Source organism: Streptomyces sp. SudanB25_2051, from assembly GCF_964272635.1.
Taxonomy (GTDB): Bacteria; Actinomycetota; Actinomycetes; order Streptomycetales; family Streptomycetaceae; genus Streptomyces.
Genome location: NZ_OZ186787.1, coordinates 5,222,315 through 5,453,000, shown reverse-complemented (window position 1 = coordinate 5,453,000; position 230,686 = coordinate 5,222,315). Strand labels below are relative to the sequence as shown.

Sequence of the window (230,686 nt, the reverse complement as noted above, 5' to 3'; positions counted from 1 at the left end):
TACGCCCTCCAGGTCGCCGTCGGGCGCGGCCACGATGCCGACGATCCGGCCCTCCACCGGCCAGGTCCGCCCGACCTGCGACAGGGCCGGACTCGGCGCCACGTCTGCGAGCGGCACGGTCGGCTCGGGCGCGGGCAGCCCCAGGCCCTCCGCGACGCGGGCGCACAGCACCGGGTCGATGTTGGCCAGGACCTTCAGCGCGCGCTCCTTGATCGCCTGCTCGTAGCACTTGCCGAGCTCGAAGGTGTAGGCGCCGATGATGTGCTCGCGCTCGGGCGGCGACATGCTGAGCCAGAAGCGGCGCGGCTGGCTGAAGTGGTCGGCGAAGGTCTCCGGCGCCTCCCGCTCCTTCTTCGCCTCCGGCACCCGTACGGGGCTCTCGATGTACGCGCCGGTGTCCGCGCCCGCGAGGAACGGGCAGCCGCCGTCGAGGGAGTTGGGGCGGTACGGCGCGACGCCCCGGTGGACGGCCGTCTGGTGCATGCCGTCGCGGAACATGTCGTTGACGGGGGCGTGCGGGCGGTTGATGGGGAGCTGCGCGAAGTTCGGCCCGCCGAGGCGGCTGATCTGCGTGTCGAGGTACGAGAAGAGGCGGCCGCTCAGCAGCGGGTCGTCGGTGATGTCGATGCCGGGGACGAGGTGGCCGGGGTGGAAGGCGACCTGCTCGGTCTCGGCGAAGAAGTTCGACGGGTTGGCGTTGAGGGTGAGCAGCCCGATCGGCTGCACGGGCGCCAGCTCCTCGGGGACGATGTTCGTCGGGTCGAGCAGGTCGATGCCCTCGAAGGTCTGCTCGGGGGTGTCCGGGAAGGTCTGGATGCCCAGCTCCCACTGGGGGAAGGCGCCCGCCTCGATGGCGTCGGCGAGGTCGCGGCGGTGGAAGTCGGGGTCGACGCCGTTGATGATCTGCGCCTCCTCCCACACGAGGGAGTGGACGCCGAGCTTCGGCTTCCAGTGGAACTTCGCCAGGGTCGTGCCGCCGTCGGCGTCGACCAGGCGGAAGGTGTGGACGCCGAAGCCCTCCATCATCCGGTACGAGCGGGGGATGCCCCGGTCGGACATGTTCCACAGCGTGTGGTGCGTGGCCTCGGTGTGCAGGGTGACGAAGTCCCAGAAGGTGTCGTGGGCGCTCTGCGCCTGCGGGATCTCCCGGTCCGGGTGGGGCTTGCCCGCGTGGATGACGTCGGGGAACTTGATGGCGTCCTGGATGAAGAAGACCGGGATGTTGTTGCCGACCAGGTCGAACGTGCCCTCGCTGGTGTAGAACTTCGTGGCGAAGCCGCGGGTGTCGCGGACCGTGTCGGCGGAGCCGCGCGAGCCGAGGACGGTGGAGAAGCGGACGAAGACCGGGGTCTCGGCGTCCTTGGCGAGGAACGCCGCGCGGCACACGTTCGACGCCGTGCCGTAGCCGCGGAAGACCCCGTGGGCCGCGGCGCCGCGGGCGTGGACGACACGCTCCGGGATGCGCTCGTGGTCGAAGTGGGTGATCTTCTCGCGCAGATGGTGGTCCTGGAGCAGCACCGGGCCGCGCGCGCCCGCCTTGAGGGAGTGGTCGGTGTCGTGGAGGCGGGCGCCCTGCGCGGTGGTCAGATACGCGCCGGACTGGGCGACGCGCGCGCGGTCGGCGCCGGTGGGCTGGCCGGTGGGGCCGACCGTTTCGGGGCCGGTCTGGTCGGGTTTGGGCGGGAGCGGTTCGCGCACCTCGGTGGGTTCGTCCACGGACGGGGGCTCGGGGGCGGGGGCGCCGGGGATCGGGGGGTTCGTCATGCGGCCTCCTGCGACGGGACTGGTTCGCCTGAGCCTTGACCGCCGTGGTGCCGGGGCTAACGCCCGGCACGCGGACGTCCGCCCAACGGCACACGCGGTCGCGGCGTCCGGCCGGGTGCCCGCCCGCCCGCTTTCCAACCGCCCTTTCCGGCGGGCCGGGGCGGGTCAGTCCGCGAGCAGGTCCACGAGCAGCACCGCGGTGACGATCAGCACGGCGAGCAGACGCAGCGCGACCACCCCGTCCACGGCGTGCCGCGTCACATGGCCGGGGGCGAGCCGGAGGAGCCAGGTGAGGGCCACCGAGACCAGGACACCGCCGGCCGACCAGGCCAGCCCCTCGTGCCCGTCCGGCACGGGTGCGCCCGGTACGGCGGTGGCCGCCTCCAGGCGCATCGCGAGCGAGAGCAGCAGCCAGCCGAGCGCCAGCGGCACCGTGACGGCGCTCTCCAGCACCACGAAGAAGAACGGGGCCGAGCCGCGCCGCCGAGAGCCGCCCCGGGTCTGCGGCGGGACGGCGTCGGTCAGGGGAGGGGTGTCGGTCATGGGCGGCATCCTGCCCGCTCCGCCGCCCCGCCCGGGCGGTTTCCGGCCGACTGCGCCCGGGGCTCCCGGTACGGCGGTACGCGCCGGGCGAGGCCGGTACGCGCCGCAGGCCCCGCGCCGGGACGAGGGCCGTCCGCGCCCCTTCAGTACGGCAGGACGCGCTGGACGCGCGGTTCCGGGGCGTCGAAGCGCAGCCCGTTCTCGTCCAGGGCGTTGAACACGGTCACCCGGCCCGTCCCGAAGACGAAGCCAACCTCGACGCTCCCCCGCGCGGCGTCGCGCCCGGTCCACTCGAGCGGTTCCGCCCGTCGCAGGGGCAGTCCGCGCAGGGCCCGGAGCTCCGGCAGGGGCTCGGCGCGCCACTCCAGGTCGAAACCCGGCCACCCGAGCGGGCGAGCGGGGTCGACGGTGTTCCAGGTGAGGGACAGCTCGCCGGTCTTCCCGTGGTTGATCTCGACCTGTTCGCCGTCGAAGTCGAACACGACCGGGCAGTCGGCGAACCAGGTGTCGTCCCCGAGGTCCCAGGCCAGGCGGACCGCGGTGAGCGTCCGGCCGGTGAGGGCGCGCAGCCGGTCGCCGTGCCGGCGGGCGATGTCGCGCGGGCGGCGCAGCCAGTCGGGCCGGTAGCCCTCGATCCCGAAATCGAACACCCGGCTCATCCTGCCAGGGCCGCCCGCACGGGCCGAGGGGTGAGCCGCCACGTTCCGGGAGGGCGGACGGGCGAGGGTGGGCGGTGTGACCTTCGACGCTCCGGGCGGGGGGACTGTGCAGTCTGGTTACCCGTAAGTAGCATGGGGGTGAGCAAGCGCGCGCTTAGCCGCGTGCGCCGCAGCAGTGCCATCCCGCACCCTGGAGGAGAGCCATCGTGCCTCGTACCGTCAGGGACGTCGTCTTCGTCGACGGCGTCCGCACCCCGTTCGGCAAGGCGGGCCCGAAGGGCATCTACCACGAGACCCGCGCCGACGATCTCGTCGTGAAGGCCATCCGGGAGCTGCTGCGCCGCAACCCCGGCCTCGACCCGCAGAAGATCGACGAGGTCGCCGTCGCGGCGACCACCCAGATCGGCGACCAGGGCCTGACCATCGGCCGCATGGCGGGCATCCTCGCCGGCCTGCCGCAGTCGGTGCCCGGCTACGCCATCGACCGGATGTGCGCGGGCGCGCTGACCGCCGTGACGACGGCCGCGGGCTCCATCGCCTTCGGCGCGTACGACGCCGTCATCGCGGGCGGTGTCGAGCACATGGGCCGCCACCCCATGGGCGAGGGCGCGGACCCGAACCCGCGCTTCGTGTCGGAGAAGCTGGTCGACGAGTCCGCCCTCTTCATGGGCATGACCGCGGAGAACCTGCACGACCGCTACCCGCACATCACCAAGCTGCGCGCCGACGAGTACGCCGTGCGCTCCCAGGAGAAGGCCGCCAAGGCGTACGCCGACGGCAAGATCCAGCAGGACCTGGTGCCGATCTCCGTGCGCCGCACGAACGCCGAGGCCGGCGAGACGGGCTGGGGCCTGGTCACCGCCGACGAGCCGATGCGCCCGGGCACCACGCTGGAGAGCCTGGCCAACCTGAAGACGCCGTTCCGCGTCCACGGCCGGGTCACCGCCGGCAACGCCGCCGGTCTCAACGACGGCGCCACCGCGTCGATCATCGCGTCCGAGGAGTTCGCGCGCGAGAACGGCCTCCCGGTCAAGATGCGCCTCGTCTCGTACGCCTTCGCCGGCGTCGAGCCGGAGGTCATGGGCTACGGCCCGATCCCGGCGACCGAGAAGGCCCTCGCCAAGGCGGGCCTGTCCATCGAGGACATCGGCCTGTTCGAGATCAACGAGGCGTTCGCCGTCCAGGTCCTCGCGTTCCTCGACCACTACGGCATCGCCGACGACGACCCGCGCGTCAACCAGTACGGCGGCGCGATCGCCTTCGGCCACCCGCTGGCCTCCTCCGGTGTCCGTCTGATGACCCAGCTGGCCCGCCAGTTCGAGGAGCAGCCGGAGGTCCGCTACGGCATCACGACCATGTGCGTCGGCTTCGGCATGGGCGCCACGGTCATCTGGGAGAACCCGAACCACAAGGACGCCGGAGGCAGCAAGTGACCACCACCGCCGAGCTTTTGAAGGGTGCGGCCGAGCTGTTCCCCGACGAGGTCGTCACCGCGGCGCACGTGCGCCACTTCGACCTGCCGCTGGGCGCGGGCCGGTTCGCGCTGATCACGCTGGACAACGGCTTCGACCACACCAAGCCGACCACGTTCGGCCCGCAGTCGCTGGCCAACCTGAACGCGGCGCTCGACCAGGTCGAGAAGGAGGCCGCCGACGGCGAGATCGTCGGTGTCGGCCTCACCGGCAAGCCGTTCATCTTCGCGGTCGGCGCCGACCTCAAGGGCGTCGAGCTGCTGAAGCGGCACGAGGACGCGCTCGCCATCGGCAAGGGCGGCCACGACGTCTTCAAGCGGCTGTCCGCGCTGGCCGTCCCCACCTTCGCGTACTACAACGGCGCGGCGATGGGCGGCGGTGTCGAGGCCGGTCTGCACTGCACGTACCGCACCGTGTCGAAGGCCCTGCCGGCCTTCTCGCTCCCCGAGGTGTTCCTGGGCCTGGTGCCGGGCTGGGGCGGCTGCACGATCCTGCCGAACCTGATCGGCGCGGACCGCGCGGTCTCGGTGATCATCGAGAACTCGCTCAACCAGAACAAGCAGCTCAAGGGCAAGCAGGTCTTCGAGCTGGGCATCGCCGACGCGCTGTTCGAGGGCGCGGACTTCCTGGAGCAGTCGCTGCTGTGGACCGCGAAGGTCCTCAAGGGCGATGTCACCGTGGAGCGTCCCGAGGTGGACCGCGGTGAGGCGTGGGACGCCGCCGTGGCCCGCGGCCGGTTCATCGCGGACGGCAAGGTGCACGGCGCCGCCCCGGCCGCGTACCGCGCGCTCGACATCATCGAGGCGGCCAAGGACGGCGACCTGCAGAAGGGCTTCGACGCCGAGGACGCCGCCCTCGCCGACCTGATCATGGGTGGCGAGCTGCGCTCCGGCATCTACGCCTTCAACCTGGTGCAGAAGCGCGCCAAGCGCCCGGTCGGCGCCCCGGACAAGAGCCTGGCCCGCCCGGTCACCAAGGTCGGTGTCGTCGGCGCCGGTCTGATGGCCTCGCAGCTGGCGCTGCTGTTCCTGCGCCGCCTGGAGGTCCCGGTCGTCCTCACCGACATCGACCAGGAGCGCGTCGACAAGGGCGTGGGCTACGTCCACGCCGAGATCGACAAGCTGCTCGGCAAGGGCCGCGTCAACCAGGACAAGGCCAACCGCCTCAAGGCGCTGGTGACCGGTGTCCTGGACAAGGCCGAGGGCTTCGCCGACGCGGACTTCATCATCGAGGCCGTGTTCGAGGAGATGTCCGTCAAGCAGAAGGTGTTCGCGGAGGTCGAGGCGGTCGCCCCGGCGCACGCGATCCTCGCCACGAACACCTCGTCGCTGTCGGTCTCCGAGATGGCGTCCAAGCTCCGCAACCCGGAGCGCGTGGTCGGCTTCCACTTCTTCAACCCGGTCGCGATCCTCCCGCTGCTGGAGATCGTCCGCGGCGAGAAGACCGACGACGCCTCCCTGGCCACGGCGTTCGCCGTCGCCAAGAAGCTGAAGAAGACCGCGGTGCTGGTGAAGGACGCCCCGGCGTTCGTCGTCAACCGCATCCTGACCCGCTTCATGGGCGAGATCCAGAACGTCATCGACGAGGGCACCCCCGTCGCGACGGCGGAGAAGGCGGTCGAGCCGCTCGGCCTGCCGATGTCGCCGCTGGTGCTGCTGGAGCTGGTCGGCCCGGCCATCGGCCTGCACGTGTCGGAGACCCTGAACCGGGCCTTCCCGGACCGCTTCACGGTGTCCCCGAACCTCAAGCGGGTGGTGGAGGCCGGCAAGCGCGGCTTCTACGTCTACGACTCGGGCAAGCCGGAGCTCGACCCGGAGGTCGCCGCGCTGCTCCAGCAGGGCGACTCCGTCCTCACCGAGGAGCAGGTCCGCGACCGCGTCCTGGACGCCGTGGCGCAGGAGATCGGCCTCATGCTGGAGGAGGGTGTCGTCGCCGAGGCGCAGGACATCGACCTGTGCCTGATCACCGGCGCCGGCTGGCCCTTCCACCTGGGCGGCATCACGCCGTACCTGGACCGCGAGGGCGTCTCCGAGCGGGTGAACGGCAAGCGGTTCCTGCCGCAGGGCGTCGCGAGCGTCCCCGCGTAAGCGGCCGTCGCCGAGCCTGACGGGCCGTACGGGATCGCCTCCCGTGCGGCCCGTCCGCCGTTCTCCGCCCCCGTCGCGTCCGTCGCGCGCCGGGGGCCGCCGCTCAGTCCTCGGCCAGGGCGTCCAGGAGCGACTGGCCGTACTTGGCGAGCTTGTTCTCGCCGACGCCGCTGACCGCGCCCAGCTCGGCGAGGCTCGCGGGCGGGGCGACGGCGATCTCCCGCAGCGTCGCGTCGTGGAAGACGACGTACGCCGGGACGCCCTGCTCCCTGGCCGTGGCCGCGCGCCAGGCGCGCAGCCGCTCGAAGACGGGCAGCGCCTCCTCCGGCAGGTCCACGGGCGCGGCCTTCTTCTTGCCGCCGCCGGACTTCGCGGACGCGCGGGCCGGCTTCTCCGGCTCGCTGCGCATCGGCACCTGCCGGCGGCCGGACAGCACCTCGGCGGAGTCTTCGGTGAGGGCGAGCGTGTTGTACTCACCCTGCACGGCGAGGAGCCCCTGCGCGAGCAGCTGCCGTACGACACCGCGCCACTGGGCCTCCGTCAGCTCCGTGCCGATCCCGAAGACGCTCAAGCCGTCGTGGTCGAAGCGGATGACCTTGTCGGTCTTGCGGCCCAGCAGGATGTCCACGATCTGGCCGACGCCGAACGACTGTCCGCGCTCCCGCTTCAGCCGGACGACCGTGGAGAGCACCTTCTGCGCGGCGACCGTGCCGTCCCACGTCCTGGGCGGCGTCAGGCACGTGTCGCAGTTGCCGCAGGGGCCGCTCTCCTGGCCGAAGTAGGCCAGCAGCCGCACGCGGCGGCACTCGACGGTCTCGCACAGTGCCAGCATCGCGTCGAGGTGCGCGGCGAGGCGGCGGCGGTGCTCCTCGTCGCCCTCGCTCGTGTCGATCATGCGGCGCTGCTGCACCACGTCGTTCAGCCCGTACGCCAGCCACGCCGTGGACGGCAGGCCGTCGCGGCCGGCCCGGCCGGTCTCCTGGTAGTACCCCTCCACGGACTTCGGCAGGTCGAGGTGCGCGACGAACCGGACGTCCGGCTTGTCGATGCCCATGCCGAACGCGATGGTCGCGACGACGACCAGGCCGTCCTCCCGCAGGAACCGCGACTGGTTCTCGGCGCGGGTGCGGGCGTCGAGCCCCGCGTGGTACGGGACGGCCTCGATGCCGTGCTCCACGAGGAACGCGGCGGTCTTCTCGACGGACGCGCGGGACAGGCAGTAGACGATGCCGGCGTCGCCCTCGTGCTCGCCGCGCAGCAGGGCGAGGAGCTGCTTGCGCGGCTCGTTCTTCGGGACGATGCGGTACTGGATGTTGGGCCGGTCGAAGCTGGCGACGAAGTGCGCCGCGTCCTGGAGCTTCAGCCGGGAGGCGATCTCCGCGTGGGTGGCGCGGGTCGCGGTGGCGGTCAGGGCGATGCGCGGCACGTCGGGCCAGCGCTCGTGGAGCTGGGACAGCTGGAGGTAGTCCGGCCGGAAGTCGTGGCCCCACTGGGCGACGCAGTGCGCCTCGTCGATGGCGAACAGCGAGATCGTGCCGCGCTCCAGCAGCCGGAGCGTCGACTCGACGCGCAGCCGCTCCGGCGCCAGATACAGCAGGTCCAGCTCGCCGGCGAGGAACTCGGCCTCCACCAGCCGCCGCTCGTCCAGGTCCTGCGTCGAATTGAGGAACCCGGCGCGCACCCCGGCGGCGCGCAGCGCGTCGACCTGGTCCTGCATGAGCGCGATCAGCGGCGAGACGACGACGCCGACACCGGGGCGGACCAGCGCGGGGATCTGGTAGCAGAGCGACTTGCCGCCGCCGGTCGGCATGAGGACGAGCGCGTCACCGCCGCCTATGACGTGCTCGATGATCTCCCGCTGCTGTCCGCGGAACGAGTCGTAGCCGAAGACCCGGCCGAGGACCGCGAGGGCCTGGTCCGGGTCGGATGCGTGCGGGGAAGTCATTCGGCAATAGTACGAGCGCGGCGCGCGGCCCGGAGGAATCAGTCCGGCGCCTGTGGATAACGTGGACGGCATGACCTCCCCCCTGCTCATCGTGGACGCGGCGAACGTCGTGGGTTCCGTACCGGACGGCTGGTGGCGTGACCGCCGGGGCGCGGCCGAGCGGCTGCGGGACCACCTCGCGCGGTACGCGGCGGACGGGGTGCCCGGTCTGCTGCCGGGCCCGCTGGAGGTGGTGCTGGTGGTGGAGGGCGCCGCGCGCGGTGTGGAGCCGGTCCCCGGGGTGCGGGTGGTGGCCGCGCCGGGCGAGGGCGACGACACGGTCGTGGAGCTGGCCCGCGCGGCGGCGGGGCGGCGCTGTGTGGTGGTGACGGCCGACCGGGAGCTGCGCCGCCGGGTCGCCGGGCACGGTGCCGAGTGCGCCGGGCCGCGTACGGTGCGGCCCGGTTAGGGGACGGCGTACACGGCCCGGCGCGCGGCGGGTCGGCGGGTCAGCGGGGAGGGGGGCGGGTGCCTTCGGGTACGGGGTCGATGCCGCGGCCGAGGAGGCTTCGGCGCCGGCCGTACGCGAAGTACACGACGACGCCGATGGCCATCCAGATCCCGAAGCGCAGCCAGGTCTCGGCCGGCAGGTTCAGCATCAGCCACAGCGAGGCGGCCACGGAGGCGATCGGCAGCCACGGCACGAGCGGGGTGCGGAAGGAGCGCGGCAGGTCGGGGCGGGTGCGGCGGAGGATGACGACGCCGATGGCGACGATGACGAACGCGAACAGCGTGCCGATGTTCACCAGCGTGGCCAGCTCGTCGATGCTGGTCATCCCGGCGATGACGGCGATCAGCACACCGAGGAGCACGGTGGCGCGGTAGGGGGTGCGGAACGTCGGGTGGGTGCGGGAGAAGAACCGCGGCAGGAGGCCGTCGCGGCTCATGGCGAAGAACACGCGGGTCTGGCCGAGCAGCAGGATCATGCAGACGGTGATGAGGCCGACGGCTGCGCCGAAGCTGATGAACCCGGCGTACCAGGGGTGGCCCGTGGCCTTGAAGGCGTCGGCGAGCGGCGCGTCCACCGACAGCCGGCTGTAGTGCTGCATGCCGGTGACGACGATGGACACGGCCACGTACAGGGCGGTGCAGATGAACAGCGAGCCGAGGATGCCGCGCGGCATGTCGCGCTGCGGGACGCGGGTCTCCTCGGCGGCGGTGGCCACGACGTCGAAGCCGATGAAGGCGAAGAAGACGACGGACGCGGCGGTGAAGATGCCCATGACGCCGAAGTTCGTCGGCGCGTATCCGAAGAGGACCTGGACCAGCGGGGCGTCGAGGCCGGCGCCGGCGGGCTGCTGCTGGGCCTTGGGGATGAACGGCTGGTAGTTGGCGGCCTTGACGAAGAAGGCGCCCGCGACGATCACGACGAGGACGACGGTGACCTTGATGACGACGACCAGCGCCGTGAGCCGGGCGGACAGCTTCATGCCGAGCACCAGGACGCCGGTGAGCAGCAGCACCAGGAGGAACGCCAGGAGGTCGAAGCCGAAGCCGTGGACCTCGTCCGTGCCGGACAGGGACTGCGGGAGGTGCCAGCCGATGTTGTCGAGGAGCGAGCGCACGTACCCGGACCAGCCGACGGCGACGACGGCGGTGCCCAGCGCGAACTCCAGCACCAGGTCCCAGCCGATGATCCAGGCGGCCAGCTCGCCCAGCGAGGCGTACGCGAAGGTGTACGCCGAGCCGGCGACGGGGACCGTGGAGGCGAATTCGGCGTAGCAGAGCGCGGCCAGGGCGCATACGATGCCGGCGGCCACGAAGGCGAGGGCCGTGGCGGGTCCCGCGGTCTCCTTGGCGACCTTGCCGGTGAGGACGAAGATGCCGGTGCCGATGATCACGCCGACGCCGAACACCGTCAGGTCGAGCGCGGACAGCGATCTGCGCAGTGCGTGCTCGGGCTCCTCGGTGTCCCGGATCGACTGCTCGACCGTCTTGGTGCGGAACAGGCCGCTGCTCCGGCTCGCCGCCGGGTCGCTCTGTGTACTCACCCCGTCATGATCCGGACACCTGGCCGGATCACGCGCGCCCACGGGCCTGTTGTCACACGAATGGGCCGGTGGGACCACCCGAACAGGGTGGTCCCACCGGCCCACGGGCCGTCGCCGGCCGGTCGTCCAGCCGGTCAGTCGCGGACCGTCTCCGTGGCCTTCGCGCCGCGTGCGGCGGCCGCCGCGCGGGGCTCGCCGTCCGTGCCGACCCGCGCCTGGTGCAGGCCGTCCAGCTTGGAGACGAGACCGGTGACCTGGCGGGCGATGTCCGGGGCGGTCAGACCGATCTCGGCGAGGACCTCGCCGCGGGAGGCGTGGTCGAGGAAGCGCTGCGGGATGCCGAAGTCGCGCAGCGGCACGTCCACGCCCGCGTCGCGCAGGGCCTGCGCGATGGCGCTGCCGACACCGCCGGCGCGGCCGTTGTCCTCGACGGTGACGACGACGCGGTGGCGGTCCGCGAGCGGGGCCATGGCCTCGTCCACCGGCTTGACCCAGCGCGGGTCGACGACGGTGGTGGAGATGCCCTGCTTGTCGAGGAGGTCGGCGATCTCCAGGCACATCGGGGCGAGCGCGCCGATGGAGACGAGCAGCACGTCCGGCCGGTCGGTGCCCGGCTCGCGCAGGACGTCCATGCCTCCGACGCGGGAGACGGCCTCGACGGCCGGGCCCACCGCGCCCTTGGAGTAGCGGACCACGGTCGGGGCGTCCTCGACGGCGACGGCCTCGCGCAGCTGCGCGCGGACCTGGTCGGCGTCGCGGGGCGCGGCGATCCGCAGGTTCGGCACGACCTGGAGGATCGACATGTCCCACATGCCGTTGTGGGAGGCGCCGTCCGTGCCCGTGACACCGGCCCGGTCCAGTACGAACGTCACACCGCAGTCGTGCAGGGCGACGTCCATGAGGACCTGGTCGAAGGCGCGGTTGAGGAACGTCGCGTAGACGGCGACGACCGGGTGCAGGCCGCCGGTGGCGAGGCCGGCGGCGGAGACGGCGGCGTGCTGCTCGGCGATGCCCACGTCGTAGACGCGGTCCGGGAACTCCTTGGCGAACTTGTCGAGGCCCACCGGCTGGAGCATGGCCGCCGTGATGGCGACGATGTCCTCGCGCTCCTTGCCCAGGGCGACCATCTCGTCGGCGAAGACCGAGGTCCAGTCGGCGCCCGAGGAGGCGATCGGCAGGCCCGTGTCCGGGTGGATCTTGCCGACGGCGTGGAAGCGGTCCGCCTCGTCCTGGAGGGCGGGCTGGTAGCCGCGGCCCTTCTCCGTGAGGCAGTGGACGATGACCGGCCCGTTGAACCGCTTGGCCCGCTGGAGCGCCGACTCGACGGCGGCGATGTCATGGCCGTCGATGGGGCCGACGTACTTCAGGCCGAGGTCCTCGAAGAGGCCCTGCGGGGCGATGAAGTCCTTCAGGCCCTTCTTCGCCCCGTGCAGCGTCTCGTACAGCGGCTTCCCGACGACCGGGGTGCGGTCGAGGATGTCCTTGGTGCGGGCGAGGAACCGCTCGTACCCGTCGGTGGTGCGCAGGGTGGCCAGGTGGTTGGCGAGGCCGCCGATCGTGGGGGCGTAGGAGCGCTCGTTGTCGTTGACGACGATGACGAGGGGGCGGTCCTTGGCGTCGGCGATGTTGTTGAGCGCCTCCCAGGCCATGCCGCCGGTGAGGGCGCCGTCGCCGATGACGGCGACGACGTGGTCGTCGCGGCCCAGCAGCTCGTTGGCCTTGGCGAGGCCGTCCGCCCAGCCCAGGACGGTCGACGCGTGGGAGTTCTCGATGAAGTCGTGCTCGGACTCGGCGCGCGCCGGGTAGCCGGAGAGGCCGCCCTTCATCTTCAGCCGGGAGAAGTCCTGGCGGCCGGTGAGCAGTTTGTGCACGTACGACTGGTGGCCGGTGTCCCAGAGGATCTTGTCCTTCGGGGACTCGAAGACGCGGTGCAGGGCGATGGTCAGCTCTACGACGCCGAGGTTCGGGCCGAGGTGGCCGCCGGTCTTGGAGACCGCGTCGACGAGGAAGGTGCGGATCTCCGAGGCCAGCCGGTCAAGCTGCTCCGGGGAGAGCCGGTCGAGGTCGCGCGGTCCCCTGATACGGGTCAGCAATGCCACCCGTGCCTCCTTGCGTGTTGGGCTGGTCGAGGTTGAGCCGGTCGAGCGTGCCGATCCGCCGAGTCTAATGTTCCGTCCCGGAGTGCGGACATCGGGCCATGCCCCCGAGGGTGCTGCGATGATCACACCTTCGGCCGACACGAACGTACGCCGATGTACCCCTGTGCGGGCGGCGCGACGCACCTCACGGCCGTGGTGTCCGCCACGCCCCTGCCTGGAGACGCGGCGGTGCCCGGCGCCGGTTGCGCGGCGCCGGGCACGGAAGGGGTGATGCGCGTCGCTACGCGCGCCCCGCGTCCTTCTGGGTGCGCCGGGAGACCGAGTCGATGACGACGGCGGCGAGGAGCACCGCGCCGGTGATCATGTACTGGATCTCGCTGGCCATGCCGAGCATGTTGAGGCCCTGCTGGATCGACTGGATGACGATCATGCCCAGGAGGGCGGACCAGACCTTGCCGCGGCCTCCGAAGAGGCTGGTGCCGCCGATGACGGCCGCGGCGATGACGAGCATCAGCGTGTTGCCGCCGCCGAGGCTCTTGGTGGCGCCGCCGGAGAGGCTGGCGACGAAGAGGCCGCCGAACGCGGCGAGCAGGCCGGAGAGGCCGAACACGGTGATGCGGACCCGGTCCACGTTGATGCCGGCGCGGCGGGCCGCCTCGGCGCTGCCGCCGACGGCGAAGACCTTCCGGCCGAAGGAGGTGCGGCGGGCCACGAAGTCGGCGACGACCAGCACGGCGAGGAACAGCACCAGGGCGAGCGGCAGGCCCCGGGCGCCGGCGGGCTCGTTCAGGACGTACGCGACGGCGAAGCAGAGCACCGCGACGGCGCCGGCGCGCAGCAGGATCTCGCTGGTCGGGCGGTACGGCAGGTTCGCGGCGCGGCGCCGCTTGACGTCCAGCAGGAGCGAGCCGGCGTAGAGGAGGACGGCGGCCAGGGCGAGGCCGTAGGCGGCGGCCTTGTCCTCGAAGTAGTAGCCGGTGAGGTTCTCCACGATGCTGCCGGTCGGCGTGTTGATGGAGCCTTCCTTGCCCATCAGCCAGATCTGCAGACCGCTCCAGCCGAGGAAGCCGGCGAGGGTGACGACGAAGGCGGGCACGCCGACCTTCGCGAAGAAGAAGCCGTGCAGCAGGCCGAGGGCGAGGCCGGCGACGAGGGAGACCAGCACGGCGAGCCAGTCGTTGAGCCCGTTGCTGACGCTCAGTACGGCCCACACGGCCGCGCCGACGCCCGCGACGGAGCCGACCGACAGGTCGATCTCGCCGAGGATCAGGACGAAGACGATGCCGACGGCCATGATGCCGAGGCCGGAGCTGTAGACCGCGACGTTCGCGACGGAGCTCGCGGACAGGAAGTTCGCGTTCTGCGCCTGGAAGACGATCGCGATGACGATCAGGCCGATGAGGACCGGCAGGGAGCCCAGCTCGCCGCCGCGCACCTTGCGGGTGAACTCGGTCCAGTAGCCCCTGAGGCCCTCCTCGCGGACGAGGAGGCGGGGGTCCACGGCGGGGACGGGGGCGGCGGACGGCCCGTCGCCGTTCGGGGCGCCGGTGTCCTGCGGGGTCTTGGTGAGGTCGCTCACTTCGCGTCCTCCTTCGAGGCCGTACGGGCCTGGCGGCGCGTGACGGCGTTGTCCGTGGCGCCGGTGATCGCGGCGATGATCTCTTCGTGGGAGGTGTCCTTGACGTCGAAGACACCGTTGTTGCGGCCGAGGCGCAGGATGGCGGCGCGGTCGGCGACGGCCCGCACGTCGGCCATGTTGTGGGTGATGAGGATGACGCCGTGGCCGTTCTCGCGGAGCCGCTCGACCAGGTCGAGGACCTGCGCGGTCTGCTCGACGCCGAGGGCGGCGGTCGGCTCGTCCAGGATGACGATCTTCGGGTTGCCGATCAGGGCGCGGGCGATGGCCACGACCTGGCGCTGGCCGCCGGAGAGCGAGGCGACGGGGATGCGGACGCTGGGGATGCGGATGGAGAGGGTGTCGAGCAGCTCCTTGGCCCGCTTCTCCATCGCGATCTCGTCGAGGACGGAGGCGCGGCGCAGTTCCGTGCCGAGGAACAGGTTGGCGACCACGTCGAGGTTGTCGCAGAGCGCGAGGTCCTGGTAGACGGTCGCGATGCCGAGTTCCTGGGCGTCGTTCGGCCGGGTGACCCGGACGGGGCGGCCCTGCCATTCGATGGTGCCCTCGTCGATCGGGTGGACACCCGAGATGGTCTTGACGAGGGTCGACTTGCCGGCGCCATTGTCGCCGAGGAGGGCGACGACCTCACCGGCGTGGATCTCCAGGTCTACGTCGGTGAGCGCCTGGACGGCGCCGAACCGCTTGGAGACTCCGCGCAACGCCAGCACGGGCGTAGCGGACACGTGAATCATCTCCTTCACCCGCGCTCGGCGGGGACGGTGGTACGTGAGCACAGGGGGTGCGGGGGGGAAGTCCGGTGCCCGCCCGCCGCTGCGGGGCGTGTGGAGCGGGAGGGCACCGGACCGGCTGCGGGGCCCGGCCGGGCGGCCGGGCCGACGACCACGGAGGGCCTTGCGGGCCCGGCCCGCGGGACCTTGCGGGACGGACGGCGGGCCCGGCGTGGCCTTGGCCGGTCCTGCCGTGGTCCTGGCGGGCCTGGCCTGGTCTGGCTGCGCCTGGCCTGGCCCTGGCGGGTCCTGGCCGGGCTCGGCGCTCGGCCTGCCGGGTCCTTGTCGGGCTGGCGGTCGGCCTGTCGGGGCCGGCCGGTCCTGGTCGGGCCTTGGCCGCTCCAGGCGGTCCTGGCCGGGGCTGCCGGGCCCTCACCGGGACCGCGTGGCCCTTCGCCGGAGCCGACCGGGTCGGCATGGCCCTGGCGGTCCTGGCCGGGCCGTTCGGGTCCCTGCCGGGCCGTTCGGGTCCCTGCCGGGCCTCGTCCCGCCCGGGCCTTGTGGCCTGGTGGGCGGGTCCTGGCCTTGCGGACCAGGGGCCCGTGGACCTCGCCGGGTCCCGATGGCTCGGGGCCGTGGACCTTCGCCGGGTCCCGGTGGCCGGCGCCTCCGGCCTGCCGGCCGGAGCCTCGGACCCGTCCGTGGGCATGTCCTGCGTGGCCCGGCCCAGTGGACCGTGGCCCCTACCGGGAGGCCGGGCCTCGCCTGGTCCGGGAGCCGTGGCCCGTACCGGACGGGACCCGTGAGGCCGGGGCCGTACGGCCGGGGCCGCCTGCCCCGCCGGGACGGTCACCGAGGGCCGGACCCCGCGCGGCGGGTCGGACGCGGGCGGGGCCTACTTGATCCCGGCCGCGTCGCACGCGGCCTTGTACTCGGCCGTGCACAGGTCGGCGGCCTTGTAGACCTTGTCCGCGAGGATCGTGGAGGCGATGTTCTCCTTGGTCACGATCTGCGCGTCGTACAGCTTCGCCGGGATGTCCTTGAACTCACCGGAGAGGCTGGTGACCTTGGTCGGCGTGAGCTGGTCGAACTTCTCGCCCTTCAGGAGCGCCACCGCGATCTCCGCGGTCGTCTCGGCCTCGGGCTTGATCTGCTTGTAGATGGTGAAGGCCTGGTCGCCCTTCAGGATGCGCTGGAGGCCCGCGAGCTCGGCGTCCTGGCCACCGACGGGGACCTTGATGCCCTGCTTGCCGAGGGCCGTGATGATGCCGCCGGCCATGCCGTCGTTGGCGGAGTAGACGCCCTGGAAGCCGTCCTTGCCGAGCGAGTCGATCGCGGCGCCCATCTTCCGGTTGGCCTCGTCCGGGGACCAGTCCGGGATGTCCTGCTCGTAGACGATCTTGCCGACCTGCGTGTCGAGGACGCTGTGGGCGCCCTTCTTGAAGAACGGGGCGTTCGGGTCGGTCGGCGAGCCGTTGATCATGACAACGTTGGCAGACTTGGCCTTGGCGCCGAGCGCCTTCACGAGGGCCTCGCCCTGGAGGCGGCCGATCTTCTCGTTGTCGTAGCTGACGTACGCGGCGATCGGGCCCTCGGCGAGCCGGTCGTACGCGACGACCTTGACGCCCTTCTTCTCCGCCTGCTGCACCCAGGACTTGGTGGCCTTGTAGTCGACCGCGTCGAGGATGATCACCTTGACGCCCTGCGTGACGAGCGCGTCGAACTGCTTCTTCTGGGTCTCGGTGTCCTGCGCGGCGTTGTTGTACTTGACCTCGCAGTCGGAGCACAGCTCCTTGATCTTCGCCTCGATGATCGGGCGGTCGAAGGTCTCGTAGCGGGTGGTCTTGTTCTCCGGCAGGAGCAGACCGATCGTCTTGGTGTCGCCGCCGCCGGCGGTGTCGCCGTCTCCGGCCTTGCCGCAGGCGGCGAGGGACAGGGCCATGGACACCGCGGCCGTACCTATGACGACGCGTCGCGTCATTGCGTTCATTGGGTTGCCTCCCTGACGAGGCCGCGACACTGCGGCCGAGGTGGACGTGAGTCAACTCGGCCGCAGTGCTGTCGTCAAGGAGTAAATTCTTAACGAGATGACAACGGTGCCATGCGTTATCTAAGTGAACGCAGGAGTGGCGGCGCGGCCGTTGGCCTGATGCGCGTTGTCGAGCAGGGTCGAATCGCCCATTTCGCTCAGTACGAGGGCGAGGGCGCCCAGCACCTCGGCGCGCCCGCCCAGGGCCCCCGGCGCCACCGCCAACTGCCGGGCGGCGCTGGGGATGGCGTACCGCGACACGGAGTCGCGGATGGGCGCGAGGACCAGTTCGCCGGCCTCCGCGAGGTCGCCGCCGAGGACGACCCGGCTGGGGTTGAGCAGGTTGCACAGGTTGGCGACGCCGCTGCCGACGTGGCGGCCCACGTCCGCGACGACACGCCGGCAGCCCGGGTCGCCCTCGCGGGCCAGCTGAACGACCCGCTCCATGGTCAGGTCGGGGCCGTGGCTCGGCTGGAGCAGCGGCAGCACGTACCGGGCGGCGGCGAAGGTCTCCAGGCAGCCGCGGTTGCCGCAGCGGCAGACGGGGCCCGACTCGTCGAGCGTGATGTGCCCGATCTCGCCCGCCGTGCCGCCCGGACCCCGGTAGATCTGCCCGTCGATGACGAGGCCGGCGCCGACACCGCTGGCGACCTTGATGTACGCGAGGTCGCGCACGCCCCGTCCCGCGCCCCACACCATCTCGCCGAGCGCGCCGAGGTTGGCGTCGTTGTCCACGTACACGGGGACGCCGAGGCGGGCGGACAGCTCCTGGCTGGGGTTGATGCCGCTCCAGCCCGGCAGGATCGAGGTGGAGCCGAGCGTGCCGGAGGAGACGTCGATGGGGCCGGGGACGCCCAGACCGACGCCGATCACCTTGTCGGGGCCGATGCCGGTCGCCGCGATCAGCCGCTTGACCAGCTGTTCCGCCCGGTCGAAGCCCTCCGCCGACGAGGCGTCGACGTCGAGCGGCTCGGACTCCTCGGCGAGGACCTGGTGGGCGAGGTTGCCGACCGCGACCCGCAGATGGGTGTGGCCGAAGTCCACGCCGATGACGATCCCGGCGTCGCCGCTGAGCGAGACGCTGCGGGCGCGGCGGCCGCCCGCGGAGGTCGGGGTGACCTCGACGGTGCCGCTGTCCTTCAGTTCCCGCACGATGTTGGAGACCGTCGCCGCGGACAGCCCGGTGGCCCTGGCGATCTCCGCCTGGGTGAGCGATCCGGCCATTCGGACGGCGCGCACGACCCGCTCGAGGTTGGCGCGATGCAGAGACGTCTGCGACCCCGGAGTCTCCATCGACTCTCTCACTCCTGCCATTTTCTCCAACATGTGAACTCTAAGCTGAGCGTTTCGCGTTGCCCCCCGTCAAGGCCTTGAGCATCACGAAGCTCCGATGAGCGGCTAATGTCACAGGAAAGTCGGTTTATGTCGGTTATCGGGCATGAGGAAACCGCCCGCCGGGGACGACTGGCCCTCGGCGGGCGGTTCAGGGTTCGTACGTAGGGAGCGGTACGGGCACGGCGGCGCCCCGCGCCGGCCGGGGCGCTACTTCAGGGCGCCGGCCGTCAGCCCCGCCTGGACCTGCCGCTGGAAGACCGCGTACACCACCAGCACCGGCAGCATCGCGATCATCATTCCGGCCATCAGGGCGCCCCAGTCGTTCTCGTAGCCCTGCTGGAGCGCGATCATCGCCAGGCCCTGGGTCAGGACGTACTTGTCCTCCTGCTGGTTCAGCACCATCGGCAGCAGGTACTGGTTCCACTGCCCCAGGAAGTTGAAGATCCCGATGCTGATCAGGCCCGGCTTGGCCATCGGCAGCATGACCTGGAAGAACGTCCGGGTGTGCGAGGCGCCGTCGATCATCGCGGCCTCGGCGACCGAGGTGGGCAGCGTCCGGAAGAACGCCGTCATGAAGAAGACCGTGAACGGCAGCGAGTACGCGATGTAGACGAGGATCAGCCCGTGGTACGTCGCCAGCAGCGAACTGCCGGGGAAGTCCCGCATGACGAAGAACAGCGGGATCACCAGCATGAACACCGGGAACGACATGCCCGCGACGAACAGGTAGTAGATCAGCCGGTTGCCGGGGAAGGTGAAGCGCGCCAGCACGTAGGCGGCCATCGACCCGAGCACCATCGTGCCGGTCACCGAACCGCCCACGACGATCGCCGTGTTGACGAAGTAGCGGCCCATGTTCGCCTCGTTCCAGGCGTTGGACCAGTTCTCCCAGTGCAGCACGGTCGGCAGGCCCCACGGGTCGGTGAGGATGCCGTTGCTGTCCTTGAAGGCGCTCCACAGCACCCACAGCAGCGGCACGCCGACCATCAGCGCCCACAGCACGAGGATGCCGTGCGAGAAGACGTTGAGGACGGCGCCCTCCGAGGAGCGCGCGGCGGCCGGGCGCGGCCCGCGGCCGGCGGCCGCCCGGGAGGGACCGCCCGGCACCGGTGCGTTCACCTTCTGGATCTCGTCGGTGGTCATGCGCCTCCCCCTCAGTACTCGATCCGCTCGCGCCGCGCGAAGCGCAGGGCGAGCACGGCGAAGGCCATCGTGACGACGAGCATCGCGACGCCCATCGCCGCCGCGTAGCCGTACTGGCTGTCGCGGAACGCCGTCAGGTAGAGCCTGAGCGGCATGACGTCGGTGGCGCCGTCCGGGCCGCCCATGTTCACGGACATGATCTGCACCAGGGCGAAGGCGTCCAGGGCGATGATGCCCATGTACACCCAGCCCGTCTGGACGGTGTCCCACAGCAGGGGCAGCGTGATGCGGAAGAACGTGTGGTAGCGCCCCGCGCCGTCGAGCAGGGCCGCCTCGTAGATGTCGCGCGGGATGGACGCCATGGCGGCGGAGAACAGGACGACGTAGAAACCGACGTGGCCCCACACCATGACCGCGCTGATGCACCACAGGGCGAGGCTCTTCTCCCCCAGCCAGGCGTTCTGCAGCCCGTCCAGGCCGACCGCGCCGAGCAGCGAATTGAGCATGCCGTCCTCGGGGTCCGGGTTGTAGATGTTGAACCAGATGACGGCGATGATCGTGATGGAGATGACCTGCGGGAAGAAGAAGACGAACTTGTAGAACCGCGAGCCGGCGACCCCCGTGACCACCTCGTTCTTCCGCCGCTTGCCGCCCACGTTCAGCATGAACGCGAAGAACAGCCCGAGGGCGAGGGTCACCAGGGGCACGAACGCCAGCATGTAGACGTTGTGCCGCAGCGCGTTCCAGAAGTCGTCGCTCTCCCAGAGGCGTACGAAGTTGTCGGCGCCGACGAACCGCGCCGCGCCGACCAGGCCCGACCAGTCCGTCATCGAGATCTGGAAGGCCTGGACGAACGGCGAGATGACGAAGACGGCGTAGATGAGCAGCGGCGGGGCCAGGAACCCCACGATGAATCGGTACTTGCCGTGCTGCATGAGGCTCCCGGCCCTCCCCCTCGTCCGACACTCTTGGCGGCGGGGCCGCGGCGGTCCACCGCGGCGGATGTGCCGATCCGGTCAGGCGGTGCGCTTGAACTTGGTGATGGAGCTGTCCCTGGCCACCTTGTCGGCCTCCGCCTGGGTCTTCCTGATCCAGTCGGCGGCCTTCAGCTCACCGGTGAGGAGCTGGCCGGTGAGTCCGCCGATCTTCTCGTCGGTCAGGGCGGGGTACCACTCCTGGAGCTGGAGGCTGATCAGGTTCTCCCCCGCCTCCTTGAAGACCTTGCTGGCGGAGGCGAGGCCCGGCGAGAGGGTCATGCCGTCGGTGGCGTCCATGACGCAGGTCAGGGACTTCACCTTGGTCGCGAAGTTCTGCGCGTGCTTCTTGGAGAGCATGATGCGCAGCAGTTCCATGCCGCCGATCGGGTTCTTCCCCTTGGCGGCGACGATGTACGGCTCGCTCGGCTCGGCGCGCAGGGTGCCGTGCGGCATCTTGTCGCCGCTGCCGTCGAAGAGGGCGCCCACGGACATGCCGAAGTCCGCGGGCGTGGTCGGCGCGGACTCGTTCTCCACCCAGGAGCCGTTGGGCAGGAACACGGCCTTGCCCTTGTTCCAGGCGGTCTGCGACTGGATGTGGGTGAGGCCCTGGCTGCCTTCCAGAAAGTACTTCTTGGCGGCCAGCTCCTCGTAGTGCTCGACGACCTGGCGGACCGCGTCGTTCGACGTCCAGGCGCCCGGCTCCAGGTTGTCGATGGCGATCCACTTCTCCATGCCGCCGATCTTGGCGATCTGCGCGAAGAGGTTGAAGTGGACGTAGTACGGATACTTGCCCGCGTACGTCCACGGCGCGATCCCGGCCTTCTTGATCTCGCCGCAGAGCGTGACCATCTCGTCCAGCGTCCTGGGGTACGTCCAGCCCCTGGATTCGAGGAGCTTCTGCGAATACCACGTGCCGTAGATGGTGAAGGCGTAGTACAGCACGTCGAAGCGGTCGCCGTGCCTGCCCTTCTCGATGGTGCTCGGGTGGATCGTGTCCCGCACCTTCTTCGCCGGGTCGTCGACAGACGGGGCGTCGAGGAGCGCGGCGAGGTCCTGGAGCTGGCCCTGCGTGGACAGCTTGTTCATGTCCAGGTGGTCGGCGCCGGAGTTGTCGATGACGTCCGGCGGGTTGCCGCCCGCGAAGCGGGGGGTGAGCTTGGGGCCGACCTGCTGGGTGCCGGTGTGCTTCACCTCCGCCTTGTACGTGGCCTTGTAGTCGGCCTCGGCGTCCTTCGCGTACTGGTCGCCGAGCCCGCCCTTGAAGATGAACGCCTCCAGCGGGGCGCCCTCCTTCACCCCGAGCGGGTTCTTGGCGGTCTTCTCGCCGGCGGCCGCCGAGGGGTTGTCACTGGTGCCGCCACCGCCGCCGGTGGCGCAGGCGGTCAGGAAGCCCAGGGAGGGGACGGTGATCAGACCGAGAGCGGCGGACCGCTTGATCAGATCGCGGCGGCCGGGGCCCGCGTGGCCCCCGTCGGTGTGCCCGGGGGTGGAGCCGTCGTTGCGGGCGGAGGTGGATCCCATGCTCAAGTCCTCGCCTTCTCCAGGCGGTGTGCCGGTCGCCCGTACCGCTCGCCTCAGGCGAAGGGCCCCGCCACCGCGGTCTGTCGCAGCTAGGGTCTTGCCGATGGTGCAGGGGGTCGCGCTGCCGCGCGGCCGGCTCACCGGGAGCGGCCGTGCGGACGCGACAGGTATAGTCCACTTCTGGTCAGCTGGGCAAGATCGGCTACAGCATTCGGCGGGAGTCTTTCCCTAGTTGAGACCTCGGCCACCCTCCCCGCCCGGCCGCGCACGTCTCCCGCCGCGCGGCCGTATGGCGAAATCCATTGGCCCGCGCCCGCGGGGTGGCGGCAGTCTGACGCCCATGCAGGAACCTCTCCGTCGCATCCGCGCGCTCCACACGGACACGACCGTCACCGTCTACCAGGCGTACGGCCCCGAGATCGGCGTTCCGGCCGCTCGCGACGGCCGGTTCCCGGCGGCGTGGAAGCGGGACCGTATGACCTGGATCAAGCCGTCCTTCCTGTGGATGATGTACCGCTGCGGCTGGGCCGGGAAGGAGGGCCAGCAGACCGTGCTGGCCGTCGAGATCGAGCGCGCGGGCTTCGAGTGGGCGCTGCGCCACGCCTGCCTGTCGCACTACACGCCGGGGCTGCACACCGGCCGGCAGGCGTGGCGTCGGGAGCTGCGCGAGGCGCCCGCGCGGGTGCAGTGGGACCCGGAACGCGATCTGCGCCTGCGGCCGCTGCCGTACCGCTCCCTGCAGCTGGGGCTGTGCGGCGAGGCGGCGCGGCGGTACGCCGACGAGTGGACGGTGTCCATCCGGGACGTCACGCCGCTGACCCGCGAGGTGCACGCCCTGGTGCGCGCCGGGGACCTGGAGGCGGCGCGGCGGCTGCTCCCGCGCGAGGAGCCGTACCCGGAGGCGGACGGGCTGCTGGACCGGGTGGTGAAGGGCGCGTGACGGGGGCGCGGGCGCCCGGGGCGCGGGCCACGGCCTGAGCGGGGCCGTACGCGGGCGCGGGTGGCCGTCGCACGCGGGCCCGGGTGTCGGCCGTACGCGGGCGCGGGTGGCCGTCGCACGCGGGCGCGGGTGAGCCCGTACGCGGGCCCGGGGTGTCGGCCGTACGCGTACGGGGCGGCCGGGAACGGCGAAGGGCCGCGCCCCGTGCGAGACGGGGTGCGGCCCTCGGCCGTTCACCTGCCCGTGGTTCAGCCGCGGATCAGGTTGCGCAGCACGTACTGCATGATGCCGCCGTTGCGGTAGTAGTCGGCCTCACCGGGGGTGTCGATGCGGACGACCGCGTCGAACTCGACGCCCGTGTCGGTGGTGACCTTGACCGTGCGCGGGGTGCGGCCCTCGTTCAGCTCCGTGACGCCGGAGATGGAGAAGGTCTCCTCGCCGGTCAGGCCGAGGGACTGCGCGGACGCGCCCTCGGGGAACTGGAGCGGCAGGACGCCCATGCCGATGAGGTTCGAGCGGTGGATGCGCTCGTACGACTCGGCGATGACGGCCTTGACGCCGAGGAGCGCGGTGCCCTTGGCGGCCCAGTCGCGCGACGAGCCGGAGCCGTACTCCTTGCCGGCCAGGACGACCAGCGGGATGCCGGCGGCCTGGTAGTTCTGCGAGGCGTCGTAGATGAAGGAGACCGGGCCGCCCTCCTGCGTGAAGTCGCGCGTGTAGCCGCCCTCGGTGCCCGGCGCGATCTGGTTGCGCAGGCGGATGTTGGCGAACGTACCGCGGATCATGACCTCGTGGTTGCCGCGGCGGGAGCCGTAGCTGTTGAAGTCGCGGCGCTCGACACCGTGCTCCGTGAGGTACTTGCCGGCCGGGGTGTCGGCCTTGATGGCGCCGGCCGGGGAGATGTGGTCGGTCGTGACCGAGTCGCCCAGCTTGGCCAGGACGCGGGCGCCGGTGATGTCCTCGACCGGGGCCGGGTCCATCGTCATGCCCTCGAAGTAAGGGGGCTTGCGGACGTAGGTGGACTCCGGGTCCCACTCGAAGGTGTTGCCGGTCGGGATCGGCAGGGCCTGCCACTGGGCGTCGCCCGCGAAGACGTCCTGGTAGGACTTGGAGAACATGTCCTCGCCGATGGCGCTCGCGACGACGTCGTTGACCTCGGCCTCGGTCGGCCAGATGTCCTTCAGGTAGACCGGGTTGCCGTCCTGGTCGGTGCCGAGGGCGTCCTTGGTGATGTCCACCTTCATGGAGCCGGCGATGGCGTACGCGACGACCAGCGGCGGGGACGCCAGGTAGTTCATCTTGACGTCGGGGTTGATGCGGCCCTCGAAGTTCCGGTTGCCGGAGAGGACCGACACGACGGCGAGGTCGTGCTCGTTGACGGCCTGGGAGACCTCCTCCGGCAGCGGGCCGGAGTTGCCGATGCAGGTGGTGCAGCCGTAGCCGACGAGGTTGAAGCCGACCTTGTCGAGGTACGGGGTGAGGCCCGCCTTGTCGAAGTAGTCGGTGACGACCTTGGAGCCGGGGGCGAGGGTGGTCTTGACCCACGGCTTGCGGGTCAGGCCCTTCTCGACGGCCTTCTTCGCGACGAGCGCGGCGGCGACCATCACGTACGGGTTGGACGTGTTGGTGCAGGAGGTGATCGCGGCGACCGTGACGGCGCCGTGGTCGATCTCGTAGGTGGAGCCGTCGGGGGCGGTCACCTGGACCGGCTTCGACGGGGCGCCGTTGGGCGTGTAGGCCGGGGCGTCGGAGGCCGGGAAGGACTCCTTGCCCGCCTCGTCCACCTCGTCGACGTAGTTGCGGACGTCCTGGGCGAACTGCTCGGCGGCGTTGGCGAGGACGATGCGGTCCTGCGGGCGCTTCGGGCCGGCGATGGACGGGACGACGGTGGAGAGGTCCAGCTCGAGCTTCTCGGAGAAGTCCGGCTCGGCGGACGGGTCCAGCCAGAGGCCCTGCTCCTTGGCGTACGCCTCGACCAGCGCGACCTGCTGCTCGGAACGGCCCGTGAGCTTCAGGTAGTTGAGCGTCTCGTCGTCGATCGGGAAGATCGCGGCGGTGGAGCCGAACTCCGGCGACATGTTGCCGATGGTGGCGCGGTTGGCCAGCGACGTGGCGGCGACGCCCTCGCCGTAGAACTCGACGAACTTGCCGACGACGCCGTGCTTGCGCAGCATCTCGGTGATGGTGAGCACCAGGTCGGTGGCGGTGGTGCCGGTGGGCAGCTCACCGGTCAGCTTGAAGCCGACGACGCGCGGGATCAGCATGGAGACCGGCTGGCCGAGCATGGCCGCCTCGGCCTCGATGCCGCCGACGCCCCAGCCGAGGACGCCGAGGCCGTTGACCATGGTGGTGTGCGAGTCGGTGCCGACGAGGGTGTCGGGGTACGCCTGGCCGTTGCGGACCATGACCGTGCGCGCCAGGTGCTCGATGTTCACCTGGTGGACGATGCCGGTGCCGGGCGGGACGACCTTGAACTCGTCGAACGCGGTCTGGCCCCAGCGCAGGAACTGGTAGCGCTCCTTGTTGCGGCCGTACTCCAGCTCGACGTTCTGGCCGAACGCGTCCTTCGTGCCGAACTTGTCGGCGATGACGGAGTGGTCGATGACCAGCTCGGCCGGGGCCAGCGGGTTGATCTTCGACGGGTCGCCGCCGAGCTCCTTGACGGCCTCGCGCATGGTGGCGAGGTCCACGACACACGGCACACCGGTGAAGTCCTGCATGATCACGCGGGCCGGGGTGAACTGGATCTCCTGGCTCGGCTGGGCCTGGGAGTCCCATTCGCCGAGGGCTCGGATGTGGTCGGCGGTGATGTTCGCGCCGTCCTCGGTGCGGAGCAGGTTCTCCAGCAGGACCTTGAGGCTGTACGGCAGGCGGGCCGAGCCCTCAACCTTGTCCAGCCGGAAGATCTCGTACGACTCGTCGCCCACGCGCAGCGTGCTGCGGGCGTCGAAGCTGTTCGCCGACACGACAGTCTCCTTCATCAATGTGCGCGTTCAACCGCATCCTGCCGCCATGGCATCTCGCCGATCCGCTAAGGTAAGGCTTAGTTAGGTGACCCTTACCGGCGCGGGCGACCGCGGTGCGTCGTCAGCAGATATCTCGATGTCGAGATAACTCTAGTACATCACCGCCGCCCGGTCATGCCCCGACGCCCCCGCACTCGCGATCCTTCCCGCCGCCCGGCCCGCGCGGCAGGCCCTTCGGCGGGCGGGCGGACGGCACGGGTGGAGGACGGAGGGGGCGGTGAGGTGGCCGTGCTGCGGGGGCGGCGCGGGCGGAGGGGGGCGCCGGGCCGGAGTCCGTCGCGAGTGGCACCGGCGCAGGTGGCGCCGGGCCGGAGTCCCGTCGCGGTGGCGCCCTCGCGAGGGGGGCGTCGCGGCCCGTGCCGTCGGGTGGGCAGGATGGGGCGCATGGTGACCGAGCGGCTCGCGCGGGGACTCCGGCGGATCAACGACACGTACCCGTGGGACCACAACGCCCACTACCACCGCTGGCTCCTGCGGCAGCTGCCCCGGCGGTTCGGGGCCGCGCTCGACGTGGGGTGCGGTACGGGCGACCTGGCGCGGCTGCTCGCGGGGCGCGCCCGGCGCGTGGTGGGCCTCGACGCCGACCCGGAGATCCTGGCGCTGGCCCGGTCGCTGACCCCGGAGGGCCTGGCGGTGGCCTACCGGGCCGGCGACGCGGCGGCGGGGCCGCCGGAGGGGACGTACGACGTCATCACCTGCGTCGCGACGCTTCACCACCTGCCACTGGCGGAGGCCCTCGCCGGCTTCCGGCGGCACCTCGCGCCCGGCGGGACGCTCGTCGTGGTGGGCCTCTACCGGGCGCGCGGCCTCACCGACCATCTGCTGGGCGCCGTCGCGGTGCCGCTCAACGCCGCCGCCGGATGGCTGAGGAACCGGGGACGCCCCGCGCCGCGGCCCGCCGCGATGACCGCGCGGACCCGGCCGGCCGAAACGGACTTCGGGGACATCGTGCGCGAGGCGCGGCGGGTGCTGCCCGGCGCGCGGCTGCGGAGGCGGCTGTTCTGGCGCTACACCCTCGTATGGCGGCGCTGAGACGCACCCCGGCGAAGGGTCCGAGCCACCGTCAGAGCGCCTTCACGAGGGGGACACCTGGTCCGTTTCGGGCAATCTGGGCGTTTACTGAGAGATGACCGCGATGCGGGGTATCCGTGGGTTGGTGACGCGGCCTCACCAGGCGGGTGCCCCAACCGGCCTACGCCTGGGGGGATATCACCCGTCCGGCACAGCCCGACGCGAGGACCATCTCATATGTGAGATAGCCTGCCGCTATGGCAGACGACTACCTCGTACGCATCGGCAGGCTCATCCGTGACGCCCGGCAGCACCGCGGCTGGACGCAGTCGCAGCTCGCCGAGGCGCTGGCGACGAGCCAGAGCGCCGTGAACCGCATCGAGCGCGGAAACCAGAACATCAGCCTTGAGATGATCGCCCGCATCGGTGAGGCGCTCGACAGTGAGATCGTGTCGCTGGGCTACGCGGGTCCCATGCACCTCCGGGTGGTCGGCGGCCGCCGCCTCTCCGGCGCCATCGACGTGAAGACGAGCAAGAACGCGTGCGTGGCGCTGCTGTGCGCCACGCTGCTGAACAAGGGCCGCACGGTCCTGCGCCGCGTCGCGCGGATCGAGGAGGTCTACCGGCTGCTGGAGGTCCTCAGCTCCATCGGCGTCCGGACCCGCTGGATCAACGACGGCACGGACCTGGAGATCGTGCCGCCGGCCGAGCTGGACATGGAGGCCATCGACGCGGACGCGGCGCGCCGCACGCGTTCCATCATCATGTTCCTGGGGCCGCTGCTGCACCGGATGCGGGCGTTCAAGCTCCCGTACGCCGGCGGCTGCGACCTGGGCACGCGCACGATCGAACCGCACATGATCGCCCTGCGCCGCTTCGGCCTGGACATCACGGCCACGGAGGGCCTGTACCACGCGCTGGTCGACCCGTCCGTCACGCCGGACCGGCCGATCGTCCTGACCGAGCGGGGCGACACGGTCACGGAGAACGCGCTGCTGGCCGCCGCCCGCCACGACGGCGTCACCGTCATCCGCAACGCCTCCTCCAACTACATGGTCCAGGACCTGTGCTTCTTCCTGGAGGCCCTGGGTGTGCGGGTGGAGGGCATCGGCACGACCACGCTCACCGTGCACGGCGTGCCGCACATCGACGTGGACGTGGACTACTCGCCGTCCGAGGACCCGGTCGAGGCGATGAGCCTGCTGGCCGCGGCGGTCGTGACGGAGTCGGAGCTGACGATCCGCCGGGTGCCGATCGAGTTCCTGGAGATCGAGCTCGCGGTCCTGGAGGAGATGGGCCTCGACCACGACCGCTCGGCCGAGTACACGGCGGACAACGGCCGTACCCGGCTGGTGGACCTGACGGTGCGGCCCTCCAAGCTGGAGGCGCCCATCGACAAGATCCACCCGATGCCGTTCCCCGGCCTGAACATCGACAACGTGCCGTTCTTCGCGGCCATCGCGGCGTCCGCGCAGGGCCAGACCCTCATCCACGACTGGGTCTACGACAACCGCGCCATCTACCTCACGGACCTCAACCGCCTGGGCGGCCGCCTCCAGCTCCTGGACCCGCACCGCGTCCTGGTCGAGGGCCCGACCCGCTGGCGCGCCGCCGAGATGATGTGCCCGCCGGCCCTGCGCCCCGCCGTGGTCGTCCTCCTCGCCATGATGGCCGCCGAGGGCACGTCCGTGCTGCGCAACGTGTACGTCATCAACCGCGGCTACGAGGACCTCGCGGAGCGCCTCAACTCGGTGGGCGCGCAGATCGAGATCTTCCGCGACATCTGACCCCGCGACACCTGGCGCCGCCGCACCCCGTCCCTGCCGCCGAGCGGCCGGGGCGGGGTGCGGTGTTTCCCGGGCTCCGGGGGTTGGTGCCTTGCCGCGGGCCCGTCGCCCCCGTCGTCGCCGTGCTGTCGTCCGGGGCTGACGGCTTCCGGTGAGCCGCCGCTCAGCACGTCGTGCGGTAGGGGATGTCGGGTAGGTGGAGCCGCCAGTCCGCGGGTGCCAGCCCCGACCCGGTGCGGGCGCAGACCCGGCGTACGAGACGGGCGGGGTCGAGGTCGATCCGCTCGGCCGGGTTCCAGGTGCCGGATGTGTACAGGGCGGTGCCGTCGTCGGAGAAGGCGACGCTGGAGAGCGGCTGGCCGGAGGTGGGCAGGGGGGAGCCCAGGGGGCGTCCGGAGGCGACGTCCCACAGCTGGACGGAGGCGGTGCCCACGACGGCGAGCGTGGTGCCGTCGGGAGAGAAGGCCAGCGCCGCCGGCGAGTCCCGCTCGCTCTCGTGGTCGACGGTGGAGGTGCCGTTGATCACACCGAGCCGGCGGCGCAGGTCGCCGTCCCACAGGGTCACCCGTCCCGTGCCGTCGCTGACGGCGAAGCGGGTGCCGTCCCGGCTGAACGCCCCGGCGAAGGGGAGGTCGCCGTCGTTGAGCACGACGGGACGGGCCCGTCCGGCGCGCAGGTCGACGACTTCGTTGTCGCTGGTGACCACCAGCGCGTCGTCCGGGCGTACGGCCAGGATCGTGCCGGAGCCCCCCGTCTGCGTGGTGTCGAGGCTCGAGTCGGCGGGCTTGACGCGGGTCCGTCTGCCGGTGGCCAGGTCCCAGCGCTCCATCGTCGAGGAGTCGTGGTCGCTCGTCATCAGCAGCAGGCCGCGCCCCGCGCTGTCGAAGGCCATACCGGTGATCCCGTTCACCGCCCCCGAGCCGGCGTCCAGGGTGGCCACCTCGCGGTTTCCCGTCGTGTCCCACACGATGATCCGCTGCCGCCGCGTGGTGTACCCCCACGCCCTCACATAGGCGAAACGCCGGCCGTCGGGGCTGAACGCCATCAGTTCCGAGCAGTTGGCGAGGTTCTCCTCGTCGGTGCCGATGTACGGGGTGTCGGGCGGGCACGGGGCGGCGGGCAGGGTGGCGCGGGTCCGGCCGTCGCCTGTGCCGACCAGCCGTACGCCGGTCCGGCCCGGCCCGCGGTGGAGGACCGCTGCGGTGCGGCCGTCACGGGAGAGGTGGACCTGTTCGGAGGGGTGTTCCTCCCACCGGGCGCGGGCGACCGGCCGCAGGTCGAGTGAGGCGACGGAGGTACCGCTCCGCCGGAGGTACCGCACGGCGGAGGCGTCGGGGGCGAGGGAGAAGTCGTCGATCACCTCGCCGATGAGCTGGTGGCGGAAGACGGGCTGGTCCGGCTCGCTGAGCCGCCACAGCGCGATGTCCGCGCCTGTGGTGGCGGCGAGGAAGGCGCCGTCGGCGCTGAAGCGCACCGCGGTCGCGTCCTCGAACGGCAGGCTGGGCAGTTCCCTGCCCGTACGCACGACCCAGCGGCGGATCGTGTCGTCGTCGACGGCCGCCAGGACCGCGCCATCCGGCCGCAGGGCGAAGACTCCCGCCGCGAACCGCTCCTGGTCGGGGCAGGCGATCCGCGCGGCGTTCGCGGTCCGCGACAGCGGGTGGATCCGCCCGGTGCGGAGGTCACGTACCTCCAGACGGCGCAGGCCCCGGCACAGCGCCAGGGTCCCGCCGTCCGCGCTCACACTGGTCGGGGACTCCTCCACCACGGGAGCCCGCACGGTCGACAGCAGCCGTCGGCCGCGCAGATCCCATACCTGCGTCTGCTGGAACTCCCCACCGTCCCAGTCGGACACCGTCAGATGACGGCCGTCCGCGCCGAACTCCGCCCTGGCCGGCTCCTCCACGGGAAGGGTGGCCGCCACCCGGCCGGCCCGTACGTCCCACAGCCGCACGCCCCCTTGGGCGGGCAGGGCGAGCAGCCGGCCGTCGGGGCTGATGCCCCAGTTCGGCACCACACCCGGGTCGAGGTCCACGTCCGACAGCAGTCCGCCCGGCCCCGGGTAGGAGCCGATGCGGCGGTGGGTGCGCACGTCCCAGGCCACCACGCGGCGGGCCGAGACCGACAGCAGGGTGTGTCCGTCCGGCGAGAGCCGGTTCGTCGCCGGTCCGAAGGCCGGGTCGGGGACGGGGAACACGTCCTGTTCGGGCTGGGCCATGGCGCTCAGCAGGGCTGAGCGGCTCTCGAGGGTGGGCGCGAGCCGCCAGGCGGCGACGGACAGCCGCATCGCCGTCGCGGGGGCGGCGAAGCGCATGGCGTCCGCCACCGCGGCGATGCGCCGGGCCTCGGCCTCCGCATGGCGGCGCTCGCTGGTGAGGTTCTGCCGCCAGGCGGTGACACCGGCGACCAGGGCGACGGCGAGCAGGACGGCGAGAGTGGCGAGCAGGCCGCGCCGGCGCCGCAGTTCGGCCGTCCGGGCGGCCCGGCTCGCGCCGAGGAACTCGCGTTCCAGCGGGGTGAGCGCGGTATCCGCCAACCGTTCGCCGGCCACGTCCAGCCGCGTCCCGCGATACAGCGCGCCCGGGTCCCGGCCGAGGTCGTGCCAGGCGCGGGCGGCGTCGGTCAGACGGCGGTGGACCAGCAGCTCCTCACGGGCCTCGTCGACCCATCCGCGCAGCCTGGGCCAGGCGGTGATGAGAGCCTCGTGGGCGAGGTCGACCGTGCCGTCGTCCACGGTCAGCAGCCGGGCGTCGATCAGACGGTCCAGTACGGCGCCGATCTCCTCCTCGGGGGCGAAGTCCAGCTCCGCGCGGTTCACCGGCCGGCGGGTGTCCTGGGCGCCCTCGCCGGGGGTGACCAGGCGCAGCAGGATCAGCCGCGCCAGCTCGGCGCGTTCGCGGGCGAGACATCCGTAGACGTCTTCCGCGGTCTGGGCGATGGCGCCGCGCACACCGCCGGCCGCTTCGTAGGCCCGCAGCGTCATCGTTCTCCCCGAGCGGCGGTGCCAGGTCTCCAGCAGGGCGTGGGAGAGCAGCGGCAGACCCCCCGGCTCGTCGGCGATCTCCTCGACGAGGCGTGTGGTGAGGGCGCGTTCCACGATCACGTTCCGGGTGGCGGCGGGCTTGACGATCGCCTGCCTCAGCTCCGCCGGGCCCATCGCCCCCACCGGCACGGCCGCGTCCTTCAGGAGGTCCACCAGGTGCGGGTAGCGCAGGCAGTGGCCGTAGAAGTCGGCGCGTATGCCCAGCACCACGCGCAGCCCGCTGTCGGGGTTCCGGGCGGCCAGCAGCCGGCGGATGAACCGCTCCCGTTCCGCCGGGTCGGCGCAGAGGGTGAACAGCTCCTCGAACTGGTCCACCAGCACGTAGGTCGGCCCCGGTCCGGCGGCGGGCTCCAGCTTGCCGAGGTGCGTACGCGCCGGGTGCCGTCCCGGAGTCAGGATGCGCACGGCGGCCGGGCCGGGTTCCGGCGGCTCCGGGCTGCGCAGACGGGGGACGACACCGGCCCGCAGCAGCGAGGACTTGCCGCTGCCGGACGGCCCGAGCACCACCGCGCAACGGCGCGTGCGCAGGCGTTCGAGCACGTCGTCCACCACCTGCTCGCGCCCGAAGAACAGATCGCTGTCGCCGGGTTCGAAGCGGGTCATCCCCCGGTAGGGCGGCTCCTCGCCGTCGGCTGCGCGCGGAGCGGCGGCCACCTCCGCGGCCACGGCCTTCCACCGCTTCTCCCACTCGGCGGTGTCACCCTTGCACGCCGCCACATAGGCGAGCGTCACCGACAGGGAGGGCAGCTGCTCCCCTTTGGCCGCTCTCGACAGGGTGGAGACGGAGACCTGCACCTGCCGGGCCATCTCCCGGTAGGGAGTTCCGCCCGCCTCCTGCCGCAGCCGGCGCAACTCGTACGCAAATCGTGGGACCGGCCCTTGTGCCGGATCGAGGTCCGTCTCCGGACGCCCCATGTCGCTTCCTTCCCCCGTGCCGCCCGTGTCACCTGCGGCGGCGTCCCATTCCAGCACGCCCCGTGGCGCCGGAACAGCGGTCATCTCGCCAACCCGATCCGCTGACCTGCTTTGTTTCATGTCTCGGAGAGGGCTGTGCAACAACCAGGGACCCGGTGGACTCGAACTGGGACGACCACAGCGGCCGCCCCGCAGGCACCGGCGTGACACGTCGGACGTGTCCGTGCCCTTCCTCCGGAGGCACGGCGGGTGCCTGCTCGATCGCTCCACGATGTGAAGGGACTTTGCGTCATGAAACGAGGAAACCGCCTGCCGGTGGCCATCGGTTCCGCTTTTCTGGTCACTGCCGCTCTCGCCACTCCGGCGGCCTTCGCGGACGGCACCGCGTCCGCCGACTCGGGCCGGTCGGCCTTCCGGGCCCAGGCGGTGGCGGCGGGGCTGACGGCGGCGGAGGCCACGGCGCTGCAGAAGGCCGTCGACGCGGCCCTGGCCCAGGACGGCGGCAAGCAGACCGCCGCCAACGAGATCCGGTACGCGGACGGCCGGCTGCTGCTGCCTCTGCCCGGTGAGAAGTACGCACGCGAGCTCGACAAGACCGGCAAGAAGGCGGCCAAGGCCCACACCTGCACCTACAAGGCCCTGTGCGGCTACTCGGGCAGGGGCTACACCGGCGCGGAGCGTGAGTGGTTCTCGTGCGTCTTCCACAAGAAGCCGAGCAGCTGGAAGAGCGGAGGCTCCTGGTACAACAACCAGAAGCCGGGCCGCGTGGGCAACTGGTACAGCCCCACGAAGAAGTGGCTGGGCTCCACGAAGCCGGCCCCCTGGGGCACCACGCACGGCCAGTGGCGCGGGGTCGGGTACGTGAAGCCCTGCTGACCCGGCCGCTTCCCGGCTGAGGCCGAATCCACGTACCGGGCCGGCACGCGGGAGTGCCTTCCGCGCGGGGACGCTGACACGTACCGAACGGTGTGTCCGTCCCAGGCGGAAGGCGTTTCCCGTGTGCGGTGCGCCGGCCGGGCGTCCGCGCCGGGGGCATGGGGAGGGTCCGGCAGGAGTCCGCGGGGGTTCCTGTCCGTCGCCGGTCGGACCTGGCCGGGGAGGGTGGGCGCGCGGGGGGTCAGATCCAGAAGGGGGGTGGGGGGAGGTCGCCGGGGGTGGCCTGGAGGGGGGCGTCCTCGGCGCGGCCCGTCAGCCAGGCCAGCAGGGCGGCTTGAGGGCCGCTGACCGTGGGGCCCGCGTTCGGGGCCGGGGTCAGGGTGTGGGTGAGGTCCGTGTCCGTGGCCTTGATGGTCATGGGTGGTACGTCGGTGCGGCGACGCAGAGCGGCCACGATGTCGTCGATGATCCAGCGCGCCGTGTCCGGCGGGATGTCCTCGAAGGTGTAGCCGGCCGCCAAGTCCGCGTGGTGGACCTCCAGTTCCCGGATGCGGGTGAGGATCAGGTCGGCCGGGGTGCGCAGTTCGCCCGTGCGCATACGCACCTTTGCCTGCCAGGCCGTGGGCGGCAGGGCCCGTATCTCGCGGTCGAAGCGGGCCGCCGTGTCGAGGACGTCCGCCACCAGCGCCTCCACCGGGCGGTCCGCGCCTGCCTCGATCTCCGCCGCCCGCGCCTCCATGCTCGTGTACTGCGGCGTCTCCACCCCCGTACGGGCCGAGCGGAGCAGGCGGCACAGGCTGTCGGTGGCGCGGGCGACATGGGTGACGACATGCCCGCGCGTCCACGGCGGGACCAGCGACGGCTGCCGCGTCTCCTGGCCGGTCAGCGACCGGACCGTGGCGACGAAGCGGTTCGTCGCCGCCGCCATCCGCGTCAGAGCCTCCGGATCGCGCACTTCCGCCTCCTCCTCCGGCTCGGCCGGTTGTGGAAGTTGGTTTCCGCATCACGGTATCCGATGGGTGCTCGGGGGGACGACCCGACCTCGGCCGTCGGAACCCCCGAGCCCCTCCGTCACCCGAGGGGCTGTCCGGCGTGGCGTCCGGCGGCTGTTCCGAATGAACGTCACTCCCGCGGCGCTGGGTTCGGATATCGGCGTCGGATTTCGCCGGGCGTACGAACGCGCGAGCGTTCGCCTTTCCTCAGCGCCTCCGCGTGCGACCCGATGGCACGGAAAGGGGATTCGGGGAATGGAACGCCTATTCGGCGGCCGGGCGCTTTTCAGGCCGCGTTCCACCAGCGTCTGCCCGTCGCGCGGAGCGTTTCCGGGTCCGTGGTGCGGGCGTGGGCGCGCAGGAGGCGCAGGAGCGAGGCGAACGCGGGGGTGACCGGGCGGGCGGCCGGCCAGGCCAGTACCGCGGTGCAGGGCGGAAGATCGGTGACCGTGAGGAAGCGGACGCCGGGGCGGGGCATCAGGTGCAGGCAGCCCTCCGGGATGAAGCGGATGCCGTGCCCCAGGCTGGCCAGGGCGACATAGGACTCCAGGGTGGTCGCCTCGTGGTCGGTGTACCGCACTCGCGTTCCGTCCGGGCGCGGGTCGACGGCCCAGAAGTCCCGGAATTCCGGGCGGACATGGGGCGAGTAGCCGATGACCGGCAGGTCGGCCAGGTCCGCGAGGGTGAGCGTGTCGCGCTCGGCCAGCGGGTGGGTCTCCGGCATGCACACGAACCGCTGTTCCGTCCCGAGGCGCAGGGTGCGGACCCCCTCGGGCAGGGGCTCGTAGCAGATGACGCCGTCGATCTGGCCGTCCATCAGGACGCTCACCTGCTCGACGTTGTCCACGGCCCGCCACTCGACATCCGGCCCCGGTAAGCCTTTCCGCAGCTGGTCCAGGAGGATCCGCAGGGCGGGCAGGGCCGAGATGTACGAGCCCAGCACCACACGGCTCGCGTGCGCGTGCGCCGCTCCCTCCGCCGCGCCCCGCAGGTCGTCGACGGCGTCCACGACGGCGCGCATACGGGGCAGCAGCGCCTTCCCCGCCGGTGTCAGCTCCACCCGGCGCGTGGACCTCTCCACGAGGGCCACGCCCAACTGCTCCTCCAGGCCGCGGATCTGGCGGCTGAACGCCGGCTGGCTGATGAACGCCCGCTGCGCCGCCCGGCCGAAGTGCAGCTCCTCGGCCAGCACGAGCAGCAGGCGCAACTGATGCGTACTCGGGTCTGCGGTCATGTTCTTCCCCCTTACCGGGGCGGTTGGTCGACCGTCCCGGACTCATGCGCCCAGGGTATCAATGGGCAATTGGGCTGCATCAATAAACCCTTCACAAGCCAATCCCGCCCGGCCAGGATGGATTTCACAGCGCAGCTGTCCCGGGTAAACCGGGGACCGTCAAAAAACGAGGGGAAACAGCAATGAAGAAGAATCTGGCCGTGTCGCTCGGCGCGCTGGCACTGGGTGTCGCGAGTCTGGTGGGCGTCGGATCGGCGACCGCCGGAGCCGCGCCTTCGCAGGGCTCCGCGCTGCCGGCCGTCGCCGAGGCCAAGGCGGACGCCGCCGCGGCCAAGGCGGACGCCGCCGCGGCCAAGGCGCGGGTGACGAAGGTCCAGGTCTTCCAGGACGCCAAGTACAAGAACAGGAACACGACGTTCACCAAGAACGTCAAGAACCTGAAGGACGTCGGCTGGAACGACACGATCAGCTCCGCCAAGAACAAGGGCAACCGAGCGGTCACCTTCTACCAGCACGCCAACTACAAGGGTGCCCGCTTCACCCTGCTGCCGGGCGAGTCCGAGCCCCACTTCGGTGATCACTCGGGCATGCACGACAGCACGAGCTCCATCAAGTTCAGCTGACAGCCGGGCCTTTCGCGGGCTACCGCTGACGGGCGGGGTGCGGCGTCCGGGGCCGCACCCCGCACCCCCGGCCCTCCCCCGTCCCCGTGCTGCTCGCCCCAGCAGACGCACCCTGAGCCCCGCCTTCGCGCGTCCACGACGGACTCCGCGCATCGCATCACGAGAGGCCACCATGCCGCCCTCCCCCGCCCGGACCACCACCGCGCTCGCCCTGCTGCTCCTGGCCACCGCCGCCTGCGCGGCCGAGGCGCGCGAGACACCGTCCGCCCCCCGCACCACCGCGCCCCCGCCCTCCGCCGGGCAGACCGACCAGCGGGCCGGGCCGACCGACCAGCGGGCCGACCAGGGCGACCAGCGGGCCGGATGGGCCGAGCGGCTTCGGCTGCCGCTGGACGCCTACGTCCTGACCGGGGCCGAGACCCTCCTCGTGGAGGACGCCCAGGAGATCCTCATGGGCCGGTGCATGAAGGGCCTGGGCCTGGAGTGGAAACCCCTGCCCCGCGTGGACGCCCGTGACATCGAGCCGCAGAACCTCGGCCGGTATGGTGCCGACCCCGTGGACGCCCTCCGCCACGGCTACCACCCGCGCCCCGACCCGCCGTCGGTGGTACGGCGCGACCGCGCCTGGGACGAGCGCGAGACGCTCCCGACCGACGTGCGGCGCGCCGCGTACGGCCCTTCCGGTACGGGCGGCTGCCTGCGGACCGCCCGGCAGCAACTCGCGGGCGGGGTCGCCGCGCCCGACCACCGCGCCTTCAACGAACTGACGGCCACAGCCCTGGAGACCTCCCGGCGCGCCCCCGAACTGCGTCCCGCCCTGCGCGCGTGGCGGGCGTGCATGGCAAAGGCCGGCTTCGACTACCCGGACCCGCTGGCCGCCGCCGCGAACGAGCGCTGGATCACCCCCGGCCCCACACCGGCCGAGCACGCCACGGCCCGCGCCGACGCGTCGTGCCAGCGGTCCAGCAAGGTGATGGAGGCGTGGGCGGCCGCCGAGACCCGCGTCCAGCACCGCCTGATTCAGCAGAACGCCGCCCGCCTGAACGCGTCGAAGGCCCGCAAGGACCACTGGCTGGCCGCGGCGCGCCGCGTGCTGGACGACGAGGGGCGTCGCCGGTTCGACCCGGCCCCGGCGTGGACTTCACGGCTGCCGACGACTTGAGCCCGACGGTGCTCCGCGCCCGGTCGCGGGGGGTCGTGGTGCGGCCTAGCCTGGCAGGTGCGGGCGGTCATGTCCTCGGTCGGCACGGGGGCGCACCGGATTCCCGTCAGGCGGCCGGTCTTCCGGCCCGCCCGGGGCTCCGCGGACAGGCCGTCATCCCGTCAACCGTTGATGCTTGAACGCTCGTCGGCCCTCGTCCCCGGCCGGGGCGGGCCGGTGCGGCGGGCGCCAGCCGTCTGAAGGAAGAAGCGCCATGTCCCACACAGCGCGAAGAGTATCGAGGGCCGCGGCCTGCTTCGGTCTCACCGCCGCCGGCGTCCTGTCGAGCCTGGGTGGCACCGCGTCGGCGGCGGCGCCGACCGTTCCCGTCGACCGCGGGTACTTCCTCGTCAAGGCCCGGCACTCCAGCATGTGCCTGGACGTCGCCCACGCCAGTCAGCAGCACGCCGCGCCGGTCGTGCAGGCCCGCTGCTCGGGCGGCCACAACCAGCAGTGGCGCCTCATACCGCAGGGTGACGGTCTGAGGTTCAAGATCCAGGCCCGGCACTCCAACATGTGCCTGGACGTCGCGCACGCCAGCCGCAGGCACGCCGCGCCCGTGGTGCAGGCCAACTGCTCGGGCGGCAGCAACCAGGTGTGGTGGTTCGCGCCCGCGCAGGGCCGGGCCCCGCTGGTGAACAGCTCCATCGGCCGGGTGCCGCACATCGACAACAGCGCCGCGATCGTCGCGGACCACACCGGGATGGTGCTGGACGTCGCGCACGCCAGTCGGGCCCACGCGGCTCCGGTGGTCCAGGCGACCCTGGGTGCCGGCCGTGAGCCAGGCCTCAACCAGCTGTGGCGCTTCGAGAGGCCGCCGGCCGGCTGACACCATCGGCTCCCGTCACCGCGTGCGCGTTCCGCCCCGAGACGGCGGCCGTCCGTCAGTGGTCGTCCGACGCCCACAGGGAGCGTACGTGGCCCAGGTGGCGGGTCATGCAGGCTTCGGCCGCCGCCGCGTCGCCCGCCAGCATCAGGTCGAGCAGCTCCAGGTGTTCGCGGGCCGACGCGACGAGCAGGCCGCGCTCGTCCAGGGTCGTCAGGCCGTACAGGCGGGACCGTTTGCGCAGGTCGCCGACCGTCTCCACCAGCCTGTCGTTGCCGTGCAGGGCCAGCAGCGACAGGTGGAAGCGGCGGTCGGCGTCCAGGTAGCCGATCAGGTCGTGGTCGCGGGCGGAGACCACGATCTCCTCCGCGACCGGGCGCAGCGCCTCCAGTTGCTCGCGCGTCGCGGAGCGGGTGACCGCCCCGACCGTGGGGACCTCGATCAGGGCGCGCAGCTCCGAGTACTGGTCGAGGTCCTGCTCGCTGACCTCGGTGACCCGGAAGCCCTTGTTCCGTACGGGTTCCACGAGGCCCTCGCGCGCCAGGTCGAGCATCGCCTCCCGCACCGGCGTGGCGGAGATGCCGAAGTCCGCGGCGAGGGCCGGGGCCGAGTAGACCCGGCCCGGCTGCAGTTCCCCGGAGATCAGCGCGGCGCGCAGGGCGTGGGCGACCTGGTCGCGCAGGCGCTCCTGCGCGGTGATCAGGTTGGGCTGCTTCAGATGGCCACCCATGGCCTACCTCCGGGGCTGCTGTGGTGCGTCGGTTCACATCGCGGGCTCCTCAGAGTAGGAAACCCGCCGGGAACGGATCGTCCGGGTCCAGGAAGTACTGGGCCGTGCCCGTGATCCACGCCCGGCCCGTGACCGCCGGGACGACCGCGGGCAGGCCGCCGACCGTCGTCTGCGCGAGGAGCCTCCCGGTGAACCGCGTCCCGATGAACGACTCGTTGACGAAGTCCCGGCCCAGCGGCAGCTCCCCCCGCGCGTGGAGCTGCGCCATCCGCGCCGACGTGCCCGTGCCGCACGGGGAGCGGTCGAACCAGCCCGGGTGGATCGCCATCGCGTGCCGGGACCGCGCGGCGTCCGAGCCGGGCGCGGCCAGGTAGACGTGCTTGAGGCCGCCGATCTGCGGGTTCTCCGGGTGGACCGGCCGGTCGGCGGCGTTCACCGCGTCCATGACGGCCAGGCCCGCCGCCAGCAGTTCGTCCTTGCGGTCCCGGTCGAAGGGCAGGCCCAGCTCGTCGAGGTGGACGAACGCGTAGAAGTTCCCGCCGAACGCGAGGTCGTACCGGACCGTTCCCAGACCGGGCACTTTCACCTCCCGGTCCAGGGCGACGCTGAACGCGGGCACGTTGGTGAGGGTGACGGACCGCGCCGCTCCGTCCTCCACCCGTACGTCGACGGAGACCAGGCCGGCGGGGGTGTCGAGGCGGACCGTGGTGACCGGCTCGGTGACGGGGACCATGCCGGTCTCCACCAGGACGGTCGCCACGCCGATGGTGCCGTGCCCGCACATCGGCAGCGCGCCGGAGACCTCGATGAACAGCACCCCGTAGTCCGCGTCCGGGCGGGTGGGCGGCTGCAGGATGGCGCCGCTCATCGCGGAGTGGCCGCGCGGCTCGTACATCAGGAGGGTGCGGACGTGGTCCATCTCCTCGATCAGATGGCGGCGGCGCTCCGCCATGGTGGCGCCGGGCAGGACGCCCACACCGCCCGTGATGACGCGGGTGGGCATGCCCTCGGTGTGCGAATCGACGGCGTGGTAGACGTGGCGGGTGCGCAACGCTGGCCTCCGGCGGTCGGGGGGGAAAGGGTTGGGGGTGGGGGTCAGTCCAGGCCCTCTGCCAGGGCCTTCTCCGTCGCCGCGCGGACCGCCGCGGCCTGCTCCGCTACGAGCGGGGTGCGCGGCGGGCGGGTGGGCCCGCCGGGCCGTCCGGCCAGGTCCATCGACAACTTGATGGCCTGCACGAACTCGGTGCGCGAGTCCCAGCGCAGCAGCGGGTGCAGGGCCCGGTACAGCGGCAGCGCCAGGTCCAGGTCGTGGTCGAGCGCGGCCCGGTACAGGGCGGCGCAGGCGCCGGGCAGCGCGTTCGGGTAGCCGGCGATCCAGCCGACCGCGCCGGCCAGCGCCAGTTCGAGCAGGACGTCGTCGGCGCCCACCAGGAGGTCCAGGTCCGGGGCGAGTTCCGCGAGCTCGTAGGCGCGGCGGACGTCGCCGCTGAACTCCTTGACCGCCACGATGTGCCCGTCCGCGTGCATCCGCGCCAGCAGGTCCGGGGTGAGGTCGGTCTTCGTGTCGTACGGGTTGTTGTACGCGACGACCGGCAGCCCGGCGCGCGCCACCTCCGCGTAGTGGGCCCGTACGGCGTCCTCGTCCGCGCGGTACGCGTTCGGCGGGAGCAGCAGCACGGAGCCGCAGCCCTCGTCGGCGGCCTGCTCGGCCCAGCGCCGCGCCTCGGCGCTGCCGTACGCGGAGACGCCGGGCATCACACGGGCGCCGTCGCCCGCGGCCTCGACCGCGACGCGCACGACGCGGGCGCGCTCCTCGTCGGTGAGGGTCTGGTACTCGCCCAGCGAGCCGTTGGGGACCACCCCGTCGCATCCTTCGGCGACCAGGCGGGCGACGTGCTCGGCGTACGCGTCGTAGTCCACGGAGAGGTCGTCCCGCAGGGGGAGGGCGGTGGCGACCATGATGCCGCGCCAGGGACGGGCGGGCGGTTCGGCGGTGAGGTCGGGCGTGGTGGCGGGGGTGGCGGTGTGCGGGGTCGGGTCGGTCATCGCGGGGTTCCTCCGTCGGTGGGTTCGGGGCGGGTGGGAGTGACAGGTGCGGTGGGTGCGGTCGGGTCTACGGGTGCTGTGGGTGCCGTGGGCGGTGTGGGGCCGGAGGGTGGTGCCGGGTCCTCGGGGTCCGGGCTGGCTTTCGGTGCCGGTCCGGGCGGCAGGGCCGCCAGGTGGGCCAGGGGTACCGGGCAGGACAGGGGGCGGCGGTCGGGCGCCGGGGGCTCGCCCGCGAGGCGGGCGACGGCCTGTCCGCACATGCGGCCCTGGCACCAGCCCATCCCGGCGCGGGTCAGCAGCTTCACCGTGCGGGCGTCGCCGGCGCCGTACTCCGCGACCGCCTCGCGGACGCGGCCCGCGGTGACCTCCTCGCAGCGGCACACCTCCGTCGCGTCGTCCAGCCAGCCGGTCCAGCCGGGGCCCGGCCGGTGCGCGGCGGCCATGGCGTCGGCGAACGCGCGGAGCCGGGCGCGGCGGCGGGTGAGCGCGGCGGTGCGGCGCGGGTCGCGGGGCGTGCCGCGCAGGGCGCGGGCGATGGCGTCGGCGGCGATCTCGCCCTCGGTCAGCGCCAGGTCGGCGCCGCCGACACCGGCGGTCTCCCCCGCCGCCCACACGCCCGGCACGGTCGTCGCCTGGTCGGCGTCCACGACGAGCGCCGGGGTGTCGTCGGGGGTGCGGCGGGTGGCGCAGCCCAGGCCGGTGGCGAGTTCCAGCTGCGGTACGAGGCCGTGGCCGACGGCGAGCACATCGCACGGGACGCGGCGGGCGGTGCCCGGTACGGGGCGCCAGTCGCGGTCGAGCCGGGAGACGGTGACCGCTTCGACGCGGGTCGTGCCGTGGGCGGCGGTGACGGCGTGCCGGGTGAGCAGCCGGGTCGTGTGGCGCAGCAGCGTGCCGCCGTGGAGGGCGCCTTCGGCGAGCTTGGCCGGGTTGCGCAGCAGCGTGGGCAGCGCGCGGGCGTACCCGGTGTAGTCGGCGGCCTCCACGACGGCCGGTACGCGCACCCCGGCGGCGGCGAGCGAACCCGCGACGGCCAGCAGCAGCGGCCCGCTGCCCGCGACGACGACGCGCCTGCCGGGCAGGACCGGCCCGGACTTCAGCAGGGCCTGCGCGCCGCCCGCGCCGAGGACGCCCGGCAACGTCCAGCCGGGGAACGGCAGATGGCGTTCGTACGCGCCCGTCGCCAGCAGGACGGCACGCGCGTGGACGGTCGCCGGCGCCTCGTCGGGCCCGGCGACGGCGTGCAGCGTCCAGGCCGGCGCGCCGGCGCCGGGGTGCGGGACGACGGTCCACACGTGGTGGGAGGGCAGGTAGCGGACCCGGCCCATCCGGCGGTGGGCGTCCAGGCGGCGGGCGCGGGGCGCGTAGTGGCGCCGGCCGTGGCGGGTGTCCGGGTGGGCCTCGCCGGCGGCGTGGCGGTGGAACTGGCCGCCCGGCCGCTCCCCCGCGTCGAGCAGGGTGACGCTCAGGCCCAGGTCGGCGGCGGTGACGGCGGCGGCGAGCCCGGCGGGGCCCGCGCCGACGACGGCGAGGTCGGTGAGCGCGCTCATGGCCGGTGCTCCCCGGTGCGGGCGCCCGGGGCTTCGCCGGGTGCGGGGGGCCGGCGGTCCGCGTCCGCGGCACGGGGCCCGCGGCCGGTGCCGGGTGGGAGGGGCCCGGGGGCGGTGCGGTCGGCGCCGTGCCCCGTGCCGTCGGAGTCGAGGCCCGCGCGGTCGGAGTCATGGCCGGTGCCGTGCTGGGTGGTGACGGTGTCGCCGGGGCGTACGGGGACGAGGCAGGCGCGCTGGTTGGGGCGGCCGTTGACGGTGGCGAGGCAGTCGTGGCAGGTGCCGATGAAGCAGAAGGCGCCGCGCGGGGCCCGGCGGTGGCGGGTGGTCCGCCAGGAGGTGATCCCGGCGGCCCACAGCGCGGCGGCCAGGGTCTGCCCGGGTACGGCGGTGAGCGGTGTGCCGTCGAAGGTGAACCGGTAGGGCGTCATGGTGTGCTCCGGGGCGGTACGGGGCCTGGGGTGCGGGCGCGGTGGCGGCGACCGGCGGGCGGGGTGTGCCGGCGACGGCTCGTCGTCCGTCGCGGGTGGCCGGGGTGCGGGCGGTTCGGGTGCCGGGTGCGCAGTGGCCGGTCCGGGTGCCCGCCCGGGCGGTCCGGCGCGGCGGTCAGGTGGCGAAGCGGGCCGGGCTGAACGGGGCGTCGGGCACGGGCGGTTCGGTGCCCGTCAGCGCGGCGGTGACCAGGGCGGCCGTCGCCGGGGCGAGGCCGATGCCCGCGCCCTCGTGGCCGCACGCGTGGTGCAGGCCCGGTACGCGCGGGTCCGGGCCGATGGCGGGCAGGTGGTCGGGCAGGTACGGGCGGAACCCGCAGTACGTCCGTACCGCCCGCACCCGTTCCAGCGCCGGGAACAGGGTGATCGCGCGGGCCGCCAGCCGGTGCAGCGCCTCGGTCGACAGGGTCCGGTCGAAGCCGACCCGCTCGCGGGTGGCGCCGATCAGCACCGGCCCGGCCGGGGTGCCCTCGACGACGGGAGACGACTGCAGGTCGGCGGAGCCGCTGGCGACGTCGGCGACGTAGTCCGCGGCGTACACCTTGTGGCGGACGAAGCCGGGCGGGAGCGGTTCGGTGACGAGGACGAAGCCGCGCCGGGGCATGACGGGCAGCCGCGCCCCGGCGAGGGCGGCGACCTGGCCGCCCCAGGTGCCGGCGGCGTTGACCACCGCGGGGGCGTGCAGATCGCCGCGCTCGGTGCGCACCCCTCGTACGGCTCCGTCGGGGCCCGTCAGGACGGCGGTCACCTCCTCGCCGAGCCGTACGTCGGCTCCGGCGCGGCGCGCGGCGCGCAGCAGGGCGGCCGCGGCGCGCGCCGGCTGGACCTGCGCGTCCTGCGGGTAGTGGACGCCGCCGGCGAGTCCGCGCGCCAACCGCGGTTCGAGGGAAGGCAGTCCGGAGGCGGGGACCTCGTGTGCGGTGACGCCCGCCGCGCGCTGGCGGGCGGCGAGGGCGCGGAGCGCGGTGAGGGCGGTCTCGTCGGACGCGACGACGAGACCGCCCTTGGGCTCGTACTCGATCGCGTCCTCCTCCGGGAGGGTGGCGGCGAGTTCGCGCCAGAGCCGGGTGGAGAGCAGTGCGAGGTCGAGTTCGGGTCCGGGTTCCTTGTCGGAGACGAGGAGGTTGCCCTCGCCGGCTCCGGTGGTGCCGCCCGCGACGGGGCCCCGGTCGACGACGGCGACGGAGAGTCCGGCGCGGGCCGCGTGGTAGGCGCAGGCCGCTCCGACCACTCCGGCGCCGACGATCACGGCGTCGACGGCGGCGCCGCCGGGGGGCGTGCTGGGACGGCTTCGGTTACGTTTCATGGGCACGTCAGTAATATTTCACATGGCACTGACGGCCCACAAGACCTTGTTCCGGGCGGGGTTCAGCGGCGCAGCGGCCCCTCGCACAGGTAGTCCGCGGTGCCCGCCGTGCGGTCGGCCCAGATCTCCACCTCGCCGAACGAGCAGTTCATGTCGGAGAGGTTGGGCGAGGCGGGCGCCGCCCGGTCGAGCAGGAAGTAGTCCACGGTCTCGGACATGTCGTGGAAAACCCGGTCGGCGCTGCCCGCGTCGGTCAGGCGGGCGGTGACGCGGCCCGCGCAGATGAAGCGGGGCATGCCCGGATCGCCGTTGGCGGTGCAGCGCGGGTCGCTGCCGGTGGCGGCGGCGAGGGAGGCGCCCACCGCGTCGGCGGTCGTCTCGCGCAGCCCGCTGTCGGGGACGTACGTGGTGTGGGGTACGAACAGCTCGTCCACGCGGGCGATCTGCCGGTCGAGGAAGGCGTCGTAGCCCCGCTGGAGCGCCGGGTCGCCGCCCAGCCGGGCCCGCCAGGCGTCGAAGGCGGCCGGGTCGTCGGCGCGCAGGTGCCGGTACATCTCCCGCAGCAGCGCGGGCCGTTCGGTCCACAGGTACTCGAAGAACGTGCCGGCGTAGGAGTAGAAGCGGAAGCCGTCGCCCGCGTAGGTGGCGTGCAGGATCTGGTGGACGGTCATGCGGGGTCCGCCGCCCGCGGTGTCCTGGATGACGCTCTGGACGAGGGACTTGCGGACGGCGACGCCGTCGTCGCGGGTGGCGCCGTCGAAGAACTCCGCGGTGCCCTCGTCCATGGCGGTGGTGCGGTCGTCCTGGTACCAGGGGCCTTCACCGAAGGAACCGGGCACGGCGAAGCGGCCGTTGAGGTAGTGGGTGTACTCGTGCCGGAACAGCTCCTCCAGCGTCAGCCGGGAGTCCTGCGGGACGCGCCGCTGGTAGGTGTAGAAGGTCGCGCCGCGCTCGATGTAGATGCCGCCGTTGTCGGTGTCCATGCCGGTGAGCAGCGGGTGGTAGTTCTCGTAGTCGGCGCGCGAGGCGTACAGGACGGTGGTCAGGGCCGTGTTGGGGTCGCCGGCGAGCGGCTCGGTGGTGCCGAGGACGCGGTGGTACTGCGCCTTGACCTGCTTGCTCGCGTAGTAGAGCTGGTCGACGGTGGCGCGGTCGAGCGCGGTGCGGACCTTGAGGGTGCCCTTGTCGTAGGTGTACGTGTGCGGGAACAGCTGCCGCTCGATGTCGGCCACGCACACGCCGTACGGCGCGCACGCCTCGTAGAAGTTCAGCCAGCCGGCGAGCTTCGCCCAGGGGGCGCTGCCCCGGCCCCAGTCGGCCGTCACGGGGGTGAGGAGGGCGCCGATGTCGGGGACGATCCGCTCGCGCAGCGCGGGGACCTGCCCGAAGCGGGCGTACTCGGACAGGGCGTCGCGCACCGTCCACTCGTTGGGCCCGCCCTTGAGGTGGGTGTGCCCGGCGAACCGGCGGAACGCGGCGCGGTAGGTGTCGTTGCGGGCGACGAGGGTCCGGAACGCCGTGTCGTCGTTGCCGGGGTGCAGGCCCAGGTAGTTGACGGACAGCGCGGCGAGGACGGCGCCGCCCCAGGCGCGGTCCGCGTGGGTCTCGGGGTGGTACCGGTCCATGGTGGCCAGCACCTTGCGTATCAGGTCGAGCTGGGAGTGGCGCAGGCCGGGGGCGCTGCCGGTGTAGAGGGCCTCGCGGAGGGTGTCGGCGTTGGTGCGGGTGGGGTCGAAGGTGCGGGGCGCGGTGCCGAAGGCGTGGACGGCGCGCCGCATGGCCTCGGTGGTGGCGGGGTCGGTGACGTCGATCTCGCCTCGGGAGAAGTCGTGGTACACGACGGCGTGGAGGTAGGTGAACATCGCCAGGAGGTTGGCGGAGTCGTTGCCGTCGTGGCCGGGTGCGAGGCCGGCGGCCCGCCGGGAGGCCGCCTGGACGTGGGCGTCGGACATGACGGGTGCGAGGCGCGCGTCCCAGGTCCAGATCAGGCCGCCGAGGCAGCCGTCGGCGGTGGTGGCCGGGTCGGCGAGGAAGTCGGCGAACGGTTCGGGGTCGAGACGGGTGACCGCGTCGAGCGTGCAGGGCACGGACGCGGGGGCGGTGGGCGTACGGCCGCCGGGGGCCGGTGCGGTGCCGGTGGTACGGCGCGGGGCGGCGGGTGCGGTGCCGGGTGCCCGGCCGGGGGTGCGGCGCTCCGCGCGGTGGGCGCCTGGCGCGTCGGCGGCGGGGGTGGCGGGCCTGGGCGCCCTGGCGAGGCGCCGCACGTCGTCGTGCGGGTTGCCGCCCCCGGGCGCCGCGGCACCCGGGGAGGCCGCCTTGTGCGGTCCCGCGGCGGGCGGGGCCGGTTCGCCCTGGCCGGTGGCGGTCGCGGGGGTGGCGAGCAGGGCGGTCGCGGTGAGGGCCGTGAGGAGCGCGGTCCTGAAGGGCGCGCGTCGCCGGCCGGATGGCTCACGTGAGGTCTGGAACACCGTTGCGGCTCCTGGTGTCGGAGGCGATGGGGGGTGCGTCCGCGCCCGGTGTCCGTGACCGTGACCGTGTCTGGCGGCACGGGCCACGGGTGCGTGGTGACTGATGACCGGTGACCGGGTGCGGGCGTCCTGACCGCAGCGGCATGCCGCCCACAGGCTTGAGGCGTTCATGCCACTGCAATGTGAGCTGTAACATAGTAATGTGAAATTGCACTGACAACCCCTCTGCACCGTCTCATGGAAAGACGGCCGGGGGCCCGGCGTGCCGGACGGGGCGTCAGAGGGCGGGGGTCCGGCCCGCGAGAGTGGCGACCATCAGGGCCTTGATGGTGTGGAGGCGGTTCTCCGCCTCGTCGAAGACGACGGAGTGCGACGACTCGAAGACCTCGTCGGTGACCTCCAGTTCGGTCAGGCCGTGCCGCTCGTGGATCTCGCGGCCGACGCCCGTGCCCAGGTCGTGGAACGCCGGCAGGCAGTGCAGGAAGCGCACCGCCGGGTTGCCGGTGGCGCGCAGCACGTCCATCGTCACCGCGTACGGGCGGAGGGCCGCGATCCGCTCGTCCCAGACCTCCTTGGGCTCCCCCATCGACACCCACACGTCGGTGGCGACGAAGTCGGCGCCCGCGACGCCCTCGGACACGTCCTCGGTCAGCGTGATCCGGGCGCCGCTCCGCTCCGCCAGCTCGCGGGCGCGGGCCACCACGTCGTCGGCCGGCCAGTACGCACGCGGGGCGGCGATGCGCAGGTCCATGCCGAGGAGGGCGCCGGTGACGAGGTAGGAGTTGCCCATGTTGTAGCGGGCGTCGCCGAGGTACGCGAAGACGACCTGGTCCAGGGGCTTGTCGGTGTGCTCGGTGACCGTGAGCACGTCGGCGAGCATCTGCGTGGGGTGCCAGTCGTCGGTGAGGCCGTTGTAGACGGGGACCCCCGCGTACCGGGCCAGCTCCTCGACGGTGGCCTGACTGTCGCCGCGGTACTCGATGGCGTCGAACATCCGGCCGAGGACCCGCGCGGTGTCCCTGACGGACTCCTTGTGGCCGATCTGCGAACCCGAGGGGTCCAGGTACGTGGTGGAGGCGCCCTGGTCGGCGGCGGCCACCTCGAAGGCGCAGCGCGTGCGGGTGGAGGTCTTCTCGAAGATGAGGGCGATGTTCCTGCCGCGCAGCGTCTGGACCTCGGCGCCCGCCTTCTTGGCCGCCTTCAGGCGCGCCGCCAGGTCCACGAGGCCGCGGAACTCCTCGGCGGTGAAGTCCAGCTCCTTGAGGAAGTGGCGGCCGGTGAGGTCGGGGACCATGGGTACTCCTGGGATCGGGGGCGCGGGCGGCGCGGGGCGCGGGACGGACGGGCGGACGGCGGCGGGCCGCCCGATGAGGCTGGAAGTCTATACGACGCTCAGCATTCTTATACAGGGTGGGCGGGGACGGCCCCGGAAAGTCGCGGGCCGGCCGTTGTGCGGGACGGGCCGTGGGGGCCCTGGGGTCGGAGGAATGTGAAGGGAACCCGGATGCCTGTGGGGACCCGGATGCCCGTGGGGACCCGGATGACCGTGAGGACTCCGGTGCTCGTGGGGGCTGGAGTGCCCGTGGGACTCGGAGTGCCCGTGGGGACTCGGGGTGTCCTGGGTCCTGGGTGGCCTGAGGGTCGTGACGGTCGCGGGGGTCCGGGGGGCCGGGGGTCCTGGAGGGGCTGACGGCCGTCAGGCGGGGTCGCGTTCGATGGGGCAGCTCATGCAGCGGGGGCCGCCGCGGCCCCTGCCGAGTTCGCTGCCGGGGATCTCGATCACCTCGATCCCCTCCCGGCGCAGATGTGTGTTGGTCGTGACGTTCCGCTCGTACGCGATGACCACGCCCGGCTCGACGGCGAGGACGTTGCAGCCGTCGTCCCACTGCTCCCGCTCCGCCGCGTGCACGTCCTGCGTGGCCGTCAGGACGCGGATCTCCGGCAGCCCGATCGCCTCGGCTATCGCGCGGTGCATGTGCTCCGGCGGGTGGTCGGTGACCTTGAGGACCTGGCCGGCCTCGCCCGGCTCGATCGTGTACGAGCGGAGCATGCCGAGGCCCGCGTATTTGGTGAAGGTGTCCGGCGCGACCATCGTCATCACCGTGTCCAGGTGCATGAACGCCCTGCTCTTCGGCATGTCCAGCGCGACGATCGTGTGCGCCGACCCCGCCGCGAACAGGCCGCGCGCCAGCATCTCGACGGCCTGCGGGGTGGTGCGCTCGCTCATGCCGATGAGGACGGCGCCGTTGCCGAGGACCAGCACGTCACCGCCCTCGATGGTGGACGGATAGTCGTCCTGCCCCTCCGACCAGTGGTGGAAGGAGCCCGCGTCGGGGCCCGTGAAGAGGGGGTGGTGCTTGTAGATCGCCTCGAAGTGGACCGTCTCGCGCTGACGCGCCGGCCAGCGCATCGGGTTGATCGACACGCCGTCGTAGATCCAGGTGGACGTGTCGCGCGTGAAGAGGTGGTTGGGGAGCGGCGGGAGGAGAAAGTCGTCCAGGTCCATGACGTGGAAGCGGACGGACGTGGGCTCGCCATGGCCCGCCAGGTACTCGCGTTTCGTCACACCGCCGACCAGGGCCTGGACGAGCTGCGGCGTGTCCAGCGCGTCGAACGCGGAACGCAGGTGGTCGGTGGCGAGCGGGCCGTACTCCTTCTCGTCGAACACCCGGTCCAGGACGAGCTTGCGGGCGGCGGGCAGTTCGAGGGTCTCGCGGAGGAGGTCACCGAAGAGGTGCACCTCCACCCCGCGGTCCGCCAGGACGTCGGCGAAGCCGTCGTGCTCTTGGCGCGCGCGGCGCACCCACAGCACGTCGTCGAAGAGGAGGGCGTCCTTGTTGCTCGGGGTGAGGCGCTTCAGCTCAAGGTCCGGGCGGTGCAGGATGACGCGCCGCAGGCGCCCGGTCTCGGAATCGACGTGGAATCCCATTCCCCCATCCTGGCCGAGCCGGGCGCCCGTTACACCGTCATGGTCAGCCGCAGGCGCGGAGTGTCACCGCGACGAGGACGCCGAGGAGCACGAGGATCACGCCGGTGCCCGCGCCGAACACGACGTACGGCCGCCTGTCCATGCCGTCCGGGGCGGGCGGCCCGGTCCCCTCGCGCGCCCGCCGCCCGTCGGACGCCGGGGCGCCCTGGGCCGGGCGGCCGGGGGTCGGGCCGTCGGGGGCCGGGCCGTCGTCCGCCGGGATGTCACGGGCCGGGCGGTCGGGGGGCACGGTGCGGGCGGGCGGAACGGGTGCCGGGCCGGCCGGCGCCGGCGGGTGTTCGGGGAGCGGGGGGTGTCCGGCGCGCTGGTCGCCGTGCGCGGGCAGGTCGGTACGGGGCTCGCCGTAGGTGGAGTCCCCGGTACGGGGGTCGTTGTGGGTGGAGTCCTCGGTACGGGGGTCGTCGTGGGCGGGCCGGCCGGTGCGGGGGTCGCCGTGGGCGGAGCCCTGGGTGCGGGCATCGTCGTCAGCGGGCTGCCCGGTGCGGGGGCCGTCGTAAGCCGACTGCCCGGTGCGGGGGCCGTCGTCAGCGGGCTCCCCGGTGCGGGGGGCCGGGCGGGGCGCGGGGCGCGGGGCGCTTCCCGGGCGCGGGCCGGGTGCCGGGGCGGCGGGGGGCATGGGGTCGCGCGGCGCCTCCGACGGGGTCGCGCGGCCGGTGGTGGCGCGGTCGGCGGTCTCGTGGCCGGTCGGCCTGGGACCCGTCTCCCCCGGGCCGGTGGTGGCGGGGGCGCTGCGGCGGGGGGCCGGGACCGTGAGGTCGGCGTCCTCCCGTACCCCGCCCGCGAGGCGGTCCGGCGGTGCGGCGCGCAGGGTGTGCCCGGGGGCGGCGCTCTGCCGGGGACCCTCGGGGCCGGCGGGGCGGGGCCGGTCGGGCGGCGGGCGGTCGGCGTGCGGCGGGTCCTCGCTGCCCGGCTCGTCGTACGCGGGCCGGGAGGCGGCCGGATGCGCGCCCGAGCGGGGCCGCTCCCCCGCGCGCCCGTCCGGTCGGCCGCCGTACGCCCAGGGGCCGCGGGTGTCGTCGCGGCGGGGTGCCGTGGCGTCGCCGGGGCCTTCCGCGGCCGGCCGGGTGGAGTGCCGTGTCGTCGGCGCGGCGGCCGGTGGGCGGGGCGGCGGGGGCGGGGCGGGGGTCTTCGGGGGCGGGGCGGCGGCCGAGCGGAACAGCGCCTGCCAGACCGGTTCGGGCAGGCCCGGTGCCCGGCCGCGCGCGATCTGGTCGACCGCGGCCCGAGCCGCCCGGTACGGCCCCGAGTACAGGCGCGGCAGCAGCTCCGTCACCCGCGCCGCGAGGGCCGGGTCGTCCAGCAGGGGCCGTACGGCCCAGCGGTACAGCGAGGCGGCGTTGGCGGCCCGCACCTCGTCGTCCGGAGTGCCCGCGGCCGCCGGGCCGGTGACGAACAGCTCCCTGTCCAGGAGCGCGGAGCACAGGGCCGTCCGCCGGCCGCGGTCCCAGGACGGCCACCGCTCGGCGGCTTCGGCCACCAGGGCCGACAGCGTGTCGTACCGGCCGCTCTCCCGCAGGGCACGCAGCAGCTCCTCGTCGGCGGGGCCCCGCCGGGGCGACGTGCCACCCCGCCGCCAGCGCGCCTTCGGCCGCTCCCCGGACGGCGCCGCCCACTCGGGCGCCACCACGCGGACCGGCGCGCCCTGCCGGGGCGTGCCGACGGGTGCGGGCGCGGGGCCCGCGGGGGCGTGCCCGGGACCGGTCGGGGCGTCGGCCGCGTCCGGTGCGGCGCCCGCCCCGTAGGGGTCGCGCCCGGCGTCCCTGCCGGGTCCGCGCCCGGCGGCCCTGTGCGCCTCCCGGTCACGGCGCTCCCCCGTCCCGTACGGCTCCGGACCACGGCGCTCCCCCGCGCCGTACAGGTCCGGGTCAGGGCGCTCCCCGGCCGCGTACGGCTCACGCTCTGCCCCGCGGCCCGCGCCGTACGGGTCACGCCCGGGCCCACCATGCGCCCCATACGGGTCACGTCCAGGCCCACCATCCGCACCATACGGATCACGCTCGGCCCCGCGACCCGCGCCGTACGGGTCACGCCCGGGTCCACCATCCGCCCCGTACAGGTCACGCCCCCGCCTGTCCCCCGTCCCCGTGGCCGCCCGGTCCGGTGGGTCGGCCGGCAGGGGCGGCAGGTCCGACAGGGCCGCCTCCGCCAGGTCCAGCAGCGGCACCGGGCCGCCCCGGATCCCGCGCAGGTCCTGCGCCGCCCGCTGCAGCGCCGACGACACCGCGTACGCCTCCCGCAGTTGGTGGCGGACCAGCCGCTCGGCGACGGACTCGGCCCGGTCGCCGCGCCGCTCGGCCGGGTCGCTGCGGCGCCGGGCACCGCTCCCGGACGTCCCGCCGCTCCAGCGGCTGACGAAGACGAACCGCAGCTGGTCCGACTCGGCCGTGTCGTGCGTGGCGAACGTCCACCGCCGCGTCGCCCCGCCGCCGAAGATGCCGTGCAGCCCCCACAGCACCCGGCAGGCCGTCCCGCCCGTCGGGTCGAGGAAGGTGAACCCGGCGTTCTGGTGGCGCAGGAACTCCGCGACGGCGCCGACCAGTTCGCGCCGGGCCCCGGCGAGGCCCCGCGTCAGCAGGTACTGCCCCGAGTCGGCGGCGGGCAGCAGCGCCGCCTCCGGCACCCTCGGCAGACGGCCCCGCACCTCGGCCAGCGGCAGGTCGCCGCCCTCCCACGACCAGTCGTACAGGCCCAGGCAGGTCGCGGGGTCGAGGACGGCGGCCGGGCCCATCAGGGCGTGGCAGACGGTGCCCGCCCTGCCGCCCGCGTCCCGCCACGGCGCGCGGCGCACCAGCAGCGCCCGGTCGCCGTTCTCCAGGCGCAGCAGCGCGGGCGCCGTTGCCTCGCCGGTGGCGCGCAGCAGCGGGGCGGCCCCGCGGAAGACGGCGTCGGCCAGTTCGGGGGCGCAGGACCAGGCGACCGGGCCGAACCCGGTGGTGCCCGAGAGGTTGTCGGTGTCCCAGCGGAAGACGATCTGGTCGGTGTGGCCGTCGCCGCGGCCGCCGGCGGGCCTGTCGTTGCGGCTGTCCTGCGGGGGCATCAGATCCCTACCTCTCCGTGGTCCACGCCCGGCAGCAGCCCGCACATGGCGAAGATCGACAACAGGGGCGCCAGGACCCGGCGGGGGCGGACGCCGTGCGGGAAGCGGTCGTCGCGGGCCTGCCCGCCGGTCGCCGCGACGAAGTGGAGCGTGCAGCGGGCGCAGTCGTCGAACGGCCGCAGCCACGCCTGGCTGGCGTGCCGGGCGACGAAGGCGTGGACGTCGCGGCTCTCGGCGCTCACCTCGTCCGGCCGGAACTCCGGCGGCAGGGCGCGGCCGAGCCACCGGTCGACGGCCGGTTCGACGCGGACGAGGTCGCTCTTGTTGACGGCGATGGCGGTGGGCGCCGCGACGTAGGGTCCCGAGCCGCGCGGGATGCGGTTGAGGACGGTGGTGAACGCCTCGTCGCCCAGGTCGCGCAGCCGCATCCCGTTCAGCTCGCGGACCGGGTCGAGGGAGGCGAGGCGCAGGGCGCGCAGCGGGTCGAGGACGAACACGAACGCGTCGACGCCGGTGAGGAACCGCGCCACCTCGCTGTCCTGCGCGAGGTCCTCCCCGGCGAGGTCGAAGAAGACGACCGGCCGGGTCGGGCCGCTGCCGGTGACGAGGAGCCCGTCGGCGAACCGGGCGAACGTCTGCTGCCCGGTGCGGCCCAGCTCCCGGCCCTGGAGGAGGCTCTGCACCCGGTCGCGCAGGAACGCGCGGTGCGTGTCCGGGTTCAGGGGCAGGCATTTGAGGCCGTACGGCTCCAGGCCGCCCTGCTCGACCTCGCCGAGCATCGCGGCCAGCAGATGGGTCTTGCCGGCGCCGGAGCTGCCGACGAGGGCGATGGTCAGGGGGCGGCCGTGGGTGAGGTACGGGACGGGCAGCTCGTGCAGGTTGTCCTCGTCGGCGTACGGGCAGAGCTGGTACGCGGTGCGCAGCAGGTCCCGGACGTGGGCGGGCGGCAGGTCGCCGCTCAGGTCCAGCGGGAAGCGGTCGCCGGTGGGGTCGATGGTGACGAGGCGCGACGGGTCGTAGACGACGGGCAGCAGGCAGTGCGGGCACAGCCGTTCCTGCGACGTCGCCTCGGCGGCGGGCGGGACCGGGACGGCCGGGGGCGGCGGGGGCGCCGCGGCGGGGCGGCGGAACGGCCACCAGGTGCGGCCCTCGTGCGTCTCGGGCGCGGGCGGGGGCCGGTCGAGGCCCAGGTCGGCGCGTTTGCGGGCGATCTGGCGGTCGTACTCGGCGCGCCCGGTGTGCAGCGGGTCGGGGTCGCCGGGGGCCACGGCGAGCGGGTCGGGCACGTTCAGCAGGCGCATCAGCTCGGCCGGGGCGGGGCGGCCGGCGGCGCGGGGGGCGAAGACGCCGCTCCGGTGCAGCGCGGAGAGCCCGCGGAAGTCGGCGAGGTCGGCCGGTGGGCCGGCGCCCCGGTCGGGCCGGCCGGCGACCAGGTAGTACACCAGCTGGGCGGCGGACCACAGGTCGTCGCGGGGGTCGGCCGTGCCGATGCCGCCGCGCTGCTCGGGGGACGCCCAGGGGGCGGCGCCGTACGCCTCGCGGGGCTCCCCGGCGCGCAGCGCGGCGTACGGTTCGGCGAGCCGCACGTGCGTGCCGTTCCAGCCGGCCGTGTCGGGGCCGATCGCCCGGTACACCAGCCCGGCGTCCTCCAGCAGGCGGACGGCGAGGGCGAGTTGGCCCGCGATCGCCTGCTGTTCGCGCACGCCGAGCGTGCCGCGGTACGCGGAGAGCGGCGCGCAGTCCGCGATCCGGTAGAGGACGAACGGCTCGGGCGCGTCGAGGTCGTGGCCGACGAGACGGGTGAAGACCTCCCCGAACCCCTTGTCACCGTAGCGCCGTTCCAGGGCGACGGCGGCCGCGGTCTCCCGTTCCAGGGCGGCGTGCGCGCGTGGGTCGCCGGGGCCGATGCGGTACTGCAGGACGGTCCGGTCGGCGAGGGTGACCGTGCGGGCCAGCACGCCGGGGCGGCCGGGCGGTTCGCTGTCGGGTCCGAAGCGGGCGGGCAGGCGCCGCTGGACGCCCCGGGGGGTGAGGAAGGCCAGCTCCCCGTCCGGCCTGCGGGGCCGGCTCATGACGGGTCGCCGTCCTCTCCGGGCGTCTCCTCGCGGACCGTCCGCACGGCGTCGCCGCGCAGCGGTACGAGGCCCAGCAGGCCGGCGTGGCGGCCCGTCGGCGTCCACACCACGTCCTCGGCGTACTCGGCGGTCCCGGCGTACGGGGTGTGGTCGGCGCCGCGCGTCCCGGCGGCCCCGGTGCGCGGCCCGTGCCGGTCCCGGCCGTCCGGTTCACCGGCGCCGCGCCGGAACGCCTCGGGCGCGAAGCGGACCCGGTGCACGGCCAGCGGGTCGGCGGACAGCAGCCGCCGGTGCCGCGGGCCGCACAGCGGGAGGGTCGGCTCCGTGTCGCCGCCGGGCGCGAGGAGTTCGGCCACCCGGTCGGGGGCGACGCCGGTCATGCGGGTGGCGTCCGGGCGCCGCGCGGGGTGCGGGTCGTACGGGGGCGGGGAGGTCGCGGCGTCGCGCAGGAGGCGCCCGCGCACCTCGTCCAGCAGGTCCCGCATCGGCTCGTCGAGCGGGGTGCGCCCGGCGAGGGCGGGGTCGCGTTCGACGCGCACCCAGCAGGGGGCGAGGATGCGGCGGGTGCCGGACGCCAGGTCCGCGACGAGGGTGTCCACCAGGTCGGGGCCGCCGTCGCCGCGCTCCCGCTCCAGCCAGGGCGGGTCCTCGGGGACGTGGAAGGGCGCCCGGCCGTCGTCCCGCGCCGCCCGGAGCGGGTCGGGTGCCGGGTCGGTGAAGGGTCCGGGGAACGGGTCGCGGGCCGGGTCGGGTACGGCCTCGTAGGCGGGGCCGATGATCCGCGCCTCCTCGTCGTCCGGGTCGTGCACGCGGTCGGCGGCCTCGTACGGGTGGGCGGGGCCGCCTGTGCGGTCGTAGGGGTGGGCCGGGGCCGGCGTGTCGTACGGGTGGGCGGGGCGCCCGGTGGCGTCGGCGCCGTGGGGGCTCCCCGCGCCGTGGCCGTCCGCCGGCTCGTACGGGTCCGCCGGGGCGCCGGGGCCGGGCGTGCCGAACGGGCTGTCGGAGCCGTACGGGTCCCCGGCGCCGTACGGGTCGTCGGGGCCGTACGGGTCCCGGGTGCCGTACGCGTCGTCGCCGGAGCCGTACGGGTCGCGTTCCGGCGCGGTCGCCGGGGGCGCGGCCGCGCCGAACCAGTCGTCCTCCTCGGCGCCGTCGGTCCACGTGTCCCACTCCCACAGCCCCGTGCCGTCCTCAGCCCCGGCCGCCGGGGCGGGCTCCGGGGCGGCGGCGCGGGGCCCCGGCACGGCGGCGGCGCCCTGCCCGGGCGCGCCGTCCTCCCCGTACGCGTCGGCGGTCGCCGCGAGGGCCCGCAGCAGGAGGGCGACCGCGCGGGCGCCGTCCGCGCAGTGGCGCCGCGCGTCGGCGAGGAGCCAGTCGTGCACGGCGGTCTCCGCCAGGAGCCGGTCCACGCCGGTGACGACCCGCGCGGCGTGGTCGGCGTCGGTGCCCCGCCACCAGGCGTCCACCGACGACGTCCAGTCCCGTACGGCGAGGACGACCGCGCCGACCAGCGCCACGGCCGCCGCCACCGCCCCGGCCCACGCGGGCAGGCCCAGCAGGGAACCGGCGACGGCGCCGGCCGTGCCGCCCGCGAGGCCGCCCAGGAGCCGGGCCGCGATCCGGGTGGTGCCCCCGCCGTCGTAGCGGCCGTCGGCGGAGCGGTTCGGGCGGTGGCGCCACATCAGGGCGCCGAGCCCGGCCGCCAGTACGCCGGCCGCCGGGCCCAGGAGCCAGCCGGGACCCGGCCACAGGCCCGCCGCGCACGCCGGTACGAGCGCCGACAGGGCCGCCCCGGGCGCCGTGCCGCCCGCGCGGAACGGCGGCGGCCCGGCCAGGTGGCGCAGATAGGCCGGGGCGCACAGCTCGTCGAGGCGGGCCAGCCGGGCCGCGCTGCCCGCCGGGGCCGACCGGTCGGACAGGGCGGTGAGCCGCGCGGCGGCGGTCCGCAGCGGCAGCGGCTGGTCCAGCAGGTGCTCGGTGAGGTCCCGCAGGGCGGGCACGACGCGGGTGCGGGACGCGGCGGGCAGGTCGGGCAGGTCGATGCCGCGCTCCAGGAGCCGGGACCGCTGCTCGCGGGTGAGCCGTACGCCGTCCGCGTCGGTGAACGCCCCGGCGACGGTGTCCCGGTAGGCCTCCAGGGCGCGGCCGAGGCCGACGAGCCGGCCGGGCAGGTCGGCGTGGCGGGAGCCCCGGCCGAACAGCCCGCCGGCGCCGCGCGCCAGCCGGCGGCCCGCGCGGGCGTCCTCCAGCGCGTCGTCGCAGGCGCGGCGGCGGGCGGCGGCGGGCCCCGACGGCTCCAGCCACCGGTGCCCGGCGACGGCCTCGGGCAGCGAGTCGTCCAGCAGCACGGCGAGTTCGGGCGGTACGGAGTCGCCGGGGCCGCCGCCCGCCACGTCCTGGCCGGCGAGCGCGGCGAGCGCCTCCTTCCACGCGCGGGTGCGGGCCTCCTCGCTCAGGTCGTGCTCCACCACCCGCACCGAGGGGACGGCGACGCCGTGGACCAGTCCGCCCAGGCCGTGCAGGACGGCGTCGAACACCTCGGGCTGGCAGAGGAGCTGGATGAGCGGGCGCAGCCCGTCGGGGTCGCCGCCGGTGCGCGGGTCGAGCACCCACAGCACGCCGGCGGCGGGCGGCCGCAGGCTCAGGGGGCGGCGCAGCACGCCGGCCCACGGGCCCGGTCCGGTGCCGGGCGCGGTTTCGGCGGGGGCGCCGACGGCGACGCACAGGACCCGGGCGGGGCCGTACGAGTAGAGGCGTTCGTACAGCAGTTGGTGGGCGACGAGCCGGTCGGCGTCGTCCACGACGAGGAACCGCCGCTCGTCGTCGTGCTGCGGGGTGTCGAGCGCGGCGCGCACCGCGTCGGCGCCGTGCGCCCGGCGCAGGTCGAGGGGCACGGCGCGGCCGGGGAGCCGGTGCGCCGGGGAGGTTCCGGGGGTGTCGCGGAGGTTCACTCTTCGTCCCAGGGGTACGTGGGCGCGGAGCCGGTCTGCGGTTCGGCGGGGGCGGGTGCGGCGCTGTCCGGTCGGGGCGCGGGGCGGGGCTCCGGGAAGGACTCGTGGCGGGACTCGGCCTCCGGCCGGTGGGGCGGGGCGTGGTGCGGGTGGTACGGGGGGTGCTGCGGGGCCGGCTGCGGCGGGTGGGTGCCGCTGCCGGGGGCCGCGGGCGGGGCGGGAGCGGTGTGCCGCTCGTCCTGCTCGCGGCGGTGGCGCCGGTACAGCTCGCGCAGCGATCCCGCCGAGCCCTTGCCCTCCAGTTCGAAGGGCCTGTCGAGCGCGGCGGGCAGGGTCCGCGCCCAGAAGTGCCGTACCGGCTCCAGCCATTCCTCCGCGCCCCACCGGTCGGTGAGCTCCTGGACGCGGGCCAGTTCGCGCGGCGCGACCTCCTCCAGGAAGTACAGGAACAGCGGGGAGGGTTTGACCGGCGCGGTGGTCAGGCCGTCGGGGCGCATGTTCATCAGCCGGTCGCAGAACACCCCGATGACCGACTCCTCCTCCAGCAGCGCGGTGCGCTCGTACGCCCGGAGCAGCCCGGCCCAGCTCGACAGCTGCCCGTCGTACGGCTCCACGCGCAGCGCCATGGTGGAGGACTCGCCGCGCTGGAGGCGGATGCGCACGACGTCCGGGGACGCGGCGTCGCCGTCGTGGCCGACGAGCCCGTTCCACATGGCGCACAGGACGCGGTGGAGGATGTGGCGCCGGTCCTCCTCGGTGCTGACGAGCCAGTCGTCCCGGTAGCCGAGCCGCTGCCGCCACGACAGGAAGTCGTCGGAGCGGCCCGCCTCCCGCGCCTCCGACCACAGTTTGAGCAGTCCCCGGACCTCGGAGATGTCGGTGAGGCTCATCTCGCTGCGGAACAGGGCGACGGTGATGGACTCCGAGTCGACGGCCCGCAGTTCGACACCGGCGTGCGGGGGGAGGTAGAGCGCCTTCTTCAGGTACTCGGAGGTGCGGCTGTCCCCCTCGCTGCGCGGATAGGTGATCAGCACCTTGAGGGAGCCCGTGCCGTCGGGGGTGAAGCCGACGGGCAGGAGCCCGGCGACCTGGGCGCGGAACTGCTCCAGCCAGCGGGGGTCCACCGCCGCCTCGGCCGCCTCGTCGCCGGCGGCGGCGCGCAGCAGCAGTGCCATCGGCGGCAGGAGGGGGCGCTCGTTGATCGCTTCGCCGCGCTCGCCGAACAGCTGCTTGACGCGTCCCTCCAGGACCTGCTTGATCTCCTTGACGGCGGCGCCGTGGGAGTGGCGCACGGCCTCCAGGGCACGCCGCCAGTCCTGGGGCTCCACGAGCGCGTCGAGGATGCCGGCCGCGTCCATGCTCTCCTCGGGCAGGCGCAGGCTGCGGCCGAGGCGCTGGACGACGTCGTCGTAGAAGACGCGCAGGCTGTTCTGCGGCGGCAGCAGGTAGCAGACGCCCTTGCGGTCGTCGCGGTACAGCTCGCGGCGGCGGGCGGCGAAGGCCTTGCCCTCCTCGTCGGCGTGCCCGCGCAGCGCCTTGACGAGCTCGTCCAGTTCCTGCGCGGCGCGGTTGAGCACCGGACGCCACTGCGACTCGCCGTCCTGCCAGGCGCGGTGCCACAGCAGGTGGGCCCGCCAGCGGTACCAGTCGTCCTGCTCGGCCTTGGCGTCCCGTGGGACGGGGTCGCTCCAGCGGGCCGGTACGAGGCCGCCCGCCGGCCCCTTGATCTTGGGCACGTGCGGGGCGTCCCGCTGGACGTGGGCGGGGCGGTGGGGTTCGCTGCGGCGGTTGTCGAGCATGCCGGTGAAGCCGGCCTCGGCGACCCGCTCCGGGTGGCCGCGCAGCCCCTGGAGGACGGTGCCGGTGCCGAACGGCCCGTACGTGCCGAGGAGGGCGCGGACGGCGCTGCCGGGCTGGAACTCCTCCACCATCCGCGGCATGTCGCGGGCGAGGTCGCGTTCGAGGCGCGCGAGGGCGTCCTTCATGTCGCCGAGGCGGGTGTGCAGGGCCTCCGTCACGGCGCGGCTGCCGCGGGGCGGTACCTCGGGCTCGGGGATGTCGGGTGCGGCCCGGTTCCACAGGGCGTCGACGCGGGCCTTCTCGAACATGTCCCGTACGCGGGCGGTGCCGTCCTTGACGGGCTGGCGGGCGCGCTCGTCCATGGCGCGCACGGCCTGGGCGAGGAGGCGGGCGGCGACGATCTCGGCGAGGTCGTCGACCGGGGTGGTGAGGGACGCGGCGAGCGTGGTGGACAGGCTGCGGTAGCCGATGCCGGAGCGGGCGTGCCGGGAGCGTTCCACGCCCTTGTTGATGAAGCTCTCGGCGAACGACTGGTAGTCCTGGGCGTCGGTGCTCCGGTCGGACAGTTCCGTGCCGATGAGGGACATGACGAGGGCCGTGATGGAGCGGCGCAGGTCCTCGTTGCGGATGACTGCGGGCTTGCTGAACAGGAAGGCGGTCTGGGCGGTGGAGGCGCGCAGCCGTACGACGGTGTCGCCGGGGTAGCGGACGCTGATCCGGGAGCGGTGCTCGACGTCGCCCACGTCGGAGTCGGCGGCGGGCATGTTCTGGTCGTCGACGAGCCGTGAGATGTCCACCAGGGCGCGGGCGCCGTTGAGTTCGGCCTCGCGGCCGCCGCCGGCCTCGGGCGGGAACGCGGACGGCATGACGACGAGCGGGTAGATCTTCACTCCGGGCACCCGGGCGTTGCCGAACTCGTGCCCGATGAGGTGGAGGAAGTCGTGGTAGATGCCGGCGCCGGTGCCGCCCGCGACGGAGAACGCGACGAAGACGTCGCAGCCGCGGATGCGTCCGCCGCCCAGCCGCTGGAGGTCGCCCGCCGAGCTGCCGATGGCCCCGATCGCGGCGCGCAGCGGGCGCAGGACGTTCTCGAGGCCGCTGTGGAGGGTGGCGAACAGCGCGGCGCGGCCCACGGTGGGCAGCTGTCCCGCGCCGTTGTAGAGCGGGGCGACGCGGGGCTGGCGGACGTCCGGGGGGAGCCAGTCGCGGGTCTCCTCGGGCAGGGCGACGCGCAGCATCCGGGTCACGTCGGTGGAGCCCTCGAACCCGGCGGGCAGCAGGTCGTTCACGACGCGGGCGGTCCGCGCGTAGGCGGCGCCCTCCACACCGGGCGCCCCGAGCCGCGCCTGCGCGTCGCCCTCGCTGAAGTCGGCGTACACGAACTGGAGGCAGTCGGGCAGCTGGTACGGGGCGCGGCGGCCGCCGTCCACGAGCCGGGTGCCGTCGGGGCCGCACAGTTCGCGGCGCAGGCTGCGCTCCAGTTCGGCTCCGATCTTCCCGCCGGTGCCGCCCAGTCCGACGAAGAGCATGGGCTGGTAGATCTTCATTGCGTCTCCCCTCGGGGCGCGGGCGCGCCCCGTCGTGCGGTGCGGCCGTCAGAAGTACTCGTTGTCCGGGTCGGCCCCGCGCTCGCCGGGACGTCCGGGGCGGCCGCCGCGGGCGTCCCCGGTGTCCGGTCCGGCGCCGGTCCAGGCGGGGGCGCCGCCGGTGTCGTCGCCTCCGGGCCGCGGCGGGGGCGTGCGGCGGGCGCCGAACGGCATCCGGGCGCGCCATCCCCCGCCGGTGCCGCCGTCGCCGCCGGTGCGGTCGGCGGACGTGCGGTCGGCGGACGTGTGGTGTCCGGGCGGGCGGCTGGCCCACGCTGCGGCGCCCGACGGGCGTGCGCCAAAGGAGCGGGCGCCAAAGGAGCGGGCGCCGGACCTCCTGCCGTCGTGGACGGCGAGTTCGAGATCGTCGTCCAGGCCGATGACGGCGCCGTTGCGTACGGGTCGCTCCTGGCCGCCGCGGGGGCGCAGCCGCAGCTCCCCGCCGAAGGTGGCGGTCAGCTGGTGCGCTCCGCGCGCGCCGGGGCCGGCGCGGTGGAGGGTGGGGGCCGCGCCGCGGGACTGCTCGACGGTGAAGGCGTACCTGCCGCGGCGGCTCTGCCCGCTGCGCACGGTGAGCCGGTCCAGGCCGCGGCCGTCGCGCAGCAGCTCCAGTTCGACGCCCGCCAGGTCGAGCCGCTTGCGGACCTCGCGCAGGTAGACGGCGAGGAGCACCCCGAGGAGCAGCACGGCGACGCCGCCGCCCGCGAGGGCGGGCCACCAGCGGTCGAGCCACGACGGCGGCGCCTCGACCCGGACGTCCAGGAACGCGGCGGCCAGCGGCACGTCCGGCGCCGCCGCGTCGACGGCGGTGATCTTCCCGCCGATGTCGCCGGCCGGGGTGCCGGGGCCGACCCGCAGGGTGAAGGGGGTGTCGCGGCGGCTGCCCGGCCCGACGGTGACGGTCGCCGGCTCGACGCGCAGTTCGGTCCCGGCCGCCTGGTCGGCGAGGGCGAGCCGCAGGGTGTGCGGGGAGCCGTCGTTGTTGGTGACGGACAGGGTGCCCCGGACGGTGCCGCCGGGGTGCACGGTCGTACGGTCCACGGTGAGCCCGGCGACCACGGCGGGCGCGGGTTCGCCGCGTACGGTGTGCAGCGGGCGCAGGTCGGAGGTGACGCCGGGCGCGGCCATGCGGGTGGTGAACCGCAGTGCGCCGGTGGCCCCGGCCGGGACGGTGACGGTTCCGGTGAACCGCACGTCGGACGCCGTGCGGTCCGGGGCGCGGCCGTCGTCGGCGAGGGTGAAGGCGACGGGCGTGAAGCCGTCCCCGGCGAGCTCCCCGGTGACCTTGATGCCGGCGAGCTGCGCCGGGTCGGTGATGAAGACGCCCCGGCGGGTCTGCATGCGGACCTCCACCACGGCGCGCTCGCCGGGGCGGGGCGCCGCGGGGCCGACGACGACGGACGAGCGGAGCTTCCCCTGCCAGATGGCGCGGACGGCGACCTCGCGGTCCCGGTGGCCCTCGGGCGCCTCGACGCGGGCGCGCCACCGGCCGGGCAGCGGGTCGCTGACGCGCAGCGCCTCCACGGGGCCGCCCTGGCCACTGAGTTCGAAGGTGGAGCCGTCGAAGCGGCCGTTCGCCGGGACCTTGCGGCCGCGCGGGTCGTAGTAGGTGACGGTGACCTTCGGGTCGTGCTTGCTGACGGTGATGGAGCCGTCGGTGGCGGTCGGCGGGATCGTCACGAACAGGTCGGCCGGGGGCCGCTTGGAGTCGCCTGCGGTGACCTTGGCGCAGCGGGCTGCGGCGAACGTCTCCTGCAGCGCCGCGTCGATGCCGGTCGAGTCGGCGACGACCCGCATGCGGGGGGTGGCGGAGGGCAGGTCGGCGCAGCCGCCGCGGTAGCCGCCCTCGGCCATGCGGGTGAGAGCGGCCCGGTCGATGGCCTTGCCGAAGCCGAGCGGCCAGATCTGCACCTTCTCCTGGCGGGCGCGGGCCAGTTCGTCGGCGAGCCGCTTCAGCCCGTTGGCCCTGCGGCTCTCCGGGTCGGCGCCGTACTCGGGGCTGTCGTCCACGTCGAGGCGGCCGTCGGTGAGGAGGAACACGACCTTCGGGACGGCCGGTTCGTCCCGCTCGGTGAGGCGTCCGACGGCCTGGCGGATGGCGGCCGGGAAGTCCGTGCCGGGCCCGACGCGGGCGGCGTCGCGTCGGGCGAGCAGCTGCACGCAGTCGCTGAGCCGCTGCCGTCCGGCGGAGTCGGCGACGGTGAGCGGGCACACCTCCCGTACGGGCGACTGGCCGGGCTTCTCGGAGCTGCCGAAGCCGATGACGGTGGCGCGGGAGCGGTCGGAGATCTCCCCCTGCGCGAGGAGCGCGGCGGCTTCGACCTCGCGGGCCAGATCGTCGTCGGAGAGGCTGTCGGACTGGTCGACGACGATGGCGAAGTCGACCGGGTCGGCGCCGTCCGGGGGCGCGGCGGGCGTAACGGCCGCCTGGTGCGCCGCGCCGCGCGCCGGGTGCGCCCCGGCGGCGACGGCCGGGGGCGGTGCGGGCGTCAGGGCCGCCAGGGCCAGGGCGGCGGCCAGGGCCGCGGCTCTCACGGCCCGTCGGGGGCTGGTCAGTCGCATGTCTTCGTCACCACAGTTCACTCAGGAGGGCGAGCGCCGCGCCCAGGGCCAGGCAGAGGACGCCCGCGCGCAGCCAGCGGTACTTGGCGGCCAGGACCTGTCCGTGGACGCTGGCCTGGTCCAGCAGCCAGGAGGTCGTGTCGGTGCCCGCCTCGGCGAGCCGGTCGAGCAGCGCCCCGGCGGGTGCGCCCGCGGCGAGGTCGCGCAGCAGCGTGCGGTCGGCGCCGACGCGGGTGCGGGGCAGGACGACGCCGACGAGCATCAGCATCCCCGCGCCCCACAGCGCCGCGCCCGCGGCCAGGAGCACGGCGGCCGCGCCCCGCGCGCTGAACTGGCCGGGGTCGCGGGCGAAGACGACGGCGAGGAAGGCGAGCGCGCCGGACAGCAGGATCGCCGCCTTCGTGTCGGCGCGCCCTATGTCCTCGCGTACGGAGCCCAGCAGGCGCTCGGCGAGGGCGCGGACCTCGTCCGGGGGCGCCGGGGTGCCGCTCATTCGTCGTCCCAGTCGTCGAAGTCGGCGCTGGGCGGGGCGGCCGGGGCGCCGGACGCGGGACGGCGGTACGAGGCGTCGCCTCCGTGACGGTCACCGCTGCCGTAGCGGTCTCCGGTGTCGTAGCGGTCGCCGCTGCCGTAACGGTCGCCTCCGCCGTACCGGTCGCCGGTGTCGTACCTGTCACCGGAGCCGTACCGGTCGCCGGTCCGGGGGGCGCCGTCCCGGCGCCGTTCGCGCTCCCGTTCCCGTTCCCGCTCCCGTTCCCGCTCGCGTTCGCCGGCGGACTGGACGTGTGTCGGCTCGTGGACGCGGTGCGGGTCGTCGTCGTCCGCGAGGGCGGCGCGGGCGGCGGGCTCGTCCTCCCAGGGCGGGCTGACCGGCTCGGCCGGCTGCGCGGCGGCGGGCCGCCGGGGGGTGCCGCCGTCGGTGAGGGCCGGGGGCCGGGGCGCCGGCGGAAGGTCGAGCACCCGGTCCGCGACGCCGCCGAGTACGCCCCCGCTGCTGCTGCGCAGGTGCTCCAGCACCTGGTAGGTCATCTGGTCCAGGTCGTGGCGCTCGATCACGCCCGTGTCGATGAGCCGGTGGAGCACGGCGAGGAAGTCCGCCTTGCCCTCCCGCTCCTCGGCGAGCAGCTGCCGGCGGATCTCCCACTGCTTGTCCGGGTTGGCGGCCATGTGGTAGGCGATCTGCGCGGCCTCCCCCTGCTGGAGCATCGCCTGCAGCTCGCGGGCCCGTTCGGCGAGGAGCCGGCGGTCGTACGCCTCCTTGCGGCGCTCCCGCTCGGCGACGCGCCGGTCGACGCCCATGCCGACGAGGGTCCGGTCGGCCTCGGCGAGCTGGCCCTTCACGTCCCGGTCGAGGTCGAAGAAGACATGGACGCGGGTGCTCAGCCCCAGGTCGCGGCCGAGGTGCAGCCGCCCGGCGGCCAGTTCGTCCCGTACGGCCTCGTCGGCGCGCTGGGCCTCGGTGATCCCGAACCGGCGGGAGATCGCGCGCAGCCCGTCGAGGAGGTCGTCGCGCAGGAGTTCGGCGGCGTCCCACACCTGGCGGGTGACGACCAGGTGCGGGTCGTCGACCTCCCACTGGACGCTCGCCTTGGCGCGGAACGACACCCCGTCGCCGGCGGCGGGCAGTTCGAGGTCGAACTCGGTGACGTTGCGGCCGAGCAGTACCTCGAAGACGGTGTACGGGCTGCCGAAGCGCGGCTTGCGGAAGTCCTCGGTCCGGTCGGGCGACTCCACGCGGTGGCCGCCGTTGCGGTAGAGCAGGACGGCGGCGACGCGGCCGCTGGTCCGCTTGTAGGGCGGACGGCACTCGCGCAGCAGCGGTCCGCGCGGCCGGGTGCCGGGCGACTCGCCGTCGGGTTCGTCGTCGCTGCCGGGGGCGTACGGGTCGGGCCCGGGGTTCATCGCTCGGCTCCTTCCGCCACGGCGTCCCACATGCGGCGGGCCGCGGACTTGTCGAGTGGCTTGTCCCGGTCGCGTACGAGCCCCGTGAGCAGGCCGCGCAACCGGTCGCGGTCCCGGGGGGTGGTGGCGAGCAGCGGCAGGAAGCCGCAGATCACCGGGAGGGTCTCGGGGTCCCGGGCGGCGCGCCGCAGCAGCGACCCGAGGCCGTCCAGGGCGGGTTCGCCGGAGCGGGGCGTGGCGAGGGCGGCGCGGACGAGCCCGGCCAGCGGCGCGGTGAGGCCGGGACGGGTGGCGAGCAGCGCCGGCAGCAGCGGCCGGCGGCCGTGCGGTTCGAGGTGCGGCACCTCCGTGAGGCCCCACAGGTGGGTGGTGCGCAGGGTGAGGGTGCCGATGGCGGTGAGGAGGGCGAGGTCGGCGAGGGCGCGCCGGCCGTCGCCGAGCCAGTGGCCGAGGCGTTCGACGACCGTCTCGGGTTCGGCGGACGCCAGGAGGCGTACGACGCTGAACGAGGCGGTGGCGAGCACGTCGGGGTCCTGGCCCTCGTCGGACCGCACGACCGAGCCGAGCGCGTCGAGGGAGGAGCGGACGGACGCGGCGGGCAGGGCGTAGCCGTGGGCGAGGACGGCCGTGTCGAGGAGCGCGGGGTCGCCGGCGCGGGCCCAGTCGCGCAGGACGGCGGCGACGGCCGGCTGGACGCGCGGGTCGCGGGCGGCCTCGGCGAGGGCGGTGGCGGCGGCCATGCGCGGGACGCGCCCGTCGAGCGCGGCGAGGGGGCGGACGAGCTCCCCGAAGCCGTACACCCAGTCCCAGGAGCACAGGACGCCCGCGGCGATGGACGCGCGGACCCACACCTCGGGGCGGGGGTCGTCGCACAGGCCGCGCAGCCACCGGGTGACGGGGCCGCGGACGTTGTGGTGGCCGTGCCACACCTCGTGCAGGACGGCGGTGGCGAGGGCGTCGCCCTGGAAGCGGATGACGCGGGCGGGTACGCGGGCGGCGCCCAGGTCGAGTTCGCCGTCCTCCACGACGGAGCGGGCCACGACCGGCCTGTTGTCGGCGTGGGTGCCGAACAGGCGCCGTCCGGTGGGGTGTTCGGGGTCGAGGGTGACGGCGAGTTCCCAGGCGAGCAGTTCGGCGGCCTCGGCGGTGAGGCTGTACGCGGAGCCGTTGAAGACGGCGACGGCGATCCGGAACGCGGCGGCGTTCAGCGCGGGCAGCGCCTCGGGGAGGGTGCCGGGCCGGTCCGCGCCGGCGAACCAGGAGCGGGCCTGGGCGCGGACGAACGCGCCGCAGTCCTCCAGCAGTTGCTCGCGGGTCAGTTCGCCCTTCTGGTGGCGGGCGAGGTGGTCGGCGAGGCGGGCGGCCTCGCGGGGGCGCAGCTCGTCCAGGCCGAGGGCGCGCACCACGTCGTCGTGGGCGGCGAGCGCGCGGGCGGCGTCGAGCGCGCCGTCGGGTTCGCCGCGCAGCAGGGTGCGCAGATGGCGGTGGAGGACGTCGGCGGGCGGCGGGGGCGGGCAGAACGCGCCGTAGCGGCCCTGGAGGATCCGGTCGGCGAGGTCGCCGCTCTCGACGATGACGACGCCGTACGAGCCCTTGGCGCGGAGCTGGCCGCTGAACCGGTCGAGGTGCAGTTCGGTCAGGCGGCGCCGGCGGGGCGCCGTCCGGTCCTCGTCACCTGGCTCGGGGTCGGAGCCGTGCTCGGGCGGCAGTTCCAGCAGGTAGCCGTGGCCGGGCTGGAGGGCGTCGTCGCCGATCGTGTGGACGGCGGTGGACGGGTCGAGGCGCGTGACGTGGTCGTCGGTCAGCTCGGAGAGCAGGGCGAGGGCGGTGGCGGTGCGGCCGCTGCCGGATTCGCCGGTGAGGACGAGGAGGCCGCAGGAGCGCAGGAGCTGCTTCATCCGCTGGTAGCCGGTGGTCTCGCAGTAGATGTCCGTGAGGCGGGCCAGCGTCTCCTCCGGTACGGCGCCCTGGACGGCGGGCGGCCCGGAGTCGATCCAGAACTGGCTGATGAAGGTGTTGTCCTCGAAGACCTGGCCGTCGCCGCGGAAGTCGTAGCGGCGTTCGGCTCGGCCGTGTTCGAAGGTGGTGCGGGCGGCGTGGGCGGTGCCGGCGCCCCCGGTGCCGCCGGACCCGCCGAGCGGGTTGCGTCCGGCGTGGTCGAAGGGGTTGGGCGGGGGTTCCGGCTCGCGCTCGCCGTCGGAGCCGTCGCGGTCCCGGTCGCGGTCGCGATCCCTGTCCCGGTCGCGGTCTCGGTCACGGTCGCGGTCGCGGTCCTCGGGCTGGGGGCCGCCGCCGGGTGCGGTGTCGGTGTCGCGGTGGTCGGGCTGGGCGGCCTCGTCGTGGTCGGTCATGCGCGCTCACCTCCGTCGCGGTCCTTGCGGATGCCGGTGAACCCGCCGCTGATGGTGTTGCCCTCGAAGACCTGGAGGTCGCCCCCCGCCCGGTAGCTGCGGCCGGGCGGGGGCGCGTCGGCGGTGCGGGGCGGTGGGCCGTCCCCCGTCGTCGGCCCACCGCCGGTCGGTGCGGCACCGGGCGCGGGGCTCCGGGTGCCTGCGGGCTGCCCTCCGGGATCGTCCGGCAGGGGTGGTGCGGGGTGCCGGGGCAGGAGGAACCAGGCGGTCTCGTCGGTCTCCTTGGCGCTGACGCGGGCGGGCCGGTAGTGGCCCGGTTCGACGTACCGGCCGCCCTCGGCGACCACGTTGTCGTACAGCCATCCGGAGACGACGACGAGCAGGTCGGCGCCGGGGGCGCGGTCCATGATCCCCTTGGCGGTCGCGCTGTCGCAGAGCCGGCAGGCGAGGTCCACGGCGCGGCCCACGAGCCCCTGGCCGTCGTCGAGGACGAGGCCGGCGTTCATGCCGACGCGCAGCCGCAGCCTGGGGTCGCGGCCCGCGTTGTGCTCGCGCAGGCACTCGTAGAGCGTGTCGATCCAGCGTCCCACCATGAGGGTGGGCGGGACGTCGGGGCGCAGCGCGGCGAGGATGCCGTCGCCCCGGTCCTCCTGGTGGACGTGGCCCGGCTCGACGCCGATCGCCGCGTACGCCTCGCCGAACGACTCGTACATGGCGGCGCGCATACGCCTCTTCGCGTCGATGCCGAGCGTCCCCGAGGCGCAGGCATCTCCGTAGACGACCAGCCGGTGGATGGCTCCCGCACTGCTCACTCGGACTCCCTGGTGCCGTGAATGCTGCTGATGTGTCGTGTGCGCCGCGGTGGTGCGCGCGTCCGGCGCGTGGTGGCGCCGCGGGCCGCGGCCTTCCGCGCGGGGCGGGGCGTCGCGGCCGCCCGCGCCGTCGTGCGGGGCGCTGCGGCTCCGGCCCCGGTGACGCGCGGACGCGGCGTGGTGCTCGGGTCGTGGTGTCGTGGTGTGTCGTCGTGTTCGTGGTGACAGGGCAAGCCTCGCCGGGTCGGGCGGCGGGCGATGTAGCCGTTTACACAGCCGGCGGGGTTTTCTTCGCCGGTCCGGACGGGCGGGCCGGTCGGCCCTGGGCGAGCTGGAGGAGAGCGGGCATGTCGAGGACGACGACCTGGCGCTGGCCGGTCCGCACGATCTGCTGTTCGCGCAGTTGGCGCAGGGCCTTGGCGACGGCCTCGCGGGTGGCGCCGATGGCGGCGGCCAGGTCGTGCTGGGGCAGGGGGATCTCCAGGACCGTGCCGCGCGGGCCCGGCCGGCCGGCGCGCTCGGCGAGTTCGGCGAGGCGGGCGGCGAGGCGCTGGAGGACGGTCTCGGAGGCGAGGGAGCGGCGTTCGACGTCGGCGCTGCGCAGCCGGGCGCTGAGCTGCCGCATGATCAGTGAGGTGGCGTGCGGGCGGGCGGCGAGGAACTGGCGGAACCGGTCACCGGGTACGTGCACCGCCTCGACCCGGCCGAGCGCCGTGACGGTGGCACTGCGCGGGCCCTGGTCCACGGTGGCGAGTTCGCCGATGACCTCTCCCCCGCCGCGCAGGGCGAGGATGAGGCGGTTGCCGCGCTCGGTGCTGACGGAGACGACGGCCCAGCCGGAGAGCAGGACCAGGACGTAGGCGTCGGTGTCCCGTTCCCGGATCATGACCGCGCCCGGTTCGTAGACGCGGCGCCGGCCCTTGGCGAGGAGGGCGCCGCGGTCCTGGACGGAGAGGGCTTCGAGGAAGGAGCGGTCCTGGCCGAAAAGACTCATTCCGCTCCCCTCCCCCCTCGCGCCGCGGATCCGGACGGACAGTCGCGCGTTCGATTGCTTCGCATGGGCGTCCGCACGCTGTTCGACTGGCGCGGCTGCTCAACGGGCCTTGTGGCCAATGGTGTTGACGGTGCGTCACTGCTTTGGGGTGAAGAACGCTAGGGGGTCCGTTCCGGCCCGTCAACACGGCTGGAAGCGCACCGGGCGCAGGCTTCTCCGGTGTGCGCCACGAGTGCGACCGGGCCGCGCCGGACGGCCGCCCCCGTGCGCCGTACGTGCGCCCCCGGCGCGCGGCGCCAAGGCGGGGCGGGGGCCGGGAGCGGCGGGTGGCGGGGTCGGGGCCGGGAGCGGTGGGTGGCGGGGACGGGCCGGGGCCGGGTGTCGGCGGTGGCGGGCCCGGGTGCGACGGGTGGCGGGGCCGGAGCCGGGAGCGGTGGGTGGCGGGGCCGGGCGGTAAAACCCTTGGCCGGGGCCGGGCGGGGGCCCCGATACTGACCGGGTGTTCCTGACGATCAGTACGACCGGTACCCCCGAACGACCCGCGACCGACCTGGGCTTCCTGCTGCACAAGCATCCCGACAAGGCGCAGGAGTTCTCCACCTCCTACGGCACGGCCCACGTCCTCTACCCGGAGGCGAGCGCCGAGCGCTGCACGGCGGCGCTGCTGCTGGAGGTGGATCCGGTCGCGCTGGTGCGCCGGGGCAAGGGCAGCCGCGATCAGGGCCGCAGCCCCGACACGGCACTCGCCCAGTACGTCAACGACCGCCCGTACGCCGCGTCCTCGCTGCTCGCCGTCGCGCTGGGCCAGGTGTTCTCCAGCGCGCTCGCCGGCCGGTGCGCCGCCCGGCCCGAGCTGGCGGCGGCCGCGCTGCCGCTGCGCGTCGAGGTGCCGGCGGTACCCGCGAAGGGCGGCGCCGACCTGGTGCGCCGGCTGTTCGCGCCGCTGGGCTGGACGGTCACCGCCGAGCCGGTGCCGCTGGACGAGCGGTTCCCCGAGTGGGGCGACTCCCGGTACGTCCGGCTCGTCCTCGACGGTGAGCTGCGCCTCGCCGACGCGCTGCGCCATCTGTACGTGCTGCTGCCGGTGCTGGACGACTCCAAGCACTACTGGGTGTCGGCCGACGAGGTGGACAAGCTGCTGCGGGTCGGCGAGGGCTGGCTGCCCGGCCACCCGGAACAGCAGCTGATCACCCACCGCTATCTGTCGCGCCGCCGGTCCCTGACGCGCGAGGCGACGGAGCGCCTGGAGCTGGCGCGGCTGGCCGCGGCCGACGACACGGAGGCCGAGGAGCTGGACAACGCCGTCGACGAGGACACCGACACCGAGGAGCGGCCCGTGCCGCTGGCGGTGCTGCGCCGCGAGGCGATCCTCGCCGCGCTGCGCGACGCCGGCGCGAGCCGGGTCCTCGACCTGGGCTGCGGTCAGGGGCAGCTGCTGCGGGAGCTGCTGAAGGAGCCGCGGTTCACGGAGATCGTCGGCGTCGACGTGTCCGTACGGGCCCTCGCCGTCGCCGCGCGCCGACTGCGTCTGGACCGCATGGGCGAGCGGCAGGCGGCCCGCGTCCGGCTGACGCAGGGCTCCCTCACGTACACCGACGCACGGCTCAAGGGCTACGACGCGGCGGTCCTCAGCGAGGTGATCGAGCATGTGGACCTCCCGAGGCTGCCCGCCCTGGAGTACGCGGTGTTCGGCTCCGCGCGGCCCGGCACCGTGCTCGTGACGACGCCGAACGCCGAGTACAACGTCCGCTGGGAGACCCTGCCCGCCGGGCACGTCCGCCACGGCGACCACCGGTTCGAGTGGACCCGCGCCGAGTTCCGCGACTGGGCGGACGGCGTCGCGGAACGCCACGGGTACACGGTGGCGTACACGCCCGTGGGGGCCGAGGACCCGGAGGTCGGCCCGCCCACGCAGATGGCCGTGTTCACCCTCACCGAGACCACCGCCCCGGCCGGGAAGGCCGTCCCGGCCGCGACGACCGAGGCGGCCATGCGGACCGACCCGGCCGCGCAGACAGCCACCGCCACCACCGCCACGAAGGAGGAGAAGGCCGCATGACCGCCACCGCCGTCACGGAGCCCGCCGCCGCGCGGGCCCGCGTCCTGCCCGTCACCGACCTGTCCCTCGTGGTGCTGATCGGCGCCACCGGCTCCGGCAAGTCCACCTTCGCCCGCAGGCACTTCAAGCCCACCGAGGTCGTCTCGTCGGACTTCTGCCGCGGGCTGGTCTCCGACGACGAGAACGACCAGAGCGCCAGCCGCGACGCGTTCGACGTGCTGCACTACATCGCCGCCAAGCGGCTCGCCGCCGGCCGGCTCACCGTCGTCGACGCGACGAACGTGCAGGCCGAGGCGCGCCGGCAGCTGGTGCGGCTGGCCCGCGAGCACGATGTGCTGCCCATAGCCATCGTCCTCGACGTGCCCGAGGAGGTGTGCGCCGCCCGCAACGCCGCCCGGCCCGACCGCGCGGACATGCCCCGCCACGTGATCCGCCGCCACCGCGGCGAACTGCGGCGCTCCCTGCGCGGTCTGGAGCGCGAGGGCTTCCGCAAGGTGCACGTGCTGCGCGGCGTCGAGGAGATCGAGGCCGCCCAGGTCGTCCTGGAGAAGCGGTACAACGACCTGCGCCACCTGACCGGACCGTTCGACATCGTCGGGGACGTCCACGGCTGCGCGTCCGAACTGGAGGCGCTGCTCGGCAAGCTCGGCTACGTCGACGGGCGCCACCCCGAGGGGCGCACCGCCGTCTTCGTCGGCGACCTGGTGGACCGGGGCCCCGACAGCCCCGGTGTGCTGCGCCGCGTCATGGGGATGGTCGAGTCGGGCGACGCCCTGTGCGTGCCGGGCAACCACGAGAACAAGCTGGCCCGCTGGCTGTCCGGCCGCAAGGTGCAGCACACCCACGGCCTCGCCGAGACGATCGGGCAGCTGGAGCGGGAGGACGACGCGTTCCGGCAGCGGGTGCGGGAGTTCATCGACGGGCTCGTCAGCCACTACGTGCTCGACGGGGGCCGGCTCGTGGTGTGCCACGCCGGTCTGCCGGAGAAGTACCACGGCCGCACGTCCGGCCGGGTCCGCTCGCACGCCCTGTACGGCGAGACGACGGGCGAGACCGACGAGTTCGGCCTGCCCGTGCGCTATCCGTGGGCGGAGGAGTACCGGGGCCGCGCCACCGTCGTGTACGGGCACACGCCGGTGCCGGACACCTCGTGGGTCAACAACACGATCTGCCTCGACACCGGTGCCGTCTTCGGCGGGAAGCTGACCGCGCTGCGCTGGCCGGAGCGGGAGCTCGTGGACGTGCCCGCCGAGCGGGTCTGGTACGAGCCGGCCCGGCCGCTGGTCACGGACGTCCCCGGCGGCCACCAGGGCCGGCCGCTGGACCTGGCCGATGTGCACGGCCGCCGCGTCGTGGAGACCCGCCACGCGGGCAACGTCGGGGTGCGCGAGGAGAACGCCGCCGCCGCGCTGGAGGTCATGAGCCGCTTCGCCGTCGACCCCCGCCTCGTGCCGTATCTGCCGCCGACGATGGCGCCCACGCCGACCTCGCGGCTCGACGGCTTCCTGGAGCACCCGGCGGAGGCGTTCGCCGCGTACGCCGCCGACGGTGTCGCACAGGTCGTGTGCGAGGAGAAGCACATGGGATCGCGCGCCGTGGTCCTGGTCTGCCGGGACGCCGGCGCGGCACGCGAGCGGTTCGGCGTGGACGGCCCCACCGGCTCCCTGTACACCCGCACCGGGCGGCCGTTCTTCGGCGACGAGGCGACGACCGAGTCCGTACTCGACCGGGTGCGCGCGGCCGTCACGGCCGCCGGGCTGTGGGACGCGCTGGACACGGACTGGCTGCTGCTGGACGCCGAGCTGATGCCGTGGTCGCTGAAGGCCGGCGGGCTGCTGCGCTCGCAGTACGCCGCCGTGGGCGCCGCCGCCGGGGCGTCGCTGCCCGGCGCGACGGCCGCGCTGGAGGCCGTGGCCGCTCGGGGCGTGGACGTGTCCGCGCTGCTGGAGCGGCAGCGGGAGCGCGCGGCCGACGCGACGGCGTTCACCGAGGCGTACCGGCGGTACTGCTGGCCGACCGACGGGCTGGACGGGATGCGGCTCGCGCCCTTCCAGATCCTCGCCGCGCGGGGCCGCAGCCTCACCGGGCTGCCGCACGACGAGCAGCTCGCGCTGATCGACCGGCTCGTCGCGGCGGACGGCACGGGCCTGCTGCGGAGCACGGGCCGCCTGCTGGTGGACACGGGCGACGAGGCGTCCGTGCGGGCCGGTGTCGACTGGTGGCTGGAGCTGACCGGCGAAGGCGGTGAGGGCATGGTCGTCAAGCCGCTCCGGGCGCTCGCGCGGGACGGTGCGGGGCGGCTGGTGCAGCCGGGCGTCAAGTGCCGGGGCCGCGAGTACCTGCGGATCGTGTACGGCCCCGAGTACACCCGCCCGGAGAACTTGCGGCGCCTGCGCTCGCGGTCGCTCGGCCACAAGCGGTCGCTGGCCCTGCGCGAGTACGCCCTCGGGCTGGAGGCGCTGGACCGGCTGGCCGACGGGGAGCCCCTGTGGCGGGTCCACGAACCGGTCTTCGCCGTCCTGGCGCTGGAGTCCGAGCCGGTGGACCCCCGCCTGTAGGCGCGGGGCGCCGGGCGTCGTGGTGCCCGGCGCCCCGTCGGGCCCGCACCCCGTCGGGCCCGACGGCCCGTCGTGCCCGCGCCCCGTCGGGCCCGCGCCGCAGTCGGGGCTGTGGCCCCGCCTCCCCTGGTGGCGGCGTCGCCCGACCGGGAAACCCGCCTTGGACAGGCCCGGCCGTCCTGGGTGCGGGGGTCCCGGTCTCCGGCGCCGCCGTCGTGGGCTGTGCCCACCCGTTCCGCCCCAGCGGAACGACTGCCCACAGCAGTCGCGGTGCCGGGCCCGCGCCGCCCTAGGGCAGGGCCCACAGCGGTCGCGGCGCACCGTTCCGGGCCGTCGCGGCTGGCTCAGCTCAGTTGGGACTGGACCTGGGAGGAGATCAGCTCCAGGTGGTCCAGGTCGTGGAGGTCGAGGACCTGGAGGTAGATGCGGGAGCTGCCCACCTCCGCGTACCGGCCGATCTTGTCGACGACCTCCGCCGGGGAACCGGCCAGCCCGTTCTCCTTCAGCTCGTCCACGTCCCGGCCGATGGCCTGCGCGCGGCGGGCCACCTCCGCGTCGTCCTTGCCGACGCACACCACCAGGGCGTTGGAGTACACCAGGTCGTCCGCGCTCCGCCCGGCCTCCTCGGCGGCCGTGCGGACCCGGCCGAACTGCGCCTGCGTGTCGGCGACAGAGGCGAACGGGATGTTGAACTCGTCGGCGTAGCGCGCCGCCAGACGCGGCGTCCGCTTCGCGCCGAGCCCGCCGATCAGCACCGGCACCTTCGCCTGGGCGGGCTTGGGCAGTGCCGGGGAGTCCGCGAGCTGGTAGAACTTCCCGTCGTAGCTGAAGGTCTTGCCGGTCTCCGTGCCCCACAGGCCGGTGACGATGTCGAGCTGCTCCTCCAGCCGGCCGAACTTCTCCTTCGGGAAGGGAATCCCGTACGCCGTGTGCTCCTGCTCGAACCAGGCGGCGCCCAGGCCCAGCTCGACCCGGCCGCCCGACATCTGGTCGACCTGCGCCACCTGGATCGCCAGCACGCCCGGCAGCCGGAACGTGGCGGCCGTCATCAGCGTGCCCAGCCGGATGCGGCTGGTCTCACGGGCCAGGCCCGCCAGGGTGATCCAGGCGTCCGTCGGGCCGGGCAGCCCGCTGACGGAACCCATGTGCAGATAGTGGTCGGAGCGGAAGAAGGCGTCGAAGCCGAGGTCCTCGGTGGCCTTGGCGACGGTGAGCAGGGTGTCGTAGCTCGCCCCCTGCTGGGGCTCGGTGAAGATGCGCAGATCCATGACTCCATCCTGCACCGATCGGCGTCCCCGGCAGGACCGCGACGGGCCGCGCCCCTCGCCGCCCCGCCCTCACGGCCCCGCCGCCGAGTCCGCCGGGTCGGCCTCCTCCGCCCGCTCGGGCGGTCTGGACAGGTCGCGGACCGGCAGTCGGCGCAGCATCATCCGCACGCGGTCGCCGGCCTCGTCGGCGGCGTCGATCGCCTCGATGCACTGCCAGTACAGGCCCTCCTCGTCCGTGGCGCAGGCCACGGAGACGAGCGCCATCCCCACCTCCCCGAGCAGCACGCCGAGGGCCACTAAGGTGCCGCGCGGGTCGAGGACGCCGGACAGCTGCGCCGCCGCCGACGCGCCCGGCCTGCGCGCCGGGTGGTCGGGGCCCGCGACGCCGCGGCCGCCGGTCTCCCCCAGTCCGCGTGCCTCGCCCCGCAACTCCCGCGGACCGAACAGCGCCAGATGGTCGCCGATCGCCTGGGCCAGGCACTGCGCCTGCCAGACGGACGCCATGATCTCGGGCACCGCCCGGCTCTCGGCGAGATCACTCCGGCTGAGGGAGATGAGCCGTTCCGCATCCATGTCCGCCGCCCCCGTTCGTACGACTGTCCGCTCACAAGTTCACTACCCAGAGTGAAGCGGTCCGAGCCCAAACACCAGGGGAATTCGGAAATCTGTGGACACGAAGCTCAGTGTGAATAACTCCATCACTCCGCAGAGTGACGATCACGTCTGACGATCACGGCGTGCGGCCCGCCCCGGCGGCCGCCCCACGGGGAAGCGCCGCTCGTTCCGGTCGATCTTCGCGGAGAGCGCCTGGAGCGGATCGACGCCCAACCGCCCGCAGAACTGCAGGAGATACGCGAGCACGTCGGCCACCTCGTCGGCCACGCGGTGCGCCGTGTCCGGGTCGTCCATGACCCGCTCGGCCTCCTCGGGCGTCAGCCACTGGAAGATCTCCAGCAGTTCGGCCGCCTCGACGCTCAGCGCCGCCGCCAGGTTCTTCGGGGTGTGGTAAGGCTGCCACTCGCGCGAGGCGGCGAACTCGGCCAGCCTGCGCTGCAGTCCAGAAACGTCCAGTTCGGTCACAGGCGTCAGGTCTACCACCCGCGCCCGCGCCGGGGCGGGCCGCCCCGGACACCCGCGGGTGCCGGGATCTCCCGTCAGGCGTGCGGGCCGGCCGCGGCCGCGGTGCCCTCGACCTCCGTGCCGGCCGGGGTCAGAAGGAACACGTTCCGGTCGACCCGGTGCATCGAGCTGCCCAGGCCGAAGACGACCCCGCTGCTGAAGTCCAGCACCCGCTTGGCGACTTCGGTGTCCGCGCTGGTCAGGTCCAGCAGCACGGGAATCTGCGCGACGAGGTACTCGGCGACCTCCCGCGCGTCCGCGAAGACCTGGACGCGCAGCACCACCATGCGGCGCTGCGCCCCGGCCTCGGAGTCCTGGGGGACCGTGCGGTGATCGACCCTGGACGGCCACTCGTCGCGCCCCCGCAGCGGGACGACCTGCGCCAGGCCCTCCCACTGCTCGTCGGTGACGTCGTACCTCTCGTACCTACTCATGCACCCATCCTGGCGTCCCTCACCCGTTCGGCCCAACTCCGACACGGGTCGTGTCGCCAAGCGCCGCCCCGGGCCGCCGCCGCGGACCGGGTGCCGTCGGGCCCTCAGGCGGTGCCGCGGGCGCGTCGGCCGGCGCACAACGGGCCCGTCAGTCGATGTCGAACAGCGGGCCGGTGACGGTCAGTCCGAGTTCGTCGCCCACGAACGAGAAGAACGCGAGCAGCATCAGCGCGGCACCGGCGAGTCCGATGTCCTTGAGGAAGTGGGTCATCTCCGCCTGGCGGCCGTCCGGGGTGTCCTCCTTCCAGAACGCGTGCATCACCAGCGCGGTCGGGATGAGGAACACGAGCAGCAGCAGCGCGCCCAGGTCCGCCCAGACGCCGAGCAGGATGCTCAGTCCGCCGAGGAGCAGCAGCACGCCGCTGAGGAGGGTGGCGGGCTTGGGGGCGGGCAGGCCCTTGCTCTGCGCGTATCCGGCCATGTACTGCGTCTTCGTCAGGTGGTTGGCGGCGAAGGCGAGGAACGGCAGGGCGAACAGGATGCGCCCGATGAGTACGAGGATGTCCATCTGCGTCCTCCACGTGGATCGCGTGGACCGCCGGGGTCTCCCGGCCCCGGATGCGCGGGGGCCGGCGGGGACCGCCGGGATCGCGGGGATGGTCGGGTGAGGGAGGAACACCTCGTACCAGGATACGTCCGGACGAACAGGCGGCCCGCCGGGTGGGCTTCTACGCTGGAGGCATGCGGTTCACGGATCGCGCGACCGCCGGACGGCAGCTGGCCGGGGCCGTGCGGGAGCTGCGCCCGGACCGCCCCGTCGTGCTCGGGCTGCCGCGCGGCGGGGTCCCGGTGGCCCATGAGGTGGCCACCGCGCTCGGCGCGCCCCTGGACGTGCTGGTCGTCCGCAAGCTGGGCGTCCCCTCCCACCCCGAGCTGGGCTTCGGCGCGATCGGGGAGGGCGGCGTGCGCATCGTCAACGACGCGGTCGTGCGCGCCGCCGGTGTGGGCGAGGACGCCAGGGCGCGGGTCGAGCGGGCCGAGCGGGACGTGCTGGAGGAGCGGCTCAGGCGCTACCGGCGCGACCGGCCCGGGGTGCCGCTGCGGGGGCGTACGGCGGTGCTGGTGGACGACGGGATCGCGACGGGTTCGACGGCTCTGGCGGCCTGCCGGGTCGCACGGGCGCACGGCGCCGCGCGGGTCGTGGTGGCTGTCCCGGTGGCCCCGCTGGAGGCGCTGGAGCTGCTGCGGCGCGAGGCGGACGAGGTGGTGTGCCTGGCGTCGCCGGAGCGGTTCGGATCGGTGGGGCAGTGGTACGACGACTTCGCGCAGACCCCGGACGACGAGGTCGCCGGGCTGCTCTCGCGGCACGCCCCGCACGAGGGCGGCTGAACCGGGGCGCGTGAAGCGGCCGCACCCTCTTGCGCGGGGCGGTACAGGTCCCACAGTGGAAGGTGAGGACCGCGCACGGACATTTCCGACGCCGACCGTACGGGAGGCCGTCATGAGGCAGCACGCGCCGGGACAGGGCGCCCCGCGGGCCCCCTCGCCCGAAGGCGCCTCGCAAACCCCCTGGCCGGAAGGGGCACGGGCCCCGCGGGCGCCCGCCCCCGCGCCGGGAGTCCCCGCCGCCGAACCGTCCGCCCCCGCCGCCGGGCCGGGACCGGCTCGGGCCGTCCCCGAGGCCCCTGCCGCGGGCGCGGCCGCATCCGCCGGACCCGGTGCCCCCGCCGCCCGCGACGAGGGAGCCGCCGAGGCCGGGTCCGCCACCGGGCGGGGCCCGGTGCCGGTGCTGGAGCGGGCCGTGCGGGAGGTGATGCGGACGTCGCTGGTGACCGTCGCGGCCGGGGAGACCGTGCTGGCCGCGTGGGAGCTGCTGGAGCGCTCGGGGGCGCGGCACCTCCCGGTGGTCCTGCCGGACGGGCGGTGCGCCGGTCTGCTGGACCGGGCCGAGGTCGCGGTCGCCTGTGCGGCGCCCGCCGTCTCGCTGTCCCGCCGCTACGCCTGGGACCTGGTGCGCTGCCGCAGGTGTGTGGTGGTCCACCACGGGGACCCGGTGGGCCGGGCGGTCGCCGTCATGGACGCGAACGGCTGCGACGCGCTGCCGGTCGTCGGGGACGCCGGGACGCTGGCCGGGTTGTTCACGGCCGCCGACGTCGTCGCGGCGCTGGCGGGGCGGCGCGCCGAGGTGCTGCCCGGCGTGGGCGCGCGACCGCCGTACCCGTACCCGGTGATGCCGGGGCTCCCGCCCCGGCAGGACGACGGCCGGATCTCGCCGGTGCCGTGAGGCGGGACCGCGGCCCGACGTGGTGTCCGGTGACTCGGCGAGCGCCGCGTGGAGGAGGTGGCGTGGTGACGAACAGGTCCAGGCACAGCCGTGGCGGTGAGCGGGAGCCGGAGGGCTCCGACCGCACGGCCCCGGAAGGCGCGGCCCAGCGCACGCAGCCGGGCGCGTCACCCCGTACCGAGCGGGGGGCGTCGCCCCGTACCGAGCGGGGGGCGTCGCCCCGTACCGAGCGGGGAGTGGAGGCGAAGGGCCGCGAGGGCGGCGTGCCGGGCGCTCCCGGGGCGCGGCTGCCGGCGCACGGGCCGGTGCGGCCCGGCCGGGCCTCCGCGTGGCGCGACCGGCCGGTACGGACCATCCGCGTGCGGGGCCTGTTCGGCTGAGGCGGCCGGGCTCTCGGGCGTCCGGCGGCAGGCCGGGGTGCCCGGGCGAGCCGGCGGCGCCACGGGGCGACGGGTCCTCGGAGCCTCGGGACGTACGGCGGCCGTCAGGGCCTCGGGGCGTAAGCCACCAGGGCCTCGGGGCGCCGGGGGCCGGCCGTCAGACCGTCAGCGCGCCGGGGCATCAGGGCCCGAGGGCGTCAGACGGTGAACGGGCGCTGGGCGAGGAACTCCTCCGCCGGGCGCCCCGACACGTACAGGTTCGGGCTCTGGCTCGCGGGCATGCGGCGGGTGATCGCCCGGTGGAAGGCCCGGTGGTCGCCCCGGAAGGCGCCCTTGTCCCACACCTTCAGGAGCGTCCCGGTGAACAGGCCGTTGACCTGGCCGTCCGAGGCGAGCTGGTTGTCCTGGCAGGCCGAGACCAGCAGTGCGTCGGCGGGTCGGCCGTCGGCGCGCAGTTCGCGCTGGAGCTCCCGGAAGAAGTCCTTGTCGCGCTGGTAGAGGGCCCCTTGGCGGGCGACCGGCATCAGGCGCGAGACGGTCTCGATCTCGTCCCGGTCGTCGGTGCCGAACTGCTCCCGCAGCGCCTCCGGGGTGAGCAGGTCCCGCACCTCGATCCCGCTGCCGCTGTGGCAGCAGTCGAGCAGGACGAAGACCCGCACGCCGTCGGCGAAGCGGGCCAGCTCGCGGTTGAGCTCGTCGTCGAGGTACTGCCGGTCGTACAGCACCAGGGTCTCGTCCAGGGCGTCCGGCTCGTCGGCGGTCTCGTCCGGGACCTGGCCGCCGTGGCCGGAGTACGTGAGCAGGAAGGCGTCCCCCTCGCGCAGCCGGGCCGCCGCGGCGCGCAGGGCGGCGGTCACCCCGTCGACGGTGGCCTCGTCGGTGATGAGGACAGTGCCGGAGTACCCGGCGTCGGAGGCGAGGGCCGCCATGTCGCGGGCGTCGTTCTCGCAGGCGAGGAGGCGGCCGTCCCAGCCGTCGTAGCGGTCCGGGTCGACCGTGTTCAGTCCGATGTGCAGGGAAAGGCCGGTGGCACCCATCGAGTTCTCCTAGCGCGGGCGGCTGCGGGTTGGTCGGTGCCATCCCTTCCGTGCGGGGCGTCCGGGCGAACCGCCGGACGGCGGCCGGGCGGGGAAATCCGCCTGAACGGGTCCGTCACCGGCGCGGTGCCGCGGCGGACCGCCCCCGGCCGCGGCCCGTCGGCGGCGGTCTGCGCTGATGGGGTGGCGTGGGCGGCGGTGCCGTTGGGGGGCCGCCACCGCGCGGTACTAGTCGGATCGTGATTTCTTCCGATGAACCGGACGGCTCGGCGGGCCCCGCGCCGGAGCGCCCGGCCGGCGGCTCGCTGGCCGACCGGGAGGGCTACGACGAGGGCTTCCTCGGCATCGCCGTACCGCTGCCGCGCCTCACCGCGCCCAGCGTGGAGACGGTCGTGCTGCCGTACACCCACTTCAGCGTCCTGCTCCGCCCGGACCGCAGGCTCGCCGCGGCCACCGCCGTCGCCATCGACGGCGAGCGGCTCGTGGAGGACGTGCCGCGCACCGACGACTGGCGGTACGACCCGCGGGTGGCGGAGGACTGGCAGGCGGGCCCCGAGGTGTACCGGAACAACTCCCTGGACCGGGGGCACCTGGTGCGCCGCCTCGACCCGGTGTGGGGCGCGACGGCCGTGGCGCACCGCGCGGACGGCGACACGTTCCACTACACGAACGCCGCCCCGCAGGCCGATGTGTTCAACCAGGGCAAGCAGGTGTGGCAGGGCCTGGAGAACTACCTGCTGGACCACGCCGCCCGCCACGACCGCAAGCTGAGCGTCCTCACCGGGCCGGTGCTGCACGACGCCGACCCGCCCTACCGGGGCGTGCAGGTGCCGCTGCGCTTCTGGAAGGTCGCGGCGTTCGTCCACGAAGGGCGGCTCGCCGCGACGGCGTACGTCCTCGACCAGAGCCCCGACCTGACGCGCGACGCCGACCGGGCCCTCGCCGGGGCCGTGCCGGGCGCGCCGCCGCCGCTGGGCGCGTTCCGCACGTACCAGGTGCCGGTGGCCGACGTGGCCCTGCTGACCGGCCTCGACCTGGGGCCGCTGCCCGCCGCCGACCTGATGCCGCCCGCCCGCGCCCCGGAGGCCCGCTGGCGGCGCCTGGAGGCACCCGACGAGTCCGCCCTGAACCTCTGAGACATCCGGACCAGACAGGCCCGAAGCCACGGGAGGCCCCATGCGACCCCGGATCGTGTACGTGCACGGCTGCGGACCCAAGCCGCGCGCCGACCTGCTCAGGGCGCAGTGGGACCGGGCGCTGTTCGGGCACGACGCGGACGGCACGTCGCACCTGGCGTACTGGGCGCCGCTGCGCCACCCCGAGCCGCTGCCGGACCGGCTGAACGACCCGCTGGAGGGGCGGCCGGGTGCCGTTTCGGAGGCGGAGGCCGAGGAGGAGGCGGAGACGCCCGCGCCGCCGCCGCTGGAGGACCCCGCCCGGTTCGTGGCCCGCACAGCCGCCGACGCGGCGAGGGAGGCGGAGGCGGCCGGAGCCCGCGCCGGCGCGGAGGGCGGACCCGCCGTGGCGGAGGGGCCGCTCGGCGGGTGGCTGCGGGACATGGCCTACCTCGCGGAGGCGCTCGCGCTGGCCGAGGAGCGCCGCCCGGGTCCGGGCGAGGAGCCCCTGCCCCGGGCGCTGCCGCTCCCCCGGCCCGCCCGCACGTCGCTGTTCCGGCTGCTCGTGCGGTACGTGTTCGAGGACGTCCACGCGTACTTCTTCGGCGGCGCGGGGCCGGCCGTGCGGCAGGTCGTCGCGGACGCCCTGGACGCCGCCGAGGCGGCCCGGCGGGCGGACGGAGGCGGACCGCTGGTCGTCGTCGGGCACAGCCTGGGCAGCATCGTCGCGTACGAGGTGCTGGCCGAGCGCGGGCAGCGGGCGGACCTGTTCGTGACGCTCGGATCGCCGCTCGGCATCACCGAGGTCCAGGACTGCCTAGCCGCGCCGCCCGCCGTGCCGCCCGGTGTCGCCCTGTGGCTCAACGCCTCCGACGCTCGGGACCTCGTGGCGCTCGACCACACGCTCCGCCCCGACTACGCCCCGCCGGGCCGCGTGACGGATCTGCTGGTCGGTAACGGGAGCGCCAACCACCACGGGGCGTGCGAGTACCTGTCGAACCCGCTGGTGCGGGACCCGGTGCGCCGGGTGTTCAGCCGGATTGCATGAGCCCCTACCCGGTGTGACGATGAACGTGAGAGGGCCGAAGGGGGGCACGGGGCGACCGGGAGGGTGACCGGCACGACGGTGACGACCGGGCAGGTGCTCAATGCCGTTGGAGACCCCCGAGTGGGACAAGGTCACCGAGTGGGTCCGCGAATACCTGCTGGACTCCACCGACCCGTACACGCAGCTGCGGCACGCCGGCTTCGCGCCCGAGTTCATCGGCGGGCTGCCGCTGACCGCCGTCAGCGCGCAGAACGCCCGCGTCCTCGTCCAGGCGTCCCGCCGCACCATCGACGGCCAGGTGCGGCTGCTGCGGGCGCTGGTCCTCAACGACCGCCTGCGGAACCTGCCGTACGTCAGGGACGCCGAGGAATACCTCGCCCAGCTGGAGCGGGACGCGCAGGCGCACCGGTCGCAGGACGTCTTCCGCACCCATGTGCTGCGCGGCGCCGAGGTGTTCCTCGACCGGGAGGACCTGCGGGAGACGCTGCGCGCGTTCGTCGCGGACAGCGACAAGTCGGTGCTGCTGGTGGACGGAGAGCCGTACAGCGGCCGGTCGTACACGTACACCTTCATCCGGCACATCGCCCAGCACCAGGGCTTCCGCCCGGCGCGGGTGCTGCTCGGCCCGACGATGACGGCCACGAAGGTCGTACGCCGCCTCGCCGCGTTCGTCTCCGATCCGCGCGCCGGGGTCGTGCCGCCCGTGCCGACGGACCTGGACGATCCGCTGCCGGCGCTGGACGAGGCGGTGCACTGGGTGGTGCTCCAGGCAACCGCCGCCGAGGACCGGTACTGGTTCGTGCTGGACGACTGCGACCGGCTCGACCCGGGCTCCGACGTGTGGGACCTGATCAGCCAGCTGGCCCTCGCCCTGTACGAGCACGCGCCCGTCCGCCGCGACCAGGCGCCGCGGCTGGTGCTCCTGGGGTACGGCGAATCGACCCGGCAGCTGCCGTACGAGCTGCGGCACAGCCTGTGCTGGGACCGGGCGCGCACCGCGGGGCCCGACGAGGTGCGGGCGTTCTTCGACCGGTACGTCCGCGAGCAGCCGCCGCCCTCGCTGGCCGCGCTCGCGGCGGAGGAGCGGGAGGCCGCGCTCACCGGCCTGGTCGACGTGGCCGTGGAGGAGGTCCTCGCGGCGGCGGCCCGCGACCCGGACGGCACGGCGGGAGCGGGCGGCGCGGGCGGCACGGCGGGGCCCGGGTACGCGGGCGGCACCGGCCCCGAGGACGGTGGCGGGGGCGGCGGCGCCGGGGACGGCGGGGCGGGGTCCGAGCCGTGCGCGCAGAGCTACATGCGGCGCCTGGGTACCGCGGTGGAGGGAGCGGTCCGTGTCTACCGAACCCTCCGCTGAGCCCGGCACCGGCGCGGCGGCCCTGTGCGAGCTGTTCCGCAGCCGGCTGCGGCAGGAGCTGCGGCCCGCCGCGGGACCGCCCGGAGCCGTGCCGGACGCGCGGTGCGGCTACCGCACGGCGGCGTGCCTGCTGACCTCCTTCGACCCGCGCCGGCTGCGCCTGCCGGACGAGGCGGAGCCGACCGGCCGGGCCGTGATGGAGCTGGCGGCGGACTGCACGGCGACCGGCATGGCCGACCGCACCGAGTGGACGCTGAAACCGGAGGTGCGGGCGGCCACCCTGCGCGCCCTGCCCGGCCCTGAGGAAGCGCTGCGGGCCCTGGAGGCCAACCTGGGCGCGGCGCCCGACTGCCCCGGGCCCGAGCAGGTGTGCCTGGACGTGCTGCGCGGCAAGCCGCCCCAGACGGCGGGCGCGGGCCCCGACGAGCTGGCGGACGTGCTGCAGGCCGTGCTGTGGCTGTCGCTGGTGCCGGGCGTGACCGGGCTGCCCGACGCCCGGGTCGTCCGCGGCGAACTGGAGCTCGCCCGGCTGCTGCAGCCGCTGGAGCGGCTGGTGCGGGTGCCGTTCATGGGCCGGGACGCGGAGCTGGCGGCGCTGCGCGACCACGTCCACGCGCCACTCCCGCCCGGCGGCGCCCGGACGGTGCCCGCGCCGCTGGTGGTGCACGGCCCCGGCGGCATGGGCAAGAGCACCCTCCTGGCCACGTTCCTGCTGGACGCGCTGCGGGAGGGCGCCGACGCGGGCGGTCTGGGCGGCGGCGTACGGAGGTTCCCGTTCCCCTTCGCGTACATCGACTTCGAGCGGCCCACCCTGTCGGTGCACGAGCCGGTGACGCTGGTCGCGGAGTCGGCGCGGCAACTGGGCATCCAGTACCCGGCGTTCCGGGCCGAGCTGGACGCGCTGGCCACCGCCTGCCAGGAGGAGGCGCACCAGCAGCGGGCCGAGGAGGAGCGGGTCGCCGAGCTCAACCGGCTGGCCACCACGCGCGCGGGGGTCGGCCGCAAGTCGTCGATGCAGTTCCTGTCGGGCGCCAGCGAGCGGGAGAGCGCCCTGTCCCGCCAGGTCGGCGAGGTGCTGCGGCGGGCCGCGCCGGGCGAGCCGCCGTTCGTGCTGGTCGTGGACTCCTTCGAGGAGGCGCAGTACCGGGGCTCGCCGGCGCTGGGCCGGATGTGGGCGGTGTTCGTGGCGCTGTCGGAGGCGTACCCGAGGGTGCGGGCCGTGGTGTCGGGGCGCTCGCCCGTCGGGCACCCGAGGGAGGGGGCGCGGCCGGTGGAGATCGAGCTGCGGGACCTGGACCCGGAGGCGTCCGTGGCGCTGCTGCGGGCGTGCGGGGTCGCGGACCCGGAGCTCGCGCGGACGCTGGCCGAACGGGTCGGCGGGCATCCGCTCAGCCTGCGGCTCGCGGCGCGGGCGGCGGCGCTGGCCGGTTCGGACGCGATGGGCGTGAAGGAGCTGATCGGGAGCCTGCCGGCGCGGCGCCGCGACTTCTTCCGCCGCGTCGACCAGCTGCTGGTGCAGGGCATCCTCTACGAGCGGATCCTGCAGCACATCCCCGACCCCGACGTGCGGCGCGTCGCGCAGGCCGGGCTGGTGCTGCGGCTGATCACACCGGACGTCATCCGGGAGGTGCTGGCCGAGCCGTGCGGGGTGGCCGTGCCGGACCCCGCCGAGGCGCGGCGGCTGTTCGGGACGCTGTCCCGGCTCGACCTGGTCGAACCGGCGGGCCCGGAGGCGGTGCGGGTGCGGTCCGACGTGCGGGCGATCATGCTGCGGCTCGCGGCGAGCGACCCGGCGTCGCCGACGCGGGAGGTGGAGCGGCGGGCCGTGGAGTACTACGCGGCGCGCGAGGGCCTGGAGGCGCGCGCCGAGGAGATCTACCACCGGCTGCGGCGCGGCGAGCACCCGCGCACCGTGGAGGAGCGGTGGCTGCCCGGTGTGGAGCGGCTGCTGGCGGGCGCCCAGGAGGAGATGAGTCCCCGCGCGGCGGCGCTGCTGAGCGCGCACCGGCGGCGCGGCGGGGCCTCTGACCTGGTGATGGCGGAGGCCGACCAGGAGGACTGGGAGCGGATCGCGGCACGGGAGGTGGAGGACCTGCTCGCGCAGGGGTTCACCGAGCAGGCACTCGCCCGGCTCGCGGAGCGGCGCCCCTGGACGCCGTGCAGCCCCCTGCACGCGCTGTACGCGGAGGCCCTGGACCGGGCGGGGCGGCGGGCCGAGGCGCGGCGGGTGGCGTCGGACGCGGTCGACGGGGCGCGCGAGGCGGACTGCGGGGAGCGGCAGCTGGAGCTGCTGCTGCTGTCGGCGCGCCTCGCGGAGCAGGACGGCGACGCGGAGAGCGCGGACCGGGAGCTGCGGCTCGCCGAGGACGTGGCGATCGGCCTCGGGCAGGATTTGGAGGCGGTGGGCGCGATGCTGGCGCGGGCCCGGCTCGCCGACGAGGCGGAGGTGCCGGACCGGGACGCCGACACCCGGCTGGCGCGGCGGCTGCGGCAGGTGCCGGACGAGGTGCTGGCCGTCCAGCCGTCTCTGGTGCGGGCGGCGGCGTCCCAGGTGTACACGCTGGACGCGCGGGCGCTGGACCACGCGCTGGACCTGGTGGGCCTTCCGGAGGGCGACGAGGTGCTGGAGGTGCTCGGTGCGGGCCTGCGGCGCGCGGTGAAGGCGGACCCGCTGCTGCTGCGGCCGCTGATGGACATCCTGCGGTCGGCGGCGGGCGCGCACGACGTGCCGGCCCGCCCGGCCGGTCCCTCGCCCGCCGGGGCGCCGCCGCCTCCCCCCGAGGCGCCGGCCGCGCCCGCGCCGCCCCCGACGGACGTCACGGACATCCTGCGGCTCGTACGGGACCGGGGGACGCTCGACGAGCTCGCGCGGCGGCTGCTGGTGCTGAGGGACGGCAGCGGGCAGATCGCGGCGAGCGTCGCCGCGGCGCTGCGCGGCGGCGGGGAAGGCGGTGAACTGCCGTGACCGGTGGGACGTCCATGGGCTTCCTGTCGCAGGAGGAGATCCTCGCCGTGCGGGACGCGGCCCTCGACGCGGGCCTGACCGACCCCGCGGTGCGGCCGCTGCTGTTCAACGGGATCATGCCCCGGTACCGGGCGACGCTGCCGCTGCTCGCCGCTCCGGGCCTCCAGACCCAGTCGGACCTGGTGGAGATGAACCGCGTGGAGCGGCTGGTCGACGGTTCGGTGCCGCTGGAGATCTGGCTGCGCAACGCCGTCGCCCAGACCACGGCCGCCGCGCCGCTGGCCGTGCTCCAGCGGGCGCTCGACGATGTGGCGCGGGACGCGGCGGGCGAGCCGGACGTCCTCGCCGGGCGCCCGGTGCCGGAGATGAAGGAGCAGATCGTCCACCGGGACGACACGGTGCCGTTCGCGTTCCTGCGGGGCGGTGACGCGGCGGGCTCCGCCGTCGCCCGCGTGACGGTGCCGCCGCTGGAGGGCGGGCGGCCGCTGCAGCCGAACGGCAACCCCCACACGGGCACCGGCTGGCTGATCACCCCCCGGCTGCTGGTCACCAACCACCATGTCGTCAACGCCCGTACCGGCTCCGGCGGCACGCGCCCCCTGGCCGCCCCCGGCGACCTGCTCGACCAGGCGCGCACCGCCCGCGCGCGGTTCGACTACGAGAGCGACGACACCGAGACCGCGGAGGCCGGCGTACAGGAACTGGCCGCCGCCGACGCGGAGCTGGACTACGCGGTGCTGCGGCTCGCGGAGCCGTCCGCCCGTCCGGTGCTGCCGCTGTACGGGCGGACGCTGCGGATCGCGCAGGGCGATGTGGTGGCCGTCAACATCATCCAGCACCCGGGCGGCGCGCCGAAGCGGGTCGCGCTCCGCAACAACCTGGTGTTCGAGGCGGACGACCGGGACCTGCACTACTTCACCGACACGCGCAGCGGTTCGTCCGGCTCGCCGGTCCTCACGGACGACTGGCGGGTGGTGGCTCTGCACCGGGGCACGCGGCGCGTGGAGAACGTGTCGTTCCAGGGGCGCGGCACGGCGTTCGTGAACGTCGGCACGCAGATCACCGCCGTCCTGGCGCACCTCGCGGCGCACGCCCCGGACGTGCACGCCGAGATCGAGGCGGTACGGCGCGAGGCGGCGGCCGGGGCGCCCCGGTGAGACCGGGAGCCTCAGGGGACCGCCGCGGGAGGCGCCGGATGACACGCCCGGCGGACCGTCGCAGGACCCGTCGGCAGTGGGAAGGAGCAGCACATGGCCAGCCGTAGCAGGTCGCCGGTCGCGGCCGGTCCCGCGGAGATCTTCGCCGATCTGCGGGGCGTCGCGGACCGGGTGCGGGAAGGGCTGACGCGGGAGGTCCCGGAGTCGGCGTACGAACCGCCCGCCGATGAGGCGCCGGGCGAGGAGATCGCCCGGTTCGCCGAGCAGGAGCGGGCGCGGGTCCTCCAGGCGGGGGCGCGGGGCCTGGAGAAGCTGGCCGAGGGCCGCGACGACGAGATCGGTGACGACGAGTCGTTCGGGATGGAGGCGATCGTCCTGCTGGAGGGCCGGCCCGCGATCCTCGTGCAGGACGCGGACTTCCCGCCGCAGGAGGGCGAGTGGGAGGTGCTGAACCGCCACCGGGCGGCCATCCGGGAGACCCTGGCGCGGGTGGGCCGGGTCGACGTGTCGGGGCATCTGCGCCTGGACTGGGTGGGGACGGCGTTCCTGGTCGGCGCGGACGTGGTGATGACCAACCGGCATGTGGCGGTGGAGTTCGCGGCGGACGACGGCGCGTCGGCGTGGACGTTCCAGCCGGGTCTCGCCGCCGCGATGGACCTGGCCCGCGAGTACGGGGCGCTGCCGGGGGCGGGCGGGCTGACGTACGCGGTGACGGAGGTCATCGGTGTCCACCGGGACGTCGACCTGGCGCTGCTGCGGGTCGCGCCGGCGCCGGGCGGGCAGGAGCTGCCGGCCCCGCTCGCCGTGGCGGCGGACGCCCCGGCCGATCTGCCGGGCCACCCCGTGTACGTGGTGGGGCATCCGGCGTGGGACGGGCGGCGCAACGAGCCCGAGTCGATGCGCCGGATCTTCATGGACGTGTACAACGTCAAGCGCCTGCAGCCCGGTACGGCCGGCCGGCTGCTGCCCGAGCGGAACGTGCTGACGCACGACTGCTCGACGCTGGGCGGCAACAGCGGCTCCCCCGTGCTGGACCTGGCCGACCACCGCGTCCTGGGCCTCCACTTCGGCGGGCGGTACGGCTTCGGCAACTACGCGGTGCCGCTGTGGTCGATGCTGGAGGACCCGCTGGTGCGGCAGGCGGGGCTCAACTACGTGTGAACCGGCGGGGCGTTGCCCGCGCGGGGCAGGGGTGCGCCCCGGAGCGTGGGGGCTCCGGGGCGCTGTGTGGGGGGATGGCGGACCGGGCCGGGACGCCCCGGCCCGGTGCGGCTCAGCGGCCGGCCGTACGGCTCCGGGGCAGCGCCCCGGCCCGGCGGCGCGCCAGGACGAACCCGGTCGCGCAGGCCACGGCGACGCCCGCCGCGAGCGTCACGGCGACCGCGGACCCGCCCGCCGGAGCCGCGCCCCTGGCCGTTCCCGTACCGGACGCGGCGGCCGGGCGGGTGCCGGATGCGGAGCCCGTACCGGTCGCGGCGGCCGGGGCGGACCCGGATGCCGAGCCGCCGGACGCGGGGCCGGTGACCGGGCCGGTGACGGGCGCGGAGGCCGTACCGGCGGCCGGGCCGGGGCCCGTGCCGGGGGCGTCCGGGGTGCCGGGGCCGGCTGTCGCGGCTCCGGTGGCCGGGGCGCCGTCGGGGCGCGGCGGGGGGCTGGACGCCGGGGTGCCCGGGGACACCTCCAGCCGCTCCTGGGCGCGGCCGAGGCCCGGGTGGCCGATCTCGACCGTGACCTGCCAGCGGCCCGGCGGCAGCGCCTCGTCGGTGGTGTAGCCGGCCGGTGTGCCGGGCGCGCGGACCAGCGGCCACGGGCCCAGGGCACGTCCGTCGGCGCTCACGGCGTTCACGGTCGCCGCGACCCGCTCCTCGACCGGGTCGCCGTCGCCCGCCCAGGTGACGGTCGCCTCGACGCGTCCGGAGGACTGGCCGGTGATGTCGACCGCCAGGCCGCCGCCGTGGGCGTGGGCGGCGATCGGCGCGGCCAGCCACAGGGCGGGGCCGGCGAGGGCCGCCGGCACGGCGGCGCGGAGGGCTCGGTGGACGCGGGTCACGGCTTCTGGACCGTCCACACCTGCGCCGCGGCGCCCGAGGGGTGCTGGAGCTCGATCAGCCACGAGCCGTAGTACGGGCGGTTGCTGACGCCCAGCGCGTACCGGGTGTCGCCCGCGGTGACGGTCACGCCGCTGCCGCCGCGGGTGATCCGCCACCGCTGGTTCGCGGCGCCCGAGCACGGCTGCTGGGCGACCCACATGCCCGCCGACGGGGTGCCGCCCGTCTGGAGGCACTTGCCGGACACGGCGGAGCGGATGCGGGTGTAGCCGTTGCCCGCGTCGTCGAAGTACCACTGCTGCTGGGCGTAGCCGTTGCGCTGCGAGCCGACGAGGACGGTGCCGTCGGCGGTGCGGCCGCCCCAGATCTCGGCGGCGTTGCCGGTGGCGCCGTTGGCCAGCACGTAGCGGGTGCCGGGCGCCGGGTTCGCGCCGCCGCCGTCCGCCGTGCGGAACGAGGTGGCGCGTCCGGGTCGGCCGTCGCGTCCCGAGGTGTCGCGGACGGAGACGGCGACGGTGTAGGCGGTGCCGGGCTTCAGGTTGTAGAGGCGGGCGCTGGGCGCGTTGACCCATCCGGCCGGCCTGCCGTCGAGGTGGACCTGGTACCAGGCGGCGCCGGGCACGGCGCGCCAGCTGGCGACGGCCGAGTCCTGTGCGATCTGGCCGACGGTGACGTCGGGTCCGGCCGGGGTGCCGGTGCCGCCCGTGGGCGACGGGGTCGGCGTGGGCGCCGGGTCCGGGCCCGGTCCGGTGCCGTTGCCCCTCTGGCGCATCAGGAACTGGTTGTCGGCCATGTTCCAGTGCGTGGCGAGGTAGCTGCCGGGCCTGGGGTTGGTGTGGAAGTAGTCGTCGTGGTTGCAGTCGAGCCGGTTCTCGTAGTCCCGGTCGCCGCAGACGGTGCGCATCTTCGGGTAGTACGGGCTGTCCGAGTAGCACATGACGTCCCACTCGTCGGTGCAGTGGGCGCCCCGGCTGGTGTTGGGGGCGCTGTTGTTCACGGCGCCGAGGTTGTGGCCCAGTTCGTGGGCGGCGGTGTGGCCGCCCCAGCAGCCGGAGTCGGTGCGGCCGTACGAGGGCCCGAAGTTGCTCAGGTTGTTCTGGCCGGGCCGCTCGTCGCCGGCGAACGTGCCGATGCCGCAGTAGACCTGGGCGTCCGCGAAGATCATGTACTTGCGGTCGCGGCGGTCGAGTCCCTTGGCGGCGAGCGCGCGGTTGGTGGCGCTGAACTCGGCGAGCGCGGAGGCGGGGACCTCGATGTTGAGCACGGTGGGCGTGCAGTCGGCGGCCGTCACGTAGCGGATGTGGCGGACGCCGCCGGTGTCGCGGGCGCTCTGGGCGAAGATGAGGTCGGCGTCGGCCGCCCACTTGCGGAAGGACGGCAGGTACTGGGCGTACCGGTCCTTGCCGGGCGGGTGGACGTACACGACCTGTACGCGGTTGCCGGTGGCGCCGTCGCCCTCGCACTGCACGGTCTGCCCGGCGGGGCCGCTCGCGGCGGTGCGGGTGGTGCCGGCGGTGCCGGCCGGCGCGGACGCGGCGGGCGGTTCTGCGGTGGCACCGCCCTTGGCGGCGGCCGCGTCGAGTGCGGGCGCGGAGGCGGGGGCCTGCGGGCCGCCGGCGGCCGCATCGCCGCCCTTGCCGTCCGCTGCCGTGCCGTCCAATGCCGTGCCGTCCGCTGCCCTGCCGTCCGGCGCGGTGCCGGGCGCGGTAGCGGGATCCTCGGCGGGGACGGCGGCCTTCACGGCCGGCGGGGTGTCCTTCTTGATGTCGACACCGGGCGGCGGGGCGTCGGGGCCGTGGGTGCAGTGGCCGCTCGCGGTGCGGTAGACGCCCTCGCAGGCGTCGTTCTCGGGGGCGGGCTCGAGCCCCTTGTAGACGAGGCCCTTGTCCGGTTCGCTGCGGGGGACCTCGGTGATCGGTTCGGTCTTCTCGTCGCGGGCGGGCGAGGCCGCCGGTTCCGGCGCCGCGCTGGGCGTGGCGGCCGCGGGCAGGGCGAGCGACCGCGGGCCGTTCCCACCCGCTGACGGCGCGTCGGCCCCGTACACCCCCTGGTAGGCCACCGCGCCGACCGTCGCCATCACGGCGGCCGCGGCGGTCGCGAGTATGAGGCGGCGGGGCTTTCGGCGGGGCGTCTTCTGCATTCTTCGACGTCCGGACACGTTCGTTGCACCTTTCCTTGGTCCTTGGTCAGAGGACGGTGCGCGGAAGCCTGCCAGAGGAAAATTCCGGCATTCGCGACCAGAGGAACGTGCCCGATCCGTAACCGGCTGGCTTTTTTTGACGAACCCTCAAAAGCCTTGCGGCCCGCGGTAGTTACGCGCGTAACGGAAAAGTGGTCCAGTCCTGTACGGGAAGGTCGTAATCGAATCGAGATAAGCCGTCGCGCTATTTGAATCGATGTCAACGGAATGCGTCACTCCGCCGAAATGGCGCGACTACCGCCCGTAGAGAATTCAGAGGCGCAGCCCGAAGAGGTCCGCGGCGTTGCGCCACAGGACCCGCTCCAGCTCCTCGTCGGTGAAGTGCGCGTCGCGGATCACGCCGAGCGAGACGCACGGGTCGATGAGCGTGGCGTCCGTGCCGAACAGCAGCCGCTCCACGGGCACTCCGGCCTCGCGGGCGTACGCGATGCGCCCGGCGTCGGTGGCCGTCCGGCAGTGCTCCAGGTACAGCCGGTCGCAGGCGGCCGCGGCGTGGGCGGCCTCGCGCCAGGCGTCGCCGCCCGCGTGGCCGAGGATGACGCGCAGCCCGGGGCGCGCCTCGACCAGCTCGGGCAGCAGGGTGACCTCGGTGCCCCAGGTGTGCAGCAGGAGCGGTACGCCCGCCTCGGCGACCACGTCGAACGCGGCGGCCATCTCGGGCGTGCCCGGCAGCCGCCCCGGATAGGTGGTGTGGATCTTCGCGCCGACGAAACGCCCCGTGTCCAGGCAGCGGCGCAGGTCGGCGGCGCTCTCCTCGGCGCGGTTCGGGTTGACCACGGCGTAGCCGAGGAGGCGCGGCCGGGTGGCGAGCGCCTTGTACAGGGCGGCGTTGCCGGCGACCGCGTCGTACACGACGGCCTCGGAGGAGGAGACGATCTGGAGGTCGATGCCGTACCGGTCCATCTGGCGCAGGTTCGCGTCGGCGTCGCCGGACGTGAGATGGAACGGCCAGTGGCCCACGTGGGCGTGCACATCGATGATCGGCATCAGGCGAGCAGCTCCTCGACGTTCTTGGTGGCGATCGCGGCGCGGTCGTCGGCGGAGATGTCGGCGTACCGCAGCTTCAGCGTCTGCGGCGAGATGTCCACGAAGGGCGTCCGCGAGCCGAAGACGAGGTGGCGGGGGCCGATGTGCTCCACGACCCGCTCGATGGAGTCGGGCCCCGACAGCAGCCGCGTGGTGCCCCGGAAGCCCGGCTCGTCGCGGGCCAGCAGCAGGAAGTCGGCGAGGACGTACGCGTGGAGGTCGAGGAACACGACGTCGGCGCCGAGCCCGGTGAGGGGCGGGCCGAAGCGGCGCGGGTCCCCGTCGTGGAGGAGGACCATGCCCCGCTCGACGGCCAGCCGGACGATCCTGCGGTAGCCGGGGAAGTCCGGCTCGGCGCCCTGGTCGACGGTGAACAGGCGCAGGAACCGCACGCGCGCGGCGGCCAGTTCGTCGAGGCGGGCCTCCGCGGTCAGCGCGTCGCGCACGTCGACCGTGCCGACCGGCAGCAGCTCGGGGCAGCCGGCGAGGTCCCGGAGGGTCTCGGCGTTGCCGCCCGCGTCGTCGAAGAGGGGGCCGCGCGTGGACAGGGCCAGCGCGCGCTCCACGGGCGACGCGGCGAGACGGGCGCGGACCTCGGCGAGGGTCGTGTCGCGGTGGTGGCGGGGCCAGGGGCCGTACAGCACGTCCACGTCCCAGCCGATGTGCTCCTCGGCGGTGGGCCGCAGCCACGCGTACCGGCTCATGCCGACCCCTCCCCATCTCCTCGACTTATGTCCAGGCCCGAAACTAGAACGCGGACGAACCGCCGTCAACGGGGCCACACCCGGCAGGCGGGGCGGGCACCGGCGCTCCCCGGCGCGCGCGTGCGCACGGCGGGGTTTGGGCGGGCACGCGGGAGGCACCCGTCCCCGGAGAAGAGGGAGGCCGACGTGATTCTGGAAGAGGTCGCCCTGCCCGCCGCGGACGGCTCCGCGCTCCGCGGTGATCTGGCGCTGCCCACCTCGGTGCCGCTGATGGTGGTGTTCGCGCACGGCAGCGGCAGCTCCCGGCACAGCCCCCGCAACCGGGCCGTCGCCGGTGCGCTGCAGAAGGCGGGCATGGGCACGCTGCTGATGGACCTGCTCACGGAGCGGGAGGAACGGCACGATCTGCTGACCGCCGAGCACCGCTTCGACATCGACCTGCTGGCCTCGCGGGTGGTGTCCGCCGTCGACTGGCTGGGCGACGAGCCGGGCACCCGCCGGTTCGCGATCGGGCTGTTCGGGGCGAGTACGGGCGCCGCGGCGGCGCTGCGCGCGGCGGCGGACCGGCCCGTACGGGTGCAGTCCGTGGTATCGCGCGGCGGCCGGCCCGACCTGGCCGGCGAGGCACTGGGCCGGGTGACCGCGCCGGTGCTGCTGGTCGTCGGCGGGGAGGACCCGGAGGTGCTGCGGCTGAACCGCGAGGCCGCCGCGCTGCTGAAGGTGCCGCACCGGGTGGAGGTCGTACCGGGTGCCGGTCATCTCTTCGAGGAGCCGGGCGCGCTGGACCAGGTGGTCCGGGCGGCGCGGGACTGGTTCCTGCGGCCGGGCGACGACACGTCCGGGGCGTACGGCGAGCAGCCCTGACGCGGGGCGCGGCGCGGCGGCCCCGCGCGGGACGCGCGCGACGGTGAGGAGGTCGTGATGGAGCTGCGGTTCGAGGACCGGCGGGACGCGGGGCGCCGCCTCGGCGAGCGGATACGGGAGCGGGCGGCCGCCCAGGCGTGGCCCGACCCGGTCGTGCTGGCCCTGCCGAGGGGCGGTGTGCCGGTCGGGGAGGAGGTCGCGCGGGCGCTGGAGGCGCCCCTGGACGTGCTGGTCGTACGGAAGATCGGCCTGCCGGGGCAGCCGGAGGTCGGGATCGGCGCCATCGCCGGGGAGGCCCCGCCCCTCTTCGACGAGCGGGCACTGGAGATGCTCGGCATCACCCCGGACGAACTGGGCGCCGACGTGGCCCGCGAGCGCGCGGAACTGCACCGCCGGGAGGCCCTCTACCGGCGCGGCGCGCCCGCCCCGGACCTGCGGGAGAGGGCGGTGGTCCTGGTGGACGACGGGCTGGCGACCGGGGTCACGGCGCGCGCGGCGGCGCGGCTCCTGCGCGGCGAGGAACCGGAGCGGGTGGTGCTCGCCGTACCCGTGGGCGACCGGCGGGCGACGGCGGAGCTGCGCGCCGAGGTGGACGACGTGGTCTGCCTGTCCGAGCCGGGCGACTTCCGCGCGGTCGGCCTCTGGTACGAGGACTTCGACCAGGTCCCGGACGACGAGGTGCTCCGGATCCTGGCGGACCTCGCCTCCCCGGCCCGGCTGCGCCCCGCCCGCCACCGGTGACTCCCGGCGCGCCCAGGCTTGCGGTCGGGCCGCCGCCGGTGAATCAACGGCGAACCCCGGTGACTCCTGGCGCGCCCCGGTGACTCCTGGCGCGCCCCGGTGGCTCTCCCGGCGCGCCCCGGTGTGCGATCGGGCCGCCCCCGGCGTCCGCTTCGGCGGGCCTCAGCCCCTCCGCCCCGCCGAACGATCGCTCACCGCTCCCCGGCCCTCCGGGCGCGGAGGTCCGCGACGGCGTACGGCAGGGCGGGCAGCAGCAGGACCGGGGCGGCCCACAGCGGCAGGGTGAACAGCGCGCCGCCCCCGTCCACGAGGCGGACGCCGAGCGCCACGGGCAGGCCGACGGCCAGGGACAGCAGCCAGAGCCTGCCCAGTCCGAGGCTGCCCCACCGCAGCTCGCAGACGACCACCACCGTGGCGGTCAGACCCCAGAAGGCCAGGTCCGAGGCGCTGACGGGCAGTTCGGTGGTCCACCGGAAGAGGTGGCGGAGCAGCCATACGGCGCCCACCACCCCGCAGGTCAGCGACGCCACCCGCAGGGCCCGCCGGTGCAGGGGCGCCCGGCTGCGGGCCCAGACGGCGGCGAAGGCCGGCACGTCGTCACCGACGACATCCCGCGCGGTCCGGCCCGCGGCCTCGGCGTCGTGGAGATGGGCGGCGAGCTCCTGCAGCATCTCGCGCACCGAGGCGTCGTCGAGGCCCCGGTACTCCCAGTTGCTGCGGCACACCGCCAGGACGCGGTCGTGCTCCGGGCGCTCGGCTGCCGCCGGCGAAACCGCGCCCTGCGCGGTCGCGGTGCGCTCCGCCGTGGTCGCGGTGCGGTCTGCCGTGGTCATGGTGTGGTCTCCCCCGTGTTCATGGTGGTCTCCCCCGTCGTGGCGGCGCGGTCCAGAATCCCGGTCACCGGGCCGGCGAACGCCCGCCACGCCGCGCGCCCCTCAGCGAGCGCGGCACGGCCCCGGTCGGTGAGCCGGTAGTACTTGCGCGGGGCACCGCCGCTGGCGGACGGCGCGCGGTACGAGTCGACGAGTCCAGTCCGTTCGAGGCGTGCGAGCAGCGGGTAGATGCTGCCCTCCCGGACCAGGTCGAGGCCGCTGTCGGCAAGGGCCTGGGTGAACTCGAAGCCGTAGCGGGGCCGTTGCGCGATCAGGGCGAGCAGGCACACGTCCAGCACCCCGCGCAGGAGCTGGCTGCGCCGTTGGTCGCCGGCGCCGGGCAACTCCATTGTCATGCCGTACAAGATAATCGGCGACTGTCTTGCGCGGCAAGGCAGTTGCGGCCGGCCGGGTGCCGGTCCCCGTACAACCAAATGACCTGCAACGCGGTCCCCACCCTGGACGCGATGCCTGATCGGCGCGCACGGACACCAGGGAGAGGTGCGGACGCATGAGCGTGACACGGAGGCTGTTCATCGGCGGGTTCACGGCGGGCGCGGTGACCGTCGCCGCGGGCGGCGAGGCGGCGGCCGCCGGAACGGCCGAGGCCGCGGGCGAGACGACGACCTTCGACGGCCCGGTGGTGGCGCAGCGCTTCGTCACCAACACGACGACCAACTCGGCCTTCCTCAAGACGACGTCCACGACCGAGCACGTGCTGACGCTCTATCAGGCGGGCAGGTCGGGAGGGAGCGCGGCGCTCAACGTCATCTCGGACAACCCCGACGAGTCGACCGTCCACATCAAGGGCCACGAGCGGGCGCAGCGCGGCACGGTGAAGATCACCCACGTCGGCGCGCCGGACGGGTCCGACGCGGGGGCTTCCGCCCTGTCGATCGACCTGACGGTGGCCGGTACGGCCGCCCAGGGCATCCACCTGATCGCGGGCAACGGCCCCACCAAGGGCAATCTGATCTGCCTGCGCAACAACGGGCGCGACGACTTCGTGGTGAAGGGCAGCGGCCGGGTCGGCATCGGCATGAACATCGGCGCGAACCCCTGGTCGCAGCTGCACATCGTCCAGCGGCCCGACACCGACTCGGCGCTGATGGTCGAGGGCCTGGTCCGCATCGTGGACGTGGCGACCGCCCCGGCGGGCGTCGACTCGCGCGGCGGCGGCGTGCTGTACGCGCAGAACGGCGAGCTGTGGTGGCGCGGCCCCGACGGCGACCCCAGCCGGATCGCCCCGGCCTGAGCGGGCGGCCGCGGTCGCCCCGCGCCCGGCACCCGTACCCCTGTCCGTCCGTACCCCTGAGACCGGAGAGTTCCGACGATGCACCTGACCCCCGACCAGCTGGTCGCCGAGTTCCACGACGCCGTGATGGAGCTGTACTTCGCCCGGAAGCGGATCACGCTCCTGGAGGAGGAGAACGCCGCGCTGCGGGCCCGTCTCGCCGAGGCGGAGGCGAAGCCGGAGGCGGGGACGGCGCCCGCGGAGGGCTGAGCGACGGCCGTCGGCGGGCCCCGGGCCCGGCGGGGCGGTGCGTCTCCGGGCCTCCGGGGCGGTACGTCTCCGGGTTCGGCGTCCGGCTCCGGGCGTCGGCGTCCGGCTCCGAAGCGTCGGTCCCGTGGCCGGCGGCGCCCGCCCGTACGGGCTCGGGCCTGCAACCGGCGGCGCCCCCACGGCCGGGTCAGCCGGGCGGGTCAGGGGCGCGCAGGGCCGCGGCGTCCGTCGCGGCCTCGGCCACATCCGGGTCCGGGTCGGCCGCCAGCCGCTCCAACAGGGCGTCCACGCCCGGCGTCGACCACCCGCCGACCGCCTCGGCCAGCGCGGCCCGTACGCGCGCGTCGGGGTGGCCGGCCAGCGGGGCGAGGCGTTCCACGGGGCCGCGGCGCCGCATCCCGTACCAGTGCAGCGCGTCGCACAGCGCGGCGGCGTCCCCGCCGGGCACCGCCCCTGCCCCGGCTTCCCCGCCGGACCCGGGCCCCGTGCCGGTCGCGGGCCCGCCGGTGCCGTCCGCCGCCGCCTCGATCCGCCGCAGCAGTACGCGCGGCGGGGGCGGCGGGCCGTCCCAGGGGTGGGGGCGCCGCTCGCGCAGCCGCCGCGACCCGTACGCGCCGCGCACCACGCACCCCGCGCAGGTGCAGGGCGCCACCCCGTGCGCGCCGGGGAAGTACCGCCAGCCCGCCACCTGCCGCACCGCGCGCACCCGGTGCACCTCCCGCCGGGTGACGGCGCGCGGGACGAACACCTCCCAGCCGCGCGCGTCGGGCAGCTCCGCGACGCGCCGTACGGCGTCGGCCGCCGTGGTCCACACCGGTCCGCTCCGGTCCGTGTAGCGGCCGACGGCGACCGGCTCGTCGTCGGGCAGGCGCAGGTGCACGGCGACCAGGCCGCGCGGCCCGCCGTGCCGGGCGAGCTCGCGCAGCCACTGGTGGGTGAGGGTGTACGAGGGCAGCACCGGGAAGCAGTACACGCCCCTCCGGACTCCCCCGGGCCCCGCCCCCGGCCCGGAGCCCGCCGGGGCCCCCGGGCCGGGCACCGCCGCCGTCGGCGTACCGCGCCCCCGGCTGACCGCGCGTATCCCGCCGCGCCGCACCCGGGCGGCGTTCGCGGCGGCGGTCAGGTGGACGAACATCGCCATGCGGGGACGCTAGCGCGCCACCGGCACCGTCACGGCGGTGACCACGTGGACGCCGTCCACGGCCCACCGGCCGGTGAACCCCTCCGCCGGCACCGCCGGGTCCGTCTCCAGGAGCCGCGCCGTGAACACGCCGTCCACCCCGAAGACCAGCTCGGCGTCCTCGTGGCCCAGCCAGCGGCGCGTGAGCGGGAACCACGCCTTGTAGACCGACTCCTTGGCGCTGAACAGCAGCCGGTCCCAGTGGACTTCCGGCCGGCGCCCGGCGAGTGCGGCGAGATGCGCCCGTTCGGTCTCCGACGCGACGAGGCTCAGGACGCCGTCCGGGAGCGGCTGATGGTCCTCGGCGTCGATGCCGATGGCCCGCAGGTCCGTGTCGTGCGCCACGGCCGCGGCGCGGTAGCCCTGGCAGTGGGTCATGCTGCCGACGACCCGGTCCGGCCACACGGGCGCGCCGCGTTCGCCGCGCGGTATCGGCACGGGCCCGATGCCAAGGCCGGCGAGGGCCCGGCGGGCGCACCAGCGGACGGTGGTGAACTCGCGGCGCCGCTTGTCGACCGCGCGGCTCACCTCCTCGGCCTCCGTGCCGAGGAGCGGCAGGTCCGGCGGGTCGTGGAACGCCTCGGCGACGGACACCCGGGACGGCAGCAGCTGGTCGATCACGGTCGTTCGTTCCCCCCACGGCACGGCGGCGGTACCCCGGCGGGGACACCTTCGCACACGGACACACGACCGGATCATTATCTGAACGGATGAAATCACCGCCACCCCCGGCGGTGGCGCCCGGCGGTGATGGAAGGGATCACGCGGCAGTGACCGCGACACCACCACCATCCACCAGGGAGCGCACCATGCCGTACGAGCACCGAAGAAGCCCGGTCCGCCGGATCGTCCGCACCGTCTGCGTCCAGGTACTCGCCGCGGCGGCCCTGGTCGGCTCCGCCGCGCCCGGAGCGGGCGCGGCGGACGCGCCACGGGCGGCGGAGGGCGGTGGGGCGGACGCGCGGATGTGCTTCGGCGTGGCGGCGACGACCACCGGTACGGTCGGCACGCCCGGCGACGACGTGATCGTGGGCACTCCGGGCGCGGACGTGATCGACGGCGGCGGGGGCGACGACGTGGTCTGCGGCGGGGGCGGCGACGACCGGATCAGCGGCGGCGCGGGCGACGACCTGCTGTTCGGCGACGCCGGCCGGGACCGGCTGGAAGGCGGGACGGGCGACGACGTCCTCGTCGGCGACCAGGGGGCACGGACCGGCGACGCGACGGGTCCGGCGGGTGCCGACCGGCTGATCGGCGGGCAGGGCCTGGACATGCTGGTGGGCGACGCCTACGCCGCGCAGGGCACCGCCTCCGGGGCCGCACCGGACACGCTGCTGGGCGGGCCGGACGACGACTCGCTGGTCGGCGACAGCCGGGGCGACCTCGCGATCGGCGGTGCCGACGACGTGCTGGAGGGCGAGGAGGGCCACGACGGCCTGATCGGTGACGCGCTGGGCGTGTACGCGGCCTCGGGGGCCGGTGACGACGTGCTGCGGGAGGGCCCCGGCGAGTACGGCGACGCGACCGGCGACAGCGTCGCCCTGGCCGGTGACGCGCGGGGCGCGGGCGGCGACGACCTCGTGGACCTGGGCGAGGACGGCGGGTTCGCCGCCTGGGGCGACCACCACGCCCGCAACGGCGCCGCCGTCGGCTCCGGCGACGACCGGGTGCTGGGCGGGGCCGCGGGGGAGCACGTCCTGGCCGGGGACAGCGCGTACGGCGATCCCGCGGGCGCGACGGGCGGCGAGGACCTGGTGGAGGGCCGTGGCGGCGACGACCGGCTGTTCGGCGACAACGTCGACGGAGCCGGCCCGGCGACCCGGTCGGCCGCCGGAGGCGGGGCGCCGGACCGCATCGACGGGGGCGAGGGTGACGACCTGCTGCGCGGCGGCCCGGCGGACGACCGCCAGGACGGCGCGGAGGGCACGGACGACTGCGACGGCGAGGCGGGCACGGACACGGAGGTCTCCTGCGAGGCATGAACCGGCGGGCCCGCGCCGGGGCCGCACGCCGTGGCGGGGGCTGGGCGGTCCGCCGCGGCGGCCCGGACTCGGGTGCCGCGCCCCAGGAAGCCGGAGGATTCGCACCCGGCCGCCCCTGTACGGTCCGGCGCCGGGCCGCGGAATCCGGCCGGGGTGAGGAGTGGCGGGCCGGAGGCGGGCCTCGGGTGACCGGCCCGGACGCGGACCTCAGGTGACCGGCCCGGACAGCGGGCTGACCGGCCTGTACGGGAGCCGTTGGTGACCGGCCCGAACGCGGGCCTGGTCGACCGGTCCGGACGCGGGCGTGCGTCACCGGTGCCGGGGCGAGGCGCCCCGGGCCGCCGCGGGTCACCGGCCCGGCGGCCGGCCTAGGTGATCTTCTTCTCGCGGGCCTCGCTCCCGAGTTCCGTCTCGGTCTCCTCGGCGACCCGCTCGCCCTCCGCCTGGGAGGGGGTCGTCCGGGCCACGTCGGGGTGTTCCTGCACGTCCGGCTCCCGCTCCCCCTCCGCCTGGGACGGGGTCGGGTAGCCCCACGCGTCGCTCATGGGGTCGGTCATCGCACGCCTCCGGATCAGCCGGGCCGGTCTCGCCGCCGTTACCGCTGGTTGTCGCCGCCCCGGCGGGGCGGGAGAGGCACGGGTACCCGGAGGAGCCGGTTCCACCCCTGGGGCCGGTGGGAAACCGGAGCGGCCGGGGCGGGGGTGCGGGAGCCGAGGGCGAGGCCGTCACCCGGGGCCACCGGGGCCCGCTGGACACGCGCCGGGAGCGGTACCGGAACGGCCCCCAGGGCGGGGCAGGGCGGGGCTCAGGGGCAGGGCATGCTCATGTACAGCGCCTGCTCACCCGCCGACGCGGTCCCGTCGTACAGGGTCGTGTCGAGCCCGCAGAGGGCGAAGCCCATGCGGTGGTAGGCGTGGACGGCGGGGGCGTTGACGTTGCTGACCTCCAGCCACAGGTGTCCGGCGCCGCGTTGCCGGGCGAAGGCCGTGGCGCACCCCATGAGCCCGCGCCCCACTCCGCGTCCCCGGTGCGCGGGGGCGACCTCGATGTCGTCGACGACGAGCCGCCGGTTCCACGGGGCGTGGGAGACGGCGGCGTACCCGGCGATCTCCCCGTCCGGGGCGACGGCGACGAACACGGCGCGCCCGCCGCTGCCGTCCCCGCCCTCGCCGCCGTCCTCCTCGTCCTGCGGGTCGTCGTCGGGGAACACCTTGGTGAGGGGCGGTTCGACGGCCACCTCCCGCAGTGAGAACCCGTCCTCGCGCGCCTCGACGCGGAAGACGGTGCGCGTGGTGAAGGACCCGTCGATCGCCGCGATGGCGGCGTCGTCCTCCGGCCGGGCGGTGCGGAAGGTGTAGGCGGTGGCGTCCATGCGGGCGACGTTACGACGGCGCCCGCGCCGCACCGTCGGGTTTCGGCCCGCGGTCCGGTCCCGTGGCAGGCCACGCCGGGCTCGTTCTCCTCGCCGCGGCCGGGGACGACTCCCTCGCGGCGGGGCCGGGGCGTACGGGGCCGGGGCGCGGGTACGGCGCGCGCGGCGCGCGGGGTGTGCACGCCGCGCGCGGGAGCCGTGGCGTCAGCCCCGGCGCAGGACGCAGAAGTCGTTGCCCTCCGGGTCCGTCATGATCTTCCAGGGGAACTCGCCGCGCTCGCCGCCGGCGAGCTTCGCGCCCAGGGCCTGCAGGCGGGCGACCTCCGCCTCCTGCTCCCCCGGAGCCGGCAGCACGTCGATGTGGACGCGGCTGCAGGCGTCCAGCAGATGCGGAGTGCGGAGGAACTCCAGATACGGGCCGACGCCCTTGGCCGAGCGCAGCAGCGCCCGCTCGTCGGTCAGCTCGTGCACGGTCCAGTCGACCGCCTCGCTCCAGAACGCGGCCATGGCGCGCGGGTCCTCGCAGTCGACGACCACAGCGGCGATCGGCCCGGTGTCCCGGTGGATCTCGCGCGGTTCCAGCACGCAGAAGACGTTCCCTTCCGGGTCCGCCATGACGGTCTGCGGCAGGTCGCCCCGGCAGGCGTCGGAGGGCGTCGCGCCGAGCTCCTTCAGGCGCGCGACCAGCTCCTCGTGATGCGCCTCGGAGGTGGTGGCGAGTTCGATGTGCGTGCGGTACCGGACCGACTCGGGGTCCGGGACGATGACGAAGTCGACGCAGACGGCGGAGGGATCGGGCCAGGTGAAGCCCACCGGTTCCACATTGGTCACACCGGGTCCCTCGCTGTCGACCCCCCAGCCGAGGGCGTCCGCCCAGAACCGGCCCAGCGCCGCGTCGTCGCGCGCTTTGAAGTTCACCTGCACAAGCTGCGATGCCATGCCCGGAAGCCTATACCGGGAGGAGGAACTGGCGTTCGGGTACGCCGCGTTGGGGCCGTTCGCGGGGCACCGGACCGGGGTGCTCCCGGGGTGGATGGTCGGGTAAAGCCGACCATCAGGTCTCGACCTGGCCGTCATGACCGGGCTGCCCCCGCCCCGGTGTGATGGGCGGGTGGCCGATCTTCTGACGCGTGTTCCGTGGAGTCCCCGGCTGGTGTGGTGCGGCGGCTGGCTCGCCGCCGCCGCGTGGGCGGGGGTGCTGGCGCTGGTCGCGGCACCCGAGCCGCACCGGGTGTGGGGCGCGATCGCGTGCGCCGGATACCTCGGCGCGGCGGGCGCCGCGCTGTGGGCGGCGCGCGGGCGGGCCCGGCCTTGTCTGTCGGTGCGGGTGGCGCTCGCCGGCGCGGTGGCGGTGCCCTTGCTGGTGCTGCTGGTGAGCGGCGCGGCGCAGAGCGAGGTCCATGTGATGGAGCGGGCCGGGGTGCTGACGCTGCGTCAGGGCCATCCGTACCTGGCCGATCCGCGCACGGTGGCCGAGGTCACCCCGTATCTGCCGGGCATGGCCGTGCTCGGACTGCCCCGGGCGGTGTGGGGGGACGGCGGCCCGCTTCCCGCCGCGGCGGGTGACGCCCGGCTGTGGTGCGCCGCGCTCTTCCTCGGCTGTGTGGCGGCGGCGCGGCGGGCGGGTGGTGGGGTTCCCGGCGCGGGCGGAGCGGGGCGTGGGTCCGTGGCCGGTCGGTGGCGGGGACGCGCGGGGACGGGGCGGGCCGCCGTGGGCGCGCTGGTCGCCTCACCGGTCGTGGCGCTGCCGCTGTGCGTGAGCGGAGTGGACCTGCCGCTGACCGGCCTGCTGCTGCTGGCGCTGGTGTACGCGGCGCGGCGCCGCCCGGTCGCCGCCGGGCTCGCGCTCGCCGCCGCCTGCTCGCTGAAGTGGACGGCGTGGCCGGCCGTCGCGGTCGCCGTCGCGCTCCTGGCCCACCGCGCGGGGCCGCGGGCCGCGGTGCGGGGTGCGGCCACGGCGGTGGCGTGCACGGCCCTCGTCCTGCTGCCGGCCGCCGTGCTGGCGCCGGGACCGCTGGTGCGGCAGGTGTTCGCGTTCCCGACCGGGCGCGGGCCGTGGGAGACCCCGGCGGCGAGCCCGTTGCCGGGCCGGCTGCTGGCCGAGCTGGGGCCGGGCGGCTGGTGGGCGGCGGTGGGGCTGCTGCTGGCCTGCGGGGTGGGCGTCGCCGCCTCCCTCGCCGTACGGCCGCCGCAGGGGCTCGTGGCCGCCGCCGACCGGCTGGCCGTCGGGCTCGCCGCGGGCTTCCTCCTCGCACCGGCGGGCCGGTACGGCTACCTGGCGCTGCCGCTGCTGCTCGCGGTCCTGGCCCGGTTGGTGGACGGCACCCGCGGGCCCGGCCGCGCGACGCGGAGCCATGTGGTCCGGGGCCATGTGGTGCGAAGCCACGTGGTGCTGGGCCATGTGGCCAGGGGCCATGTGGTCCGGGGCCATGTGGTGCCGAGCCATGTGGCCCCGGGGAGCCACGTCGTACGGGCCTCGGGGCCACCCCGTACGGCGCCGACCGACCCGCCCGCCCCCTGAGCCCCCGCGTCCCGCCGCACAACCCCGTGCGCGTCACCGGATCGCCCGCGCCCGCCTGCGCACCACCGGCAGCGCGCCCACGCGCCGTACGCACCCCGCGCGACAGCGGATCTACGACGCGTTCCCGGCGGCCTCCCCACCGACGACCGACGACCGACGCCCTCGCCCCTCTCCCCCACCCCCGACCTGAAAGGCACCCCCCGGCATGCCGACCACCCTCATCGTCACCAACGACTTCCCGCCCCGGCAGGGCGGTATCGAGACCTTCGTCCACGCCATGGCCACCCGCCTCCCCGGCGGCGACGTGGTCGTGTACACCTCCAGCGAGCCCGGTGCCGCCGCGTACGACGCGACGTTGCCGTTCCCCGTGGTGAGGGACCCCGCGCGCATGCTGCTGCCCACGCCGCGGGTGGCGCGCCGGGCCGTGGAGATCGCGCGGCGCCACGGCTGCGACCGGGTCTGGTTCGGGGCCGCCGCCCCACTGGCCGCGATGGCCCCGGCGCTGCGGCACGGCGGCGCGCGGCGCGTGGTCGCCACCACGCACGGCCACGAGATCTGGTGGGCGCGCACACCGGGCGCCCGGCGGGTGCTGCGCCGCGTGGGCGACCACGTGGACGTCGTCACGTACCTGGGCGAGTACACCCGCCGCCGCATCGCTCCCGCCCTGGGGCCGCGGGCCCGGCTGGTGCGGCTGGTGCCCGGTGTGGACACGGCGGCGTTCAGGCCCGCGCCCGGCGCGGCGCGGGAGGTGCGCGAGCGGCACGGCATCGGGGACCGGAAGGTCGTCCTGTGCGTGTCCCGGCTGGTGGCGCGGAAAGGCCAGGACACGCTCATACGGGCGCTGCCCGGCATCCGGCGGGCCGTGCCGGACGCGGTGCTGGTGATCGTCGGCGGCGGACCGGACGAGGAGCGGCTGCGGGCGCTCGCACGCCGGTACGCCGACGGGCACGTCGTGTTCGCGGGCGGCCTGGAGCACGCCTCGACGGCGCCGTACTACGCGGCGGCCGACGTGTTCGCCATGCCGTGCCGGACACGGAAGGCGGGGCTGGAGGCCGAGGGGCTGGGGATCGTGTTCCTGGAGGCGGCGGCGAGCGGGCTTCCGGTGGTCGCCGGGGACTCGGGCGGCGCGCCGGACGCGGTCCTCGACGGGGTGACGGGCACGGTGGTGGACGGCCGGGACGCAAGGGCGGTGGCCGGTGCCGTGTCGGCGCTGCTGCGGGACCCGGAGCGGGCGGGCGCGATGGGCGGGGCGGGCCGGGCGTGGGTGGACGGCCACTGGTCGTGGGACGCGTCGGCGGAGCGCCTGGCGCGGCTGCTCGACCCGGCCGTCGCCCCGGACGCGTACGCCGTATGCCGGTGGTGACGGTGCGTCAGGTGGCGGCGGCCTCGCCGCGGAGGTGGGCGAGGACGGCGAGGACGCGGCGGTTGCCCTCCTCCGGGTCGAGCTCCAGCTTCATGAAGATGTTGCCGGAGTGCTTGACCACGGACGCCTCGGTGATGGACAGCCGCTGGGCGATGGCCTGGTTGTTGAACCCCTCGGCCATCAGGGCCAGCACCTCCCGCTCGCGCGGGGTGAGGCGCCGCAGCGGCTCGTCGGCGGTGCGCCCGGCCAGTAGGACCCGTACGACCTCCGGGTCGATGACGGTCTGCCCTCCGGCGACCCGGTCCAGCGCGTCGAGGAAGTCGGCGACCTCCCCGACGCGGTCCTTCAGCAGGTAGCCGAGGCCGCCGCCGGTCGCCGCGTCGCCGCCGAGGAGCTGCGTCGCGTACGCGGTGGCGACGTACTGCGACAGGACGAGGACCGGCAGGCCGGGATGGCGGCGGCGCAGTTCCAGCGCGGCCTTCAGGCCCTCGTCGCGGAAGCCGGGAGGCATGCGCACGTCGGTGATGACCACGTCCGGCGGGTCGGCGTCCACGGCGCGCATCAGTTCGCCGGCGTCGCCCACGGCGGCGGTGACCCGGTGGCCGACACGGGACAGCACCTCGACGAGCCCGGCGCGCAGCAGTACGGCGTCCTCGGCGAGCACTACGCGGAGCACGGCACCTCCGCGCGCAGCCGGGTCGGGCCGCCGTCGGGGCTGGTGACGGTGAGCGTCCCGCTCAGGATGGCGAGCCGGTCGGCCAGGCCGCGCAGTCCGGCACCGGCGTCGGGGTCGGCGCCGCCGCGGCCGTCGTCGGTGACGTCGAGGACGAGGGCGCCGTCGCTCAGGCGCCCGGTGACGGTGACCCGTTCGGCGCCGCTGTGCTTGGCGGCGTTGGTCAGGGCCTCGGTGACGGTGAAGTACGCGGTGGTCTCGACCGCTGTGGGCAGCCGGTGCGGGAGGTCGATGTCGACGGTGACCGGGATGGGGTTGCGCAGGGCGAGTTCGGTGACGGCGGCGGCCAGTCCGTGGTCGGTGAGGACCTGCGGGTGGATGCCGCGTACGAGGGAGCGCAGTTGGTCGAGGGCCTGGCGGGCCTCGCCGCGGGCGCGTGCGATGAGCGGGGCGGCGGGCGAGTCCTGGCCGCGCAGTTCCAGCTCGGCGAGGCCGAGCGTCATCGACAGGGCGACCAGCTGCTGTTGGGCGCCGTCGTGCAGGTCGCGTTCGATGCGGCGGCGTTCGGCCTCGAAGGCGTCGGCCAGCCGGGCGCGCGAGCGGGTCAGTTCGATGACGCGGCTGCGGAGGTCCTCCTCGCGGGCCGACAGCAGGGACCGGGCGACCCACACGTGCGCGCCGGTCAGCAGCCCGCCCACGTAGGCGCAGAGCAGCAGCCCGAGCAGGCCGACGGCGGTCGCGGGGAGCGCGGCGAGGGGGTGCGGGACCGCGTGGCCGGGGATGAGCATGACGGTCTCGGGGGCGAGGGCCCACACGACGAGGGGCGCGGCGGTGAGGATCGCCGACAGGCCGAGGAGGGCGGTGAAGCCGAGGCCGGTGGCGGTGAGGACGACGCCGAGGACGAGGGTGTAGGCGAGTTCGCGCCAGGTGGCGCCTTCCCGCAGCCGGGTGCGCAGCCAGCGCAGGGGGCCGGTACGGGGCCACCGGCCGGTACGGGCCAGGGCCCCTGTGCGGGCCGGGGCGACGGTACGAGGCGTGGCGACCGCGCGGGTCGGGGCGCCGTGCGGGTCGGGCAGCGGCACCGGTTCGACGAGCCGTAACCGCCGCCGTTCCAGGGCCGCTACGGGGACGCCGGACACGGCGACGGCGACGAGGGCGGCCGGCCCGCAGACCGCGGCCGGCCCGATGCCGACCAGGGACAGGGAGATGCCGGCGAACAGCAGCACGACGAGGAGCAGCAGCACCACGCCGCCCACGAGGACCCCGCTCAGCAGGAACGCCCAGCACCGGGGCACCCACGCGGACACCGCGAACCCCAGGGGCCTTCGCCGCATCCCCTCCCACACGGCGACGGTCATCCCGGGCCCTCCTCCGCAGGCAGATCGTGTACGGCTCCACGGGTACTGTAACGACCCGCGGCGCACAGACCGGCCGCCCGCCCACCCGGCCAAGTGACCGCGAGCGTCGAGCAATTGGCGGGACACCGAGCCCATGCTCCCGCACGCCCCAGGCGGAGCGGCGGGTGCGCGGCGCGCCGTGCGGGGCGGGGCGCGGGGTGGCCCGGCGCGGGGGTCAGCGGAGGGTGAAGCGGGCTTCGGGGGTGCCGGTGAGGTGGCCGGGAGGGAGCTTGCGGCCGTAGGCGACCAGCAGCAGGTCCTGGGCGGTGCCGGACAGGGGGTCGCCGGTGCCGTACGTCCAGTCCATGTCCGTGGCGCGGAGCTGGACGCCGTCGAGGTCGGCGTGGAAGAAGCGGGCGGTCTTCGGGTTGACCGTGCCCAGGAGGATGCGCACGCGGTCCTCGGGAACCTTGCGGTCCAGGCCGAGGGGGACGGTGATGTCCAGGCCGTGGATCACGTCGTGGCCGAGCGCCGCCGCGATGCCGCCGACCGGGGGCTTCCACGGGTGGTGCGCGTTGTCCCGCAGGAACGAGGCGAGTTCGGCCGTGGAGAACGCGGCGGCGTCCGCGCGGGCGCAGTGGTCGGTCATGCGGTCGAGGCTGCCGCGCGCCCTGATGATCTCCCGGGCGATCCGGGGAAGGGAGTAGCGGAACCCCAGGCTCATGTGCGCGGCGACGTCGCGTACCGTCCAACCGCCGCACAGGGACGGGGCGTCCCACTGGTCGGGGCGCAGCGTGTCCAGCACGTCCGCCAGTTCACGGCGCTCGGCCGCGATCGCCGCTTTGACTGTCTCCGGGCTCTGCTGCCGTGCCGTGTCAGACATGATCCCCATCATGTCGCCCGCCGCGGCGCGACGCCAACAACCACGGCTACTGGTGGCCGGAAGCAGCCTTTATACGGCGTACGGGTACGAGGCGGTCTCCTGCGCCCCCGCACGGCGGCGCCCCGGTACGGGCGGGAACGGGCCTCACGTCCGTATGGCCGGTTCGCACCCCGGCGGGGCGTCTCGGGTCGGCCACGGGGCCGGCGCGACGGCCCGCCGCGCGCCGCCCGCCACAGCCGCTCGCCGCCGGCACCCCACGTCCGCCCAGGGTGCTCCGACTCCTCGTGCACGCGGACCGTCCCGTCCCACAGGTTCGCCTCGCAGTACTGCCCCACGACGCCGCCGGACACGGACGCGGCCTGCCGCGTGCCGCCCCTGGAACCACGGCGTGGGCCCAGCGTCGCTCCGGAAGCGCCACAAGCGCACCACCGGCGTCCGGGCAGCGGCCTCCACCGACGTCCACGGCCCGCTGCGCCGGCGGGAACCGGACACGGGATGGCGTCGTGTGTCAGTGCGGGCGCATAGAGTGGTGCGCATGTCCACTGTCTCCCTGCCGGGCGGCGCTCCCTGCCGCGCCCTGGCCGACCTGAACACCCAGATCCGGAACCTGATGATGCAGCGGCCCGCCACGGACGACCGGGCCGAGGAGTACACGCGGCTGCTCGCCCAGTGGGCCGACCTCACCCAGGCCGAGGTCACCACCGCCGCCTGACGGCCCGCCACACCCGAGCGCCCCCACAACACGCGGTTGTGGGGGCGTTGTCGTACCCGGGCGGGGTCCGCCGCCGCCCGCCCCTCACGCCTCGGATTTCCGGCTGGAAATCGCTGTCCGGCGCGCCTTTCCTTCTCCTGTCCTGTCTCTGACATTTCCCGACAGATACGCCAAGGCATTTGACGGTTGCTCCCCATGGGGGTGCCGTACGATCCCTGGCACCTGGCCGAATCCCGCCCCTGGAATTCCGGTGGCGGAAGGCGTCGGCGCAGGGATCGTCCGTGTATCGCAGAACGGGAAACCGAGGGGGAGACCATGGAATTTCCGCGTGCTCGTGGGAAGGCGGGGGCCGCGCTGTGGAGACGGGGGCTGGTGAGCGCCGCGGCCGCCGCCCTGGCGGTCGTGCCGCTGGCCGGGACCGCCGCGGCGGCCGAGAGCGGCGGCGCGGTCGCGGAGCGCACGGTCCGTCCGGTCGCCGCTCCGTCGGCGGTCGGCACCTGGAACATGCGGGCCACCGGTGACGACGGCCATGTCATCGACACGGTCATGACGCTCGCCGCGGACGGCACCGTGACGAACAACGTGGGCGGTACCGGCACCTGGACCGCCACCGGCCGGCACACGTTCACGTTCCGGCTGACGGAGCGGTTCCACGACGCCGACGGCAACCTCGCCGTACGCATCGAGATCGCCCAGAGCGCGGTCCTGTGCCGCGACGGCAAGACGTTCACCAGCTCCGGCACCGCCCACACCTACGACGGCTCCGGCGTCCTGCTCGCGACCAACAAGGTGACGGCCACCGGCACCCGCGCCTGACCGGTACGGACCGGGCGGGGACCAGGGCGTACGCCCCGGGGGGACCCGCCCGGTCCGTCACCGCGCGTCCGGCCGGGCGCCTACCGGGCGCCTTCGCGTGCCGGCTCCGCGGCCGTCGCCGGGGTGCGGGCGCCCGGCGGGGCGAAGACGCGCCACATCCACACCTGCCCGTACGCCACGCCCGCCAGCACCGGCAGGGCCACCACCGCCAGCAGCCAGAGCGACGCCGGGTCCGCGACCGCCTCGGCCAGGGTGAGCGCGCCCTCCCCGGAGCGGGTCGCCAGCACCGTCGTGCCGTTCACCGCGCCGACCGCGGCGGGCAGCGCGAGCAGCGGCGCCGTGCCCAGCAGCAGCGCCGCGCCGGGCCGGCCCGCGCCGCGGAGGCGTTCGGAGGCGTACGTGCCGAGCGCGGCGGCCGCCCCGATGGCCGCCACCGCCACCGGCGCGCCGGTCATCCACGCCGCCGACAGCGCGGCCAGCAGGACCAGCCCCACCAGGGGCCAGTGGAGCCGGCCCGCGAGCCGGGCCAGCCGCGCCTGCGCCGGGTCCGCCGCGGGCAGCCGCCGCACGGCGAACAGCACGCCCTGGCGGAGGGAGGCGACGGTGACCACGGCCGCGCAGACCAGCGAGAACGGGTGGACCAGGTCGGCGAGCGCGGCCACCGCGTGCCCGTCGCCGCCCGTGGACAGGCCCCGGATCAGCACGGCGAGCACCATCCCCCAGCCGGCGGCCAGCACCAGGCTCGCCGCGGGCAGGACGACGTCCCAGGTGCGCCGCCACCCGCCGGTGGGGAGCGCCGTACGGAACCACAGGGCCGCGTCGCGCAGGACCCACGCGCACAGCAGCGCCACCACGGGCCCCCGCAGCGCGGGCAGCAACTGCCCCTCCAGCAGCGGCATGGCGCCCAGCAGCAGGCCGACGAAGGCGACCAGCCACACCTCGTTGGCGAGGAACAGGGGGACGACGGCACGGCGCGCCCGCTCGCGGTCCCGCTCCGTGCGGGCGAGCGCGGACAGCAGGCCCATGCCGAAGTCGACGCTCTCCAGGGCCAGGTATCCGGCGAGGAGGAGGCCCGTCAGGGCGTACCAGAAGAGATCCACAGCGGCGTCCCGTCAGCTATGCGTGGCTCGGTCGGTCAGTAGGTGAGGTGGACGTCGACGCCGTCGCCCGGGTCGCGGCCCGACGCCGCGGAGCCCGCCGCCCGGCGCCCCGAGGCGCCACCGGCCTCCTTGCCGCCGTCGGGGTCGTCCGGGCCGGGGAACATGTCGGGGCCGCCGATGAACGCCCCGGCCGGGCCCAGCCGCGCGTAGTGGGAGAGCAGCGCCCCGTCGACGAGGGCGAGGACGAGGAGCACGCCGGTCAGGGCGGCGAACGTGGCCAGCATGGCGCCGAAGGAGACGTCCGACACGGCCTGTTCCACGGTGAGCTCACCGTGCACCGCCCACGGCTGGCGGCCCACCTCGCGGCTGAGCCAGCCGCAGACCAGGGCGATGAACCCGAACGGCAGCAGCTTCGTCGCGAGCCCCAGCCGGAACCGCCTGCGCGACAGGGGTGCGTCGGACCGGCGGGCGGCGGTCGCCGGGATCCACGCGAGGAGCAGCAGGAACACGCCGATGATCAGCATGAGCAGGGACGGGATACCCACCCACTCCGGCGGCAGCCAGTCGCCCGGCCCGTACCGTTCCGCCGCGGCGGCCCTCGCCTCGTCCAGCGCCGGGCCCGTCTCGCCCATCATCACGACGTACTTCTCCGGCTGGTAGCCCTCCAGCGCGACCAGGTGGACGCCGCCGGCGACGACGGTGACGAACGCGCCGGCCGCCGCGAGGACCCCGCCCTGCGCGAGCGTGGGGCGGAAGAAGGCGACCTCGTGGTCCCGGCGCAGGTGGGCGGCGCTGACCGCGGCGAGGAACAGCCCGGCGAGCAGGGCGACGGCGCCCGCGATGTGCGCCAGCGCGTACCAGGTCGCCTCGTTGGTGAGGATGGCGCCCCAGTCGGTGACCCGTGCGGTGCCGTCGCCGGCGTCGTGGCCGACCGGGTTCTGCATGAAGCCGTTGACCACCATGATCCAGAAGGCGGAGGCGTACGCGGTCAGCGCGACCAGCCAGATCAGCACCAGGTGGGCGCGGGCGGACAGGCGGTGGAAGCCGAAGGCCCACATGCCGAGGAAGGTGGACTCCAGGAAGAACGCGACGATCGTCTCGATGGCCATCGGGGCGCCGATGACATTGCCCATCGTGTGGGTGAGTCCCGACCAGTTCAGGCCGAACTGGAACTCCTGGACGATGCCGCTGATGATGCCGAGCGCGTAGTTGACGACGTACAGGCCGCCCCAGAAGCGCACCCGCAGCATGCCGGTGGCCCGCGCCTCGGGGTCGCGGGCCAGGGCCGCGCGGGTCTGCGTCACGGCGACGACGGTGACGAGGCCCAGCGTCAGGGAGACGAAGAGGAAGTGCAGTCCCGCCGTGACGGAGAACTGCAGACGTGCGAGGTCAGCGGTGTTCAAGGGGGCGTACCTCGCTGGGGCGGGTGCGGCGGGCCGCCGGGGCGGTCACGGCGGACGGGGTGGAGCGCTCGGCGAGCGCGGTGCGGGCGAACGAGACGAGGGCGCGGGCGGCGGGGCTGATGTGGCCGCTGGCCCGCCAGGCGAGCGCGAGCCGGCCGCGCAGCCGGGGGCTGAGGATCTCGACGCGGTGCAGCTGCCGGGCGTGGGCCTCGACGAACCGCTCGGGCAGGATCGCGACGCCGAGCCCCAGCGCGGCGAACTGCGCGAGCACGCGCGGGTCGCTGGCCTCGAAGGCGATGCGGGGCCGGGCGCCCGCGGCGGCCCAGGCGGCGTCTGCGGCCGCCCGCAGTCCGCTGCCCACGGGCAGGCACATCAGGGCGTGGCTCTCCAGTTCCTCCACGGACACGCTCGTGTACCGGGCGAGGGGGTGGTCGTGGCTGACCACGCCGACGAGGGACTCGTCGGCGACGACCTGCACTTCGAGGCCCTCGGGCGGTTCGGCGACGACGCCGATGATGGCGAGGTCCGTGCGGCCGGCGCGCACGGCGTCGGCCAGCTGGTCGGTGCTGCCCTCGGTCAGGGAGATCTCCACCGCCGGGTAGGTGTCGCTGAAGTCGGCGATCAGCTTCGGCAGCCGCGCGGTGAGGGAGGAGGCGACCGCGCCGATGGCGACCTGGCCGCGCAGCACCTCGGTGAAGTCGTCCACCGCCCGCCGGACCCCGTCGACGGCCGCGAGAGCGGCGCGGGCGTGCGGCAGGGCCGCCGCGCCGACCTCGGTCAGTTGCACCGTGCGCCCGCCGCGATTGAGCAGTTCCTGCCCGAGTTCCCGTTCGAGTCGCCTTATCTGGGCGCTCACACAGGGCTGGGTCACGAATACGCGTGCGGCGGCCTTGGTGAAACTCGCCTCTTCGGCCACGGCGACGAGGTACTCCAACTGACGCAACTCCATGGCTTCACTGTATCGGTGATGTGCGTCAATTCTCCGTGGAAATGAGGTAATTGAACGTCATCAACCGTGCTTTCCCTCAGCTGCGCGTCCGGGCAGTGTCAAATCCGTGTGAGGTCAGGAGGGAACGGGCTCGGTGCGTACGCCGAGCCGGGCCAGGGTCCCCGCGAGGTACTGCTCCCGGCAGGCGCGGCGGCGGACCTTGCCGCTGGTGGTCTTCGGGAGCGTGCCGCGCCGGATCAGCACCACGTCGTCGACGGTGACCCGGTGGTCGCGCCGTACGGCGTCGCGCACGGCCGCGGCGACCTCGGCCTCGCCCGCGTACCGCAGGAGCCGGCTGTCGCCCTCCACGACCACGACGACCGATTCGCGCCGCCCGTCGTCCACGGCGAAGGCGGCGGTCGAGGCGGGGCGCAGCAGGGGGTGGGCGGACTCGGCGGTGTGCTCCAGGTCCTGCGGGTAGTGGTTGCGGCCCTTGATGACGATCAGGTCCTTGAGGCGCCCGGTGACATGGAGCTGCCCGTCCCTGACGAAGCCCATGTCGCCGGTGCGCAGGTGGGGTCCGGCCGCCTCGTCGCCGTGGACGCGGGCGCGGAAGGTGCGCTCGCTCTCCTCGTCCCGGCCGATGTACCCCGCGGTCACGCACGGTCCCGACACCCATATCTCGCCGACCTCGCCGGGGCCGGCGGCGCGCCGCGTGCGCGGGTCGACGATCCGTACGCGGGTGTCGCCGACCGTGATCCCGCAGCCGGTCACGGTGGTGGTGCCCGCGGTGCCGGCCCGCTCGGCGGGGAGCGGGACGACCCGGCCCCGGCCGAGCTCCTCGGCGTCGAGGAGGAGGGTGGCGGGTTCGGTGCCGCCGGGGCTTCCGCTGACCTTGAGGGTGTTCTCGGCGAGCCCGTACGCGGGGCAGACGGCGCGCGGGTCGAGGCCGTGCGGGGCGAAGCGTGCGGTGAACTCGCGCACCGTGTGGGCGCGCACCGGTTCGGCGCCGTTGATGGCGACCCGCCAGCGGGACAGGTCGAGCTCCTCGCGCGGGGCGTCGCCGCGGGCGCACAGGTCGTACGCGAAGTTCGGCGCCGACGAGTGGGTGCCGCCGTACCGCGACAGGGCCTCCAGCCAGCGGGCGGGGCGGCGGATGAACGCCTCGGGGGTCATCAGGTACGCGGGGCGGCCGGACCACAGCGGCAGGACCACGCCGAGCAGCAGGCCCATGTCGTGGAAGAACGGCAGCCAGGACACGATGGTGCCGTCGTCGCCGAGGGGCCACAGGTCGTCCGTCTCGCGGGCGTTGGCCCAGAAGTTGGCGTGGGTGACCATGACGCCCTTGGGCGAGCCGGTCGAGCCGGAGGTGTACTGGAGGAGGGCGGTGTCCGACAGGGCGACGGCGGGCAGGGCGGCGCCGGGGGGCCGCGGGGTGCCGGGGAGGTCGTCGGTGGCGACGATGTCCAGTCCGGCGAGGTCCGGCAGGCCGCCGAAGTCGGCGAGCACCTGGTCGCGGACCTCCCGTGTGGTCAGGACCAGGGTGGTGCCCGCGTCGTCGGCGATGGTCCGCAGCCGCCGTACGGCGTGGCGCCGGGTCGGCACCTGGACGGGGGCGCCCATGAGGCCGGTGCTCGCACAGGCCAGCCAGCCCCTGATGAACTCCAGGCAGTTGGGGTACATCAGGACGGCGCTGCGGGTGGTGGCGGCGCGGCCGGACAGGGCGGCGGCACGGGCCAGGACGGCGGTGTGCAGGGCGCCGTAGGTGGTGTGCTCGCCCGGCTCCTCGCCGTTGCGGAGGTGGGTGTAGGCCACCGTGTCCGGGGTCTTCGCGGCGCGCCGCGCGAGCAGGGCCGGGAGGGTCAGCGGGCGTGACGTGGATGCGGGTTCGGTACGCGTGGCTCGCATGGCCGTCCGTTCGTCGTGGGAGGGCAGCCGGACACTCCCGGAGGGGCGAGGGCCGGAGAAGGCGGGGCCGGGGAAGGCGGGGGCCGGAGAAGGCGGGGCCCGGAGAAGGCGGGGCCCGGAGAAGGCGGGGCCCGGAAGCCGACCGGGGGCCGGAGTGGTGGGCCAGGGGCGGGGCCCGAAGCCGGCCGGGGGCCGGGGCGGGCCCCGGAGCGGTCCGGGGCCCGGTCGCCGGCGCGCGGTCGGGCCGGGGCGTCAGGGCAGCGTGGTCAGGCCCTCGCGGGGCGCGTTGACGAGCGCCGCCATGTTGCCGGGCGCCTGGTTGTTCTCGTGGAGCAGCTGGTGCGCCTCGCCGATCCCGTCGAACGGGAACAGCCGGGACAGGCACGGGTCGACCAGCCCCGAGGCGACCAGGTGGATGATGGCGCGGCACTGGGCGAGGTTGAAGCCGTGCGAGCCCTGGAGGCGCTTCTGCCGCATCCACAGGAACCGCAGGTCCACGTCGGCGGCGTAGCCGGAGGTGCCGCCGCAGATGGTGACCATGCCGCCCGTGTCGCACAGGTACATGGAGGTGGGGATGGTGTCCTGGCCGCTGTGCTCGAAGACGATCCGCGGGGAGCGCCGCTCGCCCAGCGCCTCCCAGAAGGCCCGTCCGAAGGCGCGGACCTGGGAGATCCACGCGGAGTACGCGGCGTGGTCGGCGAGGTCGGGCATGCGGCCCCAGTGGGTGAAGTCCTTGCGGTTGATCACTCCGGCGGCGCCCAGGCCGCGGACGTACTCGGCGCGCTCCTCGCTGGAGACGACCGCGATGGGGATGCCGCCGGCGTTGCGGACGAGCTGGATGGCCATGGAGCCGAGGCCGCCGGCGCCGCCCCACACCAGCACCGGGTCGCCGGGCTGGACCGTGTTGGGCTCCCAGCCGAACAGCTGGCGGTAGGCGGTGGCGCCGGTGAGGATGAAGGCCGCCGCGGCCTCCCAGGTGAGGTTCTTCGGCTTGGGGTGGCACTGGAAGTCCTGCACCAGCGCGAACTGCGAGAACGAGCCGAAGTTGGACTCGTAGCCCCACGCCTGGACGCTGGGGGCGAAGGTCTGGTCGGCGCCGAGGCGGATCTCCTCGCAGGTCTCGTCCCACTGGCCGCCGGAGAGGATCACCTCGTCGCCGACGGACACGCTGGTGACGCCCTCGCCGACGGCGAAGACCACACCGGAGCCCTCGGAGCCGCCGATGTGGAAGTCCTCCGTCGCGCCGCGCTTCTGCCGGGCGGCGATCACGTCGAGCGGGAAGCCGAGCCCGGCCCACACGTTGTTGTAGTTGATGCCGGCGGCCATCACCCAGACCAGCACCTGGCCGCGCCCCGGGCGGGGCGTCTCCACCACCTCCGTGGCGAACGCCTTGCGCGGCTCGCCGTACCGCTCGGGGCGGATCACGCTGGCGTACATCTTCTCCGGTACGGAACCGAGGGGCGGCATCTCGCCCAGCTCGTACAGGCTCTTCCCCATGGTGTGTCGCTCCTGGTGTGTCGTGGGAGTGGGTCTCGGGCACGCCGGGGCACGCCCGGGCACGCGCGCGGTGCCGGGACGTCGTCGCCGGTCGGTGGGGCCGGGCCGCCGGTCCGGTGGACCCGGTCGGCCGGCGGTGGCTCAGGCGGTGGGCGGGGGGAACGGGACGCGCTGGAAGGGGTATCCGGGCAGGCCGGTCTTCCGGGGCGTGCCGTGCGGGTGGAGGGCGCTCCACGTCAGGTCGACGCCGGCGGCCCAGAGCGCGCCGAGCGCGTGGCGCACGGTCTGCGTCTCGGGGGCCGGGTCGGTCGGGTGGGGCAGCGTCTGGAGGATCGGATGGCCGTGGCGCAGCCCGGCGTGGCGGCGGGCGAGCGCCGTCAGGGTGGTGCCGGGCCCGACCTCGACGAGGGCGCACCCGTCGTACGCGTCGAGGGTGTCCAGTACGTCGTGGTAGCGGACCGTGCGGCGCATGTGGGCGCACCAGTAGGCGGGCGTCGTGATGTCCTCGGGGCGGGCCCAGGTGCCGGTGGTGTCCGACACGACGGGCAGCCGCGGCGTGTGGAACTCGACGGTCTTCAGGAAGTCGGCGAACTCCCCGAGGAGCGGCTCCACCAGGGAGGAGTGCCCGGCGCCGGGGATCTTCAGGAGCCGGGCGTCCACGCCCTTGTCGACGGCCTGCCGGACGAACTCCTCCACCGCGGCGCGCGGCCCGGAAACCGTCACCTGGTCGGGCCCGCTGATCGCGCCGATGTCGACGCCCCCGGGGAGCAGCGGGAGCAGTTCCTCCTCCGGCATGCGGACGGCCGCCATGGCGCCCGGCGCCATGCGCTGGAGCAGTTCGGTGCGCTTGACGACCATCCGGAAGGCGTCCGGGAAGGAGAAGACCCCGGCGACGCAGGCGGCGGCGTATCCGCCGAGGCTGTGCCCGACGACGGCCGCGGGGCGGACGCCCCACCGGATGAGGGCGCGTGCCAGCGCGTACTCCAGGACGAACACGGCCTGCTGGGCGATGGCCCCGTCGGACAGCGCCTCGCGCGCCGCCGCCTCCTCGTCCTCGCCGTCCGGGGCGAGGACGGCCCGCAGGTCGAGTCCGGTCTCCGCGCGGGCGTGGCGCGCGCAGGCGTCGACGTCGGCCCGGAACGCCGGGTCGGTGCGGTGGAGGAGGCGGCCCATGCCGGGGTGCTGGCCGCCGTGGCCGGGGAAGGTGAACACGACCGGCGGGGCCTGGCGGGCGGTGTCCTTCGCCGTGCGGCCGGCGGGTTTCAGGGCGCGCAGCGCCTCGGCCGCGCCCGCGGTGTCGCACGCGACGACCCAGGCGCGGTGGGGGTGCGCGGTGCGGCCGGTCTGGAGGGTCCAGGCCGTCTCGCGCAGGGCGTCGGCGCCGTCCGCCCGGTCGAGGTGGGCGGCGAGGTCCGCCGCGGCCCGGGCGAGGGCGGCGGGGGTACGGGCGGACAGCGGCAGCAGCTGCCAGGCGCCGTCGGCCGGGGGCGGGGGCGTGTCGTCGGGCGCGGGCGGCTGTTCGAGGACGACGTGGGCGTGGACGCCGAAGGGCCCGGACGCGCCGACCCCGATCCGGTGCGGCGTCGCGGCCTGCGGAAGGGTGCCGGCGGGACGCGCGTCCGCACCGGGGGCCGGGGCCGGAACGGGCTCCTGCGCCGTGGCGGGGGCCGCACCGGGCTCCTGCGCCGTGGCGGGGGCCGGAACGGGCTCCTGCGCCGTGGCAGGGGCCGCACCGGGGTCTTGTGCCGTGGCGGGGGCCGCACCGGGGGCACAGGCCGTACCGGCGGCGGGGGCCGTCGGGGCCGGGCCCGCCGCGCGCGGGGCGTCCTCGCCCACCGCCAGGACGGCCCGGACGAGGGCCGCCATCGCCGGGGCCGGGTCGGTGACTCCGGTGCCGGGGCCCGCCGTGATCGCGGTGACCGTCTCCGCCGGGACGCCGCCCACCCGGCGGGCGTCGCGGGCGGTCCGGGCGGCGCCGTCCCGGTCGCTCTCGCCGGGCGCGGACCTGCCGACGGCCGTGCCGCGCACCACGGCGTGGATCCGGTCGCCGTCGGCCAGGGCGGTGTCCAGCGGCTTCAGGACGACGACGCCGCACCCGCCGGCGGCGTCGGCGCCGTCCCCGTCGGGCCGGACGGTGACCGCTCCGGCCAGCGCCAGGTCGCACTCGCCGCCGAGCAGCGCCTGCACCGCCGTGTGCACGGCGACCAGCGCCGTCGCGCCCGACGCCTGCACGGCGACGGCGGGACCGGTCAGGCCCAGCTTGTACGCGGCGCGCGCGGCGAGGAAGTCCGCGCCGGTGGCGGCCCGGATCTGCCGGTCGTCCACCTCCTGCCCGTCCGCCGCCCGCCGCAGCAGCGCCGCGTGCCGGGTGGTGCTGCCGCCCGCGTAGATCCCGACGACCCGGTCGCCGTCGGACGGGTCGTGCCCCGCGTCTTCCAGGGCGTGGTGGGCGCACTCCAGCAGAAGCCGCTGCTGCGGGTCGAGTTGGGCGGACTCGCGCGGGGAGATCCCGAAGAACCGGTGGTCGAAGGCGTACGGGTCGGCCAGCGGCCGGCGGGAGTCCACCCCCTCCGGGGCGCGCGCCGCCGCCCGGAACCCCTCGATGTCGGCGGCCGCGCCGAAGCGCACCGCCAGCCCGACCACGGCGACCAGGGCGTCAGCCTCGGCCGGCTCCCGTACGGTCATGCCGCTCCCCCATCCTCTTCGCGTTCCACGTCGGCTTGTCCTGAAGGGTCAGGCGGCGGGCGGGCCCTGCCGGTCGAACCGGGCCGCCTCGCCACCGAGCGCCGCGTCGGCGTGGCCGGCGATCAGCTCGTAGGGCTGCCCGAGCCGGACGGCGCTCACCTCGTCGAGCCGGGCGATCCGGGTGTCGTCCAGGTCCAGTTCGAGCGCCGCGAGGTACTCCTCCAGCTGCTCGGGGGTGCGCGGCCCGATGACGGGCACGAGGGCCGTGCCGAGCCGGGCGGCGTGCGCGCGCAGCCATGCCATGGCGACCCGTGCGGCGGGCACCCCGGCCTCCTCGGCGATCGCGAGGACGGTGTCGAGGACGCGGGTGCGCTGCTCGCCGTCCTCCTGCCGGATGGCGAGGCCGTCCCAGTCGCTGAGCCGGCCCTCGTCGCTCCGGCGGTACTTGCCGGTCAGCAGCCCGCCGCCGAGCGGCGACCACACGGTGGTGCCCAGGCCCAGCGCCTCGGCCATCGGCAGCACCTCCCGGTCGGCGCCGCGCTCGGCGAGGCTGTACTCGGTCTGGACGCCCACCAGGCGGCCCGTGCCGCGCAGTTCGGCGAGGGTGGCCGCACGGGCGATCCGCCAGGCGGGGAAGTTGGAGAGGCCCGCGTGGAGGACCTTGCCGGCGCGGACGAGGTCGTCCAGGGCCTGGAGGATCTCCTCGACGGGGGTGACCCCGTCGGGCAGGTGCGCCCAGTACACGTCGATGTAGTCGGTGCGCAGCCGCTTGAGGCTGGCCTCGACGGAGGCGCGGATGTTCTTGCGGCTGTTGCCGGTGCCGGAGATGCGGGGGCGTCCCGCGCCCAGGCCGAACTTGGTGGCCACCACGAAGTGGTCGCGGTCGGTGGCGAGGAACTCGCCGAGCAGCCGCTCCGACTCACCGAGCTGGTAGTTGTCGGCCGTGTCGACGAAGGTGCCGCCCGCCTCGGCGAACCGCTCGAAGATCTTGCGGGCCTCCTCGCGCCGGGCGCCGCCGCCCCACAGGGTGCCGAAGTTGGCGGTGCCGAGCGCGTACTCGGACACGCGCAGGCCGGTGTCGCGGCCGAAGGTCGTGTAACGCATCGCTGGATCCCTACTGTCGCGGGTTGAGCGCGTGGCCGGCCAGGCGCAGCAGTTCGCGCTGCTGCTCCGGGTCGCGGAAGTAGAAGTGGCCGCCGCGCAGGACGTGGACGTCGCACTCCGCGGTGGTGTGGACGTGCCAGCCGAGCTGGTCGCGCTCCTCCTCGTCGCCCGCGAACACGGTGACCGGGACGTCGAGCGGCTCCTCGGGGACGTAGGTGTACGTCTCGGCCAGTTCGGCGTCGGCGCGGAAGTAGCCGAGGACGATGTCCTTGAGCTCCGGGTCGTCGTGGACGGCCCGGGGCAGGGCGCCCCAGCGGCGCTCCACCTCGGCGAGCAGTTCGTCGCCGGGCAGCAGGTGGGCGTTCTGGCTGGTGGTGATGGGCGGCGGCTGCATGGAGGACAGCAGCAGGCGGCGCGGCTGCCTCCGGCCCGCCCGGCGCAGGGCCCGGGTGACCTCGAAGGCGACCAGGGCGCCCAGGCTGTGCCCGAAGAACGCGAAGTCCCGCTCCCCGAAGTCGACCTGGGACACCAGGTCGTCGACCAGCTCGGTCATCCTCCTGTACGGCGCCTCGTCCTGGCGTGGGGCGCGGCCGGGCATCTTCACGGCCCACAGCCGCACGCCGGGCAGGCCGCCGGACCAGCGGAGGAACTCCCCCGCGGAGCCGCCCGCGTGGGCGAAGCAGTACAGGTCGAGGGCGGTGTCGGCCTTGGGCCGGCGGCTGGAGAGCCAGCGGCCCCGCAGGTCGGCGGCGGTGTCGGCGGCGGTCGGTGGCGCCAGGTCGCCGGTGCTGGTCATGAGGGCTCCTCGTCGGTGTCGCGGGCGCGGTCCGGGTCGGCCAACCGGCTTTCGATCAGCGCGGCCAGGTCGGCGGCGGTGGCCGACGCGAACAGCGAGCGCATCTTTATGTCGACCGGGTAGACCTCGCGGATGCGGGCCAGGACCCTGGTCGCGATGAGGGAGTCCCCGCCGAGTTCGAAGAAGCTCTCGTCGGGTTCGATGTCGGGCAGTCCGAGGGCCTCGCCGAACAGCCGCAGCACCAGCCCCAGGGGCGTGCCGTCGTCCGCGTGGGCGCCGTCCCCGTCCGCCGGCCCGCCGTCCGCCGGAGCGGCTTCCGCCGGAGCGGCTTCCCCGGCGGCACGGGCGTCGCCGGCGTCGGGCGGCGGCGGGGTGCCGCCGTCGTGGGCGGCGGCCGCGGGGGCGCCGCCGGGCCGGGCGTCCGGTGAGGCCGCCGCGCCGCCCATGGCGCGCGCCGCGTCGGCCGCCTCCTCGGCGGGGTCCCGCACCAGGTACGGCAGCCGCTCGTACGGGTAGGTGGGGAGCGGCACCCGCACGCGCCGCTCCCCGTCGTGGACGCCCTCCCAGCGGACCGGGACGCCGGCCGACCACAGGGCGCCGAGCGCGGTGTACAGGGCGGGGAGCACCCCGGTGCCGTCGTCCCCGCCGGAGCCGGGCAGCGCGGGCACCAGCAGGGGGCCGTCGGCGGGCTCCGCCCTGTCGCGGACCCGCGCGGTCAGCCGCGTGCCGGCGCCGACCTCCAGCAGGATGCGCCGCGGGTCCGCCCGTACCGTGTCGAGCGCCCGGTCCGCCGGATGGCCGCCGGCCAGGGCGCGCGCCCAGCGCGCCGCGTCGGCCTCCGTGCCCGGCGCGAGCCAGGTCCCGTCGTCGGCGAGGACCACGGGGACGCGGTGCGGGCGGGGGCCGACCCCGGCCGGCAGGCCGCCGCCGTCCCGCGCCGCGGGCCCGGCGGCCGCGCGGGCGGCCACGAGCCGCAGGGCGTCCGGCAGGTCGTACGCCGAGGCGACCGCCGCCGCGACGAGCGCGCCCACCCCGGTGCCGGACACGGCGGCCGGGCGCACGCCCCAGCGCTGCCAGAGGGCGGCCAGCGCGTACTCCAGGGCGAAGACGTATGTGTCGCGGACGACCGGGTCGGCGGGTGCGGCCAGGCCGCGCGCCACGCGGCGCACCGACCGGGCCAGCTCCGGGCCGACGGCGTCCAGGCAGGCGCGGAAGGCCGCGTCGAACGCCGGTTCCGTGGCGGTCAGCCGCCAGGTCCCCGCGGGGCCCGTCTCCCCGGGGAACAGGAACACGACGGGCCGCTCGGGTCCGGCCTCCGCCGGGGCCGCGAGCTGTCCGGCGGTGCCGGGCAGCGGGGTCCCGTCCGGGCCGACGACCTGGAAGGTGCGCCAGGCGTGTTCGCGCCGCCCCGTCTGGAGCGTCCAGGCGACGTCGGCCGCGGGGAGCGCGGGGTCGCGCTCCAGCCGCTCCGCGAGCCGCTCCACGCGGGCGCGCAGCGCCGTCTGCGTACGCGCCGAGTGGACGAACAGCTGGGCGTCGCGCTCGCCTGCGCCGGCGGCGGCCCTGGCGGGGGCCTCCTCCAGGACGAGGTGGGCGTTGACCCCTCCGACGGCGAAGGAGCTGACCCCGGCGCGGCGCGGCATGCCCTCGGGATCCCAGTCGAGCAGCCGGGTCGCCACGCGGAACGGGCTGCCGTCGAAGTCGATCCGCGGATTGGGCTCCGTGTGGTGGAGGCTCGGCGGGATCCGCCGGTGCTCCAGCGCCAGGACGCTCTTGATCAGTCCGGCGGCGCCCGCGGCGGCGTCGGCGTGTCCGATGTTGCTCTTGACCGAGCCGATGGCGCAGAAGCCCCGGTCGTCGGTGTCCTCGCGGAACGCGGCGGTGAGCGCGGCGATCTCGATGGGGTCGCCGAGCGGGGTGGCGGTGCCGTGCGCCTCGACGTAGGTGATGGTCCGGGCGTCGGTCCCGGCGGCGAGCTGCGCCTCCCGCACGGCGGCGCTCTGGCCGGGCACGCTGGGCGCGCTGAAGCCGATCCGGGCGGCGCCGTCGTTGGTGACGGCCGAGCCGCGCAGCACCGCGCGGATGTGGTCGCCGTCGCGGAGCGCGTCGGCCAGGCGCTTGAGGACGACGACGCCGACGCCGTTGCTCGCGACCGTGCCGGCGCCGCGCGCGTCGAAGGCCCGGCAGGTGCCGTCGGGCGCCAGGGTGCCGTCGGCGCCGGTCCAGGTGATCGGCTTGGGCGGTACGTGCAGGGCGACCCCGCCGGCGAGGGCCATGTCGCAGTCGCCCGCGAGCAGGCCGCGCGCGGCCAGGTGGACGGCGACCAGGGCGGTCGCGCAGGCGGCCTGGACGGCGACGGCCGGTCCGCGCAGGCCCAGCCGTTCGGCGGTGCGGGCGGCCAGGAAGTCGGGGGCGGTGCCGAGCAGGATCTCGTCCTCGGTGGCGCCGCCCAGCAGCTCGCGGCGGGCCAGCAGCGTCCGCGCGTACGCCGTCTCGGTCGACCCGCCGTAGACGCCGACCGCGCCGGGGCAGCGGGCGGGGTCCTGGCCCGCGTCCTCCAGGGCGTCGGCCGAGCACTCCAGGAACAGCCGGTGCTGCGGGTCGGTCAGGAACGCCTCGCGCGGGGTCATGCCGAAGTGGGCCGCGTCGAACCACTCGCCGCGCTCCAGCAGCCCCCTGGCCGGTACGTACGTCTGGTCGGAGCCGTCCTCGGAGCCGCCCGGGAACACCTGGGGCGCCTGCCGGGTGACCGTGTCCAGGCCGTCGGTGAGATTGCGCCAGAACGCCTCCGTGTCGGCGGCGCCGGGGAACCTGCCGGCCATGCCGATGACGGCGACGAAACCGCTGTCGTCGTCCGCGTCGGCCGTCTCGGCCGCTCCGGTGGGTGTGGTCGGGTCAGTCACCGAGGTCTCCAGGGAACTGCGGTCCTTCGCCGCCGAGGCGCGCCCGGCGGTCACCGAGGCGGCTGGTGCGCCCTCCGGGGCGGCGCGCGGCGCGCGGCGCGGGGGCGCCGCCGGTTCCGGGCCCGCCGTCGAGGTGCCTGGCGAGCGCCCGCACGGTGGGGTGGTTGAACAGGTCCATGAGGGCGACGTCGCGTCCGGTGCGCTCGGCGATCCGGCTCTGCACCATCTGGAGCAGGATGGAGTGCCCGCCGAGGTCGAAGAAGTTGTCGTCGTGGCCGACTTCCGGCATCTCCAGGACGTCGCACCAGATGTCCGCCACCAGCCGTGTGGTGGCGGAATGCGGTTGCGCCCCGGAGGGCGTCGCCGAAGTGGCCGATTCCCCTTCAGGAGAATTCCGACGGGATATGTAGTCCACTCCACTCCTCCCCCTGCGCTCCGCCGCGCCCGGCGGTGTACCCGAATCATCCGGGCCACTTGCGGAGGGTGTCCAATAAATGCCCTCCCTACATGGAAGAATCGCTCGTTATACGGGGGCGCGGCCGGCTGCGGCGACGGCCTGAACCGCCTGCTCCGCGGCCGGATTCCCGGTCTCCGGGCGGGTGGAATCCCCGGCTCCGCGGCCGGGATTCCGGGCTCCGGGCAGGCGGAATCACCGGGTCCGTGACCGGATTTACCGGCTTCGGCCAGGCGGAATCACCGGGCCCGTGACCGGATTTACCGGCTTCGGCCATGCGGAATCACCGGCTCCCCGGCCGGATTTCACGGCTCCGGGCAGGGGGATTCCCCGGTTCCGGGCATGCGGAAATCCCCGGTGGCGGGCCGGGGCCCGCCACCGGGGATCGGGTGGTGCGGTCAGCGGTGGTAGACGGTCTTGCTGCGCATCAGGAACTCCCCGAGGTATCCGTCGTGCGGCAGTCCGGGGCGGTGCCAGTGGGTCGGGTGGTCGCCGATGTGCAGATTGCTGATGGTGGGTTCGGCGACGAGCGCGTCCACCAGCTCCTCGTCGCGGGTGACCACCGTGAGGACCAGCGTGTCGCGCAGCGGCTCGACGCCGTCCTCGCGGCTCCACGGCGCGACCCACACGCAGGGGAAGGGCACTTCGACGCCGATCTGCGGGGCGTCGGCGGACTCGGCCTGGTGGACGGCGGGCCGCAGCACGGCGCTGCCGTCGCCGAGGTCGTCGACGAAGCCGGTGCCGCCCAGCCAGGCGCGGGTGCCGCGGGCCCGGTCGAGCACGAACCGCTCCAGGGCGCGGGCCGCCTTGAGGTTCTGGACGGGCAGGCAGGCCCGCTCGTCGTGCGGCGGCAGGCTGGGCAGCGCGGCGAGCCGTTCGGCGACGGCCCCGGCCAGCGGGGCGGGGTCGCCCTCGACCAGCAGGCCCGTGGCGTTGACGCAGCCGCTGCCGGCGTGCCGGGTCACCGAGTCGATGATCATGTCGAGGTGGTCGCGCCAGTCGGTGTCCGCGGTGACGAGGATCTTCGAGCGGCCGGGCTGGAGGGAGAGCACCGCCGGGTCGTCGGCGTAGCCGCGGATGACCTCGTCGCCGCCGTACGCCAGGTCCGCGCCGCGCACGATCGCGTCGGCCGCCTGATGGCCGGACGGCAGCAGCACCACGTGGTCGTCCCCGAACCCGGCCTCGCGCAGGGCGTGCACCAGCCGGTGCGCGGTGAACGGCTCGCGGGCGGCGGGGCGTACCGCGACCCGGTAGCCGAGCGCCAGCGCCTCGGGCCAGAAGCCGTGGGTGCCGGGGTGGTTGCCCGGTACGTGCACGGCGAGGACCTCGCCGCGCCGGGTCCACACCGCCTGCCCGGTGCGGGCGAGCGGGTCGCGCCAGTCGGGTGCGGCGCCCGAAGGCCGGGCCAGCTGGACGCTACGGTAGGACTGGCCGACGCGGGCGGCGCAGGTTTCGGTGGCGGTGCGGACGACGGAGATCGGCAGCCCGGACACGCGGCTGACGGCCTGCTCGTACTGTCCGGGGGTGAGCCCGCCGAGGGTGGCGGAGCGGAACAGCTCCGCCGCGCGGGCCAGCGCGGCCGCCCGCTCGCCGGCGGGCAGCGGCGTGGCGGCGTGCAGGGCCTTCATGGCGCGGTTGACGAACAGGGCGGGCGCGAGGCTCATCTCGGCGATGACGGCGCCCGTCACATCGGTGACGTCCTGGCGTCCGTGGGTGCGGTACGGGCCCGCCGGGCCGAGCGCGTCCAGCACCACCGGCGCGGTGTCCTCGCGGGCGGCGGCCCGCTCGTCCGCGGCCCGGTGGTCCGCGGGGCGCTGCCCGGGGACGGTCTCGTCGGCGGCCGGCCCGGATACGGCCGGCGCGGTCGGCGCGGTGGCCATCAGTAGACCCCCTCGATGACGACCTCGTCGTCGAAGCGGGCCACGGGCGCGATGCCCGCCGCCGAGTCGCCGACGCGTCCCTCGGGCGCGGCCACCCGGATCGCGGTGTCGCGCTCCAGGTTGTTGGGGAGCAGCAGCGCCTTGCTGACGTGGTGCATCACCACCTGGCCGCGCTCCCCGTACGCCACCGGGTCGCCCGTCTCGGGGTGCACGACCTGGAAGGTGATGTACGGCGAGAAGGTGTCGAACACGGTCGGTTCGCCCGGCGGGGTGCCGTACCGCTCGCCCGCGATGCCGAGGATCATCGTGCTGCCGTAGTGGCCGTACAGGACGGCGTCGGGGAAGATCTCGGTGCGGTACAGCTGCGCCGTGTCGGGGTCCATCTGCGTGCCGCCCCAGCGGATCGCGCGGACCTTGGCGTTGACCAGCTCGACCAGTTCCTCGCGCTGGGCGATGCGTTCGAGCAGCGGCGGGGTCACCGTCATCACGCCGATCTCCTGGGTGCGCAGGATGTGCGCGGCCTGGTCGACGACGTGTTCGGCGTAGGCGTCCGCCTGGGCGCCGCGGCCGTCGGCGATCAGCCGCTTCACCCAGCGCGGGTCGAGGTCGACCTGGAAGCCGTACCGTCCGTGGGTGAGGGCCGAGCGGCGGAAGATCTCACCGACGATGTGCGGGCCCGACGGGGTGATGCCGAGCCAGTCGGCGCCCCTCGGGAAGCCGTGGACGTCCAGATTGGCGTTGCTCCAGCCGACGAGCTTCTCCAGCCAGTCGGCGGGGCACACCACCCGCTTGGGCGCACCGGTCGTGCCACCGCTCTCGAAGACGCCGACGATGTCGGGGCGTTCGCCGTAGCCGCGCGGGACGAGGTCGGCGGCGGGCACGTCGCGCAGTTCGTTGGCGACGTTCGGGAAGAGCCTCAGGTCGTCGTAGCCCTTGACGTCGGAGAGGGGGTCGAAGTCCAGTGTCTCCGCGCGCCGCAGCCAGTACGGAGAACCGGAGTCCGGGCTGAAGTGCCACACCATCGCGGCCCGTACCAGCTCGTCGGGGTCCGGACTCGCGTCGTGGGGCAGCTCCAGGATCGACAGGTCTGCACGCGCCACCGCGTCCTCCCATTGCAGCAGACAGGAAAAGTGCTCCACCCGCTATTCGATCAAGGCGGGCGCGGGCGCGCCTGAGTAACCACTACTCAATTTCCTTATCCGGGCGAAGATTTCGCGTCGGCGGGGCTCCGCGGGGTGCCGTGTCTTCCTACACTGACCCGATGAAGGCAATGATCGCGTGGTGGGATCTGACCGAATCCGGGCACACCGCCGAGAGCCTGCGCGCGTTTCTGCGCGAGGAGGCCGAGCAGTCGTGGTCCGACATCCCCGGTCTGCTGCTGAAGGTGTGGGTGTCCGACCCGGAGAAGAACCGCTGGGGGGCGGTGTTCCTGTGGGAGTCGGCACAGGCCGCGGCCGAGGCCCGGCTGCCGCGCAGCGCGGCCGAGGTGATCGGGTACCCGCTGGAGTTCCGCGAGTGGTTCGACGTGGAGGCGACCGTCGAGGGCCGGCACGCGCTGCCGTCGCTCGCCGGTCTGGGCATCGCCCTGGAGAAGCCGGCGGACGGCTGAGGACCGGGACGACGGACAGGACGCGCGAGCGGCGCCCCGCCAAGTGGCGGGGCGCCGCTCGTGCGCGTGGCGGGCGGTCCGGTCAGGCGGGAGCCGCCGGGGCGATGTTGCGGTTGCAGCGGAAGAGGTTCGCCGGGTCGAGGCGGGCCTTCAGCTCCGCCAGCCGCCGGTGGTCGTCCGGCTCCCAGAAGTCGGCCGTCCCGGCGCCCGGCGCGTCCTCGCCGTACACGAGGTTCTGGCAGCGGCCGCCCACCCGCTGCCCGGCCGCGTCGAGCACCCGGCGCATGGCCGCGCGGGCGTCGTCGGGGGCGGCGCCCATCAGCGGGACGAGCGCCCGCAGCAGATAGCCGGCCGAGCGGTGGCCGACGGCGGCGGGCACCTCGGGCTCCCGGCCCAGCGCCCCGCCGAGGTGGCGGACGTCCACGACGCAGGGCACGGGGGCGCCGGGTCCGGCCAGTTCGGTGATCGCGGCGGCCTCGGCCGGGTCGATCGCGCGCAGCAGCACATTGTCGCCGAGGTACGCGTGCGGCACCGGCGGGTCGTTGTAGATGGCTCCGCACTCGGTGTACGGCATCTCCGCGACGGTGTCGGCGAGCAGCGGCCCGGCCGCGCGCAGCGGCGCCACCAGCCGCTCCCCCTCGCGGTGGTCGCCGGTGTGGGCGACGCGCACATGGCCGACGTACCGGCCGCGCAGCTTCGCGGGGAACGCCGGCAGGTCGGGGTAGGCGAGGAGGGACATCGAGGAGGTCAGCTCCTCGGGCAGGTCCTCCGTCCACCGCAGGTACCGCTCCAGCAGACCGGGCGTCGCGGCCAGGTCGAAGACGAGCTCGCCGCCGTAGATCCGGCTCACCCGCACCAGGCCGGTCTCCACGGCGGTGACCACGCCGAAGTTGGCGCCCGCGCCGCGCAGCGCCCAGAACAGCTCCGGGTCGCTGTCGGCGGTCACGCGGCGGTGCCGGGCGTCGGCGGTGACGATCTCCACGGCCCGCACGTGGTCGGCGGCCCAGCCGAACCGCCGGCCCAGCAGCCCGAGTCCGCCGCCCAGCAGATAGCCGACGGCGCCCACGCCGGTGGACGAGCCGTTCAGCGGCGCGAGGCCGTAGCGGGCGGCGGCGTCCACGACGGCGCCGGCCCGGGTGCCGGCGGCGATCCGGGCCGTGCCGGCGGCGGCGTCCACGGTGACACCGGTGAGGGTGCCGGTGTCGATGAGGACGCCGCCGTCCAGCGGGGCGGACAGCCCGTGCCCGGTGGCCTGCGCGGCGACGGGCAGGGCGTGTTCGGCGGCGTACGCGACGGCCGCCGCCACATCGTCGGGCCCGTCGGGCCGGACCAGCACGGACGGACGGTGGCGGTAGGCGGTCTGGAAGCCCGCGCACCGGGCGTCGAACCCGTCGTCGCCGGGCAGCAGCACCGCGCCGCTCACCCGGTCCGCGAGGGACCGCACCGCAGCGGCAGCGTTCATGGGGAAGGTGTCCTCTCAGTCGTTCTCACACCGTCGGGCCGCACCGCCGCCCCGTCCGTCACCCGGCCGCGCGCCCGTGCGGCCGTCACAGCGGGTAGGGCTCCAGGTCGCCGGAGACGACCCGCTCGCGCAGCGCCCCCCGGTCCACCTTGCCGTTGGCGTTCAGCGGGAAGGTGTCCAGCGGGTGGTACGTCAGCGGGATCATGTACGGCGGGAGCGCGGCGCGCAGCCCGTCGTCGACCGCCTCCACGTCGAGGCCGTCGCCGGACACCACGGCGGCGAGCACGGTCACGCCCTCCTCGTCGCCCGGCACCGGCAGGACCACCGCCTGGGCCACACCGGGCTGCCGCAGCAGATGCGCCTCGACCTCGCCCGTCTCGATGCGGTGCCCGAGGATCTTCACCTGGGTGTCGAGCCGCCCCAGGTAGGCGAATTCGCCGTCGGCGGTGCGGCGCACCAGGTCGCCCGTGCGGTACCACCGGCCGGGTTCCCCGCCGTACGGCGCCGCCGTGTGGAAGGCCCGCGCGGTCTGCTCGGGCGCGTCGAGGTAGCCGTCGAAGACCTGCGCGCCGGACAGGCACAGCTCGCCGGTCTCGCCGTCGGCGACGGGACGGCCGTCCTCGGTGAGCGCGGCCGCCGCCATGCCGGGGTAGGGGGTGCCGATCGGCACGATGCCGTTGACCGCCCGGTCGGGCGAGGTGCGCGGGTCCCAGCGGTGCACCATGCAGGCGATGGTCGCCTCGGTCGGGCCGTACAGGTTCTCCACCACGGAGCCGGGGGCGGCCTCCTGCCAGGCGGCGGCGACGGTGTCGGGCAGCGCCTCGCCGCAGAACAGGCTCCAGCGCAGGCCGGGCAGGCTGCCCGGCTTCAGCCGTCCCCTGCGGTGCTGGAGGACGGCGACGGACGGCACGGAGAACCAGACGGTGACGGCGTTGTCGCGGACGAAGTCCAGCGGCGCCATGAGGTCCGTCGCGCCCAGCGGCAACAGGTGGCCGCCGCTGCCCCACGCCATGAACAGGTCGAAGACGGACAGGTCGAAGGTCTGGTCGAAGGTGTTGGTGAAGCGGTCGTCGGGGGTGAAGCCGTACCGCTCGGTGTTGGCCCGGAGGAAGGAGGCGACGTGGGTGTGGGCGATCGGCACGCCCTTGGGCCGGCCGGTGGAGCCGGAGGTGAACAGCAGGTACGCCGTGTCCGCCGGATCGGGGGACACCGGCGCGGCCTGCGGTTCGGCGGCGGCGACGTCCCGCCGGGTCAGGACGCGCGCCCCGGCGGGCAGGGCCGCGGGTGCCTCGTCGTGCTCCGGCAGGACGAGGGCGGGGGCGACGGCGAGTCCGGTGAGGAGCGGGCCCAGCCGGGGCAGGGCGCCGCCGTCGGCGAGGAGCGCGTCCACCCCGGCCCGCTCCAGCACGTCGCGGTTGCGGGCCGCCGGGTACTTGGGGTGCAGCGGGACGGCGGCGGCCCCGGCGTACAGCGCGGCCAGGAACCCGGCGTAGGAGACGACGCTCCGGTGGGCGAGGACGCCGACGCGGCGGGGCCGCCCGCCGGCGGCCGCGGTGAGCGCGGCGGCCCAGCGCAGGGCCAGGGCGTCGAGCTCGCCGTAGGTCCAGGTGCGTCCGTCGAGGGTCAGGGCGGGACGGTCCGGGTGACGGAGCGCCGAGGCGCGGAAGCCGGCGTGGAGGAAGGACGGCTGCGGTTCCTGCATGGTCTCTCGCGTTTCGCTGCGGTGGTGCGGGGCGGTGTGGACGGTCCGGCCGGGTGCCGGACACCGTGTCGGAACGGCCGGACACCGTGTCGGACGGCCGGGCGTGGGAACGGCCGGGGCGTGTGGGAACAGCCGAGGGCGCGGGCGGGTCGGGTCGGGCGGAGGGGTGCGGGGCTTGGAGTACGGCCCTAGGGCTGGAGGCGGCTGACCTGCCAGCCGCCGTCGTCGCCGTCGCGGTCGTAGCGCAGCCTCTCGTGCAGCCGGTCCGTCCCGTTGGCCCAGAACTCCACCTCGGCGAAGTGGAGTTCGTACGCGGTGAACCCCTCCGGGCAGGGCAGCGGCTCCCCGCTCGCGGCGAGGCGGGCCGCCCGCTCGCGCAGCTCCGCCACGCCCTCCAGGCCGTCGAGGGGCTCGCTCTGCCGTGCGGCGGTCGACATGGCGTGGGTGAAGACGGGGCGGGCCGCCCACAGGGCTTCCGTCTCGGGGCGGGGCAGGCGCGTGACGGGGCCGGCGACGATGACCTGCTGGCTGGTCTCGCGCCAGTACAGGACGCCGGACGCCCAGGGGTTGGCGGCCAGCTCGCGGCCCTTGCGGCTGCCGTCGTGGCTGAGGAAGAGGAACCCGTCGTCGGTGACCTTGCCGACCACGACGATCCGGGTGGAGGAGCGGCCGCGCGGGTCGGCGGTGGCGAGGGCCAGGGCGCGCGGCTCGCGGACGCCGTGGGCGGCCGCCGCGTCGAGCCATGCCCGGAGCAGCCCCATCGGCTCGGCCGGGGGCCGCTCGAACTCGGGGAAGGCCACCCGTACCGTTCCGGTGAGGCTCTCCGACCTGGTGCTGCTCATGTGTCTCTCCGTGTGCCGGGGGTGGTCCGTGCGCGGGGCGGGCGGGCCCGCGCGGGTGTGCGCGGGGCGGGGGCGGGGCCCGACGCCCCGGGACCGGGGATCGGGCGCGGGGCGCTCAGAGCCGCAGCGTGCCCTCCAGGACGAGGACGCCGTCGCCGCCGACCTCGACGGTGTGCACCTCGTCGCCGCTGCCGTGGGCGATGGCGTGCATCGGCGAGGGGCGGCCCATCTCGACGCCCTGGGTGATCACGATGTGCTGCCCGTACGCGGCGAGCCCGTGGCGGGCGAGATGGATGGCGATGGGCCCGGCGGCGGAGCCGGTCGCGGCGTCCTCGACCACGCCGTACGCCGGGGAGAACATGCGGCTGCGCCAGCGGGTGCCGGATCCGGCGAAGCAGTTGGCGGCCATGTCGGGGAACGCGGCGAGGGCGCGGTGGTCGGGGGTGAGCGCGGACAGCTGCTCGACGCTCTCCAGGCAGACCAGCACGTGGCGGGGGCCGTTGCGGTAGATGTCCACCGGCAGGGCGGTGTCCCGCACGCCGAGCGCGGCGAGCAGTTCGGCGCGCCGGTCGAAGGGCTCCCACACCGGTACGGGCTGCCGCATCCAGGCCGTCCGCACCACGCCGCCGTCCCGCCGCAGCTCGAACGGGACGAGGCCCATGCCGGTCTCCAGCTTCAGCTGGTCGACGGAGCGGCGGTTGCCGAGGGCGATCGCGGTGCCCAGCAGCGGGTGGCCGGCGAAGGGCAGTTCGTTGACCGGTGTGAAGACGCGGACGTAGGCGTCGCCGCCCTGCCGGGGGCGCATCACGAACACGGTCTCGGAGAGGTTCATCTCGCGGGCGATGCGCTGCATCCGCTCCGGGGTCAGGCCGTCGGCGTCGAAGTAGACCGCGACCGGGTTGCCGTGGAGGGGCTCGGTGGCGAAGGCGTCGACCACCGCGTAGGAGTAGGAGGGCATGGGTGTCTCGCTGTTCTGTGTCAGGCGACGCCGAGGGCGTGGCGTACGGCGGCGGCGAGGAGGCGGGGCCCGTCCTGGGTGAGCACCGACTCGGCGTGGAACTGCACGGAGGCGAAGCGCGGGCCGCGCAGGGCGTGGACCTCCCCGGTGGCCGGGTCGCGGCTGACGTCGACCCGGCCCACGGGTCCGGCGTCGCGCCGGTCGGTGTCGCTGCGGGCGGCGAACGTGTTGTAGAAGCCGACCCGTTCGCGGCTGCCGAAGAGGTCGATCTCCTTCTGGAGGCCCTGGTGCGGCGCGGGCAGGCGGCGGATGGGGAAGCCCAGTTCGAGCGCGAGGAGCTGGTGGCTGAGGCAGACGGCGACGAAGGGCAGGCGCCGGTCGAGCAGGGTGCGCACCGCCGCGCGCATGTGGGCGATCTTGGGGTGGCCGTCCTCCTCCGGGTCGCCGGGTCCCGGTCCCATCACGACGAGGTCGTACGCGTCGAGGGCGTACTCCTCGTCGAAGCGGCGGACCGTCACCTCCAGGCCGAGGGAGCGCAGCTGGTGGTCGATCATGGCGGTGAAGGTGTCCTCGCCGTCGACGATCAGCACCCGCCGCCCGGCCAGGTCGCCGTCCGCGGCGCGCCGGCGTTCGCCGGGGTCGTCCAGCCAGAAGCGGGCGATGGTGTCGTTGCGCCGCTCCAGCGCGGCCCGTACGTCCGGGTGGTCGTCCAGGCGGCGGGCGCCGGAGGACTCCAGGGCGGCGACCAGGCCGGCGGCCTTGGCGCGGGTCTCGGCGGCCTCGGACGCGGGGTCGGAGTGGCGTACGAGGGTGGCGCCGACGCCGATGCGCACCCGGCCGCTCCGGTCGATGTCGGCGGTGCGGATGAGGATCGCCGAGTCGAGGGCGCGCGCGCCGTGCTCGTCGCGGCCGATCAGGGCGGCGGTGCCGGAGTAGTAGCCGCGGCCGCCCGGCTCGAACGCGTCGATGACCCGGCAGGCGCTCTCCAGCGGCGATCCGGTGACGGTCGGGGCGAACATCGTCTCGCGGAGGATGTCGCGCACATCGCGCCGGGTGCGGCCCTCGATGAGGTACTCGGTGTGCGCGAGGCGCGCCATCTCCTTCAGGTACGGGCCCCGGACGCGGCCGCCGCCCTCGCAGACGCGGGCCATCATCTTCAGCTCCTCGTCCACCACCATGTACAGCTCGTCGGCCTCCTTCCGGTCGGCGAGGAAGTCCATGACGCCGGACAGGTCGGGCCCGCCGGGCGGGTAGCGGTAGGTGCCGCTGATCGGGTTCATCACGGCGGTGCCGCCGTCGAGGCTGATGTGGCGCTCGGGCGAGGCGCCGACGAGGGTGCGCTCGCCGGTGTGGACGAGGAACGTCCAGTAGGCGCCGACCTCCTGCTCCAGGAGCCGGGCGAAGAAGGACAGGGCGCTGTGCGGGCCGTAGTCGGTGATGTCGGCGACGAAGGAGCGGCGGATGACGAAGTTGGCGCCCTCGCCGGTGCCGATGGCCTCGTCGACGACCTTGCGCACGAGGGTCTCGTAGGCGTCGTCGTCCACGTCGAAGTGGGCGCCGCGCAGGGCGGTGGCCGTGCGGGGCAGCCGGGGCAGGGCGTCGGCGAGGGCGACGCGCTGCTGGCGGCCGACGGTGAGCGCGATGAGCGGGGCGCCGTCGTCGGGCGCGGCGAAGCCCCGCTCGGCGATCTGCCGGTACGGGATGAGGGCGAGCACCTCGTGGTGGGCGCCGGGCCGCGCGGGCTCGTCGGCGAGCGGGATGCCGGCGAGCGTCCGGGGAGTGCTGACAGCGCCGGTGAGGACGTCGAGGACGCGCGGGCCCGCGGACTCGGGCCGGTACAGCAGGGCGTAGGCGTCCGGCGGGTCGGTCAGGACGACGTCGAGCAGGTCGCGGCCGACCGGGTCGTGGCCGAGCTGGTCGCGGTCGAGCGGGGCGCCGGGGCGGTCGCTCATGCGAAGACCTCCTTCGCGGGGAGGACCACCGCGCAGCGCTCGGCGGCGTAGGTGAGGGCGAGGCGGTGGTGGTGCTCGGAGAAGTCGGCGACCGCGTCGGCGACGAGGAACGCCTGGATGTCGTGGGTGAACGCCTCGACGGCCGTCATGAGGACGCCGATGTGGGCGTAGACCCCGCAGACGATCAGCTGGTCGCGGCCGGACTCGCGCATCAGGTCCAGCAGCGGGGAGCGGTGGAAGGCGCTGTAGCGCCACTTGGTCAGCTGCCAGTCACCGTCGGCGGGGGCCAGCGGCGGGGCGACCTCCCGGTCGGCGGGGGCGCGGCGCATGCCCGGGCCCCAGAAGTCCTTGAGCAGGCCGCGTTCCTCGTCGGTCATGCTGCCCGGCTGGGCGGTGTAGGCGATCTGCGCTCCGGCGGCCGCGGCGCGCCCGCGCAGTTCGGCGGCGTTGTGGGTGAGTTCGTCGCGCAGGGTGCCGGGGAGCGGGGAGAGGAAGTACCGCTGCATGTCGTGGACGAGCAGGACGGCGCGGTCCGGGTCGGGCGTCCAGCGCGCGGTGTTGCGGGGCAGGTCCCCCGGGGTCGGGAACGCGTAGGGCTCGATGGGCGGTATGCCGGCCATGGTCTTGCCTTCCAGTGACGGACTCGGGCGCCGCCCCGGTCGGGGGCGGCGGGCGCCGTCCCGGTGGGGGCGGCGGGCGCTGACCCCGGTCGGGTCAGGCTTGCCAGGCGGCGACCACCGACAGGGCCTGCCGCGGGTTGAGTCTCGGGTCGCAGAACGTCGTGTACTTGTCGCCGACGCGGTCCGGCCCGACGTCGTGGGACACGCACTCGGTGACGTCGTTGGGGGTGGTCTCCAGGTGGAGTCCGCCGCAGACGCCGCCGGCGCCGGTGACGGCCTCCTGGAAGCCCCGCACCTCGCGGACGACGGTGTCGACGTACCGGGTCTTGTTGCCGTCCGGCGCGGCGACGGTGTTGCCGTGCATCGGGTCCGTCAGCCAGATCACCGGGTGGCCGGACTCCCGCACGGCCGCCACCAGCCGGGGCAACCGCCCGGCGACCCGGTCGGCGCCCATCCGGGCGATCAGCGTGAGCCGCCCGGGCTCGCGGTCCGGGTCGAGCCGCGCGCACAGCGCGACCAGCTCGTCCGGTTCCATGGCGGGACCGACCTTGCAGGCCACCGGGTTGCCGACGGCGGCCAGCAGGGCGACGTGCGCGCCGTCCAGCGCGCGGGTGCGCTCGCCGATCCACGGCCAGTGCGTGGATCCGAGGAACAGCCCGCCCCGCTCGTCGGCGCGCAGCTGCGGCAGCTCGTAGTCGAGGAGCAGCGCCTCGTGGCTGGTCCACACCGGGGCGCCGACGGGCTCGTGGGCGGCCTGCGGGCCGCGCCAGCCGAGGTGCTCCATGACGGTGGCGGCGGCCCGGTGCCCGTCGAGGAGGCGCCCCGGGTCGGGGCGGCGGGCCTCCGGGTCGGGCTCCGGGGAGTTGACCAGGTGGCCGCGGAAGACCGGCAGGACGGTGTCGCCGACGGTCTCGGTCGGCCTGGAGCGCGGCTTGGTGTACTGGCCGGCGATCCGCCCCGCCCGCAGGACCGGCCGGTGGGCGTTCATCCGCAGGGTGCCGGCGAGCAGGTCGAGGAGCGCCGCCTTGCGGGCGACGTCGCCGAAGGTGCTCTCGGCGGGGTCCTCGGCGCAGTCACCGGCCTGGACGACCAGGGCCTCTCCCGCGGCCACCCGGGCCAGGGCGGCGCGCAGCCGGCGCAGGTCGGCGGGGCGTACCAGCGCGGGGCGCGCCGCCAGTTCCCGGCCGGCGCGCTCCGCGCGGGCCGTGTCGGGCCAGTCGGGCTGTTGCAGGGCCGCACGGGCTCGGATGCCGCGCAGGACTTCGTCCACGGGGATGCTCCCAGGCGTCGCCGGTCGGTCAGGTGGGGATGCCCGCGCGCTTGATCTCCGGTACGGGGATGCCGAGGGCACGCAGCTGCTCGAAGGGGTTCATGAACTCCCGCTGGAGCTTGATCTTGCCGTTCTCCAGCTCGAAGGAGTGCAGGAAGTGGTTCTGGTAGTAGCCCTCGGGGTAGTCGGCGAAGAGGATCTTCCCGCGGCCGTCGCACTCGACCCAGAAGCGGTTGGGGTCCTGCGTCTCGAAGATCTCGATGTTGTACCACTCCCAGTCGGGGAAGGTCTTCAGCGACCACACCGCGTGCTCCCCGAGCCGGTCGCGGCCGTTGATGCTGATCGGCTGACCGGTGTCGGTGGTCCACAGACCGCCCCGGCCGTCCTCCGTGAACAGCAGGTGGCGGCGGAGGCGGTCCTCGCCCCGGGCGGCCATGTACTTCTCGACCGTCTCCCGGTTGATCCGGCGCAGCTCCGCCTCGTCCGTGAAGCCCTGCCGAGCGGTTTCGGACATGCGCGTCCCCCAAAACTGTGTGAAGCGGACTGGAAGCCGGCCCGGAACGCGCCTGACCGGACGTGGGTGGCGGGGCCGGTGGAAGGGGCTTCGGGCCGTGATGTCCGCAAGTCTTGCCGGAGGCCCCGGAGCCTTACAAGAAAGAAAGGTTCAGCTCGACGTCAGGCTCGGTCACGTTTGACCGAGCTTCCGCAAGACGCGGCCGACATTGTCAGAAGATCGTCAGCGGGGCGCCAAATCCCTGACAGATGGCGCATGGTGGGGCGCGTGAGGCGGAAGCCTTCCCCGATGGGTGGCGGAAGCGGGGCCGGCAGTCGCCGTCTTGGCCCCGTCCTCTCCGGCCGGCCCGGCCCGCCCGCCCGGCGGGGCCGCGCGCCGGTCCACGAACGAAAGGCACGTCGGCAGACCATGCGCTTCCTGTTCACCACCACACCCGGCTTCTCCCACACCGTCCCCCTCGTCCCGCTCGCCCAGGCGGCCCGGCTCGCCGGCCACCAGGTGCTGTTCGCGGCGGGCGGTCCCGCCCTGCGCGCGGCGACCGAGGCGGGCCTGACCGCCGTCGACCCGGCCCCCGGCGAGGACCTGACGGCCCCCTACATACGGCTCGCGTCGACCGCCATCGGCGAGGAGCTGTCCGTCGAGTACGTCATGCGGCAGGTGTTCGGCGCGTTCGCCGAGATCGGCGACATGATGCTGCCCGGCCTGACGCGCACCGCCCGCGAGTGGCGCGCCGACGTGGTGCTCTACCCGCCGATGCTGCCCGCCGCGCTGGTCGCCGCGCGGAACGCCGGCAGCCTCGCCGTGGAGCACGGCATCGGCCTGCGCCACCCGGTGTTCCCGCTCGGCGACGGCGCGGCAGCCGCCGAGGCCGGCGGACAGCGTCCACTGCCCGACGTCGAGCTGAGCCTGGGTCCCGAGTCGTTGGAGAAGATCAACCCGACCGCGCCGGCCGACGCCGTCCCGTACGACGTGGTGACGATGCGCCCCTGCTCGTACAACGGCGGCGGGGTGCTGCCCGACTGGGCGCTGTCCGCGCCGAAGCGGCCGCGCGTGCTGGTCACGCTCGGCTCGGTGCCCGCCCACAACGACACCCAGGTGGGGCTGCTGCGCGAGGTGATCCGCGGTGCCCTCGGCCTGGACGCCGAGGTCGTCGTCACCTCCGGCGGCTCGGACCTGGCGGGGAAGCTGGACGTCGACGACGAGCGGGTACGGCTGATGGACGCGTTCCTGCCGCTCGGGGCGGTGCTGCCGACCTGCGCGGCGGTGGTCCACCACGGCGGGATGAGCACCATGTTCTCCGCGCTCGCCGCCGGTGTCCCTCAGGTCGTCGTGCCCACCACCAAGGGCGACGCGCTCACCAACGCCCAGGTGGTCGCCGAGCGCGGCGCCGGTCTCGCGCTGGACCCCGCCGGGTGCACCGCCGACACGGTGGGCGAGGCCGTCCGCCGGGCCGTGCGCGAGCCCGGCTTCCGCGCGGTGAGCGAGGTCGTCTCGGCCGAACTGGCCGCCATGCCCGACCCGTCGGACGTGGTGGAGCAGCTCGCCCGCCGCGCCCGCGCCCACCGCTCCTGACCCCCGTCCCCTTCACGGAAGCCACCGCATCATGCAACTCACCGTCCTCGGCGCCACCGGGGGCACCGGCCGCCTGGTGGTCGAGCAGGCCCTCGACGCCGGCCATCACGTACGGGCCGTCGTCCGCGACCCGGCGAAGCTCACCGTCCGGCATGACAGGCTCGCCGTCCTGCGGGCCGACGTGTTCGCCGCCGTCGACCTGGTGCCCGCGATCGACGGCACCGACGCCGTCGTCTCCGCGCTCGGCGCCAGGGACCGCAAGGACACCGGGCAGGTCTGCTCGCGGGCCGTGCGCGCCCTGCTGGAGGCGATGGAGCGGACCGGGGTGCGCCGCGTCGTCGCGGTCAGCGCCCAGCCGGTGCTGCGCTCGGGCGCGGGCGAGCCGTTCTGGTTCCGTACGACGGTCACCCCGATCGTCCGGGCGGTCTACCGGAACGTGTACGCGGACCTGGAGGTGATGGAGCGCCTCCTCGCCGGCAGCGACACCGACTGGACGGTGCTGCGGCCCCCGTACCTCACCGACAAGCCGGGCACCGGCCGGTACCGGACCGCACTGGAGGAGAACGTCAGCGGTTCCAGCCTGACCCGCGCCGACCTCGCGAAGGCGCTGCTCGACGTGGTCGGCGACCCCGGCACGGTCCGCCACGCCATCGGCGTCGCGGGCCCCTGACCCGCCCCTGCCGTCCTGTCCGGCGTCCGGCGCGCGGACCGCGGGGTCGGGCGGGCCGGACCGATCCTCACGAGGAGAGAACCGTGTCCCGACCCGACTTCACCGAGGACGCCGCGCCGGGCGGGCCCGCGTACGCGCGCCGCTGGTGGGCGCTGGTCGTCATCGGGCTGGCCCAGCTGATGGTGGTGCTCGACGCCACGATCGTGAACATCGCCCTGCCGTCGGCCCAGACCGACCTGGTCTTCTCGGACGGCGACCGGCAGTGGGTGCTCACCGCCTACGCGCTGCCCTTCGGCAGTCTGCTGCTGCTCGGCGGGCGGCTCGCCGACCTGTTCGGCCGCCGCCGCGCCTTCCTGGCCGGGCTCGCCGGCTTCGCCGTCGCCTCGGCGGTCGGCGGCGCCGCGACCAGTTTCGGGATGCTCGTGGCGGCGCGGGCGGGGCAGGGCGTGTCCGGGGCGCTGCTGGCGCCCGCGGCGCTGTCCCTGCTCACCACGACGTTCACCGAACCGCGCGAGCGCGCCAAGGCGTTCAGCGTGTTCGGGGTCATCGCGGGCGCCGGCGGCGCCGTGGGGCTGCTGCTCGGCGGGGTGCTCACCGAGTACGTCGACTGGCGCTGGTGCCTCTACGTCAACCTGTTCTTCGCCGCCGCGGCCTTCGCCGGGGGCCTCGCCGTCCTGCCCGGCTTCCGCTCCGCGGGGCCGCGGCCCCGGCTGGACCTGCCCGGCACGGTCGCGGTCTCCGCCGGGGTGTTCGGCGTGGTCTTCGGGTCGGCCAACGCCGAGCGGACCGGCTGGGGCGCCCCGTCCGCCTGGGGGTTCCTGGCCGCCGGCGCGCTGCTGCTGGTGGCGTTCGTGTGGTGGCAGGTGCGGGCGCCGCATCCGCTGCTGCCGCTGCGGGTGCTGCTGGACCGCGACCGGGGCGCGTCGTTCCTGGCGATCCTCGTCGTCGGCTGCGGGCTGATGGGCGTCTTCCTCTTCCTGACGTACTACCTGCAGCTGAGCCTCGGCTACTCGGCGCTCAACACGGGCCTGGCGTTCCTGCCGATGATCGGCGCCATGGGCGTGGCTCCGGTGCTGGCGGCCGGGCTGCTGCCGAAGATCGGGCCGCGTCCCGTGGTGCCGGCCGCGATGGCGCTGACCGTCGCCGGACTGGTGTGGCTGACGACGCTGGACCTGGACAGCGCGTACGCGACCGGGGTGCTGCCGCCGCTGCTGGTGGTCGGCGCGGGCCTGGGCGGCGCGATGGCCCCGGCGATCAACATGGCCACGTACGGGGTCGAGGCCAGGGACGCGGGCGTCGCGTCGGCCGCGGTCAACATGGTGCTCCAGGTGGGTGGTTCGGGCACCCTCGCCGGGCTGAACACCCTGGCCACGAGTGCCGTGGCGGCCCGTCTGGAGGGCAGGCCCGCCACGCCGGCGGCGCAGGCGGAGGCCGCGCTGCACGGCTACGCCACCGCCTACTGGTGGTCGGCGGGCCTCTTCCTCGCCGGCGCGGTCGTCTGCTTCCTGCTGTACCGGCCGGGCCGGGTCGAGGTGTCGGAGCACCAGCCGGTCCCGATGTGACGGAGGGCGCGCACGCGCGTCGGCCGGGACCCGGTGTGCGGGTCCCGGCCGACGGCCGCCGTCGTCAGGCGCGTTCCGCCTCGGCGGCGAGGTGGTCCACCGTGCGCCGCAGCGCCTCGCCGAGCGGTACGCGCGGCGCCCAGCCGGTGGCGGCCCGGAACGCCGACGCGTCGATGGTGACGCTGGCGAAGTCGCCCGGCTCCGCGTGCGCGGGCGGTTCGACGGAGACGACGGGCACGGGCGGCTTGCCCACGCGCTCCGCCACGAGGGCGGCCACCTCCTCGAAGACCGGGCCGAGCGGGCTGCCGTGCCCCGTGCCGATCGGCCAGTGGCGGCCGGCGACGGCGTCGATGCGGTCGACGGCGGCGGTGACGGCGCGGGCGGCGTCCTCGATGTACAGCAGGTCGCGCCGGACCGTGCCGTCGTGCCACATCGTGATCGGGTCGCCGGCCAGCGCCCTGCGGGTCATGGCCGAGACGATGCCGCGGTCGCGTGCCGTGGAGTGCGGCCCGTAGCCGAAGACCGTCGGCAGCCGTACGGAGGCGGCCCGCACCGCGCCGCGGGCCGTCGCCTCCAAGAGCAGCCGCTCGGCGGCGAGCTTCTGGCGGTCGTACGCCCCGGCCGGCCGGTCCTCCTCGCTGCCGTCGAGGACGCCCTTGTCGCTGGGGCCGGCCTGGGACGCGGCGCCCGTGAACACGACGGCGGGCGGGGGCCCTTCGCTCCGGGCGGCGAGGGCGTCCACGAGGTCGCGGGCGAGCCCGACGTTGACGCGTTCGGCCGCCGTGTCGCCGTCCTCCACCCGCCAGGTGGAGGTGGCCGCGCTGTACAGGGTGGCCAGGACGACGATGTCGGCGCCCGCCACGGCGGCGGCCATCTCCCCCGGCTCCGTCAGGTCGGCGGCCCGCACCTCGACGTCGGCGCGGGCCCCGGCCGGGGCGGTGGCCGGACGGCGTGAGACGGCCCTGATCCGCACGTCCCGCGCGGCGAGTTCGCGCAGCACGGCCGAGCCGACGAATCCCGTCGCGCCGAGCAGCGCGACCAGCGGCGGGTTCACTGCCACAGCGCCTCCTCCGTCTTGCGGCAGGTGCCGTACTCGGGCAGCAGGCCCCGCTCGCGCGCCTCGGCGAGCGTGGGCGCGGCCTTGTCCCGCTCCGACTGGGCCAGTTCGTACCCCTCGGGCACGGGCAGGCCGAGGGCCGGGTCGAGGGGTGAGACGGCCAGCTCGTTCTCGGGGACGTACCCCTCCGACATGACGTAGACGACCATCGAGTCGTCCTCCAGGGAGAGGAACGCGTGGCCCACGCCGACGGGGATGTACACGGCCTTGCAGGTGTCGCCGCCCAGCTCGGCGGCCTCCCACCGGCCGAAGGTGGGCGAGCCGACCCGCAGGTCCACGAGGTAGTCGTGGACCCGGCCGTAGGGGCAGTAGACGTACTTGGCGCGGCCGGGCGGGGTGGCCGTGTAGTGGATGCCGCGCAGGACGCCCCGCGCGGACAGGTTGTGGCTGATGTCGCGGACGGGGAACAGGGTCTTGCCGCGGGCGCCGGTGAAGACGGCGTCCTGGTACGGCGAGGTGAACAGCCCGCGGTCGTCGCGGTGGACGGGCGGGGTGAACGCGAACGCGCCCTCGATGCCCAGGGTCTGAACCTGCACGGTGCTCACTGCCTTCCGATGGGGGTGACGGTCGCGTCCGGGGTCACAGTGCGGTGAGGACGTCGCGCAGGGCGTGGATGACGCGGTCCTGGACGGCCTCGGGGAGCGAGGGGTACATGGGCAGGGAGAAGATCTCCCCGGCGAGTTTCTCGGTGACGGGCAGGGAGCCCTTCTCCCACCCGAGGTGCGCGAAGCCGGACATGGTGTGCACGGGCCAGGGATAGCTGATGTTCAGCGCGATGCCGTGGGCCTTGAGCGCCTCGATGATCTCGTCGCGGCGCGGGTGGCGCACCACGTACACGTAGTAGACGTGGGTGTTGCCCGGGTTGGTGCGCGGCAGCAGCAGCCCGCCGGGCCCGGTCAGGTCGCCCAGGCCCTCCTCGTAGCGGCGGGCGACGGCGTTGCGGCCCTCGATGTAGGCGTCCAGGCGGCGGAGCTTGGTGCGCAGGATCTCGGCCTGGACCTCGTCGAGGCGGGAGTTGTGGCCCGGGGAGCGCACGACGTAGTACACCTTGTCCATGCCGTAGTAGCGCAGCTGGCGCATGGCGTGGTCGGTGTCCTCGTGCGCGGTCAGGACCGCGCCGCCGTCGCCGTAGGCGCCCAGGACCTTGGTGGGGTAGAAGGAGAAGGCGGCGGCGTCGCCCATCGTGCCGGCCAGCCGGCCGTGGTGGCGGGCGCCGTGGGCCTGCGCGCAGTCCTCCAGGATCCTCAGCCCGTGCCTGCGCGCGATCTCCTCCAGCGGTGCCATGTCGACGCACTGCCCGTACAGGTGGACCGGCAGGATCACCTTCGTCCGGTCGGTGACCGCCGCCTCGACACGGTCGGTGTCCATGAGGAAGTCGTCCTCGCGCACGTCCACGAACACCGGCGTCGCACCCGTCCCGGCGATCGCGACGACGGTGGGGGCCGCCGTGTTCGACACGGTGACCACCTCGTCGCCCGGCCCCACCCCCAGCGCCTCCAACGCCAGCTTCAACGCGTTCGTGCCGTTGTCCACCCCCGTGCACCGCATCCCCGCACCGTGGTACGCGGCGAACTCCTCCTCGAAGCCCGCCACACTCTCCCCCAGCACCAGACGCCCCGAGGCGAACACCCTCTCGACCGCGCCGAGAATGTCGGCCCTCTCCTTCTCGTACTCCGGCAGATAGTCCCAGACGTAAGTGGTCATGGCTCTCCTCTGGTCATGGCTGGTCCTTGCTCGCTGTGGTGCGTCCTGCGCGGTGGTCAGCGCCGCGCGGGCGCGCCGAACCACCGGTCGAGGGCCTCGCGGAGGCCGTCCGTCCCGGTGCCGGCCCAGGCGGTATACCCGTCGGGGCGCACCAGCAGGGTCTGGGGCGCGGCGAGCGGGTCGCCGGGGGCCGCTCCGACGGGCCGCGCCGTGACGGTCAGCACCCGGTCCTTCCAGCCCTCGGCCGCGGCCCGCGCCTCCGGGTCGTCGCCGAGGTCGAGGAGCAGTCCCTGGCCGGTGCGCAGCAGCGCCGCGGTGGTGGTGTCGCCGGTGGCGGTGCGCAGCGGGCGGGGCGGCAGGCGGCGGCCGAGCAGCGGGTGGGTGCCGTCGCCGAGGTCGTAGCGGATGTCGAGGCCGCTGACGACGCCGGCGAGGTGGCGCCGTACGTCCTCGTACGCGATGAGCTCCCCGAACAGGGAGCGCAGCGGGTCGGCTTCCTCGCCGCCGATGTAGAGGGCGCCCTGGACGCGGGTGTTGGTCAGCAGCCGGGCGCCGACCGGGTGGCGCTCGTCGTGGTAGGTGTCGAGGAGGCCGGGCGGGGCCCAGCCCTGGACGGTCGCGGCGAGCTTCCAGCCCAGGTTGACGGCGTCCTGCACGCCGGTGCTGAGGCCCTGGCCGCCGGCGGGGAGGTGGATGTGCGCGGCGTCCCCGGCGAGCAGCACCCGGCCGCGGCGGTAGTGGGTGACCTGGCGGGAGACGTCGGTGAAGGAGCTGACCCAGTGGGCGGAGCCGCCGCTGATGTCCTCGCCGGTGATGCGCCGCCAGGCGGCGGCGATCTCCGCGAAGTCCGGCTCGGTGGCGCGTTCGCCTGCGGGGGTGCCGGCGGGGCAGACGATGACGCGGTCCACGCCGTCGCCGAGCGGCGCGGCCATCACCATGCCCTCGGGGTGCCGCTCGCCGAGGAAGCGGGGGCGGATGGCGCAGCCGACGACGTCCGCGAGGTACATCTCGCGGGTGGCCGGGGAGCCGGGGAAGTCGAATCCGGCGGCTTTGCGGACGGCGCTGTGCCCGCCGTCGCAGCCGACCAGGTAGGCGGCGCGGAGGCGGCGGGCGCCCTGCGGGGTGGCGGCTTCGATCTCGACGGCGTCCCCCGTGTCGGTGAGGGCGGTCAGCTCCCAGCCGCGCCGGATGTCCGCGCCCAGTCCGCGGGCCCAGGCCTCCAGGACCTCCTCCGTCTTCGACTGGGGTATGCCGCGGGCGCCGAAGTGCGCGTCGGGCAGGACGGAGTAGTCGAAGACGATGCCGCCGAAGTGGCCCTGCGGGCTGGTCTCCAGGCCGGGCCCGAACCCTTCCAGCAGGCCGCGCTGGTCGAACACCTCCATGGTGCGGGCGGTGAAGCCGAGGCCGCGGGACTGGCCGGTGGGCCGGGCCAGCCGCTCCACCACGACGACGCGCGCGCCGCCCAGGCGCAGTTCGCCTGCGAGCATCAGCCCGGTCGGGCCGGCCCCGACGACGATGACGTCTGTGTCCATGGGTCTCTCCGTAGGTCGTGGCGCGTCCCCGGCCGTGCGGCGCGGTCGGCGCGGGCGGTACTGGGTGGTGCGCGCGGTACCGGGGGTGCGCGGGCGGCCGGTACGCGAGGGCGCGGGCGGGCTCAGGCCGCGTCGCCGCGCCGGTCGGTGGTGATGTCCATGAGGTAGCGGCCGTACGGGGAGTGGGCGAGGGCCATGCCGAGCCGGTGGCAGGCGTCGCGGTCGATGTAGCCCATGCGCCAGGCGATCTCCTCCACGCAGCCGATCCGCACCCCCTGCCGGTGCGAGAGCATCTGCACGTACTGCCCCGCGTCGGTGAGCGCGTCGTGGGTGCCCGTGTCCAGCCAGACGAAGCCGCGCCCCAGCTGCACCAGGGCGGCCTTGCCCCGCTCCAGGTAGATCCGGTTGAGGTCGGTGATCTCCAGTTCGCCGCGCTCCGACGGGCGCAGCGAGCGGGCGAGGCGGACGACGTCGTTGTCGTAGAAGTACAGGCCCGTGATCGCCAGGTTGGAGCGGGGCCGCGCGGGCTTCTCCTCCAGCCGGGTCAGCCGGCCGTCCTCGTCGATCTCGGCCACGCCGTACCGCTCGGGGTCCGCGACCGGGTAGCCGAACAGGACGCAGCCGTCGACGTCCGTGGCGCTGCTGCGCAGGATGTCGCCGAACCCGGGGCCGTGGAACAGGTTGTCGCCCAGGATGAGGGCGACCTGGTCGTCCCCGATGTGCTCCGCGCCCAGGATGAACGCGTCGGCCAGGCCGCGCGGCTTGTCCTGCTCGGCGTACGTCAGGGTGAGCCCGAGCGTCGAGCCGTCGCCCAGCAGCCGCTGGAAGCCGGGCACGTCGCCGGGCGCGGAGATGATCTGGATCTCCCGCACCCCGGCCAGCATCAGCACGGACAGCGGGTAGTAGATCATCGGCTTGTCGTAGACGGGCAGGAGCTGTTTGGAGACGCCCAGGGTGATCGGGTGCAGCCGCGTGCCGTGGCCGCCGGCGAGGATGATTCCTTTCACGCTTCCACCTCTGTGAGGGTCCGAGGGCCGTCCGGCTCGCCGAACCAGCGCCGCAGAGCGGCCCGTGTGGCGCCCCGGTCCGGTTCGCCCCGCCGCAGGGCCAGCACGACATGGCCGTCCGGGCGGACGAGGAGGGTGCCGGTGTCGTCCGGGAGGTCCGGGCAGGGTGCGCGGAGCGCCGCCGCCACCTCGCGCACCCGCCCGGCCCACGGCGCGGCGGCCGGCGCCGTCTCCCCCGGTCCGGCGGCCAGGCGCAGCAGGACGCCCCGCCCGTCACGCAGCAGCGAGAAGGTCGTCGCCGGCCCGCCGCCCGCCGTCAGCTCCGCGTACGGCAGCCGGGCGCCGAGCAGCGGATGCGGGCCGGGGGACGGCGGCGCGCCGGGCCGCGGCCCGTCCGGGGCCGCGACGTCGTAGCGGATGTCCAGGCCGGAGATGATCCCGGCCAGGTGGGCGCGCACCGGTTCCATCCGCAGCAGTTCGCCGAGCAGGGCGCGCGGCGGCTCGGACTCGGCGCCGCCGAACAGCAGTCCGGCCTGGGTCTCGATGTTGTCCAGCACCCGCCGGCCGACCGGGTGGCGTTCGGAGTGGTAGGTGTCCAGGAGGCCGGGGGGCGCCCAGCCCCGGACGGTCGCCGCGAGCTTCCAGCCGAGGTTGACGGCGTCCTGGAGGCCGAGGTTGAGCGCCTGGCCGCCGATCGGGGGCTGCCGGTGCGCGGCGTCCCCGGCGAACAGCAGCCGGCCGTGGCGGTAGGAGGTGAGCTGGCGGCAGGCGTCGCCGAACGCGTTGCGCCACAGGGGCGTGCCGCCGCCGATGTCCTCGCCGGTGACGCGCCGCCAGGCGCGGACGATCTCCTCGTACGGCGGTTCGCCGGTGCGCGGGCGCGGGGCGGCGCCGAACTCGTGGACCATCACGCGGGTGACCCCGTCCGGGCGCCGGGCGGCGATGGCCAGGCCGTGCGGCAGCCGCTCGAAGCGCCGGTCGGGGATCTCGACGCCGGCGACGTCGGCGCGCAGCAGTTCGCGGCGGGCGTCGTGGCCGGGGAACGGCACGCCGGTCAGGCGGCGTACGGTGCTGTCCTCGCCGTCGCAGGCGACCGCGTAGGCGGCGCGGACCCGCCGCGTCCCGTCGGGGCCGGCGATCTCGGCCTCCACCCCGTCCTCCCGCACGTCGAGGGCGCGCAGTTCGCGGCCGCGCAGCACACGGGCGCCGAGCGACCGCGCCCACTGCCCGAGCAGCTCCTCGGTGCGGGTCTGCGGCACCTTCCACTGGCCGCCGTAGGGCCCGGGCAGGTCCAGGGAGAGCGGGAGGCCGCCGAAGTGGCCGCGCGGTTCGCGGGGCGGGGTGCCCAGCGTGCCGAGCAGGCCCCGCGCGTCGAGGATCTCCATGGTCCTGGCGTGCAGGGTGGAGGCGCGCGACTCGGTGGTGGGGGTGTCCAGCCGTTCCACGACGAGGACGTCGGCGCCGCCCAGCCGCAGTTCGGCGGCGAGCATCAGTCCGACGGGGCCCCCGCCCACGACGAGGACCCGCGCGGTGTGCGGGCGGGGGGTCCGCTCGGTCACGCCCGGCGCCTCTCGGCGTGGTCCCGGGCGTGGCCGAGGGTGGCGAGGCTGTTGGCGCTGAGCGCGCCGCGCACGTAGTCGCGGGCGTCGGCGACGGTCGCCCGCTCGCCCAGGACCTTCGCGATGTTGTCCGTGTTGAGGACGACCGTGTGCTGGGAGGAGGCGGCGACCTTGCCGTCCTCGGTCTCCCGGAACGTCCAGCGGCCGGTGTGGAGGGTCATCAGGGCGGGCAGGGTGGTCTGCTTGTAGACGATCCGGTGGTGCGGATGGCAGACCCGGTAGGAGTGGGTGGTGTGGGTCGAGCCGTCCTTGGCGCGGGTCTCCATGCGCAGGCTCTGCACGCCCGGCGTGTCCTCGGTCAGTTCCACGGACGCCACGTGCGGGAGCCGCTCGGGCCAGCGGCCGGCCTCGTTGACGAAGTCGTAGAGGTCCTCGGCGGAGCCGTCGACGAGCACGGTGTCCTCGAAGGAGAACATCAGGTCGTCCTCGGCCGCCACCCGCTCCAGATTGGCCTTGAGCGCGGCCAGTTCGGACCGCGAGTTGCGGTCGACGGCCTCGTCGATCCAGGCGAGCCCCTCCGGGTCGTCGTCCACCGCGCGGTAGTCGTGCAGCAGGGTGACGCGGCAGCTGGCCGCGGTGAGCGGCTCGATGACCCAGGCGCCGCCCATCGCCGCGACGGGCGGCGCGGAGACCTCCTGCCGGAAGTCGACGCGCAGCGCGGCGGGGTCCAGGGTGCGCCGCGACGACCAGGTCTTCACCTCCCCGTTGGCGGTGGCCCAGATGCGGATGCGCTCCTGGTCGCCGTCGCGTTCCAGATGGTCGACGAAGATGGTGGGCGGGAAGATCCGCGGCCAGTTCTCCACCTCGGCGATCAGCCGGTAGACGTCCCCGGCGGGTGCGTCGACGGTGATGTCGTGCGCGGTCTCACGCGTCCCGTTCGCTGTCATGGCTGTGGTTCCCTCTCGTCCCGGGCGGTGGTCGGTGCGGCGGCTCAGTAGTTGCCCAGGCCGCCGCAGACGTTGAGCGCCTGGGAGGTGATGGACGCGGCGGTGTCGGAGGCGAGGTAGCCGACGAGGCCGGCGACCTCCTCGGGCGTCGAGTAGCGGCCCAGCGGGATCTTGGCCTGGAACTTCTCGAGGATGGCGTCCTCGGTCGTGTCGTAGGCGGCGGCGTAGCCCTGGCGGACGCGCTGCGCCATCGGCGTCTCGACGTATCCGGGGCACACCGCGTTGACGGTGATGCCGGTCGGGGCCAGCTCGTTGCCGAGGGCCTTGGTGAAGCCGACGACGCCGTGCTTGGACGCCGAGTAGGGGGCGCCGAGCACCACGCCCTGCTTGCCGGCCGTGGAGGCGATGTTGATGATCCGGCCGCGGTCCTTGTCCCGCATGCCGCCGGTGGTGAGGACCTCGCGGGTCATCCGGAAGACGCTGTTGAGGTTGGTGTCGATGACGTCGTGCCACAGCTCGTCGGCGATGTCGGCGGTGACGCCGCCGCCGCTGCGCCCGGCGTTGTTGACGAGGACGTCGACGGTGCCGAAGCGGTCGACGGCGGCCTGGACGAACGCCTTGACGTCGGCGTCCCGGCGCACGTCGAGGGCGGTGCCGTCGGCCTCGTACCCCTCCTCGCGCAGCTGCTTGACGGTGCTGAGGACGTTCTCGGCGGTGCGCGCGCCGATGAAGACGCGGTGTCCGGCGGCGGCGAGGGTCCGGGCGACGGCGAGCCCGATCCCGCTGGTGGCGCCGGTGATCAGGGCGACTCTCCGGTGCTGCTGAGACATGCTCTGGCTCTTTCCTTCGTACGTACGAGGTGGACGGCGTGCGGGGTGCCGGGCGCCGGTGCGCGGCCGGCCGGGCCGGGACGGGGCCGGTCAGGCGGCGACGAGCCGCCCGTTGACGGCGTCGATCAGCTCCCGGGGGGTGGCGGCGTCGGTGAGCACGGAGTCCTCGAGGGTGATGCCGTACTCGCGCTCGATGCGGCTGCCGGTCTCCAGCAGGGCCAGCGACTCGTAGCCGAGGTCGGTGAAGGTGGTGTCGAGGATGTCGCCGTCGAGGTCGGTCTCCTCGTCCGCGCCCGCGCTCTCCAGCAGGATGCGCTTGAGGTCGGCGAGGGTGAATTCGGTCGTGGACACGTCGTTCCCTTCGGTCAGCCGGGGGTGGCCGGCTTCGGGCGGGTGGGGACTTGCGGTGGGGCGCCGGCCGGCCGGCGGCCGGTGGGTCTTGCGGTGGGACGCCGGCCGGCCGGCGGTCAGTCGGAGGCCGGCCGGTCGGCGGCGCGGCGCAGGACCATGGCGGAGTTGAAGCCGCCGTGGCCGCGGGCGATGACGAGCGCGGTGTCCACCCGGGCGGGCCGCGGCTGGGCGATCACCAGGTCGAGCGCGTGGCGGGACGCCGGACGGACGTGGACGGTGGGCGGGATCAGGCCGGAGCCGATGGACAGCGCGGCGGCGGCCAGGTCGAGCGGCGCCCCGCCGGAGTGGAGGCGGCCGGTCATCGTCTTGGGCGCGGTGACCGGGACGCCGCGCGGTCCGAAGACGGCGCCGATGGCGTCCGCCTCCGCCGCGTCGAGTGCGGGCACCCCGGCGGCGTCGGCGAAGACCACGTCGACGTCGGAGGGTGCGGCCCCGGCGTCGGCGAGGGCCAGTTCGACCGCGCGCCGCAGGCCCGGCGGGCGGCCGCTGCCCGGGCGGGGGTCGAAGGTGGCTCCGTATCCGGCGATCTCGCCGTGGATCCGGGCGCCCCTGGCGCGGGCGCTCCGCGCGTCCTCGACGACGAGGATGGCACCGCCCTCGCCGGGCACATGGCCGCTCGCGTCCTCGTCGAAGGGCAGATAGGCGCGGGTCGGCTCGTCGCGGGTGGTGAGCCGTCCGCTGGTCAGCTGGGCGACCCAGCCCCACGGGCAGATCGAGGCGTCGACACCGCCGGTGACGATCACCGGCGTGCCCTTGCGGATCTGCCGGCGGGCCTGCGCGACGGCGTCGAGGCCGCCGGCCTGGTCGGCGACGACGACACCGCTGGGGCCCTTCAGCCCGTTGCGGATGGAGATCTGGCCGCTGTTGACGGCGTAGAACCAGGCGAACGACTGGTAGGCGCTGACGTACTGGCTGCCGCGCGCCCACAGGTTGCGCAGCTCTCCCTGGCCGAACTCGAAGCCGCCGGACGCGCTGGCGGTGATCACCCCCATGTCGTACGGGGGCAGTGCGCGCGGGTCGATGCCGGCGTCCGCGAGCGCCCAGTCGGCCGCGGCGAGCGCCATCCGGGTCATCCGGTCGGTCTGCGGCAGCAGCCGGCCGGGCAGGTGGTCCTCGGCGACGAAGCCGGGGACCTCGCCGGCCAGCCGGGCCGGGTAGCGGGCCGGGTCGAAGCGGGTGACGCGGCCGATGCCGCTCTTGCCGGCGCGGGTGGCGGCCCAGTAGTCGCGGGTGCCGAGGCCGTTGGGCGCGGCGACGCCGAGCCCGGTGATGACGGCTGTGGTGTTCACGCTGCCGCCTTTCCGCGCCGGTCGGGCCGGGCCAGGACCATGGCGCTCTGGAAGCCGCCGAATCCGCTGCCGACCGTCAGCACGGCGTCCGTGGTCTGCTCGCGCGCGGTGCGCGGCACGTAGTCGAGGTCGCATTCGGGGTCGGGGGTGGTCAGGTTCGCGGTGGGCGGGACGACGCCGTGCTCCATGGCGAGGGCGCTGGCGGCGATCTCCAGGGAGCCGATGGCGCCGAGCGAGTGCCCGACCATCGACTTGATGGAGCTGACGGGGACCCGGTAGGCGTGGTCGCCGAGGCTCTTCTTGAACGCCGCGGTCTCGTGGCGGTCGTTCTGCTTGGTGCCGGAGCCGTGGGCGTTGACGTAGTGGATGTCGGACGGGTTGAGGGCGGCCTCGTCGAGTGCGGCGGTGATCGCCTCGGCCATCTCGGCGCCGTCGGGGCGCAGTCCGGTCATGTGGTAGGCGTTGCTGCGGGTGGCGTAGCCGGCGATCTCCGCGTAGATGTGCGCGCCGCGCCGGCGGGCGTGCTCCAGCTCCTCCAGGACAAAGACGGCGCAGCCCTCGCCGAGGACGAAGCCGTTGCGGGTGGCGTCGAAGGGCCGGGAGGCGGTCGCCGGGTCGTCGGTGCGCGGGGTGGTCGCCTTGATGGCGTCGAAGCAGGCCATGGTGATGGGCGAGATGGGCGCGTCGGAGGAGCCGGCGACCATGAGGTCGGCGCTGCCCTCGCGGATGAGTTCGGCGGCGTATCCGACGGAGTCGATGCCGGAGGTGCAGCCGGTGGAGACCATGCCGGCGGGTCCCTCGGCGCCGACGGCCCAGGCGGCCTCGCGGACGAAGGAGCTGGGCACCATCGCGTCGAAGAGGTGCGGTACGGCGTAGTCGTGGTCCACCAGGTCGAGCCGGCCGCCGTCGCTGACGACGCGGTACTCGCGGTCGAGGGTCATGGTCGCGCCGACGGCGCTGCCGAGGGTGACGCCCACCCGGTGCGGGTCGAGCGCGGCCGCGTCCACGCCGCTGTCGGCTACGGCGGCACGCGCTGCGACGACGGCGAACTGGGCGGCCCGGTCCATGCGGCGGGCCTCCTGCGGGGTCAGTCCGTGCGCCTCGGGGTCGAAGTCCATCTCGGCGGCGACGCGGGAGCGGAACGGCGCGGGGTCGAAGAAGGTGATCGCGCGGGTCGCGGTGCGGCCCTCGCTGAGGAGCCGCCAGAACGGCCCGGTGCCGATCCCTCCGGGGGCGAGGACCTCCATGCCGGTGATGGCGACGCGCCGGGCGCTCACGCTCCCGCCTCCCAGTGGTAGAAGCGGGTGGCCATGGCGTCGGCCGGGGAGCGCCAGGTGGCCGGGTCGTACGCCTCGATGTGCGGCTTGAGGTCTTCGCTGATCCGCACGAAGCGCGGGTCGGTCTTGGCCTCCTCGATGCGCCGGGAGCCGTCGTCGGAGTCGAAGTCCTGGAGGTGGAAGTACAGCCCTCGGTAGTGGAAGAGCTGGCGGCGGCGCGTGCCCATGCGGTGGGGCATCTCCGTGGCGTCGAAGTCGGCGAACAGCCTGGCGACGTCGTCGCTCGCGGCCGGGAGCATCCGCGCCACGATCAGGGTGCTGTGCAAGGTCTCTCTCCTTCTGGGCTCACGGGTGGGCCCGGCGCCGTGCGCGCCCGGCGGCGGGTGGCGGGGGCGGTGGTCGCCGGCCACGGGCGGCCTTGGTGCGGGGCGGCGGACGGGGGCGGCTTCGTGCGCGGGCGCGCGGTGCGCCGGGCGCGGGGAGCCGTCGGCTCGGGTGCGGGACGGGTGTGTCCGGGCCGGTCAGGGGGCCTGACGAACCGGCCGGAAACAGCGCACCGGAACACCGGAACCCGTGGAAACAAGGTTCACCGCTCGGGCGCCGCCGTACAAGAACATCTGTTTCAGGACGAGGTCAGGTTGCGTCATATTCATGGCCGCCCGTGTGCCTGAGTGGGTGGCCGGTCATATCCAAGTCAGAGATTCGTCAAACGCGCGGGAAACGGAATCCGATGTCCGGCTGATAAAAGACGCCGGCCCCGCGAGACGGGGTCTCGCGGGGCCGGCGCCGAGGGCGCTGCACGCTTCTCTCGGGTGGTCACGGGGGAGGTGGAGAGAGTCGGAAGTGCCGGGTTGTACAGGTCGGTTCCCGGACGGTTCCGGGATGGCCGGAGAACGCCTTCACGGCACTCGCGTCAAGCGCCTGGCGACCCCCCTGCCCGGCCGGAGCCGGGTGCCGGGGGGAGGCGGTTCAGGACGATGTCGCGCAACCGCCCAGCTGGAAGCCGATGCCGCGGACGGTCAGTATCCAGTCACTGCCGCCCAGCTTGTTGCGCAGGCTGCTGACATGGGTGTCGATGGTCCGGCGGGACCACACGTCGCCCCACACCTCGCGCATGATGCGCTTGCGCGGGATGACCGTGTCGGGCTGCGACGCGAGCAGGTAGAGGAGGTCGAACTCCTTGCGGGTCACCTCGACGCGGCGGCCGTGGACGCTGACCTGGCGTGCGGCGGCGTCGATGCGCAGCGCGCCGTGCGAGATGACGGGCGGGGCGGCGGCGTGCGCCTGGACGCGCCGCATGACGGCGTCCATGCGGGCCAGCAGCTCCCGGAAGCCGTAGGGCTTGACCAGGTAGTCGTCGGCACCGGCCTGGAGGCCGAGGACCCGGTCCAGTTCGGTGCCCCGGGCGGTGACGGCGATGACCGGGGTGGTCCCGGCCGAGCGGACCCGCCGGCACACCTCGAGGCCGTCGAGGTCGGGCAGTTCCAGGTCGAGCAGGACGATGTCGACCGTGTCGTACTCGTACAGGGCGGCCATTCCGGTCTCCACGCGCCGCACGTCGTGGCCGTGCCGCCGCAGCCCCTTCACCAGGGTCTCGGCGTGGTCGCCGTCGTTCTCGACCACGAGCACCCGCCAGACGGTGGACGACTGCGCGACCGCCGGCCGGAGCGGGGCCCTCACCTCCTCCTCTTTCTCTTCCGGCCTCCCCGTGACGGCCGGCACCGGCCGATGGCTGCGCATCAGGTCCGTACGGCTCACTGTCTCCCCCTTTTGACAGTCCGACAGCAAAAAGGACCCGGAGGGTGTTACGCACTGGGACGGAAAATTGCAGGCCGGCCCGCGGAGAGACGGTCCCCTCACGGGAAACGGCCAGCCGCATGCGACACGTAAACTTCCCCCGCATCATTAAGTCAACAGCATAACAAACCTTCATAGTTGAGCCGCAAGGGAGAAAATGATCTCCAGCCGGACGCCCCCGGCTCACCCTCTCACGCAAACCGCCCGCATTGGCGTGCCGCCACCGGGTCGCCGGACTTTCGGTCGTCGTGGAATGTGGCTCAAAACCACCTCGACACGGCAACGCGCGATATCCACTCCGCTCGGGTGTGATGACGGGCCGGATTCATGGAATTGAATACTCCGAATAGCCCGTGCGGTTCCGTTTACCGCCGGGCCTGTGTCCGGCCACCGCCCCGTGCCCGTGCGGCACCGTGCGCGCCGCCCCGGTGAAGGACGCCGAAAGGCGCCGTGCGCGCCGCCCGGTGGAGGGCGGCGCGCACGGCGGGGAGGGAGGGACCGGCCCCGGTCCGGGTGCCGGGGCGCTACGAGAACAGCCGCCTGATGTGCTCGGGGGCGTCGGTGCCGGCCCACTCGGCGGTCTGCCGCATCAGGTCGGGCGTCGCCTCGAAGCACCGGTTGCCGGGGTCGCCCAGTTCGAACGGGGCGGGCAGCGCCTCGGTCTTCCGGATGCGGGCGAACACGCTGAGCGCCGCCTCGCCGGGCGGCAGGGCCCCGGACTCCACCTGCTCACACAGCTCGCGGGTGTAGGTGAGCAGTCCGCTGACGTCGGGCCCGACCGGGTCGGGCAGGCCCGGCGTCTCCCGCTCCTCCAGCGCCCGCAGCACCGCGTCGTCGCGGGACTCCAGGAAGGTCCGGTAGGCCCGTTCCAGCGTCATGGTGGGCAGGATGCTGGTCGCCTTCCACACCCGGGACACGGCGTTCCACAAGTCGTAGTCGCGGAAGCCGACGAACGAGCTGTAGACCAGGTCGTCGTGCACGTCGAACAGGCCCTGCTGGAGCGCGTCGAGGTAGGCGAACCGCTCGGTGGACCAGTCGCCGTCGCGGGACGCCTCGATGAGCCGCCACGCCAGCGAGTTGACCAGCTCCAGCGTGTTGGTCAGGCCGCGCGAGTACAGGGCGTCGATGAATCCCGCCGCGTGCGAGGTGAGGCAGTAGCGCTCGCCGACGGTGCGGGTCGCGGAGTACTGGAGGCGGCCGGTGCCCACCCAGGGGCGTACCGCGCGGGCGTCGGTGAACTGCTCGGCGATCTGCGGGAACCGGCGGAGGAACGCGTCGAACTCCTCCTGCGGCGACTGGTCGGTCTTCGGGAAGACCCGCTCGTCCAGCGTCAGTCCGACGCTGCACAGGGTGCTCATCGCGCCGTCGTGGTTGTCGAACGGGATCACCCACAGCCAGCCGCCGTCGAAGACGTGGTGCAGGGTGCCGTGGTGCCACGGGTTGGGCTGCTTGTGCGCGGCGGCCGCCTCGGTGTCGTCGAACGGCGTGACGTTGACCATGTGGGTGAACAGGGTGCGGGAGTGGTGCCGGGCGCGGGTGGGCTCCTCCCGCAGCCCGAACGCGTCGGCGACGGGCGAGCGGAAGCCGCTGCCGTCCACCAGGTACTCGGCGCGGAACTCCTCGCCCCGCTCCGAGCGCAGCAGGACGCCGTCGGGACCCGTCTCGATGTCCTTGACCCGGGTGGCGAGGCGGGCGTGGGCGCCGTACTTCACGGCCAGGTTGAACAGGTACGCGTCGATGTCCTGGCGGAACAGATGGCTCTCGGTGCGCTGCCACTCGGGGATGACCAGCTGGTTGACCTCCGTCGGGTCCTGCGGGCGGCCCTCGCGGTGGTACACGAAGCCGAAGTTCTGCTTCCGCCCGCTCATCGGCGAGATCCGCTCCTGGATGCCGCGGAAGCTGGCGAGCGGGGCGATCTCGGGGACGTCGTACCGCTCCGCGATGATCTTCGTGAGGGTGGAGGTGTACGGGATGGTCGACTCGCCGACCGCGAAGCGGGGGTGGACGCCCGCGTCGATGATCAGGACCTTGACCCCGTTGCGGGCGAGCACCGCGCCGAGCATCCCGCCGGCCATGCCCGCGCCGAGCACGGCCACGTCGTAGCGCTCCCCGGGAGCACCGTCCTGCGACTTCGTACTGATCGAGTTCACGTCGAGCCTTTCGGTGGTGGACGACAAGGGGCTGGTCCGGCTCGCGCCGGGCCGGGTGTCAGGGGGCGGCGCCGGCCGTGCCGGCCCGCAGGGGGCCCAGCTCGCCGCGGAAGAAGACCAGGGGCTCGGCATCGCGGTCGGCCAGCCCCAGCTCGACCACCTCGCCGAGGCAGACCACGTGGTCGCCGACCTCCAGGGACTCCACCAGGCGGCAGGTCAGGAAGCCGAGCGCGGCCCCGAGGACGGGCACGCCCGGCCGGGCGATCCGGTGCGGGGTGCCGTGCAGGGAGGCCGTGGCGCGGTCGGCGAACGCGCGGGCGAGGGGTTCCTGCCGCGCGGCCAGCAGGTTCACGGCGTACGCCCCGGACTCCTCGACCACCGCGCGGAGCCGGGACGCGCGGTGCAGGCAGAACAGCACGAGCGGCGGGTCGAGGGAGACGGAGGTGAAGGAGTTGACGGTGGTGCCGGTCGCCGCCTCCCCCAGGCCGCTGGTGATCACCGTCACGCCCGTGACGAAGTGCCCGCACACCCGGCGCAGCAGCTTCGCGTCGACCGCGCGGGCGCCGGGCGGCGGCTCGCGGCGGTCCTGCGGGGACGGGGCCATGGGCACCTCTGGGGACGGGGACATGCGCCTGCCTCTCTCGCGGCGGTTCGGGCGTGAGGTTCCCGGCGTACGGGCGCGCCGGGTGGCGGTCGCGGGGCGCGGGCCCCGCGCGACGGGACGGTCCGGCGGTGCGCCGGCGAGGACGGTGCGGGCGAGGACGGACGGTGCGGGGCGACGCGGTGGCCGGCCCGGCGGGCCGGGCGCGGCTCGTGACGGATCCGGTACGGCGGCGCGGCCGCCGCTCCGGCCGCCGCTCCGTACGGCCGGCCGCCGTTCCGGTCCGGGTGCGCCGGCGCGGATCGCCGGGGCCGTGCGGGGGCCGGCCGGTGCGCCGCGGGCGGGCAGGGGACCGCCGCGCGGCCGACGCCGTCCCCCCTTCCGGGCCGGCCGGCGGGGGCGCGTCGTTGGCCTAAAGCTTGTTCCGCGCCGGGTGCGGCTTTCAACCCGGCGCGGCTCAGAGCTTGGTCAGCTTTGTTCACGCCACCGTCAGCGCCACGTCAAACCGGCCGCCCGCCCACCGGCCGTGGCGCAAATTGAGTACCGGCTACTCAGGCGGCGCCCCGCGCCCGCGTGATCGGCTGACGACGGCGGTGCGGCGAGCGCGTCGCACCGGTCTCCCAGCAGTGCGTCGGAGGGAATCGACGATGAAGATAGAGGGCGTCTTTCTCGCCAGCCTCGGCACCTATGTGCCCGAGCTGGTGACCACCGAGGAGGCGGTACGGGCCGGCTGGTACGACGCGGCCGTACGGGAGGCGTCCGGGCTCGAGTCCGTCGCGGTCGCCGGCGACCTGTCCGCCCCCGACATGGCCGTACGGGCGGCGAACGTCGCCGTGGAGCGCTCGGGCCACGCGCCGGAGGACTTCGGGGCGCTGATGCACAGCTCCGCGTACCACCAGGGCCCCGACGGCTGGTCCCCGCCGCACTACATCCTCGCCAACACGCTGGGCACGCCCATCACCGCGATGGAGGTCAAGCAGGGCTGCCAGGGGATGCTCTCCTCGCTGGCGATCGCCGCCCACCGGCTGGCCTGCGACCCGGCGAAGCCGGCGGTTCTGCTGACCGCCGCCGACAACTACTCGGCGCCGCTGGTGGACCGCTGGACGACCTCCCGGCTGTCCGTCTTCGGCGACGGGGCGGCCGCCGCCGTGGTCTCCCGCGAGGGCGGCATCGCCCGGGTCCTCTCCATCGGCACGTACTCCGCGCCGGCGATGGAGGCCCTGCACCGGGGCGGCGAGCCGATCTTCCCGCCGGCCGTGACCGTGGGCCGGGAGCTGGACTACGAGGCCCGCGTCAGGTTCTGGATGGAGGAGTGGGCCAAGGGCAACACGCCGCCCATGGCGCACCCCGGCGAGGTGCTGCAGACCGCGCTGGACGAGGCGTTGAAGGACGCGGGCGTCACCGCCGACGAGATCACCCGCGTCTGCCACCCGAGCGCCACCCTGGAGGCACTGCGGGACCAGTTCCTCGACCCGATCGGCTTCACCCTGGAGCACGGCATCTGGGAGCACACCAGGCGCGTCGGCCACATCAGCGCCGCCGACGTCTTCATCGGCTTGGAGCACCTGTGGAGCACCCGGCAGGTCGGCCCCGGCGACAAGGTCCTCCTGTTCACCGGGAGCCCCGGCTTCGAGGCGGGCTGCGCGATCGTCGAGATCGTCTCGCAGCCCGCGGACTGAACGACCCGGACCAGGAAGGACGAACGCGGACATGAACAGCAGCGGCGACAAGACCGCCCCCTCGACGCCCGCTTCCCCGGCGGCCTCCGGCGTGCCGGCCACGGCCGAGGAGCTGCGGGCGGTGCTGGCCCAGCTCATGGGCGTGGCGCCGGAGGCGATCGGGGACGACGCCAATCTGATCGGTCTGGGGCTCGGCTCGCTCCAGGTGATGCGGCTCGTCACCCGGTGGCGCCGCGCCGGTCTGACCGTGACGTTCGCCGAGCTCGCGGAGGAGCCGACGCTCGCGGCGTGGAGCGAGCGGCTCACCCGCGCGGCGGCGGCACCGGACACACCCGCCTGACGGCGCGCCGCGCGCCCCGCGTACCCTGACCGGGGTACGCGGGGCGCGCGGCGCCGCTCAGGCGATGCGCCGGTCGTGGAGGGGTACGGCCCCCAGCCGGCGGGCGAGTTCGGAGCGGGCGGTGACGCCGAGCTTGCCGTACGCGCGGTAGAGGTGGTTCTCCACGGTGCGCACCGACAGCACCAGCCGGTCGGCGATCTCCTGATTGGTCAGATGCGCGGCGGCCAGGGCCACGACCTCCCGCTCCCTGCTGGTGAGATGGGCCGCCGCACGCCTCCCCCGCCCGCGTTCCGGGGCCGCGGCGCCCGAGGCCGGACGGGTGTCGCAGTGGGCGCCCAGCCGCGCCCCGGCGGCCCGCGAGGCGCGGACCTTGCGCCGGTCGCGGGCGCTCTGGTGGGCGAGCGCCGCCTGGGTGGCGGCCTCCGCCGCGAGGGGCAGCAGCCCGAGCGCCGCGAAGCGGGTCGAGACCTCGTCCAGGGCGTCGCCGTCGTCGTCCGCGAGGGCCCGTACATGGCGGGCCCGCGCCTCCGGGACGGGGCCCCGCACCGGCACACCGCCCGGCCCGCCGTCGAGCAGGGCGGCGGCACGCGCCGGGTCCCCCGCGCGGGCCGCCAGGTGCAGCGCGGTCAGCGCCTGGGCGCGGCGGCCCGCGGCCGCGGCGCGCTCCGCGACCCCGAGCGCCCGGCGGACCGCCGCGGGCCGGTCCCCGAGGCGTACGGCGACGACCGCGCGCTCCAGGGCGACCGAGTCCGCGACCAGCGGGTAGGCGTACTCGGCCTCCCGGGCGGCCTTCGCGTCGTCCAGCAGGCACAGGGCCTCGGCCGTCTCGCCCAGTTCGGCGAGCGCGCCGGCGAGTTCGGCGAGCCGCGACGCGCGGGGCGCCACCCAGTCGCCCGGCGCCTCGCGGGCGGCGGCGTGCCGCAGCAGCTCCACGGCCTTCGCGGTGCGGCCGGCGCTCCGGTGGACGCGGGCCTCCAGGAGGCTGAGGTGGGCCTCGTGGCGGGGCGAGCCGTTCCGGGCCGCCTCGCGCAGCGCGTCCAGCACCGCCAGGGCTTCGGCCTCGCCGCGCGACTTGAGGGTGATCCAGCCGAGGACGGCGAGCCGGTCGAGGTGCGCCGCGGGGTCCCGGTCCTCGCCGGAGGGGGCGGGGCCGCCCCCGAGGAGCGCCAGGGCGCCGTCGCTGTCGCCCTGTTCGTGGCGGGCCAGGGCGAGTGCGGGAAGGCCGGCCGGCGGGGCGGGCTCGGACGCGTACGCCGCCGTCTCGTGGAGGCGGTCGGTGAACAGGCGGGTGAGGGCGTGGACGTCCCGGTACCCCGCGGGCACCGGATCAGCGCCGCCGCCACGGACCGGGTCCGCACCGGTGGCGGAATCCGGGTCCGCACCGGCGGCGTGCCCGTCGGCCGGGTCCGCGCCGCGGCGGGCGGCGGTGTCCCGCACGGCCGCGTCCACCAGGGCGGCGGCGTCGGCGGGCCGGTGCAGCCCGAGCGCCAGGTTGACGGCGCGCGCGCCGAGCAGCGCCGTACGGGCCTCCGGACCGGACTGCGCGCCCGCCGCGTCCCGGAAGTGGTCCTCGGCCTCGGCGTGGCGGCCCTGCCCGGCCAGCGCGCGGCCCAGGAGCAGGGCGAGGGACGGGGTCGGGGCCCGGCCCTCCGTGAGGGCCGCCCGGCACAGCCGTTCGGCCAGGGCGAAGTCGTGGTGGGCCAGCGCCTCGGCGGCGGCGGGCTCCAGGTGGTCCCGCCGGGGCGCCGTACCGGTGGCCAGCCGCAGCGTCGCGGCCCTCAGCAGCTCGCCGGGCCGCCGGCCCCCGGCGGCCTCCAGCGCGTCGGCGAGCTGGGCGCGCATGCGGCGGGCGGTCAGCTCGGGCAGCAGCCACGGGACGACCGCCTCGCACAGCGGGTGGGCCAGGCGCAGCGTCAGCTGGAAGCCGTGGCGTTCCGTCACGATGACGCCCCGCCGGTCCAGCGCCTCGGCGGCGTCCCGCGCGTCGGCGACGAGCGGCAGCCCCGCGTCGAGGCTCCCGGCCAGCGCGAGGAGGCCCACCAGTTCGCGCTCCGCCGGGTCGAGTTCGCCCAGGAGCAGCCCGGCCAGGTCGGTGAGTCGGCTGTCCGGGGCGCCGGTGAGGCCGGGCCAGTGCCAGTTCCCGCGTACGGGGGTGAGGGCGCCGGCGGCGACGGCGTGGTCGGCCAGTTCCCGCAGCACGAGGGCGTTGCCCCGGCTGAGCTGCCAGAACCGTTCGGCGGTGGCCGTGTCGACGGGACCGCCGAGCAGGGCCCGCAGGACGGCGGCGGTCTCGGAGCGGCCGAACGGCTCGACGGTGACGCGGCGGACGAGCCCGCCGATCAGCAGCCGCCGGAGCGCCTCGGGGAGCGGGTCGGCGGGCGAGGCGGAGGCCAGCAGGAGCGCCTGACCCTCGCTCACCAGCCGGCAGGCGGTGGCGAGCGCCCCGGGGTCCGCGGCGGCGAGGTCGTCGGCCGCGACGACGACTCGCCGCCGCGTGCCCCGGACGAGGCGCCGCGGGTCGGTGAGGGCATCGGGGCGGACGATGTACGTGCCGGCCCGCGCGGCCCGGTCGAGCGCGGCGCCCAGCAGCGTGCTCTTGCCGACGCCGGGCCCGCCGACGGCGAGGACGCTCACCCCCAGGGCGAGGAACCGTTCGATCTCGCGGAGTTCGACCTCCCTGACGGGCCAGTCGGCACCCATTTCCAACGCCACTCCCACTCCCCCTAGCACCCGGCCGCGCGGCGGGCCGGGCGACGACCCGACGAGAGACGGCGGCCGGCCGTGGTCGGCACCCGTGCCGCGGCCACGCGGCGGAGGCGGCCGGCCGGCCCCGCGCGATCAGTCGCGCGGCGCGTTCGCGCGGATGTAGACGATGGGCACCGGCGTGGTGATGCTGCCGCTGTCGTCGCGCAGCCCGTCCAGCCGGCGGGACACCTCCTGGACGAGTTCGGCGCGCTCGGCCTCCTCGATCCGCTCCCACATGCCGCGCATGCCGGTCGTGTAGGTGAAGTCGACCCACTGCCGCCCCGACTCCACGACGACGGGGAGCTCCTCCTCCCGGACCTCCACGTCGGTGAGGCCGGCCTCGGTGAGGGTCTTCTCGATCGCCTCGGGCGTGGCGAGCCAGTTGCTGCCCGCGTTGGCGAACTGGGAGTCGTACGCGCCGTTCTGCTTCAGCGAGGTCAGCATGTACGGCATCAGGAGGTCGTTGACGGCCTCGGGGAAGAGGGCCCACTTGCCGCGCAGCGTGGAGAAGAAGGAAGGCGCGGCGGTGGCGAACCGGCCGCCGGGGCGGAGCAGTTCGCGGTACGGGCGGACATCGTCCGGGCCGTTGGTCCAGATGAAGAGGGAGCAGCTGCCGATGACGGCGTCGAACCGGGCGGCCGGGAAGTCGGGGGCCTGGCCGTTCATCACGGCGAGGGCCACCTGGCCCAGGCCGCGCCGGCCGGCGTCCTCGCGGGCGTACTTGACCATCTCCTCGGAGATGTCGATGCCGATGACCTCGCCGTCCGCGCCGACCGCGTCGGCGGCCGGGAACAGCGCGGCGCCGCGGCCGCAGCCGACGTCGAGCACGGACTGACCCGCCGACACACCGGAGAACTCGACGAGCCGTCGGCCGATGGGCCCGAAGAACTCCACACCGCTCTGGTCGTACACCTTGGCGGTCTTGTCGAAGAGCTTGTGCATCTCCTCGGTCTTCTCGACATCGGCCATACGAAGTCCCCCTCAGCTCGACCGTGAAACCGGCGGCAGCACCCGCCGCGCGGCACGCGCCCATGTCAACACGGCCTTCGGACAAGCGTCCAATAGCCACCTGTTCTGTCCCCCAGTGCGCCGCGTTATGGGGAACGGCCTCGCACGCCGGGGCGCGCCGTGGCGCCCGGCGCGGAGGTCCGGCGCCGTCGCCTCGGCCCGCGGTGGGCGCGCGGAGCTCCGGCGCCGGCGCTCTCAGCGCCGTACGGCTGCGCCGCCTCGGCCCGTGGTGGGCGCGGCGCGCAGGGCGGCGGCCAGGAGGGCGCAGGCGGCGACGGCCACGGGGGCCGCGACGGCGAGCGGGGCGCTCACGCCGTGGGCGCGGCCCCGCGCCAGGAGCAGCGCCGCCACGAGGGCCAGGCCCAGGCCCGCCGCCACCGCGCCGGCGAAGGCGTACCGGGGGTGGCGGGGCTCGGGGCGGGCGGGGGCGGCGCCGAGGGCGGCCCAGCAGGCGGCGTCGTCCCGTTCCTCCCGGCGGCGGCGTGCGGCGGCCCGTACGCGCAGGGCGACGGCGGCGCCCGCGCCGGCCGCCGCCGCGGCGAGCAGCGCCAGGACGGGCACGCCCAGCAGGAGCAGCGGTGCGGTGGCGGCCGCGGTGGCCCAGCCGGTGACGCAGGAGGCCGCGGCGAGCCGCCGGGAGCCGGGGCGGTCGGCGCCGGCGCGCAGGTCGGCCAGGGCGGGGACGTACCAGACGCAGCCGGAGGCGGTGACGGCCCCGGCGCCCAGGGCGAGGACGGTGCCGCTCACCGGGCGTCCACCGCCTCGTGCGGCCTGTCGCGGAGCCGGTCGAGCCCGGCGATCCGGGGGTGGTGCAGGTCGAACGCCGGGGACTCGGAGCGGATCTTCGGCAGGGTGAGGAAGTTGTGGCGCGGCGGCGGGCAGGCCGTGGCCCATTCCAGGGAGCGCCCGTAGCCCCAGGGGTCGTCGGAGGTGACCTTCTCGCCGTACCGGCTGGTCTTCCAGACGTTGTGGAAGAACGGCAGGAAGGACAGGCCGAGGAGGAAGGAGCCGATGGTGGAGACGGTGTTGAGGGCGGTGAAGCCGTCCGCGGCGAGGTAGTCGGCGTAGCGGCGCGGCATGCCCTCGGCGCCCAGCCAGTGCTGCACGAGGAACGTGGCGTGGAAGCCGGCCGTGAGGGTCCAGAAGGTGATCTTGCCGAGCCGTTCGTCGAGCATCCTGCCGGTGAACTTGGGCCACCAGAAGTGGAATCCGGCGAACATCGCGTACACGACGGTGCCGAACAGCGTGTAGTGGAAGTGCGCCACGACGAAGTACGAGTCGGAGACGTGGAAGTCCATCGGCGGCGAGGCGAGGATGACGCCGGTGAGGCCGCCGAAGACGAAGGTGACCAGGAAGCCGGTCACCCACAGCATCGGGGTCTCGAAGGACAGCGAGCCCTTCCACATGGTGCCGATCCAGTTGAAGAACTTCACACCGGTCGGCACGGCGATGAGGAAGGTCATGAAGGAGAAGAACGGCAGGAGCACACCGCCGGTGACGTACATGTGGTGGGCCCACACGGTCACGGACAGGCCGGCGATGGCGATGGTCGCCGCGACCAGGCCGATGTAGCCGAACATCGGCTTGCGGCTGAAGACGGGGACGACCTCGGAGATGATGCCGAAGAACGGCAGGGCCAGGATGTACACCTCGGGGTGGCCGAAGAACCAGAACAGGTGCTGCCACAGCAGCGCCCCTCCGTTGGCCGGGTCGAAGATGTGGGAGCCGAACTTCCGGTCGCATTCGAGGGCGAACAGCGCGGCGGCGAGGACCGGGAAGACCATCAGCACCAGCAGGGACGTGAGCAGCACGTTCCAGGTGAAGATCGGCATGCGGAACATCGTCATACCGGGGGCGCGCATGCAGATGACCGTGGTGATGAAGTTGACCGCGCCGAGGATGGACCCGAAGCCGGAGAGCGCGACGCCCATGATCCACAGGTCGGCGCCGAGGCCGGGCGAGTGGACGGCGTCGGACAGCGGCGCGTAGAGGAACCAGCCGAAGTCGGCGGCGCCGCCGGGGGTGAGGAAGCCGCCGGCGGCGATCAGCGAGCCGAAGAGGTAGAGCCAGAAGGAGAGCATGTTCAGCCGGGGGAACGCCACGTCGGGCGCGCCGATCTGCAGCGGCATGATCCAGTTGGCGAAGCCGGTGAACAGCGGCATGGCGAAGATCAGCAGCATGATCGAGCCGTGCATCGTGAACGCCTGGTTGAACTGCTCGTTCGACATGATCTGCGTGCCGGGACGGGCCAGTTCGGCCCGCATGACCAGGGCCATGACGCCGCCGACCACGAAGAAGAACAGCGCGGAGCAGAGATACAGCGTGCCGATCCGCTTGTGGTCGGTCGTGGTGAGCCAGTCGGTCCATGAGGGCCGCGCGGCGTCCCCGTCCGCGGCCGGGCCGGGGAGCGGCGGCTCCCCGGACTTCACCTGAATGCTGCGTGCCTCGTCCACCGGACGGCCGACCTTCCTTCCGCGATGCGTGGATCGGCCGGAAGGCTTCCGCGTACGGGGGTGAGGGAACGGCGTCCTTCCGGCCGCGCCCCATGCTCGCCGGGGCACACGCGGCCCCGACAGGGCCGACCAGACCCGGCGGCCCGCCCGCCGCGGGGCCCAACGTCCCGGCTCCCGCGGGGCCGTCCGGCCGCCGGCCGGGCGGCGCCGGGCCTTCAGTCCGCCGCCGCGCCCCGGCCGTGCCAGGAGCGCCACAGCGCCGCGTACGGTCCGCCGGCGGCGAGCAGTTCGTCGTGCGAGCCGATTTCGACGATCCGGCCGTCGTCGACCACGGCGACGCGGTCGGCGTCGTGGGCGGTCTGGAGGCGGTGGGCGATGGCGATCACCGTGCGGTCGGCGCGTACGGCCGCCATCGCCCGCTCCGCGTGCCGTGCGGTGGCCGGGTCCAGCAGCGACGTGGCCTCGTCGAGGATCAGGGTGTGCGGGTCGGCCAGCTCCACCCGGGCCAGTGACAGCTGCTGGGCCTGCGCGGGGTCCAGCTGCGTGCCGCCGGAGCCGACCCGTGTGTCGAGGCCGTCGGGCAGGTCGCGGACCCAGTCGGCGCCGACCGCGGCGAGCGCGTCGAGCAGCCGCCGGTCGCCGGCGCCGGGGGCGGCCATGGCCAGGTTGTCCCGGAGGGTGCCGAGGAAGACGTGGTGCTCCTGGGTGACCAGGACGACGCGGTTGCCGAGCCGGCCGGCGGCGGCGAGGTCGGCGACCGGCACACCGCCCACCTCGACGCTGCCGGTGCGCGGGGTGTCCGCGCCGGACAGCAGCCTGCCGAGGGTGGTCTTGCCCGCGCCGGACGGGCCGACCAGGGCGAGGCGCTCGCCGGGGCGGACGGTGAGGTCCACGTCCTTGAGCACGTCGTGGCCCTCCACGTACGCGTAGCGCACTCCGCGCACCTCGATGCGGTCGCCGGAGGGCTCGAGCACATCGGTCCTCGGCTCGCCGGCGACCAGGCCGACGCCCTTGACCCGGGCGAAGGCGGCGCCACCGCGCTGGAGCTGCTCCGTCCACATCAGCACCCGGTCGAGCGGTTCGACCAGCTGCCACAGGTACAGGCAGCCTGCCACGACCACGCCCAGGCCGACGGAGCCGTCGAGGTAGGCGTACCCGCCGACGAGCAGGGTCACGGCGACGGGCAGGGAGTGGGCGAACTCCGTGACGGGGAACAGCACGGTCCGCAGGAACAGGGTGCGGCGCGCGGCGTCGTAGGCGCGGCCGATCGCGGCGTCGGCGTCGCGGACCCGGCGCCGGCCCAGGCCGAACACCTCCACCGTGCGGGCGCCTTCGGCGGTGGCGGCGACGATCTCGGCCACCTCCGACGCGGCTTCGCCCTCGGCGAGGTAGGCGTCCCTGGCCCGGGCGAGGTACCAGCGGGTGACGAGGACGACGAACGGCATGCCGACCAGGGCCCCCAGGCCGAGCAGGGGGTGCAGCAGGAAGACGGCGGCGAAGAGGAACAGCAGCTGCGTGCCGGCGACGAACACGTCCGGGACGGCGCTGCGCAGCGTCGTGGCGACGGTGCCGACGTCCAGGGAGGAGCGGGTCGTCAGGTCGCCCGTGCCGGCCTGTTCGACCACGCGCGCGGGCAGGGCGAGCGCCCGGTCGACGACCTCCTCGCGGAGCCTCGCGAGGGCGCGCTCGCCGAAGCGGTGGGAGTGGTGGCGGGCGAAGCGGGTCAGCACCAGCTGGGCGAGGGCGCAGACGAGCACGCCCAGGGCGAGCCGGTCGACGGCGGACACGCCCGCGTCGCCGCTCTCGACGCGGGTGACGATCCGGCCGAGCAGCCACGGCCCGGCGAGGCCGGCCGCGGCGGCGAGCGCGGCGAGCAGGACGACGACGGCCATGGACCGCCAGTCGGCCCTGACCAGTTCCACGCTCGCCCGGCGCACGGTCGCGCGGTCCGCGACCGGAAGCCGCCAGGGCTGCTCCGGGCGGCTCATCGGCTGGTTCCTTCCGTCAGGGCCGCCTGGCGCGGAGCCGGCTCGGCCTCGTCGCTGCCCCGCAGGACGAGGGCGCGGTAGCCGGGGTGGGCGGCGAGCAGTTCGCCGTGGGTGCCGGTCGCGGCGACCTCGCCGTCCACCAGGTAGGACACCCGGGCGGCCCGGTCGAGGACGAGGGGTGAGGTGCTGACGACCAGGGTGGTGCGGCCCTGCCGGGCCTCCAGCACGCGCTGGGCCGCGGTGGCCTCGGTGTGCGCGTCGAGCGCCGACGTCGGTTCGACCAGGATCAGCACTTCCGGGTCGGCGAGGAGGGCCCGCGCCAGGCGCAGGCGCTGGCGCTGCCCGCCGGAGACGTTGCGGCCCTGGCCTTCCAGCCGGCTGCCGAGGCCGTCGGGCAGGGCCTCCACGATGTCCTCGGCCACGGCGGCGCGCAGGGCCCCGGCCAGCTCGTCGTCCGTGTGGTCGTCGCGGACGGAGACGGCCGAGCGCAGGGAGCCGGCGAAGAGGTGGGCGTCGTGGTCGGCGACGACGACGCGGCGCCGCATCTCGTCCAGTCCGACGCGGGAGAGCGGGGTGCCGCCCCAGGTCGCGTCGGAGTCGGTGTGGCGGGCCAGCCGGTCGACGACGGCGCGCGCCTCGTCGAGGCGGGCGGAGACGAGGGCGGCCATCCGGCCGGGCTCCAGCGTCAGTCCGGAGCGCGGGTCGTGCAGGGGGGCGGGACCACGCGGGGCCGCCGCCGGGTCCGCGCCGTCCTCGACGTCGGGCCTCAGCGCCAGGATGCGCACGACCCGCCGGGCGGCGACGAGGCCGCGGGGCAGGTCGTCGGCGCCTTCGACGAAGAACGCCACGGGCGCCATGAGCGCGGCGACATAGCCGTACACGGCGACCATCTCGCCGACCGTGATCGTGCCGGCGGCGGCCATGCGGGCACTGATCCAGGTGACCGCGGCGAGGAAGACCACCGGCAGGCCGGCACCGATGGCCTGGACCCAGCTGGTGAAGGAGGCGACCCGGTAGCCGTCCGCGAGGAGGGCCCGCGAGCGTTCCCGGTACCGCGCGCCGAAGGCCGCCTTGCCGCCGATGCCGCTCAGCACGGCGAGGCCCGAGACGATGTCGCCCGCGAGGGCGGTGAGTGCGCCCTGCCGGTCCCGGTAGGCGCTCTCGGCGCCGTGCAGTCTGCCGAGGAGGGGGCCGACCGTGACGGCGAGCAGCGGCACGCCCAGCAGCACCACCGCGGCGAGCACGCCGGAGATGGTGAACAGCAGGACGGCGGCGGCCGCGTAGGCGATGACCGCGCCGACGCCGGGACCGGTGATGGTGAGCGTCACGGCGATCCGCCCGAGGTCGCCGGCCTGGAGGTGGCCGAGCTCCCCGGCGGACACCTTGCGCGGCAGGGTGGCGCCGAGCCGGGTGACGTGCCGGACGACGACCTGCGCCGTCCGGTACGCCGCGTCGGTGCGGACGAGGGTCATGGTGCGGTGCCGCAGGATGCCGAGGACGGCGATGGCCGCGCCGGTGAGCAGGACGGCCGCGACCCAGAACAGCAGCGCGTCCGTGTCGCGCCGCCGCAGGCCGTCGTCGACGGCCCGCGACATGAGGTACGGCGGCAGCATCAGGGCGCACATCCACAGGGAGCCCCACAGGGAGCCGAGGAGGATCCGGCCGCGCTGCATCACCACCAGCCACCACAGATAGCGGGCGGGGCCGCGGAGGTCGGGCGTGCCGGGGTCGCCGTAGGGGACCCGGCGCTCGCGGGCGGGCCGTCGGCGGATCATGCGGGCCGTCCTCGCACCGGGTGCTTTGTCGACATGTCCGGTCCTTCCCTCGACATCGGAGACAGCCTGGCGGCGGGGGTGTCGGGCGTGCATGGGGCGGAACTGGCAGCGTACGGGAGGCAGTACGGCCGCTGTACGGGGGGACGGAGGCGCGGGCCCCGGTTCCGGCGGGACCGCCGCGCCGACGACGGCCCGTCATCTGGCGTATACGCGCGGGGAGATGCGCTCACGGCCGACTACGGCAATCATGTGACACCGCAGTCCCGTCGGCCTCCGCGAAGGCGTCCGGCGTGCCCGCGGTGGCAGGGAACGACGACCGGTGGCGCGTGTGCGCGGGAAAGGGGACGCGGTGGGGGGTGTGGACCGGCGCTTCCGTGCCCTCGTCTGCGCGTACGCGGTGTCCGGCTACGGCAACTACCTGAACCTGATCGCGCTGAGCCTGTTCTCGTACGAGGTCACCGGCACGGCCTTCGGGGTCGGGGCCGTGATGGCGCTGCGCCTGTTCTCCGGCTTCGTCGCGGGGCTGACCGCCGCCGCCCTGTCGGCCAGGACCACGCGGCTGCGGACGATGGTCGGCGCGGACACCGCCCAGGGCCTCGCCATGGCGGTGCTGGCGCTGTGCGCGGACCGCACCCCGGTATGGCTGCTGGGCTGCGTGGTCGTCGTGATGGGCGCGGGGAACACGTACTTCACCGTCGCCCTGCGCAGCGCCGTCCCCGCGATGGTCGGCCAGGAGTCCCGCACCCGGGCCAACGGGCTGCTCGTCACGGCCCGTTCCTTCGCCACGGTGCTCGGCTTCGCCTCGGCGGCCGCCGTCATCGGCTTCGGCGGCTACGCCGCGGCGTTCGCCGTCAACGCCGCGAGCTTCGCGGTCTCCGCGGCGGCGCTGCTCGCCCTGCGGCCCCGCACGGACGGCGACGACGAGCCCGCGGGGGGCGGACCGGCGGGGCACAGACCGGCCGGGGACGGACCGGCCTCGGATGCCACGGCCGGGGACGGACCGGCCGGGGACGGCCGGGAGCCGGCGGGCGGCGACCCCGTACGGGACGGGGGCCCGGGTGCCGGGCAGGGTGCCGGCCGGGGGCGCGGCGCCCGGTGGCGGGCCCTCGCGTCGGGTGTCCCCGCGCTGCTGCTCGGCATGATCGTCCTCCGCGGGATCGACGCCCTGGCCTCCTCCTCGCACAACGTGGCGCTGCCCGTGGTGGCGCACGCCGGGGCGCCGTCCGATCCGGCCCTGTTCATGACGCGCTTCTGGGCGGCCTGGGCGGTGGGCACCGTCGCCGCCCACTTCGTCCTCAGGCGCGCCGGCGGCGCCGCAGCGTGGGGCGAACGGGCCTTCGCCCTCGGCACGCTGGCGATGTCGGTGTCCTTCGTGGCCGCGTTCACCGGCCTGCCCGCCGCCGGCCTGATGGCGGCCGCCGCGTGCGCGGGCTTCGCCGACGGCTGGACGGAGATCGTCTACACCTCGCGCCTCCAGGCCGTCCCCGACCGGCAGCGCAGCCGGCTGTTCGGGCTGTCGGCCACGGCCGAGACGGCCGGTTTCGCCCTGGGCACGGTGCTCGCCGCCGCGGCCCTCGAAACGCTGCCCGCCCTGACGGTCGTCGGGGTGTTCCACGGCACGGCGGTCTGCGGGGCGCTGGTGCTGCTGCTGTTCGCCGCCGTCCGCACCGGCGGGCGCCGGCCGGGGCCGTCCACGAGTGGAGAAGAAGGGGACACGCATGGAACGCGTACAGGGACAGGCGCTCTGCCGGGGGCCTGAACCCCAGTACACGCCGGAGGAGCCGCGCGACGCCGTGGCCGCGCTGCTGCGTGCCGCCGAAGCCGACTCGGGCGCGGCGGTCGTCGCGGTAGCCCAGGACGGTTCCACGACCCGCCTGCCCTACCGGGAGCTGCTGCTCCGCGCCCGCCGGACGCTCACCGGGCTGCGGGAGCGCGGGGTGCGCGCCGGTGACCCGGTGGTGCTGTGCGGGCTGCCGCTCGAGGAGTTCTTCCCGGCCTTCTGGGCCTGCGTGCTGGGCGGCGCGCGGCCCGCGTCGATCGCCGAGCGGCCCGAGCCGGGCTCCCCCGCGTACGAGCGCCTGACGCACACCCTCGCCCTGCTGGACGGGCCGCTGGTGCTCTGCGACGCGGCCGGGGCGCGGGCGCTGGAGGGCGCCGCTCCGGGGCCGCGGGTCGCGCTGGCGCGGGACTGCCTGGCCGCGCGGCCGGCGGACGACCTCGTCCAACCGGCCGGGTCCGACGACGCGTTGCTGATGCTGTCCTCGGGCAGCACCGGCGTGCCGAAGGCGGCACGGCTCACCCACGCCGGTCTGGCCGGCCTGGCCGCGAGCAGCCGCCGGATCCTCGACGTGCGGCCGGACGACACGACCGTGAACTGGCTGCCGGTCGACCACAGTGGCGCGTTCCTGCTGTACCACGTGCTGGCCGTGTTCGTCGGCTGCACCAACGTCCACGCGCCGACCGAGCGCGTCCTGGCCGACCCGCTGCGCTGGCTGGACCTGATGGAGGAGCACGGGGCGCGGCACAGCTGGGCACCGACCTTCGCGTACGGGCTCGTCGCCGACGCCCTGGACGGGCGGCCCGGCCGGGCCCGGGACCTGAGCGGGCTCAAGACACTGGTGTGCGGCGGCGAACAGCTCGCCCTGCCGGTGCTGCGCCGCTTCCTCGACGCGACCGCCGCGTACGGCGTGCGGGACGGGCACATCGTGCCCGCCTGGGGGATGGCCGAGACGGTCACGGCCGTCACCTACGGGCGGCTCGACCGGCCCGGCACCGTCCACCGCCTCCTCAAGAGCAGCCTGGGCGGTGATCTGGTGCGGGCCGGGGCGCGGACCCCGGAGGAGGACAGCGTCACCTTCGTCGCGGCGGGCGCGCCCGCGCACGGCGTCACCCTGCGGGTCCTGGCCGAGCGGGGCGAGACCGTGCCGCCGGGCCGGATCGGCCGGCTCCAGGTGCGCGCCCCCGGCCGGCTCACGCCCGGCTATGTGAACAACCCGGAGGCGGACGCCGAGGCGTTCCCGGCCGGGCGGGAGTGGCTGGACACGGGTGATCTGGCGTTCCTCGACGCGGGTCAGGTGGTGATCACCGGCCGGCGCAAGGACCTGATCATCCTCAACGGGCACAACGTCTACTGCCACGAGGTGGAGGCCGCCGCGACCGCCGTGGCGGGCGTCCGCCAGGGCGAGGTGGCCGCGTGCGGCGTCCCGGACGAGGGGAGCGGCACCGAACGGCTCGCGGTGTTCTTCGTCAGCCGGGGCGCCGTCGAGGACGCGCGGATCGTACGGGAGGTGAGGGCGGCGCTGTTCTCCCGGCTCCGCCTGACCGCCTCGCACGTCGTGCCCGTGCCGGGCGACGCGTTCCCGAGGACCCCCGCGGGGAAGGTGCGCCGCGCCGAGCTGCGCGACCGGCTGCTCGCCGGGGGCCTCACCGACGGCCCCGCCGGCCCCGCCGGCCCCGTGGCGCAGCGCGACGGCGTCACGCCCGAGGGCCTGGCCCGGCTGGTGTGCGAGGAGACGGCCGCCGTACTGGGGCGTCCCGTGGACGCGCGGGCGCCCTTCTACGAGCTGGGGCTGAACTCCCTGCTGCTGACCCGCCTGCGCTCCCGCCTGGAGCAGCGGCTGGGGGTGCCGGTGGCCCAGACCGCCCTGTTCGAGCACCCCACGGCCGCCGCGCTCGGCGCGCACCTGGCCGCCGCGTGCCCGGACGCCCTGCGCCCGGACGCGGGGGACCCGGACGCAGGGGACCTGGACGCGGGGCGCGTGGCCGCCGGGCGGTCGGGCGGCGGGGACCGGGACGCCCGGACGCCGGCCGCCGGGCCGCTGGACGCCGAGGCCCCGGACGGCGCGCCCGGTGAGCGGCCGCCCGTGCCCGGCGGTCGGCCGTCGCCCGCGCCCCGCGGACCGGACACGCCCCCGCGGGCCGACGTGCCGTCGGGGGCGGACGCGGGCGACCGGCGCGTCGCGGTCATCGGCATGGCGCTGCGCTTCCCCGGCGCGGACTCGCCGGAACGCTTCTGGGACCTTCTGCGCGACGGCGTGGACGGCGTGCGGGTCTTCGGCGACGAGGAGCTCGCCGCCGCCGGACTGTCCCCGGAGCAGCGGCGGGCGCCCGGTCTGGTGCCGGTCGGAGGCGTACTCGACGATGTCGACGCGTTCGACGCGGACTTCTTCGGGATGAGCCCCAAGGAGGCCCGGCTCACCCACCCGGCGCACCGGCTGTTCCTGGAGTGCTGCCACGAGGCACTGGAGCAGGGCGGCCACGCGGCGACCGGGCCCGGCACCAGGGTCGGCGTGTTCGCCGGTGCGGGCATGCACCTCTACGACCACCAGCGTCCCGCCGCGCCCGGCGCGCCGGGCGGCACGGACGCCGACGACGACCCGGCCGCGGGCATGCAGACCGCGATCGGGACGCAGCCGGACTTCCTCGCCTCCCGCGTCGCCTACCGGCTCGGACTCACCGGCCCCGCCATCGGCGTGCAGACGGCTTGCTCCACCTCCCTGGTCGCCGTGCACCTGGCCGTGCAGTCCCTGCTCACCGGCGAGTCGGACCTGGCGCTCGCGGGCGCCGCCGCCGTGCACCTGCCCCAGGAGACCGGCTACCGCAGCCACCCCGGTTCCATCCTGTCGCCCACCGGACGCTGCCGCGCCTTCGACGCGGACGCGGACGGCACGGTCGGCGGGAACGGCGTCGCGGCCGTACTGCTCAAGCGGCTGGACCGCGCGCTGGCCGACGGCGACACCGTCCACGCGGTCATCCTCGGCTCGGCCGTCAACAACGACGGGGCCCGCAAGGTCGGGTTCACCGCGCCCGGGGTGGCGGGCCAGGTGGAGGTCGTACGCGAGGCGCTGCGCCGGGCGGACGTGCCCGCCGACACCCTCTCGTACGTGGAGGCGCACGGCACCGGCACCCGGCTCGGCGACCCGGTGGAGCTGGAGGCGCTCGGCAGGGCGCTCGGCGAGGGCACCACGCGCACCGCGTTCTGCACCGTCGGGTCGGTGAAGCCGGCCATCGGGCACCTCGACTCCTGCGCCGGGATGGCCGGGCTGCTCAAGACGGTCCTCATGCTGCGGCACCGCACGCTCGTGCCCACGCTGCACCTGACGCGGCCCAACCCCGGACTGCGCCTGGAGGGCGGCCCGCTCGTCCTGGGCACGGAACTGCGGCCGTGGCCGGTCCGGGACGGCGTGCCGCGCCGGGCCGGTGTCAGCGCGCTCGGCGTCGGCGGCACCAACGCCCATGTGGTGCTGGAGGAGCCCCCCGTGCCGTCCGCCCCGCCGGCTCCCGCACCCGGACTCCCCGTGCTCGTACCGGTGTCGGCCCGCGACGAGGTGGCGCTGGACGAGTACACCGGCCGGCTCCGCGACCACCTGCGGCAGCAACCGGGCCTCGCGGCGGCCGACGTGGCGGCGACCATGGCGCTGGGCCGGCCGCACCGGGCGGCGCGGACCGCGGTCGTCGGCCGGACCGCCGGGGAGCTCGCCGACGCGCTGGAGGCACGGCGCGCCGCGCCCCCCGCCCGGCCCGGGCCGCCGGCCTTCGCGTTCTCCGGGCAGGGAAGCGGCCGCCCCGGCATGGCGGGCGGCCTCCACGCCGCCTTCCCGGCCGCCCGCCGCGTACTGGAGCGGTGCGAGGAGGTGTACGCCGCCGAGTTCGGCGGCAGCCTCCTGCCGCTGCTGCTGGGCGGAGCCGGCGCGGACGGCGAGGCGGACCCCGGTGGCGTCTGGTCGACCGGGACGGCGCAGGCGGCGCTGTTCGCCCACCAGTCGGCGCTCGCCGACGTGTGGCGGGCCGCGGGTGTCCGCCCCGCTCTGCTGCTGGGGCACAGCGTCGGCGAGTACGCGGCGCTCTACGCGGCGGGCGCCCTCACCCTCGACGACGGGCTGCGGCTCACGGCGTGGCGGGGCCGGCTGATGCAGGCGGCCTGCCCGCCGGGCGGCATGCTCGCGGTGCGCGCCGGCCAGGACGACGCGCGCCGGATCGCGCGGGCCGCCGGCGCCGAACTGGCCGCCGTGAACGGCCCGCGCGCCCAGGTGATCTCGGGCCCGCCGGACGCCCTCGCGGAGGCGGGCCGCCTCCTGGACGGGGAGGGAGTGCGCTGGCGGGCGCTGCCCGTGGACCGGGCGTTCCACTCCGCCGCCGTCGAACCGGTGCTGCGCGACTTCCGCGTCCACGCCGAGCGGGTGGCGTACGGCCCGCTGCGCACGCCGCTGGTGACGGCGGCCGACGGCCGGGTGCGGCCGGTGGGGTGGACGGTCGACGCCGGCTACCTCTGCCTCCAGGCGCGGCGGCCGGTCCGCTTCGACCTGGCCATGGCAGCGGCGGCGGCGCACGGCTGCGCGGACTTCGTGGAGATCGGCGCAGGGGACACCCTCACGGGCCTCGGCCGGCACTGCGTACCGGAAAGCCGCTGGCTGGGCGGGCAGGGTGCGGGCCCCGGACCGGCCGACCAGCTGCGCGGGCTCCTCGCCTCGCTCGGCTCGCTGTACGGCGCGGGCGCCGACCTGGACTGGGCCGCCCTCGACGGCGGCGGGGGCCGGGTCCCGCTGCCCGGGCACCCCCTGCGCCGCCGCCCGGTGCCCCCGACGACCACGCCCGCGGCCCCCGCCGCCGGCCATCCGGCGGCACCGCCCGCCCCCTCCCCGAAGGAGCCGACCGTGCCCGAGGAACTGCTGGCGGACATACGGCGGCTGACCGCCGCGAAGCTCGGCCGCGACCCGTCGGACGTCACGCCCGACACCTCGTTCTTCGACCTGGGCGCCGACTCGCTGTCCCTGATGGGCATGACGGCGGAGCTGGAGCAGCGGTACGGCGTACGCGTCCCGGTGCGGGAACTGTTCACCTCGGCGGACAGCCCGCGCGCCCTGGCCGAGCGGGTGGCGGCCGCGTCGCACCGGGCGCCCGCGCCGGCACCCGCTGCCGAGCCGGCACCCGCTGCCGTACCCGCGCCCGCGCCGACACCCGCTCCGGCCGCCGTACCCGCGCCCGGCCCGGCTCCCGTACCCGTACCGGCCCCCGCGCCGGAACCCTCGCCGCCGGTCCGGGCCCCGGGAGACGTGACAGCCCCGGCGCCGGACCCCGAGGCGGCCTCCGGGCTGCACGCGTTGCTGGGGCGGCAGCTGCGGGTGGCCGAACAGCTGGTCCACGAGGTGACCGGGGTGCTGTCCCGCCAGCTCGACGTCCTGGCCTCCACGGCGGCCCCGCCCGCCACTCCCCCGGCGCCGGCCCCCACCCGGCACGTCGAGCCACCGGTCCCCGCCGCCACCCCGCGCGTCGAGCCACCGGCCCGCGAGCGGTCCTCCCCGGCCTCCCCCGGCGTCCCGGAGCAGCCCGACCGCCCGTCCTCCTCCCCCGCCCGCGGCTGCGACTTCAGCCTGTACTTCTTCGGCGACTACCCGCAGGACGCCGAGGCCCCTGCGGGCGCCCGCGGCGGCGGCAAGTACGACCTGATCATGGAGGCGTCGGCCTACGCGGACCAGCACGGCTTCCACGCCCTGTGGCTCCCGGAGCGCCACTTCAACTCCTTCGGCGCGCTCTTCCCCAACCCCTCCGTGCTCGCCGCCGCGCTGGCGGCCACCACCCGCCGCATCCGCCTGCACGCGGGCTCGGTCGTCCTGCCGCTGCACCATCCGGTCCGGGTCGCCGAGGAGTGGTCGGTCGTCGACAACATCTCCGGCGGCCGGGCCGGCCTGTGCGTCGCGAGCGGCTGGCACGCCACCGACTTCTCGCTCGCCCCGCACCACTTCGGCCGCCACCGCGAGGTGATGTACGAGCAGTTGGCGACCGTGCGGCGGCTCTGGTCGGGGCAGCCGCTGCCGACCACCGCCGGCGACGGCCAACCCGTCGACATACGCCTCCACCCGAGCCCCGTGCAGCGCGAACTCCCCCTGTACGTCGCCGTGGTGGGCAACCCGGACAGCTACCGGCGGGCCGCCGCCGAGGGGCTGGGGATCGTCACCAACCTGATGACGCAGAGCGTCGAGCAGCTCGCCGAGAACGTCGCGCTGTACCGGCGCACCCGCGCCGAGCACGGACTCGATCACGCAGGGGGCCGGGTCGTGGTGCTGGTGCACACCTACCTCGGCGAGGACGCGGAACGGGCGCGGGCCGAGGCGTACCGGCCGTTCGTCTCCTATCTGCGCTCGTCCCTCTCCCTCTTCGGGCAGGTCGCCAACAGCCTCGGCTTCACGGCGGACCTCGACAACACCCCGGAGGAGGACGTGGAGTTCCTGCTGGAACGGGCCTACGAGCGCTACTGCGCCTCGCGCGCCCTGATCGGCGGCGAGGAGGCCGCCGCCGGGACGGTGCGCCGGCTGGTGGACGCGGGCGCCGACGAGATCGCCTGCTTCGTGGACTTCGGCGTGCCCGCGGACCGGGTCCTCGCGGGGCTGCCCGTGCTCGACCGGGTCCGCCGCGCGGCCACCGGGGCCGCGCACCCGGCGGCGCCCCCGCCGGAGGGTCCCGCCCCCGCGTCCGTACGGCGGACCCGCGTCCCCGCGGCCCCCGCCCCCGAAGCCGTACCGCCGCCGCAGGCCCCCGGTACCCCCGCCCCCGTGCCCCGGAGGGTGCCCCTGACGCCCGCGCAGCGCCGCATCTGGTTCCTGGAGCGGCTGCACCCGGGGACGAGCATGTACCACGAGCCCAAGGCGATCCGCCTGGACGGGCCGCTGGACGTGCCGGCACTGCGGGAGGCGCTGCGGTGGGTCGCCGACCGGCATCCCGCGCTGCGCACGGTGTTCCCCGACGCGGGCGGGGTGCCGTACCAGGAGGTGCGCGACCACACGCGCCTGGAGTGCCCGCTCGACGACCGCACCGGCGCGACGGAGGAGGAGGCGCTGCGCGCGGCCCTCGCGACGGAGGGGCGCCGGATCCTCGACCTGCGGGAGGGGCCGCTGGTGACGGCCCGGCTGCTGCGGCTGTCGGAGGAGCGGCACCTGCTGTTCCTGCTGGCCCACCACATCGTCTTCGACTCGTCGTCGACGACGGTGCTCGTCCGCGACCTGGCCGCCCGCTACCGGTTCCTCGTGCACGGCGCCCCGGAGCCGCCGCCGCTGCCCGAGGCGGCACCGGCCGTCGCGGCGGACGACCCGGCGGCGTCCCTGGAGTTCTGGCGGCGTACGCTCGCCGGCGCCCCCGAGCTGGAGCTGCCGACCGACCGGCCCCGGCCCGCGGTCAGGTCGGGTGCGGGAGCGAGCCTCACGCACGAGCTGGACGCCGGTCTGGCCGGCGCGCTGCGGGCGTTCACGGCCAGGCACCGGGCCACCCCGTTCATGGCGCTGACCGCCGCCGTCGCCGCGGTGCTGGGCAGGCTGAGCGGCCAGGACGACGTGGTCCTCGGCACGGCCGTCGCCGCCCGTCCCGCGGGCGCCGAACACCACATCGGCCTGTTCCTCGACACCGTGCCGCTGCGCCTGGACCTGACCGGCGACCCGGACTTCCCGACGCTGCTGCGCCGGGCGCGGGAGGGCAGCACGGCGGCGTACGAGCACACGGGTGTGCCCTTCGACGACCTGGTCGGGGCGCTCAACCCGCGCCGCGACCCGGGGCGCAATCCGCTGTTCCAGGTGATGGTGGAGTACGAGAACGAGGGCGAGGTGCCGTTCGACCCGCCCCGGCTGGCGGCGGCGCTGCTCGACGTGCCGAGCGAGCGGGCCCCGTTCGACCTGAGCGTCTACTTCACCCACCACCGCGACGGTGTGCGGTTCATGGTCGAGTACGACACGGCGCTGTTCGACGAGGCCACCGTGCGGCGCTTCACCCGGTACGTGGAGGAGGTGCTGCGCCGCGCCCTCGCGGCGCCCGGCGCGCCGCTGCGCGAACTGACCGCCGTGACCGACGCGGACCGGGCGGCCCTCGCGCGGCTGGGGCGCCTGGACGAGCCGTCGCCCGCCGTCGGGGACACCCTGCACGGGCTGTTCGAGCGGCAGGCGCGGCGGACACCGGACGCCGTGGCCCTGGTGAGCGGCGGGGACGACGTCGGCTACCGGGAACTGGACCAGCGCGCCAACGCCCTCGCGCACGACCTGCGCGCCCGGGGCGCCGCGCGCGGGGAGCGGGTGGCGCTGCTGCTGCCGCGCGGCCCCGAGCTGATCGCCGCCGTGCTGGGCGTGCTCAAGAGCGGGGCCGCGTATCTGCCGCTCGACCCGTCGCTGCCCACTCCGCGGCTGGCCGCGCTCCTCGACGACGGGGCGCCTGTGCTGCTCCTGACCGGCGCCGACGTCCTCGCGCGCCATCCGGGGCTGGACGCGGGGCAGGTGCCCGTACGGCTCGTGGAGGAGGTGCCGGACACGCGCCGGGACGGGCCGCCGGCCGGCGGGGCGCGCCCGGAGGACCCCGCGTACTGCGTGTACACGTCCGGGTCGACGGGCCGTCCGAAGGGCGTGGTCGTACCGCACCGCGGCCCGGTGAACCTCGTACGGGGGCACCTGGAGCGGCATCCCGCGCTCCGCACGCTCCAGTGGACGTCCCCCGCCTTCGACGTGAGCGTGCAGGAGATCTTCACGACGCTGTGCTCCGGCGCGGCGCTGGTGCTGATCGACGACGCGGTGCGGCACGACCCGGCGGCCGTCGCGGAGGCGGTGCGCCGCCACGGCGTGGAGCGGATGTTCATGCCGTGCGCCCCGCTCGGGTACCTGCTCGGCACCGGACCCGGACTGCCGTCGCTGCGGGAGCTGTTCTCGGCCGGTGAGGCGCTGCGGCTGACCGGCGCGTTCCGCCGGTTCCTGGCCGCGCACCCCGACTGCGCGCTGTACAACCAGTACGGGCCCACGGAGACGTCCGTCATCGTCACCTCGCACCGGGTGGACCCGGACGGCGAGGAGTGGCCGCCGATCGGCACACCGGTGCCGGGGGCGCGGATCGTGCTGCGCGACGGCGCCGGACGGGAGGTGCCGCCGGGCGCGGTCGGCGAGATCCACGTGGGCGGCGTGCCCGTCGCGTACGGCTACCACGGAAGGCCGCAGGAGACGGCCGCCGCCTTCCTCCCGGACGGCGCGGGCGCCGTGCTGTACCGGACGGGCGACCTGGGCCGCTGGCGTACGGACGGCACGCTGGAGTACCGCGGGCGGGTGGACGACCAGGTCAAGATCCGGGGCCACCGGGTGGAGCCGGGCGAGGTGCGGGCCGCGTTGAGCGCCCTGCCCGGGGTGCGGGACGCCGCCGTGGTGTCCCGCCGCGACCGGCACGGCGAGGCGGAACTCGTCGCGTACGTGGTGCCCGCCGCCCCGGACGCCGACCCGCGGGAGCTGCGCGCCGCGCTCGCCGCGCGGCTCCCCGACCACCTCGTGCCGCGGCGCTGGGCGCTGCTGGAGCGGCTCCCGGTGAACACCTCGGGGAAGCTGGACCGGGAGCGGCTGCCCGAGCCGTCCCCCGCGGCGGGCCCGGAAGCCGGGGCGGACGGCGGAGCCGGGGACGCGCAGGCGCGTCCGGCCGGTGCGCTGGAGGAGTCCCTGCACACGCTGTGGTGCGCCGAGCTGGACCTGCGCCGGATACCGGTGACCCGGTCCTTCTTCGAGCTGGGCGGCCACTCGCTGAGCGCGATCAGGCTGCTGAACCGCATGGCGGACGAGCTGGGCGTCGAACTGTCCATGGCGGAGTTCTTCCTGACCCCGACCATCCGGGGCGTCGCCGAGCGCGCCGGGCGCCCCGGCCCGAACGGCCGGGTCGTGGAGACGGCGCCGATGACGTCGTCGCTGCGCCGGTTGTGGCGGCGCCACCACGAGCACGCCGACCCGGGCGTCTACAACGTCGCGCACCGCGTCGACCTGCGCGGCGCGCTCGACCCGGCGGTGCTGGCGGACGCCCTCGGGGAGCTGGTGGACCGCCACCACGCGCTGCGGAGCAGGGCCGTACGGCGTGAGGGGCGGTACCTGGTCGAGGTGCTGGACCGGGTGCCGGTGGACCTGCCCGTGGACGACCTGACCGCGCATGCCGGTGAGGCGGAGCCGGCCGAGCGGTGGTGCCGGGAGCAGGCGGCCCGGCCCTTCGCGATGGACGAGGCGCCGCTGTTCCGCTTCCGGCTGGCGCGGCTGGGACCGGACCGCTGGGTCCTGGTGACGGTGTTCCACCACGCGGTGGTCGACGGCTGGTCCATGGGTGTGATCTGGCGCGAGCTGCGGGAGCTCTACAACGCCCGGCACCGCGGCGGGGCGAGCGGACTGCCGTCCCCGGCCGTGCAGTTCACCGACTGCGCCCGCGCCGAGCACGGGCTGGGCGCGCAGCGGCGTGCGGAGCTGGAGCGGTTCTGGCGGGCGGAGCTCGACGGTGTGCCGCTGCGCCCGCCGCTGCCCTACGACCGGCCGCGCCCGGCGACGCTGTCGGGCAGGGGCGCCGTGTACACCCGGGTCGTCGGCGGGGACCTCCCCGGGCGGCTCTCGGACACGGCGACGCGTCTGGGGACGACCCCGTACACGGTGCTGGCCGCGACGTTCGCGACCTGGCTGGGCGAGCTGTGCGGGGGGCTGCCCGACGTGGTGCTGGCGGCGTCCAGCGCGAACCGCACGCGACGCGACCGGTCCGATGTGGTGGGCCTGCTGGGTGACGCGCTGCTGCTGCGCGCCCGGCTGAGCGAGGCGGCCGCGTTCCCGGACCTGGTGGCGCAGCTGGGCGAGCGCCTCTTCGCCTCGCTCGACCACCAGGAGCTGCCGCTGACCGACGTGGTGGAGCTGGTCGCCCCGGGCACGGCGGACGGGCTGTTCCCGACGGTGCTGTTCACGGTGGTCACCACCCCGCCGCCCGCGCTGGACCTGGTCGACGTGACGGCGACGGTGCGGGACCTCCCCACGTCGGGCACGGCCCGCAACGAGCTGTACGCGGTCCTGGTGCCCGGCCCGGACACCCTCGCCGTCACCTTCGAGTACTCGACGGACCTCTTCGACGAGGCCACCGTCGAGGCGTGGGCGAAGTCCTTCACCGACCTCCTCCACCACCACACCGCCCCCTGACACCCGCGTGTCGCGGGCAGGCGTCCCGCAAGGGCGAGTGGGGTGCCCCCCGGCCGAGCGAAGCCGAGACATCGGCGCAGGTGGCCACAACGGGGCACCCCACCCGGTGCCCACCGGCGCGGCAGGCACTGGAACGGGCACCCGCCGGGATGGCGGCCGGCCGGGCGCGGGCGTCGGGGTGGGGTGGTGGCCGCGGTCAGGGTCTGCGGACCTCGTACTGGAAGCAGCCGTACTCCACCGCCCGTACGTGCACGAGCGCGACCCCCGGGTCGGCGAAGGCGCCGTGCAGGGCCTGTTCGACGGCCGCCTGGGCCTGGTCGGGGTCGTCCGGCAGCCGCACGAGCGCGCCTCCCGTGATGCGGCCTTCGCCGCTGTAGCGGCGGAGGACCCGGGACGCCCCGGTCTCGGCGAACGGGTAGCCGAGCGCCGCGTCGGGGCCCGCGCACCGGTCGGTGTGGATGAAGACCGGCCCGACCTCGTCGTAGGCGCCCGGGTCGACGCCGGCCTCCGCCGCCCATCTGCGCAGCGGGGCGTACGACACCAGGGACACCGGCTCGCCGGCGCGGCTGCGGCGCAGGCAGCAGCGCAGGGGCGCTCCGTCCATGTCGTACGCGTGGACGCGGGGGACGACGCCGGCGTCGTCGCGTGCGCGGAGCTCGTCCAGCACGTCGGGGGCGATGGCGTTCGGCTGGTAGGTCACGGTCGTCATGCGTCCAGACTGCGTCAGGGCGGGCCCGCGGTACTGGCGGGAATCCGACATCACGTCCGGTCAGGGGCCCGGCGTCGTGGGCGTCCCGGCCGGGCCGATCACGCGGCTGATGATCTCGGGGGCGGGCTCGCCGCCGAGCAGGGCGCGCAGTTCCGCGACTCCGTGCCGCCGTTCGGCCGGGGTGAGCGCGGTGTACCGCTCGATCCGTTCGTTGAACGTCCGCCGGAACCGGGCGTAGAGCGCCTCGTCCCGCCGTACGCGGGTGGCGATCCGTACGAGCTCGGCCGTACCGGCGAGGTCGTCGGCGGGCACCGGGTGGTCGGGCAGGACGTCCGCGAACCGGGCCGCGCCGCGGCCCAGCAGCGTCCCGGCCAGGCGGTCCAGGGTGTAGACGTGCGCGGTGTGCTGCTCGTGCGTGGCCAGCGGCAGCCGCTCCAGGGCCAGCGCCTCGTGAAGCGCCGTGAGCCCGGGGGCGAGCAGCTGGTACGGGGTGGTGGCCACCGCCTGGAGGAGGCGCCGCTGCGGGAGCAGCCGGCAGTCGGCGCGGCGCCCCGCCACCGTGACCGTCCGCTTCCGGTGCCCGCCGAACGGCCCGCCGCAGACCAGCACGCGGCCGAAGCGTGGCCAGTCGCGCAGCAGGTCGGGCAGCCACCGCCGCAGCAGGAGCAGGTAGTCGTGGTGGGCGTCGAAGTCGAGCAGGGAGTTCCGGAACCCGCCGATGTCGACCAGCAGGTCGTGGGCGGGCGCGGCGTCCCGGTCGACGGTGCGCAGCCCCTCGCCGTCGATGACGGGTCCGGCCAGGTGCGCCGTGAACCCGTCGGCGGCGGAGGCGAGTTCGGCGGCGCGTTCGGGGACGCCGGGGAAGTTCTGCACCACCCGGTGCGTCGCCAGCAGGTGGGCGGCGACGACACGCTCGTGCGGGGTGAGGCCGTCGAGGTGGCGGCGCGCGGCCGTCAGCGAGGACCGGGGTAGCGCGGCGCACCGTTCGTGGAGGCGGCCGAGCGGCTGCCGCACCCGCCAGAAGCCGAAGAGGCTGTCGACCATCACGACTGGCCGGCCCGCCACCACGGCGCGGACCACCAGGTCGGCGTCCATCACGGACACCACCAGGTCGCACTGCGCCACCAGTTCGCCGGCCGCGCGGTCGGCGGCGTCCGGGGTCATCCCGTCGGTGGCGCGCACGGTGTCGAAGGCGTCCGGGTTGCGCCGCGCGAACGCCGCCGCGATGCCGTCCCCGACGAACACCCGCCGGTGTCCCCGCAACAGCCGGGAGACGGCGACCAGTTCGGACGCGGGCCCGAAGCCGCAGTTCTGGGCGCCCAGCAGGATCCGCACGTCACCGCCCCGGTCGCCGGCCGCCGGGCACGGCGCCCGGCTCCGTGCCGCCCAGTGCGTCGAACACCTCGGCCAGCCGGCGGGCGAACTCCACCGGGTACCGGGCGTAGCCGGCGTGGCCGCCGGGGAACAGCTCCATGCGGCAGCCCAGCATCCGGGCCAGTACGACGGCGGGCCGGTGCACGGTGTGCGTACGGGAGTCCCGGCCGCCCGCCGTCGCCACCCGGTCCCGCACGGCGGCGAGGGCCGCGGTGTCCGGAACGTGGCGCGTCGCGGGGCCGATCACCCGGGTGAGGAAGAACGCCGTGTTGTCGTGGGCCCGCGGCAGCACGGGCGCGGGTGTGTTCCCGTACAGGGCCTGCAGGAGGCTCATCGCGGGGACGAGGCCCGCGCGGCGGAACGTCGCGCGGACGTCGTCGACGAGCGCCAGCTGCTCGCGCGCGTCGGGGAGCAGCGCGAGGGCGGGCGGTTCGTGCGCGACCGTCCACAGCGGCCGGCCCGGCTGCCGTGCGGCGAGTTCGAGGGCGACCTGGCCGCCCGAGCAGCTGCCGAACACCCGCACCGGCTCGTCCGGTCCGAGGAGGTGGTCCAGCAGGCGCAGCGCGTCGTCGGCGTGCTCTTCGACGCGCTGTTCCACGGGCGGGCCGTCCAGGGCGCTGCGGGAGTTGCCGCGCGGGTCGTAGGTGATGACGCGGTGGCCGGCGGACAGGGCTGCCGCGACGCGTTTGAAGACGGCCGCGTCGGAGTTGCCGCCCGCGATGAGCAGCAGCGCGGGGCCGGCTCCGCGCTCCTCGAAGTGGAGGCGGGCACCGGGCACGGCCAGCGTGCCGCTCGTACGGGGGTCCATCGCGCTCCTGGGGCCGAGACCTTCGGGACCGTCGCCGCCCCAGGGTCACACGGTCCGTGCGGCCGGTGAAGGGCGTGCGTCCGTTCCGCGCGCGCCGGCGGACGGCGGCCGCGCGCCCCCGCCGCTCCCGCGCGCCGGTCTGGGGCACGGCGGCGCCGGGCAGGACTCCCCCCGGGCCCCGCCCCGTCCCCGCCGGCCCCGACCCGCGCCCGCCGCGCCTCCCCCGGTCCCCACCCGCACGCGGGCGGGTTCCTCGCCCCGCGCCCAGGCCCGTCCTCCCGACCCGGCCCGCCCGGCCCTGTGGCCGGGTGTCCCACCGCGTTCCTCGCCGTTCCGCCACGTCCCGAACAGGAGGCCGCATGGCCACTTCACGGAAGCGTCTTGCCGCTCTGGCGGCAGGTGCCGTCCTCGCCGCGAGCGCCCTGGTCACCGCCCCGGCCGAGGCCGCGCCGGCCGCGCTGCTCCAGTGCCAGGGGAGGGAGTCCACCTCGTACGACCCGCCGCTCCTCTTCCAGCCGAGGGAGGTCGAGATCACCATCGAGGGCCGCTTCGACTCGTGCGTCGACGCCGCCGGGGAGGTCACGGGCGGGGCGTACGGGGAGGCGTTCACCCTCCACGCCGGCTGCAACAACCTGCTGGACGGCTTCCGCGACCGGCGGACGTTCACGTGGAGCACCGGCGAGAGCAGTGTCGCCGACATCGCCGGCTCCACCACCGCGGTCGCCGGGCAGGTCGTCACCACCCTCACCGGCACCGTGGTCGACGGCCGCTACGAGGGGCGTTCGCTGGTCCAGGTCATCACCCTTCCGCAGCCGGACCTGCTGCTCTGCCTCACCACCGGGCTCCGGGGCGCCACCGGCGTCACGACGCTCACCCTCAGCTGAGCCGCCCAGGGGCCGTCGGCGCCCGCCGGCGGCCCGCCCGACGGACCGGAGGAGACCGGTGTGGCCGACATCGGCGACGTACGGAGCGTCCTGACCGACCTGGGCATCGCCGCTGAGCTGCTGCGCGGCGACGCGCGGCTGCGTGCCGACCTGGGCCTGGACTCGGTCGATCTGTCCCAGCTGCAAGTGGAGTTGGCCGAGGCGCACGGTGTGCGGTTCGACCCGTGGACCGGCCACGACCCCACCGTCCGGGAGGTGGCCGCGCTCGTGCGCGAGGCGACGGCGGACGTGGAGCTGCCGGAGCTGCCGCTCACGGGCATCGGCAAGGTCGACAAGGCCCGGCTGCGCGCCGACATCCGGGCGCGTGAGACGACGCCCCCGTACTGAAGGGGCGGCGGGGCGGCGGGCGGCCGGCCGGGGCCTTGCCCGCGCACGGGCGCCCGCCGGACGGGCCGGGGGCGGTGCCATCCCGGCACGTGGCCACCGCCCGCCGGACCGGCCGGGGGCGGTGCCGCCCCGGCACGTGGCCATGGCAAGCTGGACCCTTCGATCACCAGGGGGGTTGTCCATGGCCGGCGTGGAACATACGCGGGAGAGCCGTTGAGGCGGGCGGGCAGGGCCGTGTGCGCCGCGGGCGCGCTCGTCCTGCTCCTCGGCGGCTGCGACGCGTTCGTCACCGACCACACCCCCGAGCGGGTCAGGAACGGCACGAACGAGCTCGACCTGACCGTGACCGGGCGCCCGACGCCCGGCAGCCTCGCCGTCACGGAGCACGTGCTGGCCCGGCTCAAGGCGCGCGACGCCGCCGGCCTCGCCGGGTTCGCGAAGGACGGCGCCGGCCGGGAGGACGACGCCCGGCGCTGGGTCGCCCGCTGGGGCGACGCCGCCCAGCGCCCGGCCACCGCGCACCTCGCCACCGGCGAGAAGGGGGACGCCTTCGCGGAGGTCCGCTTCACCGGGGCGCGCGGCACCCTGTCGCTCATGCTGCTGCCGGAGGACGAGGGCGACCCGTACGGCGACAGCTTCGTGGTCGCGCTGGACGAGGACGGATAGGCCGCCCAAGTCCCTTCGCCGGCAAGGGACATGGGGTGGGCGCGCGTCGTCCGGCCCGGCTCCGTACACTGGCCGCATGGCATGCCGCATCAGTGAGCTGGTCATCGACTGCGCCGACGCGGAACGGCTCGCCGCGTTCTGGAGCGAGGTCCTCGGCTATGTGGAGCTCGGCCGGGAGGACGACGGCAGCATCGAGATCGGCCCGCCCGGCACCGGGTTCGGCGGCCCGCTCCCCACTCTCGTCCTCAGCCCGAGCAGCGCGCCCCGCACCGGCAAGCTGCGGCTGCACATCGACGTCAGCGCCACCGACCGCGACCAGGACGCGGAGCTGGAGCGGCTGCTCGCCCTCGGCGCCAGGACCGTCGACGTCGGGCAGACCGGCGACGAGGACTGGCACGTCCTGGCCGACCCGGAGGGCAACGAGTTCTGCCTCCTGCACCGCCGGATCCCGCCCGTCTGACCGCCCGGCTCCCCCGGCGAGCCGCTTCACGGCCCGACGGCCCCGGCCCGCCGTGGAGTCGCCGGCGCGGTCGGGGCCGGGGCGTTCCGCCACCGCACCCGCCCGTCCGGGCGGCCGCCGCGCCGCTCGCCGCCCGAGGAGAGGGGAGAACATGGCTGAGCTGGACCTTTCGGCCGGCCCTGTCGAGTACGAGGACACCGGGGGTGACAAGCCCGTCGTGGTCCTGCTGCACGGTGTGGCGATGGACGGCTCCCTGTGGCGGAACGTCGTGGCGTCCCTGCGCTCCGACTTCCGCTGCGTGGTGCCGACGCTGCCGCTGGGCGGCCACCGCCGGCCGATGAGGCCGGACGCCGACCTGTCGGTCGCGGGGGTGGCCCGGCTCGTCGCGGAGTTCCTCGACCGGCTCGACCTGCGGGACGTCACCCTGGTCATGAACGACTGGGGCGGGGCGCAGGCCCTGGTCTCCGAGGGCCGGGACGAGCGCGTCGGGCGGCTGGTCATCACCTCGTGCGAGGCGTTCGACAACTTCCCCCCGGGCCTGCCCGGGAAGAACCTGTACGCCTCGGCGAAACTGCCGGGCGGCATCCGCCTGGCCTTCACCCTCCTGAAGTGGAAGCCGATGCGCCGGCTTCCCGTGACCTGGGGGTGGATGAGCAAGCGGCCCGTGCCGCACGAGGTGATGGACGCGTGGTTCCGGCCGCTGTGGACGTCGCCGGAGATCCGCCGCGACCTGCGCACGTACGTCCTCGGGGTGCCGCCGGCGGGCGAACTGCTCGCCTGGGCGGAGAAGTTGCGCCAATTCGACCGGCCGGCGCTCGTGGTGTGGGCCGCCGAGGACAGGGTGATGCCGCCCGAGCACGGGCGCCGGCTCGCCGAGCTGCTGCCGAAGGGGCGGCTCGTGGAGATCGAGGACAGCTACACCCTCATCCCCGAGGACCAGCCGGACCGGCTCAGCGCGTGCATCCGGTCGTTCCTGCAGGCGGGCGACGCCTCCCCGCCGTAGCCGCCCGGCGTACGGGACCGCCGCCCGGTGTACGGACCGCCCTGCGTACGGGGCCGGGCCGACGTACGGGGCCGGACGGTCCGTACGGGGCCGGCCAGGAGTACGGCCGTGGCGGCACGGCCAGGAGTACGGCGGGTGCGGGCGCCTCGAGGGGCGCGCCCGCACCCGCCGTCCGGGCTCAGTCGGCGCCGGTCACGGTGTCCGGCCGGGGTGCGGCCGGCTCCCCCGCACCGGCGTGGGGCCGCAGGAAGGCCAGCGGTGCGGCGACGGCGGTGGCCGCGGCCATCACCCCGGCGGTGACCGCGGCGTCACCGGTGAACAGTCCGCTCGCCGCACCGGTGAACAGCGCCACCAGCAGCGCCCGGCCGCTCATGGTCAGCGAGGACGCCGCACCCCTCAGTTCGGGGAAGACGCCCAGGGACCGGCCGAAGACCACCGGGTACAGGGCGGCGAACCCGGCGCAGAACAGGGACAGCGACACGGTCGTGACCACCGGTCCGTCACCGAGGACGAGGAACAGGCCCGCCCCCGCCACGGCGGCCGCGACACCGCACGCCACGGTCCGGCCGGGTCCGCCGAGCAGCGCCATGACCCGCGTGGCGCACAGGCTGGTGAGCGCGAACGACGCGACGACCACCAGCAGATGGCCGGCGAACGCCGTCGTCGACAGGCCGAAGGCGCCCGTGTACAGGAACGGACTGGCCGCGATGAACACCATGTACGCGGCGAACAGCAGACTGGGCACGAGCGACGCGGCGACGAACTCGCCGCTGCCCAGCAGCCTGCGGTAGCCCGCCGCGACCTCGCGCACGCCCACGCTCGCCCGCCGCGCGCCGGTCTCGGGCAGGAACGCCGCCATGAGCAGCAGCGACACGAGGGTGACGGTGAAGACGACGGCGTAGTTGCCGCGCCAGCCGAGGGCGCGGTTGACGACGCCCCCGAGGGCGGGGGCCGCGGTCATGAGGGCGGACATGGCGGCGTTGGCCAGCCCGAACATCCTGAGCATCCGCGGGCCCTCGTAGACATCGGCGATGATCACGAAGACGAGGACGACGGACGTGCTGGCGCCGACGCCCTGGACGAACCGGGAGACGAGCAGGAACTCGATGCCCGGCGCGACGGCGCAGCCCAGCGCGCCGAGCAGCATGACGGTGTTCCCGGCCAGCATGACGCCGCGCCGGCCGAACCGGTCGGAGAGGGGGCCGTGGACGAGGGCGCCCAGGCAGTAGCCGAGGAAGTTGAGGGTGACGGTCAGTTGGACGGCCGCCTCGGAGGCGTCCAGCGCCCGGGCGATGTCGGGGAAGCTGGGCACGGACATGTCCAGCTCGATGATGGTGCCGGTCAGCGCCGCGATGAGCAGCGCGGGCAGGAATCCGTTCTTGTTCATGGCCTCGTGTGGGAGGGGCCGGCGCAGGGCGGACCACGGGTCCGGGCGAGGGCGCGACGGACCGCGGGCACGCCGGGAACCGGCCGGTGAAGGGGAAATGGGCACGGGAAACCGCGCCGTGCCGGAGCGGTGGCGCTCACGGCAAGGCTCAGCGGTGCGTGGTGAGTCTTCGAATCAGCGGCCACCAGGCGGCCTGAGCGTCACGCGGCCTGCGGCGCGCCCGCTCGCCACCCGTGGCACGTGTCACCGACGGCAACGTGCCCCTCCTGCGACGATCCCCGGAACAAGATCCGCGGAAGCGAGATCCGCGGAACAGGAATGCCGCCGCCCATCGTAGTCCCGGCGCCCCCGTCCGGCAGCCCGTTTTCGCGCGGACCGGGCCCCGCCCGCCGTACACCGCCTGACGGCTCGCGCGGGCTGTCAGCGGCTTGTGGGCCCGCTGTCAGGGCCGTCCCGCACGATCCCTCACGGACCCAGGGAGGCTCCCATGACACTCGCCATCCAGGCAGAAGGCCTGGTGAAGCGGTTCGGATCGCATACGGCGCTCGCCGGTGTCGATCTGTCCGTACCCGCCGGGACGATTCTCGGCGTGCTCGGCCCCAACGGCGCCGGCAAGACGACGACCGTGCGCATCCTCTCCACGCTCCTGCGGCCCGACGAGGGCAGGGCCACCATCGCCGGGTACGACCTGCTGCGCCAGCCGGTCGCCGTGCGCCGCCGGATCGGGCTGACCGGGCAGTACGCGTCGGTCGACGAGGAGCTCACCGGCTTCGAGAACCTCGTGCTGATCGGCCGGCTGCTGGAGATGCCGAAGGCCGACGCGCGGGCGCGCGCGGCGGAGCTGCTGGAGCGGTTCTCCCTGACCGACGCGGGCGGGCGGCCGGTCAAGACGTACTCGGGCGGTATGCGCCGCCGCGTCGACCTGGCGACCAGCCTGGTGGGCCGCCCCGAGGTGCTGTACCTGGACGAGCCGACCACCGGCCTCGACCCGCGCAGCCGCAACGAGGTGTGGAACGTCGTCCAGGGGCTGGCGCACGACGGTGTCTCCGTCCTGCTGACCACGCAGTACCTGGAGGAGGCGGACCGCCTCGCCGACCGGATCACCGTCATCGACCGGGGGCGGGTGGTGGCCGAGGGCCGGGCGGACGAGCTGAAGAAGCGCACGGGCGGCCAGACCCTCCAGGTGCGGCCCGCCGACCCCCGCGACGTGCCGGAGGTGGTGCGCATCCTCGGCCTGCTCACCGAGGCCGAGCCGACCGCGGACCCGGACACGGGACTGGTCACCACGCTCGCCGACGACACGGTGCTCATGTCGGCCCTGGTGCGCCGGCTGGACGAGGAGGGCATCGCGGTCGACGAGCTCGCGCTGCGGCTGCCGAGCCTCGACGACGTGTTCCTCTCCCTCACGGGGCAGCCCGCCGCGGACACCGCCGGAAACGGCACCGGACCGGCCGTGGAACGGAGTGCGGTATGAGCGTCGTCACCGAATCGGCCGCCGCCCTGCGGGTGGGGCCGGTGCGCGGCCTGAAGCACAGCCTGACCCTCGCCGGGCGGAACATCCGCTACATCCTGCGGTCGCCGGCCACGCTGGTGGACACGATCATCCAGCCGGTGCTCTTCCTCGTGGTGTTCGCGCTGCTCTTCGGCGGCGAGATCGCGGGCGACTGGCAGGCGTACCTCCAGCCGCTGGTGCCCGGCCTGATGGTGCAGATCATCCTGTACGCCAGTGTCGGCACCGGGCTCGCGCTCAACACCGATGTCGTCAAGGGGGTTTTCGACCGGTTCCGCAGTCTGCCCATCGCGCGCTCCGCCCCGCTGGTGGGCGCCGTCATCGGCGACGTGGTGCGCTACGCCCTCGCCCTGGTCGTCCTGCTCGCACTGGCGTTCGCCATGGGTTTCCGGGTCAGGACCGGCCCGGTCGAACTGCTCCTCGCGATGCTCCTGACGATCGGTTTCGGCCTCACGCTCTGCTGGCTCTCCGTGCTGATCGGCATGGCCGCGCAGAGCCCGCAGGCGGTGCCGGGCATCACGATGGCGCTGGTCCTGCCGCTGACGTTCGGCAGCAACATCTTCGCCGCGCCGGAGACGATGCCGGACTGGCTGCGGTGGTGGGTGGGGGTGAATCCGGTCAGTCACTTCGTCGACGCGACGCGCGCCCTGACGCTCGGCGGGGACGCCTCGGGGCCCGTGATGACGAGTCTCGCCTGGATGGCGGTCCTGTTCGCCGTACTGTTCCCCCTGGCCGTACGAGCGTACGCCCGTCGGACAAGATGAGTTCGTCCCGGCCGGGCACATTGGCCGGCGAAAGCAGGGCAGGAGGACGTGGTGTTGACCGTGCACTTCACTCACGAGGACATCGCCAGAACCCATATGGAGCCCATGGCCCGCCCCGGGGCGGAGGCACTGTTCGCGCTCGGCCACCTGGAGCGATTAGCGCGGCAGAGCCGGGGCGTGGGCCGTTGGGTCTCGCACGCGCGCGCCTGGATGGCGGCGCAGCCCTGCCGCCACCCGGGGCTCCAGCACGCGCTGCGGCTGCGGGATGAGCTGCTGCCCTTCCTGCTGGCGCGGCCCGCCCCGGACCGGGACGCGGAGCTCGCGCCGGACACGCGACGGGCGCTGGCGGCGCTGGCCGAGTTCCAGAAGGCGTGCCTCCTGCCCTACCGGACGAGCCTGCGCGAGATGCTCGACGAGACCCGCCTGTGCTACTCGGACATGGTGGCGCGGCTGGGCCTGGCGGCGACCCTGGAACGGCTGCAGTACAACGCCAAGTGGGAGGCGGGCACGCTGACCGTCGACGACGGCACGGACCGCGAGGTGTTCCTCGACGGCCAGGGGCTGAAGCTGGTGCCGTCGGCGTTCCTCAGCGGCACCCCCCGGCTGTACACCTGGCGGGAGGGGGCCGCCGAAGGCGGCGCGGCCGAGCGCCGGCCCGGCCCGCCGGCGCACATCCTCGTCTTCCCGGTGTGCCCGCACGGGCTGGCGTCGACGGCGCTCGTGAAGGACACGCAGCGGCCCGCCAAGCCGCTGCCGCAGCTGCTGGGACGGACCCGGGCGGCGGTGCTGGAGCGGCTGACGCGGCCCCAGTCGACCAGCGAACTCAGCGCGGCGCTGCGGATATCGGCCACCACGGCCAGCGAGCACACATCGGTCCTGCGCGGCTCCGGGCTGGTCTCCACGACGCGCAACGGCGGCAGTGTGCTCCACGAGGTGACCGCGCTCGGGGCGCTCATGCTGAACTCCCCTCCGGAGCCCGCCCGTCCGTGGTGCCGGGACTGCGCGGACCGGCGTGCGGAGGGAACCCAGGCGAAGGAGCTCGTCGCGTGAGATGATAATCGTGAGGAATTTCCGGGAGATGTGCCAAGAGAGCGGCGACCGTGCGCTTACTGCTTCTGGGTCCACTCGGACTGCGCGCCCGTGACGGGCGGGCGATCTCACCGGGCGGCCGGCGCGTCGGCCTGCTGATCGCCCGGCTCGCGCTCAACCCCGCCGAACTCGTCCCCACCGGCACCCTCATCGCCGACCTGTGGGAGGACGACCCGCCCGCCGCGGGCGGGGTCAACGCACTGCACCGGCTGGTCTCCCGGGCCCGCCGCACCCTCGACCAGGCCGGTCACGGCGACACCCACGTGATCTCGGGGCCGGGCGGCTACACGCTGAACGTCGGGCCCGCCGACGTGGACGCCCACCGGTTCGAGAGGCTGGCGGCGCAAGGCCGTCGGCTGCTGCGGGCGGGCGCGCCCGCGCAGGCCGTGCCCGTGCTGCGGGAGGCCCTGTCGCTCTGGCGCGGGGCGGCCCTGCCCGAGTTCGCCGACACGGGGTTCGCCAGCCGCGCCGCGGCCCGTCTGGAGGAACTGCGGCTCGCCGCCGTGGAGGACCACATCGAGGCCCGGCTCGCGCTGGGCGGCGCCCCCGAACTCCTCGCCGAGCTGTACGGCCTGACGGCGACGCACCCGCTGCGGGAGCGCGCCACCGGACTGCTGATGCGCGCCCTGCAGTTGTCGGGCAGCCCCGCCGACGCGCTCGCCGCGTACGAGCGGCTGCGGGTCGCGCTGGCCGACGCGCTGGGCGCCGTACCCTCGGCCGAGCTGCGGCGCATCCACGCGGAGGCGCTCCACGACGGCGCCCGCCGGAGCCCCGCGCCCCCCGGCCCGCACGGTGGCCTTCCCGGGGCGCCCCGGGCGCGGGGCGATGCCGCGCGGCCGGCCGGCGGCGCCGCGCCCCGGCCGGGCGCCGGCCCTGGACCCCGGCCGGGCGCGGACACCGCGCCGCGGCCCGGTGACGGGCACCCCTCACCGCCGGCCACCGCACCGCTCTCCGGGCCGGCCGCCGGTGCCGTGTCCGGGCCGGGTGGCGGAGCCCTGTCCGGGCCGGGTGGAGGTGCCGTGTCCGGGCCGGGTGGCGGAGCCGTGTCCGGGCCGGCCGCCGGTGCCGTGTCCGGGCCGGGTGGCGGAGCCCTGTCCGGGCCGGGTGGAGGTGCCGGTGCGGCGGTACCGGCCGCCGACGCGCTGTCCGGCGCTTTCCCGCCCGCGGGCAAGCGGGGCCTGCCCAGCCCGCTCACCCGCTTCGTCGGGCGCGACGGTGAGCTCCAGCGGCTGGCGGACTCCCTGCGCGGCTCCCGGCTCGTCACGCTGTACGGGCCCGGCGGGGTCGGCAAGACCCGGCTCGCCACCGAGTTCGCCGCCCGCGCCGACTCCGGCACCGCCGACCTGGTGTGCCTGGTGGAGCTCGGCGGGCTCGGCGGCGGCGACGAACTGCCCGACACCGTCGCGCGGGCCCTCGGCCTGCCCGGCACCTCCCTGCTGGAGCAGCCGCAGCCGGGCCGGAGCCGCTTCGACCAGCTGACGGCGTTCCTGTCGGCGCGGCGCGTCCTGCTGGTCCTCGACAACTGCGAGCACCTGATCGCCCCGGTGTCCCGGTTCGCCGCCGACCTGCTGGCCGCCTGCCCGCGGCTGCTGCTCCTCGCCACCAGCCGCGAACCGCTGATGGTCAACGGCGAGGCGCTGTGCCGGGTCGGCCCGCTGCGCCTTCCGGCCTCCGAGGACGAGGCCGGGCACTCCACCGCGGTCGAGCTGTTCTGCGACCGCGCCGCGCTGGTGCGGCCCGGCTTCACCCTCACCCCGGCCAACACGGCCCGTGTCGTGGAGATCTGCCGCAAGCTCGACGGGCTGCCGCTGGCGATCGAGCTCGCCGCCGCCCGGCTCAGGTCGATGTCCGTCCAGCAGATCACCGAGCGGCTCGACGACCGCTTCCGGCTGCTGACGGTCGGCAACAGCACCTCCGCGGCCCGGCACCGCACCCTGCGCGCCACCATGGACTGGAGCTGGGAGCTGCTCACCGAGCCCGAACGGGCCCTGGCCCGGCGGCTCTCCGCGGCCGGCAACGGCGTCACCCAGGACGCGGCCGCCGCCGTCGGCGCGGGCGCCGGCCTGGCCGAGGACGACGTCCCGTACGTCCTGTCGTCGCTCGTCGACAAGTCCCTGCTGCACCTGTGGGAGGTCGAGGGCGGCGAGATGCGCTACCGCATGCCGGAGACGACCCGGGCGTACTGCGCGGAGCGCCTCGCGCAGGCCGGGGAGCGCGAGTCGGCCGAGGCCGCCTGCACCCGGCACTTCCTGGCGCTCGCCGAGCGGGCCGCCGAGGGGCTGCGCGGCGCGGACCAGCCCCGCTGGATCGCCCGGCTCGACGCCGACCACGACAACGTCCTGCTGGCCCTGCGACGGGCCGTGGACCGGGAGGACGTCGACACCGCGGTACGGCTGGGCCTGGCGATGAGCTGGTACTGGGTGATGCGCGGCCACTACACCGAGGCCAACGGCAGGTGCGCCGAACTGCTGCGCTTCGGGCGGCGGGTGCCGGAGGGCGCGGCGTCCCTCTTCGCCATGCTGCGGCTGCTGCTCCCCGCGCCCGCCGGGCAGGACCTGGACGGCGAGGGGCGCGACCGGGGCATCGCCGACGCGGCCCGGCGGGCCCGTGACGCCGACGTCATGGCGGAGCATCCGCTGCTGGCCCTGCTCGAACCCAAGTGCTGGCTGCTGGCGGGTGAGCACGAGGAGATGGAGCGCGCCGCCCGGCGGGCCCTGGGCCATCCGGACGCCTGGGCGCGGGCGTCCGGCCGCGCGGCCCTGGGCTTCGCGGCGGAGACCGCGGGCGACGTCGGCGCGGGCGAGCGGCATCTGCGCGCGGCCCTCGAGGAGTTCCGCGCACTGGGCGACCAGTGGTCCACGGGGCAGCTCACCTGCATGCTGTCCCGGTTCACCTCCCTGCGGGGGGACGCGGCGGGGGCGCTGGCGCTGCTGCGGGAGGCGCGGGCGGCGATCGAGGCGGTGGGGTCGGCCGACGCCATCGCGCAGATCCGGATACGGCTGGGCATCGAGCAGTTGCGGTCCGGGGAGCACGACGCGGCGGAGGTCAGCTTCCGGCAGGCGCTGCGCGGGCCGCGGTGCGCGATGCCCGAGTACGAGGTGCTGGTGGCGGCCGGGCTGGCCGAGCTCGCCACCCGGCGCGGGCAGCCGTCGATCGCCGCGGAGCGGCTGGAGCGGGCGCTGCGGCTGCTCGACGAGGCGGTCTTCGACCGGGAGTTCCTGCGCGTCGAGGTGTTGCGGCGGGCTGCGGCGCTGGAGCTGTCGCGGGGCGCCGAGGGGGTGGCGGCGGCCAGGTCGGCGGCGGCGGACGCGCTGCGCCTCGCGGTGCCGCTGAACGACATGTGGGTGCTGGCGACGGTCGCGGAGGTCCTGGCGGCGGTGGCCCTGGACGAGGACCGGCCGGCGGTGGCCGCGCGGCTGCTGGGCTGCGCGGCGGCGCTGCGGGGGCTGGCGGATCTGGGCAGCCCCGATGTGCGGGTGCTCAGCGCCCGGCTGGCGTCGCGGCTGGGCGGGGAGGAGTTCCGCCGGCTGCGCGCCGAGGGCGAGCGCCTCTCCCCCGAGGCCGCGGTACGGGAGCTCGAAGGCGCGGTCTGACCTGCGGCCGGTCCGGCGCGGCTCCCGGGCCGGCCGGTCCAGCGCTCCCGGGCTGGCCGGTCCAGCGCTCCCGGGTCGGCCAGTTCGGCGCTCCCGGGCCGGCCGGTCCGGCGCTCCCGGGCCGGCCGGTGCGGCACGGCTCCCGGGCCCGCCGGTGCGGCGCTCCCGGGTCGGCCGGTGCGGCGCGGTGTGTGCGCCGGCGCACCGGTCCCGGGGGGGGCGTTTCCGGCTCGGCCGTCAGCGGTTGAGGAAGGCGAGGACCGCCAGGACCCTGCGGTGGCCGGTGCCCGACGCGGGCAGGCCGAGCTTGGTGAAGATGTTCTTGATGTGCTTGCTCACCGCGGGCACCGACAGGCCGAGCAGTTCGCAGATCCGGCCGTTGTCGTGTCCCTCGGCCATCAGTCCGAGGACCTCGCGTTCGCGCGGGGTCAGCTGCCGCAGCGGGTCCTGCGCGTGGCGCCTGCCGAGCAGCTGGGAGATCACCTCCGGGTCCATGACCGTGCCGCCGGAGTGGACGCGGTGGAGCGCCGCCATGAACTCGGCGACGTTGCCCACCCGGTCCTTCAGCAGGTAGCCGATCCCGCTCGCGTCGTCGCCGAGGAGCTCCGTCGCGTAGTTGTCCTCGACGTGCGCGGACAGCACGAGCACGGGGAAGCCGGGGCGTTCGCGGCGCAGTTCGGCCGCCGCCCGCAGACCCTCGTCGCGGTAGGTGGGCGGCAGCCGTACGTCGAGGACCACCGCGTCGGGAGCCAGGTCCCGGACGAGGGCGGGCAGTTCGTCGGCGCGGTCCACCGCCCCGACGACGGTCATGCCCTCGGTCCCCAGCAGCAGTTCGAGCCCGGCCCTCAGCAGGGCGTCGTCCTCGACGATCAGCACGCGCACGGCAGTTCCACCCGGATGGTCGTGGGCCCGCCCGGCGGGCTGGACACCTTGGTCGTTCCGTCGAAGGCCGCTACCCGGCCCCTGATGCCGGCCAGTCCGCTGCCGCGGGACTCCTCGGCGCCGCCCCGGCCGTCGTCGGTCACGGTGACGTGGAGGACCTCCCCCTCGGTTCCCATGGTCACACGGACGCGGGACGCGCCGCTGTGTTTCACGGCGTTGGTCAGCGACTCGGCGACGACGTGGTAGGCGGCCACCTCCACGGCGGCGGGGGCGCGGGCCAGTTCGCCGATCTCCAGGTCGCAGGGCAGGGGGCAGCGCAGGGCGAGCGCGGAGACCGCGCCGGCCAGGCCGCGGTCGGCGAGCACGGGCGGGTAGATGCTGCGTACGACGTTCCTCAGCTCCGCGAGCGCCTCCTCCGCGGCGGACTGGGTGACCGCGATCAGCTCGCGGGCCTTGGCCGGGTCGGTGTCCAGGAGGCGTTCGATGACGCCCAGGTGGAGCCGTACGGCGACCAGCCGGTTCTGGGTGGAGTCGTGCAGGGCGCGTTCGATGCGGCGCAGTTCCGAGGCGTGGGCCTCCAGCGCCTCGGCGCGTGAGGTGGTGACCTCCGCGAGCCGGTGGGCGAGGCGGGCCCTGCCCCCCGAGGTCACCCGGCGGACGGTGACGCGGGCGTGCAGCAGGGCCAGCGGCGGGGCGAGGAGCACCAGGACGGCCAGGTGGACGACGGCGGCCAGCGGGGTGAGGAGCGCGGTGGGCCAGTCGCGGACGTCGAAGAAGGCGGGATTGAGCACGATGTGCGGCGGGAGCAGCCACCACCAGAGCGGGACGGTGAGGGCGACGGCGGCGCTGAGCACCGGCACGAGCAGGAAGACGCCCGCCAGCAGCCCGGCCAGCGCGTTGACGACCGCCCGGCCGAGCTCCCGCCGCACCCGGGCCAATTCCTCACCGGGCTCCGGTTGGATACCCTCCGGCGCGGGTACTTTTCTGCGGGCGAATACCGAGAATCCGGCGTCGAGATCCCGGGCCCGATTTCTTCCCGACCGTTCCAGCAGCGCGGGCACGAAATGGGTGCGCACCCCGAGCACGGATATCACGCAGGCGGAAACGAGTAAGGGGAGCGCCGCCCAGGAGTGTGCGGCCGATCGCGCCGCGGCGGCCAGATAGCGGATCTCGGGCCGGGCTTCGTGGAACCTTCTCCGCAGAACGGCGGTCGCCTCCCGCCTCGTTGGTATAGCTGAGTCCACCTCTTCGGGTGTATTCAGGTCTGCATTGTCCGCGTTCGCGGCGTCGTGATAGCGTCCCGGCGTCATTCCGAGCGGGGGTTCCTCTTGTCCGATGGTTCCGTGAATTCCAGCGCGCCCGGCGCGCCTGCCCTGGTCCTGCGTGACGTGACCAAGCATTATGGCTCCCGCAGTAATGCGGTGCAAGCCCTCCGGGGTATTTCCGTAGAGCTTGCGCGGGGCACCTTCACCGCGGTAATGGGCCCTTCCGGTTCCGGCAAGAGCACATTTCTGCACTGCGCCGCCGGTCTGGACCGGCCCAGCGGCGGCGAGGTCTGGCTGGGCGGTGTTCCGCTGTCGGGTCTGCGCGAGACGGCGCTGACCCGGTTACGGCGGGACCGGATCGGGTTCGTCTTCCAGGCGTACAACCTGCTGCCCTCGTTGACGGTGAAGGACAACATCACCATGCCGCTGCGGCTCAGCGGCGCGTCCCTGGACCGGGGCTGGCTGGAGGAGGTCGCCGGCCGGGTGGGGATCACCGCGCGGATGGGCCACCGGCCGTCCGAGCTGTCCGGTGGCCAGCAGCAGCGGGTGGCGATCGCCCGGGCGCTGATCAGCCGCCCCGACATCATCATGGCGGACGAGCCGACCGGTGCCCTCGACTCCCGTACCGGGCAGGAAGTGCTCGGTCTCTTCCAGGAGTTGGTGCACCATCTGGGGCAGACGGTGCTGATGGTCACCCATGACCCCGTCGCCGCCTCGTACGCGCACAGTGTGCTCTTCCTCGCCGACGGCCGCCTCGTCGAGCGCATGGACTCCCCCACGGCGGAGGCGGTCGCCGAGCGCATGACGCACCTCGGGGGCAGGTGACCGTGTTCGAGATCGCGTGGAAGACGCTGCGCGCCCGCAAGGCGGCGTTCCTCGGCGCCTTCGTGGCGCTGTTCTGCGGGACGGCGGTGATCGCCGCGTCCGGGATCCTCGTCGAGTCGGGGCTGCGCACGTCGGTGCCGCCCGAGCGGTACGCGGGTGCCCCGGTGGTGGTCGGCGGCGACCAGACGCTGCGGATCCCGGGCGGCGACTTCACGGTCCGGGAGACGCTGCCCGAGCGGGCCCGGCTGAAGGAGGCCGCCCTGCGGGCGGTGGCGGGCGTGCCCGGAGTGCGGCGCGCCGTCGGCGAGTACAGCTTCGCGGCCGTCCTGCCCGGCGCGGACACCGGGCCGCTGTACGGGCACGGGTGGGACAGCGCGGTCCTCGGCCCGTTCCGGCTGACCGGGGGCCGGGCGCCCGCGTCCGCCGGCGACGTGGTGCTGGACTCCGCCACCGCCGGGGCCGCCGGGGTCCGCGTCGGGGACCGGGTGCGGGTGGTCGTCGAGTCCGTACCCGCCGAGTACCGGGTGTCCGGGATCGCCGCTCCGGCGGGCGGCGGCGAACTGGCGCGCCAGGGCGCGGTGTTCTTCACCACCGACACGGCGGCCCGGCTGTCCGGCCGCCCCGGCGCCTTCGACGCCGTCGGTGTGCTCGCCGCGGACGGTGCCGACCCCGCGGAGCTGGCCGACCGCATCGAGGGCGCGGTCCCCGGCACCGCCGCCCACACCGGCAACGACCGGAGCAGGCTGGAGTTCCCGGACGTCGGCGCCTCCAGCGGACTGCTGCTGCTGGTGGCGACCTCCTTCGGCGGCATGGCGGCCTTCGTCGCGATGTTCGTGGTCGCGGGCACCCTCGGGCTCTCGGTCAACCAGCGGCGCCGGGAGTTCGCGGTGCTGCGCGCCATCGGCTCCACCCCCCGGCAGGTCTACAAGCTGGTCCTGTCCGAGGCGCTGCTGGTCGCCGTCGTCGCCGGTGTCCTGGGCTGTGCTCCCGGCGCGGCCGTCGCGGAGCTCCTGCGCGGCCTGTTCGCCGGGTTCGGCGCGATCCCCGACGATCTCCCCTTGGTCGTCGGTCCCGCGCCGATGGTGGCGGCGCTGTTCCTCAGCGCCGCCACCGCCCTCGTGGCCGGTCTGATCGCCGCGCACCGGCCGGCGAGGATCAATCCGGTCGACGCGTTCGGCGAGGCGGCCGTGGAGCGCCGCCGGCTGCCCGCCTGGCGGGTCCTGCTCGGTCTGGTCCTCCTCGGCGCCGGCACCCTCGCGGCGCTGATGCCGCTGGTGGTGCGCAGCGAGCTCGGCGCGGCCGGGGCCGGCAGCGCGGCCCTGTTCGGCCTGGCGGGGCTGGCCCTGCTGGGTCCGCTGGTGGTGCGCGCGCTGGTCGCCGTGGTCGCGCTGCCGCTGCGGGCGAGCCGGGTCAGCGGCTTCCTCGCCGGGTCCAACAGCGCCACGGCGGCGGGCCGGTTGAGCTCGGCGGTGATGCCGCTGGTGCTCGCCATCGGCTTCAGCGTGACCCTCGTCTACACCCAGACCACCATGTCGGCGGTGGCCGGCCGGCAGGTGGAGGAGGGGCTCGGCGCCGACTACGTGGTGGCCGACGGCGGTTCGGGCGGGCTGGCCCCGCGGGTCGTCGAACGGGTCCGCGCCGTGCCGGACGTGGAGGTGGCCACCGCGGTGTCCACGTCCAAGGCGTTCCTGACGGTCTCCGTCTTCGAGGACAAGGAGCTCGCCGGGTTCTCGCTGCGCGGGGTCACCCCGGAGAAGCTGCCCCGGACCATCGACCTCGGCGTCGTCGACGGCGACATCGCGGATCTGCGGGGCGGGACCCTGGCGATGGAGGACAGCCAGGCCGGGCTGCTCGGCAAGTCGGTCGGCGACCGGGTGGAGCTGCGCCTCGGTGACGGCACGCCGGTACGGCTCAAGCTGGTGGCGACGTACGAACGGGCCATGGGCTTCGGTGAGATGACGGTCCCCGAGGAGGTGCTGGCCGGGCACACCACGGCCCGCTCGCCCGGGCAGCTGCTGGTGCGGGTGCGTGACGGCGGCGACCGCGCGGCCGTCGGGTCCGCGCTGCGCGCGCTGGCAGAGGAGTATCCCGCGCTGTCCGTGAAGGACGGGGACGGCTTCTCCGCCGGGGTGCGGGAGGAGGCCACGCTCGCCGCCTGGGTCAATCTGGCGGGCCTGGCGATGATCCTGGCCTACATCGCCATCGCCGTCGTCAACACCCTGGTCGTCGCGACCGCGGCACGTTCCCGCGAGTTCGCCCTGATGCGGCTGATCGGCATGACGCGCCGCCAGGTGATCCGCACGGTGCGCTGGGAGTCCCTGCTGATGTGCGCCCTCGCGGTCCTGCTGGGCACCGCCATGGCCGTGCTGCCGCTCGCGGCGCTGAGCGCCGGCTTCCTGGGCCGTCCGATGCCCGCCGGCTCGCCGCTGGTCTACGTGTCGGTGGTCGCCGGGACGGTGGTGCTCGGCATGGTGTCGACGATGCTGCCGGTGCGGCTCGCCCTGCGCGCCAAGCCGGTCGAGGCCATCGGGGTCCGCGAGTAGCGGGGCGGGAGCGTGCAGTACGGAGCGGGGCCCCGGCCGGTCGGCCGGGGCCCCGCTCCTCGCGCTCCGTGCGGATCAGGCGCCCATCGCCTCGATGAGGCTCTTGGGGCGCATGTCGGTCCAGTGGGTGTTGATGTACTCGACGGCCTCGGCGCGCGAGGTCTCGGGCAGGACGGTCTCCCACCCGGCCGGGACCTCGGCGAAGGACGGCCACAGGGAGTGCTGGCCCTCGTCGTTGACCAGCACCAGGTAGGTGGCGTTCTCGTCCTCGAAGGGGTTGCTCATGGTCTTTCCTTTCGTGCGTCCCATCCGCGTTGTGCGGGGTCTGGTTGCCACGGGGTCTCGTGGGGGCGGGCCGGTGCCGGGGGCGTCCGGCACCGGCGAAGGGGGTGCCGGCGGGCCCGGCGCCGGCGGGCGGACCGTGCCGGTCCGCGGGCCGGTCTACGCGCCGGCGGGGCCGCCGCCCGGTGCGGCGGCCTCCGCGATCTCGCGCAGCCCTTCGCCGAAGGCCCGCGCGAGCCGCTCGACGGTCTCGCGCCGGTGCAGCGCCGCCGAGTACGTCCAGGAGAACTCCATCCGGTCGCCGGACACGCTGCCCGTCACGTCCAGGATGTTGGTGCGCAGCTCCGCGGGCGCGTGGTCGCCTCCGGGGCTCGGCAGGAAGCGGCGGTAGAAGCCGTCCCGGCCGCCCTGGCCGCCGAACTGGCCCAGGTAGTTGAAGGAGACCGGCACCATCGGCAGGTCCCGCAGCGCGGCCCGCTGCTCCCGCGTGCCCAGGTGGGCGAGGGCGCCGAAGCCGATGCCGTTGCGGGGCACGCGGCGCAGCTGGCGCTTGACGGCCGAGACGGTACGGCGCCAGTCCGCGTCGCCCGGCAGGTCGAGGACGACCGGGTGGATGGTGGTGAACCAGCCGGCCGTACGGGAGAGGTCCAAGTCGTCGAACAGCTCCTCGCGGCCGTGGCCCTCCAGCTCCACCAGCACCCGGGACGAGCCGGTCCACCGCTCCAGGGCACGGCCCAGCGCGGCGAGCAGCACGTCGTTGACGCGGCTGCGGAAGGCGCCCGGCACCCGCTGCAGCAGCAGCCGGGTGTGCTCCTCCGACAGTGCGGAGACGACCGTCTCCTGCGAGGCGACGGTGTTGTCGCCGCCCGGGTGGTCCAGCGGCACCCCGGCCGGCGCGCCGTCGACGACGCCCGCCCAGTGAGCGGCCTCGTCGTCGAAGCCGCCGTCGCGGGTGAACTCCGCGAGCCGGGTCGCCCACTGCTGGAAGGAGGTCGACTTGGCGCCCAGGTCGGGCCGCTTCCCGGCCGCGGCCTGCTGGTAGGCGGCGGCGAGGGCCTCCAGGAGCACCCGCCAGGTCACGCCGTCGACGACCAGGTGGTGGGCGGTGAGCAGCAGCCGTGCCGGGCGGGTGGTGCCGCGGTCGAAGGCGACCACCTCGAACAGCGGGCCGGACGCCAGCCGTCCGGCGGGGCGCGGGCGGTGGGCCCGCTCGCGTACCGCCGCGTCGAGGGCGTCGTCGTCCAGCGCGGACGCGTCCACCACCCGCCAGACGCGGTCCGTGTCCTCGCTCGGCACGATCGTCTGGGTCCAGCCGTCGTCCTGCCGGGTGACGCGCAGTCTGAGCATGTCGTGCTGCTCCAGGAGGGCGGCGACGGCCCGCGGCAGCAGCGCGAGGTCGACGGCCTCGTCCAGTTCGACGAGCAGCGTCATGTCGAAGTGGCCGGGCGCCTCGGGGTGGGTGTCCAGGAACCAGCTCTGCACGGGCGTGAACGGCACCCGTCCCGTGACGGTGCCCTGTTCGGCGGCCGTCCCGCCGGGGCCGCCCGGGTGCGCGTCCGCGTCGATGGCGGCGGCGAGCCCGGCCACGGTCTGCCGTACGAAGACGTCCTTCGAGGTCAGGACGAGCCCGGCCTTGCGGGCGCGGGACACCAGCTGGATGCTCAGGATGGAGTCGCCGCCGAGCTCGAAGAAGTTGTCCTCGGCGCCGACGCGTTCGACGCCGAGCAGCTCGGCCCAGACGGCGGCGAGGGCGCGTTCCGTCGCCGTGCGCGGTTCGACGTACGCGGCGCCGGCCAGGGCGTCGTGGGACGGCTTCGGCAGGGCCTTGCGGTCCAGTTTGCCGTTGGCGTTCAGCGGCAGTTCGTCCAGGAGCACCACGGCGGCGGGGATCATGTACTCGGGCAGGGAAGCGGAGGCCGCCGCCCTGATGTCGCGGGCCTGGACGCCGTCGGCCACCACGTAGGCGACCAGGCGGCGCACGCCGGGCGAGTCCTCGCGTACGACGGCCGCGGCGTGGCGTACTCCGGGCACCGCGGCGAGGACGGCCTCGATCTCGCCGAGCTCGATCCGGAATCCGCGGATCTTGACCTGGTTGTCGGCGCGGCCGATGAACTCCAGCTCGTGGTCCGGGGTCCAGCGCACCACGTCGCCGGTCCGGTAGAGGCGACTGCCGGGCGGGCCGAACGGGTCGGCGACGAAGCGCTCCGCGGTCAGGTCGGGCCGGCCGGCGTACCCCTGGGCGACACCCGCGCCGCCCAGGTACAGCTCCCCGTGGACCCCGACGGGCACCGGCCGCAGGCAGGCGTCCAGCACGTGGGCGCGCACCCCCGGCATGGGGCGGCCGATCAGCGGCCGTCCGCCTTCCCTGATGGGCCAGTACACGCTGTTCACGGTGTTCTCGGTGGGGCCGTAGAAGTTGTAGCCGGTGGCCACGCCGGCCTCGCGCAGCCGGGCGAGCAGCGCCTCGTCCAGCGCCTCCGCGCCGACGGTGACGACCTGCGGCCGGTGGCCGCCCTCGTCGAGGAGTCCGGCCGCGACGAGCTGGGTGAGGTACGAGGGCGTCGCGTCGAAGTAGTCGACGCGCCAGTCGTGCAGGGCGCGGCACAGCTCCTCGGCGTCCAGCCGGGTCCGCTCGTCCACGAGGTGCAGGTGGTGGCCGTGGATCAGCCACACGAGGGGGTCCCAGGAGGCGTCGAAGGAGAAGGCGGCGATGTGCGCGGCGCGGCGGGGCCGCTCCGGGTCGGGCAGCGCGTCGAGGACGACGGCCCGGTAGCCGTCGATCATGGCGCGCAGGTTGCCGTGGCTGACGACGACGCCCTTGGGGGTGCCGGTGGAGCCGGAGGTGTACATCACGTAGGCCGGGTGGGCGTCGGTGAGGGGCCGGGTCCGTTCGGTGTCGTCGGGCGGGGAGGCGTCGCCCGACGCGAGGGCGGCGGCCGTCTCGCCGTCCAGGGCGGTCACCCGCACGCCGGGGCCGAGCAGTTCGCGCAGGGCGGTGGCGCTGGCCTCGACGGTGAGCACGCTGTGGGGGGCGGCCTGGCCGATGATCGTGCGGATGCGTTCGTCCGGGTGGGACGGGTCGACGGGCACGTAGGCGGCCCCGGCGCGCAGGCAGGCGAACACGGCGGTCACGATGTCGGCCGTGCGCGGCAGGACGAGGGCGACGCGGTCACCGGGCCCGGCGCCGGAGGCGATGAGGCGGCGGGCCAGCCGGTTGACGCGGGCGTCGAGCTCCCCGAAGGAGAGCGTGACGTCCCCGGCGGTCAGCGCGGGCCGCTCCGGATGGGCGGCGGCGGTGGCGGCCAGCGCGCGCAGGGGGTGGCCGCCGCCCGGCTCCAGGTCGGGCCCGGACGCGGCGGCGAGCAGCTCGCGGCGGGTGGCGCCGGGCAGCGGGAGGAGGTCGCGCAGGGTGCGGGCGTCGTCCTCGGCCAGCAGCCGCAGCAGCTCCACGAGCTGCTCGGCGAAGCGGGCGGCGGTGCCGGGGTCGAAGAGGTCGGTGTTGTACTCCAGCGCGCCGAGCAGCCGGCCGTCGACCTCGCCGAAGTCCAGGCTGAGGTCGAACAGGGCGTGTTCGCGGACGAGGGGGTGGTCGGCGATGGCCAGGCCGTCGAGGCGCGGGGCGGCGCCCGGCGCGTTCTGCAGCGCGACGACCGCCTGGACGAGGGTGGGCCGCGACGGGTCGCGTTCGGGCGCGACGGCCTCCACGACCCGGTCGAAGGGCACGTCGGCGTGTCCGAAGGCGTCGAGGACGGTTTCGCGGACCCGGGCGAGCAGCCCGGCGACGGTCGCGGACTCGTCGACGCGGGTGCGCAGCGCGACGGTGTTGACGAAGAACCCGACGATGTTCTCCAGTTCGGCGCGTTCCCGCCCGGAGGTGACCGTGCCGACGGTGATGTCGCTCTGCCCGGTCCACCGGGACAGCAGCAGCTGCACGGCGGCGGTGAGCGTCATGAAGAGGGTGGTGCCGTGGGCCGCGCCGAGCCGGTGCAGGCCGTCCACGACGTCGGCGGGGACGGCGAAGTCGTGCACCGCGCCGGCGGTGCCGCGCACGGTGGGGCGCGGCCGGTCGGTGGGCAGCTCCAGCGGCTCGGCGCCGGCCAGCAGGCGGGTCCAGTGGTCGAGGGAGTCGCGGAAGGCCGGCGAGGATTCCCTGCGGCTCTGCCAGGCGGCGAAGTCCGCGTACTGGAGCGGCAGCGCGTCGAGCCCGGCCCGTGCGGGGAGCTCCGCGGCGGCGGTGCCCGGGTTGTCCAGCGCCGCCGAGTAGAGGGCGCCGAGCTCGCGGGTGATCAGGGACATCGACCAGGCGTCGGTGACGATGTGGTGGATGCACAGCAGCAGGACGTGCTCCCGCGCGCCGAGCCGCACGAGCAGGAGGCGCAGCAGCGGGCCCTCGTCCAGGGCGAAGGGGCGCTGGACCTCGGTGGCGAGCAGCGCGTCGAGTTCCGCCGGGGAGGCGCCGGTCAGGTCGGCGAGCGGCAGCGGTACGGGCGCGGCGGGGCGGACGATCTGGACGGGGCTGCCGTCGTGGGCGGCGAAGACGGTGCGCAGCGACTCGTGCCGGTGGACCAGCGCGTCGACGGCGCCGCGCAGCGCCGCCTCGTCGAGGGGGCCGGTGAGGCGGAGCGCGGCGCCGGAGTTGTACTCGGAGCCGCCCGGTTCGAAGTCGTCGAGGAACCACAGGCGGCGCTGCGCGTAGGACAGCGGCAGCGGCTCGTCGCGGGGGACGGGGGTGATCCGGGCGCCGTCCGGGTCCGTGGCGGCGGTGCCGGCGGCGGCGTCCAGCAGGGCGGCGAGCCCGGCGATCGTCGGGTGGTCGAAGACGCTGCGGGCGGGCAGCCGTACGCCGAGCTCGTCGGCGGCGCGCGACAGCATCCGCACGCTGCCGACGGAGTCGCCGCCGACGCGGAAGAAGTTGTCGTGCACGCCCGGGTCGTCCAGGTCGAGCAGCTCCGCCCAGATCCGGGCGAGCGCGGTCTCGGTGGGCGTGGACGGCGGTACGTGCCCGGCGCCCGACTGGCTGGCCCAGTCGACGGCGGGCAGGGCCTTGCGGTCGACCTTGCCGTTGCCGGTCAGGGGGATCGCGTCGAGCAGGCAGAACGCGGACGGCACCAGGTGGTCGGGCAGGGCCGCGGCCAGCTGTTCGCGCAGCCACTGCGGGGTGAGCGCGCCGGGCTCGGCCGGTACGGCGTACGCGACGAGTCTTCGGTCGCCTCCTCTCGCCTGCACGTCCACGACGGCCTGCGCGACGCCGGGCAGCCGCAGCAGCGTGCCCTCCACCTCGCCGGGTTCGATGCGGTGGCCGCGGATCTTCACCTGGCCGTCCGCGCGGCCGATGAACTCCAGCGCGCCGTCGGCGCGCCGGCGCACCACGTCGCCGCTGCGGTACATGCGGGAGCCCGCCGGGCCGAACGGGTCGGCGACGAACCGTTCCGCCGTGAGGGCGGTCCGCTGCCAGTAGCCGTACGCGACGCCGTCGCCGGCGATGTACAGCTCTCCGGGCACGCCCGTTCCGACGGGCCGCAGCCAGCGGTCCAGGACGTACACGCGGGTGCCGTCGATGGGGGTGCCGATCGGCGGGGTGGCGGCGCCGGACAGCGGGGCGCTCATGGTGGCGCACACGGTGGCCTCGGTGGGCCCGTACCCGTTGTACATCGCGCGCCCCGCGGAGAACTCCGCGACGAGCTCGCCGGGGGTGGCCTCGCCCGCCACCAGCAGCGCCCGCAGCGGCCGCAGGTCGTCCGGGGTGAGGCTGGGCAGCAGCGCGGGCGGCAGCGTCACATGGGTGATGCCGTACGCGTCGAGCGCCCGTACGAGTCCCTCGCTGCGCAACTGCTCCCGCGGGAGCACCACGGCGGTGGCGCCGTTCAGCAGCGCCACGGTCAGCTCGGCGATCGCCGCGTCGAAGGCGGGCGAGGCGAACTGCAGCATCCGCGTGCCCGGTCCCACGTCCATCCGGGTGCCCTGGGCCCGGGCCAGCGCCGCGATGCCGCGGTGGCCGACCAGGACGCCCTTGGGCCGGCCGGTGGAGCCGGAGGTGTAGATCATGTACGCGGCGTCCTCGACCGCGGCGAGGTGCGGCGCGGGCTCGCACGCGAGGATCTCGTCGCGTACCTGGTCGACGCGTATCCGCTCGACCGTGTCGGGGAGGACCGCGGCGGTGTCGGTGTGGGTGAGGACGGTACGCACCCCGGAGTCGGCGACGACGTACGCGAGGCGCTCGGCCGGATAGCCGGGGTCCAGCGGCAGGTAGACGCCGCCGGCCTGCATGATGCCGAGCAGCGCGGCCACCTGGTCCGCGCCCCGTTCCAGGCACACGCCGACGGACTCGCCGCGCCGCAGTCCGCGCCGCAGCAGGTACGCGGCGAAGCGGGCGGCGCGGTCGGTGAGCGCGGCGAAGGTGAGCTCTTCGCGGTCGGAGACGACGGCGAGGTCGTCGGGGTGCCGCGCCGCCCGCTCGGCGAGGAGGTCGCCGAGGGTGCGCGGCACCGGGCCCGCCGCGCCCCGGCCGGCTTCCAGCGCGCGGGCGCGGCCGTCGGCGCCGAGCGGTTCGGTGTCCCGCAGCGGCCGGGGGTCGGCGGCCGCGCCGAGCGCGGCGCACAGGTCGCGGCCGAGCCGGGCGACCGTGTCCGGGTCGAACAGTTCGGTGGTGTACTCGATCCGGGCGTCGAGGCCGTCGGCGGTCTCCATGAATTCGAAGGTCAGGTCGAAGACGGCGTGTTCGCGCCGCAGCGGGTGCGGTGCGACCCGCAAGTCGCCGAGGCCGGTGCCCTGCCCGCTGTCCAGGTTTTGGAGGACCACGGTGGCCTGCACCAGCGGCGGTGTGGAGCTGTCCCGTTCGTCCAGTACGGCGTCCACGACGGCGTCGAAGGGCACGTCGGCGTGGTCGAGGTCGGCCAGCACGCCGTCCTTGACGTCGTCGAGCAGCTGCCCGAAGGTCCCGGTCTCGTCCACCCGGCCGCGCAGGGCCACGGTGTTGACGAAGAAGCCGACCGTGTCGCGCAGCCGCGGGTCGTCCCGGCCGGCCACGACCGTGCCGACGACCACGTCGTCGGAGCGGGTCCAGCGGGACAGCACCAGCCGGACGCCGGCGACGAGCACCATGAAGAGGTTGGCGCCCCGCTCGTCAGCGGCCTGCCGCATCGCGTCGGCCGTGGCCCGGGGGACGCGGAAGGTGTGCGCGCCGCCGCCCGTGCCGCGCACCGGCGGGCGCGGCCGGTCGGTGGGCAGGTCCAGGGGCTCGGCCCCGGCGAGCCGGGTCCGCCAGTGCTCCAGTGACCGCTCGTAGCGCTCGCCGCTGAGCCGTTCGCGCTGCCACACCGCGTAGTCGGCGTACTGCACGGCCGGTTCGGCGAGACCCGCGGCGGCGGGCAGCGCGGCGGCGGGCGCGGCGGGCTGCTCCAGGGCCGCCCGGTACAGCACGTCGAGCTCGGAGCGGAGCAGTCCCATGGACCAGCCGTCGGTGACGATGTGGTGCATCGTCATCAGCAGTACGTGGCGGCGCTCGCCGGTCCGCAGCGCGTGGACCCGCAGCAGCGGCCCGGAGGCGAGGTCGAAGGGCCGGTGGTGGCGCTCGCGCAGCGCGGCGGCGAGCGCGTCACCGCCCGGTTCCGCGCCGTCGCGCGCACCGGCGTCCTCCGGCGCCGGGGCGTCGTCGCGTACCTCGGCGTACTCGAAGGTGAAGGCGTCCTCCGCCTCCCGCGGCGGGCGCACGCGCTGCACGCCCTGCCCGTCCTTCTCGTGGAAGGTGGTCCGCAGCGACTCGTGGCGCACGACGAGGGCGGCGCAGGCGCGGCGCAGCGCCCCGGCGTCGAGGTCGCCGCGCAGTTCCAGGCAGATCCCGGAGTTGTAGTCCGCCCGGCCCGGCTCCAGCCGGTCGAGGAACCACAGCCGCTGCTGGGCGTACGACAGCGGCAGCTCGCCGTCCCGGGGCACGCGGGCGATCCTGTCGCGGTCCTTGCGGGCCTGCTGCGCCGCCAGTCGGCGAAGCATCTCCTGCTTCAGCCGCTCCTTGCGGTCGAGGGTCATCGCGCTGTCCTCCGAGGGTGGTTCGAGTGGTGCGGACGGGAGTGCGGCGGGGGGTTCACGGCTGGTCGGGGTCGTCGAGCTCGGCCAGGACGGCGTCCTCGACGGCCTCGGCGAAGGCCCGCAGCGTCTGGTGGGCGAACAGCGTCCGGGTGGGCACCCGCACGCCGAACGCGGCCTCCACGGCGCCGACGACCTGGATGCTGCGGACGGAGTCGCCGCCGACGTCGAAGAAGTTGTCGTGGACGCCGACCCGTTCGAGCCCGAGGAGCGAGGCCCAGATGTCGGCGAGCGCCTCCTCGGTGACGGTCTCCGGCGCCTCGTAGCGCTCGTCGGACAGCCGGGACCAGTCGGGCGTGGGCAGCGCCCGGCGGTCGACCTTGCCGTTCGGGGTCAGCGGCAGCTCGTCGATGGGCAGCAGCACCGCCGGCACCATGTAGGCGGGGAGCATCCCGGCCAGCTTGGCCCGTACGGCCTCCGGTTCGGGCAGGGCCGCGGGGTCCTCCGGCAGGAGGTGGCCGACGAGCTGCTTGGCGCCGGACGGCGAGTCCGCCACCGCGACGGCGGCGCGGGCGACGCCGGGGCAGTCGGCGAGGGCGTTCTCGATCTCGCCGAGCTCGACGCGGAAGCCGCGGATCTTGACCTGTCCGTCGGCGCGGCCGATGAACTCGATCCGCCCGTCGGCGTTCCAGCGCACCACGTCGCCGGTCCGGTACAGGCGGCTCCCGGGCGGGCCGAACGGGTCGGCGACGAACCGTTCGGCGGTCAGCGCGGGCCGGTTCTCGTAGCCGCGGGCCACGCCGTCGCCGGCGAGGTACAGCTCACCGGCCACACCGACCGGCACCGGCCGCAGCAGCGCGTCCAGGACGTGGGCGCGGGTGTTGTCCATCGGCCGGCCGATGGGCGTCACGGCCGCCCGTGCCTCGTCGGGGGCGATGGGGGTGCAGGTGGCGAAGGTGGTCGTCTCCGTCGGACCGTACACATGGACGAGGGTGGTGTCCGGGCACGCCTCGGCGACCCGGGCGAACGCGGCGGGCCGCGCGGCCTCGCCGCCGGTCCACACCTCGCGCAGCCCGCCGAAGCAGCCCGGATCGGTCTGCGCGAACAGGTCGAACAGCGCGGTCGTCAGGAACATCGCGGTGACGCCGTGCTCCTGCGCGCAGGCGCGGATCGTCCGGGCCGTCAGATCACCGGCCGGGGCGACGGCGACGGTGCCGCCGGACAGCAGCGGCGCCCACACCTCGTAGGTCGCGGCGTCGAAGGCGTGCGGCGAGTGGAACAGCACCCGCTCGTGGGCACCCCGCCAGCGCCGGTCGCGGGTGAGGGACACGATGCTCCGGTGGCTGACGGTGACGCCCTTGGGGGTGCCGGTGGAGCCGGAGGTGAACATCACGTACGCGGCGCAGTCCGCCGGTACGCGGGGCAGCGGGACGTCCGTGCCGCCGGGTGCGGCGTCGCCCGTCCTGTCGTACGTGATCACCGGCACACCGGGGTCGACGAGCCGGTCGAGCATCGACGTGTCGGCGACGACCGCCGCGGCGGCGGTGTCCTCCAGCAGCCAGGCGACCCGGTCCGCGGGGAACGCCGCGTGGACGGGGACGTACGCCGCGCCCGCCTTCAGCACCGCCAGCATGGCCACGACGACCCGCGCGGAGCGCGGCATCAGCAGCAGCACCCTCGACTCGGGGCCGACGCCCCGCTCGGCCAGCAGCCGGGCCAGCCGGTCGGCCTCGGCGTCGAGCGCGGCGTACGTCAGCCGCTCGTCGTCGCCGGCGACGGCGACCGCGTCGGGCCGCAGCCGGACCTGCTCGGCGAACAGCTCCGGGACGGTGCGGCCGGGCACCTGTGCGGTCCCGCCGTCCTGGAAGGCCGCCAGCGCCGGGTCGCGGCGGGCGGGCATCCGGCCGAGCGGCACGTCGGCGGAGCCGGTCATGGCCCGGAGGATGTCCCGGAGGTGGTCCAGCAGGCCGCGCACGGTCGACCGGTCGAAGTGCTTCGGCTCGTACCCGAGGACCAGCCGGACCCGGTCGCCGGAGAAGGCGCTGAGCGTGAGCGGGTAGTTGGTCGCCTCATTGGCGGTGACGTCCTCCACGGTGAGGCCGTGGGCGCGGGCGGCGTCCTCGTCGACGGGGTAGTTCTCGAAGACGACGAGGCTGTCGAACAGGGTCGTGTCGGCGGGCAGTCCGGCCTCGGCCTGGACGCGCGCCAGCGGCAGGTAGTCGTGGTGCCGCGACTCGGTCTGCTGGAGCTGGATGTCCCGCAGCCACGCGGCGACCGGCTTGGCGGGGTCGAGGCGGACGCGGACCGGCAGGGTGTTGATGAAGATGCCGATGGCCGACTCGACGTCCGGCAGGTCGGTGGGGCGCCCGGAGGTGGTCGCGCCGAACACCACGTCCGTCCGGCCCGAGTACGCCGACAGCAGCAGCGCCCAGGCGCCCTGGACGACCGTGTTGACGGTCAGGCGGTGGCGCCTGGCGAAGTCGAGCACCGCGTCCGACAGCCCGGCGGGGACGTCCAGCTCCTCGCGTTCCGTGGCGCGCGCGGCGCGGACGTCCTCCGGTACGCGGTCGTAGGGCAGGGGGACGGGGGTGTCGTACCCGGCCAGGACGTCGCGCCAGTAGGCGTGGGCGGCCTGCGTGTCCTGCCCGCTCAGCCACACGTGGTAGTCCCGGAACGCCGGACGCGCCGGCAGGGTGCCGCCCCGGTAGGCGGTGAACAGGTCCTCCATCACCAGCGGCAGGCTCCAGCCGTCGAGCAGGATGTGGTGGAACGTCCACACCACCCGCACCCGCGACTCCGACAACCGGAACAACGCCACACGCGACAGGGGCGCGGCCGTCAGGTCGATGCCCGCCCGCTCGTCCGCCGCCGTGAACTCCGCCAGCGCGGCCCGCTGCTCCTCCTCCGACAGACCGCTCCAGTCCCCCACCGTCACGGGGAGGACGGCGGCGCGATGGACGATCTGCACGGGCTGCTCGACCCCCTGCCAGGCGATCGTCGTCCGCAGCACCGGCGTGGCGTCCACGAGCCGCTGCCAGGCGTCGGCGAGCGCCTGGATGTCGGTGACTCCGTCGAGCACCAGGAGGGTCTGCTCGAAGTACGAGGACGAGTCGGGCTCCAGGAGGGTGTGGAAGAGCATGCCCTGCTGCATCGGGGTCAGCGGCAGGATGTCCTCCACGTCCCGGCCGTCGCCCGCGAGCCGGTCCACCTCCGCCTGCGACAGGGAGACGAGCGGGAAGTCCGAGGGCGTCACCCCGCCCGCCCCGACGCTCAGGCAGTGGCCGATCAGCGCGGTCAGCTCCGCCGTGAACCGTTCGGCCAGGGCCGCCACGGTCGCCTCGTCGTGCACGTCCGTCGAGTACGCCCAGTCGAAGACCAGCCGCCCGTCCACGACCCGGCCGACCACGTCCAGCAGATGCGCCCGCTCCTCCTCCGGCGCGTACTCGCCGCCCGGATTGAGGTCGGAGGTGGCGAAGAGGCCGCCGCCCGCCGGACTGTCGAACTGGCCTAGGTAGTTGAAGCCGATCCGCGGTTCGGGGAGCGAGCCGAGTTCGCCGCGCAGGTGGCGCAGGGCTCCGTAGCCGATGCCCCGGTCGGGTACGGCGCGCAGGGCTTCCTTGGTGTGCTTGATCTGCGCGTCCCAGCCGTCGAAGGTCCGCAGCGCCACCGGGAACATCGTGGTGAACCACCCGACCGTACGGGACAGGTCCACCCCCTCGAACAGCTCCTCGCGGCCGTGCCCCTCCAGGTCGACCAGCAGCGCCTCCCGGCCCGTCCAGCCGCACAGCACCCGCGCCAGCGCCGCCAGCAGCACATCGTTCACCCGCGTCCGGTACACGCCCGGCACGTCCTGCAGCAGCCGCCGCGTCAACCCCGCCGGCAGCTCGCACCGCACGGTCTCCTGGGTGCCCATGAGGTTGGCGCCCTCGCGGTCCACCGGGATGCCGGCGGGGACGCCTTCGGCGAGCGTCGTCCAGTAGGGCAGTTCGGTGTCGAAGCCGCCCCGCGCGGTGTGGTCGGCCAGCCGTGCCGCCCAGTGCCGGAACGAGGTGGTCTTCGGGCCGAGGGGGACACGGCGGCACGCGGCGTCCAGGTCCTCGACCAGGACGCGCCAGGACACGCCGTCCACCACGAGGTGGTGCGCCGCGAACAGCAGCCGCGACGCCTCCGGGACGCCGCCGTCGAACAGCACCACCCGCACCAGCGGGCCGGCCACCAGATCCAGCCCCGACTGCACCCGCACCGAGTGCTCCCGCACCACCGCGTCCAGCTCAGCCCCCGACAGACCGCGCACGTCCACGGTCTCCACGACCCGCCCGACGTCCTCCGACTCCGCCACGGACAACCGCCCGTCCATTACCCGCAGCCGCAGCATGTCGTGCTGCCCCAGCAGCACCCCCACCGCCTCCGGCAGCACCGACGCCTCGAAACCCGCACCCGGCTCCAGCAGCACCGCCATGTTGAAGTGATGCGGCGCCCGCACATGCCGGCCCAGGAACCAGTCCACGATCGGCGTCACCGCCACCTCACCCGAGACCACACCCTGCTCGGCCTCCGGGGCGGCGCTCCGGCCCGGCGCGGCGGCCTCGGCGAGGGCGGCGACGGTCTGGTGGGCGAAGACGTCCTTGGAGGTGAGGTGGACGTTCTCGCGGCGGGCGCGGGAGACGACCTGGATGCTCAGGATCGAATCGCCACCCAGCTCGAAGAAGTTGTCGTGCACGCCCACCCGCTCCACGCCGAGCACCGAGGCGAACACCTCCGCCAGCACCCGCTCCACCGCGTCACGCGGCGCGACATACGCCGTGTCGTCCGAGGCCCAGACCGGGTCCGGCAGCGCCTTGGTGTCGGTCTTGCCGTTGACGGTCAGCGGGAGCGCGTCCAGCGGCACCACGGCCGCCGGGACCATGTGCGCGGGCAGCGCTTCGCCGACGGCGGCGCGCAGCGCGGCCGGGTCCAGGACCGTGCCGTCCTCGGGGACGACGTATCCGACGAGCCGCTTGGAGCCGGGGCGGTCCTCGCGGACGGTGACGACGGCCTGCCTGACGCCCCGCAGGGCGAGCAGCGCGGCCTCGATCTCGCCGGGCTCGATGCGGAAGCCCCGGATCTTCACCTGGTGGTCGACGCGGCCGATGAACTCCAGCTGCCCGTCGGCACGCCGGCGCACCACGTCGCCGCTGCGGTACATGCGGGCGCCGGGCGCGCCGAACGGATCGGCGACGAACCGCTCGGCGGTCAGGCCGGGCCGTCCCCAGTAGCCGCGGGCGAGCCCCGCGCCGCCGATGTACAGCTCGCCGGGGACCCCGTCCGGCACGGGACGCAGGAACGCGTCCAGGACGTAGACCGCGCTGCCGTCGACGCCGGTGCCGATCGGCGGTGTGGCGGCGCCGGACAGCGGCCCGCTCATGGTGGCGCACACGGTGGTCTCGGTGGGCCCGTAGGCGTTGACCAGGAGGCGGCCCCGCGACCAGCGGTCGGCGAGCTCGCCGGGCATCGCCTCTCCGCCGACCGCCAGGACCTCGAGTCCCGGCAGCTCCTCCGGGTCGAGGGTGGGCAGCACGGCGGGCGGCAGGAGCGCGTGGGTGACGCCGAAGTCGCGGATGACGTCCGCGAGTTCGTCACCGGCGAGCTTGTCGCGGGACGGGGTGACGAGGGCGGCGCCGTTGAGGAGGGAGGCGGTCCGCTCGAAGACGGCGGCGTCGAAACTGGGCGAGGAGAACTGCAGGGTGCGCGAGTCCGGCGTGATCCGCATCCGGTCGCGCTGGGTGCGCGCGAGCTCGGCCACGCCCCGGTGGCTCACCACGACGCCCTTGGGGCGGCCGGTCGACCCGGAGGTGTAGATCATGTACGCGGCGTCGTCGGGGCCGGTCTCCGGCAGGGCGTCGGCGGCCGGCGCCTGGTCGGCGTCCGCGGCTGTCGCGCCGGCGGAGGCGGGGGTCGTCTCCGCGGCGGCCGGTGCCGGGTCGCCGGCGGCCAGTTCGTCGAGGAGCAGCTGCCGCTCGGTGGCCGGAACGGCCCCGGCGAGGGAGCGCTCCGTGACGACCACGCGGATGCCGGAGTCGTCGACCATGTACTGGAGGCGGTCGAGCGGGTACGCCGGGTCCATCGGCAGATAGGCCGCGCCGGCCTTCATGACGCCCAGGTACGCCACGGTCTGCGCGGGTCCGCGTTCCAGGCAGACGCCGACGAACGCGCCGCGCCCCACGCCGTGGGCGCACAGCGCGCGGGCGACCCGGTCGGAGCGGGCGTCCAGCTCGGCGAAGGTCAGCTCCTCGTCCTCGCCGATCAGCGCGAGGCGCTCCGGGTGCCGCGCGGCCTGGCCGGTGAAGAGCGACACCAGGGTCTCGCCGCCGTCGCCGCGTCGGGCGGGGCCGCCGAGGACCTCCCGCCGCTCGGCGGGGGTGAGCAGCGGCACGGCGGCCAGGCGCCGGTCGGGGTCGGCGACGAGCGCGCCCAGCAGGTGGACCAGCCGGTCGAGGAGCCGGCGGGCGGTGTCCGCGTCGAAGTGGCGGGGGTCGTAGCGCAGGTGGAAGCCGATCCGGTCGCCGTCGTAGGCGGCCAGCATCAGCGGGTAGTTGACGGCCTCGTTGGCGGTGACGTCCTCCACGGTGAGGCCGTGGGCGCGGGCGGCGTCCTCGTCGACGGGGTAGTTCTCGAAGACGACGAGGCTGTCGAAGAGGCTCGTGTCCGCCGGGAGTCCGGTCTCCGCCTGGACGCGGGCGAGCGGCACGTAGTCGTGGTCGCGGGCCTCGGTCTGCTGGAGCTGGATGTCCCGCAGCCACGCGGCGACCGGCTTGGCGGGGTCGAGACGGACGCGGACCGGCAGGGTGTTGATGAAGATGCCGATGGCCGACTCGACGTCCGGCAGGTCGGTGGGGCGTCCGGAGGTGGTCGCGCCGAACACCACGTCGGTCTGACCCGAGTGGGCGGACAGCAGCAGCGCCCAGGCCGCCTGCACCACGGCGTTGACGGTGAGGCGGTGGTGCCGGGCGAAGTCGTGGACGGTGGCGGTCAGGGCGGCGGGCAGGTCCTCGACGAGCCGGGCGGTGGAGCGGGTGGCGCGCACGTCGTCGGGCACCCGGTCGTAGGGCAGGGGGACGGGGGTGTCGTACCCGGCCAGGACGTCGCGCCAGTAGGCGTGGGCGGCCTGCGTGTCCTGCCCGCTCAGCCACACGTGGTAGTCCCGGAACGCCGGACGTGCCGGCAGGGCGCCGCCCCGGTAGGCGGTGAACAGGTCCTCCATCACCAGCGGCAGGCTCCAGCCGTCGAGCAGGATGTGGTGGAACGTCCACACCACCCGCACCCGCGACTCCGACAACCGGAACAACGCCACACGCGACAGCGGTGCGACGCTCAGGTCGATGCCCGCCCGCTCGTCCGCCGCCGTGAACTCCGCCAGCGCCGCCCGCTGCTCCTCCTCCGACAGACCACTCCAGTCCCCCACCGTCACGGGGAAGGCGGCGGATCGGTGCACCCGCTGGACCGGCTCGTCCAGGTCCTCCCACGCCAGGGAGGTGCGCAGGGCGGGCGTGGCGTCGGCCACCTGCTGCCAGGCACGGGCGAGGCCCTGGACGTCGGTGACTCCGTCGAGGACGAACAGCACCTGTTCGAGGTACGCGGAGGAGTCCGGCTCCAGGAGGCTGTGGAAGAGCATGCCCTGCTGCATCGGGGTCAGCGGCAGGATGTCCTCCACGTCCCGGCCGTCGCCCGCGAGCCGGTCCACCTCCGCCTGGGAGAGCGGCACCAGCGGGAAGTCCGACGGGGTGGCACCGCCCGCCCCGTCGGCCAGGCAGTGGTCGATCAGCGCGGTCAGCTCCGCCGTGAACCGTTCGGCCAGGGCCGCCACCGTCGCCTCGTCGTGCACGTCCGCCGAGTACGCCCAGTCGAAGACCAGCCGCCCGTCCACCACCTGCCCGACCACGTCCAGCAGATGCGCCCGCTCCTCCTCCGGCGCGTACTCGCCGCCGGGGTTCAGCACGACCGACTCGTACAGGCCGTCCTCGCCGCGCGGGTCGAACTGCCCCAGGTAGTTGAAGCTCACCCGGGGCGCCGGGACCTCTTCGAGCGCGCCGCGCAGATGGCGCAGTACGCCATAGCCCAGGCCCCGGTCGGGTACGGCGCGCAGGGCTTCCTTGGTGTGCTTGATCTGCGCGTCCCAGCCGTCGAAGGTCCGCAGCGCCACCGGGAACATCGTGGTGAACCACCCGACCGTACGGGACAGGTCCACCCCCTCGAACAGCTCCTCGCGGCCGTGCCCCTCCAGGTCGACGAGCAGCCGCTCGTGCCCGGTCCAGCCGCACAGCACCCGCGCCAGCGCCGCCAGCAGCACATCGTTCACCCGCGTCCGGTACACGCCCGGCACGTCCTGCAGCAGCCGCCGCGTCAACCCGGCCGGCAGTCCGGAGCGCACCATCCGCTGGGTGCCCATGAGATTGGCGCCGTCGCCGTCCACGGGGATCCCGGCCGCGGCCCCGGCGGTGGCCTCGGTCCAGTACGGCGTCTCCGCGTCGAAGCGGCCTTCGGCCGCGGCGGCCGTGAGCAGCCGCGCCCACTGCGGGAACGAGGTGGTCTTCGGGCCCAGCGGCAGACGGCGGCAGGCCCTGCTCAGGTCTTCGACCAGGACGCGCCAGGACACGCCGTCCACCACGAGGTGGTGCGCCGCGAACAGCAGCCGCGACGCCTCCGGGACGCCGCCGTCGAACAGCACCACCCGCACCAGCGGACCGGCCACCAGATCCAGCCCCGACTGCACCCGCACCGAGTGCTCCCGCACCACCGCGTCCAGCTCAGCCCCCGACAGACCGCGCACGTCCACGGTCTCCACGACCCGCCCGACGTCCTCCGACTCCGCCACGGACAACCGCCCGTCCACCACCCGCAGCCGCAGCATGTCGTGCTGTCCCAGCAGCACCCCCACCGCCTCCGGCAGCACCGACGCCTCGAAACCCGCACCCGGCTCCAGCAGCACCGCCATGTTGAAGTGATGCGGCGCCCGCACATGCCGGCCCAGGAACCAGTCCACGATCGGCGTCACCGCCACCTCACCCGACACCACACCCTGGTCCGTGAGGGTGCGCCCGCCGTCGTCGGGGACGGCCACGGCCGCCAGGCCCGCGACGGTCTGCCGGACGAAGACGTCCTTCGAGGTGATCAGCAGGCCCTCACGGCGGGCGCGGGAGACGACCTGGATGCTCAGGATCGAATCGCCGCCCAGCTCGAAGAAGTTGTCGTGCACGCCCACCCGCTCCACGCCGAGCACCGACGCGAGCACCTCCGCCAGCACCCGCTCCACCGCGTCGCGCGGCGCGACATACGCCGTGTGGTCGCAAGCGTCCGGGGCGGGGGCCGGCAGAGCGCGCCGGTCGACCTTGCCGTTGGCGTTCAGCGGCAGGGCGTCGAGGGGGACGAGGACCGCCGGGACCATGTACTCGGGGAGCCGCTCGGCCAGGCGGGCGCGGACGCCGTCGAGGTCGAGCGGGGCGTCGTGGCCGCGCTCGGCGACCACGTATCCGACGAGCCGCCTGGAGCCGGTGCCGGCGGCGTGCACCACGACGGTCGCCTCGCCGATCTCGGGCAGCCGCAGCAGCGCGGCCTCGATCTCGCCGGGCTCGATGCGGAAGCCGCGGATCTTCACCTGCGCGTCGACGCGCCCCTGGTACTCCAGGACGCCTCCGGCCGTCCAGCGCACCAGGTCGCCGGTGCGGTAGACCCGGTCGCCGGGCGCGCCGTACGGGTCGGCGACGAACCGTTCGGCGGTCAGGTCGGGGCGCCCCCAGTAGCCGCGGGCGAGGCCGGCGCCGCCGATGTACAGCTCGCCGGTGACGCCTTCCGGTACGGGGCGCAGGAATCCGTCGAGGACGAGCAGGCGGGTGTCGTCGAGGGCGGTGCCGATGGGCAGCGTCGACGCCTCGCCGTCGTCGGGCTCGTAGGGGTGGACGGTGGCGAAGGTGGTGGTCTCGGTGGGCCCGTAGCCGTTGAGGACGAGCAGTCCGGGGCAGGCGTCCGTGACCTTGCGGACGGCCTGCGCGTTCGCCGCCTCGCCGCCGGTGATCACGGCGCGCATCCCGGAGAAGCAGTCCGGCGCCTGGTTGGCGTACAGGTTGAACAGGGACGTCGTGACGAAGGTCGAGTGGACGCCGTGGGCGTCGACCAGCGCGCCGAAGCCCGCCGCGTCGAGCGGCTCGGGCGGGGCGACGACGACGCTTCCGCCGTTGAGCAGCGGCACCCAGATCTCGTAGGTCGCGGCGTCGAAGGCGTGCGCGGAGTGGAACAAGGTCCGGTCGTGGCGGCCGTCGCGCCAGCGGCTGTCGACGGCGAGCCGGGTGATGTCGTCGTGGGTGACGCCGACGCCCTTCGGGGTGCCGGTGGAGCCCGAGGTGAACATGGTGTAGGCGAGCTGGCCCGGGTGGTGTGTGGAGGTCCCGGTGAGCGGCTCCCGCGGGCCCTCGGACGTGGGGCGGCCGTCCGTGTCGAGGACGATCAGGGGCAGCCCGGTGTCCTGCGGGACCCGGTCGGCGGACGCCTCGTCGGCGATCACGCAGACCGCCCCGGTCTGGGCGATGAGGGCGCGGACCCGGTCCAGCGGATGCCCGGCGTGCGCCGGTACGTAGGCGCCGCCCGCGCGGAGCACGGCGAGCATGGAGACGACGACCTGCACGCCGCGTTCGAGGACGAGGACGACGGGGGTCTCGGCGCGCACCCCGGCGGCGCGCAGCCGGCCGGCCAGGTCGTCGGCGCGGGAGCGGAGTCCGGCGTACGTGAGGTGTCCGGCGGGGCCGATGACGGCGGTGGCGTCGGGGAGCCGCGCGGCGACGTCCGCGAACAGTTCGGGGACGCCGGGCACGGGGGTCTGCGGGGCGCGGCCCGACCACCGGTCCAGCTGCCGCCGCTCGTCGGGGGAGAGCAGGTCCAGGGCGGCGAGCGGCAGGCGGGGCCGGGCGGCGGCGGCGACGACGAGGCGGCGCAGGCGTGCGCCGAGGCGGCGTACGGACGCCTCGTCGAAGAGGTCGGTGTTGTACTCGAAGGCCACCTCGAGGCCGCCGTCGCGCTCCTCGTACTCCACCACCAGGTCGAACAGGGAGCGGGTGCGGGGCAGCCGCACCTCGCCGACGTCGAGGCCGGGCAGGTCGACCTGCCGGGGCAGGGTGTTCTGCAGCACCATCATCGCCTGGAAGAGCGGGGTGCGGGCCGGGTCGCGTTCGGTGACCAGTTCCTCGACGAGCCGGTCGAAGGGCAGTTCGTGGTCGAAGGCTTCCATCACGGTGGTGCGCACCGCGTCGACGAAGGACGCCACGGTGTCCGTGGCGCGCGGCCGGGAGCGGATGACGACGGGATTGACGAAGAAGCCGACCAGGTCGTGGGTCTGCTGGTGGTCGCGGCCCGCGGAGGCGACGCCCAGGGCCACGTCGGCGCTGCCGGAGGCGGTGGCGAGCAGCAGCTGCGTCATCGCGGTCAGCGTCGTGAACAGCGTCGCGCCTCGGCCGCGGCCCAGCTCCTTGAGCGCCTCCGTCTCGGCGCCGGTCAGGGTGAGGCGGTGCACCGCGCCGCTGGTGGTGCGGACCTCGGGGCGGGGCCGGTCGGTGGGCAGGGCGAGCGGCTGGACCTCGTCCAGCTGCCGTGCCCAGTAGGCGAGCCGTTCGGCGGTCGCGGCGCGGTCCCGGTCGGCGTGCTCCCAGGCGGCGAAGTCGGCGTACTGGAGGGCCGGTTCGGCGGGCGGGGCGGACCGCGGGTCGGTGGCGGCCCGGTAGAGCGCCTTGAGGTCGCGGGTCAGCACGTCCAGGGACCAGCCGTCGCTGACGATGTGGTGGGTGCTCAGGACGAGGACGTGCTCGTCGGCGGCGAGCCGCACCAGGAGCGTCCGCAGCAGCGGGCCCGACGTCAGGTCGAAGGGCGTCTCCACCTCGGCGAGCAGCAGCGCGGACAGCGCCTCGTCGCGGTCGGCGGGCGGCAGGCCGGACAGGTCCCGCTCGTCGAGGGCGAGCGGGGCGTCGGCGGCGGGGTGGACGCGCTGGACGGGGTGGCCGCCGTCCTCGTGGAAGGTGGTGCGCAGCGACTCGTGCCGGGCGAGCAGCCCGCGCAGCGCCGTCCGCAGGGCGGGCACGTCGAGGTCGCCGCGCAGCCGGTAGGCGCTGCCGGTGTAGTACTCGGTGGAGCCGCCCTCGTACTGGTCGAGGAACCACAGCCGGCGCTGGGCGGACGACAGCGGCAGCGGGCGGTCGCGGTCGGCGCGGGGTATGGCGTCGCCGGCGGGGGCGGCGGTCAGGCCCCGCGCGACCAGTTCGGCGACGGTGGGGTGGGCGAACAGGGCGCGTCGTGCGGCGCGGGCGCCGAGCCGGGCCTCGATGCGCGACAGGGCCTGGACGGCGCGGATGGAGTCGCCGCCGAGGTCGAAGAAGTCGTCGTGGACACCGACCCGGTCCACGCCGAGGATCTCCGCGAACACCTCGGCGACGGTCCGCTCGGCGGCGTCGCGCGGGGCGACGTACTCGCCGACGAGCTGGGACGGGGACGGTTCGGGCAGCGCCGCGCGGTCGGTCTTGCCGTTGACGGTGAGCGGCAGGGCGTCCAGCACGACGACGGCCTGCGGCACCATGTAGGCGGGCAGTTCGCGCGCCAGGGCGGTGCGGATCGCGGCGGGCGTCGGGGCGGGGCCGTCGGTGCCGGGGACGGCGTACGCGACGAGCCGGCGGTGGCCGGTGCGGTCCTCGCGGACCATCGCGACGGCGTGGGCGATGCCCGGCTGCCGCATGGCGGCGGCCTCGATCTCGGCCGGTTCGATGCGGAAGCCGCGCAGCTTCACCTGGTCGTCGACGCGGCCGGCGAACTCCAGCCGGTCGTCGCCGGTGCGCCGCACCAGGTCGCCGGTGCGGTACATGCGCGCGCCGGCGGGGCCGTACGGGTCGGCGACGAATCGTTCCGCTGTGAGGTCGGGGCGGCCCCAGTAGCCGCGGGCCAGCCCCTCGCCGGCGATGTACAGCTCGCCCGTGGCGCCCGCGGGTACGGGCCGCAGCGCTTCGTCGAGAACGTACACGCGGGTGCCGTCGACCGCGGTGCCGAGCGGCGGGGTGCCGTCGCCTTCGAGGGGGGCGCTCATGGTGGCGCACACGGTGGTCTCGGTCGGACCGTAGCCGTTGTACATGCGGCGGCCGCGCGACCACAGGCCGGCCAGCTCGCCCGGGCACGCCTCGCCGGCCACCATGAGGGCGGCGAGGCCGGGCAGGTCGTCGGGGTTCATGGTGGGCAGCACGGCGGGCGGCAGCGTCGCGTGGGTGATGGCGAAGTCGCGCAGCGTCCGGGTCAGTTCGGCCCCGGCGAGGCCGCCCCGGCCGGGTACGACGAGGGCGGCGCCGTTCAGCAGCGACTTGGTCACCTCGAAGACGGACGCGTCGAAGCTGGGCGAGGCGAACTGCAGCACCCGCGAGTCGGGCGTGACCCCCATGCGTTCGCGCTGGGTGCGGGAGAGGTCGGCGATGCCGCGGTGGGTGACGACGACGCCCTTGGGCCGGCCGGTGGAACCCGAGGTGTAGATCATGTACGCGGCGTCGTCGGGGCCCAGCTCCACGGCGGGCGCGTCGGCCGCCCCGGAACCTTCCAGCTCCGCCACGAGGACCCGGTCCGCCCGGTCCGGCACCCGGTCGGCCACGGACGGCTGGGTGACGACCAGGCCGAGGCCGGAGTCGTCGGCCATGTAGCGCAGCCGCTCCGCCGGATGGGCCGGGTCGAGGGGGACGTGGACACCGCCCGCGCGCATCACGGCGAGCATCGCCACGACCAGGGCGGGACCGCGCTCCAGGCACACCCCGACGAGCGTCCCGCGCCGCACGCCCCGGCCGTGCAGCACTGCGGCCGCCCGTGCCACGCGCGCGTCGAGTTCGGCGTAGCTCATCGAGCCGGATTCGGCCACCAGCGCGGTCGCGTCGGGCCGGCGGGCCGCCTGGGCGCCGAACAGCGCCGGCAGCGTCCGGTTCTCCGCATGCTGGGCAGAAGCCACGGTTGCTACTCCTTCGAGAGCGGTGCGCGCCGCCGCGTCGGCCTGGCGCGTGAAGGGAGCCGCACGCCGGTGCGGCTTGTCGCGTACGGGGAAAGGGCAGGGCGCTGCCGCCGGGCGGGGCGTCGGCGGCAGCGCGGCTGGGGGGACGTGGAGCGGGTGGGCGCCAGGGGCCCGGGTCAGGCGGCCTGGCGGGAGGGGGCGTTCGCCCTGCGCAGGGTGCGGCCGTTGTACTGCATGAGGTCGGCGGGGCGGCCCTTCGCGGAGCTGAGGAACCGGCCGCTGAACAGCACGTCGCCCTGGTCCTCGGCCCGCACGCTGAAGACGAGGTCCGCTCCGACGGTGAGGAGCCCCGACACGCCGTTGTCGGCGTCGAGGCGGAGCGTGCCGCCGCCGGCTCCCTCGGGGGAGACCCTTATGGCGAGCTCGCCGTTCACGAACTCCCCGGCGAGCGCGGCGGCCTCGTCGTAGGGGCGGTCGGCGGGGGCGGGCTGCTCGTAGTGGCCGACGCGCAGTCCGAGGCGGTCCAGCTCGCCGACGAGGTCGAGCCAGGCGGCCAGGCCGGTGGTGGAGTTGGTGGTGAAGGCGAGCACGGTGCCGCCGGCCGGGTCGACGCGGACGTTGCAGGAGCCGCCGTCGAGGGTGCCGTCGTGGCCCAGCCACAGGGTGTCGCCGCCCGGGTAGAGGCCCCATCCCGCGCCCCAGCCGGCGGCCAGTCCGAACGGGTCGGCGGCCGGTACGGCGCGCCCCATGGCGGCGAGCGCCTCGGGGTCGGCTATGTCGGCGTCCAGGGCCTCGTGGCCCTCGCCCAGGAAGGCCCGGCCGAAGCGGACCAGGTCGGTGGCGCTGCCCGCGATGCCTCCGGCGGCGGCGAGGGTGGGCTCGCAGTAGAAGTCGACCGGTTCGGTGCGGCCGGTCCGCGCGTCGACGGCGTGGCCGCTGACGGTGGCGCCCGGGGCGCGGCCTATTCGGGGGTCCTCGACGAAGGCGAGGTCCAGCCCGGCGGGGCGTATCACGTAGGACTCCAGCGAGTCCCACCAGCTCTGCCCGGTGATCACCTCTATGACGTACGCCGCCACGGCGTAGCCGGTGTTGGAGTACGAGAACGCGCTGCCGGGCACCCCGAAGTGGCCGTGGCGCACCACCGACTCGAAGTAGCGTCGCAGGGACGGCGAACGCATCGGGGCGCCCTCGTGGTCGGAGACGAGGCCGGCGGTGTGGCTGAGCAGCTGGCGGAGCGTCACCGTGCGCATCGGGTGGTCCGCGGGCACCGCGCGGTGTCCCGCGAGGTCCGCGAGGGGCGCCATGACCGGCGCGTCGAGCTCCGCCTCGCCCTCCTCGACCAGCTGCATCACCAGCGCGGCGGTGAAGACCTTGCTCACCGAGCCGTAGGCGAAGCGGGAGCGGGGGGACACCGGCGCGTCGGCGCCGATCCGCTCGACGCCGGCGCAGACCTCCCGCAGCGCACCGTCCCGGTACAAGGCGAGCTGGGCTCCGGGAATCCGGTGCTCACGGACCAGCCTGTGAACTATGCCGGAGAGGACGTCGACGTCCATGATCGCTCTCGTACCCCCGTTCGAGAGTGCCGCGGCGAGGGCGGCCGGGCGGCGGGATTCGGGATGGCCGGCTCTACTCGGTTCAGGTAGGGCCAGCAGGACTTCGCGTCACAGACTCATCTATACCGTCGGCGATCTCAAGATCCTCCACCCCCAACCGAAAACTGCACGTCAGCGCTCCGCTACGCACAGGTACGAAAGCGTCTCGCGGCGCGACCGCGCGGCCCCGCGCAAGAGCGACTTTCGGAAGGGCGCGAGCCGCCGGACCGCGCGGAGGGTGTCCGGGACTCGCCGGCGGCACCCGCTACGGTGGGCGCGGGAGGCCGGCGACGAGGGTGTCGCGCCCCGGTCCGGGACCGGCGGGGCGCGAGGTGGCGCCGGCGCCGCTGGACGGATCCCTCACCACACCGCTGGAGGGGCATGCGCATCAGGGCGATGTCCGGGACCGAGATCGACAGCGTCGCCGGCTTCACCGTGGAGGAGCCGGTCGGCGGGATCACGGGCGACCGGTTCCGCCGGGAGTTCGCCGAGCGGCGCTACCGCCCGGAGTGGACGTGGATCGCCGAGGACGACGCGGGGCGGATCACGGCGCGGGCCCTGTGGTGGGGCAAGCCCGACAGCGAGCATCCGATCGCGCTGGACTGCCTGCGCGTCATCCCCTCCGCCGGGGACCGGGCCGCCCTCGCGGCGGCGCTCCTGGCGGCCGGGCACGCCGCGTTCGAGCGGGCCGGCGCGGCGAAGCGGCCGCGGTACGACATCTCGCTGGCGCACGGCTGGCGCGACCGCCCGGACGCGGCGGCCGCGGTGGCCTGGCGGAGCGAGGCGGCGCGGCGTTCCGGGCTGACCGGGAGCGTCGAGCGGCTGCGGTACGCGTGGACGCCCGCGGCCGGGGTCCCGGCGCCGGCCACCCGGCTCGTCTTCCGGCCGGACGCCGACGACGAGGCGTTCCTCGACGCCTTCGGGCGGATCGCCGTCGGCAGCCTGGACGTGGCGACCCGGCGGGAGCTGCCGGTCCTCGGAGCGGACCGGCAGGCCCGCGACGACCTGGAGTTCTACCTCGGCTGTCCCGGCGAGCGGGAGTGGTGGCGGCTGGCGTACACCCCCGAGGGGGAGCTGGCCGGCATGGCGATCCCGTCGGCGACGCCGTACAACCGCAACGTCGGCTATCTGGGCGTGGTGCCGGCGATGCGCGGGCGCGGCTACGTCGACGAGGTGCTCGGGGAGATCACACGCCTGCACGCCGCCGACGGCGCGCGGCTCGTCACCGCGACGACGGACACCACGAACACGCCGATGGCCGCGGCGTTCGAGCGGGCCGGCTACCGCGTCACGGAGATCCGGCTCGTCTTCGAGGCGCCGCCGCGCTGAACGGCCCGGGCGCCCCGCCGGAGGCGGCGAGGGCGGCGGACGGGACCCGGGAGCGGGCACCCGGGCTGCCGCGGCCGTCGGCACGGCGGGGGCGGTCCCGGCCCCGGAGGACGCCGGGCGCGGGGGTCCGGCGGCGAACGTCTGTGCCTTCGCTCACACCGCCGAAGCGCCCATTTCCCCGGCCCAACTCGTGGGTAATGTAGCGGTGTTGTGGTTCACAACTTCTACCCACGGAGGACGTCTTGTCCGCATCCGTCATCCTGGCCGGGGCCCGTACCCCCACCGGCCGCCTCCTCGGGGCACTGAAGGACTTCTCCGGCGTGCAGCTCGGGGCCATCGCGATCAAGGCGGCCCTGGAGAAGGCGGGCGTGGCGCCCGAGCAGGTGGAGTACACGATCATGGGGCAGGTGCTCACCGCGGGCGCCGGGCAGATCCCCGCCCGCCAGGCCGCGGTGGCCGCCGGCATCCCGATGAGCGTCCCGGCGCTGACCGTCAACAAGGTGTGCCTGTCGGGCATCGACGCGATCGCGCTCGCCGACCAGCTGATCCGGGCCGGCGAGTTCGACCTGATCGTGGCGGGCGGCCAGGAGTCCATGTCGCAGGCCCCCCACATGCTCCCCAAGTCCCGCGCGGGCTTCAAGGCCGGTGACGTGCCGCTGGTCGACCACATGATGTACGACGGGCTGTTCTGCCCCTTCGACCAGCTGAGCATGGGCGCGTCGACGGACAAGTACAACAGCCGCTACGCCGGGGTGACCCGCGAGAAGCAGGACGCCTTCGCCGCGGCGTCGCACCAGCGGGCCGCCGCCGCGACGGCCGCCGGGCGGTTCGCCGAGGAGATCGCGCCGGTGACGGTCCCGCAGCGCAAGGGCGACCCGATCGTGCGGGACACCGACGAGGGAGTGCGCCCCGACACCAGCGTGGAGATCCTGGCGAAGCTGCGCCCCGCCTACGGCGCCGACGGCACCATCACGGCGGGCACGGCGTCGCAGATCTCCGACGGCGCCGCGGCCGTGGTCGTGGCGAGCAAGGCCAAGGCCGAGGAGCTGGGCCTGGAGTGGATCGCGGAGATCGGCGCGCACGGCGTCGTCGCCGGGCCCGACGCGAGCCTCCACGAGCAGCCGTCGAACGCCATCAAGG

Annotated in this window: 156 protein-coding genes and 2 pseudogenes (2 of these 158 cut by a window edge); 51 read left to right on the top strand and 107 right to left on the bottom strand. The window is 75.0% G+C overall.

What is annotated here, in order from left to right; genetic code table 11:
* The 3 genes from ACSUPT_RS24010 to ACSUPT_RS24000 form a co-directional block, all read right to left on the bottom strand.
* Positions 1 to 1,764, bottom strand: the 5' portion of a protein-coding gene (locus ACSUPT_RS24010; RefSeq protein WP_436945488.1) for a catalase. The gene continues 450 nt to the left of window position 1, outside the view; the window shows 1,764 of its 2,214 coding nt (coding positions 1-1,764); the start codon lies at positions 1,762 to 1,764; its stop codon lies beyond the left edge, outside the window.
* 165 nt (positions 1,765 to 1,929) lie between these two features.
* A complete protein-coding gene (locus ACSUPT_RS24005) occupies positions 1,930 to 2,307 on the bottom strand; it encodes a hypothetical protein (RefSeq protein WP_436945487.1) in 378 nt (125 codons plus the stop codon).
* A 143-nt stretch (positions 2,308 to 2,450) separates the two neighbouring features.
* Positions 2,451 to 2,957, bottom strand: coding sequence for a hypothetical protein (locus tag ACSUPT_RS24000; protein WP_436945486.1), 507 nt, complete (start codon positions 2,955 to 2,957; stop codon positions 2,451 to 2,453).
* 215 nt (positions 2,958 to 3,172) lie between these two features.
* Here ACSUPT_RS24000 and ACSUPT_RS23995 point away from each other — a divergent pair, with 215 nt between their 5' ends.
* Together ACSUPT_RS23995 and ACSUPT_RS23990 are read left to right on the top strand one after the other, a co-directional pair.
* On the top strand, positions 3,173 to 4,399 hold the full coding sequence (locus ACSUPT_RS23995) for a thiolase family protein (protein WP_351964890.1): 1,227 nt from the start codon (positions 3,173 to 3,175) through the stop codon (positions 4,397 to 4,399).
* Positions 4,396 to 6,525, top strand: a complete 2,130-nt coding sequence (locus tag ACSUPT_RS23990; protein ID WP_403498295.1) for a 3-hydroxyacyl-CoA dehydrogenase NAD-binding domain-containing protein — start codon at positions 4,396 to 4,398, stop codon at positions 6,523 to 6,525. Before ACSUPT_RS23995 ends, ACSUPT_RS23990 begins: the two co-directional genes overlap by 4 nt.
* A 103-nt stretch (positions 6,526 to 6,628) precedes the next feature.
* Here the strand turns inward: ACSUPT_RS23990 and recQ are convergent, their stop codons facing one another.
* The gene (gene recQ, locus ACSUPT_RS23985) at positions 6,629 to 8,470 is read right to left on the bottom strand and encodes a DNA helicase RecQ (protein ID WP_365727012.1); all 1,842 of its coding nucleotides are present in this window, start codon (positions 8,468 to 8,470) and stop codon (positions 6,629 to 6,631) included.
* Between the two features lie 70 nt (positions 8,471 to 8,540).
* On the opposite strand from recQ, the gene ACSUPT_RS23980 reads away from it, so the two are divergent.
* Positions 8,541 to 8,918 carry an NTP pyrophosphohydrolase gene (locus ACSUPT_RS23980; protein ID WP_351964893.1) on the top strand — a complete coding sequence of 126 codons (378 nt, stop codon included), beginning with the start codon at positions 8,541 to 8,543 and terminating at the stop codon, positions 8,916 to 8,918.
* 40 nt (positions 8,919 to 8,958) lie between these two features.
* Here the strand turns inward: ACSUPT_RS23980 and ACSUPT_RS23975 are convergent, their stop codons facing one another.
* The 9 genes from ACSUPT_RS23975 to ngcE all read right to left on the bottom strand — a co-directional run bounded on the left by ACSUPT_RS23975 (position 8,959) and on the right by ngcE (position 21,950).
* On the bottom strand, positions 8,959 to 10,500 hold the full coding sequence (locus ACSUPT_RS23975; RefSeq protein WP_351964894.1) for an amino acid permease: 1,542 nt from the start codon (positions 10,498 to 10,500) through the stop codon (positions 8,959 to 8,961).
* Positions 10,501 to 10,634: 134 nt separating this feature from the next.
* A complete protein-coding gene (gene dxs, locus ACSUPT_RS23970) occupies positions 10,635 to 12,599 on the bottom strand; it encodes a 1-deoxy-D-xylulose-5-phosphate synthase (RefSeq protein WP_351964895.1) in 1,965 nt (654 codons plus the stop codon).
* Between the two features lie 280 nt (positions 12,600 to 12,879).
* Positions 12,880 to 14,178 (bottom strand): sugar ABC transporter permease, encoded by a 1,299-nt coding sequence (locus ACSUPT_RS23965; RefSeq protein WP_351964896.1) that lies wholly within the window; start codon positions 14,176 to 14,178, stop codon positions 12,880 to 12,882.
* Positions 14,175 to 14,969: an ATP-binding cassette domain-containing protein gene (locus ACSUPT_RS23960; protein ID WP_351964897.1), complete on the bottom strand. Its 795-nt coding sequence runs from the start codon at positions 14,967 to 14,969 to the stop codon at positions 14,175 to 14,177. The genes ACSUPT_RS23965 and ACSUPT_RS23960 overlap by 4 nt, the downstream gene beginning before the upstream one ends.
* An 871-nt stretch (positions 14,970 to 15,840) precedes the next feature.
* Positions 15,841 to 16,935: a substrate-binding domain-containing protein gene (locus ACSUPT_RS23955; RefSeq protein WP_399217772.1), complete on the bottom strand. Its 1,095-nt coding sequence runs from the start codon at positions 16,933 to 16,935 to the stop codon at positions 15,841 to 15,843.
* A gap of 120 nt (positions 16,936 to 17,055) precedes the next feature.
* Positions 17,056 to 18,267, bottom strand: coding sequence for an ROK family transcriptional regulator (locus ACSUPT_RS23950; RefSeq protein WP_351964968.1), 1,212 nt, complete (start codon positions 18,265 to 18,267; stop codon positions 17,056 to 17,058).
* A 249-nt stretch (positions 18,268 to 18,516) separates the two neighbouring features.
* Positions 18,517 to 19,452 (bottom strand): carbohydrate ABC transporter permease, encoded by a 936-nt coding sequence (locus ACSUPT_RS23945; RefSeq protein ID WP_361661568.1) that lies wholly within the window; start codon positions 19,450 to 19,452, stop codon positions 18,517 to 18,519.
* Between the two features lie 11 nt (positions 19,453 to 19,463).
* The gene (locus ACSUPT_RS23940) at positions 19,464 to 20,387 is read right to left on the bottom strand and encodes a carbohydrate ABC transporter permease (RefSeq protein ID WP_351964899.1); all 924 of its coding nucleotides are present in this window, start codon (positions 20,385 to 20,387) and stop codon (positions 19,464 to 19,466) included.
* An 81-nt stretch (positions 20,388 to 20,468) separates the two neighbouring features.
* Positions 20,469 to 21,950: an N-acetylglucosamine/diacetylchitobiose ABC transporter substrate-binding protein gene (gene ngcE, locus ACSUPT_RS23935; protein WP_351964900.1), complete on the bottom strand. Its 1,482-nt coding sequence runs from the start codon at positions 21,948 to 21,950 to the stop codon at positions 20,469 to 20,471.
* Between the two features lie 340 nt (positions 21,951 to 22,290).
* Between ngcE and ACSUPT_RS23930 the strand changes: the two genes are divergently transcribed.
* Positions 22,291 to 22,890 carry a DUF4291 domain-containing protein gene (locus ACSUPT_RS23930; RefSeq protein ID WP_436945485.1) on the top strand — a complete coding sequence of 200 codons (600 nt, stop codon included), beginning with the start codon at positions 22,291 to 22,293 and terminating at the stop codon, positions 22,888 to 22,890.
* A 248-nt stretch (positions 22,891 to 23,138) separates the two neighbouring features.
* Here the strand turns inward: ACSUPT_RS23930 and acnA are convergent, their stop codons facing one another.
* Positions 23,139 to 25,856, bottom strand: coding sequence for an aconitate hydratase AcnA (acnA, locus tag ACSUPT_RS23925; RefSeq protein ID WP_365724734.1), 2,718 nt, complete (start codon positions 25,854 to 25,856; stop codon positions 23,139 to 23,141).
* A gap of 444 nt (positions 25,857 to 26,300) precedes the next feature.
* On the opposite strand from acnA, the gene ACSUPT_RS23920 reads away from it, so the two are divergent.
* Together ACSUPT_RS23920 and ACSUPT_RS23915 are read left to right on the top strand one after the other, a co-directional pair.
* A complete protein-coding gene (locus tag ACSUPT_RS23920) occupies positions 26,301 to 26,948 on the top strand; it encodes a class I SAM-dependent methyltransferase (protein ID WP_436945484.1) in 648 nt (215 codons plus the stop codon).
* Between the two features lie 236 nt (positions 26,949 to 27,184).
* Positions 27,185 to 28,714: a helix-turn-helix domain-containing protein gene (locus ACSUPT_RS23915; RefSeq protein WP_351964904.1), complete on the top strand. Its 1,530-nt coding sequence runs from the start codon at positions 27,185 to 27,187 to the stop codon at positions 28,712 to 28,714.
* Between the two features lie 163 nt (positions 28,715 to 28,877).
* On the opposite strand, the gene ACSUPT_RS23910 is transcribed toward ACSUPT_RS23915, so the two are convergent.
* Positions 28,878 to 32,672, bottom strand: a complete 3,795-nt coding sequence (locus tag ACSUPT_RS23910) for an nSTAND1 domain-containing NTPase (protein WP_436945483.1) — start codon at positions 32,670 to 32,672, stop codon at positions 28,878 to 28,880.
* Positions 32,673 to 32,963: 291 nt separating this feature from the next.
* Between ACSUPT_RS23910 and ACSUPT_RS23905 the strand changes: the two genes are divergently transcribed.
* Positions 32,964 to 33,548 carry a hypothetical protein gene (locus ACSUPT_RS23905; RefSeq protein ID WP_361661622.1) on the top strand — a complete coding sequence of 195 codons (585 nt, stop codon included), beginning with the start codon at positions 32,964 to 32,966 and terminating at the stop codon, positions 33,546 to 33,548.
* A gap of 241 nt (positions 33,549 to 33,789) precedes the next feature.
* Here the strand turns inward: ACSUPT_RS23905 and ACSUPT_RS23900 are convergent, their stop codons facing one another.
* Complete coding sequence (locus ACSUPT_RS23900; RefSeq protein ID WP_436945482.1) at positions 33,790 to 34,503, bottom strand: maleylpyruvate isomerase family mycothiol-dependent enzyme; 714 nt, start codon at positions 34,501 to 34,503, stop codon at positions 33,790 to 33,792.
* Between the two features lie 323 nt (positions 34,504 to 34,826).
* On the bottom strand, positions 34,827 to 35,774 hold the full coding sequence (locus tag ACSUPT_RS23895) for a LysR family transcriptional regulator (RefSeq protein ID WP_436945481.1): 948 nt from the start codon (positions 35,772 to 35,774) through the stop codon (positions 34,827 to 34,829).
* A gap of 182 nt (positions 35,775 to 35,956) precedes the next feature.
* Here ACSUPT_RS23895 and ACSUPT_RS23890 point away from each other — a divergent pair, with 182 nt between their 5' ends.
* From ACSUPT_RS23890 to ACSUPT_RS23880, 3 genes are all read left to right on the top strand, one after another.
* The gene (locus tag ACSUPT_RS23890; protein WP_436945480.1) at positions 35,957 to 36,397 is read left to right on the top strand and encodes a peptidase inhibitor family I36 protein; all 441 of its coding nucleotides are present in this window, start codon (positions 35,957 to 35,959) and stop codon (positions 36,395 to 36,397) included.
* A gap of 172 nt (positions 36,398 to 36,569) precedes the next feature.
* Complete coding sequence (locus ACSUPT_RS23885; protein WP_436945479.1) at positions 36,570 to 37,559, top strand: hypothetical protein; 990 nt, start codon at positions 36,570 to 36,572, stop codon at positions 37,557 to 37,559.
* Between the two features lie 253 nt (positions 37,560 to 37,812).
* Positions 37,813 to 38,427: an RICIN domain-containing protein gene (locus ACSUPT_RS23880; RefSeq protein ID WP_436945478.1), complete on the top strand. Its 615-nt coding sequence runs from the start codon at positions 37,813 to 37,815 to the stop codon at positions 38,425 to 38,427.
* A 55-nt stretch (positions 38,428 to 38,482) separates the two neighbouring features.
* On the opposite strand, the gene ACSUPT_RS23875 is transcribed toward ACSUPT_RS23880, so the two are convergent.
* From ACSUPT_RS23875 to ACSUPT_RS23785, 19 genes and pseudogenes are all read right to left on the bottom strand, one after another.
* The gene (locus ACSUPT_RS23875) at positions 38,483 to 39,154 is read right to left on the bottom strand and encodes a GntR family transcriptional regulator (RefSeq protein WP_351964912.1); all 672 of its coding nucleotides are present in this window, start codon (positions 39,152 to 39,154) and stop codon (positions 38,483 to 38,485) included.
* Between the two features lie 49 nt (positions 39,155 to 39,203).
* Positions 39,204 to 40,205 (bottom strand): proline racemase family protein, encoded by a 1,002-nt coding sequence (locus tag ACSUPT_RS23870; protein ID WP_436945477.1) that lies wholly within the window; start codon positions 40,203 to 40,205, stop codon positions 39,204 to 39,206.
* Positions 40,206 to 40,249: 44 nt separating this feature from the next.
* Positions 40,250 to 41,200, bottom strand: coding sequence for a dihydrodipicolinate synthase family protein (locus ACSUPT_RS23865; RefSeq protein ID WP_436945476.1), 951 nt, complete (start codon positions 41,198 to 41,200; stop codon positions 40,250 to 40,252).
* Complete coding sequence (locus ACSUPT_RS23860) at positions 41,197 to 42,750, bottom strand: NAD(P)/FAD-dependent oxidoreductase (RefSeq protein ID WP_436945475.1); 1,554 nt, start codon at positions 42,748 to 42,750, stop codon at positions 41,197 to 41,199. The genes ACSUPT_RS23865 and ACSUPT_RS23860 overlap by 4 nt, the downstream gene beginning before the upstream one ends.
* 167 nt (positions 42,751 to 42,917) lie before the next feature.
* A pseudogene (locus tag ACSUPT_RS23855) lies at positions 42,918 to 43,178 on the bottom strand ((2Fe-2S)-binding protein); the annotation flags it as partial.
* 175 nt (positions 43,179 to 43,353) lie between these two features.
* Positions 43,354 to 44,544 (bottom strand): NAD(P)/FAD-dependent oxidoreductase, encoded by a 1,191-nt coding sequence (locus ACSUPT_RS23850; protein WP_436945474.1) that lies wholly within the window; start codon positions 44,542 to 44,544, stop codon positions 43,354 to 43,356.
* A gap of 62 nt (positions 44,545 to 44,606) precedes the next feature.
* Positions 44,607 to 47,012 (bottom strand): collagenase, encoded by a 2,406-nt coding sequence (locus ACSUPT_RS23845; RefSeq protein ID WP_436945473.1) that lies wholly within the window; start codon positions 47,010 to 47,012, stop codon positions 44,607 to 44,609.
* A gap of 277 nt (positions 47,013 to 47,289) precedes the next feature.
* The gene (argF, locus tag ACSUPT_RS23840) at positions 47,290 to 48,306 is read right to left on the bottom strand and encodes an ornithine carbamoyltransferase (RefSeq protein WP_361661516.1); all 1,017 of its coding nucleotides are present in this window, start codon (positions 48,304 to 48,306) and stop codon (positions 47,290 to 47,292) included.
* A 402-nt stretch (positions 48,307 to 48,708) separates the two neighbouring features.
* The gene (locus ACSUPT_RS23835; protein WP_351964918.1) at positions 48,709 to 49,941 is read right to left on the bottom strand and encodes an arginine deiminase; all 1,233 of its coding nucleotides are present in this window, start codon (positions 49,939 to 49,941) and stop codon (positions 48,709 to 48,711) included.
* Between the two features lie 43 nt (positions 49,942 to 49,984).
* Positions 49,985 to 53,038, bottom strand: a complete 3,054-nt coding sequence (locus ACSUPT_RS23830; protein ID WP_436945472.1) for a hypothetical protein — start codon at positions 53,036 to 53,038, stop codon at positions 49,985 to 49,987.
* Positions 53,038 to 55,110, bottom strand: coding sequence for a hypothetical protein (locus ACSUPT_RS23825; RefSeq protein WP_436945471.1), 2,073 nt, complete (start codon positions 55,108 to 55,110; stop codon positions 53,038 to 53,040). The genes ACSUPT_RS23830 and ACSUPT_RS23825 overlap by 1 nt, the downstream gene beginning before the upstream one ends.
* Positions 55,107 to 58,064: a hypothetical protein gene (locus ACSUPT_RS23820; protein WP_436945470.1), complete on the bottom strand. Its 2,958-nt coding sequence runs from the start codon at positions 58,062 to 58,064 to the stop codon at positions 55,107 to 55,109. The genes ACSUPT_RS23825 and ACSUPT_RS23820 overlap by 4 nt, the downstream gene beginning before the upstream one ends.
* Positions 58,061 to 61,411: a tubulin-like doman-containing protein gene (locus ACSUPT_RS23815; protein ID WP_436945469.1), complete on the bottom strand. Its 3,351-nt coding sequence runs from the start codon at positions 61,409 to 61,411 to the stop codon at positions 58,061 to 58,063. The genes ACSUPT_RS23820 and ACSUPT_RS23815 overlap by 4 nt, the downstream gene beginning before the upstream one ends.
* A 48-nt stretch (positions 61,412 to 61,459) precedes the next feature.
* Positions 61,460 to 64,012: a VWA domain-containing protein gene (locus tag ACSUPT_RS23810; RefSeq protein WP_399217796.1), complete on the bottom strand. Its 2,553-nt coding sequence runs from the start codon at positions 64,010 to 64,012 to the stop codon at positions 61,460 to 61,462.
* Positions 64,013 to 64,019: 7 nt separating this feature from the next.
* A complete protein-coding gene (locus ACSUPT_RS23805; protein ID WP_351964924.1) occupies positions 64,020 to 64,505 on the bottom strand; it encodes a Pycsar system effector family protein in 486 nt (161 codons plus the stop codon).
* Positions 64,502 to 65,914, bottom strand: a complete 1,413-nt coding sequence (locus ACSUPT_RS23800) for a hypothetical protein (protein WP_436945468.1) — start codon at positions 65,912 to 65,914, stop codon at positions 64,502 to 64,504. Before ACSUPT_RS23800 ends, ACSUPT_RS23805 begins: the two co-directional genes overlap by 4 nt.
* On the bottom strand, positions 65,911 to 68,265 hold the full coding sequence (locus tag ACSUPT_RS23795; protein ID WP_436945467.1) for a hypothetical protein: 2,355 nt from the start codon (positions 68,263 to 68,265) through the stop codon (positions 65,911 to 65,913). Before ACSUPT_RS23795 ends, ACSUPT_RS23800 begins: the two co-directional genes overlap by 4 nt.
* Positions 68,262 to 69,077, bottom strand: a complete 816-nt coding sequence (locus tag ACSUPT_RS23790) for a hypothetical protein (protein ID WP_351964927.1) — start codon at positions 69,075 to 69,077, stop codon at positions 68,262 to 68,264. Before ACSUPT_RS23790 ends, ACSUPT_RS23795 begins: the two co-directional genes overlap by 4 nt.
* A gap of 268 nt (positions 69,078 to 69,345) precedes the next feature.
* Positions 69,346 to 70,071, bottom strand: coding sequence for a Crp/Fnr family transcriptional regulator (locus ACSUPT_RS23785; protein WP_351964928.1), 726 nt, complete (start codon positions 70,069 to 70,071; stop codon positions 69,346 to 69,348).
* A gap of 499 nt (positions 70,072 to 70,570) precedes the next feature.
* Between ACSUPT_RS23785 and ACSUPT_RS23780 the strand changes: the two genes are divergently transcribed.
* On the top strand, positions 70,571 to 72,130 hold the full coding sequence (locus tag ACSUPT_RS23780; RefSeq protein WP_436945466.1) for a 3' terminal RNA ribose 2'-O-methyltransferase Hen1: 1,560 nt from the start codon (positions 70,571 to 70,573) through the stop codon (positions 72,128 to 72,130).
* The gene (locus ACSUPT_RS23775) at positions 72,127 to 74,688 is read left to right on the top strand and encodes a polynucleotide kinase-phosphatase (protein WP_436945465.1); all 2,562 of its coding nucleotides are present in this window, start codon (positions 72,127 to 72,129) and stop codon (positions 74,686 to 74,688) included. Before ACSUPT_RS23780 ends, ACSUPT_RS23775 begins: the two co-directional genes overlap by 4 nt.
* 344 nt (positions 74,689 to 75,032) lie before the next feature.
* Here ACSUPT_RS23775 and ACSUPT_RS23770 read toward each other — a convergent pair whose 3' ends face one another.
* The 5 genes from ACSUPT_RS23770 to ACSUPT_RS23750 all read right to left on the bottom strand — a co-directional run bounded on the left by ACSUPT_RS23770 (position 75,033) and on the right by ACSUPT_RS23750 (position 78,077).
* On the bottom strand, positions 75,033 to 75,956 hold the full coding sequence (locus ACSUPT_RS23770; RefSeq protein WP_365729858.1) for an LLM class F420-dependent oxidoreductase: 924 nt from the start codon (positions 75,954 to 75,956) through the stop codon (positions 75,033 to 75,035).
* A 69-nt stretch (positions 75,957 to 76,025) separates the two neighbouring features.
* The gene (locus tag ACSUPT_RS23765) at positions 76,026 to 76,529 is read right to left on the bottom strand and encodes a DUF6099 family protein (RefSeq protein ID WP_351964932.1); all 504 of its coding nucleotides are present in this window, start codon (positions 76,527 to 76,529) and stop codon (positions 76,026 to 76,028) included.
* A gap of 144 nt (positions 76,530 to 76,673) precedes the next feature.
* Complete coding sequence (locus ACSUPT_RS23760; RefSeq protein WP_351964933.1) at positions 76,674 to 77,036, bottom strand: nucleotide pyrophosphohydrolase; 363 nt, start codon at positions 77,034 to 77,036, stop codon at positions 76,674 to 76,676.
* A 74-nt stretch (positions 77,037 to 77,110) separates the two neighbouring features.
* The gene (locus ACSUPT_RS23755; RefSeq protein WP_351964934.1) at positions 77,111 to 77,509 is read right to left on the bottom strand and encodes a cell division protein SepF; all 399 of its coding nucleotides are present in this window, start codon (positions 77,507 to 77,509) and stop codon (positions 77,111 to 77,113) included.
* A 148-nt stretch (positions 77,510 to 77,657) separates the two neighbouring features.
* On the bottom strand, positions 77,658 to 78,077 hold the full coding sequence (locus ACSUPT_RS23750; RefSeq protein ID WP_361661479.1) for a DoxX family membrane protein: 420 nt from the start codon (positions 78,075 to 78,077) through the stop codon (positions 77,658 to 77,660).
* Positions 78,078 to 78,250: 173 nt separating this feature from the next.
* Here ACSUPT_RS23750 and ACSUPT_RS23745 point away from each other — a divergent pair.
* The 3 genes and pseudogenes from ACSUPT_RS23745 to ACSUPT_RS23735 all read left to right on the top strand — a co-directional run.
* Positions 78,251 to 78,880: pseudogene (locus ACSUPT_RS23745) on the top strand (phosphoribosyltransferase); the annotation flags it as partial.
* A 130-nt stretch (positions 78,881 to 79,010) separates the two neighbouring features.
* Complete coding sequence (locus tag ACSUPT_RS23740; RefSeq protein ID WP_436945464.1) at positions 79,011 to 79,793, top strand: CBS domain-containing protein; 783 nt, start codon at positions 79,011 to 79,013, stop codon at positions 79,791 to 79,793.
* Positions 79,794 to 79,855: 62 nt separating this feature from the next.
* On the top strand, positions 79,856 to 80,173 hold the full coding sequence (locus ACSUPT_RS23735) for a hypothetical protein (protein ID WP_399217806.1): 318 nt from the start codon (positions 79,856 to 79,858) through the stop codon (positions 80,171 to 80,173).
* 197 nt (positions 80,174 to 80,370) lie between these two features.
* Here ACSUPT_RS23735 and ACSUPT_RS23730 read toward each other — a convergent pair whose 3' ends face one another.
* Positions 80,371 to 81,210, bottom strand: a complete 840-nt coding sequence (locus tag ACSUPT_RS23730) for a caspase family protein (protein WP_351964938.1) — start codon at positions 81,208 to 81,210, stop codon at positions 80,371 to 80,373.
* 239 nt (positions 81,211 to 81,449) lie between these two features.
* Here ACSUPT_RS23730 and ACSUPT_RS23725 point away from each other — a divergent pair, with 239 nt between their 5' ends.
* The 6 genes from ACSUPT_RS23725 (at position 81,450) to ACSUPT_RS23700 (ending at position 90,010) form a co-directional block, all read left to right on the top strand.
* Positions 81,450 to 82,346: a DNA/RNA non-specific endonuclease gene (locus ACSUPT_RS23725; RefSeq protein WP_403504388.1), complete on the top strand. Its 897-nt coding sequence runs from the start codon at positions 81,450 to 81,452 to the stop codon at positions 82,344 to 82,346.
* Between the two features lie 40 nt (positions 82,347 to 82,386).
* The gene (locus tag ACSUPT_RS23720; RefSeq protein ID WP_361661473.1) at positions 82,387 to 83,373 is read left to right on the top strand and encodes a hypothetical protein; all 987 of its coding nucleotides are present in this window, start codon (positions 82,387 to 82,389) and stop codon (positions 83,371 to 83,373) included.
* Positions 83,374 to 83,473: 100 nt separating this feature from the next.
* Positions 83,474 to 84,727 carry a hypothetical protein gene (locus ACSUPT_RS23715; RefSeq protein WP_436945463.1) on the top strand — a complete coding sequence of 418 codons (1,254 nt, stop codon included), beginning with the start codon at positions 83,474 to 83,476 and terminating at the stop codon, positions 84,725 to 84,727.
* Entirely contained in the window at positions 84,705 to 87,692 is a 2,988-nt protein-coding gene (locus ACSUPT_RS23710) for an AAA family ATPase (protein ID WP_436945462.1), read from the top strand. The genes ACSUPT_RS23715 and ACSUPT_RS23710 overlap by 23 nt, the downstream gene beginning before the upstream one ends.
* Complete coding sequence (locus ACSUPT_RS23705) at positions 87,689 to 88,849, top strand: trypsin-like peptidase domain-containing protein (protein WP_436945461.1); 1,161 nt, start codon at positions 87,689 to 87,691, stop codon at positions 88,847 to 88,849. Before ACSUPT_RS23710 ends, ACSUPT_RS23705 begins: the two co-directional genes overlap by 4 nt.
* A 93-nt stretch (positions 88,850 to 88,942) precedes the next feature.
* Entirely contained in the window at positions 88,943 to 90,010 is a 1,068-nt protein-coding gene (locus tag ACSUPT_RS23700) for a trypsin-like serine peptidase (RefSeq protein ID WP_361661464.1), read from the top strand.
* A gap of 112 nt (positions 90,011 to 90,122) precedes the next feature.
* Here the strand turns inward: ACSUPT_RS23700 and ACSUPT_RS23695 are convergent, their stop codons facing one another.
* The 4 genes from ACSUPT_RS23695 to ACSUPT_RS23680 all read right to left on the bottom strand — a co-directional run bounded on the left by ACSUPT_RS23695 (position 90,123) and on the right by ACSUPT_RS23680 (position 94,827).
* Positions 90,123 to 90,899 carry a hypothetical protein gene (locus tag ACSUPT_RS23695; RefSeq protein ID WP_436945460.1) on the bottom strand — a complete coding sequence of 259 codons (777 nt, stop codon included), beginning with the start codon at positions 90,897 to 90,899 and terminating at the stop codon, positions 90,123 to 90,125.
* The gene (locus ACSUPT_RS23690; protein WP_436945459.1) at positions 90,896 to 93,037 is read right to left on the bottom strand and encodes an RICIN domain-containing protein; all 2,142 of its coding nucleotides are present in this window, start codon (positions 93,035 to 93,037) and stop codon (positions 90,896 to 90,898) included. The genes ACSUPT_RS23695 and ACSUPT_RS23690 overlap by 4 nt, the downstream gene beginning before the upstream one ends.
* Positions 93,038 to 93,349: 312 nt before the next feature.
* Positions 93,350 to 94,084 (bottom strand): amidohydrolase family protein, encoded by a 735-nt coding sequence (locus ACSUPT_RS23685; protein WP_365728527.1) that lies wholly within the window; start codon positions 94,082 to 94,084, stop codon positions 93,350 to 93,352.
* Positions 94,084 to 94,827, bottom strand: a complete 744-nt coding sequence (locus ACSUPT_RS23680) for a hypothetical protein (protein WP_361661452.1) — start codon at positions 94,825 to 94,827, stop codon at positions 94,084 to 94,086. Before ACSUPT_RS23680 ends, ACSUPT_RS23685 begins: the two co-directional genes overlap by 1 nt.
* Positions 94,828 to 95,013: 186 nt before the next feature.
* Here ACSUPT_RS23680 and ACSUPT_RS23675 point away from each other — a divergent pair, with 186 nt between their 5' ends.
* A complete protein-coding gene (locus tag ACSUPT_RS23675; RefSeq protein WP_436945458.1) occupies positions 95,014 to 95,691 on the top strand; it encodes a dienelactone hydrolase family protein in 678 nt (225 codons plus the stop codon).
* A 63-nt stretch (positions 95,692 to 95,754) separates the two neighbouring features.
* Positions 95,755 to 96,432 carry a phosphoribosyltransferase gene (locus ACSUPT_RS23670; RefSeq protein WP_436946258.1) on the top strand — a complete coding sequence of 226 codons (678 nt, stop codon included), beginning with the start codon at positions 95,755 to 95,757 and terminating at the stop codon, positions 96,430 to 96,432.
* Between the two features lie 191 nt (positions 96,433 to 96,623).
* Here the strand turns inward: ACSUPT_RS23670 and ACSUPT_RS23665 are convergent, their stop codons facing one another.
* On the bottom strand, positions 96,624 to 97,265 hold the full coding sequence (locus ACSUPT_RS23665; RefSeq protein ID WP_436945457.1) for a hypothetical protein: 642 nt from the start codon (positions 97,263 to 97,265) through the stop codon (positions 96,624 to 96,626).
* Positions 97,262 to 97,660, bottom strand: a complete 399-nt coding sequence (locus tag ACSUPT_RS23660) for a PadR family transcriptional regulator (RefSeq protein ID WP_365728531.1) — start codon at positions 97,658 to 97,660, stop codon at positions 97,262 to 97,264. The genes ACSUPT_RS23665 and ACSUPT_RS23660 overlap by 4 nt, the downstream gene beginning before the upstream one ends.
* Positions 97,661 to 97,815: 155 nt before the next feature.
* Here ACSUPT_RS23660 and ACSUPT_RS23655 point away from each other — a divergent pair, with 155 nt between their 5' ends.
* Positions 97,816 to 98,559 (top strand): hyaluronoglucosaminidase, encoded by a 744-nt coding sequence (locus ACSUPT_RS23655; protein WP_351964952.1) that lies wholly within the window; start codon positions 97,816 to 97,818, stop codon positions 98,557 to 98,559.
* A 78-nt stretch (positions 98,560 to 98,637) separates the two neighbouring features.
* Positions 98,638 to 98,808: a hypothetical protein gene (locus tag ACSUPT_RS23650; protein ID WP_351964953.1), complete on the top strand. Its 171-nt coding sequence runs from the start codon at positions 98,638 to 98,640 to the stop codon at positions 98,806 to 98,808.
* A gap of 187 nt (positions 98,809 to 98,995) precedes the next feature.
* Here ACSUPT_RS23650 and ACSUPT_RS23645 read toward each other — a convergent pair whose 3' ends face one another.
* Both ACSUPT_RS23645 and ACSUPT_RS23640 read right to left on the bottom strand, forming a co-directional pair.
* Positions 98,996 to 99,949 carry a HEAT repeat domain-containing protein gene (locus tag ACSUPT_RS23645; RefSeq protein ID WP_436945456.1) on the bottom strand — a complete coding sequence of 318 codons (954 nt, stop codon included), beginning with the start codon at positions 99,947 to 99,949 and terminating at the stop codon, positions 98,996 to 98,998.
* Between the two features lie 9 nt (positions 99,950 to 99,958).
* Positions 99,959 to 100,609 (bottom strand): 4'-phosphopantetheinyl transferase family protein, encoded by a 651-nt coding sequence (locus ACSUPT_RS23640; protein WP_351964955.1) that lies wholly within the window; start codon positions 100,607 to 100,609, stop codon positions 99,959 to 99,961.
* Between the two features lie 188 nt (positions 100,610 to 100,797).
* On the opposite strand from ACSUPT_RS23640, the gene ACSUPT_RS23635 reads away from it, so the two are divergent.
* The gene (locus ACSUPT_RS23635) at positions 100,798 to 101,970 is read left to right on the top strand and encodes a calcium-binding protein (protein WP_365730448.1); all 1,173 of its coding nucleotides are present in this window, start codon (positions 100,798 to 100,800) and stop codon (positions 101,968 to 101,970) included.
* Positions 101,971 to 102,338: 368 nt separating this feature from the next.
* Here the strand turns inward: ACSUPT_RS23635 and ACSUPT_RS23630 are convergent, their stop codons facing one another.
* The 3 genes from ACSUPT_RS23630 to ACSUPT_RS23620 form a co-directional block, all read right to left on the bottom strand.
* Positions 102,339 to 102,527 carry a hypothetical protein gene (locus tag ACSUPT_RS23630; protein ID WP_361661549.1) on the bottom strand — a complete coding sequence of 63 codons (189 nt, stop codon included), beginning with the start codon at positions 102,525 to 102,527 and terminating at the stop codon, positions 102,339 to 102,341.
* Positions 102,528 to 102,775: 248 nt separating this feature from the next.
* Positions 102,776 to 103,342, bottom strand: a complete 567-nt coding sequence (locus ACSUPT_RS23625) for a GNAT family N-acetyltransferase (protein WP_351964957.1) — start codon at positions 103,340 to 103,342, stop codon at positions 102,776 to 102,778.
* A 204-nt stretch (positions 103,343 to 103,546) separates the two neighbouring features.
* Positions 103,547 to 104,281 (bottom strand): VOC family protein, encoded by a 735-nt coding sequence (locus ACSUPT_RS23620; RefSeq protein WP_351968176.1) that lies wholly within the window; start codon positions 104,279 to 104,281, stop codon positions 103,547 to 103,549.
* Between the two features lie 172 nt (positions 104,282 to 104,453).
* On the opposite strand from ACSUPT_RS23620, the gene ACSUPT_RS23615 reads away from it, so the two are divergent.
* The gene (locus tag ACSUPT_RS23615) at positions 104,454 to 105,863 is read left to right on the top strand and encodes a glycosyltransferase 87 family protein (protein WP_436945455.1); all 1,410 of its coding nucleotides are present in this window, start codon (positions 104,454 to 104,456) and stop codon (positions 105,861 to 105,863) included.
* A 205-nt stretch (positions 105,864 to 106,068) separates the two neighbouring features.
* Positions 106,069 to 107,226, top strand: coding sequence for a glycosyltransferase family 4 protein (locus tag ACSUPT_RS23610; protein ID WP_436945454.1), 1,158 nt, complete (start codon positions 106,069 to 106,071; stop codon positions 107,224 to 107,226).
* Between the two features lie 7 nt (positions 107,227 to 107,233).
* On the opposite strand, the gene ACSUPT_RS23605 is transcribed toward ACSUPT_RS23610, so the two are convergent.
* The 3 genes from ACSUPT_RS23605 to ACSUPT_RS23595 all read right to left on the bottom strand — a co-directional run bounded on the left by ACSUPT_RS23605 (position 107,234) and on the right by ACSUPT_RS23595 (position 110,119).
* A complete protein-coding gene (locus ACSUPT_RS23605) occupies positions 107,234 to 107,902 on the bottom strand; it encodes a LuxR C-terminal-related transcriptional regulator (protein ID WP_436945453.1) in 669 nt (222 codons plus the stop codon).
* Positions 107,890 to 109,257 carry a sensor histidine kinase gene (locus ACSUPT_RS23600; RefSeq protein WP_436945452.1) on the bottom strand — a complete coding sequence of 456 codons (1,368 nt, stop codon included), beginning with the start codon at positions 109,255 to 109,257 and terminating at the stop codon, positions 107,890 to 107,892. Before ACSUPT_RS23600 ends, ACSUPT_RS23605 begins: the two co-directional genes overlap by 13 nt.
* A 214-nt stretch (positions 109,258 to 109,471) precedes the next feature.
* Entirely contained in the window at positions 109,472 to 110,119 is a 648-nt protein-coding gene (locus ACSUPT_RS23595; RefSeq protein ID WP_351968171.1) for a maleylpyruvate isomerase family mycothiol-dependent enzyme, read from the bottom strand.
* Between the two features lie 535 nt (positions 110,120 to 110,654).
* On the opposite strand from ACSUPT_RS23595, the gene ACSUPT_RS23590 reads away from it, so the two are divergent.
* Both ACSUPT_RS23590 and ACSUPT_RS23585 read left to right on the top strand, forming a co-directional pair.
* The gene (locus ACSUPT_RS23590; protein WP_351968170.1) at positions 110,655 to 110,831 is read left to right on the top strand and encodes a hypothetical protein; all 177 of its coding nucleotides are present in this window, start codon (positions 110,655 to 110,657) and stop codon (positions 110,829 to 110,831) included.
* A gap of 372 nt (positions 110,832 to 111,203) precedes the next feature.
* Positions 111,204 to 111,647, top strand: a complete 444-nt coding sequence (locus tag ACSUPT_RS23585) for a hypothetical protein (protein WP_351968169.1) — start codon at positions 111,204 to 111,206, stop codon at positions 111,645 to 111,647.
* Positions 111,648 to 111,727: 80 nt separating this feature from the next.
* Here ACSUPT_RS23585 and ACSUPT_RS23580 read toward each other — a convergent pair whose 3' ends face one another.
* The 12 genes from ACSUPT_RS23580 to ACSUPT_RS23525 all read right to left on the bottom strand — a co-directional run bounded on the left by ACSUPT_RS23580 (position 111,728) and on the right by ACSUPT_RS23525 (position 129,405).
* On the bottom strand, positions 111,728 to 112,747 hold the full coding sequence (locus tag ACSUPT_RS23580; RefSeq protein WP_351968168.1) for a cytochrome d ubiquinol oxidase subunit II: 1,020 nt from the start codon (positions 112,745 to 112,747) through the stop codon (positions 111,728 to 111,730).
* A 35-nt stretch (positions 112,748 to 112,782) separates the two neighbouring features.
* Positions 112,783 to 114,150, bottom strand: coding sequence for a cytochrome ubiquinol oxidase subunit I (locus ACSUPT_RS23575; RefSeq protein WP_403505552.1), 1,368 nt, complete (start codon positions 114,148 to 114,150; stop codon positions 112,783 to 112,785).
* The gene (locus ACSUPT_RS23570; protein WP_351968166.1) at positions 114,137 to 115,099 is read right to left on the bottom strand and encodes a LysR family transcriptional regulator; all 963 of its coding nucleotides are present in this window, start codon (positions 115,097 to 115,099) and stop codon (positions 114,137 to 114,139) included. The genes ACSUPT_RS23575 and ACSUPT_RS23570 overlap by 14 nt, the downstream gene beginning before the upstream one ends.
* 114 nt (positions 115,100 to 115,213) lie before the next feature.
* Positions 115,214 to 116,986, bottom strand: coding sequence for a fatty acyl-AMP ligase (locus tag ACSUPT_RS23565; RefSeq protein ID WP_436945451.1), 1,773 nt, complete (start codon positions 116,984 to 116,986; stop codon positions 115,214 to 115,216).
* A gap of 252 nt (positions 116,987 to 117,238) precedes the next feature.
* Entirely contained in the window at positions 117,239 to 118,483 is a 1,245-nt protein-coding gene (gene ccrA / locus ACSUPT_RS23560; RefSeq protein WP_351968164.1) for a crotonyl-CoA carboxylase/reductase, read from the bottom strand.
* Between the two features lie 141 nt (positions 118,484 to 118,624).
* A complete protein-coding gene (locus ACSUPT_RS23555) occupies positions 118,625 to 121,168 on the bottom strand; it encodes an acyltransferase domain-containing protein (RefSeq protein WP_436945450.1) in 2,544 nt (847 codons plus the stop codon).
* Between the two features lie 48 nt (positions 121,169 to 121,216).
* Positions 121,217 to 122,272, bottom strand: coding sequence for an aldo/keto reductase (locus tag ACSUPT_RS23550; RefSeq protein ID WP_351968162.1), 1,056 nt, complete (start codon positions 122,270 to 122,272; stop codon positions 121,217 to 121,219).
* 10 nt (positions 122,273 to 122,282) lie between these two features.
* Positions 122,283 to 123,068, bottom strand: a complete 786-nt coding sequence (locus ACSUPT_RS23545) for a thioesterase II family protein (RefSeq protein ID WP_436945449.1) — start codon at positions 123,066 to 123,068, stop codon at positions 122,283 to 122,285.
* Positions 123,065 to 125,971, bottom strand: coding sequence for a type I polyketide synthase (locus ACSUPT_RS23540; RefSeq protein ID WP_436945448.1), 2,907 nt, complete (start codon positions 125,969 to 125,971; stop codon positions 123,065 to 123,067). The genes ACSUPT_RS23545 and ACSUPT_RS23540 overlap by 4 nt, the downstream gene beginning before the upstream one ends.
* Positions 125,964 to 126,290, bottom strand: coding sequence for a phosphopantetheine-binding protein (locus ACSUPT_RS23535; protein WP_436945447.1), 327 nt, complete (start codon positions 126,288 to 126,290; stop codon positions 125,964 to 125,966). The genes ACSUPT_RS23540 and ACSUPT_RS23535 overlap by 8 nt, the downstream gene beginning before the upstream one ends.
* A gap of 533 nt (positions 126,291 to 126,823) precedes the next feature.
* Positions 126,824 to 128,305, bottom strand: coding sequence for an aldehyde dehydrogenase family protein (locus ACSUPT_RS23530; RefSeq protein WP_365729489.1), 1,482 nt, complete (start codon positions 128,303 to 128,305; stop codon positions 126,824 to 126,826).
* Positions 128,305 to 129,405, bottom strand: a complete 1,101-nt coding sequence (locus ACSUPT_RS23525) for a phenazine antibiotic biosynthesis protein (RefSeq protein WP_351968157.1) — start codon at positions 129,403 to 129,405, stop codon at positions 128,305 to 128,307. The genes ACSUPT_RS23530 and ACSUPT_RS23525 overlap by 1 nt, the downstream gene beginning before the upstream one ends.
* Positions 129,406 to 129,566: 161 nt before the next feature.
* Between ACSUPT_RS23525 and ACSUPT_RS23520 the strand changes: the two genes are divergently transcribed.
* The gene (locus ACSUPT_RS23520) at positions 129,567 to 129,914 is read left to right on the top strand and encodes a hypothetical protein (protein ID WP_351968156.1); all 348 of its coding nucleotides are present in this window, start codon (positions 129,567 to 129,569) and stop codon (positions 129,912 to 129,914) included.
* A gap of 82 nt (positions 129,915 to 129,996) precedes the next feature.
* On the opposite strand, the gene ACSUPT_RS23515 is transcribed toward ACSUPT_RS23520, so the two are convergent.
* The 8 genes from ACSUPT_RS23515 to ACSUPT_RS23480 all read right to left on the bottom strand — a co-directional run bounded on the left by ACSUPT_RS23515 (position 129,997) and on the right by ACSUPT_RS23480 (position 139,234).
* Positions 129,997 to 131,376, bottom strand: coding sequence for an FAD-binding oxidoreductase (locus ACSUPT_RS23515; RefSeq protein WP_361663374.1), 1,380 nt, complete (start codon positions 131,374 to 131,376; stop codon positions 129,997 to 129,999).
* Between the two features lie 85 nt (positions 131,377 to 131,461).
* Entirely contained in the window at positions 131,462 to 133,078 is a 1,617-nt protein-coding gene (locus ACSUPT_RS23510; RefSeq protein WP_351968154.1) for an amino acid adenylation domain-containing protein, read from the bottom strand.
* Positions 133,079 to 133,266: 188 nt separating this feature from the next.
* Positions 133,267 to 133,920, bottom strand: coding sequence for a phenazine biosynthesis FMN-dependent oxidase PhzG (gene phzG, locus ACSUPT_RS23505; protein WP_351968153.1), 654 nt, complete (start codon positions 133,918 to 133,920; stop codon positions 133,267 to 133,269).
* 115 nt (positions 133,921 to 134,035) lie between these two features.
* The gene (locus ACSUPT_RS23500) at positions 134,036 to 134,878 is read right to left on the bottom strand and encodes a PhzF family phenazine biosynthesis protein (protein WP_361663380.1); all 843 of its coding nucleotides are present in this window, start codon (positions 134,876 to 134,878) and stop codon (positions 134,036 to 134,038) included.
* A 20-nt stretch (positions 134,879 to 134,898) separates the two neighbouring features.
* Positions 134,899 to 136,830 (bottom strand): anthranilate synthase family protein, encoded by a 1,932-nt coding sequence (locus ACSUPT_RS23495; protein ID WP_436945446.1) that lies wholly within the window; start codon positions 136,828 to 136,830, stop codon positions 134,899 to 134,901.
* Positions 136,827 to 137,450, bottom strand: a complete 624-nt coding sequence (locus ACSUPT_RS23490; protein WP_351968150.1) for an isochorismatase family protein — start codon at positions 137,448 to 137,450, stop codon at positions 136,827 to 136,829. Before ACSUPT_RS23490 ends, ACSUPT_RS23495 begins: the two co-directional genes overlap by 4 nt.
* Before the next feature lie 94 nt (positions 137,451 to 137,544).
* The gene (locus ACSUPT_RS23485; protein WP_351968149.1) at positions 137,545 to 138,720 is read right to left on the bottom strand and encodes a 3-deoxy-7-phosphoheptulonate synthase; all 1,176 of its coding nucleotides are present in this window, start codon (positions 138,718 to 138,720) and stop codon (positions 137,545 to 137,547) included.
* A 28-nt stretch (positions 138,721 to 138,748) separates the two neighbouring features.
* Entirely contained in the window at positions 138,749 to 139,234 is a 486-nt protein-coding gene (locus ACSUPT_RS23480; protein WP_351968148.1) for a PhzA/PhzB family protein, read from the bottom strand.
* 408 nt (positions 139,235 to 139,642) lie between these two features.
* Between ACSUPT_RS23480 and ACSUPT_RS23475 the strand changes: the two genes are divergently transcribed.
* The 3 genes from ACSUPT_RS23475 (at position 139,643) to ACSUPT_RS23465 (ending at position 143,038) form a co-directional block, all read left to right on the top strand.
* Positions 139,643 to 140,806, top strand: a complete 1,164-nt coding sequence (locus tag ACSUPT_RS23475; protein ID WP_436945445.1) for a nucleotide disphospho-sugar-binding domain-containing protein — start codon at positions 139,643 to 139,645, stop codon at positions 140,804 to 140,806.
* Between the two features lie 31 nt (positions 140,807 to 140,837).
* Positions 140,838 to 141,476, top strand: a complete 639-nt coding sequence (locus ACSUPT_RS23470) for an NAD(P)-dependent oxidoreductase (protein ID WP_361663394.1) — start codon at positions 140,838 to 140,840, stop codon at positions 141,474 to 141,476.
* Positions 141,477 to 141,559: 83 nt separating this feature from the next.
* Positions 141,560 to 143,038: an MFS transporter gene (locus tag ACSUPT_RS23465; RefSeq protein ID WP_351968145.1), complete on the top strand. Its 1,479-nt coding sequence runs from the start codon at positions 141,560 to 141,562 to the stop codon at positions 143,036 to 143,038.
* Positions 143,039 to 143,102: 64 nt separating this feature from the next.
* On the opposite strand, the gene ACSUPT_RS23460 is transcribed toward ACSUPT_RS23465, so the two are convergent.
* The 15 genes from ACSUPT_RS23460 to ACSUPT_RS23390 all read right to left on the bottom strand — a co-directional run bounded on the left by ACSUPT_RS23460 (position 143,103) and on the right by ACSUPT_RS23390 (position 159,286).
* The gene (locus tag ACSUPT_RS23460; protein ID WP_399217843.1) at positions 143,103 to 144,098 is read right to left on the bottom strand and encodes an NAD-dependent epimerase/dehydratase family protein; all 996 of its coding nucleotides are present in this window, start codon (positions 144,096 to 144,098) and stop codon (positions 143,103 to 143,105) included.
* On the bottom strand, positions 144,089 to 144,691 hold the full coding sequence (locus ACSUPT_RS23455; RefSeq protein WP_436945444.1) for a dTDP-4-dehydrorhamnose 3,5-epimerase family protein: 603 nt from the start codon (positions 144,689 to 144,691) through the stop codon (positions 144,089 to 144,091). Before ACSUPT_RS23455 ends, ACSUPT_RS23460 begins: the two co-directional genes overlap by 10 nt.
* A gap of 43 nt (positions 144,692 to 144,734) precedes the next feature.
* Entirely contained in the window at positions 144,735 to 145,859 is a 1,125-nt protein-coding gene (locus tag ACSUPT_RS23450) for a DegT/DnrJ/EryC1/StrS family aminotransferase (protein ID WP_436945443.1), read from the bottom strand.
* 56 nt (positions 145,860 to 145,915) lie between these two features.
* On the bottom strand, positions 145,916 to 147,391 hold the full coding sequence (locus ACSUPT_RS23445; protein WP_351968454.1) for an FAD-dependent monooxygenase: 1,476 nt from the start codon (positions 147,389 to 147,391) through the stop codon (positions 145,916 to 145,918).
* A 122-nt stretch (positions 147,392 to 147,513) separates the two neighbouring features.
* Positions 147,514 to 148,398, bottom strand: coding sequence for a glucose-1-phosphate thymidylyltransferase RfbA (rfbA, locus tag ACSUPT_RS23440; protein ID WP_351968453.1), 885 nt, complete (start codon positions 148,396 to 148,398; stop codon positions 147,514 to 147,516).
* Positions 148,395 to 149,888 carry an FAD-dependent monooxygenase gene (locus tag ACSUPT_RS23435; RefSeq protein ID WP_436946257.1) on the bottom strand — a complete coding sequence of 498 codons (1,494 nt, stop codon included), beginning with the start codon at positions 149,886 to 149,888 and terminating at the stop codon, positions 148,395 to 148,397. The genes rfbA and ACSUPT_RS23435 overlap by 4 nt, the downstream gene beginning before the upstream one ends.
* A 65-nt stretch (positions 149,889 to 149,953) precedes the next feature.
* Entirely contained in the window at positions 149,954 to 150,904 is a 951-nt protein-coding gene (locus ACSUPT_RS23430) for an aromatase/cyclase (RefSeq protein ID WP_351968451.1), read from the bottom strand.
* 44 nt (positions 150,905 to 150,948) lie between these two features.
* Positions 150,949 to 151,734, bottom strand: a complete 786-nt coding sequence (gene fabG / locus ACSUPT_RS23425) for a 3-oxoacyl-ACP reductase FabG (protein WP_351968450.1) — start codon at positions 151,732 to 151,734, stop codon at positions 150,949 to 150,951.
* Between the two features lie 90 nt (positions 151,735 to 151,824).
* Positions 151,825 to 152,085, bottom strand: a complete 261-nt coding sequence (locus tag ACSUPT_RS23420) for an acyl carrier protein (protein ID WP_351968449.1) — start codon at positions 152,083 to 152,085, stop codon at positions 151,825 to 151,827.
* Positions 152,086 to 152,201: 116 nt separating this feature from the next.
* On the bottom strand, positions 152,202 to 153,434 hold the full coding sequence (locus ACSUPT_RS23415; RefSeq protein ID WP_436945442.1) for a ketosynthase chain-length factor: 1,233 nt from the start codon (positions 153,432 to 153,434) through the stop codon (positions 152,202 to 152,204).
* The gene (locus ACSUPT_RS23410; RefSeq protein WP_436945441.1) at positions 153,431 to 154,711 is read right to left on the bottom strand and encodes a beta-ketoacyl-[acyl-carrier-protein] synthase family protein; all 1,281 of its coding nucleotides are present in this window, start codon (positions 154,709 to 154,711) and stop codon (positions 153,431 to 153,433) included. The genes ACSUPT_RS23415 and ACSUPT_RS23410 overlap by 4 nt, the downstream gene beginning before the upstream one ends.
* Positions 154,708 to 155,037 (bottom strand): TcmI family type II polyketide cyclase, encoded by a 330-nt coding sequence (locus ACSUPT_RS23405; RefSeq protein ID WP_351968446.1) that lies wholly within the window; start codon positions 155,035 to 155,037, stop codon positions 154,708 to 154,710. Before ACSUPT_RS23405 ends, ACSUPT_RS23410 begins: the two co-directional genes overlap by 4 nt.
* Before the next feature lie 643 nt (positions 155,038 to 155,680).
* Positions 155,681 to 156,391: a response regulator transcription factor gene (locus ACSUPT_RS23400; RefSeq protein ID WP_351968445.1), complete on the bottom strand. Its 711-nt coding sequence runs from the start codon at positions 156,389 to 156,391 to the stop codon at positions 155,681 to 155,683.
* A 641-nt stretch (positions 156,392 to 157,032) separates the two neighbouring features.
* Entirely contained in the window at positions 157,033 to 158,658 is a 1,626-nt protein-coding gene (locus ACSUPT_RS23395; RefSeq protein WP_361665239.1) for an NAD(P)/FAD-dependent oxidoreductase, read from the bottom strand.
* Between the two features lie 58 nt (positions 158,659 to 158,716).
* Entirely contained in the window at positions 158,717 to 159,286 is a 570-nt protein-coding gene (locus ACSUPT_RS23390; RefSeq protein ID WP_361665242.1) for a flavin reductase family protein, read from the bottom strand.
* Positions 159,287 to 159,906: 620 nt separating this feature from the next.
* On the opposite strand from ACSUPT_RS23390, the gene ACSUPT_RS23385 reads away from it, so the two are divergent.
* Entirely contained in the window at positions 159,907 to 160,938 is a 1,032-nt protein-coding gene (locus ACSUPT_RS23385) for a ketoacyl-ACP synthase III family protein (RefSeq protein WP_351968492.1), read from the top strand.
* A 31-nt stretch (positions 160,939 to 160,969) separates the two neighbouring features.
* The gene (locus ACSUPT_RS23380) at positions 160,970 to 161,278 is read left to right on the top strand and encodes a phosphopantetheine-binding protein (protein ID WP_351968491.1); all 309 of its coding nucleotides are present in this window, start codon (positions 160,970 to 160,972) and stop codon (positions 161,276 to 161,278) included.
* Positions 161,279 to 161,335: 57 nt separating this feature from the next.
* Here the strand turns inward: ACSUPT_RS23380 and ACSUPT_RS23375 are convergent, their stop codons facing one another.
* The 6 genes from ACSUPT_RS23375 to ACSUPT_RS23350 all read right to left on the bottom strand — a co-directional run bounded on the left by ACSUPT_RS23375 (position 161,336) and on the right by ACSUPT_RS23350 (position 171,247).
* A complete protein-coding gene (locus ACSUPT_RS23375; RefSeq protein ID WP_436945440.1) occupies positions 161,336 to 163,978 on the bottom strand; it encodes a LuxR C-terminal-related transcriptional regulator in 2,643 nt (880 codons plus the stop codon).
* A 138-nt stretch (positions 163,979 to 164,116) separates the two neighbouring features.
* Complete coding sequence (locus ACSUPT_RS23370) at positions 164,117 to 164,992, bottom strand: class I SAM-dependent methyltransferase (protein WP_351968031.1); 876 nt, start codon at positions 164,990 to 164,992, stop codon at positions 164,117 to 164,119.
* Positions 164,993 to 165,226: 234 nt separating this feature from the next.
* Positions 165,227 to 165,778 (bottom strand): hypothetical protein, encoded by a 552-nt coding sequence (locus tag ACSUPT_RS23365; RefSeq protein WP_436945439.1) that lies wholly within the window; start codon positions 165,776 to 165,778, stop codon positions 165,227 to 165,229.
* Positions 165,775 to 167,484, bottom strand: a complete 1,710-nt coding sequence (gene ctaD, locus ACSUPT_RS23360) for an aa3-type cytochrome oxidase subunit I (RefSeq protein ID WP_436945438.1) — start codon at positions 167,482 to 167,484, stop codon at positions 165,775 to 165,777. The genes ACSUPT_RS23365 and ctaD overlap by 4 nt, the downstream gene beginning before the upstream one ends.
* A 215-nt stretch (positions 167,485 to 167,699) precedes the next feature.
* Positions 167,700 to 169,472, bottom strand: a complete 1,773-nt coding sequence (locus tag ACSUPT_RS23355) for an ABC transporter ATP-binding protein (protein ID WP_436945437.1) — start codon at positions 169,470 to 169,472, stop codon at positions 167,700 to 167,702.
* Positions 169,469 to 171,247, bottom strand: coding sequence for an ABC transporter transmembrane domain-containing protein (locus tag ACSUPT_RS23350; RefSeq protein WP_436945436.1), 1,779 nt, complete (start codon positions 171,245 to 171,247; stop codon positions 169,469 to 169,471). Before ACSUPT_RS23350 ends, ACSUPT_RS23355 begins: the two co-directional genes overlap by 4 nt.
* Positions 171,248 to 171,596: 349 nt before the next feature.
* Between ACSUPT_RS23350 and ACSUPT_RS23345 the strand changes: the two genes are divergently transcribed.
* Both ACSUPT_RS23345 and ACSUPT_RS23340 read left to right on the top strand, forming a co-directional pair.
* Positions 171,597 to 173,006 carry an MFS transporter gene (locus tag ACSUPT_RS23345; protein ID WP_436945435.1) on the top strand — a complete coding sequence of 470 codons (1,410 nt, stop codon included), beginning with the start codon at positions 171,597 to 171,599 and terminating at the stop codon, positions 173,004 to 173,006.
* On the top strand, positions 172,966 to 184,185 hold the full coding sequence (locus ACSUPT_RS23340; RefSeq protein WP_436945434.1) for an amino acid adenylation domain-containing protein: 11,220 nt from the start codon (positions 172,966 to 172,968) through the stop codon (positions 184,183 to 184,185). Before ACSUPT_RS23345 ends, ACSUPT_RS23340 begins: the two co-directional genes overlap by 41 nt.
* Before the next feature lie 196 nt (positions 184,186 to 184,381).
* Here the strand turns inward: ACSUPT_RS23340 and ACSUPT_RS23335 are convergent, their stop codons facing one another.
* Genes ACSUPT_RS23335 through ACSUPT_RS23325 form a run of 3 tightly spaced genes read right to left on the bottom strand, consistent with a single transcriptional unit; the run spans position 184,382 to position 187,076 of the window.
* Positions 184,382 to 184,894 (bottom strand): DUF1203 domain-containing protein, encoded by a 513-nt coding sequence (locus ACSUPT_RS23335; protein ID WP_436945433.1) that lies wholly within the window; start codon positions 184,892 to 184,894, stop codon positions 184,382 to 184,384.
* A 60-nt stretch (positions 184,895 to 184,954) separates the two neighbouring features.
* Positions 184,955 to 186,229, bottom strand: coding sequence for a hypothetical protein (locus ACSUPT_RS23330; RefSeq protein ID WP_436945432.1), 1,275 nt, complete (start codon positions 186,227 to 186,229; stop codon positions 184,955 to 184,957).
* Position 186,230: 1 nt separating this feature from the next.
* Positions 186,231 to 187,076 (bottom strand): alpha/beta fold hydrolase, encoded by an 846-nt coding sequence (locus ACSUPT_RS23325; protein WP_436945431.1) that lies wholly within the window; start codon positions 187,074 to 187,076, stop codon positions 186,231 to 186,233.
* A 359-nt stretch (positions 187,077 to 187,435) separates the two neighbouring features.
* Here ACSUPT_RS23325 and ACSUPT_RS23320 point away from each other — a divergent pair, with 359 nt between their 5' ends.
* From ACSUPT_RS23320 to ACSUPT_RS23300, 5 genes are all read left to right on the top strand, one after another.
* The gene (locus ACSUPT_RS23320; RefSeq protein ID WP_351968040.1) at positions 187,436 to 187,960 is read left to right on the top strand and encodes a hypothetical protein; all 525 of its coding nucleotides are present in this window, start codon (positions 187,436 to 187,438) and stop codon (positions 187,958 to 187,960) included.
* Between the two features lie 60 nt (positions 187,961 to 188,020).
* Complete coding sequence (locus ACSUPT_RS23315; protein WP_365731806.1) at positions 188,021 to 188,347, top strand: acyl carrier protein; 327 nt, start codon at positions 188,021 to 188,023, stop codon at positions 188,345 to 188,347.
* Positions 188,348 to 188,560: 213 nt separating this feature from the next.
* A complete protein-coding gene (locus ACSUPT_RS23310) occupies positions 188,561 to 189,013 on the top strand; it encodes a hypothetical protein (protein ID WP_436945430.1) in 453 nt (150 codons plus the stop codon).
* Positions 189,014 to 189,089: 76 nt separating this feature from the next.
* Positions 189,090 to 189,473, top strand: a complete 384-nt coding sequence (locus tag ACSUPT_RS23305; RefSeq protein WP_436945429.1) for a VOC family protein — start codon at positions 189,090 to 189,092, stop codon at positions 189,471 to 189,473.
* A 151-nt stretch (positions 189,474 to 189,624) separates the two neighbouring features.
* Positions 189,625 to 190,476, top strand: a complete 852-nt coding sequence (locus tag ACSUPT_RS23300; protein WP_365728979.1) for an alpha/beta hydrolase — start codon at positions 189,625 to 189,627, stop codon at positions 190,474 to 190,476.
* Positions 190,477 to 190,654: 178 nt separating this feature from the next.
* Here the strand turns inward: ACSUPT_RS23300 and ACSUPT_RS23295 are convergent, their stop codons facing one another.
* Positions 190,655 to 191,863 carry an MFS transporter gene (locus ACSUPT_RS23295; protein ID WP_436945428.1) on the bottom strand — a complete coding sequence of 403 codons (1,209 nt, stop codon included), beginning with the start codon at positions 191,861 to 191,863 and terminating at the stop codon, positions 190,655 to 190,657.
* A 487-nt stretch (positions 191,864 to 192,350) separates the two neighbouring features.
* Between ACSUPT_RS23295 and ACSUPT_RS23290 the strand changes: the two genes are divergently transcribed.
* Genes ACSUPT_RS23290 through ACSUPT_RS23275 form a run of 4 tightly spaced genes read left to right on the top strand, consistent with a single transcriptional unit; the run spans position 192,351 to position 198,819 of the window.
* Entirely contained in the window at positions 192,351 to 193,337 is a 987-nt protein-coding gene (locus tag ACSUPT_RS23290; protein WP_351968046.1) for an ATP-binding cassette domain-containing protein, read from the top strand.
* Entirely contained in the window at positions 193,334 to 194,137 is an 804-nt protein-coding gene (locus ACSUPT_RS23285; RefSeq protein WP_351968047.1) for an ABC transporter permease, read from the top strand. Before ACSUPT_RS23290 ends, ACSUPT_RS23285 begins: the two co-directional genes overlap by 4 nt.
* A gap of 60 nt (positions 194,138 to 194,197) precedes the next feature.
* Positions 194,198 to 195,187, top strand: a complete 990-nt coding sequence (locus ACSUPT_RS23280; protein ID WP_436945427.1) for an ArsR/SmtB family transcription factor — start codon at positions 194,198 to 194,200, stop codon at positions 195,185 to 195,187.
* A 50-nt stretch (positions 195,188 to 195,237) separates the two neighbouring features.
* Positions 195,238 to 198,819, top strand: coding sequence for an AfsR/SARP family transcriptional regulator (locus tag ACSUPT_RS23275; protein ID WP_436945426.1), 3,582 nt, complete (start codon positions 195,238 to 195,240; stop codon positions 198,817 to 198,819).
* 237 nt (positions 198,820 to 199,056) lie between these two features.
* Here ACSUPT_RS23275 and ACSUPT_RS23270 read toward each other — a convergent pair whose 3' ends face one another.
* Both ACSUPT_RS23270 and ACSUPT_RS23265 read right to left on the bottom strand, forming a co-directional pair.
* On the bottom strand, positions 199,057 to 199,701 hold the full coding sequence (locus tag ACSUPT_RS23270; protein ID WP_351968050.1) for a response regulator transcription factor: 645 nt from the start codon (positions 199,699 to 199,701) through the stop codon (positions 199,057 to 199,059).
* Complete coding sequence (locus ACSUPT_RS23265) at positions 199,689 to 200,630, bottom strand: sensor histidine kinase (protein WP_351968051.1); 942 nt, start codon at positions 200,628 to 200,630, stop codon at positions 199,689 to 199,691. Before ACSUPT_RS23265 ends, ACSUPT_RS23270 begins: the two co-directional genes overlap by 13 nt.
* 414 nt (positions 200,631 to 201,044) lie before the next feature.
* On the opposite strand from ACSUPT_RS23265, the gene ACSUPT_RS23260 reads away from it, so the two are divergent.
* Both ACSUPT_RS23260 and ACSUPT_RS23255 read left to right on the top strand, forming a co-directional pair.
* The gene (locus tag ACSUPT_RS23260) at positions 201,045 to 201,791 is read left to right on the top strand and encodes an ABC transporter ATP-binding protein (RefSeq protein WP_351968052.1); all 747 of its coding nucleotides are present in this window, start codon (positions 201,045 to 201,047) and stop codon (positions 201,789 to 201,791) included.
* A gap of 2 nt (positions 201,792 to 201,793) precedes the next feature.
* Positions 201,794 to 204,334 carry an ABC transporter permease gene (locus tag ACSUPT_RS23255; RefSeq protein WP_436945425.1) on the top strand — a complete coding sequence of 847 codons (2,541 nt, stop codon included), beginning with the start codon at positions 201,794 to 201,796 and terminating at the stop codon, positions 204,332 to 204,334.
* Between the two features lie 75 nt (positions 204,335 to 204,409).
* Here ACSUPT_RS23255 and ACSUPT_RS23250 read toward each other — a convergent pair whose 3' ends face one another.
* The 4 genes from ACSUPT_RS23250 to ACSUPT_RS23235 all read right to left on the bottom strand — a co-directional run bounded on the left by ACSUPT_RS23250 (position 204,410) and on the right by ACSUPT_RS23235 (position 228,178).
* The gene (locus ACSUPT_RS23250) at positions 204,410 to 204,619 is read right to left on the bottom strand and encodes an MbtH family protein (RefSeq protein ID WP_351968054.1); all 210 of its coding nucleotides are present in this window, start codon (positions 204,617 to 204,619) and stop codon (positions 204,410 to 204,412) included.
* Between the two features lie 156 nt (positions 204,620 to 204,775).
* Positions 204,776 to 212,641, bottom strand: a complete 7,866-nt coding sequence (locus ACSUPT_RS23245; protein ID WP_436945424.1) for an amino acid adenylation domain-containing protein — start codon at positions 212,639 to 212,641, stop codon at positions 204,776 to 204,778.
* A 55-nt stretch (positions 212,642 to 212,696) separates the two neighbouring features.
* Entirely contained in the window at positions 212,697 to 226,625 is a 13,929-nt protein-coding gene (locus ACSUPT_RS23240) for an amino acid adenylation domain-containing protein (RefSeq protein WP_436945423.1), read from the bottom strand.
* A 176-nt stretch (positions 226,626 to 226,801) separates the two neighbouring features.
* The gene (locus ACSUPT_RS23235) at positions 226,802 to 228,178 is read right to left on the bottom strand and encodes a serine hydrolase domain-containing protein (RefSeq protein WP_351968001.1); all 1,377 of its coding nucleotides are present in this window, start codon (positions 228,176 to 228,178) and stop codon (positions 226,802 to 226,804) included.
* Positions 228,179 to 228,598: 420 nt separating this feature from the next.
* On the opposite strand from ACSUPT_RS23235, the gene ACSUPT_RS23230 reads away from it, so the two are divergent.
* Both ACSUPT_RS23230 and ACSUPT_RS23225 read left to right on the top strand, forming a co-directional pair.
* Positions 228,599 to 229,546, top strand: coding sequence for a GNAT family N-acetyltransferase (locus tag ACSUPT_RS23230; RefSeq protein WP_436945422.1), 948 nt, complete (start codon positions 228,599 to 228,601; stop codon positions 229,544 to 229,546).
* Between the two features lie 242 nt (positions 229,547 to 229,788).
* Positions 229,789 to 230,686: the 5' portion of an acetyl-CoA C-acetyltransferase gene (locus ACSUPT_RS23225; RefSeq protein ID WP_351968003.1), read on the top strand. 293 nt of this gene lie beyond the right edge of the window; the window shows 898 of its 1,191 coding nt (coding positions 1-898); its start codon is at positions 229,789 to 229,791; its stop codon lies off the right edge, out of view.

What these genes read in the sequence shown, in the direction of transcription:
- ACSUPT_RS23245 (WP_436945424.1), bottom strand. Translation starts at nt 212,641, where the DNA reads ATGACCCTCGACCGCAAGGAGCGGCTGAAGCAGGAGATGCTTCGCCGA.
- ACSUPT_RS23480 (WP_351968148.1), bottom strand. Translation starts at nt 139,234, where the DNA reads ATGTCCGAAACCGCTCGGCAGGGCTTCACGGACGAGGCGGAGCTGCGC.
- ACSUPT_RS23700 (WP_361661464.1), top strand. Translation starts at nt 88,943, where the DNA reads ATGGCCAGCCGTAGCAGGTCGCCGGTCGCGGCCGGTCCCGCGGAGATC.
- ACSUPT_RS23340 (WP_436945434.1), top strand. Translation starts at nt 172,966, where the DNA reads ATGGAACGCGTACAGGGACAGGCGCTCTGCCGGGGGCCTGAACCCCAG.
- ACSUPT_RS23545 (WP_436945449.1), bottom strand. Translation starts at nt 123,068, where the DNA reads ATGACCAGCACCGGCGACCTGGCGCCACCGACCGCCGCCGACACCGCC.
- ACSUPT_RS23435 (WP_436946257.1), bottom strand. Translation starts at nt 149,888, where the DNA reads ATGCTCGCCGCCGAACTGCGGCTGGGCGGCGCCGACGTCCTCGTCGTG.
- ACSUPT_RS23555 (WP_436945450.1), bottom strand. Translation starts at nt 121,168, where the DNA reads ATGACCGTACGGGAGCCGGCCGAGGCTGACGCCCTGGTCGCCGTGGTC.
- ACSUPT_RS23915 (WP_351964904.1), top strand. Translation starts at nt 27,185, where the DNA reads ATGGCAGACGACTACCTCGTACGCATCGGCAGGCTCATCCGTGACGCC.
- ACSUPT_RS23470 (WP_361663394.1), top strand. Translation starts at nt 140,838, where the DNA reads ATGCAACTCACCGTCCTCGGCGCCACCGGGGGCACCGGCCGCCTGGTG.
- ACSUPT_RS24005 (WP_436945487.1), bottom strand. Translation starts at nt 2,307, where the DNA reads ATGACCGACACCCCTCCCCTGACCGACGCCGTCCCGCCGCAGACCCGG.
- ACSUPT_RS23235 (WP_351968001.1), bottom strand. Translation starts at nt 228,178, where the DNA reads ATGGACGTCGACGTCCTCTCCGGCATAGTTCACAGGCTGGTCCGTGAG.
- ACSUPT_RS23285 (WP_351968047.1), top strand. Translation starts at nt 193,334, where the DNA reads ATGAGCGTCGTCACCGAATCGGCCGCCGCCCTGCGGGTGGGGCCGGTG.
- ACSUPT_RS23815 (WP_436945469.1), bottom strand. Translation starts at nt 61,411, where the DNA reads ATGAAGATCTACCAGCCCATGCTCTTCGTCGGACTGGGCGGCACCGGC.
- ACSUPT_RS23980 (WP_351964893.1), top strand. Translation starts at nt 8,541, where the DNA reads ATGACCTCCCCCCTGCTCATCGTGGACGCGGCGAACGTCGTGGGTTCC.
- ACSUPT_RS23250 (WP_351968054.1), bottom strand. Translation starts at nt 204,619, where the DNA reads ATGAGCAACCCCTTCGAGGACGAGAACGCCACCTACCTGGTGCTGGTC.
- ACSUPT_RS23450 (WP_436945443.1), bottom strand. Translation starts at nt 145,859, where the DNA reads ATGACCACTTACGTCTGGGACTATCTGCCGGAGTACGAGAAGGAGAGG.
- ACSUPT_RS23630 (WP_361661549.1), bottom strand. Translation starts at nt 102,527, where the DNA reads ATGACCGACCCCATGAGCGACGCGTGGGGCTACCCGACCCCGTCCCAG.
- ACSUPT_RS23230 (WP_436945422.1), top strand. Translation starts at nt 228,599, where the DNA reads ATGCGCATCAGGGCGATGTCCGGGACCGAGATCGACAGCGTCGCCGGC.
- ACSUPT_RS23490 (WP_351968150.1), bottom strand. Translation starts at nt 137,450, where the DNA reads ATGGCCGGCATACCGCCCATCGAGCCCTACGCGTTCCCGACCCCGGGG.
- ACSUPT_RS23715 (WP_436945463.1), top strand. Translation starts at nt 83,474, where the DNA reads ATGCCGTTGGAGACCCCCGAGTGGGACAAGGTCACCGAGTGGGTCCGC.
- ACSUPT_RS23800 (WP_436945468.1), bottom strand. Translation starts at nt 65,914, where the DNA reads ATGAACCCCGGGCCCGACCCGTACGCCCCCGGCAGCGACGACGAACCC.
- ACSUPT_RS23770 (WP_365729858.1), bottom strand. Translation starts at nt 75,956, where the DNA reads ATGGATCTGCGCATCTTCACCGAGCCCCAGCAGGGGGCGAGCTACGAC.
- fabG (WP_351968450.1), bottom strand. Translation starts at nt 151,734, where the DNA reads ATGTCTCAGCAGCACCGGAGAGTCGCCCTGATCACCGGCGCCACCAGC.
- ACSUPT_RS23905 (WP_361661622.1), top strand. Translation starts at nt 32,964, where the DNA reads ATGAAACGAGGAAACCGCCTGCCGGTGGCCATCGGTTCCGCTTTTCTG.
- ACSUPT_RS23955 (WP_399217772.1), bottom strand. Translation starts at nt 16,935, where the DNA reads ATGAACGCAATGACGCGACGCGTCGTCATAGGTACGGCCGCGGTGTCC.
- ACSUPT_RS23355 (WP_436945437.1), bottom strand. Translation starts at nt 169,472, where the DNA reads ATGAGCCGCCCGGAGCAGCCCTGGCGGCTTCCGGTCGCGGACCGCGCG.
- ACSUPT_RS23755 (WP_351964934.1), bottom strand. Translation starts at nt 77,509, where the DNA reads ATGAGTAGGTACGAGAGGTACGACGTCACCGACGAGCAGTGGGAGGGC.
- ACSUPT_RS23445 (WP_351968454.1), bottom strand. Translation starts at nt 147,391, where the DNA reads ATGGACACAGACGTCATCGTCGTCGGGGCCGGCCCGACCGGGCTGATG.
- ACSUPT_RS23860 (WP_436945475.1), bottom strand. Translation starts at nt 42,750, where the DNA reads ATGAGCGCGCTCACCGACCTCGCCGTCGTCGGCGCGGGCCCCGCCGGG.
- ACSUPT_RS23595 (WP_351968171.1), bottom strand. Translation starts at nt 110,119, where the DNA reads ATGTCTGACACGGCACGGCAGCAGAGCCCGGAGACAGTCAAAGCGGCG.
- ACSUPT_RS23390 (WP_361665242.1), bottom strand. Translation starts at nt 159,286, where the DNA reads ATGTCCCCGTCCCCAGAGGTGCCCATGGCCCCGTCCCCGCAGGACCGC.
- recQ (WP_365727012.1), bottom strand. Translation starts at nt 8,470, where the DNA reads ATGACTTCCCCGCACGCATCCGACCCGGACCAGGCCCTCGCGGTCCTC.
- ACSUPT_RS23380 (WP_351968491.1), top strand. Translation starts at nt 160,970, where the DNA reads ATGAACAGCAGCGGCGACAAGACCGCCCCCTCGACGCCCGCTTCCCCG.
- ACSUPT_RS23895 (WP_436945481.1), bottom strand. Translation starts at nt 35,774, where the DNA reads ATGACCGCAGACCCGAGTACGCATCAGTTGCGCCTGCTGCTCGTGCTG.
- ACSUPT_RS23495 (WP_436945446.1), bottom strand. Translation starts at nt 136,830, where the DNA reads ATGAGCGACCGCCCCGGCGCCCCGCTCGACCGCGACCAGCTCGGCCAC.
- ACSUPT_RS23290 (WP_351968046.1), top strand. Translation starts at nt 192,351, where the DNA reads ATGACACTCGCCATCCAGGCAGAAGGCCTGGTGAAGCGGTTCGGATCG.
- ACSUPT_RS23795 (WP_436945467.1), bottom strand. Translation starts at nt 68,265, where the DNA reads ATGACCGACCACGACGAGGCCGCCCAGCCCGACCACCGCGACACCGAC.
- ACSUPT_RS23720 (WP_361661473.1), top strand. Translation starts at nt 82,387, where the DNA reads ATGCGACCCCGGATCGTGTACGTGCACGGCTGCGGACCCAAGCCGCGC.
- ACSUPT_RS23610 (WP_436945454.1), top strand. Translation starts at nt 106,069, where the DNA reads ATGCCGACCACCCTCATCGTCACCAACGACTTCCCGCCCCGGCAGGGC.
- ACSUPT_RS23830 (WP_436945472.1), bottom strand. Translation starts at nt 53,038, where the DNA reads ATGCCCCCGCAGGACAGCCGCAACGACAGGCCCGCCGGCGGCCGCGGC.
- ACSUPT_RS23765 (WP_351964932.1), bottom strand. Translation starts at nt 76,529, where the DNA reads ATGGATGCGGAACGGCTCATCTCCCTCAGCCGGAGTGATCTCGCCGAG.
- ccrA (WP_351968164.1), bottom strand. Translation starts at nt 118,483, where the DNA reads ATGGGGAAGAGCCTGTACGAGCTGGGCGAGATGCCGCCCCTCGGTTCC.
- ACSUPT_RS23625 (WP_351964957.1), bottom strand. Translation starts at nt 103,342, where the DNA reads ATGGACGCCACCGCCTACACCTTCCGCACCGCCCGGCCGGAGGACGAC.
- ACSUPT_RS23930 (WP_436945485.1), top strand. Translation starts at nt 22,291, where the DNA reads ATGCAGGAACCTCTCCGTCGCATCCGCGCGCTCCACACGGACACGACC.
- ACSUPT_RS23430 (WP_351968451.1), bottom strand. Translation starts at nt 150,904, where the DNA reads ATGACAGCGAACGGGACGCGTGAGACCGCGCACGACATCACCGTCGAC.
- ACSUPT_RS23750 (WP_361661479.1), bottom strand. Translation starts at nt 78,077, where the DNA reads ATGGACATCCTCGTACTCATCGGGCGCATCCTGTTCGCCCTGCCGTTC.
- ACSUPT_RS23890 (WP_436945480.1), top strand. Translation starts at nt 35,957, where the DNA reads ATGAAGAAGAATCTGGCCGTGTCGCTCGGCGCGCTGGCACTGGGTGTC.
- ACSUPT_RS23475 (WP_436945445.1), top strand. Translation starts at nt 139,643, where the DNA reads ATGCGCTTCCTGTTCACCACCACACCCGGCTTCTCCCACACCGTCCCC.
- ACSUPT_RS23950 (WP_351964968.1), bottom strand. Translation starts at nt 18,267, where the DNA reads ATGGAGACTCCGGGGTCGCAGACGTCTCTGCATCGCGCCAACCTCGAG.
- ACSUPT_RS23500 (WP_361663380.1), bottom strand. Translation starts at nt 134,878, where the DNA reads ATGCCCTCCTACTCCTACGCGGTGGTCGACGCCTTCGCCACCGAGCCC.
- ACSUPT_RS23530 (WP_365729489.1), bottom strand. Translation starts at nt 128,305, where the DNA reads ATGGCCACCGCGCCGACCGCGCCGGCCGTATCCGGGCCGGCCGCCGAC.
- ACSUPT_RS23590 (WP_351968170.1), top strand. Translation starts at nt 110,655, where the DNA reads ATGTCCACTGTCTCCCTGCCGGGCGGCGCTCCCTGCCGCGCCCTGGCC.
- ACSUPT_RS23730 (WP_351964938.1), bottom strand. Translation starts at nt 81,210, where the DNA reads ATGGGTGCCACCGGCCTTTCCCTGCACATCGGACTGAACACGGTCGAC.
- ACSUPT_RS23635 (WP_365730448.1), top strand. Translation starts at nt 100,798, where the DNA reads ATGCCGTACGAGCACCGAAGAAGCCCGGTCCGCCGGATCGTCCGCACC.
- ACSUPT_RS23885 (WP_436945479.1), top strand. Translation starts at nt 36,570, where the DNA reads ATGCCGCCCTCCCCCGCCCGGACCACCACCGCGCTCGCCCTGCTGCTC.
- ACSUPT_RS23295 (WP_436945428.1), bottom strand. Translation starts at nt 191,863, where the DNA reads ATGAACAAGAACGGATTCCTGCCCGCGCTGCTCATCGCGGCGCTGACC.
- ACSUPT_RS23805 (WP_351964924.1), bottom strand. Translation starts at nt 64,505, where the DNA reads ATGAGCGGCACCCCGGCGCCCCCGGACGAGGTCCGCGCCCTCGCCGAG.
- ACSUPT_RS23835 (WP_351964918.1), bottom strand. Translation starts at nt 49,941, where the DNA reads ATGGGATTCCACGTCGATTCCGAGACCGGGCGCCTGCGGCGCGTCATC.
- ACSUPT_RS23385 (WP_351968492.1), top strand. Translation starts at nt 159,907, where the DNA reads ATGAAGATAGAGGGCGTCTTTCTCGCCAGCCTCGGCACCTATGTGCCC.
- ACSUPT_RS23875 (WP_351964912.1), bottom strand. Translation starts at nt 39,154, where the DNA reads ATGGGTGGCCATCTGAAGCAGCCCAACCTGATCACCGCGCAGGAGCGC.
- ACSUPT_RS23690 (WP_436945459.1), bottom strand. Translation starts at nt 93,037, where the DNA reads ATGCAGAAGACGCCCCGCCGAAAGCCCCGCCGCCTCATACTCGCGACC.
- ACSUPT_RS23880 (WP_436945478.1), top strand. Translation starts at nt 37,813, where the DNA reads ATGTCCCACACAGCGCGAAGAGTATCGAGGGCCGCGGCCTGCTTCGGT.
- ACSUPT_RS23775 (WP_436945465.1), top strand. Translation starts at nt 72,127, where the DNA reads ATGACCGCCACCGCCGTCACGGAGCCCGCCGCCGCGCGGGCCCGCGTC.
- ACSUPT_RS23785 (WP_351964928.1), bottom strand. Translation starts at nt 70,071, where the DNA reads ATGAGTCTTTTCGGCCAGGACCGCTCCTTCCTCGAAGCCCTCTCCGTC.
- ACSUPT_RS23685 (WP_365728527.1), bottom strand. Translation starts at nt 94,084, where the DNA reads ATGCCGATCATCGATGTGCACGCCCACGTGGGCCACTGGCCGTTCCAT.
- ACSUPT_RS23920 (WP_436945484.1), top strand. Translation starts at nt 26,301, where the DNA reads ATGGTGACCGAGCGGCTCGCGCGGGGACTCCGGCGGATCAACGACACG.
- ACSUPT_RS23940 (WP_351964899.1), bottom strand. Translation starts at nt 20,387, where the DNA reads ATGCAGCACGGCAAGTACCGATTCATCGTGGGGTTCCTGGCCCCGCCG.
- ACSUPT_RS23515 (WP_361663374.1), bottom strand. Translation starts at nt 131,376, where the DNA reads ATGAACGCTGCCGCTGCGGTGCGGTCCCTCGCGGACCGGGTGAGCGGC.
- ACSUPT_RS23850 (WP_436945474.1), bottom strand. Translation starts at nt 44,544, where the DNA reads ATGAAACGTAACCGAAGCCGTCCCAGCACGCCCCCCGGCGGCGCCGCC.
- ACSUPT_RS23565 (WP_436945451.1), bottom strand. Translation starts at nt 116,986, where the DNA reads ATGCGAGCCACGCGTACCGAACCCGCATCCACGTCACGCCCGCTGACC.
- ACSUPT_RS23960 (WP_351964897.1), bottom strand. Translation starts at nt 14,969, where the DNA reads ATGATTCACGTGTCCGCTACGCCCGTGCTGGCGTTGCGCGGAGTCTCC.
- ACSUPT_RS23520 (WP_351968156.1), top strand. Translation starts at nt 129,567, where the DNA reads ATGAAGGCAATGATCGCGTGGTGGGATCTGACCGAATCCGGGCACACC.
- argF (WP_361661516.1), bottom strand. Translation starts at nt 48,306, where the DNA reads ATGGTCCCCGACCTCACCGGCCGCCACTTCCTCAAGGAGCTGGACTTC.
- ACSUPT_RS23375 (WP_436945440.1), bottom strand. Translation starts at nt 163,978, where the DNA reads ATGGGTGCCGACTGGCCCGTCAGGGAGGTCGAACTCCGCGAGATCGAA.
- ngcE (WP_351964900.1), bottom strand. Translation starts at nt 21,950, where the DNA reads ATGGGATCCACCTCCGCCCGCAACGACGGCTCCACCCCCGGGCACACC.
- ACSUPT_RS23655 (WP_351964952.1), top strand. Translation starts at nt 97,816, where the DNA reads ATGAGCGTGACACGGAGGCTGTTCATCGGCGGGTTCACGGCGGGCGCG.
- ACSUPT_RS23510 (WP_351968154.1), bottom strand. Translation starts at nt 133,078, where the DNA reads ATGCAGGAACCGCAGCCGTCCTTCCTCCACGCCGGCTTCCGCGCCTCG.
- ACSUPT_RS23865 (WP_436945476.1), bottom strand. Translation starts at nt 41,200, where the DNA reads ATGACCGACCCGACCCCGCACACCGCCACCCCCGCCACCACGCCCGAC.
- ACSUPT_RS23570 (WP_351968166.1), bottom strand. Translation starts at nt 115,099, where the DNA reads ATGGAGTTGCGTCAGTTGGAGTACCTCGTCGCCGTGGCCGAAGAGGCG.
- ACSUPT_RS23650 (WP_351964953.1), top strand. Translation starts at nt 98,638, where the DNA reads ATGCACCTGACCCCCGACCAGCTGGTCGCCGAGTTCCACGACGCCGTG.
- ACSUPT_RS23660 (WP_365728531.1), bottom strand. Translation starts at nt 97,660, where the DNA reads ATGACAATGGAGTTGCCCGGCGCCGGCGACCAACGGCGCAGCCAGCTC.
- phzG (WP_351968153.1), bottom strand. Translation starts at nt 133,920, where the DNA reads ATGAGCAGCACCAGGTCGGAGAGCCTCACCGGAACGGTACGGGTGGCC.
- ACSUPT_RS23645 (WP_436945456.1), bottom strand. Translation starts at nt 99,949, where the DNA reads ATGGCGATGTTCGTCCACCTGACCGCCGCCGCGAACGCCGCCCGGGTG.
- ACSUPT_RS23740 (WP_436945464.1), top strand. Translation starts at nt 79,011, where the DNA reads ATGAGGCAGCACGCGCCGGGACAGGGCGCCCCGCGGGCCCCCTCGCCC.
- ACSUPT_RS23600 (WP_436945452.1), bottom strand. Translation starts at nt 109,257, where the DNA reads ATGACCGTCGCCGTGTGGGAGGGGATGCGGCGAAGGCCCCTGGGGTTC.
- ACSUPT_RS23370 (WP_351968031.1), bottom strand. Translation starts at nt 164,992, where the DNA reads ATGGCCGATGTCGAGAAGACCGAGGAGATGCACAAGCTCTTCGACAAG.
- ACSUPT_RS23350 (WP_436945436.1), bottom strand. Translation starts at nt 171,247, where the DNA reads ATGATCCGCCGACGGCCCGCCCGCGAGCGCCGGGTCCCCTACGGCGAC.
- ACSUPT_RS23335 (WP_436945433.1), bottom strand. Translation starts at nt 184,894, where the DNA reads ATGACGACCGTGACCTACCAGCCGAACGCCATCGCCCCCGACGTGCTG.
- ACSUPT_RS23910 (WP_436945483.1), bottom strand. Translation starts at nt 32,672, where the DNA reads ATGGGGCGTCCGGAGACGGACCTCGATCCGGCACAAGGGCCGGTCCCA.
- ACSUPT_RS23550 (WP_351968162.1), bottom strand. Translation starts at nt 122,272, where the DNA reads ATGCGTTACACGACCTTCGGCCGCGACACCGGCCTGCGCGTGTCCGAG.
- ACSUPT_RS23305 (WP_436945429.1), top strand. Translation starts at nt 189,090, where the DNA reads ATGGCATGCCGCATCAGTGAGCTGGTCATCGACTGCGCCGACGCGGAA.
- ACSUPT_RS23620 (WP_351968176.1), bottom strand. Translation starts at nt 104,281, where the DNA reads ATGGCATCGCAGCTTGTGCAGGTGAACTTCAAAGCGCGCGACGACGCG.
- ACSUPT_RS23825 (WP_436945471.1), bottom strand. Translation starts at nt 55,110, where the DNA reads ATGAGCCGGCCCCGCAGGCCGGACGGGGAGCTGGCCTTCCTCACCCCC.
- ACSUPT_RS23320 (WP_351968040.1), top strand. Translation starts at nt 187,436, where the DNA reads ATGGCCACTTCACGGAAGCGTCTTGCCGCTCTGGCGGCAGGTGCCGTC.
- ACSUPT_RS23810 (WP_399217796.1), bottom strand. Translation starts at nt 64,012, where the DNA reads ATGCGACTGACCAGCCCCCGACGGGCCGTGAGAGCCGCGGCCCTGGCC.
- ACSUPT_RS23325 (WP_436945431.1), bottom strand. Translation starts at nt 187,076, where the DNA reads ATGGACCCCCGTACGAGCGGCACGCTGGCCGTGCCCGGTGCCCGCCTC.
- ACSUPT_RS23300 (WP_365728979.1), top strand. Translation starts at nt 189,625, where the DNA reads ATGGCTGAGCTGGACCTTTCGGCCGGCCCTGTCGAGTACGAGGACACC.
- ACSUPT_RS23665 (WP_436945457.1), bottom strand. Translation starts at nt 97,265, where the DNA reads ATGACCACGGCAGACCGCACCGCGACCACGGCGGAGCGCACCGCGACC.
- ACSUPT_RS23945 (WP_361661568.1), bottom strand. Translation starts at nt 19,452, where the DNA reads ATGACCACCGACGAGATCCAGAAGGTGAACGCACCGGTGCCGGGCGGT.
- ACSUPT_RS23680 (WP_361661452.1), bottom strand. Translation starts at nt 94,827, where the DNA reads ATGAGCCGGTACGCGTGGCTGCGGCCCACCGCCGAGGAGCACATCGGC.